The 183,729-nt window shown below is 64.7% G+C and carries 169 protein-coding genes and 1 pseudogene; 66 read left to right on the plus strand and 104 right to left on the minus strand.

The features are described 5' to 3' along the window. The first annotated feature begins 195 nt into the window (after positions 1 to 195). Positions 196 to 606 carry a universal stress protein gene (locus AC6I6S_RS19635; RefSeq protein ID WP_497952585.1) on the plus strand — a complete coding sequence of 137 codons (411 nt, stop codon included), beginning with the start codon at positions 196 to 198 and terminating at the stop codon, positions 604 to 606. On the opposite strand, the gene AC6I6S_RS19640 is transcribed toward AC6I6S_RS19635, so the two are convergent. Continuing rightward, positions 603 to 1,136: a hypothetical protein gene (locus AC6I6S_RS19640; protein WP_497952587.1), complete on the minus strand. Its 534-nt coding sequence runs from the start codon at positions 1,134 to 1,136 to the stop codon at positions 603 to 605. The two genes, AC6I6S_RS19635 and AC6I6S_RS19640, sit on opposite strands and share 4 nt — an antisense overlap. A 108-nt stretch (positions 1,137 to 1,244) precedes the next feature. On the opposite strand from AC6I6S_RS19640, the gene AC6I6S_RS19645 reads away from it, so the two are divergent. The 3 genes from AC6I6S_RS19645 (at position 1,245) to AC6I6S_RS19655 (ending at position 3,965) form a co-directional block, all read left to right on the plus strand. Further along, positions 1,245 to 1,550 carry a MazG nucleotide pyrophosphohydrolase domain-containing protein gene (locus AC6I6S_RS19645; protein WP_497952589.1) on the plus strand — a complete coding sequence of 102 codons (306 nt, stop codon included), beginning with the start codon at positions 1,245 to 1,247 and terminating at the stop codon, positions 1,548 to 1,550. An 83-nt stretch (positions 1,551 to 1,633) separates the two neighbouring features. Beyond that, on the plus strand, positions 1,634 to 2,278 hold the full coding sequence (locus AC6I6S_RS19650; RefSeq protein ID WP_497952591.1) for a DsbA family protein: 645 nt from the start codon (positions 1,634 to 1,636) through the stop codon (positions 2,276 to 2,278). Between the two features lie 178 nt (positions 2,279 to 2,456). Continuing rightward, the gene (locus AC6I6S_RS19655; protein WP_497952593.1) at positions 2,457 to 3,965 is read left to right on the plus strand and encodes an MATE family efflux transporter; all 1,509 of its coding nucleotides are present in this window, start codon (positions 2,457 to 2,459) and stop codon (positions 3,963 to 3,965) included. A 17-nt stretch (positions 3,966 to 3,982) separates the two neighbouring features. Here AC6I6S_RS19655 and AC6I6S_RS19660 read toward each other — a convergent pair whose 3' ends face one another. The 3 genes from AC6I6S_RS19660 to AC6I6S_RS19670 form a co-directional block, all read right to left on the minus strand. After that, complete coding sequence (locus tag AC6I6S_RS19660; RefSeq protein WP_497952595.1) at positions 3,983 to 5,029, minus strand: S1C family serine protease; 1,047 nt, start codon at positions 5,027 to 5,029, stop codon at positions 3,983 to 3,985. Positions 5,030 to 5,449: 420 nt separating this feature from the next. After that, positions 5,450 to 5,857, minus strand: coding sequence for a DUF4440 domain-containing protein (locus AC6I6S_RS19665; protein ID WP_497952597.1), 408 nt, complete (start codon positions 5,855 to 5,857; stop codon positions 5,450 to 5,452). Positions 5,858 to 6,646: 789 nt separating this feature from the next. Beyond that, the gene (locus AC6I6S_RS19670; RefSeq protein WP_497952598.1) at positions 6,647 to 7,873 is read right to left on the minus strand and encodes a tyrosine-type recombinase/integrase; all 1,227 of its coding nucleotides are present in this window, start codon (positions 7,871 to 7,873) and stop codon (positions 6,647 to 6,649) included. Positions 7,874 to 8,182: 309 nt separating this feature from the next. On the opposite strand from AC6I6S_RS19670, the gene AC6I6S_RS19675 reads away from it, so the two are divergent. After that, positions 8,183 to 9,700 (plus strand): hypothetical protein, encoded by a 1,518-nt coding sequence (locus AC6I6S_RS19675; protein ID WP_497952600.1) that lies wholly within the window; start codon positions 8,183 to 8,185, stop codon positions 9,698 to 9,700. A gap of 276 nt (positions 9,701 to 9,976) precedes the next feature. Then, a complete protein-coding gene (locus AC6I6S_RS19680) occupies positions 9,977 to 11,086 on the plus strand; it encodes a tyrosine-type recombinase/integrase (protein WP_497952602.1) in 1,110 nt (369 codons plus the stop codon). A 170-nt stretch (positions 11,087 to 11,256) separates the two neighbouring features. On the opposite strand, the gene AC6I6S_RS19685 is transcribed toward AC6I6S_RS19680, so the two are convergent. The 11 genes from AC6I6S_RS19685 to AC6I6S_RS19735 form a co-directional block, all read right to left on the minus strand. After that, entirely contained in the window at positions 11,257 to 12,336 is a 1,080-nt protein-coding gene (locus AC6I6S_RS19685; RefSeq protein ID WP_497952603.1) for a DUF354 domain-containing protein, read from the minus strand. Between the two features lie 2 nt (positions 12,337 to 12,338). Next, positions 12,339 to 13,433 carry a glycosyltransferase family 2 protein gene (locus AC6I6S_RS19690; protein ID WP_497952605.1) on the minus strand — a complete coding sequence of 365 codons (1,095 nt, stop codon included), beginning with the start codon at positions 13,431 to 13,433 and terminating at the stop codon, positions 12,339 to 12,341. A 303-nt stretch (positions 13,434 to 13,736) separates the two neighbouring features. Then, complete coding sequence (locus AC6I6S_RS19695) at positions 13,737 to 15,581, minus strand: Na(+)/H(+) antiporter subunit D (protein WP_497952606.1); 1,845 nt, start codon at positions 15,579 to 15,581, stop codon at positions 13,737 to 13,739. Next, complete coding sequence (locus AC6I6S_RS19700; RefSeq protein ID WP_497952608.1) at positions 15,571 to 17,406, minus strand: proton-conducting transporter transmembrane domain-containing protein; 1,836 nt, start codon at positions 17,404 to 17,406, stop codon at positions 15,571 to 15,573. Before AC6I6S_RS19700 ends, AC6I6S_RS19695 begins: the two co-directional genes overlap by 11 nt. Continuing rightward, positions 17,407 to 18,996 (minus strand): proton-conducting transporter transmembrane domain-containing protein, encoded by a 1,590-nt coding sequence (locus AC6I6S_RS19705; RefSeq protein WP_497952609.1) that lies wholly within the window; start codon positions 18,994 to 18,996, stop codon positions 17,407 to 17,409. Next, entirely contained in the window at positions 18,989 to 19,372 is a 384-nt protein-coding gene (locus AC6I6S_RS19710) for a cation:proton antiporter subunit C (RefSeq protein WP_497952611.1), read from the minus strand. The genes AC6I6S_RS19705 and AC6I6S_RS19710 overlap by 8 nt, the downstream gene beginning before the upstream one ends. Then, positions 19,365 to 19,895, minus strand: coding sequence for an MnhB domain-containing protein (locus AC6I6S_RS19715; RefSeq protein ID WP_497952613.1), 531 nt, complete (start codon positions 19,893 to 19,895; stop codon positions 19,365 to 19,367). Before AC6I6S_RS19715 ends, AC6I6S_RS19710 begins: the two co-directional genes overlap by 8 nt. Beyond that, positions 19,895 to 20,443, minus strand: coding sequence for a DUF4040 domain-containing protein (locus AC6I6S_RS19720; protein ID WP_497952615.1), 549 nt, complete (start codon positions 20,441 to 20,443; stop codon positions 19,895 to 19,897). Before AC6I6S_RS19720 ends, AC6I6S_RS19715 begins: the two co-directional genes overlap by 1 nt. Next, the gene (gene mnhG / locus AC6I6S_RS19725; protein ID WP_497952617.1) at positions 20,440 to 20,769 is read right to left on the minus strand and encodes a monovalent cation/H(+) antiporter subunit G; all 330 of its coding nucleotides are present in this window, start codon (positions 20,767 to 20,769) and stop codon (positions 20,440 to 20,442) included. Before mnhG ends, AC6I6S_RS19720 begins: the two co-directional genes overlap by 4 nt. Next, positions 20,766 to 20,981 carry a cation:proton antiporter gene (locus AC6I6S_RS19730; protein WP_497952814.1) on the minus strand — a complete coding sequence of 72 codons (216 nt, stop codon included), beginning with the start codon at positions 20,979 to 20,981 and terminating at the stop codon, positions 20,766 to 20,768. The genes mnhG and AC6I6S_RS19730 overlap by 4 nt, the downstream gene beginning before the upstream one ends. Before the next feature lie 62 nt (positions 20,982 to 21,043). Beyond that, the gene (locus AC6I6S_RS19735) at positions 21,044 to 22,078 is read right to left on the minus strand and encodes a monovalent cation/H+ antiporter subunit E (RefSeq protein WP_497952619.1); all 1,035 of its coding nucleotides are present in this window, start codon (positions 22,076 to 22,078) and stop codon (positions 21,044 to 21,046) included. Between the two features lie 248 nt (positions 22,079 to 22,326). Between AC6I6S_RS19735 and AC6I6S_RS19740 the strand changes: the two genes are divergently transcribed. Together AC6I6S_RS19740 and AC6I6S_RS19745 are read left to right on the plus strand one after the other, a co-directional pair. After that, positions 22,327 to 23,391, plus strand: a complete 1,065-nt coding sequence (locus AC6I6S_RS19740) for a quinone-dependent dihydroorotate dehydrogenase (RefSeq protein ID WP_497952620.1) — start codon at positions 22,327 to 22,329, stop codon at positions 23,389 to 23,391. A gap of 179 nt (positions 23,392 to 23,570) precedes the next feature. Further along, complete coding sequence (locus AC6I6S_RS19745; RefSeq protein WP_497952621.1) at positions 23,571 to 24,410, plus strand: hypothetical protein; 840 nt, start codon at positions 23,571 to 23,573, stop codon at positions 24,408 to 24,410. 15 nt (positions 24,411 to 24,425) lie between these two features. Here AC6I6S_RS19745 and AC6I6S_RS19750 read toward each other — a convergent pair whose 3' ends face one another. Beyond that, positions 24,426 to 24,827, minus strand: a complete 402-nt coding sequence (locus AC6I6S_RS19750) for a ribbon-helix-helix domain-containing protein (protein ID WP_497952622.1) — start codon at positions 24,825 to 24,827, stop codon at positions 24,426 to 24,428. 145 nt (positions 24,828 to 24,972) lie between these two features. Between AC6I6S_RS19750 and AC6I6S_RS19755 the strand changes: the two genes are divergently transcribed. Continuing rightward, positions 24,973 to 25,224 (plus strand): MTH865 family protein, encoded by a 252-nt coding sequence (locus AC6I6S_RS19755; RefSeq protein WP_497952624.1) that lies wholly within the window; start codon positions 24,973 to 24,975, stop codon positions 25,222 to 25,224. A gap of 141 nt (positions 25,225 to 25,365) precedes the next feature. Here the strand turns inward: AC6I6S_RS19755 and AC6I6S_RS19760 are convergent, their stop codons facing one another. After that, a complete protein-coding gene (locus AC6I6S_RS19760; protein WP_497952625.1) occupies positions 25,366 to 25,512 on the minus strand; it encodes a hypothetical protein in 147 nt (48 codons plus the stop codon). Positions 25,513 to 25,691: 179 nt separating this feature from the next. Between AC6I6S_RS19760 and AC6I6S_RS19765 the strand changes: the two genes are divergently transcribed. Then, positions 25,692 to 27,698 carry a bacterio-opsin activator domain-containing protein gene (locus AC6I6S_RS19765; RefSeq protein WP_497952626.1) on the plus strand — a complete coding sequence of 669 codons (2,007 nt, stop codon included), beginning with the start codon at positions 25,692 to 25,694 and terminating at the stop codon, positions 27,696 to 27,698. A gap of 45 nt (positions 27,699 to 27,743) precedes the next feature. On the opposite strand, the gene hutH is transcribed toward AC6I6S_RS19765, so the two are convergent. Next, positions 27,744 to 29,366 (minus strand): histidine ammonia-lyase, encoded by a 1,623-nt coding sequence (gene hutH, locus AC6I6S_RS19770; protein WP_497952628.1) that lies wholly within the window; start codon positions 29,364 to 29,366, stop codon positions 27,744 to 27,746. A gap of 146 nt (positions 29,367 to 29,512) precedes the next feature. Here hutH and AC6I6S_RS19775 point away from each other — a divergent pair, with 146 nt between their 5' ends. Next, positions 29,513 to 29,866: a DsrE family protein gene (locus AC6I6S_RS19775; RefSeq protein WP_497952630.1), complete on the plus strand. Its 354-nt coding sequence runs from the start codon at positions 29,513 to 29,515 to the stop codon at positions 29,864 to 29,866. A 79-nt stretch (positions 29,867 to 29,945) separates the two neighbouring features. On the opposite strand, the gene hutI is transcribed toward AC6I6S_RS19775, so the two are convergent. The 3 genes from hutI to hutU are packed head-to-tail and all read right to left on the minus strand — an operon-like array spanning position 29,946 to position 33,954. Continuing rightward, positions 29,946 to 31,211, minus strand: coding sequence for an imidazolonepropionase (gene hutI / locus AC6I6S_RS19780; protein ID WP_497952632.1), 1,266 nt, complete (start codon positions 31,209 to 31,211; stop codon positions 29,946 to 29,948). Further along, positions 31,208 to 32,209: a formimidoylglutamase gene (gene hutG / locus AC6I6S_RS19785; RefSeq protein WP_497952633.1), complete on the minus strand. Its 1,002-nt coding sequence runs from the start codon at positions 32,207 to 32,209 to the stop codon at positions 31,208 to 31,210. Before hutG ends, hutI begins: the two co-directional genes overlap by 4 nt. Then, positions 32,206 to 33,954: a urocanate hydratase gene (gene hutU, locus AC6I6S_RS19790; RefSeq protein WP_497952635.1), complete on the minus strand. Its 1,749-nt coding sequence runs from the start codon at positions 33,952 to 33,954 to the stop codon at positions 32,206 to 32,208. The genes hutG and hutU overlap by 4 nt, the downstream gene beginning before the upstream one ends. Before the next feature lie 85 nt (positions 33,955 to 34,039). Here hutU and AC6I6S_RS19795 point away from each other — a divergent pair, with 85 nt between their 5' ends. The 4 genes from AC6I6S_RS19795 to AC6I6S_RS19810 all read left to right on the plus strand — a co-directional run bounded on the left by AC6I6S_RS19795 (position 34,040) and on the right by AC6I6S_RS19810 (position 36,888). Next, complete coding sequence (locus AC6I6S_RS19795; protein WP_497952637.1) at positions 34,040 to 34,696, plus strand: helix-turn-helix domain-containing protein; 657 nt, start codon at positions 34,040 to 34,042, stop codon at positions 34,694 to 34,696. Positions 34,697 to 35,051: 355 nt separating this feature from the next. Beyond that, positions 35,052 to 35,318: a hypothetical protein gene (locus AC6I6S_RS19800; RefSeq protein WP_497952639.1), complete on the plus strand. Its 267-nt coding sequence runs from the start codon at positions 35,052 to 35,054 to the stop codon at positions 35,316 to 35,318. A 391-nt stretch (positions 35,319 to 35,709) separates the two neighbouring features. Next, a complete protein-coding gene (locus AC6I6S_RS19805) occupies positions 35,710 to 35,922 on the plus strand; it encodes a hypothetical protein (protein ID WP_497952641.1) in 213 nt (70 codons plus the stop codon). Between the two features lie 219 nt (positions 35,923 to 36,141). Beyond that, positions 36,142 to 36,888: a zinc metalloprotease gene (locus AC6I6S_RS19810; RefSeq protein ID WP_497952643.1), complete on the plus strand. Its 747-nt coding sequence runs from the start codon at positions 36,142 to 36,144 to the stop codon at positions 36,886 to 36,888. A 393-nt stretch (positions 36,889 to 37,281) separates the two neighbouring features. Here the strand turns inward: AC6I6S_RS19810 and AC6I6S_RS19815 are convergent, their stop codons facing one another. Both AC6I6S_RS19815 and AC6I6S_RS19820 read right to left on the minus strand, forming a co-directional pair. Then, the gene (locus tag AC6I6S_RS19815; protein WP_497952645.1) at positions 37,282 to 37,635 is read right to left on the minus strand and encodes a winged helix-turn-helix domain-containing protein; all 354 of its coding nucleotides are present in this window, start codon (positions 37,633 to 37,635) and stop codon (positions 37,282 to 37,284) included. A 391-nt stretch (positions 37,636 to 38,026) separates the two neighbouring features. Continuing rightward, entirely contained in the window at positions 38,027 to 39,757 is a 1,731-nt protein-coding gene (locus tag AC6I6S_RS19820) for an alpha,alpha-trehalose-phosphate synthase (UDP-forming) (protein ID WP_497952647.1), read from the minus strand. A 222-nt stretch (positions 39,758 to 39,979) separates the two neighbouring features. Here AC6I6S_RS19820 and AC6I6S_RS19825 point away from each other — a divergent pair, with 222 nt between their 5' ends. Together AC6I6S_RS19825 and AC6I6S_RS19830 are read left to right on the plus strand one after the other, a co-directional pair. Next, positions 39,980 to 41,146 carry a M24 family metallopeptidase gene (locus AC6I6S_RS19825; protein ID WP_497952648.1) on the plus strand — a complete coding sequence of 389 codons (1,167 nt, stop codon included), beginning with the start codon at positions 39,980 to 39,982 and terminating at the stop codon, positions 41,144 to 41,146. Between the two features lie 278 nt (positions 41,147 to 41,424). Beyond that, the gene (locus AC6I6S_RS19830; RefSeq protein ID WP_497952649.1) at positions 41,425 to 41,730 is read left to right on the plus strand and encodes an amphi-Trp domain-containing protein; all 306 of its coding nucleotides are present in this window, start codon (positions 41,425 to 41,427) and stop codon (positions 41,728 to 41,730) included. A gap of 43 nt (positions 41,731 to 41,773) precedes the next feature. Here AC6I6S_RS19830 and AC6I6S_RS19835 read toward each other — a convergent pair whose 3' ends face one another. Continuing rightward, positions 41,774 to 42,979, minus strand: coding sequence for a Cdc6/Cdc18 family protein (locus AC6I6S_RS19835; RefSeq protein WP_497952651.1), 1,206 nt, complete (start codon positions 42,977 to 42,979; stop codon positions 41,774 to 41,776). 2,149 nt (positions 42,980 to 45,128) lie between these two features. Between AC6I6S_RS19835 and AC6I6S_RS19840 the strand changes: the two genes are divergently transcribed. Beyond that, a complete protein-coding gene (locus AC6I6S_RS19840) occupies positions 45,129 to 45,707 on the plus strand; it encodes a DUF7344 domain-containing protein (protein WP_497952652.1) in 579 nt (192 codons plus the stop codon). Between the two features lie 157 nt (positions 45,708 to 45,864). Here the strand turns inward: AC6I6S_RS19840 and AC6I6S_RS19845 are convergent, their stop codons facing one another. Next, a complete protein-coding gene (locus AC6I6S_RS19845; RefSeq protein WP_497952653.1) occupies positions 45,865 to 47,085 on the minus strand; it encodes a DUF7350 domain-containing protein in 1,221 nt (406 codons plus the stop codon). A gap of 177 nt (positions 47,086 to 47,262) precedes the next feature. Next, positions 47,263 to 48,726, minus strand: a complete 1,464-nt coding sequence (locus tag AC6I6S_RS19850) for a hypothetical protein (RefSeq protein ID WP_497952655.1) — start codon at positions 48,724 to 48,726, stop codon at positions 47,263 to 47,265. A gap of 254 nt (positions 48,727 to 48,980) precedes the next feature. On the opposite strand from AC6I6S_RS19850, the gene AC6I6S_RS19855 reads away from it, so the two are divergent. From AC6I6S_RS19855 to AC6I6S_RS19865, 3 genes are read left to right on the plus strand one after another with little or no spacing between them, the layout of a single operon-like run. Next, a complete protein-coding gene (locus AC6I6S_RS19855; RefSeq protein WP_497952656.1) occupies positions 48,981 to 49,832 on the plus strand; it encodes an SCO family protein in 852 nt (283 codons plus the stop codon). Between the two features lies 1 nt (position 49,833). Further along, positions 49,834 to 50,373, plus strand: coding sequence for a TlpA family protein disulfide reductase (locus AC6I6S_RS19860; protein WP_497952657.1), 540 nt, complete (start codon positions 49,834 to 49,836; stop codon positions 50,371 to 50,373). Between the two features lie 3 nt (positions 50,374 to 50,376). Beyond that, entirely contained in the window at positions 50,377 to 51,051 is a 675-nt protein-coding gene (locus AC6I6S_RS19865) for a cytochrome C biogenesis protein (RefSeq protein WP_497952658.1), read from the plus strand. Between the two features lie 158 nt (positions 51,052 to 51,209). Here the strand turns inward: AC6I6S_RS19865 and AC6I6S_RS19870 are convergent, their stop codons facing one another. Genes AC6I6S_RS19870 through AC6I6S_RS19885 form a run of 4 tightly spaced genes read right to left on the minus strand, consistent with a single transcriptional unit; the run spans position 51,210 to position 54,712 of the window. Then, complete coding sequence (locus AC6I6S_RS19870; protein ID WP_497952659.1) at positions 51,210 to 51,899, minus strand: DUF7519 family protein; 690 nt, start codon at positions 51,897 to 51,899, stop codon at positions 51,210 to 51,212. Next, positions 51,896 to 53,341: a DUF58 domain-containing protein gene (locus AC6I6S_RS19875; protein WP_497952661.1), complete on the minus strand. Its 1,446-nt coding sequence runs from the start codon at positions 53,339 to 53,341 to the stop codon at positions 51,896 to 51,898. The genes AC6I6S_RS19870 and AC6I6S_RS19875 overlap by 4 nt, the downstream gene beginning before the upstream one ends. Then, positions 53,334 to 53,933 carry a DUF7269 family protein gene (locus AC6I6S_RS19880; RefSeq protein ID WP_497952662.1) on the minus strand — a complete coding sequence of 200 codons (600 nt, stop codon included), beginning with the start codon at positions 53,931 to 53,933 and terminating at the stop codon, positions 53,334 to 53,336. The genes AC6I6S_RS19875 and AC6I6S_RS19880 overlap by 8 nt, the downstream gene beginning before the upstream one ends. Further along, positions 53,930 to 54,712, minus strand: a complete 783-nt coding sequence (locus AC6I6S_RS19885) for a DUF4129 domain-containing protein (RefSeq protein ID WP_497952663.1) — start codon at positions 54,710 to 54,712, stop codon at positions 53,930 to 53,932. The genes AC6I6S_RS19880 and AC6I6S_RS19885 overlap by 4 nt, the downstream gene beginning before the upstream one ends. 277 nt (positions 54,713 to 54,989) lie before the next feature. Here AC6I6S_RS19885 and AC6I6S_RS19890 point away from each other — a divergent pair, with 277 nt between their 5' ends. The 5 genes from AC6I6S_RS19890 to AC6I6S_RS19910 all read left to right on the plus strand — a co-directional run bounded on the left by AC6I6S_RS19890 (position 54,990) and on the right by AC6I6S_RS19910 (position 63,565). Then, entirely contained in the window at positions 54,990 to 58,151 is a 3,162-nt protein-coding gene (locus AC6I6S_RS19890) for a bacterio-opsin activator domain-containing protein (RefSeq protein WP_497952664.1), read from the plus strand. A 233-nt stretch (positions 58,152 to 58,384) separates the two neighbouring features. Beyond that, on the plus strand, positions 58,385 to 59,089 hold the full coding sequence (locus tag AC6I6S_RS19895) for a helix-turn-helix domain-containing protein (RefSeq protein WP_497952815.1): 705 nt from the start codon (positions 58,385 to 58,387) through the stop codon (positions 59,087 to 59,089). A 220-nt stretch (positions 59,090 to 59,309) separates the two neighbouring features. Next, on the plus strand, positions 59,310 to 60,923 hold the full coding sequence (locus AC6I6S_RS19900; protein WP_497952666.1) for a right-handed parallel beta-helix repeat-containing protein: 1,614 nt from the start codon (positions 59,310 to 59,312) through the stop codon (positions 60,921 to 60,923). Positions 60,924 to 61,161: 238 nt separating this feature from the next. Then, positions 61,162 to 62,742 carry an oligosaccharide flippase family protein gene (locus AC6I6S_RS19905; protein ID WP_497952667.1) on the plus strand — a complete coding sequence of 527 codons (1,581 nt, stop codon included), beginning with the start codon at positions 61,162 to 61,164 and terminating at the stop codon, positions 62,740 to 62,742. Between the two features lie 163 nt (positions 62,743 to 62,905). Beyond that, on the plus strand, positions 62,906 to 63,565 hold the full coding sequence (locus AC6I6S_RS19910) for a DUF7504 family protein (protein WP_497952668.1): 660 nt from the start codon (positions 62,906 to 62,908) through the stop codon (positions 63,563 to 63,565). Positions 63,566 to 63,574: 9 nt separating this feature from the next. On the opposite strand, the gene AC6I6S_RS19915 is transcribed toward AC6I6S_RS19910, so the two are convergent. The 3 genes from AC6I6S_RS19915 to AC6I6S_RS19925 all read right to left on the minus strand — a co-directional run bounded on the left by AC6I6S_RS19915 (position 63,575) and on the right by AC6I6S_RS19925 (position 66,392). After that, positions 63,575 to 63,748, minus strand: coding sequence for a DUF5786 family protein (locus AC6I6S_RS19915; protein WP_497952669.1), 174 nt, complete (start codon positions 63,746 to 63,748; stop codon positions 63,575 to 63,577). Positions 63,749 to 63,825: 77 nt separating this feature from the next. Beyond that, the gene (locus AC6I6S_RS19920; protein WP_497952670.1) at positions 63,826 to 64,803 is read right to left on the minus strand and encodes a glycosyltransferase family 2 protein; all 978 of its coding nucleotides are present in this window, start codon (positions 64,801 to 64,803) and stop codon (positions 63,826 to 63,828) included. 251 nt (positions 64,804 to 65,054) lie between these two features. Beyond that, positions 65,055 to 66,392 carry a polysaccharide deacetylase family protein gene (locus tag AC6I6S_RS19925; protein WP_497952672.1) on the minus strand — a complete coding sequence of 446 codons (1,338 nt, stop codon included), beginning with the start codon at positions 66,390 to 66,392 and terminating at the stop codon, positions 65,055 to 65,057. A gap of 512 nt (positions 66,393 to 66,904) precedes the next feature. Between AC6I6S_RS19925 and AC6I6S_RS19930 the strand changes: the two genes are divergently transcribed. Continuing rightward, positions 66,905 to 68,602, plus strand: coding sequence for an asparagine synthase-related protein (locus AC6I6S_RS19930; RefSeq protein ID WP_497952673.1), 1,698 nt, complete (start codon positions 66,905 to 66,907; stop codon positions 68,600 to 68,602). Positions 68,603 to 68,626: 24 nt separating this feature from the next. Here the strand turns inward: AC6I6S_RS19930 and AC6I6S_RS19935 are convergent, their stop codons facing one another. Further along, positions 68,627 to 70,654, minus strand: coding sequence for a cation:proton antiporter domain-containing protein (locus tag AC6I6S_RS19935; protein WP_497952816.1), 2,028 nt, complete (start codon positions 70,652 to 70,654; stop codon positions 68,627 to 68,629). Positions 70,655 to 70,948: 294 nt separating this feature from the next. Here AC6I6S_RS19935 and AC6I6S_RS19940 point away from each other — a divergent pair, with 294 nt between their 5' ends. Continuing rightward, the gene (locus tag AC6I6S_RS19940) at positions 70,949 to 71,974 is read left to right on the plus strand and encodes a DUF1616 domain-containing protein (protein ID WP_497952674.1); all 1,026 of its coding nucleotides are present in this window, start codon (positions 70,949 to 70,951) and stop codon (positions 71,972 to 71,974) included. A gap of 136 nt (positions 71,975 to 72,110) precedes the next feature. Further along, the gene (locus tag AC6I6S_RS19945; RefSeq protein ID WP_497952675.1) at positions 72,111 to 72,332 is read left to right on the plus strand and encodes a hypothetical protein; all 222 of its coding nucleotides are present in this window, start codon (positions 72,111 to 72,113) and stop codon (positions 72,330 to 72,332) included. A gap of 117 nt (positions 72,333 to 72,449) precedes the next feature. Here the strand turns inward: AC6I6S_RS19945 and AC6I6S_RS19950 are convergent, their stop codons facing one another. The 9 genes from AC6I6S_RS19950 to AC6I6S_RS19990 form a co-directional block, all read right to left on the minus strand. Further along, positions 72,450 to 73,424, minus strand: coding sequence for a glycosyltransferase (locus tag AC6I6S_RS19950; RefSeq protein ID WP_497952676.1), 975 nt, complete (start codon positions 73,422 to 73,424; stop codon positions 72,450 to 72,452). Continuing rightward, complete coding sequence (locus AC6I6S_RS19955; protein ID WP_497952678.1) at positions 73,421 to 74,506, minus strand: DUF354 domain-containing protein; 1,086 nt, start codon at positions 74,504 to 74,506, stop codon at positions 73,421 to 73,423. Before AC6I6S_RS19955 ends, AC6I6S_RS19950 begins: the two co-directional genes overlap by 4 nt. Further along, entirely contained in the window at positions 74,503 to 75,591 is a 1,089-nt protein-coding gene (locus AC6I6S_RS19960) for a glycosyltransferase family 2 protein (RefSeq protein ID WP_497952679.1), read from the minus strand. The genes AC6I6S_RS19955 and AC6I6S_RS19960 overlap by 4 nt, the downstream gene beginning before the upstream one ends. 417 nt (positions 75,592 to 76,008) lie before the next feature. Then, positions 76,009 to 78,003: an ArnT family glycosyltransferase gene (locus tag AC6I6S_RS19965; RefSeq protein WP_497952680.1), complete on the minus strand. Its 1,995-nt coding sequence runs from the start codon at positions 78,001 to 78,003 to the stop codon at positions 76,009 to 76,011. Positions 78,004 to 78,074: 71 nt separating this feature from the next. Beyond that, complete coding sequence (locus tag AC6I6S_RS19970) at positions 78,075 to 79,157, minus strand: DUF354 domain-containing protein (RefSeq protein WP_497952682.1); 1,083 nt, start codon at positions 79,155 to 79,157, stop codon at positions 78,075 to 78,077. A 115-nt stretch (positions 79,158 to 79,272) separates the two neighbouring features. Beyond that, positions 79,273 to 79,851, minus strand: a complete 579-nt coding sequence (locus tag AC6I6S_RS19975; protein ID WP_497952683.1) for an acyltransferase — start codon at positions 79,849 to 79,851, stop codon at positions 79,273 to 79,275. 6 nt (positions 79,852 to 79,857) lie between these two features. Further along, positions 79,858 to 79,992 carry a hypothetical protein gene (locus AC6I6S_RS19980; protein WP_497952684.1) on the minus strand — a complete coding sequence of 45 codons (135 nt, stop codon included), beginning with the start codon at positions 79,990 to 79,992 and terminating at the stop codon, positions 79,858 to 79,860. 437 nt (positions 79,993 to 80,429) lie between these two features. Next, positions 80,430 to 81,458: a Gfo/Idh/MocA family protein gene (locus AC6I6S_RS19985; protein ID WP_497952685.1), complete on the minus strand. Its 1,029-nt coding sequence runs from the start codon at positions 81,456 to 81,458 to the stop codon at positions 80,430 to 80,432. After that, positions 81,455 to 82,564 (minus strand): DegT/DnrJ/EryC1/StrS family aminotransferase, encoded by a 1,110-nt coding sequence (locus AC6I6S_RS19990; protein ID WP_497952687.1) that lies wholly within the window; start codon positions 82,562 to 82,564, stop codon positions 81,455 to 81,457. Before AC6I6S_RS19990 ends, AC6I6S_RS19985 begins: the two co-directional genes overlap by 4 nt. Positions 82,565 to 82,974: 410 nt before the next feature. On the opposite strand from AC6I6S_RS19990, the gene AC6I6S_RS19995 reads away from it, so the two are divergent. Together AC6I6S_RS19995 and glmS are read left to right on the plus strand one after the other, a co-directional pair. Then, positions 82,975 to 84,309 (plus strand): nucleotide sugar dehydrogenase, encoded by a 1,335-nt coding sequence (locus tag AC6I6S_RS19995; RefSeq protein WP_497952688.1) that lies wholly within the window; start codon positions 82,975 to 82,977, stop codon positions 84,307 to 84,309. Positions 84,310 to 84,794: 485 nt separating this feature from the next. Then, positions 84,795 to 86,612: a glutamine--fructose-6-phosphate transaminase (isomerizing) gene (glmS, locus tag AC6I6S_RS20000; protein WP_497952689.1), complete on the plus strand. Its 1,818-nt coding sequence runs from the start codon at positions 84,795 to 84,797 to the stop codon at positions 86,610 to 86,612. Between the two features lie 67 nt (positions 86,613 to 86,679). On the opposite strand, the gene AC6I6S_RS20005 is transcribed toward glmS, so the two are convergent. From AC6I6S_RS20005 to glmU, 3 genes are all read right to left on the minus strand, one after another. Then, positions 86,680 to 87,081: a hypothetical protein gene (locus tag AC6I6S_RS20005; RefSeq protein WP_497952690.1), complete on the minus strand. Its 402-nt coding sequence runs from the start codon at positions 87,079 to 87,081 to the stop codon at positions 86,680 to 86,682. 473 nt (positions 87,082 to 87,554) lie between these two features. Further along, positions 87,555 to 88,292 carry a hypothetical protein gene (locus tag AC6I6S_RS20010; protein ID WP_497952691.1) on the minus strand — a complete coding sequence of 246 codons (738 nt, stop codon included), beginning with the start codon at positions 88,290 to 88,292 and terminating at the stop codon, positions 87,555 to 87,557. Positions 88,293 to 88,318: 26 nt separating this feature from the next. After that, on the minus strand, positions 88,319 to 89,500 hold the full coding sequence (gene glmU / locus AC6I6S_RS20015; RefSeq protein WP_497952693.1) for a bifunctional sugar-1-phosphate nucleotidylyltransferase/acetyltransferase: 1,182 nt from the start codon (positions 89,498 to 89,500) through the stop codon (positions 88,319 to 88,321). A 492-nt stretch (positions 89,501 to 89,992) separates the two neighbouring features. Between glmU and AC6I6S_RS20020 the strand changes: the two genes are divergently transcribed. Next, the gene (locus AC6I6S_RS20020) at positions 89,993 to 90,202 is read left to right on the plus strand and encodes a DUF7563 family protein (RefSeq protein ID WP_497952694.1); all 210 of its coding nucleotides are present in this window, start codon (positions 89,993 to 89,995) and stop codon (positions 90,200 to 90,202) included. A gap of 80 nt (positions 90,203 to 90,282) precedes the next feature. Here AC6I6S_RS20020 and glmM read toward each other — a convergent pair whose 3' ends face one another. Next, positions 90,283 to 91,599, minus strand: a complete 1,317-nt coding sequence (glmM, locus tag AC6I6S_RS20025) for a phosphoglucosamine mutase (protein ID WP_497952695.1) — start codon at positions 91,597 to 91,599, stop codon at positions 90,283 to 90,285. 299 nt (positions 91,600 to 91,898) lie between these two features. On the opposite strand from glmM, the gene AC6I6S_RS20030 reads away from it, so the two are divergent. Together AC6I6S_RS20030 and AC6I6S_RS20035 are read left to right on the plus strand one after the other, a co-directional pair. Then, positions 91,899 to 92,195, plus strand: a complete 297-nt coding sequence (locus AC6I6S_RS20030; RefSeq protein WP_497952696.1) for a PadR family transcriptional regulator — start codon at positions 91,899 to 91,901, stop codon at positions 92,193 to 92,195. 21 nt (positions 92,196 to 92,216) lie between these two features. Further along, the gene (locus AC6I6S_RS20035) at positions 92,217 to 92,486 is read left to right on the plus strand and encodes a MarR family transcriptional regulator (RefSeq protein WP_497952698.1); all 270 of its coding nucleotides are present in this window, start codon (positions 92,217 to 92,219) and stop codon (positions 92,484 to 92,486) included. 419 nt (positions 92,487 to 92,905) lie between these two features. On the opposite strand, the gene AC6I6S_RS20040 is transcribed toward AC6I6S_RS20035, so the two are convergent. Beyond that, positions 92,906 to 93,064: a DUF1328 family protein gene (locus AC6I6S_RS20040; protein WP_497952699.1), complete on the minus strand. Its 159-nt coding sequence runs from the start codon at positions 93,062 to 93,064 to the stop codon at positions 92,906 to 92,908. 320 nt (positions 93,065 to 93,384) lie between these two features. On the opposite strand from AC6I6S_RS20040, the gene AC6I6S_RS20045 reads away from it, so the two are divergent. Then, entirely contained in the window at positions 93,385 to 93,975 is a 591-nt protein-coding gene (locus AC6I6S_RS20045; RefSeq protein ID WP_497952700.1) for a hypothetical protein, read from the plus strand. A gap of 9 nt (positions 93,976 to 93,984) precedes the next feature. Here AC6I6S_RS20045 and AC6I6S_RS20050 read toward each other — a convergent pair whose 3' ends face one another. Together AC6I6S_RS20050 and AC6I6S_RS20055 are read right to left on the minus strand one after the other, a co-directional pair. Next, positions 93,985 to 94,995 (minus strand): lipid II:glycine glycyltransferase FemX, encoded by a 1,011-nt coding sequence (locus AC6I6S_RS20050; RefSeq protein WP_497952701.1) that lies wholly within the window; start codon positions 94,993 to 94,995, stop codon positions 93,985 to 93,987. A gap of 2 nt (positions 94,996 to 94,997) precedes the next feature. Continuing rightward, positions 94,998 to 96,617: an alkaline phosphatase family protein gene (locus tag AC6I6S_RS20055; protein WP_497952702.1), complete on the minus strand. Its 1,620-nt coding sequence runs from the start codon at positions 96,615 to 96,617 to the stop codon at positions 94,998 to 95,000. Positions 96,618 to 96,838: 221 nt separating this feature from the next. Here AC6I6S_RS20055 and AC6I6S_RS20060 point away from each other — a divergent pair, with 221 nt between their 5' ends. Next, a complete protein-coding gene (locus AC6I6S_RS20060; RefSeq protein ID WP_497952704.1) occupies positions 96,839 to 97,957 on the plus strand; it encodes a DegT/DnrJ/EryC1/StrS family aminotransferase in 1,119 nt (372 codons plus the stop codon). 78 nt (positions 97,958 to 98,035) lie between these two features. On the opposite strand, the gene AC6I6S_RS20065 is transcribed toward AC6I6S_RS20060, so the two are convergent. Then, positions 98,036 to 99,757: an ATP-binding protein gene (locus AC6I6S_RS20065; RefSeq protein ID WP_497952705.1), complete on the minus strand. Its 1,722-nt coding sequence runs from the start codon at positions 99,755 to 99,757 to the stop codon at positions 98,036 to 98,038. 798 nt (positions 99,758 to 100,555) lie between these two features. On the opposite strand from AC6I6S_RS20065, the gene AC6I6S_RS20070 reads away from it, so the two are divergent. From AC6I6S_RS20070 to AC6I6S_RS20080, 3 genes are all read left to right on the plus strand, one after another. Continuing rightward, on the plus strand, positions 100,556 to 101,383 hold the full coding sequence (locus AC6I6S_RS20070; protein WP_497952707.1) for a ParA family protein: 828 nt from the start codon (positions 100,556 to 100,558) through the stop codon (positions 101,381 to 101,383). Next, the gene (locus AC6I6S_RS20075; protein WP_497952708.1) at positions 101,376 to 101,735 is read left to right on the plus strand and encodes a DUF7970 domain-containing protein; all 360 of its coding nucleotides are present in this window, start codon (positions 101,376 to 101,378) and stop codon (positions 101,733 to 101,735) included. The genes AC6I6S_RS20070 and AC6I6S_RS20075 overlap by 8 nt, the downstream gene beginning before the upstream one ends. A 585-nt stretch (positions 101,736 to 102,320) precedes the next feature. Beyond that, complete coding sequence (locus AC6I6S_RS20080) at positions 102,321 to 102,650, plus strand: hypothetical protein (protein WP_497952709.1); 330 nt, start codon at positions 102,321 to 102,323, stop codon at positions 102,648 to 102,650. A gap of 20 nt (positions 102,651 to 102,670) precedes the next feature. On the opposite strand, the gene AC6I6S_RS20085 is transcribed toward AC6I6S_RS20080, so the two are convergent. Together AC6I6S_RS20085 and AC6I6S_RS20090 are read right to left on the minus strand one after the other, a co-directional pair. Further along, entirely contained in the window at positions 102,671 to 103,048 is a 378-nt protein-coding gene (locus AC6I6S_RS20085) for a hypothetical protein (protein ID WP_497952711.1), read from the minus strand. A gap of 70 nt (positions 103,049 to 103,118) precedes the next feature. Further along, positions 103,119 to 105,044: a DEAD/DEAH box helicase gene (locus tag AC6I6S_RS20090; protein WP_497952712.1), complete on the minus strand. Its 1,926-nt coding sequence runs from the start codon at positions 105,042 to 105,044 to the stop codon at positions 103,119 to 103,121. Positions 105,045 to 105,319: 275 nt separating this feature from the next. On the opposite strand from AC6I6S_RS20090, the gene AC6I6S_RS20095 reads away from it, so the two are divergent. Continuing rightward, on the plus strand, positions 105,320 to 105,496 hold the full coding sequence (locus AC6I6S_RS20095; protein WP_497952713.1) for a hypothetical protein: 177 nt from the start codon (positions 105,320 to 105,322) through the stop codon (positions 105,494 to 105,496). On the opposite strand, the gene AC6I6S_RS20100 is transcribed toward AC6I6S_RS20095, so the two are convergent. Next, positions 105,489 to 106,442 carry a transcription initiation factor IIB gene (locus AC6I6S_RS20100; protein ID WP_497952714.1) on the minus strand — a complete coding sequence of 318 codons (954 nt, stop codon included), beginning with the start codon at positions 106,440 to 106,442 and terminating at the stop codon, positions 105,489 to 105,491. The genes AC6I6S_RS20095 and AC6I6S_RS20100 overlap by 8 nt on opposite strands. Before the next feature lie 712 nt (positions 106,443 to 107,154). Between AC6I6S_RS20100 and AC6I6S_RS20105 the strand changes: the two genes are divergently transcribed. Then, the gene (locus AC6I6S_RS20105; protein ID WP_497952716.1) at positions 107,155 to 107,751 is read left to right on the plus strand and encodes a DUF7344 domain-containing protein; all 597 of its coding nucleotides are present in this window, start codon (positions 107,155 to 107,157) and stop codon (positions 107,749 to 107,751) included. Between the two features lie 214 nt (positions 107,752 to 107,965). Here AC6I6S_RS20105 and AC6I6S_RS20110 read toward each other — a convergent pair whose 3' ends face one another. From AC6I6S_RS20110 to AC6I6S_RS20130, 5 genes are all read right to left on the minus strand, one after another. Then, the gene (locus tag AC6I6S_RS20110) at positions 107,966 to 109,780 is read right to left on the minus strand and encodes a hypothetical protein (RefSeq protein WP_497952717.1); all 1,815 of its coding nucleotides are present in this window, start codon (positions 109,778 to 109,780) and stop codon (positions 107,966 to 107,968) included. 618 nt (positions 109,781 to 110,398) lie between these two features. Continuing rightward, positions 110,399 to 111,376 (minus strand): hypothetical protein, encoded by a 978-nt coding sequence (locus tag AC6I6S_RS20115; protein ID WP_497952719.1) that lies wholly within the window; start codon positions 111,374 to 111,376, stop codon positions 110,399 to 110,401. 264 nt (positions 111,377 to 111,640) lie between these two features. Further along, on the minus strand, positions 111,641 to 112,804 hold the full coding sequence (locus AC6I6S_RS20120; RefSeq protein ID WP_497952720.1) for a GNAT family N-acetyltransferase: 1,164 nt from the start codon (positions 112,802 to 112,804) through the stop codon (positions 111,641 to 111,643). Between the two features lies 1 nt (position 112,805). Next, a complete protein-coding gene (gene mct, locus AC6I6S_RS20125; RefSeq protein WP_497952721.1) occupies positions 112,806 to 114,035 on the minus strand; it encodes a succinyl-CoA:mesaconate CoA-transferase in 1,230 nt (409 codons plus the stop codon). 76 nt (positions 114,036 to 114,111) lie between these two features. Continuing rightward, positions 114,112 to 115,908 carry a hypothetical protein gene (locus AC6I6S_RS20130; RefSeq protein WP_497952723.1) on the minus strand — a complete coding sequence of 599 codons (1,797 nt, stop codon included), beginning with the start codon at positions 115,906 to 115,908 and terminating at the stop codon, positions 114,112 to 114,114. A 318-nt stretch (positions 115,909 to 116,226) separates the two neighbouring features. Here AC6I6S_RS20130 and AC6I6S_RS20135 point away from each other — a divergent pair, with 318 nt between their 5' ends. Continuing rightward, entirely contained in the window at positions 116,227 to 117,564 is a 1,338-nt protein-coding gene (locus AC6I6S_RS20135) for a hypothetical protein (protein ID WP_497952724.1), read from the plus strand. 21 nt (positions 117,565 to 117,585) lie between these two features. On the opposite strand, the gene AC6I6S_RS20140 is transcribed toward AC6I6S_RS20135, so the two are convergent. Further along, entirely contained in the window at positions 117,586 to 118,038 is a 453-nt protein-coding gene (locus AC6I6S_RS20140; protein ID WP_497952726.1) for a universal stress protein, read from the minus strand. Positions 118,039 to 118,130: 92 nt separating this feature from the next. Between AC6I6S_RS20140 and AC6I6S_RS20145 the strand changes: the two genes are divergently transcribed. Continuing rightward, positions 118,131 to 118,973 (plus strand): universal stress protein, encoded by an 843-nt coding sequence (locus AC6I6S_RS20145; protein WP_497952728.1) that lies wholly within the window; start codon positions 118,131 to 118,133, stop codon positions 118,971 to 118,973. A 61-nt stretch (positions 118,974 to 119,034) separates the two neighbouring features. Here the strand turns inward: AC6I6S_RS20145 and AC6I6S_RS20150 are convergent, their stop codons facing one another. Then, the gene (locus AC6I6S_RS20150; protein ID WP_497952730.1) at positions 119,035 to 120,621 is read right to left on the minus strand and encodes an alkaline phosphatase family protein; all 1,587 of its coding nucleotides are present in this window, start codon (positions 120,619 to 120,621) and stop codon (positions 119,035 to 119,037) included. 240 nt (positions 120,622 to 120,861) lie between these two features. On the opposite strand from AC6I6S_RS20150, the gene AC6I6S_RS20155 reads away from it, so the two are divergent. Then, positions 120,862 to 121,797 carry a polysaccharide deacetylase family protein gene (locus tag AC6I6S_RS20155; protein WP_497952731.1) on the plus strand — a complete coding sequence of 312 codons (936 nt, stop codon included), beginning with the start codon at positions 120,862 to 120,864 and terminating at the stop codon, positions 121,795 to 121,797. A 91-nt stretch (positions 121,798 to 121,888) separates the two neighbouring features. Here the strand turns inward: AC6I6S_RS20155 and AC6I6S_RS20160 are convergent, their stop codons facing one another. The 5 genes from AC6I6S_RS20160 to AC6I6S_RS20180 all read right to left on the minus strand — a co-directional run bounded on the left by AC6I6S_RS20160 (position 121,889) and on the right by AC6I6S_RS20180 (position 127,427). Continuing rightward, the gene (locus AC6I6S_RS20160; protein ID WP_497952733.1) at positions 121,889 to 122,857 is read right to left on the minus strand and encodes a glycosyltransferase; all 969 of its coding nucleotides are present in this window, start codon (positions 122,855 to 122,857) and stop codon (positions 121,889 to 121,891) included. Between the two features lie 448 nt (positions 122,858 to 123,305). Then, on the minus strand, positions 123,306 to 124,760 hold the full coding sequence (locus tag AC6I6S_RS20165; RefSeq protein WP_497952734.1) for a nucleotide sugar dehydrogenase: 1,455 nt from the start codon (positions 124,758 to 124,760) through the stop codon (positions 123,306 to 123,308). Continuing rightward, positions 124,757 to 125,752, minus strand: a complete 996-nt coding sequence (locus tag AC6I6S_RS20170; protein WP_497952736.1) for a Gfo/Idh/MocA family oxidoreductase — start codon at positions 125,750 to 125,752, stop codon at positions 124,757 to 124,759. Before AC6I6S_RS20170 ends, AC6I6S_RS20165 begins: the two co-directional genes overlap by 4 nt. Then, a complete protein-coding gene (locus AC6I6S_RS20175) occupies positions 125,749 to 126,852 on the minus strand; it encodes a DegT/DnrJ/EryC1/StrS family aminotransferase (RefSeq protein WP_497952737.1) in 1,104 nt (367 codons plus the stop codon). Before AC6I6S_RS20175 ends, AC6I6S_RS20170 begins: the two co-directional genes overlap by 4 nt. Next, complete coding sequence (locus AC6I6S_RS20180) at positions 126,849 to 127,427, minus strand: acyltransferase (protein ID WP_497952739.1); 579 nt, start codon at positions 127,425 to 127,427, stop codon at positions 126,849 to 126,851. Before AC6I6S_RS20180 ends, AC6I6S_RS20175 begins: the two co-directional genes overlap by 4 nt. Before the next feature lie 400 nt (positions 127,428 to 127,827). Here AC6I6S_RS20180 and AC6I6S_RS20185 point away from each other — a divergent pair, with 400 nt between their 5' ends. Further along, the gene (locus AC6I6S_RS20185; protein WP_497952740.1) at positions 127,828 to 128,364 is read left to right on the plus strand and encodes a DUF7344 domain-containing protein; all 537 of its coding nucleotides are present in this window, start codon (positions 127,828 to 127,830) and stop codon (positions 128,362 to 128,364) included. Positions 128,365 to 128,734: 370 nt separating this feature from the next. Here the strand turns inward: AC6I6S_RS20185 and AC6I6S_RS20190 are convergent, their stop codons facing one another. The 3 genes from AC6I6S_RS20190 to AC6I6S_RS20200 form a co-directional block, all read right to left on the minus strand. After that, on the minus strand, positions 128,735 to 130,012 hold the full coding sequence (locus AC6I6S_RS20190; protein WP_497952741.1) for a DUF1616 domain-containing protein: 1,278 nt from the start codon (positions 130,010 to 130,012) through the stop codon (positions 128,735 to 128,737). A 224-nt stretch (positions 130,013 to 130,236) separates the two neighbouring features. Beyond that, positions 130,237 to 130,512: a PadR family transcriptional regulator gene (locus AC6I6S_RS20195; protein WP_255171693.1), complete on the minus strand. Its 276-nt coding sequence runs from the start codon at positions 130,510 to 130,512 to the stop codon at positions 130,237 to 130,239. 237 nt (positions 130,513 to 130,749) lie between these two features. After that, positions 130,750 to 131,091, minus strand: a complete 342-nt coding sequence (locus AC6I6S_RS20200; RefSeq protein WP_497952743.1) for a helix-turn-helix domain-containing protein — start codon at positions 131,089 to 131,091, stop codon at positions 130,750 to 130,752. 467 nt (positions 131,092 to 131,558) lie between these two features. Between AC6I6S_RS20200 and AC6I6S_RS20205 the strand changes: the two genes are divergently transcribed. From AC6I6S_RS20205 to AC6I6S_RS20215, 3 genes and pseudogenes are all read left to right on the plus strand, one after another. After that, on the plus strand, positions 131,559 to 131,747 hold the full coding sequence (locus AC6I6S_RS20205; RefSeq protein WP_497952744.1) for a DUF7563 family protein: 189 nt from the start codon (positions 131,559 to 131,561) through the stop codon (positions 131,745 to 131,747). A gap of 208 nt (positions 131,748 to 131,955) precedes the next feature. Then, positions 131,956 to 132,459, plus strand: a complete 504-nt coding sequence (locus AC6I6S_RS20210; RefSeq protein ID WP_497952745.1) for a DUF7344 domain-containing protein — start codon at positions 131,956 to 131,958, stop codon at positions 132,457 to 132,459. Between the two features lie 129 nt (positions 132,460 to 132,588). Beyond that, positions 132,589 to 133,073 (plus strand): annotated as a pseudogene (locus AC6I6S_RS20215) (transposase family protein). 72 nt (positions 133,074 to 133,145) lie between these two features. Here AC6I6S_RS20215 and AC6I6S_RS20220 read toward each other — a convergent pair. The 4 genes from AC6I6S_RS20220 to AC6I6S_RS20235 all read right to left on the minus strand — a co-directional run bounded on the left by AC6I6S_RS20220 (position 133,146) and on the right by AC6I6S_RS20235 (position 136,602). Further along, a complete protein-coding gene (locus AC6I6S_RS20220) occupies positions 133,146 to 134,219 on the minus strand; it encodes a CARDB domain-containing protein (protein ID WP_497952747.1) in 1,074 nt (357 codons plus the stop codon). 140 nt (positions 134,220 to 134,359) lie between these two features. Further along, complete coding sequence (locus AC6I6S_RS20225) at positions 134,360 to 134,767, minus strand: helix-turn-helix transcriptional regulator (protein WP_497952748.1); 408 nt, start codon at positions 134,765 to 134,767, stop codon at positions 134,360 to 134,362. Positions 134,768 to 135,113: 346 nt separating this feature from the next. Continuing rightward, positions 135,114 to 135,473 carry a hypothetical protein gene (locus AC6I6S_RS20230; protein WP_497952749.1) on the minus strand — a complete coding sequence of 120 codons (360 nt, stop codon included), beginning with the start codon at positions 135,471 to 135,473 and terminating at the stop codon, positions 135,114 to 135,116. Between the two features lie 145 nt (positions 135,474 to 135,618). Continuing rightward, positions 135,619 to 136,602, minus strand: a complete 984-nt coding sequence (locus AC6I6S_RS20235; protein WP_497952751.1) for an NAD-dependent epimerase/dehydratase family protein — start codon at positions 136,600 to 136,602, stop codon at positions 135,619 to 135,621. A 163-nt stretch (positions 136,603 to 136,765) separates the two neighbouring features. On the opposite strand from AC6I6S_RS20235, the gene allB reads away from it, so the two are divergent. Next, positions 136,766 to 138,130 (plus strand): allantoinase AllB, encoded by a 1,365-nt coding sequence (gene allB / locus AC6I6S_RS20240; protein WP_497952752.1) that lies wholly within the window; start codon positions 136,766 to 136,768, stop codon positions 138,128 to 138,130. Between the two features lie 29 nt (positions 138,131 to 138,159). Here the strand turns inward: allB and AC6I6S_RS20245 are convergent, their stop codons facing one another. The 14 genes from AC6I6S_RS20245 to AC6I6S_RS20310 form a co-directional block, all read right to left on the minus strand. Then, positions 138,160 to 138,381 carry a hypothetical protein gene (locus AC6I6S_RS20245; RefSeq protein ID WP_497952754.1) on the minus strand — a complete coding sequence of 74 codons (222 nt, stop codon included), beginning with the start codon at positions 138,379 to 138,381 and terminating at the stop codon, positions 138,160 to 138,162. Between the two features lie 76 nt (positions 138,382 to 138,457). Beyond that, entirely contained in the window at positions 138,458 to 140,044 is a 1,587-nt protein-coding gene (locus AC6I6S_RS20250; protein WP_497952756.1) for a cobyric acid synthase, read from the minus strand. Positions 140,045 to 140,121: 77 nt separating this feature from the next. Beyond that, a complete protein-coding gene (locus AC6I6S_RS20255; protein ID WP_497952757.1) occupies positions 140,122 to 141,558 on the minus strand; it encodes a hypothetical protein in 1,437 nt (478 codons plus the stop codon). After that, on the minus strand, positions 141,555 to 142,295 hold the full coding sequence (locus tag AC6I6S_RS20260) for an ABC transporter ATP-binding protein (protein WP_497952758.1): 741 nt from the start codon (positions 142,293 to 142,295) through the stop codon (positions 141,555 to 141,557). Before AC6I6S_RS20260 ends, AC6I6S_RS20255 begins: the two co-directional genes overlap by 4 nt. Positions 142,296 to 142,781: 486 nt before the next feature. Next, the gene (locus AC6I6S_RS20265; RefSeq protein WP_497952760.1) at positions 142,782 to 144,140 is read right to left on the minus strand and encodes an MFS transporter; all 1,359 of its coding nucleotides are present in this window, start codon (positions 144,138 to 144,140) and stop codon (positions 142,782 to 142,784) included. A 318-nt stretch (positions 144,141 to 144,458) separates the two neighbouring features. Then, entirely contained in the window at positions 144,459 to 144,995 is a 537-nt protein-coding gene (msrA, locus tag AC6I6S_RS20270; RefSeq protein ID WP_497952761.1) for a peptide-methionine (S)-S-oxide reductase MsrA, read from the minus strand. Positions 144,996 to 145,038: 43 nt separating this feature from the next. After that, a complete protein-coding gene (locus AC6I6S_RS20275; protein WP_497952762.1) occupies positions 145,039 to 145,368 on the minus strand; it encodes a hypothetical protein in 330 nt (109 codons plus the stop codon). Between the two features lie 51 nt (positions 145,369 to 145,419). Then, a complete protein-coding gene (locus AC6I6S_RS20280; protein WP_497952763.1) occupies positions 145,420 to 146,079 on the minus strand; it encodes a cyclase family protein in 660 nt (219 codons plus the stop codon). A gap of 42 nt (positions 146,080 to 146,121) precedes the next feature. Then, entirely contained in the window at positions 146,122 to 146,436 is a 315-nt protein-coding gene (locus tag AC6I6S_RS20285; protein ID WP_497952765.1) for an AzlD family protein, read from the minus strand. Then, on the minus strand, positions 146,429 to 147,250 hold the full coding sequence (locus AC6I6S_RS20290) for an AzlC family ABC transporter permease (protein WP_497952766.1): 822 nt from the start codon (positions 147,248 to 147,250) through the stop codon (positions 146,429 to 146,431). Before AC6I6S_RS20290 ends, AC6I6S_RS20285 begins: the two co-directional genes overlap by 8 nt. Before the next feature lie 83 nt (positions 147,251 to 147,333). Continuing rightward, positions 147,334 to 148,131, minus strand: a complete 798-nt coding sequence (locus tag AC6I6S_RS20295) for a hypothetical protein (RefSeq protein WP_497952767.1) — start codon at positions 148,129 to 148,131, stop codon at positions 147,334 to 147,336. Between the two features lie 197 nt (positions 148,132 to 148,328). Continuing rightward, complete coding sequence (locus tag AC6I6S_RS20300; protein WP_497952769.1) at positions 148,329 to 150,278, minus strand: archaea-specific SMC-related protein; 1,950 nt, start codon at positions 150,276 to 150,278, stop codon at positions 148,329 to 148,331. 57 nt (positions 150,279 to 150,335) lie between these two features. Further along, positions 150,336 to 150,986: a rod-determining factor RdfA gene (gene rdfA / locus AC6I6S_RS20305; RefSeq protein ID WP_497952770.1), complete on the minus strand. Its 651-nt coding sequence runs from the start codon at positions 150,984 to 150,986 to the stop codon at positions 150,336 to 150,338. A 229-nt stretch (positions 150,987 to 151,215) separates the two neighbouring features. After that, complete coding sequence (locus tag AC6I6S_RS20310; RefSeq protein WP_497952771.1) at positions 151,216 to 151,842, minus strand: HD domain-containing protein; 627 nt, start codon at positions 151,840 to 151,842, stop codon at positions 151,216 to 151,218. 101 nt (positions 151,843 to 151,943) lie between these two features. Here AC6I6S_RS20310 and AC6I6S_RS20315 point away from each other — a divergent pair, with 101 nt between their 5' ends. Next, positions 151,944 to 152,825 carry a DNA polymerase beta superfamily protein gene (locus AC6I6S_RS20315; RefSeq protein WP_497952772.1) on the plus strand — a complete coding sequence of 294 codons (882 nt, stop codon included), beginning with the start codon at positions 151,944 to 151,946 and terminating at the stop codon, positions 152,823 to 152,825. On the opposite strand, the gene AC6I6S_RS20320 is transcribed toward AC6I6S_RS20315, so the two are convergent. The 3 genes from AC6I6S_RS20320 to AC6I6S_RS20330 all read right to left on the minus strand — a co-directional run bounded on the left by AC6I6S_RS20320 (position 152,819) and on the right by AC6I6S_RS20330 (position 155,198). Continuing rightward, positions 152,819 to 153,481 carry a 2,5-diamino-6-(ribosylamino)-4(3H)-pyrimidinone 5'-phosphate reductase gene (locus tag AC6I6S_RS20320; protein ID WP_497952773.1) on the minus strand — a complete coding sequence of 221 codons (663 nt, stop codon included), beginning with the start codon at positions 153,479 to 153,481 and terminating at the stop codon, positions 152,819 to 152,821. The genes AC6I6S_RS20315 and AC6I6S_RS20320 overlap by 7 nt on opposite strands. 105 nt (positions 153,482 to 153,586) lie before the next feature. Further along, a complete protein-coding gene (locus AC6I6S_RS20325; protein ID WP_497952775.1) occupies positions 153,587 to 154,909 on the minus strand; it encodes an MFS transporter in 1,323 nt (440 codons plus the stop codon). 79 nt (positions 154,910 to 154,988) lie between these two features. Continuing rightward, positions 154,989 to 155,198, minus strand: coding sequence for a hypothetical protein (locus tag AC6I6S_RS20330; protein WP_497952776.1), 210 nt, complete (start codon positions 155,196 to 155,198; stop codon positions 154,989 to 154,991). A 128-nt stretch (positions 155,199 to 155,326) separates the two neighbouring features. Between AC6I6S_RS20330 and AC6I6S_RS20335 the strand changes: the two genes are divergently transcribed. From AC6I6S_RS20335 to AC6I6S_RS20360, 6 genes are all read left to right on the plus strand, one after another. Beyond that, on the plus strand, positions 155,327 to 156,598 hold the full coding sequence (locus AC6I6S_RS20335) for a Single-stranded DNA binding protein (RefSeq protein WP_497952777.1): 1,272 nt from the start codon (positions 155,327 to 155,329) through the stop codon (positions 156,596 to 156,598). Next, positions 156,595 to 158,166 carry an RPA family protein gene (locus tag AC6I6S_RS20340; protein WP_497952778.1) on the plus strand — a complete coding sequence of 524 codons (1,572 nt, stop codon included), beginning with the start codon at positions 156,595 to 156,597 and terminating at the stop codon, positions 158,164 to 158,166. Before AC6I6S_RS20335 ends, AC6I6S_RS20340 begins: the two co-directional genes overlap by 4 nt. Before the next feature lie 16 nt (positions 158,167 to 158,182). Beyond that, on the plus strand, positions 158,183 to 158,971 hold the full coding sequence (locus tag AC6I6S_RS20345; RefSeq protein ID WP_497952780.1) for a metallophosphoesterase: 789 nt from the start codon (positions 158,183 to 158,185) through the stop codon (positions 158,969 to 158,971). A gap of 80 nt (positions 158,972 to 159,051) precedes the next feature. Continuing rightward, a complete protein-coding gene (locus tag AC6I6S_RS20350; RefSeq protein WP_497952781.1) occupies positions 159,052 to 159,351 on the plus strand; it encodes a hypothetical protein in 300 nt (99 codons plus the stop codon). 473 nt (positions 159,352 to 159,824) lie between these two features. After that, positions 159,825 to 160,505, plus strand: a complete 681-nt coding sequence (locus AC6I6S_RS20355; protein ID WP_497952782.1) for a hypothetical protein — start codon at positions 159,825 to 159,827, stop codon at positions 160,503 to 160,505. Between the two features lie 125 nt (positions 160,506 to 160,630). Further along, a complete protein-coding gene (locus AC6I6S_RS20360; RefSeq protein WP_497952783.1) occupies positions 160,631 to 163,462 on the plus strand; it encodes a DEAD/DEAH box helicase in 2,832 nt (943 codons plus the stop codon). Positions 163,463 to 163,480: 18 nt separating this feature from the next. On the opposite strand, the gene AC6I6S_RS20365 is transcribed toward AC6I6S_RS20360, so the two are convergent. Next, the gene (locus AC6I6S_RS20365; protein WP_497952785.1) at positions 163,481 to 163,981 is read right to left on the minus strand and encodes a methyltransferase family protein; all 501 of its coding nucleotides are present in this window, start codon (positions 163,979 to 163,981) and stop codon (positions 163,481 to 163,483) included. Between the two features lie 129 nt (positions 163,982 to 164,110). On the opposite strand from AC6I6S_RS20365, the gene AC6I6S_RS20370 reads away from it, so the two are divergent. Then, positions 164,111 to 164,365 carry a hypothetical protein gene (locus AC6I6S_RS20370; RefSeq protein ID WP_497952786.1) on the plus strand — a complete coding sequence of 85 codons (255 nt, stop codon included), beginning with the start codon at positions 164,111 to 164,113 and terminating at the stop codon, positions 164,363 to 164,365. Here AC6I6S_RS20370 and AC6I6S_RS20375 read toward each other — a convergent pair whose 3' ends face one another. From AC6I6S_RS20375 to AC6I6S_RS20395, 5 genes are all read right to left on the minus strand, one after another. Then, positions 164,366 to 165,583, minus strand: coding sequence for an ABC transporter permease (locus AC6I6S_RS20375; RefSeq protein WP_497952787.1), 1,218 nt, complete (start codon positions 165,581 to 165,583; stop codon positions 164,366 to 164,368). It lies immediately after the preceding gene. After that, positions 165,580 to 166,821, minus strand: a complete 1,242-nt coding sequence (locus AC6I6S_RS20380; RefSeq protein ID WP_497952788.1) for an ABC transporter permease — start codon at positions 166,819 to 166,821, stop codon at positions 165,580 to 165,582. The genes AC6I6S_RS20375 and AC6I6S_RS20380 overlap by 4 nt, the downstream gene beginning before the upstream one ends. Then, on the minus strand, positions 166,811 to 167,569 hold the full coding sequence (locus AC6I6S_RS20385; protein ID WP_497952818.1) for an ABC transporter ATP-binding protein: 759 nt from the start codon (positions 167,567 to 167,569) through the stop codon (positions 166,811 to 166,813). The genes AC6I6S_RS20380 and AC6I6S_RS20385 overlap by 11 nt, the downstream gene beginning before the upstream one ends. 169 nt (positions 167,570 to 167,738) lie before the next feature. Further along, the gene (locus AC6I6S_RS20390) at positions 167,739 to 168,074 is read right to left on the minus strand and encodes a hypothetical protein (protein WP_497952790.1); all 336 of its coding nucleotides are present in this window, start codon (positions 168,072 to 168,074) and stop codon (positions 167,739 to 167,741) included. Then, positions 168,071 to 168,880 carry a succinylglutamate desuccinylase/aspartoacylase family protein gene (locus tag AC6I6S_RS20395; protein WP_497952791.1) on the minus strand — a complete coding sequence of 270 codons (810 nt, stop codon included), beginning with the start codon at positions 168,878 to 168,880 and terminating at the stop codon, positions 168,071 to 168,073. The genes AC6I6S_RS20390 and AC6I6S_RS20395 overlap by 4 nt, the downstream gene beginning before the upstream one ends. A 208-nt stretch (positions 168,881 to 169,088) precedes the next feature. Here AC6I6S_RS20395 and AC6I6S_RS20400 point away from each other — a divergent pair, with 208 nt between their 5' ends. Next, the gene (locus tag AC6I6S_RS20400; protein WP_497952792.1) at positions 169,089 to 169,856 is read left to right on the plus strand and encodes a protein sorting system archaetidylserine decarboxylase; all 768 of its coding nucleotides are present in this window, start codon (positions 169,089 to 169,091) and stop codon (positions 169,854 to 169,856) included. Positions 169,857 to 169,863: 7 nt separating this feature from the next. On the opposite strand, the gene AC6I6S_RS20405 is transcribed toward AC6I6S_RS20400, so the two are convergent. Continuing rightward, entirely contained in the window at positions 169,864 to 170,478 is a 615-nt protein-coding gene (locus AC6I6S_RS20405; protein WP_497952793.1) for an SOUL family heme-binding protein, read from the minus strand. An 84-nt stretch (positions 170,479 to 170,562) separates the two neighbouring features. Continuing rightward, positions 170,563 to 172,743 (minus strand): CDC48 family AAA ATPase, encoded by a 2,181-nt coding sequence (locus AC6I6S_RS20410; protein WP_497952794.1) that lies wholly within the window; start codon positions 172,741 to 172,743, stop codon positions 170,563 to 170,565. Positions 172,744 to 172,893: 150 nt separating this feature from the next. On the opposite strand from AC6I6S_RS20410, the gene AC6I6S_RS20415 reads away from it, so the two are divergent. Then, a complete protein-coding gene (locus AC6I6S_RS20415) occupies positions 172,894 to 173,028 on the plus strand; it encodes a DUF7128 family protein (protein ID WP_497952796.1) in 135 nt (44 codons plus the stop codon). Positions 173,029 to 173,075: 47 nt separating this feature from the next. Here AC6I6S_RS20415 and AC6I6S_RS20420 read toward each other — a convergent pair whose 3' ends face one another. Both AC6I6S_RS20420 and AC6I6S_RS20425 read right to left on the minus strand, forming a co-directional pair. After that, the gene (locus tag AC6I6S_RS20420; RefSeq protein ID WP_497952797.1) at positions 173,076 to 173,324 is read right to left on the minus strand and encodes a DUF7508 domain-containing protein; all 249 of its coding nucleotides are present in this window, start codon (positions 173,322 to 173,324) and stop codon (positions 173,076 to 173,078) included. Next, positions 173,324 to 173,746: a DUF5796 family protein gene (locus tag AC6I6S_RS20425; protein WP_497952798.1), complete on the minus strand. Its 423-nt coding sequence runs from the start codon at positions 173,744 to 173,746 to the stop codon at positions 173,324 to 173,326. Before AC6I6S_RS20425 ends, AC6I6S_RS20420 begins: the two co-directional genes overlap by 1 nt. Before the next feature lie 138 nt (positions 173,747 to 173,884). On the opposite strand from AC6I6S_RS20425, the gene AC6I6S_RS20430 reads away from it, so the two are divergent. Together AC6I6S_RS20430 and AC6I6S_RS20435 are read left to right on the plus strand one after the other, a co-directional pair. Further along, the gene (locus AC6I6S_RS20430; protein ID WP_497952799.1) at positions 173,885 to 174,757 is read left to right on the plus strand and encodes a shikimate kinase; all 873 of its coding nucleotides are present in this window, start codon (positions 173,885 to 173,887) and stop codon (positions 174,755 to 174,757) included. Next, positions 174,754 to 175,077 carry a chorismate mutase gene (locus AC6I6S_RS20435; RefSeq protein WP_497952801.1) on the plus strand — a complete coding sequence of 108 codons (324 nt, stop codon included), beginning with the start codon at positions 174,754 to 174,756 and terminating at the stop codon, positions 175,075 to 175,077. The genes AC6I6S_RS20430 and AC6I6S_RS20435 overlap by 4 nt, the downstream gene beginning before the upstream one ends. Positions 175,078 to 175,153: 76 nt before the next feature. On the opposite strand, the gene AC6I6S_RS20440 is transcribed toward AC6I6S_RS20435, so the two are convergent. Then, entirely contained in the window at positions 175,154 to 175,861 is a 708-nt protein-coding gene (locus tag AC6I6S_RS20440; RefSeq protein ID WP_497952802.1) for a class I SAM-dependent methyltransferase, read from the minus strand. 135 nt (positions 175,862 to 175,996) lie between these two features. Here AC6I6S_RS20440 and AC6I6S_RS20445 point away from each other — a divergent pair, with 135 nt between their 5' ends. From AC6I6S_RS20445 to AC6I6S_RS20465, 5 genes are all read left to right on the plus strand, one after another. Beyond that, positions 175,997 to 176,887 carry a 3-hydroxyacyl-CoA dehydrogenase family protein gene (locus AC6I6S_RS20445; RefSeq protein WP_497952803.1) on the plus strand — a complete coding sequence of 297 codons (891 nt, stop codon included), beginning with the start codon at positions 175,997 to 175,999 and terminating at the stop codon, positions 176,885 to 176,887. Next, positions 176,880 to 177,701 (plus strand): enoyl-CoA hydratase/isomerase family protein, encoded by an 822-nt coding sequence (locus AC6I6S_RS20450; protein ID WP_497952805.1) that lies wholly within the window; start codon positions 176,880 to 176,882, stop codon positions 177,699 to 177,701. The genes AC6I6S_RS20445 and AC6I6S_RS20450 overlap by 8 nt, the downstream gene beginning before the upstream one ends. A gap of 122 nt (positions 177,702 to 177,823) precedes the next feature. Further along, positions 177,824 to 178,522, plus strand: coding sequence for a DUF4013 domain-containing protein (locus AC6I6S_RS20455; protein WP_497952806.1), 699 nt, complete (start codon positions 177,824 to 177,826; stop codon positions 178,520 to 178,522). A gap of 108 nt (positions 178,523 to 178,630) precedes the next feature. Then, complete coding sequence (gene udk / locus AC6I6S_RS20460) at positions 178,631 to 179,347, plus strand: uridine kinase (RefSeq protein ID WP_497952807.1); 717 nt, start codon at positions 178,631 to 178,633, stop codon at positions 179,345 to 179,347. A gap of 156 nt (positions 179,348 to 179,503) precedes the next feature. Next, positions 179,504 to 181,372 (plus strand): hypothetical protein, encoded by a 1,869-nt coding sequence (locus AC6I6S_RS20465; RefSeq protein ID WP_497952809.1) that lies wholly within the window; start codon positions 179,504 to 179,506, stop codon positions 181,370 to 181,372. A gap of 31 nt (positions 181,373 to 181,403) precedes the next feature. Here AC6I6S_RS20465 and AC6I6S_RS20470 read toward each other — a convergent pair whose 3' ends face one another. From AC6I6S_RS20470 to AC6I6S_RS20480, 3 genes are read right to left on the minus strand one after another with little or no spacing between them, the layout of a single operon-like run. Further along, positions 181,404 to 182,600 (minus strand): site-2 protease family protein, encoded by a 1,197-nt coding sequence (locus tag AC6I6S_RS20470; protein WP_497952810.1) that lies wholly within the window; start codon positions 182,598 to 182,600, stop codon positions 181,404 to 181,406. Positions 182,601 to 182,649: 49 nt separating this feature from the next. Continuing rightward, positions 182,650 to 183,051, minus strand: a complete 402-nt coding sequence (locus tag AC6I6S_RS20475; protein ID WP_497952811.1) for a universal stress protein — start codon at positions 183,049 to 183,051, stop codon at positions 182,650 to 182,652. Between the two features lie 36 nt (positions 183,052 to 183,087). After that, complete coding sequence (locus tag AC6I6S_RS20480; protein WP_497952812.1) at positions 183,088 to 183,516, minus strand: universal stress protein; 429 nt, start codon at positions 183,514 to 183,516, stop codon at positions 183,088 to 183,090. Positions 183,517 to 183,729: the final 213 nt, after the last annotated feature.

The following is a 183,729-nucleotide window of genomic DNA, read 5'->3' on the forward strand; positions in this document are numbered from 1 at the left end:
TCCAGCGCTGCACCCGCGAGCGACCAGCGGGAGCGAGCGGCCTTTTTAGCGTAGATTTTTGCAAGCGGTTCGAGCGACCGTAGGGAGCGAGGACCCGCAGTAAAAAGGTACGTTTGCAGCCAGACTTTGCATCGCCTGAGTGGACCTCACAACTCGAGTCAAACCCTTTCACCGTCGGCCACGAACCGACTGGCAATGTACGATGCGATCCTCGTCCCGACCGACGGCCGCGAGAACACCGAGCGGGCGATCGAGGAGGCGATCGAACTGGCCCACGTCCACGACGCGACGTTGCACGCGCTGTACGTCGTCAACTCCGCGGCGATCGCGCCGGGAATCGACTTCGACGACCTCGAGGAGATCGGCGCCGAGGCGGTCGAATACGTCGCCGGCCGGGCGGCCGAAGCGGGAGTGACAACCGTCGAAACCGCCGTTACTCACGGACTGCGCCACCAGGCGATTCTCGACTACGCCGCGGAGAACGACATCGAACTGATCGTGATGGGGCGTCAGCGATTGCTCGAGCGGCTGTTCCGCGGCGGCACCTCCGATCGCGTCTCCGAGAAGGCTCCGGTACCAGTGCTGGTCGTCGAAGGAACGCGTTAGTCTCGGTCCTCGAGCGGGTCGTCGATCCAGTTGTAACACCGGTAGCTCGCGGGGTCGGCGTCCTCGGTGAGCATCGAAAGTGGGATGAAACCGGTCCCGGTCCGTGCGCCCGCTGCGGGACCGTCGGGATCGCTCGCGTGGGTCATGAGCTTCGCAGGTAGCTCGAGGGTGACCGAGAGGGTGCCGACGTGGTCGCCCGCGGCCTCGGGATCGCGCTCGAACGACATCGAAACCCCCTCGCAGCCGACGCCGAAGATGGCGTAGCCGTCGGGTGCCCGAACCGCGACGTCGTGGCTCGCGAGTCCGCCCGCGAGGTCGGCGAGCCACTCGCGGGTCGTCTCGCGATCCAGGTCGGCCTCGAGGGCGAACGAGCCGTCGTCGGCCATCGAGCCCGTCTCGAAGGCGAACTCCGGATACGCGAGCTCCTCGTCGGCGAGGACGTGATCGTCGGTGTCGGGGTCGGGTGGCGCTTCGGGAACCGAAATCCCGGCCGGACCGTCGTCCGTCTCGTCTGGCTCCTCCGCTGGCATTGGCTGGCGACTCTCGAGTCGGGATCGGGATAATCCCATCGGCTTGCCACAGGCCCGCTGTCAGCGATCGAACCGCTTTTTTCGCCAGCACGGAAACTCGAGTCCGGTATGGACGAGCAAGACCGCGTCGCGGCGTTCATCGAGTCCCACGAGATCGATAGCGAGCCCGAGTACCGGCTGCTCGACCTTCTCTCGGAGGTCGGCGAGATCGGAAAGGAGGTAAACGAGTCGACGGGCTACGGGGCGTCACCCGGGAACCTCGAGATCGCCCGGGACGAACTCGGCGACGCGCTGTTCTCGCTGCTCGCGCTCTGTGAGTCCGTCGACGTCGACGCCTCGGCGGCTCTCGAGGAAGCGCTCTCGAAGTACGAGGGGCGGCTCGAGGAAACCGGCTCGCCGGCGTCGGGTGAGTGAGGGGCGCCGCTGACCGGCGTCTTACAACGCACTCGACAGCGGTTCGACACCGCTAACCGTCCCCGGTCCCGTATCTCTCGCGTATGAACCGACGCTCGTTTCTCCGCGTCGCGGCCGGCACCACCGCTGCGGCGACGCTCGCGGGCTGTACCGCGCTCTTTCCGGCCTCGCTCCCCGACGAACTCGAGGGAACCGACGCGGACGAAAACCAGCTGCCGACGCCGACGCTCGGCGACGGCGACGTCACGGTCGACGTCTACGAGGACCTGGGCTGCCCCAGCTGTCAGCAGTTTCAGCGGTCCGTGATGCCGGAACTCGAGGCGGAACTGCTCGAGACGGAGCGAGCGACCTACCGCCACTTCGACTTTCCACTACCCGCCGACGATCTGTCAGTCGCCGCGGCGAACGCCGCGCGAGCCGTCCAGGCGGAGACGCGGACCGACGACGACTCGACCGGCCAGTTCTTCGAGTACAAGCGCGAGGTGATGGCGACCGAGGACTGGAGCGAGGACGTGTTCGTCCACCTGGCCAACGGCCAGGACGTCGATCCGGTCGCCGTCGAGGACGCCCTCGAGGCCGGGACCTACTACCCGACGCTCACCGCGGACTGGAACCACGGCGACGACAGGGGCGTCGACAGGACCCCGACCGTGCTCGTCGACGGGGAGGAGGTCGACGACCCGGGAGTCGCCGAAGAGATCATCGCTGCCGTGGACGAAGCGGAGTAACGCTCCTGCCGATACAACGGGCACACCCCTCTGCTAGCGACGGTTCCGAGTGCGGTCGCCATGTCCGGACCGACCTCGAGAGACGGAGCCGTGTGACAGTGTATCCAACCGGAACCGGTCCGGACTGCCGCCTGAGCAAGGTCTTTTTGTAGCGATTGATAAGCTCCGCCAGATTCTCGTGGGCCGAATTCCCAACCCGTTCCGACTGGCGATCCTCTGGATCGGGCTCGGGCTCGCTCGACTCGGCCTCATCGGGGCCGAGCGGGCGCGCCGGACCGCAGACCTCGCTTGGCCGCGCATCGTCACCGGGATCGCGCGGATGTCGAAGAACGCCGTCGACGTCGCGATGGTCGGCATCGCCGTCGGCTCGGCGGCGATCGCCGGCGTCGGCTTCGCCTCCCCGTTCTGGGGGCTCGCCTTCTCCGTCGGGGGCGGGATCGCCGGCGGCACCATCGCGCTCGTCTCCCAGCGCTACGGTGCCGACGCCTACGGCCAGCTCGGCCAGGCGGTTCGCTCGAGCGCCGTCCTCGTGCTCGCAATTTCGATGCCGATAACGGCGTTCTTCTGGCTGTACGCGACCGATCTCATCTCGCTGATCAGCGACAGTCCCGAAGCCGTCGAACTGGGGGCGACGTACCTGCGGATCGTGAGCCTGGGCATCCCGTTAGCAGGGCTGAACCTCATCGGGAGCCGGGTCTTCGTCGGAATGGACGACGCCTGGACGCCGATGGTCATCCGCGCCGGCGGCGCGCTCGCGAACATCGGGCTCAACGCCGCCCTCATCTTCTGGCTCGATATGGGGGTCGCCGGCGCGGCGCTGGGAACCGTCCTCTCGAACCTGGCGGTCACCGCGACCTTCGCCCTCGGACTGGTGGCGGGACGGCTCCCCGGCATCGGAACGTTCGACGTCGCCATCGACCCGCTCGGAACGTACATCCACGGGGAAACGTTGCGGGATCTGATCACTATCGGGCTCCCGGTGATGGGGCGAAACCTCGTCTGGACGATCGCCGAGTTTCCCATGCTGGCCGTCGTCGACATCTTCGGGCAGGATACGGTCGCCGCCTACGTCATCGCCCGGCGTATCTGGGGCGTCATGAACACCCCCGGGTGGGGCTTCGGCCTGGCCGCCTCGAGTCTGGTCGGACAGGAACTCGGAACGGGAGACGAAGCCGCCGCAGAGCGGTACGGCCGGGAGATCGTCAGGTTTGCGGTCGCGGTGTACGTCGTCTCGGCGACGATCGTCTTCGTCTTCGCCGAACCGATCACGCTCGCGTTCACGAACGATCCCGCCGAACTGTCGATTTCGACCGCGGTGTCGCTCGTCTACGCGGCCTGTATCGCCGTCGTCCTGCAGGGGGTCGCCGGCGGCGCCTCGGGGGCGCTCGACGCCACCGGCGACACGCGCTGGCCGTTCTACAGTCAGGCGCTGGGGATGTTCGGCTTCGCGATTCCGATCGCCTACCTCGGCGCGGCAGGTCTGTCGATCCCCGGCTTTACGCTGCCGCTGGTCGGGACGGCGGTTCCGGGGCTAACCATTCCCGCACTCGGCGTCGGCGCACTCTACGTCTCGTTCGTCGCAGAAACCGCCGTCCCGGCCGTGATCAACTACTACCGGTTCCTGAGCGGGAAGTGGAAGCGGATCAGCCGGGAGTACCGGCCCGAGACGCCTGCCGCCGACGACTGACGACACGACGACCGGGGTTACTCGGGATCGGGTCTGGCCTCGAGCGTTAGCTCGACCGTCTCCGGCTCCCCGTCGCGGACGATTTCGAGTGTAATCATCTCTCCGGGACTGGTTTCGAGCGCGAGGTACGCCGACAGTCGGTCCTGATTCGAGATCTCTTCGCCGTCGATCGCGACGAGAACGTCGGCACCGACTGGAACCGGATCGCCGTCCACGACCGCCATCCCGTCGGCCGCCTCGAGAACGCCGTCGGCGGGCGAGTCGGGAACGACCTCGAGGATCACCACCCCACCGCTGCGGTCCGTCTCGTAGGCGTTCGCCAGCAGCGGCGTGAACGGGGTTGCAGCGATCCCCAGATAGGAGTGCTCGTACTCACCCTGGTCGATCAGCGCCGGGGCGACACGCCGGACGAGCGCCGAGGGAATCGCAAAGCCGATGTTCCGCCCGCCGCCCGCGAAGACGACGCCGGCGACCTCCCCCTCGAGCGTCGCGAGCGGGCCGCCGCTGTTACCGGGGTTGACCGGAGCGTCGGTCTGGATCGCCGCGGGTATCGCAAAGCCGGCGGGACTCGGAAGCGATCGGTCGACCCCGCTCACGATACCCTGCGAGATCGAGGCGTCGAGCCCCAGCGGGTTCCCGAGCGCGACGACCGTCTGCCCGACCTCCGGCGCCGACTCCATGAGCGAAAGCGCCGCGACGTCCTCGAGATCGTCGACTTCGATGACCGCGAGATCGCTGTACGGATCGGCGCCAACGACCGTTCCGGAGCGCCACCGCTCGTCGGGAAACTGCAGGTCAACCTCGTCCGCGTCGCCGACGACGTGGTCGTTGGTGAGGACGTGGTCGTCGTCGTAGACGAACCCGGACCCGGTCGCGCCGCCCGGGCCAGCCGCCTCGAGGACCTGTACCAGGACCACCGAGTCGATCAGCTCCCGGTAGAGATCCACGTATGGTTCGTCTTCAGCGGCTGCAACTCCGTGTGTGGCGCTCGAGACGCCGCCAACACTCGCCACGAGCGTGATACCTTGGAGAACCCGCCGCCGACTCACTCGGTCGGAACGCATACCGAACGCACTCCCTCGAGCGAGTTAAAACGATCAGGGGTCCCGGGTCGTGTACGCCCGAAGCCGGTCAGGACTCACCGTCTCGTCAGATGGAGTGGACGCGCCGCCGTTCGGACGGTTGCGACAGAGGGGCGGGGCTGGTACAGCGATAACGCATGCCACGCGCCCGACGTCCGAGTGTGGCCGGTGGGGCACGCGCGGCACTTCGGTGGTGGTGGTTTCTCGAACGATTGCGACAGCCCCGAGGTCGGTCTGGCAGCCCCATCCCATTTAAACTCGAGGAACGGACGCTGCTCACCTGGCTGCTGCCCGCCGATGCCGCCATGTCGCTCCTAAGCCTGGCGTATGTCAGCGGAACGGTCGATGTGGCAGAACCGGGCGGGTGGCGACAGCTATGGTTGATTGTGCAGACGGACCGTGTTACCGCTCGAGCCACGTCTCGTGGAGGTCGAGCCACCGGAGGCCACCGGGAGCGTCCGGCGCGTCGCGAAACACCACCGTACTGATCCGCCCGGTCGTCTCGGTCGCCGCGTACTGCCACTCCTCGTAGCGAACGACCGCGTACGGTCCCATCTCTTCGATCAGTTCGACGTTGCGAATCTCGATCTCGAACTCGTCCGGTTCGTCGCGGCCGTGGGAGTCGCGGACGCCCTCGAGAACGGCCGCCCGGTCGTGGCGAACGCCGTCGGGCGTCACCATCTCGAACCCCGGACCGAGAGCCAGTTCCAGTCGCTCGAACTCGTCTTCGTCCCTCTCGCCGGCGTACCACGCGACGAAGAACTCGTGGAGCGTCTCGATCTCCTCGCGGCAACTCGAGTACGTTGGCACACGGAGACTCTGCCCCTGGTGATCAAAAATCTATCTTCCGAGCCGGTTGTGCTGTTCAGATTAGAGGGCGGCGGATCGAGGCGGTGAAACTTATGGAGTCTATGCCAGATACACCAGTTTCAGCAGTTCTGGGACAGAGACTCGGTGGCTTTGCGGAGCAACAGGCTGCGCCGCGTGAGCCGACGTCTCATCTCCACCGGCATCTGCGAGAGATAGTATACCCACACACCGTCTATACAGCAGATATTTCGGAGTCACGCGGAGCCGATCCGTCGCGCATAACAGGTACAGAAGCAAGCAACCCTCCGATTTCGAGACGAGCGCCACGGAAATCGGAACGCCGTCGAACGTATCATTTGGCGCAGAGGATTGGGTCCCCCTCGTTCGACAACTGTTCGAAACGCCGATCCGCAAATCGACGAAGCTGGCCGCAAAGCGTCGCACACTGCCGGAACAACCTAGTAAGAACAGTGCGACAACTGTCCACGCAAAGGTATATAGCCGGGCTCTTGTTAGACGGCGTATGGTTCGCTATGCGGCCGAGCGATGTTCCGACTGCGGCGGCAGAAAGATCGTTCGCACCGGTGGTTCCGTCTGGTGCCCAAACTGCGCGCTGTTTCAGCCGTCCCGGTAAGGTCGGCTCCGGTCGAATCACGTTCGGAGCCGGCGCGCTCACCGTAACAGCCAGTTTTCGGTGCGGGGTCACCCCGTATCGGTAGCTGCAACCACTCCCTGAATATCGAAGAACGCTCACCAGCAGCCCCGGACGATTGGTTCGGCGAGAATCCGTCAGTCGCTCGCGTCGAAGACGTCCTCGAGTCGCTCTCGCATGAACTCGCGGCGATACCGACGGCGTTCCCCTTCCGACAGGTAGTTTCTGAGGACGACAGACGGGTCAGTGCTGCCCTGCTCGTCCGCGATCGCGTCCAGATTCTCGAGGAGATCCGTCTGGCTCTCGAGATACGTCGTATACCAGAACCGCCGTCCGAGTTTCGACGTCGGGAGTTCGCCGTGGACGGAGACGCCCGCCCGCTCGGCGAGACGTTGAAATCGGTTTTGAACCGTCTCGCCCGTGATATGGCCCGCTTCGGCGGCCCTCGACGGAAAGAGATAGCCGTTCCACCGCCGATCTCTCGAGGCGAGCATCTCGAGGCGTGCGGCAAGCGCGTCGATCCCATAGAGGAGCGCGACAGTCCCTGGACCGTTCTTTCGCTCCTCGCCGAAGGCGATGTGTGGGTCGTCGCCCGCAAGCGCGAGCTGAGAGCGGTGTAACGCGGCGACCTCGTTGCGTCGAAGCCCCCACGCACACAGCCCGAGGACGACCAGTTCCTCGGTCGGCGACTCGACGGCACCGCGGAGCCGTCGCACCTGGTCGCTCGAGAGTGGCCGATTGTCCGGCTGTTCGCGTTTCCACGGAAACTCCTCGGTCAGATCCTCGACGGGATTGAACGCCGCCTTCGCCCGCCGCTCGAGGTGACTGTAGAACTGGTTTACCTCGCCGTAGTATTTCAGCTTCGAGGCGTCGCTCTCGAGGTCGCGGTGAAACTCGTCGAAGACGGCAATGGCGCGTTCGATCTCCGCCTGGTGGTTCGACGGGTCCGCCGCTCGAGTGACGAAATCGGCCTCGCCGTAGCGGTTCGCGTACACGCGGGCGTACTGTGCGAGCCGAGAGCGCTTCGTGTTGATCGTATTCTCCGCGAGGTCGTGTCTCCGCGAGCGCGAGCGGATGAACGCCTCGAGTTCGTCGATGGTGATTTCGTCCGTGATACCCCAGGGGTAGCCCGCCGGGGATGGGGCGTCGTAGCCAACCGTCTCGAGGAACTCCGAGAGGGTCATGTCGTGGTGCTCGCGAAGTGCGTAGGCGATGCCGGAGTAGCCCGCCTCGGTGATCTCTTCGTAGGTCGGGCGCGATCCGAGGTCGTGGCCGCGCCGCCCGAGTTCGACCTCGATTTCGGTGTTCCAGGTGCGCTGGAGCTCCTCGAGGGACATTCGCGACCAGTTGATTTGCTCGCTCATCAGCCCGTCCCCCCGAAGAGGCCAAGCCCTCCGGGTGTTGGGCGTTCTAAGAGGGCCATTTCTACACGTTCCGCTATTGCTGACAGTCACATAATACTATCGCTAATTCGCGTGTCGGGTTCGAGACACGCGAAATAAGCAAATTAGCGGCCGGTAGCACCGTCGGAGCCATAAATCGTATTCTGCGATATAGATTTGTCGGTGCGATCTCGTCCGGAAGCGGGGCCTATCGGGGAACGGGTTATTACATGTTCGTGTCAAATGGGATCTGTGACATCGGTGCTTTCGGTCCTTCGGACCGCACTATCCATGCGGCGGCTCCTCGCGGTCGCAACGGTCGTCGTTCTGCTCGAGGGACTGCTCCGATTCGGTCTGGTGACACTCCTCGAGCCCCTGTTCGGCGATCTCTGGCTACTCCTCGCGGCCGTCCTCTGGCCGCCCGTCGTCGCCGCGTTCGGTGCTGCAACGGTCGTCTCGACGGCACGCGACGCCGTGTGGGATGGAAGCTGCGGCCGCGCGCGACGCGAGCGCAGGGAGTGGCTGACGAAACGGGGGCCGGCGCTCGTCGTCCTCGCAGTCGCCGGTCACGGGATCGCCGTCATCGGCGGAATCGTCCTCTTTCTCCTGGTCGACACGCCGGGTCGGTACCTCCTCTACTGGGCCGGGTACGGAGAGCTGTTTACGTTCTTCGTCGTTACGTACGGACCGTTCGTCGGCGTCGCGATCGGTGCACTCGTTGCGTGGGTGATCCCCGCGGTCGCGGTCATCCGGATTTCGAACGGTGCGACCGTCATCGACGCGCTTCGGAGTGCTATCGTGGCACCCGTTTCGACGCCCCGTCGGCTGGGGTTGATTGCCCTCGGGAACCTCCTGTTCTCCGGATTCGTCGTCAGCGTCGCCCTTGGCGTGATCCGCTCGTCGGCCTGGATCGGAGCGACAGGCCTCGAGGCCGGCCCAGTCGATGCCGCCGGCGTGCCGTTTCTCCTCGGCGGGTTGGTGCTCGGAATCGGCGCCGTCGTGTGGTTCGCGGGAACCAGTGCACTCGCGTTCGACCGGTTTACGGTGCCGATTGAACCGACGGAAGGCAACGATCGATCACGGCAGCCCCTCCCAGTTGCACGGCTCGTGATCGCCGTTCTGGTCGTAACGGCGCTCGTCACGGCCGCCGGTGCGGTCAGAATGCACGAAGTGCGACCGATGGATACGTCACCGGAACCGCTACCGGACGATCCGGACGACCTGTACGCGACCGCACTCGAGAACACGGACCGAACGAGCCACGAATACCGGTGGCTGAACGTCTCGGACGAGGGTGAGGAGGTGGTATACGAGCTCCGAATCGACAGGGAGCAGCGTCGGCTGGCGACGACGCTCGACGGCGTCGACTCGTACTCCACTCACGGAACGTTTCTGTACGGGTACCCCCTTCCCGGCTACGCGATGCTGACGGAAGATCGGCTGCCGAAGCTCGGCGAGCCCTCATCCGATGTCGACAACTGGACCGTCGCGGCGGCGGACGACGGCGAGATTACGCTCGAACTCACCGATCCCGACGACGTTCACCTCGCTCTCACCGGCACAGACCTCGAGGAGTTCGCCGCCGACCCCGAGGTCCACGAGTCCCACGCCAGAATGACGATCGACACCGAACGGAAGACGCTCTCTCACGGCGAGTTTCGGCTGAACGTCTCCGACGCGGCGGCGCCGGACGAGAAGTACGACACCCACGTCGCCGTCGAGTACGACGTCGGGATCGAGGTCGATCGTCCGGACGAACTCGGCCCACTGAGCGCGGGGGAGTTGCTCTGGCGGCTGTTTGCCTACTAAGCCCGAACCTACCACGAGGTGGGTGCCTCGACCGGCGGACGCCCGCGATCGGAGCCAGTAACCGCGACTCGAATTTCATCGGCCTCGAGATTCCGGGCGGCCCCCTACCGAAAGGCAGATGTGGCGGGCGAGAGCAGTAGTGGCCAACCAGATGACCGACGACGGCTGTCACCGTACCAGGACGCCGCGCGACAGTCCCGTCAAGCGAACGAGGATCGACCGGACGACCGTGTTCGGACCGGCCAGAAACCGTCGCGTCCGGGAGGTGGGGAACCGGTGAGCGAGGTCGCTGTCCGGGACGCCGTCGCCGCCTACCTCCAGCGCAAGGCCGTCGGCGACCCGGACGGCCCCGGGGCGGGAACGTACGCCTCGAACGCCGAGTCGATCCTTCGGCGGTGGGCCGGCTGGCTCGAGGAGGACCACGATGTCACCGTGCTCTCCGACCTCGAGGCCGAGCACTGCCGCTCGTACGCGGCGATCCTCGAGGACCGAACCCGTTGCGGGGAGTACACCGCATCGACGGCCCGGACCTACTTCGCGGTCGTCCGGGCGTTCCTGTCGTGGTGCGTTCACGGCGGCCTGCTCGAGTCGAATCCCGCGACTGCCGGAGAGGCGGAACGACAGCTTCCGACGGCGAACGAGCAACCGAGCGAGGAGTTCTGGACGCGCGACCAGCGTCGGGCACTCGAAACGTTCGTCCGTGAACGGGCACTCGACACCGAGGACGGGAGTCGACACGAACGGCTCGGACGACTGCGCGAGTACGCGATGGTGGCAGTGCTCGCACACTCGGGCGTTCGCGGCGCGGAGCTGTTTCGCGTCTCCGAGGACGAGCGCCGAACCGGCGCGACCTGGGGAGACATCGACTTCTATACGGGAACGATTCGCGTCCTCGGGACGTCCCAGCGACTCGAGGACGTTACCCTTCCCGCGGCGGCCCGAACGCCGTTGCGTCGGTACCGCGTGGTGCTCGAGCCTCCGTCGAACGAGTGGCCGCTGTTTCCGACGCGTCACGCCCCGTCGATCGCCAGCCACGTTCGCGCGGGGCTCGCCGACCGCGGGTACGACGAGGACGCGGTCGACGCGATGTTCGAGACGGCGACAGCGATCGAACTCGCCCGGGAGTACGCCATCGCCCCGCCGGCGATCACGACCGAGGGCGCCCGCTCTATCCTGAAACGGCTCTGTGAGCAGGCCGACGTCGATATCGATGGGGAGTACCTGAAGCCACGGGGCGCTCGGCGCGGCATCGACGATCGGCGGTACCGCCGTGACGCGACGTCCTCACGGACCGGGCTGCGAACCTCGGTTGGCGAACGGGCCATCACCGTCATCGAAGATCACGGCGGCGGACCCGGATCGAACGGGTCCGAAGAGGACCACTGAGTTCACTCGGCGCGAGAATATGGAACACCCAACCGCGTCTGCAACGGCTTAGGCGGCCGATAGTAATACGCCGGGACGCCGAGAATTAGATCGGTTCCGACGTGGAGCCAGGGCGGCACACACGCGCAATCGAGGTACCCACACCTTACCCGCCGCCCAAATCTCTCTCGTTACTGTAGCGCAGCCGTTCGCCGAAGTTCCCCGTGCGTCGAGAATCCAGCCTGCGCACGGAGTAGATCCACGACGAACGATGCGACGTCGATCTTCTCCGTGATCAACTGCTCCCGGCGGCGAGCCCACGCCTCGGGCGTCGACGGATCAGTCACCAGTTCTTCGACCGCGTCGATCGCTTCGTCCTCGTCGGGGGTCGAGCGAAGCAGATCGTACGTCTCCTGTAACTCGATGAAGTTACTCATATCCCGATCGCGTCCGGCGAACGACTGGACGCGGACCGCGGGCGTACCGAGCACGGCCGCCTCGGTCGCCATCGTCGCGGAATCGCCCGCGTAGCAGTCGGCGTAGTAGAGCAGGTCGTGGACGAGATGGGGTGGAACCGGCAATCGGTAGGGCTCGAGATCCGACGGCAGTTCGTCGGTGCTGGTGATGTACACCTCGCCGTGGTCGTCGAGCAGGGAGACGAGCCGTCGCTTCCCCTCGGGCGAGAGGCCGAGTTCACCGACGTCGTGAAGCGCGTCCCACTTGCGAAAGCGAAGCAGGAAGTACCGGTCGTCGGGGTCGACACCGTGAGCGCGGAGACGGTTCGGATCGGGATCGAACCGGTCGGGGTGGAGGTAGGCGAGTTCGTGATAGCCGTCGTACCGGACGTGTTTCTCCCCGTAGTCGTCCTCGAAGCGCTGGGGCGTACAGACCGCGTGGGCGAACGGCGTCGTGATACGGTGGGAGCTGACTCCCTCGTTGTCGATGAAGACGACGCTCTTCGCGCCGACCAGCGGGGCGACGTGGGAGACGGCAACGCCGCCGATCGCGGTCATCACGTCGGGATCGATCCGACGCGCCCGTCGGAGGAGTCGCGCCTCGTAAGTGAGCTGGATCCGTGCGAGCCCGGCGAGGGAGTCCTGGACGCCCGCGAGCACCTCGTGGGGAATCCCGTACTCCTCGAGCAGCGGCACCGCGACGTCGTTCTCGCGGGCGAAGACGAACACCTCGTGGCCCTCCGTTTCGAGGAGGTCGATCACGTTCCGGTAGAAGTGAACGTGTGCCGGATGCTGGATGGTGACGATAACGCGCATCGTTACCGGACCTCCACCACCGTCTCCGCGTTCTCCTCGCGGTCGAACGCCATCGCCAGCAGGACACTCAGCGCGGAGAGTACCAGCAGCACCAGCGAGGCCATCACTCGCTCGGTGCGGGAATCGGCGCCGGAGCGGGCGGCCGCTGCCGCGCCGACGCCGGCCAGAGCGACCCCGCTCGCGGCGACGCCAAGCGCGTACAGCAGCGCGAGCGGATGGAAGTTCCGTAACACGTACTTGCGCTCGAGCCGACGGACGAACCCGCACAGAAGCAGCCACGAGAGTCGCGGAACGAACGACCGGTAGCGGATGTGACTCTGCTCGTCACCGTAGACGGCCGGCATGGCGACGTCGGCGATCCGGACGTCCTGGGTGTTCAACGCGACCAGCAAGTCGTTCGCGAAGCCGTACCCGTCGTACAGCCGGTCGAGGTCGACGGCCTCGAGCGCCTCCCGCGAAATCACCGTGTAGCCGTTCTGCGGATCCATCATCCCCCAGTAGCCGCTGGCGATTTTCGTCAGCAGCGTCAGCGTGACGTTGCCGAACAGCCGAAATCGAGACATATCCCGCGCGTCACCGTCGGAGAGGCGGTTTCCCTTCGCGTACCCCGCCCGCCCGTCGACGACGGGCTCGAACAGCCGCTCGAGCTGATCCGGGTCCATCTGGCCGTCGCCGGCCATCACCGCCACGGCGTCCATCTCGTCGGCAAGCGCGTGCTCGTAGCCGGTCGTGATTGCCGCGCCGACGCCACGGTTGCGCTCGTGTCTGATCGGGACGACGACCGGTCCCTCGGTTGCCCCACCGTCCGCAACGGCGTCGTCACCGCTCGTCGTCCGGTGGCCGTTCGGCTCGCTCCGGGGAGAGTGAACGGGGTCGTTTGTCTCGTCTACCGAATCCGGACGGGTGTCGGCGGCCTCGGCTCCGACGCCGTTTCGCCGGGCGTGGTCGCGTATCTCCGCCCACGTGCCGTCGGTCGAGCGGTCGTCGACGGCGTAGACGCGGTCGACGAACGACGGAACAGTGTCGATAACGTCGCCGACGAACCCCGCCTCGTTGTACGCTGGGACGACGACGGCGACGGCGTGATCTTCGTACACGAACGTCACCCCGGGGTCGCGGTCGTGTCTCGGATCCTCTGTGCCAGGGCCGGCTGTGTGGATAGAGCGTTCGCCCTCATCTATGCCGCCAGACCCTCTCTCGTGTAATTGTTATTCGACGCGTGTCCGGCGGTAGTTTCGGGCTAGCCTCGTGGGGACGGTGACCCGACGGCGAGTGCGAGCGGACGAGAGAGTCGCCAGCGCTCGAGCTATGCTGCCACCGGCGGACGGGTTCCAGGCGGATGTCTTCGCGGAGTATCCCGGTCGTACTGAACGGTAACGGGAGCCAACAGCGGCCGAAAATCAGACGAGCAGCCAGAGAACGACCGTCAGAATGACGGTCAACAGGAGCACCGTCAGCCCGATGCTCGCTCGCAGGTGGATCGTCGACGGGCGGCCGCCGTCGGCCGGGCGGCGCTCGTCGACCTCGACGACCCAGTTCGGCAGTCGCCGGGCAGTGCTGTCGACGGCCAGGGCGGGGTTGTTGCCGGCCCAGTAACACCGGCGGACGAGGGAAACGGCGGCGGCGTCGACCGCGGCGTAGGTTTCCGTCACGGCGCGCATCGAGGCGCGTCCGAGGTAGAACGTCGCCGGGTTGACGACCAGCGCCGGATCCGCGTAGTCGAGTTTCGACAGCGGCTTGCGGATGAGCCTGAACCCAATCACGGAGACGACGATCAGGATCAGCGCATCCCGAAGGTGGCTGAAGCTGTAGGGGTCGAGGAACTGGTCCTCGCCGCCGGGGCCGAGGAACTGCGTCCCGTCGATCAGCGGCAACAGATCGGCGAACACCGGCCAGCCGAGCGCCGGCAGGCCGAGGAGCAGACACGCGCCGCCCACCGAGAGCATCGAGACGCTCTGGCCGGGCCTCGAGTCCGGTACAGAGCGGTCGGCAGGCCCGTGGAGGAAGACGTAGTAGCCGAGTTTGATGAACGAGAGGAACGTGCCGATAGCGCCGAGAAAGAGCAGCCAGTACAGTGCCTGGTACTCCGAACCGCCGTAGTAGTGCGGGTTCGCGGCGTCTAAGATCATCCCCTTGCTGATGAAGCCGCTGAAGCCGGGGACGGCGGTAATGGAGAGTGCGCCGATAGCGAACGCGACCGCCGTGATCGGCATCTCCTTCCAGAGCCCGCCGAGTTTGTAGAGATCGTTCTCGCCCGTGCGGTAGATGACGACGCCGACGGCCATGAACAGCAGGCTCTTGTAGAGGATATTGTTGAACAGGTGGCCCATCGCGCCGGCGACGCCGATTGCGGTGCCGATCCCGATGCCGGCGACCATGTACCCCAGCTGGGCCTGGATGTGATAGGAGAGTAGCGCGCGCATGTCGTGCTGGAGCAGCGCGAAGACGACGCCGTAGACGGCCATCAGCCCGCCCATGTAGGCGAGCCAGAGGTGGCCCTCGGGGAACGCCCGATACAGGATCAGCGCGCTCGTCTTCGTCGTAAACGCCGCGAGGAAAACCGAGGCGGCGAAGTGGGGTTGTGGGTAGGTGTCCGGCAGCCAGGTGTGGAAGCCGATGAAGGCGACGTTCACGCCGATCCCCAGCACGGCGAGGATCGCGGGGATCCCCGGCCCGATGCCGACGTCGCCGTCGACGCCCGCGCCGTAGAGGAACGAGCCCTCCTGAGCGTAGTGGGCGATCACCGCGAACAGCACCAGGCTCCCGCCGATCCCGTGGGCGATGGCGTATCGGTAGCCCGCCCGCACCGCGGTGCCGCCGTAGTGCCAGACGAGCAGCGTGCTCGTCACCGCCATGATCTCCCACATGAAGACGAGGGTGAGCCAGTCGCCCGCGAAGACGGCCCCGATGGCGCTCGAGACGTAGGCGAGTGCGAAGGCGGCCATCACGCTGGTGGCCTCACTCGAGTAGGCGTAGATCACGGCGAAGGTGCCGAGGAAGCCGAGCCCCAGCGCCACGAGCCGCGTGAAGCCCTCGTCGTCGATGTAGAACGGCTGGACCTCGAAGCCGAGGAAGGTGCCGCTCAGAAGCGCCCCCTCGGGCGCGAACAGTGCGATTGCGGCGACGCCGACGAGGCTGAGCGCCCCGAACGCGAAGCCGATCGCGCGCGGGAGGACGAGGATCAACAGTGCCGCGGCGAACACCAGCAGCGGCGGGTAGACCATCGATAGAGCCTCAGTTTCCATCGAGGATCACCTCCCCGGTCGCCTCCTCGACGATGTAGCCGACCAGCTCGAGGAAGACGGCGTAGTCGGGAACGAGTCCCAGGACGACCGCGCCCGTAATGATGACCGTAATCGGCATGAGCATGAGCCAGGTGCTCTCCGTGAACGGCGAGTGGCGAACCCAGCCGCCCTCCGGCGGCCCGCCGTGGTGGTGGTCGCCGTGGTCGTGGTGGTCGTCGGCGTGGCCCTCGTGACTCGTCTCATCCTCAGTGGTGTGGTCGCTCGGATACCTGTCGACAGCATACTCGTACTCCTCGTCGTCCGTGTCGTCCGCGGCGTTTCCACCGTCGGTCGCGAGCTGTCCCGCGGCGATGCCGTAGGATTCGATCCGACCGCCGAGCGGGAACTCGAGCAGCGGTTTGGCGTCGTGGCGGTCCTCGCTCTCGAAGAACGCGGTGTAGACGACCGGCCAGAGGTAGGCGATGTTGAGCACGCCCGAGACGATCAGGGCGGTCGCGAACCACCAGTAGGCGCCGCCGATGGAGCCGGCTCCGATCAGCAGGTAGAGCTTGCTGACGAAGCCGGCGAGCAGCGGGATGCCAGCCATGCTGGCCGACCCCAGCGCGAAGGCGGACATCGTCAGCGGCATCCGCTTGCCGATGCCGGCCATCTCGCTGACGTAGTCGGTGTGCGTCTCGACGTGGACCGCTCCCGCACAAAAGAACAGGGTGAGCTTCCCGAACGCGTGGGCGGGAATGTGCAACAGCGCCCCGAAGACCGCGAACGGGTTGAGCATCGAGAGCCCCAGCACGATATAGGAGAGCTGGGCCGTCGTCGAGTACGCCAACCGGCGTTTGAGGTGGTCCTTTCGGAGCGCGATGATGCTCGCCGCGGTGAGAGTGAAGGCAGCGAGAACGGCGATCGGGATGTTCAGCCCGACCTCACCGACGACGGGAACGGTCAGTGGAAGCTCGCGGATCGTGTCGACGCCGAATACCTCGAGGATCACCCGCGCGACCCCGAAGGCGCCGGACTTGACGACCGCCACCGCGTGGAGCAGCCCGGAAACGGGGGTGGGCGCCACCATCGCGTCGGCGAGCCACGAGTGAAGCGGCATCACGGCCGCCTTCACGCCGAAGCCGGCGATCAGGAGGTAGAAGGCCGCCTGGGCGATCGTCGGATCGGCCGCGGCCGCGTCCGCGAGGGCGCTCATCCCGCCGGCCTCGAAGGTGAGGGTCGCCCCCTCGGGTCCGTGCATCTCGGTGAGCCAGTAGACCAGCACGGTCCCGGCGAGCAGGAACACCCCGCCGCCGAAGAACGTGTAGGTAAGGTACTTCCGGCCCGCGATCCGGGCCTCGCTATCCTCGTTGTGAGCGACCAGCGGGTAGGTGACGAGGCTCAGCAGTTCGTAGAAGACGAAGATCGTGAGCAGGTTCGAGGCGAACGCGATCCCCACGGCCGTCGACAGGCTGGCCGCGAAGGAGGCGAAGAAACGCGTCTGGGCGTGTTCGTCGAGCCCGCGCATGTAGCCCGCCGCGTAGAACGAGGTGAAGATCCAGAGGAAACTCGCGAGCAACGCGAACAGCAGGCCGAGCGGGTCGGCGCGAAGCGCGAAGTCGATGCCGAAGACGAAGTCCCAGCCGGTACTCTCCGCGAGGCTCCACTCGTAGACGGTGCCGTCCATCACGCCGGGGATCATGCTCGCGACGATGCCGAACTTTGCGAGCGCGGCCAGCACGGACCAGCCTTCGCGGACGTTCGGATGACGGTGCGACGCGACGATGAGGACGACCGCGATCGCCGAGACGAGCACGGCGGCCAGCGGCAGGATAGATTCTTCAGTCATCTAGTTGAACACCTCCGAGGTGAACGGCTCGAGCAGGTCGAAGAACGCGTCACCCGCGAAGCCGAGGAGGACGGCCGTGATCGCCGCGAGGACGAGCAGCGCGAGCATCTCCGCGGTGACGGCCGAGGGTCTGCCCCTTCCCACGTCGTTGCGAACCGTCGGGGGCGTATTCTCACCGCTGTCGGGGCGGTCACCACCTTCGCCGCCGTCGGTCGCGATCCCCGGCGGGTGGGGGGATTCGACGGGCGTTGGTGGGGTGAAGTACATCTTCTCGAGCAGCCGTGCGGCGTACGCGAGCGTGAGCATCGTCGAAAGGAAGATGACGAGGGCGACCGACCAGGCCTGGGCCTCGATCGCGCCGACGGCGATGTACCACTTGCCGACGAAGCCGGCCGATGGCGGGATGCCGATCAGCGCGATCAGCAACACGGCCATCGAACCGGCGGCGACCGGCCGGCGGCCGGCGAGGCCCGCGTACTCGTCGACGGTACGCGCACCGTAGCTGAGCGCGATCACGGCCGCGGCGAGGAACAGCCCCGCTTTCAGCATGCCGTGACCGATCAGGTGGAAGACCGCACCGACGAACGCCGTCTGCGTGACCAGCCCGTAGGCGGCGACGATCAGCCCGAACTGGGCAACCGAGGAGTAGGCGAACATCCGCTTGACGTCCTGCTGGATCACCGCGAGGATGCTACCCGCGAGGACGCTCACCGAACCCACGACAACGACGATCTCGGTCGCGTACGGCGTCGCGAGGAGGAACTCGGGGCCGAAGACGTCGTACATGATCCGCCCGAGCGCGTAGGCGGAGACGGTCGAGACGAGCGCCGCGATCAGCGGCGTCACGCCGTCGGGCGCGTGCTGGTAGGCGTCGGGCTGCCAGGTGTGCAGCGGCCACTGTGCGACCTTGATCGCGAAGCCGATGAAGATGAACGCGAAGGCGGCGTGCAGCAGCGTCAGGTCGCCGCCGCCGGCCTCGGCAACCTGCGGAATCGCCCCCCCGAGCACCTCCATGTTCAGCGCGCCGGTCGCCATGAAGAGGAAGCCGACGCCGATCAGGTACAGCGATGCACCCAGCGTCCCAAGGATGAGGTATTTGAGTGCTGCAACGGCCGACTCGGGACCGTCACCGCTAGCGATCATGGCGTAGGTCGCCAGGCCGACGATCTCGAGGAAGACGAACATATTGAAGACGTCGCCGGTCAGCGAAAGTCCGAGCAACCCGCCGACGAGCAAGAGGTAGCCGGCGTAGAACGTGTTCCCCCGCGGACCTCCTGCACGCGTAAAGAGCAACACGGCAGCAGCGGTGGCGGTGACGATCAGGACCATCAGCACGGAGAACTCGTCGGCGACGAGTTCGATGCCGATCCCCTGGAGTTCGTCCCAGCCACCTAGCACGTGGACGACGCGACCGGTTTCGTAGACGACACCCGCTAGGTAGACCGCCGCGGCGAACAGCGTGGTGGTCGTCACCGCGGCGACCGACCAGCCGGTCCGGGCGTACCGCAGACCGAGCGCGACCGGCACGGCCGCCAGCAAGATCGGAACCGCGACCAGCAGCGCCGGCAACAGTTCGGCGAGTTCACTCATCGGCGCGCACCTCCCGGAGGGTGTCCTCTCGAAGCGTCCCGTACTCCGCGTAGATGCGGATGATGAGCGCGAGGCCGACTGCCGTCAGCGCGATGCCGACGACGATGGCGGTTAAGACGATCACGTGGGGAAGCGGGCTGGCCATCGCGAGTTCGCCGGGGTTCGGATCGGCCGGAACGACCGGCGCCTTCCCGCCCTCGACGTAGGCGACCGCGACGAAGAACAGGAAGATCGCGGTCTGGAAGAGGTTGACCCCGATCAGCTTCTTGACGAGGTTCTGGCTCGCGATCATCATGTACATCCCGATCCCCATCAGGACGAACATGAGCGCGTAAGCGTACCGCGTGGCGAGCACCTCGAGTGCGCCCTCAATCATCGTCTCTCACCTCCGATCCGCCGTCGGCGTCCGAGCGGCCGGAGCCCCCGTCGGTGCGGGTGCGCCGCTCGGGGGTAAAGCCGGCCGCCATCGCGAAGAACAGCGTGATGACGACGCCGGCGACGATCAGCGCGACGCCGCCGACTTCGATCGCCTCCATCCCCCAGTAGTGGGCGATGCCGAACGCCTCCTCGAACGCCCGGTACTCGAGGAAGTTGTAGCCGAGCGCCATCGTGGCGAAGCCGGTGGCGATGAAGATGGTGACGCCGCCGGTGACGAGGCCGACGACCAGCGAGTTCTGCAGCCACTGGCGGGTGGGTTCGATGCCGAAGGCGAAGGCGAGCATCAACACCGTGACGCCGATGATGGCGCCGCCCTGGAAGCTCCCGCCGGGGGTGTCGGCGCCGTGGAACGTCATGAACAGCCCGTAGGTGAGCGTGAACGGGGCGATGATCTTCACGGCGGTCAGGATGACCTGGCTCTCGGTGTACGTGTCGTCGTAGTTGTGACCGTCAGAACTCATCAGGTGAACACCTCCCGTTTCAGAACGAGAAGAACGGCGAGTCCCGCCGCAAAGACGACGACGGCCTCGCCGAAGGTGTCAAACCCACGATAGGATGCCAGCACCGCACTCACGGCGTTCTGGGCGCCTGTATCGGCGTAGGTGTTCTGGACGTAGTAGAGCGATGGGGTTTCGGAGAGCACGCCGCCACCCCAGATCGGGGCGTCCGAATCGCCGACCGCGTACATCTCCGGCAGTAACGTCAGGAGCACGAGGACGAACGCGCCGGCGGCGATCACGCCCGCCACGTTGATCGACTCGAACAGTTTGTCGGTCGAGGGGCGGGTCGTCCGCGCGATCGTCAGCAACAGCAGGATCGTCGTCACGCCGGCGCCGATGGCGGCTTCGGTCATCGCGACGTCGGGTGCGAGCAGATAGGTGTAGAGGATCGCCATCCCGAGGCTGTAGGCGCCGAAGACGACGATCGCCGAGAGCACGTCCCGGAACAGCGCCGTGGCGACCGCGGTCGCGAGGATGAACACAACGAGGGTGTAGGCGACGGCGCTCATCGGCTCTCACCCTCCTCGTCGTCGGCGGTCCAGGGCTCGATCCCGGTCTCCGCGGCCGAGCGGGCGATCGCGTGGGCTGCGGTCGGATTGGTGATGAACACGAAAAACAGCAGGAGGACGGTGTACACCGTCGCGTGCTGCCAGCCGAGCGCGATCGCGACCGCTGCGAGGGCGAGACCGGCCCCCAGGGTGTCAGTCTGGGACGCGGTGTGGGCGCGAGCGTAGACGTCCGGGAGGCGGATGACGCCGACCGCCGAGACGAACGTGAAGAACAGACCGAAGATGACCAGGACGAGGATCGCCCAGAGCCGGATCGTCTCGATCACAGCACACCACCCCGTTCGACGGTGAACTTCGAAATGGCGATCGACATCAGGAAGTTCAGCAGCGCGTAGATCAGCGCGATGTCGAGAAACCACGGCTCGTCGAGGCCGGCGGCGAGCAGCGCGAGGATGACAACGGTGTTCGTCCCGAGGACGTTCACCGCGAGCAGGCGGTCCTGCGTGGTCGGCCCCGCGACCGCCCGGTAGAACATCATGATCGCGAGCACGACGAACAGCGCCGCAGCCACCAGAAAGACGTCGTTGATGAGATCGGCAGTCACAGCTCGTCACCACCGATTATCTCCGTGTCGCCGCGCTCTCGAGGCGTCGCGACCGCCGCTGCCTCCCGGCCGTAGAAGACGAACCGGATCGCCCGCTCCAAGGCACCGTCGAAGAGATCCTCGCGGGCGTCGGCGATCAGGGTGTGGATGACCAGTCGCTGGTCGTTCGCCCGCACCGTGAGAGTCCCCGGCGTAAGCGTGATGCTATTGGCCAGTGCGAGCAGCGGCAGACCGCTTCGGACCTTCGCGTTGACCCGCGTGAGTTTTGGATCGATTGGCATCGACGGCCGCAGAATAACTATCGAGATCAACAGGTTCGCCTTGACGATCTCGAAGATGAGGTATGGAACATACAGCGCGAACCGGAGCGTCCGCATGGGGGACGTTCGAAGGGTCGGTGACGTCGCGAACGTTACGTTCGAAAGCGTGAGCGCGACGATCCCGGCGACCGCGACGCCGGTCACCCAGTCGAACCAGTAGAAGAGGTCGCCAAGGACGAGATAGAACCCGAGCGAGATCCCGAACAGTGCGAAGAGTTTACCGCGGCTCTCGGCGCCGACCAGCCGTTCGTGGCGGGCCGACCGCTCGACCGGCGCCTCCTCGTACCGGAGCCCGACGTCCGTGAGTTCGCGCTCGAGCGGCCTGAGTATCGGTGCCGTCGCGCCGGGGCTGTACTCCGGGTCGAGAATCACGCAATCGAGGTCGTTTTCCTCGGCGTACGCCGTGAGTGCCTTGGCGTAATCTCGCGGCCCGAACAGGTACTCATCGGTGCCGAGGACGGCCGTTTCGATCTCGACGGTCGCCTCGCCCGCGTCCTCGCGAACCCACCGCTCGGCCCGATCGAGAAGTTGTCGCGCATCGTCGATCGTTCGCTGCCCCTCGGGGATCTCCGCGTCGTACGGAACCGCGACGACGAGATGACAGACGAGGTCGTCTGTCGCGTCCTCGAGTCGTGACTGGACGGCGTGGGCCACCGTTTGCCGGACAGTAATCGACTCAGACAGGGGAACGAGTACGTGCTCAGCCGCCACGGACGACCCCTCCGACCGACCGGTGTATGATGCTCATGGCTCTCCGTTGATAGTCGATCCAAGCGGCACCCGCAGGAAAACTATTTCGTTATCCGCCGGCTTTCGGGCGATACAGGTCAATTCTGCCGGTCAGTTTCGCCCGATTTCGTGAGGAACCCTCACATAGTTCGACGAACGTGAACGTCTGACCGGGACCGATCGGTGTCGTCCCGAGGCACTTACGTACCGGAACGCGCCAACTAGAGCCGATGACGCTCTACTCGAGGGCTCGCTCTCTCGCGTTTCAACTCCCCCCGGAACTCGCACACACGCTCGGGAAACGGGCACTTCGGGCCGGACAGACGACTCGCCCGGGGCGACTCGCACTCGAACGCGCCTACCGCGTCGACCACCCGGCGCTCACTGTCGACCTGTTCGGGAACCGATTCCCGAACCCCGTCGGCGTCGCGGCCGGGTTCGACAAGAACGCGGAGGTGACCCATGCGCTCGCGGCGCTCGGATTCGGCTTCGTCGAAATCGGCACCGTCACCCCCTATCCCCAGCCCGGAAACCGAAAACCTCGGCTGTTTCGCCTTCTGGAGGACGAGGCGATGATCAACCGGATGGGGTTCAACGGTGACGGGATGGAGCGCGTCCGAGAACGGCTCGAGACCGACGGGAGGCCGGACGTGCCGCTGGGGATCAACATCGGGAAGATGAACACCTCCGACGAAACCGAGGCGCTCGAGGACTACCGGCGCGTCTTCGATCGGCTCTCAGGGTTCGCCGACTACGTCGTCGTCAACGTCTCCTGTCCGAACACCCCCGAGGAGTTCGACGAGGGGTCCCCGGAGCACCTCAGGGCGATCTTCGAAACCCTCGAGGCCGAAAACGACGCCGGGGTGCCGATGCTGGTCAAGATCGGGCCGGATTCGCCCGACGAGTCCGTGCTCGAACTGCTCGAGATCGTCGAGACGTTCGATCTGGACGGAATCGTCGCGACGAACACGACGACAGCGCGGGAGGGGCTCTCCGCCAGCGAGCGCGAGGAGTGGGGCGGGCTCAGCGGCAAACCGCTCGAGGACCGGTCGACGGGCGTCGTTCGCCTGCTCGCCGAGAACACCGAGTTACCGATCGTCGGCGTCGGCGGCGTCGACTCCGCCGAGAGCGCCTACGCGAAGATCAGAGCCGGGGCGTCGCTCGTCCAGCTCTACACCGGTTTCGTCTACAACGGCCCCGCGACCGCCCGCGAAATCAACCGGGGGCTGGTCGAGTTGCTCGAGCGCGACGGCTTCTCGTCGATCGAAGCGGCCGTCGGGGCGGACCTCGAGTGAACGAGCGCCCGGATCGCGACCAACCGTGAGTCGGCGGCGACGGAGCACACCGTTCAGAATGTGTACACAGTTTAGGAAGTGCAAGACGTGTGTCGCCGAGCGGAGTCGGAGACGGCGCTCGGGCACCGCGTCGAAAGACGCTTTCGAGCGGACGCCCTGACTATCGACCGTACCCGCCTATGAGCGCCCGAGAGAGTCGGATCCCCGGCGCCCGCGTCACCCCCTCGGACGTTCTCGTCCACGCTCTCGTCCCCGCGGTTCTGGTTCTCGCGTACGTCGCGCCGATCTCCTACGAAACGTTTCTCTACCAGCCGGGTAGCAGCGGCGTCGGTGACGCCTACTGGTCGACGCTCGGCCACGCGAACCTCGCCCATCTGCTCACCAACCTGTTCGGCTACGTCGTCCTCGTGGCGACCGCCTTCGCCCTGCTGGGGCGGACACAGCGGCGGCGCTACTACGTCCTGTTCGCCACGGTCTTGCTCGCCGCCCCGCCGCTGACCGCGGGGTTGCTCGAGCTATACGTTCGCTGGACGCCCGCCCCGCCCGGTGACTCGCCCGGCGGCGCCGGGTTCTCGATCGTCACGGCGGCGCTGCTCGCGCTGCTCGCCGTCTCGATCGCGCTCCACCAGCGGCGAGCGCTCGAGCGCTCGCTCCCACCCGCGTTCGTGGGGATCGGTCTGTTCTCGCTGGCCGCGGCCGTTCCCGCGGTCCGAGCGACCGGCTCGAGCGTCCTTTCGGCCGTCCTGGTCGGTATCGGCGGCGCGTACCTGCTGGCCGCCGCCTGGCTCCTCGCCGATCACGTCGAGCAGGGGACCTCGAACCTGGCGGTCGCACTCCAGTTCAGTGCGGTCGTGATCTTCCTCGGGTCGACGGTCGATCTGTTTCTCCTCGAGAACCGGGCCTGGGCCGGACACTTTCTCGGATTCCTCAGCGGAATCACCGTCCTCGTCCCTGTCGCCACCGGCCAGTGGCTTCACTCGGTGAGACGCAGTCGACGGAACCGAACCGGTCGCCAGTGAATCGAGGTTCTGGCATCAGGCCGACCGGCCGTCACCGCCGTTCCGGTAGGTCCCGAGGAGTTCCTCGAGAATCAGACACTCCTGATCGGTCGGATCGTAGTGCGTGTCGATAAAGCGCTCTGCAGCCTCGTAGTTCCCGCGGAGTCCGTACTTCCGGATCGTGATTACGGCGTCGAGAAAGAACGTGCCACCGTCGGTGCCGACCGTTCCCAGACGCGACTGCTCGTCGATGTCGAGTTCGGCCTTGATCTCGTCGAAGTTGAACGTCTCGACCTCGTGGTCGGGATTGACCAGCGTGAGGACGTACTCCGCAGAGAACCGGTAGAACTCGGATTTACTCTCGAACATGCCGTCGTCGACGAGGGCGTCGATCTCCTCGACGACGTCGTCCGGGTATCTGACGGTGTCCTTCGCCATACGTGCAAAACACGTTACCGAATCGTAATGACTGTTTCGGGCACACCATCCGATCCGGACAGGTCGTCGCAGCTTCGAACACGCGTCGTCGGCTATTGGTGCTCTCAACAGGTTTAATATTTATCCGCGTGAACGACCGGGTGCAATGGCAGACGAAGCAGAACTCCGCGAGCAGATGACCGAGGCATTCGAAGGCGCAGACTACCCCATCTCGAGTCCGATGGATCTCGTTCCGGCACTCCCGAACGGGCCGGGAACGAAGTTCGAGTCCGAGGACTTCTCGATGACGGCGATGGAGCTCAACACCAAACTCGACGGCGGCGACTTCCCCTACGAGAACGTCGACGCCTTCGTCGACGACGTCATCGAGCAGTTGAAAGAACAGGACCATCTCTGAGGGTTGAACGTCGGGCGTCGTCGCCCGTGTCGTCGATGCAGCCCCGGCTCTCGAAGCGTCCGGCTCCCGGTGTCCGCCCGTAGCGAACCGAGTCGGCCCGTTCACCTCGGACACGAGCCAGCCGATCGCGGCGGCGAACAGCTATCGCGTCTGAATCGTGGCGATATCTGCGGTATCACAGACCGGACACGGTGTTTCCTCGCTGTCGACCATTGTTCCACAGCGGCGACACTCGTAGACGACGGCGTCGTCCCCTCGAGCCACCACTTCCTTGATAAATTCGATCATCTTCCCCCGTCCCGTTTGCAGTTAGCACGGCACGCACATAACACCCGCGCACCGTTTTCACGCAGCGAGTTCCCCGGGGCACGAGCGGAGAGACGATAGCCAGGCTTTTGGTGATCGCAGCAGTTGCACCACCACAACGAACCGTTCAATTGTCCGCTTTGGACGACAGTTTCCAGCGTATGACGAACCAGCGTCGACACGGTACAGTCGTGGTCGTATCGGATTCCCCCGAGAGTGATCTCTGTGACCGGTTGCGCGAGGAGCTTGCTGCCGACGTCGTCCGAGTTACGCCATCGAATTCGGTCCAGTCCCGGCCCGAAGACGATCTCGTCGGCGTCGTCCTCGAGCTCGATGCCCCGGATCGAGTACGACGCGTCCTCGAGCACCTTCGAGTCGACGACCGCACCCCGCCGACGGTCGTTGCCCCCCCGACCGGGAGCGAGCGACTCGCCGCGGCGGCAGTTCGGCACGGGGTGACGGAGTACGTGCCGGCCGACACCGAGAACGGGCTCGAACGCGTGCGAGACGCCTTCGAAAGAGACGACGGTGGCGGTCGAGTGCGAACGACGCTCGGGGAAGCCGACGCCGGGACGATGTCAGAGCACCAGTTACACCAGCTGATCGGCACCACGCTTCCGGACGAGGCGTTCGTCATCGACGAAGACGGGATCTATCTCGAAGCGAACATCCGCTCCGCTTCCGCAGATCTGTACAGCGTTTCGCCCGAGCAACTGGTCGGAACCAGCCTCGAGGAGGCCTTTCCCGACGACGTGGCCGGTCGGCTCCAGGCGTGTATCGAGCGGACGCTGGAAACCGGTAGGGAACAGTCGATCGAATACGAAGCCGAAACCCACGACGGGCGCCGGTGGTTCGAGGCGAAAGTCATCCCGGTCGACGATCGAATCGACGGCAGTCGGGCGGTCGTCTGGCTCGCACGCGACATCACCGAGCGGGCAACGCGGGAACGAGAGCTCCGTCAGCACCGCGACCACCTCGAGACGCTCGATCGGATCAACGGCGTCGTCAGACGGGTGATCCAGACGCTGGTCGAAGCCCCCACTCGGTCGGCGATCGAGCGCGAGGTCTGTGAACAGCTCGTCGACTCGGAGCTCTACTGCGGCTCCTGGATCGGCGAGCTGACCGGCGAACACACCATCCACTACCGAACCGGCGCCGGAGAGGCCGAGACGTACATCGACTGCATCCGTGAGCTCTCGACCGACCACGAGCGTCCCGTGGTGACGGCGATGCGGACCGGCGAGGTCCAGATAGACAACGAGATGCTCGAAAAGCCGGAGATGCCCGCCGATCTCCAGGAAGCGGCCCGGCGTCACGACGTTCGGTCGGCGATCGCCGCGCCAATCAGCCACGACACCGCCGTCTACGGAGCGCTCGCGGTGCTCGCGAGCCGCGAAGACGCGTTCAGCGAGCGCGAAGAGGACGCGTTTCGACTGCTGGGTGAGACGATCGGCTTTGCGATCAACGCCGTGAAAAACCGACGGCTCCTCTTCTCCGATGCCGTCATCGAACTCGAGCTACGGATCTCCGGCGGCGACACGTTCTCGTTCGACCTCTCGGAGAAGTACGACTGTACGGCCTCTCTCGAGTGGACCGGTACCAACAGCAACGGTCGGATCTACCAGTACGTCACGCTCGAGGGGATCGACGGCGAGACCGTACTCGAGGAGGCGACGGCCCACAGTTCGATCGAAGAGTGTCGGCTGATCCACGACGGTGGGAACCAGTGTACGGTCGAAATCCGACTTCGGGAGTCGGGCGTTCGAGCGCTGGCAGATCACGGTGTGACGATCCGCGAAATCACCGTTAGCGACGGGAGCGGGACGGTCGTCGCCGAAGTCCCGCAGGGCACAGACGTTCGCGAGATCGTCGATGCGATCAGACGAGTGTACGAGGAGACGACGCTGGTCGCCAGGCGCGAGATCGATCAGCCGGTCCAGACGGCCGTCGAGCGCCGCGAGCGAATTCTCGACCGGCTGACCGACCGACAGCTGACGACGCTGCGGCTTGCGTACTACGGCGGCTACTTCGACTGGCCCCGCGGCAGCACCGGCGAGGAAATCGCCGAGTCGATGGACGTTACGCCGCCGACGATGCACCAACACCTCAGGCGAGGGCTGTACGAACTGCTCAGCGAGTTCTTCGAAGAGGGCGGCGGAACCGGGTGACCGATCGCGAAGGCGAATCGGCGGCCCGGACGAACCCGTCCCCGCTTACCGCTCCGACACTGCCGCCGAAACCGCGTCCGACAGCAGATCGTGCTCGATCAGTGCGACGACCTGGTCGACGTCCGTGTAGACCGGGCGGTCGTCCTCGAGCGGCGGAACGACCTCCCGAATCAGTTCGTAGGCAGCGTCGGTTCCGGCTCCGAGCTCGAGCGGGGCGTCAGGTTCGAACGCGTCGTCGACGAACTCCGCGGCCTGGGCCGCACAGACGAGTTCCGTCGCGACGACGCTGGTGGCGTTCTCGAGCGCCCGTCGAACGTTGGTCGCCGACTGCGCGCTCATACTGACGTGGTCTTCCTGCCCGCCGCTGACCGGCGTGTTGTCGGTCGAGGCCGGCCCGAGCGACCGGATCTCGTTTAGCAGCGCGGCGGCGGTGTACTGGGCGATCATGTACCCCGACTGCAGGCCGCTTTCGGCTGTGAGAAACGGCGGAAGGTGCGGCTCCTGGAGGTTGGGATTCAACAGCCGATCGATCCGGCGCTCCGAGATAGCCGCGAGATCGCAGAGTGCGAGCCTGACGTACTCGAGTCTGAGTCCGATCGGGATTCCGTGGAAGTTTCCGCCGGAGAGGACCGCCGCCCGGTCGGTTCCCGAAGCCCGGTCGTCGACCCGATCCGCGCCGAAGACGAGCGGGTTGTCCGTGGCGCTGTTGAGTTCGATCTCGACGCCCTCCCGAAGGTGGGCGACCGCGTCCCGAACGGCGCCGTGAACCTGCGGCAGACAGCGCAGCGAGTAGGCGTCCTGCACCCGGTCGCAGTTCCGATGGGCCTCGACGACCTCGCTGCCGGCCGTGAGTTCCCTGATCCGGGCGGCGCTCTCGAGCTGTCCCCCGTGGGGGCGGACCTCGTGGATCGCCGGGTCAGAACTCGCGGTCGTTCCCAGGGTAACCTCCGTGGTAAACGCACCCGCGACGTCGGCCGCCTCGAGCAGTCGCTCGGCGTCGACGACGACCAGCGCAGCCAGTCCAACGGTGAGCTGCGTACCGTTGATCAGCGCGAGCCCCTCCTTGGGCGCGAGTGAGAGCGGCTCGAGGCCCGCCGCCTTCAGGGCATCTCCACCGGAAACCCGGTGTGCGGTAGCCGGCTCGCCACCGGCTGGTTCGTCGACGATGGCTTCGCCCTCACCGAGCAACACGAGGGACATGTGCGCGAGTGGGGCGAGATCGCCGCTCGCGCCCAGGCTTCCGCGGGACCTGACGACCGGATGAACCCCTTCGTTACAGAGCGTGAGAAGATGGTCGACGACGACCTCGCGGATCCCCGAGTAGCCCTTGACGAGCGCGTTAATACGGGTCACCATCATCGCGCGGACCTCCTCGACCGTGAGTTCGCGACCCGCGCCTGCGGCGTGGCTCCGGACGAGGTTCGTCTGTAGCTGTTCGATCTTCTCGGACGGAATCCGCTGGCCGACCAGTTCGCCGAACCCGGTGTTGAGTCCGTACACCGGCTCGCCGCTCTCGACGACGTCCTCTACACGGCCGCGGGACTCACGTACCCGGTCGCGGGCCTCGGGAGTGATGGCGATCTCGGCGCCGTCTCGAGCGACAGCGGCGACCTCTTCGGGCGTCAGCGACTCGCCGTCGAGTTCGATCGTGGACGTGGAGGTCGTCACGCGTACGCACCCCCTCGAGGGTCGTCAGTCATGTTCTCATCCGTACGCCCTGCCGCGAGAAGTGTGTCACGATCGATCGGCGGAGATTCGTCGCCGGCACACGAGCGCACAACGGCTGAGTAGCAGAGTGCGATAGGACGGGACACATGCCAGACGCAGCTATCGTCGTACTCGCCGGAACCGAATCGCCGTCGGACCTCGGTCGCGTCGTCAACGCCCTCCAGACCGCCCGGGAGTTCGACCAGGCGGGTGACGACGTCGAAGTGATCTTCGACGGTGCCGGCACGCAGTGGATCGGGGAACTCGAGAACGAGGACCACGACTACCACAGTCTCTACGACGCGGTCGCAGAACACGTCCAGGCGTGTGACTACTGCGTCGACGCCTACGACGTCAACGACGAAGTCGACGACAGCGAGGCCGACCGACGAGCCGAGTTCGACGGGCACCCGAGCATCCGCTCGCTCGTCGACGAGGGATACGAGATCATCACCTACTGACGCCGATCGGTCGGCACGGATGCGTTTCGCGGAATCGCTCCTCAGGGTCGGCGATGCCGAGAGACGGGTGGCGGACACCTTAGACCACCGCCCCTCCTTTCAGCACTGTTTCCACGGCCGGCGTGTCAAACCGGTAGGCGAGGTGAGCGTACGACGGGGCCTCGAGCACCAGCGCGTCGGCCGGGGCGCCCTCGCGGAGCGTCCCGGTCCCGTCGTCGCGGTCGATCGCGAGCGCCGCGTTCTTCGTCGCGGCGACGAGCGCCTCCGCGGGCGTCATTCCCATCTCGACGCAAGACAGGGTCTGGACGAACTCCATCGATCGCGAGTGGCAGTTGGGGTTGAAGTCCGTCGCCACCGCGAGCGGCGCGCCCGCCTCGAGGAACGCCCGCGCGTCGGCGTAGTCGGCGCCGAGACCGAAGGCAGTCCCTGGAAGGAGGACCGGAACGGTTCCGGCCTCGACCAGCGCCGCGATGTCCGTCTCCGTCGAGTGGAGCAGGTGGTCCGCGCTCGCCGCCCCGACCTCGGCCGCGAGTTTCGTTCCGCCGAGGTGCGAGAGTTCCTCGGCGTGGACTTTCGGCGTCAGTCCGTACTCGAGGCCGGCCTCGAGCACCCGCCTGGACTGGGACACGTCGAAGACCCCTTCCTCGCAGAAGACGTCGCAGAACTCGGCGATTCCTTGCTCTGCGACCGCCGGAATCTGTTCGTTGACTACCTCCTCGACGTACTCGTCGGTGTCCGTCCCCTCGGGAACCGCGTGGGCACCCAGAAACGTCGGGACGAGATCGATCGGGTGGCGCTCGTCCGCCCGGGCGATGGCCTCGAGCGTGCGGAGTTCCGTCTCGGCGTCGAGGCCGTATCCCGACTTCACCTCGACCGTGGTCGATCCGCGCTCGAGCATGACGTCGAGATGCGTGAGGAGGTTCTCGACCAGGTCTTCCGTGGGCGTCTCCCGCGTCGCACGAACGGTTCGGAGGATGCCACCACCCTCGGCGAGGATCTCCTGGTACGTCTTCCCGCGGAGTTTTGCCTCGAACTCGTCGGAGCGGTCGCCCGCAAAGACGGCGTGGGTGTGCGGATCGACGAACCCCGGTACGACCGCCCTCCCGCTCGCATCGACAACGGTGTCGGCGTTCTCAAGCGGGTATTCGCGCGCGAGTTCGTCGGTCGGCCCGGTCGCGACGACCTCGCCGTCGACCGCGACGAGCGCGGCGTCTTCGATGACCTCGAGGGCCATCCCCGTCGCTGCGGCTCCGTCGGCGGGACCGACGACGAGTTCGGCCGCGTCGTGAACGATCGTCGTCCCGCTCTCGACGGAGCCGTCGGCGGGTGGTGTATCGGCGGTCATCGACGACCCACCCCGTAACCGGCGAGGAAGTGTGCGATCGCGCGGGCGGCCGCGTCGGCTGTCATCCCCTCTCGATCGAGCGGCGGCGCGCACTCGACGACCTCGAAGCCAGCGACGCGGTCGTCGCCCGCCAGCAGCCGCAGGAGTCGGAACAGTTCGCGCGTGGAGAGGCCGCCCGGCGTCGGGGCGCTCACGCCCGGTGCGGCGCTGGCGTCGAGGACGTCGCAGTCGACGCTCACGTAGAGGGTATCGACGGAGAGCGACTCGAGTGCGAGCGTCGCCGCGGCGACCGGATCGTCGCCGACCTCCTCGGCGGTGACGATCTCGCCGCCGCGCTCGCGGACGAACTCCCGGTAGGGGCCGCTGGTTTCGAAGTGGCGCGCGCCGAGACAGGCGTAGCCCTCGAGGCCCGCCTCGAACAGTTGTCGATACGGCGTGCCGCTCGTCGCCCTCCCCTGGAGTTCACGGACGTCCAGGTGGGCGTCGAGGTTGATGACGCCGACCGAGTCGTGGGACTCGAGCAGCGGCGCAACGTTCGCGTACGTCAGGGAGTTGTCGCCCCCGAGGAAGACGGGCAGGGTCTCGAGTTCGTGGATCGCCGCAGTTACCTCCTGAAGCCGGCGCTGGACGGACTCGACCGGTTCGTCCGCGGGCTCCGTGGCATCCGTGTCGGCATCGACGAGCGAGGCGACGTCGCCGAGATCGCCGATCCGGACGACGTCGCCGGCGTCGAAGTGGTGGGTCTTCGTTCGAGCGAGCGAGCGCCTGATCGCCGGCGGCCCGTCCGCCGCACCGGAGCGGCCGATCACCGCGCCGTCGAACGGCTCGCCGACGAGGACGGCGGTGGCGGTCCCGGCGTCGGCCGCCGAGACGTCCGCGACGGCGTGGCCGAACAGGTCGTCGTTCGGGTCGCCGGTTTTTGCGAGTTCGGTCCAGCCGCCTGCGGCCTCCCAGTCGGGATGTGTCACGAACTCGCCACCCTCGAGACCGTCAGTCATCGGTCCACCTCGCGCGCTAACGGAACGTGGACTCCCGACTCGCGCGCTTCCTCGAGCGCCTCCTCGTAGCCGGCGTCGGCGTGACGGATGACGCCCATTCCGGGATCGGTGGTGTACACCCGTCTGGCCTTCTCCGCGGCAAGATCGGAGCCGTCGAGGACCACGTGGTTGTTCGTGTGCAGCGAGTTGCCGATCCCGACGCCGCCGCCGTCGTGGACGCTGACGATGTCGGCACCTGCGGCGGTGTTCAGGAGAGCGTTGAGAATCGGCCAGTCGGCGACGGCGTCGGTGCCATCGCGCATGGCTTCTGTCTCGCGGTTCGGGCTCGCGACGGAACCGGCGTCGAGGTGATCGCGCGTGACGACGACGGGCGCCGAGATTTCGCCTTTGGCGACGAGTTCGTTGATCCGCAAGGCAAAGCGGGCGCGCTCGGTGAGGTCGTTGGGATCGTCGGCTGAGTGGTAGCCGAGCCAGCACACCCTCGAGGGCAGCCCCTGGAATTCGACCTGCTCCTGGGCGAGATCGATCCAACGGTGGAGGTGCTCTTTCTCCGGAAACAGTTCCTTGACGGCCTCGTCGGTGCGATGGATGTCAGCGGGATCACCGGAGAGGGCGGCCCAGCGGAACGGCCCCTTCCCGCGACAGAACAGCGGCCGGATGTAGGCGGGGACGAACCCGGGGAAGTCGAAGGCGGTCTCGTGATCCCGGTGCTCCTCGACCTGGCCGCGGATGTTGTTGCCGTACTCGAAGGCGATCGCGCCCGCCTCCTGCATGGCGAGGATACCGTCGACGTGCCGTTCCATCGTGTCGAGGCTCTCCTCGACGTACGTTTCGGGGTCGTCTTCGCGGAGTCGGTCGGCTTCCTCGACGGTGTACCCCGATGGGTAGTAACCCTCGAGTTCGTCGTGGGCGCTCGTCTGGTCGGTGATCACGTCGGGGACGAACCCCAGTTCCCGCATTTCTTCGAGCATGTCCGCGGCGTTCATGTGAACCCCGACGCTGTACGGCTCGCCCGCGGCCGCGGCCTCCTCGGCCGCCTCGATTGCCGCCTCGAGGTCGTCGGTCTTCTCCATACAGTAGCCGGTCTCGATCCGCCGGTCGATCCGGCTCTCGTCGACCTCCGCGGCGATACAGACGCCGTGGTTCATCGTGACCGCGAGCGGCTGTGCACCGCCCATGCCGCCGAGGCCGCCGGTGACGACCGTCTTTCCGCGGAGTCCCTCGTTATCGGGGTAGTGCTGTTCCGCGAGCTCCGCGAGCGTCTCGTAAGTCCCCTGGATGATCCCCTGCGTGCCGATGTACGCCCACGACCCCGCGGTCATCTGGCCGTACATGATCTTCCCCTCGGCCTCGAGTTCGTGAAAGTGCTCCCAGTTGTCCCACTTCCCCACGAGGTTCGAGTTCGCGATGAGGACGCGCGGAGCGCGCTCGTGAGTTTCGAATCGCCCGACCGGTTTACCGGACTGGACGAGCAGGGTCTCGTCGTCTTCGAGATCGCGGAGTTCGTCGCAGATCGCGTCGTAGGCGTCCCACGAGCGGGCCGCCCGGCCGGTCCCACCGTAAACGACCAGGTCCTCGGGTTTCTCCGCGACCTCCGGATCGAGGTTGTTGTTGAGCATGCGAAACGCCGCCTCCTGGCGCCAGCCACGGCACTCGCGGTCCGATCCCGTCGGTGCTCCCTGATACTCGAGCCACTGACTGCTCGGTTCGCCAACGCCACCGTCGGCTGCGTCTGGTGACTGCATATAGCCTATCGTTGAACGGGGCCTGTGAAGGGAACACAGTGAGCATATGCCGGGTGTTTTATATACAGGTCGCCTTCCAGACTGCATGCACGAGGCCACCTTCCGGCTCGCCGGGACGAGCGGGTACGCCACCCTCACCGCCGAGTTCGACGCCCGGATCTCGCTATGGTGTAACGACCACAGCGATCTCCTGCAGGTTAGCTGTCGAGCATCGGAAACCGACGAGATACTCGAGGAGATAGACGCGATCGCCGGCGTTGACGACGCGCTGGTCGAGGGAGCGACGGTCGTCGCCGTCACGGAGAGTTGCATCAAAGAGCACGATACCCCTACCGTTGACGTTCACCTCGACGAACACGGCTGCCTGCTCTTACCGCCCTTGCGGTACGAAAACGGCGCACGCCTCTGTCGTGTCCTCGCCCTCGACGGCGACCGGCTAACAGGGTGTTACCGATCTCTGCTTCAGGAGTTCGAGGTTTCCGTCGACGCGAAACGCGAACTCGAAACCGCCCCAGTCGAACACGCTGCGTTCGCACCCGGCGGTTCCCAACCCTCGCTGACCCGTCGACAGCGGGAGGTGTTCCTCCTCGCCTACGACCGTGGCTACTACGAACTCCCCCGAGAGACGACGATGACGGCGGTCGCCGACTCTCTCGGGATCGACCGTCGAACGGCCGAAGAACACCGCCGTCGAGTGGAGCGAAAGTTGCTCGGTTTCCTCGCAGAACAGCAGCTAACCTGATACGGGAGAGTCAGCAGCGAACCGGAGTTTAGTGACACCACAACCGGTTGGTAACTCGCTCCGCCAGACGGGCGTGACCGGGGTGGCTGGACGAACGGTCAGCCACATAGTTTACTCGAGAATAGAGTTTCCAGTCCGTATAGTACACAGATACAGGCATATTGAATCCGAGGAAAATCGGTATTAATAGTTCATGCTATCGTGAAATTCACGATAACGGGAGTTATAAAGTTACGTCATGTAAACCCTAATGAGGATACGGACGGGAAGGGGTTAGACAAGTGGGTACCAGAATGGTGGAAACACTCGATTGCGCGACGGTGGCCCCCACTCGAGCGCTGGAGGTGCAGGCATCGTGGTAAAAGAATTGAACGTCGGACCGCTCTATGAGGCCTCGAACGGCCGATACTACACCGACTGGGAGGTCGGAGAGAAGATGCGGTCGGGCAAATGGAAACCCTGCATGTGGGAAGAAGAGACGGGTCGACAACTCGTCGGGACCGACGACGGAGAGCTACTGCTGCTCGTTTCGACGGCGACGGAGGAACTACCCGACTGGGCGGAGATCAGATCCGACACAGCGGGCTCGCGTATCGTTGATACGCGCCGGGCACTGCCGTAAGGGGGAACCGAGTTCGGTTTTACGTAAACCAACGGTCACCACCCACGGGTAGCGTCGATTCTAGTACCGACTCGAGTCGCCGGTGACTGCCTACCGATGATTGTCGAACCACATCTGTGTTCCTTGCTGTCACGCCGGTCACCAATTCGGGTATCCCTCGCATCGGAAATTCCGTCTGGAACCAGTCTCCCACCCAGTTACAGTACTTTGAGACAGACTATGGAAATATAAATGCGTCAGATCGCGTCTCTATCGTAAATTCTGACTTTCAAGCACTGCTTAAACACAGTTTAACTCATCAAAAGTATCCTAAAGGTCGTCGGAACGGTCTGCAATGGCTCGGGAGAGAATTCGGATTATATCACCAGGGCGTTCCAGTATCCGGTAACACATGAGCCAGCCTTCCCACTATCACGACGCCAGCGCGACCATCGACCTCGAGCAGTTCCACGAGGACACGATGGAGATCGACGACTTCGAGACGGCGCTGGCAGAGCTCATCGAACTGGCGAACGAGCACGACGTCCACATCGGGCGCGCGTTCGACGTTCGTTCGGACGCAGACCAGCCCGACTGGATGATCGAGATCAGCCAGCTTGGGTAGCCGCCCTTCACGCACGCGAAACGTCACACACGAACAATACACACGAACAATAGCCGCGTAACGTCCCCATACGGTCCCACATTTTCGACCACACGAACGTGGTCGGTGCGACCGCTGCCGCGCTGTCTCCCCCGTTCTGGGCTGGCCACCAGCCCTCCACGATAAAGACTGTCGATGTGAACAGTGGTACTCTCACTCGTTCAGTCGTGAGTAGTCAGCGTGAAGCGACGGGCGTTACTCGGAACGGTCGGCTCACTGGCCTCGCTGGGCGTCATCGGCTACGCCTCTCGATCGCCGGTAGACACGCTCGAGGTCCGTTTCTGGTTATCAGAACAGGCCGCGACGTACTCGGACGTGGTCGACCGAGTTACTGAGTATCTCACGTTCGCCCTCGACGTCGATCACTGGTCGCTCGAACTCTCCTACGGCGGTGTCGTCTCCGTCGCAACCGAAGACGGAGCGGCGGTGACACGAGGCGGCGAGTGGCCCTCACGGGTTGCTGCGGGAATGGCCGGTTACGGCGATATCGCGCCCGTCGATGACGTCAACTTGCTCGTTACCGACGGACAGATGCAGACAGCCCCCACCGGGTTCGGAATGCCCCACGTCGCCTCCGTCGGCGGCGCACGGTATCTCAGCCGAATCGATCCCATCGAGACGGTGTCGGATCCCGGCGGGAAGGTGACGTATACGACACCGAACCGGGTCATGCAGGTCCTCATCCACGAGGCTGGGCACGCACTGGGGCTGGCCCACGACCACGGACTTACCCATCGACAGGAGGACATCGACGTTGCGACGCCGATGCTCAGCACCTATGCATGGGATCCAGACTACGACGACGATCAGTCTCGATGTGGCGCGGTTTACCCGTCGGACGAGCCTGTCGCCCGAAAGCTTAGCTTTTCGTTTAGCCAGTGTGCGATGCGCGAACTCGAAGGATACAGCGGCGGGTTCACCCCCTAAATCGATCTCGATCCTCGACGCATCATCGACAGTGAACGGACAGACGACTGTGAGTCCTACCCCCTTAAAAGGCGGATATGATGAAAGAAAATACTATAGATATATAGAACGTACGGAAGACCATGCAACCGAGCGCACTCTTTCGCTCACTGGGCGGTCCGGTAGACGATCAACTCGACGGACCCGTTCAGTGGCGGGTGATCGACCGATGACCGACGCGGAGCGGCCGCTTACTGACGAAGAGTTCTCCGAACGGCTCGGCGTACTGCTCGAGCGAGCCGATCGGGGTGGGGTCAGGTTCGATCGGTCCTGGACGGTCGACGCGAATACGGAGCTAAACCTGATGGTAGAAATTACGCGTGTGCGGTCGCAAAAACGCTAACCCAAGATGGGTTACTCGTCGTCGTCAGCTGACTCGTCCTCTCCGCGGACGAATCCGGCCTGTGGTTCGCCATCGTCGGCTGAAGCCGCGTTTGGTCCCTCGATCAGGGCGTCGAAGTCATCGACTTCGCCGTACTGATCCTGGTACACCAGCGCAGCCTTACCGAGCGAGGAAATCTCGTACAGTCCGGAGCGCTCTGCTGGCCCGATCTTGTTGACGAGGCCGTAGTCCTCGAGCACCGGCAGACGAGTGTTGATGTTCTTTCGGCTCTTGCCCGTGTGGCTGGCCAGATTCGTTGCGACGTTTCGTCCTTTGTCCTCGAGTGCCTCGAGGATCAGGAAATCTGTGGGTTGTCTGAGCTTCACTCTCGTTCACTCTCGTACTATAACTACATTTCCACTGGTAACTAATACTTTCGGCCCAAATGCGTCCGTAACTGATAGTAATTTTTATCGGTGATATTAAGTGGAAAGGGGGCGTTCGGAGTAGTAGGTGCTTCGAACGAGGCACCTGAGAGCACATTCCCAGGGCACTCCAGCGAATGTGAGCTGTTCCGGTCGAGCTCCCCCGAATGCGCTCACATCACTTGCGAACCGCGCGTGGAACTCCCCCAACACCCCCTTACCCGCTCCGGGACGCCAGAGTACCCCGGTTCTGTGCTCTCATTTGTGTTACCAAGAGTTGCTGCAGCGACAGGAGACGAAGCTGGATCTACTACAGTCACAGGAGGAAAGTCCGTGACCGTTCGTGCGACAGTCACAGCGGCCGAAAGCGTTCGTGTGGGCCGTTCGGCTGCCAGGCTCGTCCGCCTGTTCCATTCGATTTGTCCGCCGCGATACGGTTCAGTTGGTCGAACTGGAACCGCATCCAGGACTCGAGGTCGTTCTCGAACACCTGGTTGCGGAGCGCGCTCATACGGCGTTTGCGCTCCTGGCCGGACATCGAGAGCGCCGAAGCGAGACGGTCCGCGAACTCCTCGGTTCGGTGTGGGTCGATCGTCAACGCGAACTCACCCAGGCGTTCGTGGGCTCCGGCGCGCTCGCTCAACACGAGTGAACCGTTGGTGTCGACGTTAGAGGCGACGAACTCCTGGGCGACGAGATTCATTCCATCGAGCAACGGGCTGACGACCATCACGTCTGCGCGCCGGTACAGCGAACAGAGGTCTTCCCGCGGGAGGAACTCCTCGGTGTAAACGATCGGTTGCCACTCCGTCGTGGCAAACCGGTCGTTGATACGGTCGACTGCATCGCGAACGCGCTCGCCGAGCCGCGCGTATGCCGGGATATCAGTCCGACTGGGTGTTGCCTTCTGGACGAACGTAAACCGTTCTCGCCACTCTGGATACCGCTCGAACAGGTTCTCGATCGCCGTGAGCCGTTCGGGAATCCCCTTCGTGTAATCGAGGCGGTCGACACCGACGCCGATCGAACATCCCTCCGGAATGCCGTACTCCTCTCGCAAAGACCCCCACCGGGAGCGAGGAACCTCACGGGCGTTTCGATCGTGTTCGCGCGCGTCGACGCCCATCGGAGAAACGGCGATGCGGGTCGTGTGATCGTCGTACTCGACGATGCGCTCCTGACGGTCGACGTCGGCTTCCGGCAGGAACCGCTCGACGCAGTCGAGAAACGCCGTCGCATATCGGTCGACGTGAACGCCGAGAAGGTCGTTTCCGAGCAACCCACGGAGGAGTTCACGCTTGCCGGGACAGTGGTCGAACGCGTCCGGCGATGGCCACGGAACGTGCCAGAACTGTGCGATCGTCGTCGAATCCGGGACCGACTCCCGAATAAGCGCAGGTGCGTACCCGAGGTGATAATCCTGCAGCCAGATCACTGACTCGTCGGTCGCGTGTTCGGCGACGGCGGCCGCAAACCGGCGGTTGACCGTTCGATACCAGTCCCGGTCACCATCCCGGTGTTCGATCAGCGAGGTGAGTTCGTGACACAGCGGCCAGAGAACGCGATTGCTGAATCCGTAGTAGTACGCGTTGATGGCCTCCTCCGAGAGCCAGAGGCGCCGAAGGGTATAGGACTCCTGGTCGGGCGGGACGGCGACACAGTCGTTCTCGTTGGTGACCGCCCGATCCGCCTCGCCGTCACCCCAGGCGATCCAGGTACCGTTCGTCCGTTGCAGAACGGGGTCGAGCCCGGCCGTCAATCCTCCCGTCGGCTCGTCGACACTGATGGAACGCTCCGTCCTGACCGTGGCATCGAGCGCCGCTCCGGCCGACCCGGTATCGGCTCCCTTACCGCCGTGAGTGGCTTCGTTGTGCGACTCACCGGCTCCGTCGTTGGTCTCAGCGGTAGCAACCTTCCGCTCGTACTCGTGTCGATATGGTTGTCGGTTCGAAACCACGATCAGCGATCTGGGGACGTCCAGGCACCCCCCCTTCGAGGGAGAGTCCATCTGGTGGTCGTGACCGGAGTTTGGGTGGGTAGTCCCACCGTCGGCCGCCATTCGTCGCTCCTCGGGGAATCGCATTCGCCATGACCGACAGCGTCTCCACGGGTTTCTTCGTGGCCTGCACCCGCATGGCCCTCTAATGGGACCCGATACTGTTCACGAGAACCGAACGAAACAGCCCAGAGACACTCTCTCGTCGTGAAACCCGACACGCTGAGGAGTGAAAGGAGCACACAGTTCTGTCCGAGACGCCGCTGTTCGAGCACCAACGTTCATTTCGTCGCTCGCCGAAGGAGCGATATGAACGATCCCTCGACCAGCGTGGATAGGCCGTCGATCGACACGGACACCCCGTTCGAACGACGAACGAACGCCTGTCAAGAGCGTCTAAGAAAGTGTGGCGCAGACCTCGCAGTTCTCTTTCCGAGTCCGAACCTCACCTATCTGACTGGCTTTTCGGAATCACCCGCGGAGCGACACCTCCTGTTGTTCGTCCCCCGAGTCGGCGATCCTGCCGTCGTCGCCCCGACGATGTATGCAGATCAACTCGCAGAGACGCATATCGACGACGTTCGGCTGTGGGACGATGGCGACGACCCACTCGGTACGATCGAGAAGGTCATCGCCGAGTACGACCGCGAGATCGGCACGGTTCTCGTCGACGACCGGATGTGGGCCCTGTTTACCCAGGATCTCAGGCGTGCGATGCCTGCTGCCGAGTTCGAACTAGCGAGCACCGTCTTCGAACCGCTCCGCATCTGCAAAGACGAAACGGAACTCGAGACGCTTCGGCGAGCAGGCGCGCTCGCGGACCGGGTCGTACGCGAAATTCGTGAACGGGGAGCGGAGTTCGTCGGAGCCACGGAAACCGAACTCGCCGGTGAGATCGAACGGCTGCTTGAGGACGGCGGCGGCGTAAAACCGGCGTTCACGACGATCGTCGCCTCGGGGCCGAACGGCGCCCGACCACACCACCATAGCGGCGATCGGGTGATCGAACCGGGAGACCCGGTCGTTCTCGACTTCGGAGCGTACGTCGACGCCGACCTCCCATCAGGAACGGCACGCTACCCCGGGGATCAGACGCGAACGCTCGTTCTCGAGGGCTCACCACCGGACGGCTACGAACTGGTTCACGGCGTGGTCGAGCAGGCACAGGAGGCGGCCGTTGCCGCCGTTGAACCAGGTGTAACCGCCGCCTCGATCGACCGTATCGCACGAGATGTGATCGAAGACGCCGGCTACGGAGATGCGTTCGTCCATCGGACTGGCCACGGCGTCGGACTCGAGGTACACGAACCACCGTACATCGTCGCGGGGAACGATCGCGTCCTCGAGCCGGGAATGGTGTTCAGCGTCGAGCCGGGGATCTACCTCGAGGGCGAGTTCGGTGTTCGAATCGAGGACCTCGTTGTCGTGACGGACGAGGGCGCAGAGCGGTTGAACGAAACCCCACGACGCTGGTAGCAGGTTGTGCTACCGTAGCAATACGGAGCCGACACTCGAAGCGAGACGGGGAGAAAAGACCCGACGGCGGCGAAAAAGCAGGACCGGTAACAGCGAAAATCGGTAACCGGCAGCGCGGGGGGTCAGCACGGGGCAACAGCACGAAGTCGGAGTCGGAACTGGCGGCGCCTCGAAAGTACACGGTCGTGTAATCGACGGGGCATCGATACTCGGGAAGCGGGCGTACAACTGCTTAAGAACGTGATAACAACGAGGGTAGTCGAGAGACTACCGCCCGTATGGCAACCATCGATTCGGAACGGCAGCTTTCGCGAAACGATATCGCAGACTACCTCCGCGAGTTCGCCGACGAACTCGAGACGGAAACGATTCCGGCCTCCAGTGACGATCCGGTCGCCGGTCAGAAGATGACGCTGGTCTCTGGTAACCAGAGTGCAACGATCAACCCACCGACGGACCTCGGCTTCATCGTCCGCGTCGACGACGACAGCTCACTGATGGACGACGACACCAGGCGTGTGACCTTCGAACTCGAGTGGGATCACGCCGACGTTCCGGCCGACGACGAACTCGGTGTCGAATAACGCGATCTCTCGGCACAACCGAATGACTGGCTGGGTTCACCTCCTACCCCTCGACCGTCTCGACCAGCACCTTCCGGACGACGTCCGGGTCCTCGAGTAGCTGGTGTTCGGTGTAACTGCCCTCGGCGCTCCCGCCGCTGTGGCGTGATTGCTCGATGATGTCGAGGAAGGCGTGTTCTTTCAGCAGATCCCGGACCCGCCGCAACGAGAGGGTATCCGATCCCTCCTGACGACAGATCTCCTCGTAGACGTCGAAGATCTTCGTCGTCCGAAAGCCATCCTCGTCGGGGGTGTTGAGCGAGAGGACGGCGAGCGCCTGGAGAACGTAGCGCGAATGGGGTGTCGAACCGCGGATAAGTTCGCGAAACCGGTCCGTTTCCGCGCGCTCTCGAGCCTGGACGACGAACTCCTCGCGGACCGTTTCGCTGCCGTTGGACTGGGCGATTTCTCCTGCGTACCGGAGAATGTCGATCGCTTTCCGGGCATCCCCGTGTTCGCGAGCGGCGAGTGCTGCCGCCCGGGGGATCACCGACGGGTCGAGGACGCCGTCTTTGAACGCATCACTGCGGGCTTGCATGATGTCCCGAAGCTGGTTCGCATCGTAGGGAGGAAAGACGAACTCCCGCTCACAGAGACTCGACTTGACGCGTTCGTCCATCCGGTCTTTGTACTTGATCTTGTTACTGATACCGATAACCCCGATCTTGCAGTCGGTGAGTTTGCCCGCTTCGCCTGCGCGCGAGAGTTGCATAAGAATGTCGTCGTCGTCGAGTTTGTCGACTTCGTCGAGAATTATGAGAACGACGCCGTACTGCGTATCGAGAACGTTCCAGAGTCGTTTGTAGTAGGTCGACGTGCTCAGTCCCTTGTCGGGAATCTTGACACCCGTCGCCTCGGGAGAGTTCAGCGAATAGGCGATCGTCTGGACCGCCTGGGTTTCCGTGTTGTCCTGTGCACAGTCGACGTACGCGAACTCTGCGGTAACTCCTTCATCCTTGGCAACGCGAACAAGACGCTCTGAGATATGTTTCGCACAGAGAGATTTTCCGGTACCCGTCTTGCCGTAGATCAGGAGATTACTGGGACTCTGGCCAAATATTGCAGGGTTGACGGCGTTTGCGAGCTCGGAGATTTCGTCGTCTCGTCCGACGATTCTACCCTCTTCGGGGAGGTGATTGATCTCGAGAAGTTCTTTGTTCTCGAAGATCGGGTCTTCGCGGGTGAAAAGATCGTCGCCAGAGCTCGACATAGACACCACGTTTCCGGTGAATACTCTTTACTGTTTGGTTCGGTGAACGCTCGTCTTGTAGAGTATTGATAAATATCACCTTCGGTGATTTTTCGCGGAACGCCATCGTTCGGTGGTGTGAGCCGCTGAGAACATCTATCGACACAGGGATTAGAGTATCTACCAGCACGGAAAGAGGGACGAAAGAGCAGATGATGAAGCGGAAGACTCTAAACTGCCGCTCGAGAGGCAGTTACTCGAGAAAATCAGCGGCGGCGAACAGATCCGTGGATAAACCCTGCAATCGCTACGCTCGGTGCTAAACGTGCGTGGATTGGGTAGGAATTCGTGGGTTGGTTTTTAATGAGCGCGCGCACACCGGGTTTCCGGTGAAATGGGTGTGAGCGAGTAAGGGTGGGGGGGTGTTCACCGGAAGCCTGGTGTGTGACAGGGGCAACTAGACTGAGAAGCGACGACAGTGGATTTCTAAACACTCGATCAGTGCGGGTACTTGTCTGGAGACTCGACTGTAACGAGATCAGGAAAGATGCGGACGACGAATTTTCGGATTTCCGGTGAAAAGACGGCCGCCGAATACACTTCGGCTCCCGCTTCGAATGTATCAATGGGCTGTTCTCCCCTTCACTATTTATTACTTTCTATTATAGGTAAGACTTTAAGCAGTCATTGGTGATTTAACCGCTAAAAGTATGAAAAGTATGGATAAAACGGGTGTGGATACGACGGGGTATCCATCGAAAGACGACGTTTGGTGGCTCCGACCTCGATCGTTTACTACCCACCCACTCTCGACCCCTGTTTCACCGGAAACCCGGTGTGTGTCCGCGACAAAATCAATTTCCGTCCTCCGGTTCATAATAGGTCACTCTCTCCACGGGATTTCTTTGAGAAGACGCGCGAAGTCCTCTCGATTGAGACCCGAGAGGATCAACTCATCTCGACAGTACTCTCGAAACGTGATTCACCGGAAACCCAGTGTGTCATTCTCTCCCCACCGCCCAGTGTTATTTTCCCTACCGCCCAATGAGTGTCATTTTCCCCACCGAATGATGAACTCCAATAGCAGTTCAAGCCGTCAGCGAGTGTATACGGGCAGCGGTAACTTCAAAACGACATCGGTAAAGTGAAAGACTGTAACCGATGTACTTCGAACGTCCTCTCCTGGATTTCACCGGAAACCTGGTGTGTCACACGGTACACCACCGATGCTCTCGAGAGGCTCGACTCCGAATGGATTGATCGGTCCCCGGAATTGTTTCTCCAGTCCGGTTCAGTCGCCCATTTTCACCGGAAGCTCGGTGTACCGTGCCTGACAGCTCATACCGAATCACGCACCGCGAGAATCGTTGCGTCCTACGAACCGTCAGGTCGGTGTTCGGCCGGGCTGGGAGACGACGAGTTGTTCGGTCGGATCAAACGGTGAAAAGGCGGGAAATATTATGAGTCAGTAATAGTATAGTTCGAGTTCGTGCCCACAGTTACTACAGGAGGCTTCTGTCCCCTGCAACCGGCTCTCATCGCCGGACTCGAGGCTCTTGATCCCCGTTCCAGGTGGAATTGAGGTGGTTACCATAGCCTCACACTGGGGGCAACCGATACGCATATGGGGGTGGTCAGATTGCGACATAACTCTGTGGTAGTCTTCTGTCCACGTTAGTTATGACAAACGTAACGTCTGTAGAAAACTAACTATGTTGCATCCATATTACTCTGACATGAACAAAACACGATTCCGACGAATTCGTCCCTCGTAGCCGTCACTCGGCAGTGTTTTCGATGCTTCCTGTCGACCCCACTCGGTTGTAATCGACACAAACAGACGCATAAAAAATAGAGTATACGCATAAGATATGGAACGCTGTATATTCCATTCGTTGCAGTCGTTCTGGCGGTTTTCTCTTCACGGAGATGAAAACCGCATGACTGCGGCGCCTTAAACGGTGTGTAACTGTTGTTAAATAGTTGGGAACACAGTGTAACATGGTATATCTTCAGAATGCTACTTGTTAGAGATATATTACCGCCAAATGAACTCCCTTTCGCCTAACACCCGTTATTTCGCCTGGGAAACGATCTGGGACGATATCGCAACGGTTGGTATGGGTTTAATCCTTTATTACCTCCTGTCGAGATGGACTGACTGAGGACAATGAGCACAACCGAGACCACTTCCGGCGTTGCGACCCAGGAACTGTCGTTCGAGGAGGAGGAGGACGATGCGGAGCCTCACGCGCTAAATAAAGACGACATCTTCCACATCCTGCAGACGTGCCGGCGCCGTGATGCCCTGCGGTATCTCCAGGGAACTGATGAACCGGTTCGCATGCGCGATCTCGCAGAGCAGGTCGCGGCCTGGGAGAACGAGACGACGGTCGAACAGTTGAGTTCGGACGAGCGCCAGCGCGTGTACATCTCGCTGTACCAGTCGCACCTGCCGAAACTCGATGAGGAGGGGATTATCAACTACAACCAGAGCCGGGGGATCGTCGAGCGCACGTCCGCGGCCGACCAGTTCGACCCCTACCTCGAGCCAACTGACGATGAGTCGACGGAACGATCCGAGAATCCGATCGAGGCGGAGAGCTACTACGTCGGTGCCGCCTTCGTGAGTACGCTTCTCCTGCTCACGGCTGCGACCGGGTTGACGTCACTCTCCGGGGTTGCTCTTGGCGGGATCATCCTCGCACTGTTCGTCACCGTTACGGTCGCACAGCTGTCGTTCGCATAACTACCGGGTTCACAACCGACCCGAAACCAGTCGTCGGATTCGGCGGGATCCGGCGACCGCTACCTTTCTCGAATCTTTTCAACTAGGCCGTGAGAGCTGCTTCCGACTCCCTCTCTCCGTAGCAAGCGTCCGAAAAGCCAATCGTTTCTCTGGCTCGTCAGTAGCTGGTGGAAACGTCCTCGAATTCGAAAAAGGCGGTTTCATAGCCGTCGTGGCGGGATACCTGTGGAGGAGAATCGACGCTGATCGTTATCTCGTCGTCGGACTCGAGGGTGTTGACTGCGAGACCGTAGTGATGACCGAACTCGTCATCGAGTCGTTCCTCGAGTCGCTCGTCGACGACGGTAGACCCTTCTCGTTCGATCGTTACGGAGAGCGAGGTGAACGGAAGGACGACATTATTGTATGGGGTTCGGAGGCAGACCGCGAGATAGCTACCTTCTCTGTCGGTTCTGGCAGGACCGGCCGACCGTTCGATAACCGCGAGCATTGCATCACCGGTCTGTTCGGTGAGCAGGAGGTCTCCCGGTAGTTCCTCGAGTGGCCGTCCCTCGGACGTGGGTGGATGCAGGTCATGGCCGTCACTGTGTTCGTCGCCGCTGTGATCGTCGTCCGCGTGACCGTTACTGTGATCGTCGCCGTGACCGTCGTCCATATGGCTGTCGCTGTGGTCTGCATGACCGTCGCCGTGTTCTCCGTTGCTGTGGTCGTTGCTCTCGTGATCGCCGTGGTCCATCAGTGGGAGCGCCCCGCGCGTTCCGCGTCGGTCGTGATCGATCAGTTCGAACCCGAGGTCGTGGATGTCTGATCGGACGTACTCGAAATCGATCTCGAGCGTCGACGTCGACTCGAACCGGTCTTCGAACGCGCCGGTTCCGGCAACGTCGAGCGGACCGACGCGCACCCGGGCCGTATACTCTCCTTCGCCGGGGAGCGAAACGTTGTCTCCGTAGTGAAATCCCATCCGCTGGGAGATCATCGGCCACGGTGGTCGCTCGAGGACCGTTTCCCCGTCTTCGACGATCTCGAGGCCGATATTCACCGGAAGGACGGTGTCCGTCTTGCGGTCCCAGACGGTACACATCAGGTGTAACGAGTCGTCCGTGGTGACGTCGACCCGTTCGGTGTCGCCCGCGACGACCCAGAAGCGGTGGGGTATCGTGTAGGAGAGTTCGACGGCGTACTCGCCGTCGTCGGCCGTGCCGTACGTCCCCATCTCCTCCTGGGAGGCTGGCAGGTAGACCGCGTCGGGGCGATCCTCGACCAGAGGCTGGTCCTCCCAGGCAGATTGCTCTTCGAAGCCGAGGCGCTCGAGACAGCCTGCAAGTGCGAACCCGCCGGCGACGGCGCTGCTTCCGAGGAACCCGCGGCGATTCATCACGAGAACTTGGGGGGTGGACGAAAAATCCCTGTTGGTTCAGCGGCCGAAACCCGATCGGTAGCCGGACTGGGGTCGGTAGCCGGACTCTGGGTCGGTAGCCGGACTGGAGTCGGTAGCCGGACCCGGTTCGTTGGTGGGGCTGTCACCACACTCCCGATCAGGGCTCGCGTTCGTTCAGGCGTCGACGAACGGTGGCGGCGTCGTCGGCAGCGAGAGCAGCCAGAGGCTGAACGCGGTGTAGACGATCATGACGAGCACGAACGGAAACTGACTGCGGATCGCCTGAAGCCGTCCGGGGAAGAGATCGAACGCGGTCGCGTGTGCGACCCAGATCGCGAGCAGGTGGCCGACGAGAAGAAAACCGATCTCGAGACCGCCGACCCAGCCCGGGACCGCGAGCACCGTCGGCACGACCGGCGGCGAGAGCGGGTTCGTGACGGCGGCAACGGTGGCCGGCGAGAGCGAGACCACAAACGACACGTAGTGGGCGAGGTGGTATCCCGCAGCGATCGCGAGCAGCGGCGGTGCGAACCGGCGAGACAGGATCTCCGCGGTGAGATACGTCGGTGCAGTTCGTCTGGCGATCGCGGTTGCGAAACGGAACACTCCCCAGAACGCGCCGTAGCCGGTGACCAACACCAACAGGTATGCGGCGGCGGGTGAGAGCCCACCCGCAACGAGTGTGGACACCGCCGCCGCGCCGGGCGGGGTCACGACGAATCCGTTGAACGTTAGCTCCCAGACCAGAAGGATGACGACGGCGACCTCACTCGAGTCGACGAGTACGTCACCGTCTCGAAGCCGAGCACCGGGAAGTACCAGCCGTAGCGTGCACCTCTCCCCCGTATCCGTCCGCTGGATCGGTGCGACGGCTCCGTAGAGCCGGAACACGACGGTCAGTGGATCCGCGTGGCGAAACCAGACGGACGGGGAGAACACCAGCGCGCCACACACCGTATATCCGGTGTATCCGACCACCAGAAGCGCCAGCGTTCGCGGATCCGCCGTAACCGGTAGTACGATCTCGAGCCAGACGAGTGTCGCCAATCCGGCGACGGCAGGCCACGATCGCAGCCGGGTCGGATACGCGAGGAGCCCGCCGCTTCGAGGTCCTTCTCGGCCGGGAACGGCGCCCGAAAGCCGACCGACCCCCTCGAAGAACCGACCGATCCCCTCCGCGATCGTTCGAAACGGGTCGATCGTCGGCCACGGGTTCACCACCAGGAAGGCGATCATCGGCAGTATCGCACGGAGGCCGACGAACACCAGAATGACGGCGAGGTTCGCCGTCGGCGTTGCTGGCCCCTCGAGACCGACGACCACGACGCCGAGAAGTGCAACGACCCCGGCCGTCCCGCCACCTGCAGCGACCAGTGTGGGCGTTGGCCGGAGCGGCAACGACCACTCGTGAAGCGAGTCGACGAACGCCCGATCGGTGACGAGTGTCGCGAGCAGTCCCGACGCGCCGACGGCGACGCTGCCGGTGAGCAGGACGAGCCAGGTAGGGACGACGAGTTCCCGCTCCGAACCGAGTCCAGCGGCCACGTTCGAGGCCGAAACGGGCTCGAGGGCGATCACGAGGAACGCTCCGACGAGTCCGGCGACGACCAGCCCGACCCGCTGGGTGGCTGACACCATCGTGAGGACGAACCACCCGCGGTGGAATGTATCTATCCGGGTTTCAGGGGTCGGTACGCCGGGGTGTCGCTCGAGGGACACTCTCGAGACCGCTCAGAGGGCACCCTCGAGACCGTCCACGAGGTTGATCTGAGTTCCTCTCGAGGTTACTCTGAGTTCCCCTCGAGGTTGCGTTGTTCATGCGGTACGATGCGGATTCCCCGTCCCAGAAAAGAACCAACGAGCACTTTATCGCTCGTTCCTACGATTCACGTATGGACAGGCGTACGTATCTCGGCTCGCTTGGGGGTGCTGGAGTCGTCAGTCTTGCCGGCTGTCTCGACACCGGTTCCGTCTTCGGAGAGGACGGGGCTGCAGACGATGGAACTGGGGACACCGGCGAGAGGGCCGAGGGAGCCGTTCTCGATCCGCCGGAGCGATCGATGGCGGAGGCGTCACATCCCTCCTACGGGGACCAGATCCCGTCGTTTTCGCTGCCGGACCCGCTCGCGAACGAGGAAATCTCCGCTGATGCCCTCGAGGGCGAGCGGGCGTATCTCATGACGTTCTTTTTCACCTCCTGCCCCGACGGGGCGTGTCCGGCGCTGTTGTTGCGACTCAGGCGTGCCCACGAGGACTCACTCGAGCGGGGAACTGATGATGAGACGGCGTTCCTGGCGATGACGTTCGATCCGGAGCGGGACACCCCCGAGGAACTCGAGGCGTACGCCGACCAGCAGGGGGTAAACCTCGAGGCCGGTAACTTTCACTTCCTGCGTCCCGACTCCTACGAGGAGGGGATGGAGGTGATCAACGACGACTTCGGCATGCCGGTCGAGCGGATCGATTCGGACGAACACCCGGCCACGGCCGACGACGCCGACAACTCGAGCGACCACGCCGGCAACGAGACGGCGGACGATGATCACGGCCACGGACACGACGATTCCGAGGACGGCTCCGAAGGCAACCATTCGGACCACGACCACGGAGAGTACACCTTCACCCACTACAACCTGATCCTGCTCGTCAACGAACGAGGGATCGTCGAGCGGGCGTATCCGCAGGCGACGCAGATCGACATTGAACCGATCGTCGACGATTTCAGAGCGGTGGTGGAGGGCTGAGATGCGCCGACGCGACGTCCTCGCGGGGGTCGCAAGCGTCGGAGTTCTCGGCAGCGGCGGCTATCTCGCACTGCGCGGGCTGCCGGACGATCTACTCGTCGACGAGGCGTCCGAAGACGGCGAACCGGAGCGGATGACCGTCGAAACGGTCGAGGCGACCGGCAGCAAGGCCGGCGAACTCGAGATTCCGGTCCCCGACCGGGCAACGTTCATCGACTTCTTCGCGACGTGGTGCCAGCCGTGTATCAAACAGATGCCCGCGCTCGCGGCTGCCCACGAGCGCCTCGGCGACGACGTGCGGTTCCTCTCCGTGACCAACGAGTCGATCCCCGACGAGGATATCGCGGACTGGTGGGACGACCACGACGGAAACTGGACGATCGGCCTCGATCCGGCGCTCGAACTCGCCGAACGCTACAGTTTCTCGGGGTATCCGACGGCGGTCGCGATCGACGCTACCGGCGAGGTCCAGTGGTCCGACAGCGGCGTAAAGACCGAAGACGAACTCGTCGCCGGCATCGAGCAGGCGCTCGAGGCGTAGCCGATGGCCGACGTCTCGCTGACGCCGACGATCCTGTTCGCGCTGATGGCCGGCGTCGCGACGTTCTTCTCCCCGTGTGCGTACCCGTTGTTGCCAGGGTACGTCGGGTTCTACGTGAGCCAGACCGAAGCCGAGCGAGCGACGCTCGGCGGATCGATCAGCCGGGGGGTCGTCGCCGGCGTCGGTGTTCTCGGAACGTTCGCCGTCCTTCTCGGCGCAACGTTCTGGGTGGGCCACGCGACTCTCTCGAACGTGGTGTACTTCGAGCCGATCGTCGGCGCGATCCTCGTCGTCTTCGGGGTTCTCGTCGTTCTCGACCGGGCCCCCTCGTTGACGATCTCGCTGCCGAAGCGTCGCTCGAGCGTCGCCGGCTTCGGAATCTTCGGTGCCGGCTACGCCCTGGCGGCGGCGGGCTGTGTCGCCCCGCTGTTCATCGGCGTGGTCGGGCGTGCGCTCTCGCTCTCGCCGGCTGAGGGCGCGCTCGTGCTCGCGGCCTACGTCGGAAGCATCGCACTGTTGATGATTTCGTTGACGATCGCGACCGGAATCGGCGTTCTCGCAGGCGGGGGTCGACTCGCGGCTGCCGGACCGACGCTCGAGCGACTCGCCGGCGGCGTGATGATCCTCGCGGGACTCGGTCAACTGTACCTCGCGATCTTCGTCCTCGAGGTGTTCTAGGGGTCGGTTCGAGCGGACCGTCTAAATCACCGATCCGTTCGTCCCTGAACCTCCACTTTGCTCAATCTCCGGACACCGGGTTTCCGGTGAACTGTCTACCCCGGGACACACCACGTTTCCGCTGAATACCTCGCCGCTAGCCGGCGTTTTCAGACCGCTCAGTCGTGAACCGCCGCGAGGAGCACGACGACGCCGAGGAGCACGACGAGCAGCTGGGAAAACGACAGCGACTCACGCGAGACGTCGGTGACGAGGTGTGCGACACCAACGCCGGCGGCCGCGACGACGCCGACAGCCAGCGCGTGGGCGAGTTCGGCCTCGATGGTCCGGGCGCTCCGGCCGAGCTGTCGACCGAGGCTGATCGCGTTGTCCGCGAGATCCCAGGCGACGATCGTCCCGGCCCCGGCGAGAACGACCGGGGTCGTTCCGGCCTCCTGGAGTACGGCGGCGGTGATCGCGGCCAGCAGGAGGAGGCCGCAGCCGAGTTTGACCAGACCGGGCGAGCCGTCCCCGCGAAGCGGGATAACCGCAAGCGCGAGGACGGCGACGCCGATGAGCCCCGGAATCATCGCGATCGCGGCCGCGTTTCGTGGGAGACTCGCCGCGAGCGCAACGGCAGCGATAACGATGCCGCCGCCGATTGCCGCCACGGCGATACCGCTCACCAGATGGTCGCGTTTCGTTAGCAACAGCCCGACGGCGAGCACGAGGAGACCGGCGCCCTCGAGTACGACCGCCAGTCGCGCCGCCTCGAGATCGACGAGCAAGAAGAGTGCACCGAGAGCGACGCAGACGGCGAGTGCGGAACTCGCGGAGGCGGGTCGGTCGACTGCAGTAGCGATGCTCATCGGCGCGCCTCCTGTGCGTTCGCGATGGCGGTATCGAGGGGTGCCGGAGGTTCCCAGTCGACGACGGGGACCCCGGACTTTCGGAGCGTCGACGCCCGGTTTTCGCGCTCGATGCGGGCGAAACGGCTGCCGACCGAGTCGTCGCCGGTCACGTCGGGACTGATCACGCTCATCGGGTGTCCTCGAGCCTCGAGCGTGCGGGCTGCATCGACGACGGCGTCGTCACACAGCGGCGAGAGCAGGATGAGCTGGGCGTCCCGCGGCAGTCGCCGACGCAGCGTCTCGAGCTGTGCCTCGAGGTCGATCTCCTCGCGAGGTGGCGTCGACGACAGCGAGGGGTGCGTCCCGAGCGTCCGGCCGACGGCCGCCGCGTGATCGCTGCCGACGCCGGGGCGCAGCCAGCAGGGATCCTTGCCGACGGTCGCGAGCCCCACGCGGTTTCGGCCCTGCAGGAGCGACCTGACTAGCTGTCCGGCGGCGGAGACGCTGTAGGCGACCGCGTGCGGTTCGCCGTCCCGGCCCCGGTAGGCAATCTCCCTGGCGTCGATGAGTAACACGATGGTTGCGGCACGCTCCTGGCGGTACTCGACGGTTGTGAGTTCGTTCGTCCGCGCGAACCGGTTCCAGTCGATAAAACGCATCGAGTCGCCCCGGCGGTACTCCCGGGTGCGGTAGAACTCGGTTCCCTCGCCGCCGCTGGTAGCCGGGATGGTTCCGACAGAGGAGAGTCGCTCCGCCCGAACGGCGCCGTCGGCCGACCGTCCGGTGCAGTCGATCGAGGTGTCAGTCGCGACCGTCGTCTCGCGTTCGTTGGCACCGCTCAGGTCGCGGCTCACGACGGTTGCAGGCTCGAACGTGTGGGTTCCGCGCTGGCTCTCCAGGGAGTACTGGACGGTCGCGGATCGACCGGGCCAGAGGCTCACCCCGCGCCGTGGCGAGCCGTCGACGACGTTCAGCGTCGCCGGAACACCGTCGACGAGTCGCAGATCCGGGAGCCACGAGGAGCCCACGTTGGTCACCGTCACTTCGACCTCGATCTCGTCGCCGGGCGCGGGTGCGTCCGCGTGGATCGTTCGCTCGAGTTCGAGCTCCGGATCGGGTGCGCTCGTCACGTGCGGGTAGACGACGAACGTGACCGCAACGACGGCGACCAGTAACAGCGAACTCGTCGTGAGCCCAGTTCCGGCTGCCAGCGCGACGAGAGCGACCGCGCTGATCCCTCGCCAGCGGGTGGTCGGATACGGCTCGTTCGTCGATTCGGCGCGTGTCGTCCGGCGACCTGTTCCCTTGAGGGACGGGCGGTGGATTCCACCCGGGGTTTCGTTCCCTGCGGACCGACCGTTTTCGCTCGAGTCGTCTCCGCCTCGTTCGAGACGGCCCGAACTGTCGGCTCGCCCGGGTTGGCTCGAGCCGTCGGCCGTCGGCTGTCGTGCGTCACTCATTCGTCTCACCGGTGTACTGTCGCTCGTGCTGGGCGCTGAGTTCGTCGACGGTCAGGCGAACCGATCGACCGAACCAGGTGGTCCCGCCGCCCAGCGCACTGGCCCTGTCGGCGAGCGTCGGCCGCCGATTGTCGGCCAGAAACCGGCCGACACGGTCGTCGTCGGTCCACTCACCGGTTTCGACGAGTTCCTGCGCCCGCTCCTGGCTACAGGCGTGGGTCCGCTGGAGGGCCTGGACCGCACAGCGCTCGAGGCGGTCACGGATCGCCGCTCGTCGCGACCGGCCGACGACCGGCAGGTGTGTCCACCAGGCCTCGAGTTGCGTATCGATCATCGCGCCCGCGTGCGGGACCGTGACGGCGGCCTCCGGATCGGGCATTTCGGCCTCTTCGACGGTCGAACTGCGCCCCGAGACGACGATGGGGATGGCGATGAGCACGCTGATCAGGGCCACGAACCCGATGACGTAGAGGTCGTTTCCGAGCGCGCCCTCGAGCGTCTCGACGGGGACCGCCCCACTCATCGGGGTCAGAAGCGCGAGCACGACGAGGAGTGCGCCGACGGCACCCAGCCCCAGTCGCCGAACGTTCATCGCCGATCACCGCCGTCGCTTCGAACGGCGTGGTCGCCGGTTGACCGCGAGTCGGTATCCCGCCGGTTCGTCTCGTCGGCCCGTGAGTTCGTCTCGGTGGCTCCTGACTCCGTTGTGCGCGTCGATTCGCGTCCGAGCACCCGCTCGAGGGCGTTTCGAACGCGCCGCGTGCGGTCCTCGGTCGGCTCGTACTCGCCGTAGCGGACGTCCTCGAACGTCCGGGTGAGGTTGACGACGGCGTCGGGATCGGCGGCCCGGTCGACGGCTTCGGATTCGAACTCTCGCGGCGTCTTCTCGCGACGCTCTTCGAGGCCGAGTCGGCGGATCATCTCGTACCAGGCCCTGGAGACGTCGTCGGTCGGCTCGCCGTCGGCGAGCGTTTGCGAGCCTGTCGTTCGCGTCTCGTTACCGCTCCCGCGCACGCGATTAAGTATCGCGTGACGGCGTCGAACCGCGACGACGAGGGCCGTCAGTGCAACCAGCGCCGGAAGCGCCCGCGCGAGCAGTTCCAGCAGTGCCGCGAGCAATGCGAGGAGCCGATCGATCAGACTCTCGGCCGGACCGTCGTTCCCACCCGTGTCGCTGGCGTCGGGACCCTCCTCGTACTGCTCCCGGAGCTCTTCTGCCTCACCGGTGCTGATGGGCAGGCTCTCGTAGTCGAGGTCGATGAGTTCACCGGGCTCCGTCGAAACCGACGACTCGAGGGCTGTCGCCGCGGTCCCGAGTGCGAAGACACAGCACAGGGCAAGCGAGGCAGTCAGGAGTGTATCGCGATCCATATGGGGTCGTAGGCGGTAGTGACGGGCGGAATCGACGGACTGGTCGATCGTGTTCGTGTACACCTACGTCCCACGGGGGTGGTTATTATCGAGCTACTAATCGTCGGCACCGGCGGGATACGATACCGATAATTAACCGTGATCCATCGAAACTCAGGAATAACGTGGCCGATCCGACCGTCTCGGTACGGTGTCCGCGGAGCGACCGCCCGTCCGCTCGCGACCGACGGCGTTCGTTCCTCTTCGAGCAGTCGCACTCTCCCGAGGTGAGGCGCCGATGAATCCAGCGACGACACTCGCGAGCGGCGACGCGCCGCGGATTCTCGTCGTCGGCGATTCGACGCGGACTGCAGCTGCCTCGGCCGCCCTCGAAACGTCGTTTCCCGGCTCGTCGCTGGTCCGAACGGAGACCGCGAGCGAAGCGGTCAAACGGCTCGGGGAGGGAGACGTCCACTGCATCGTCTACGATCTCGAGTCGAACGGCCGGCGCACACTCGAGACGATCAGACGGTCCGATCCGGCCGTTCCCGTCCTCGCGCTTGCGTCCGAGCCGGCGACGGCCGAAGCGCTCGCAGCCGGTGCGACCGACGTCGTGGGGCCCGACGACCCCCACGAACTGATCGTCGGACGGGTACGAAACGCGGCCGAACGGTATTACCTCGAATCACAGTCGGACGGAGAGCGACACTACCGATCGGTGCTTGAGCACTCGAACGCGCTGGTGTTGGTTCTCGATGCGTCGGGTGAGATCGAGTACGCGAGTCCGGCGTTCGAGCGGGAGATGGGATACACGCCCGACGAACTCGAACGAACCCGTCTGGATCGACTCGTCCATCCCGACGACCGCGCCGCCGTCGAGGGGACGCTCGAAACCGTCGCCGGTGAAACGACCGGCGCAACCCGGACGGACGGGCTCCGGCTGGGACACGCCGACGGAACCTGGCACGTCGCCGAGGTGACGTACACGAACCGGCTGGCCGATCCGCATCTCGAGGGAGTCGTCCTCACCGTTACCGATGCGATCGGCCGCCCGGAGCCGACCGACCGACTCGCCGAAACCGCCGACGAGCTGGCCCATCCGTTCTTCACGCTCGGGGAGCGCTGGGAGCTCACGTACGCCAACGAGGCGGCGACGACGCTGTTCGATCGGCCGGCCGAGGAGCTCGAGGGAACCGTCGTCTGGGATCTTCTCCCGGGGTCAGTCACCGGCTCCTTTTATGAGCGACTGCTCGAGGCCCGAACGACCGGCACCCTCGTCGAGTTCGAGACGGCCTACGAGCCCCTCGAGGCGTGGTTCGAGGTGTACGTCCATCCCACCCACGCCGGTGTTTCGGTGTATGCACGCGACGTCACGATCCGAAAGACAGCCGCGGGCGATCGCCGCGATCGGGCCGACCGCCTCGAAGCCGTCCTCGACGCCCTCGAGTCGGGCGTGTTCGTCCTCGATCTGGAACAGGAGGAGCCGACGGTGACTCGGGCCAACGCCGCGATGTTCGATCTGCTCGACATCGACGCGCTCGTCGGCCAGGAGCTCGACTCGCTGTTTCCGGCGTCAGTCGTCGGCTCGATCCGCGAGCGGCTTCGGTCACCGGTCGTCAGGCGAATGGACCCGATCGAGGGAACCCTCGAGACGCCGACCGGTTCCCGCCCGGTTTCCGTTTCGGTAGTGTTGCTGCCGGACGACGACCGGGCGGTCTGTGTCGTCCGCGACGCCACCGACAGCCGGAGTTCGACGGAGACGGTTGCGGCGATTCACCGGACGACGCGCACGCTTCTCGACGCGGAAACCCGACCCGACGTCTGTCAGACCGTCGTCGACACTGCGGTCGATCTCGTCGAAGCGGATCTCGTCGGCTGTTATCTCGCCGTCGACGACACGCTCAGACCGGTCGCGTTCGCGACGAGGGACTCGACACCGCCGTTCGACCTGCCGACGCTCGCGCGCGAGGAGACGGTTCTCGGCCGCTGTCTCGAGGGAACGGAGGCGACCGTTTACGACCGGGAGACGGTCGAATCGTTCGTCTCTCGGCTCGGCGTCCGAGCGGACCGCGTGCTCGCGGTGCCGATCGACGGGATCGGTGTCCTGTTCGCGACGGCCTCCAGTCCCGATGCGTTCGCCCGTCACGAGCAGGACACCCTCGAGTCGCTGGCGGCGACCGCCGAGGTGACGCTCACCCGCCTCGAGCGCGAGTCGAACGTCAGAGACCGCGAACTCGAACTGTCGCGAACGCAGTCGCGTCTCGATCGACTCGAGGCGATCGACGAGCGTCGTCGCCAGATCAGCAAACTCCTGGTCGGTGCCGACAGCCGCGAGGAGATCGAACGCGGCACCTGCGAGGAACTCGCCGAACTCGAGTGGGTCGAACTCGCGACGATCGGGAAAGCGAGCGTCGCGATGGACGAGATCGCCCCGCGAGCGTGGGCGGGACACAACGACGGCTACCTGGACTCGGTGACGATGGCGATCGACGCCGATTCGGGCGATCCGTCGGGCCGAACCGCAACGACCCGCGAACCCACGGTCGTCGACAACGTCGTCCGCGAACCGCGCGGTCTCGAGTGGCGGCGGGCCGCCCTCGATCGGGGCTTTCAGTCAATACTGAGCGTCCCGCTCGTGTACAACCAGTACGTCTACGGCGTCCTTACGTTGTACGCCGGTCGACCGTCGGCGTTCGACGCTGATACACAGACGGTGTTCGAGGCGCTGGGCGAGACGATCGCGTACGCGATCAGTGCGCTCGAGGCCAAGAAGGCGTTGCTCACCGACAGCGTCATCGAACTCGAGTTGCTGATGCGTGAGGCCGACGAACTGCTCTCTGCGATCGCCACGCAGGCGTCGTGTCGGCTCGACCTCGAGACGGTCGTCCCACGTTCGGGCGAAGAGACGACCGTATTCGTCACTGCGACCGAAACCACTCCCGAGGCGCTCCGTGATGCGGCGGCGCAGTTGGATTCGGTCGGCTCCGTTCGACTGATCGCCGAGCGAGATGGTGGGTATCTGTTCGAACTCACCGTGTCGGGATCGACGATCGCGGTGACTCTCGCAGACCATGGGGGCGTCTTGCGGTCGATTTACGCCGACGGCGATCGAACGCGGCTGCTGGTCGAACTGCCCGGCGGTGCGGACGTCCGCTCGTTCGTTAGCATGCTCGAGCGAAAGCATCCGGGAACTGAACTCATCGCGCGTCGCGAACGCGAGCGATCGGTGCAGCCGCCACAGGCGTTCAGCGCCGAACTCTACGAGACGCTGACCGACCGCCAGCTCCGCTCGCTCGAGACGGCGTACTACAGCGGATTTTTCGAGTGGCCCCGCGAGAGCACCGGTGAAGAGGTCGCCCAGTCGCTCGGCGTTTCTCAGCCGACGTTCAACCGCCACTTCCGGGCGGCGGAGCGCAAACTGTTCACGCTCTTGTTCGACGAGCGAGAAACTACCGGGTGATCCGACCGACCCGTACCGATTACGAACCGCTTAATCGCAGGGGGGCGCGGGGTTTTTTCGGCCATCGCTCGGGTACAAATCGTTCTATAAACATCAACTATGAATATATATTGTGTCGCTTGCTGGTGACCGTTACACATATAGCGCCCACGGTCATGTGGTCGGGTGCGCATATGGAAATTCATGAGCGCGTGTGAGACAATAAGTAATTACCAGGGTTATCGTGTGGGAACCTGGGTGAAACCGTGAGCACCGGCACAGCCGGTTCCGAACGTGCGGGCTTGCGGTCGCAAGCCGAAGGCGGCATCATCGCCGAGGTCCGCCTGGATCATACCGACCTGTTCTTGCGACCGACGCTTCGACGGAGTCCCGAAATCACCGTCGAACCCGAGTACTGGACGACGCTGTCGGGCGACGAGAGGGTCCTGTTCATCACGGCCTACGGCCCGACGTTCGACGAGTTCGAGACCGCCCTCGAAACCGATCCGACAATCGACGATCCGGTGCTCGTCGACCGGTATCCCAGTCGACGAGTCTACCGCGTCCGGCTCACTGACTGCGCGATCACGTTCGACGCGAAGACGGCGGAGGTTGGCGGTCGTATCCTCGATACGTCCAGTTCGCGTGACGGCTGGATCGTCCAACTCCGGTTCCCGGGACGGGATGCACTCGTCTCGTTCAACGAACACTGTCGCGAACGAGATATCACCTTTCAGGTAAACCACCTCCGGATGTCGGACGACGGTGAAGACGGCGTCGTCGGCCTCACCCCGAAACAACAGGAATTACTCACTGTCGCCTACGAGGAGGGATATTTCAACGTTCCACGGGGCATCTCACAGAACGAGCTCGCTGACCGTCTGGACGTCTCGAAGTCCGCGATTTCACAGCGGCTTCGCCGGGCAATAGCCGAGCTCTGTGGCTCGTCGTTGACCTGATCGGCTCTCACCCGCTGATCCGTTTTTTGATCGATGCTGCCCGAGAGTCGGCTGTGTTCGCCGTCCCGACACACTGTCCTCTACTATTTGTCTATCTATACAATATCCCCAGAAATACTTTTTGAATGTATGATTATCTCGCGAAAGTCACGACATATATTATAAATGCTGTTGATATTAATGCGCAGATATTCACCGAAACTGTTCTATCTCTGTATCAATGCGAGACAGCAGAACGACCGCCGATCCGTCCACCAACACAGAAACCCGCTCCTCCTCTTCGGTTTCCCGCCGGTCAGTGCTCTCCGGCATCGCCAGTGCGACCGCTGCCGTTTCTATGATGGCCTCGAGCGCCTCTGCGAACGACGGTCGTCAGGAACTGTTCGATCAGTACCGAACCGTCATCAACGTCGTCGACGAGGGTGCCGATCCGACGGCCGCCGGCGCGCAGCACACCAGGCTGAACGAGTCGGTCAATCCGATCATCGACCAGTTCAAAACCGACGACACGCTCCTGTACTTCCCCGACGGCAGGTACTACTTCAACGAGGAGTTCCGGTTTACTAACTTCAGGAACTTCGGGATGTACGGTCCGGAGGCGGATCTGGTTCCCGCCGACTACCACAACTTCAACCGTCCGAGAAATCACCGACTGTTCAACCTCGGAACGCCGAACTCGCCAGGTACCGGACTGCACTTCGAGGGGTTCAACATCGACTGGCGGGCCGACGACACGGGACTGCGACTGATCGACGCCGACGTCACTGATGACCTTCTCGTTCGCGACATCGACTTCGTCGGCTATCACGACAGCGGGACGTGGGGTCCGGGCCGTTTTGCGATCGCGGATTCGGCAGGCACCGGCCTCATCGATGGATTCCGTGCCCGCCACGGCGGCGAGTACAACGAGAACACGGTACACGCCGGTAATCTCTGGGTCGGCCCGACCGGGATCATCTCCAACGCCTTCAACGCGGGAACGCTCGTCTACCGAGACTGCGAACTCGGTGGTTTCCCGGACAACGGACTCTACGCGAAGGGCGGGACGGGAAGCATCGAGGTTCGCGGCGGCCACTACAGGAACAGTAACGTCGCCCAGATCCGGATCGGTGGTCGCAACAGTTCGATCAAAGGCGCGCTCCTCGAGGTCGACCAGAACCGCCCGAACGACCAGCGACAGAACGCAGTTCGTATCGAAGAGGGCGGGCACGTCGAAGTCAGTGATACGACGATGAACCTCCACGCGGTGAACGGTGAAGCGATCCTCGTTCGACGGGGCGAATACACCGAATTCCGCGACTGTGACGTCTTCGTCGGCGGCGACACGGTCGGCGACGGCATCGTTACGCGCGGAAACACCGGAGAACTGGTGGTTTCGGACACAAATATCAGGATGGAGACGAACGGCGGCTTTGGCGTCTTTCTCAGGTCCAGTGACGTTGCTAATCCCGAACGGGCGGTTCTCTCCGGCGTATCCGTTCGAGGTAACGTCGGCGCGGAAAGTCACACGTCGGCATTCCGACTCAACCGTGATAGCTCCGAAGTTCGCGGCTGTAGCGTGGTGACCGACGGTTCGCCTGGGCGTCGGGGTGTCGAAATCGTCGCCGATGACACGCTCGTCTCCCGAAGCACGCTTATTACGCCGGATTATCCGGTGCTCGCCCACGGAAAGAACCCGCTGGTTACGGGGTCGTACCTCCGGTCTGATCGAGGCCAACACGGTATCCAGATCGACCCGGTCGCAGACGGCACCCGGGTGGTCAACAGTCGGATCTACAACGGGGTCAGAGACCGCAACGGTGGGACTTCTTTCGATCGCAACGCGTACGTATAACCTCCGGACGATTCGCCCCTCTTCTCACGGCCGTCGCTATCGGATCTCCGTCTCCTCGCCGGGAAACCGTCTAGGCACGTACTAAGCCCGCATTCCTAGTAGAGCCATAATAAACTACTCCGATAGCCAACTGCCAGTAACTCCCGCATATGTGTGTATCCGGTTCCCAGCACGTCCGCCGCCATCGCACTCACGACACGGTGGCGTGTAGTACACGTTCTCCTTCTGGGGTGATTCCGTGCAACGGAGTCTACTGAGCGGAATTCTCTCCGTCGCCATCGGGAAGTTCGTCTACATGTTTATCGGGATCATCTCGACGCCGATCCTCTACCGTTGGCTCGGCCCTGCCGATTTCGGCGCGTACGCGACGGTGATCTCTGCACACGCGATCATCATGATCTTCGTTAGCTCGGGCGTCGCAGACGGCGTTCGAAAGTACGTCGCCGAAGACCGGACGGATTCGAACTGGGAGGGGTACGTGATCGGCTTTTACTTTCGACTCGCCACCCTGCTCGCGGTCGTCGGCGTCGCGGTCGTCGGAGTTCTGACGTATCTCGGTTTCTTTGCGTTCGTCTGGAGTCAGGAGTTCACCCTTTACTTCTACGTTCTGATCGGGATGATCGTCACCTCACAGTACTGGACGTTCGCCCGGAAGTCACTGATGGGGTTCGGACTCGAGAAGTATTCGGAGCCGCTGAAGGTTCTGTACAACATTGCGTTCGTTCTCGTCGCGCTGCCGCTCGTCTACTTCGGCTACGGCGTCGTCGGCGCGTTGCTGGGGCAGATCGTCTCGACGGCGCTCGCGGCGACGCTCGGAATCATCGTTTTGAACTCCTATCAGTCCATGCGGAGCGTTCTCGAGTTCCCCGACGAATCGTTCCCAAAACGGGAGATGATGGCGTTCAACTCCCTCACAATCGTCCTCATCCTGATGCTCATGTCGTTGTATCACATCGACGTGATGATGCTGCAGGCGCTCGGAACGAGCGAGGAGGTCGGTCACTACAAGGCGGCGCTGGTGTTCGCCGAGTTCCTCTGGTTCGTTCCGATCGCCCTCCAGACGGTGTTCGTCCACTCGACGTCGGAACTCTGGTCACAGGGCAAGAACGAGGCGGTTTCCCGACTCTCGGCACGGACGACACGGTACACGTTCCTGCTGACGGCGGTCATGGCGCTCGGAATCGCCGCCCTCGCGCCTGACGTCGTCCCCATCTACTGGGGTGCGGGCTCCGAGCCCGTCGTCATGCCGCTGCTGTTGTTGCTTCCCGGCGCACTCGGCTTCGCGCTCGCCAGACCGATCCTCGCGGTGAGTCAGGGAAAAGGTGAGCTCGGCTATCCGATTATGGCGACCGGCTCTGCAGCGGTGATTAACGTCGTTCTCAACGTTCTTCTGATCCCGCGATACGGCATGCACGGCGCGGCCGTCGCGACCTCGGTCGGTTACGGCTCGATGGCGATCTTCCACGTCTGGAGCGCCTGGCAGGTCGGTTTCGACCCCGTCTCGGACTCCCGGTTCAGTCGGATCGTCGCAACGACCGCCGTCGCCGCCGTCCCCATCTTTGCTCTCGCGAACGCGCTCTCCGTTCCCATCTCGCTCCCGATCATCGGAATGGTTCCACTCTCGCTATTCGTCGTCCCGCCCGCCGGCCTGCTCGTCTTCCTCGCGTTCGCGATTTTCTTCCACGCCGTTAGCCTCTCGGAGATCCTCGAGATTCTCGTGGGCTTTCCCGATCCGATCGGCTCCCGTGCGGAGCCGCTCTGTCGATGGGTCCACCGGTTCAATGCTGAAAGCGACCTGATACAGTTTTTCCGCACCTGAACGCCCGGTTCACCGCCGCCTCGAGGAGCGAAACACACTTCACACTCGCCGACGAACGCTACGTTGACTTTCGGTTCCGACTCGTTTCCTTCCGTCGCGCTCGCGACGGCCGAACTCCGTCGAGCGACCGCCGAGGCCACGCAGACCGGGGCCGATCTCTCCCATGACTCCCGTTATACACCCACCGATCGACGTCGCCGGTATCGCGCTCGTGGAGCAGTCGGTGCCAGCCACCCTCGCACCGGGGACAACCCTGCTGGTCGCGTTTCCGGCCGACATCGATCGTCCGGACCTCCCGCTCGCCGTGCTCACACAGTACACCGAACCCGAAAGCCACGCGATCGCCGTCACGACCGGCACCGACGGCTCCGCGCGACTCGAGCACTGTCTCGAGGAGCTTTCCCGGGGCTGGTTCGACCGACTCGGCGTCATCGATACGACGGCCGGAGAGAGCCTGACCGCACTCTACCGGTCGGACCCCACGATCCACACGCCGGTGCCCGGGGATATCGAACGGACGGCCGTCGCCATCTCCGAGCTTCGGACCGCGCTCTCCGGCTCGATACCGGCCCCGGTCTCGCTCTCAATCTCGTCGGTGAGTCCGATTCTCGAGGAAACCGCGACTCCGCCTGCGACGGTGTTGTCGTCGTTTCTCAGTGCTGCCGACCCGGAGGACGGGGTCGTGACGGTCGGCGTCGAGTACACTCGCCACGACGAGCCGACGATGCAGTCGCTATCGGCGCTCGCGGACGGTGTCGTCTGGGTCGAACGAGGGGGAGATGGGGAGCTCTCTCTCGAGTACGAATCGACCAGAACGCGATAGGTACGACTGCTACTCGTCGTCTTTCATCTCCCCGAGCTGGGAGACGAGTTCGTTCGTCGAGAGCTCCGACTCGAACGTCATCTTCCCATCGTGGTCGTTCTCGTGGACGTTGACGGCGTCGACCTCCTCGTCGTCCTGCTGTTGGTGCTGTTGCTCGGACTCGTCGTAGCTACCAAAACCCATACGACAGGTAGGGGGAGCCGACTGAAAGGTGTGTTGATCCGTCGCCGATTCCGTCCACGACGACCGCGGCGATCCACTCAGCGACGGGTCCAGGCGATCGCTGCGACCGTCGCGACTCCGGCCACGCCAGCGACCGCTGCCGGCGTCGCTCGCCCGCGAACGCCCTGTGCGGCGGCCCAGGCGAGCCCCGGCCCGTGGCGGGCGTTCGCGTTCGAGCGTCGGAGGTAGCTCCCCCCCTTCAGGAGCGCTCCCTCCCGCAGGAACAGCTTCGCCAGTACGAGGTTGTGTGCGGCTCGGATCTCGTAGCCCTCGGCCTCGAGTTCCTCGACGGTGTCGGCGTAGGTTCCAAGATACTGCTCGTCGGCGCGTTCGATCGTTTCGGCGTCGGGCACCGGCGTCTCGAAGCGAGTGACCAGCGGTTCGTCGACGTAAGCGAGCTTCCCGACCTCGAGGATACGAAGCAGGAACTCGGGATCCTGGAACCGCTCGAGCTCCTCGTCGAAGCCGCCGATTTCGCGGGCGACGTCGGTTTCGACGACGAGCGTCGAGCCCGCTCCCGAGTGGATGTTGTCGGCGAGCACCTCGCCGATCAGTTCCTCGCCGCCCTCCATCGGTCGGTCCGCGTCGGCCATCGCGAGCACGGCGGCGACGCGCTCTTTGAGCCACCAGCTGCTGCCAGCGGCGTTGATCTCGAACCCGCAGTAGGCGGCGACCCAGTCCTCGTCGTCGGGTTTTGCCTCGAGGGCGGCGAGCTGTTTCTCGAGTTTCGTCTCGGCCCAGGCGTCGTCGGAGTCGAGGAAGGCGACGTACTCGCCCTCGACGTGGTCGATCCCCGTGTTCCGGGCGGCGTTTGCCCCCTGGTTGACCCCGTGTTCGAAACACCGGATGCGGTCGTCCTCGTAGCTTTCGACGACCGCGACGGTGTCGTCGCTCGAGCCGTCGTCGACGACGAGCAGTTCCCAGTCGTCGTACGTCTGGGCGAGGACGCTATCGATCGCCCGCGGGAGGATCTCCTCGCGGTTGTAGGTCGGAATAACAACGCTAACAGTCGGCATTACACGCAGGTAGACGGCTCAGCGGTATTATTATCTCCCACGTAAACGGTCGCTGGTAGCCACGGTCGCAGAGCACCCCGTGAGTGTCGGTGTCGCTACCGCTCGGTCCTGACACAGCGGTCTCCTGGTCCCGACAGCGCTCGAGTGACGCCTCCCTGGTTCGAGTAGGCTTCCGGTGACGCCGTAAGAAAACACCGTCCGTCGATTTCCACCGGAATCGTGGTGTGCGGCAGTTGGGCCGGCTCGGCGGGTTAGAAGTTTCCGCTGGCGATGTCGGACTGGGTAACGACCTCCACGTCGGCGTCGTCGATATGCTCGAGGACCTCCTCGAACTCGTCTTCGGTCACCTCGTGGTTGTCGTACTCCTCGCCGATGACGTGCCACATCGGGATGCACGCCTGTTTGTACTTCGCGGCGAGGTCGATGTAGTCTTTGACGAGATCGATATCGTGCCCGTCGATCCGCCCCATCGTGTGGGTATCGGTCATCGGGATGCCGACGTTGCCACCGCCGAAGCTGACCGAGGACTCGTGGAGTTCACGGAGTAACTCCACGTTGGTAGCGTCGCGGACGTTCCCGGGGGCGATGTAGTGTTCGGCACCCTCCTCGAAGCCGCGCTGCTGGAGCCAGCGCTTCGAGTCCTCGAGCATGGCGCGCTGCTGGCTCTCGTCGTAGTCCTCTACCGTGTACGGCGTGCTCCAGTCGCCCTGCGGGTGTGGGTGAGAGACGATGTCCCAGCCGGCGTCGCGCATCTCGCGAAGCTGACCGGTGCCGAGGCGGTCGCCGGCGCCGACGGCGTGGTGGATGACGCCCTCGGTGCCGGGGAAGCCGTACTCCTCCATCATCTCGAAGGCGCGGTACTGGCTCTCGTGGTTGTCGTCCCACGTCAGCATCACGACGCCGGTATCGGGAGCGTCGACCATACGGAGGTCGTCGACGATGAAGTCGAGCTCCGGATCGTCCTGGTTCCGGCGTCGTGCGATGATCTGAATGTCGTACACCTGGCTCAGGTCGGGGCTGCCGGTTTCGCCGGTCGCGCCGAGGTCGATCCGCATCCAGTGATCCGACGGACCCGTGTGAGTCCGGTTGAGGTGAACCATGTTCCCCGAACCGGGCGCGTGCAGGCGCACCTCGAGGCGGTAGAACTCAGGTTCGTTGACTTTCAGGCCGATAGAGAGGTTCTTGTCGCTCAGGTCGAGCGGGTCAGAGAAGGACCGCTGGACGCCCACGTACGCGTCGTCTTCGTCCGCGGTCAGCCGAAGCGACTGCTCGCCGGTGAGGACGTCCTCGGTTTCGGCCTCGAACTCGCCGTAGGAGTCGAGGTCGTACCAGCTATCGAAGTCGTCTTCGAAGTCGGAGATGACCTCGCCCATCTCGTCGTCGCTTTCGTTTCCGTTCTCGTCCCCATTCTCGTCGCCGTTGGGGTCGCTCCCGCCGTTGCCACCGTCAGGGTCGGTAGTGTTCTCGCTGTCGTTGTGATCGTCGTCGCCACCGCCTCCGCCCAGGCTATCTACACAGCCGGCCAGCCCGGTCGCAATTCCTGCCGCTCCGGCGCTTGCAATGAACCGCCGTCTGTTCTGTCGAGTCATCGGTATCTCCCCCGATGCAGAGCAGGGTTTTTCTTATCTGGTTCGTAAGCTCCTCTTACTTCCTAGATAATACATCTCAGAACACAGTGCAACAGTTTGTACTGTCTGCATCGGTTCGTTTCACGCCGATTCACCGCGGCATCTCTCCGCAGTTTCCGGGGTACTGGTGGGGATACCCGCTGTAAACTCCACCGAACTGTGTCTGAAATATCGATACGAGGGCTCTCGCCGCTGTTCTCACCACCGGCCGAGGGGACGATCTCTGCGACTGCCGACGTACTCGGGCCGCTCCCTCGCCTGTGACGGGACTCGCACCGCCCGAAAAACACGTAAAATCGCGGCCGAAGAGCGCTTATTTCGCCCATAGTTAATACCGCCACTGGTCATCTATCGTGTATGACTCCGACGGGTGTATCGGGTGCTGATGACGACGGTGGGTGCCGTCGTCGAGTCGCGGTCCCAACTGCGGCGTCGAGCACACGTCGGGCACGCGGTCTAACCGCTATCCAGCTATGAACAAAGAACTATTCGGCGTCTTCGGAGATCGGGAGGCCTTCTTCCGTCACCGATCACGACGTCAATTCGACGAAATTCTCGAGGGTCCGACACTGACGGTAGGAGTTCGAGATCCCGGTCTCGGCATCCCGAGCCGGAGCTCGGTCGCTGAAGACGATGACGGCTGCTGTGTCGTCTGGGGGGAGGCGTTCCCCCCGAACTCGGCCGGTGCCAACACCGCCAGCTGGCTGCTCGAGAGCTACCGGGAGTACGGAACCGATGCCCTCTCGGTACTCAACGGCTCTTACATCGCGGTGATCGACACCGCGGACGAGACGATCGTTGCAACGGACCCGATTCGATCGTGGGAATGTTTCTACACGGACGCGGCCGGCGCCCGCACGTTCGGAACCGACGCAGCCGCCGTCGCGCGAACGACGGATCGACATGAGGTGTGTCGGGACGCCCTTCGCGAGTTCATGCACATCGGGACGGTCTTCGGTGAGAAGACGCTGCTCGAACCCCTCAAACGGGTGCCGTTCGACGGCTACCTCACCGCCGACGCTGTCGATACGCTCGAGCGATTCGTCTACGATCCCCAGGAGTTCGACTACGTCGACGAGCTGGTTCGTCGGCTTCGACGCGCGATCGCCCGCCGATCGCGAAACCCCGGTCGTGAAGGGCTGCTTCTCTCTGCCGGCTACGACTCCCGGCTGCTCCTCTCGCAGGTGCCATCGATCGAACACTGCTTTACGATCGGCACCGCGGATAACCCGGAGACGGAGGGGGCACGGAAACTGGCAGCGCAGTACGGCACCGAGCACACGGTGTTCAAACCTGACGAGCGCTACCTGATGGCGGGGCCGGAGAAAACCAGGTACTCCCAGGGGATCAAGGAGTCCCTGCACATCCACCACGCGGGATACACGGACGGAATCGACGTGGACACGATGTATCACGGCCTGCTCTGTGATACGTTACTCTGCGGCCACTTCGTCGAGCGCAAAAACGTCGACCTCTTCGGAAAGCAGCTCCCGCTCTCCCAACTCGAGCCGGATCCCGACCCGGTCCAGGTGCTCACCGACCGCCTCGGCTACGTGCCCGAGCACAGCGAGACGGTCGCTCGCTGTACCAACATCGACGGCGACCCCCACTCGTTCGTCATCGACGCTCTCGGCTCGGAGCTGGTTACCTACTACGACCGTGCGGACAACGTCCACAACCGGCTGGACTGCTGTGGGATCGCCAATCAGCCGACGGTTCCGTTTCGGACCCACCTCGCCGACAACTACCTCGAGTCGATGCTCATCACCGACGTCGAACTGCTCGACTGGCATCTGACGACCCCGCCGGAACACCGGAACACGCGAACGTTCCTCGCGGCGATCGAACAACTCGATCCGGACATCCTCCGCCACGCACCGCCGGACCGCCCGCACAAATCACAACTCCTCAACGCAGTCCAGGGCTTCGTCCGCAAGAAGACGCCGTTCGTGCAGTCTCCACAGGGTGCCTGGCCCGACCGGATCGAAGTTTTCAACCAGTACAACCTGGACCAGCGCCTGTTCCCCGACCGGGCGTACCTCCACGAGCTACCACCCCGACACAAGCTCCGGGCGAACGACGCCCTCGGCTGGCTCGATCACTGCGTGTCGGCCGACCTCAGGACCGAGAAGTTGCTCGCCCCCAGCTACCCGTCGGCGGCGCTCGATTGAGAGCCCCCAGGACCGTACTATTGGTCAGTCGATACGGAGATACTGGCGGTCGTATTCCGGTTTCCCCTGTCTCGGATGAATCGTAATGAACGATGCTGGCGGAAGCTCCGCCAGTCGCTGCGGAAGGTCCGAGAGCTCGCCATGCCAGCCGACGTCTCCCTGACGGGGCGAAATCGTTACGATCAGATCGTCTTCTTCGGCCTGTGCCTCGAGTGTGGGCAGTAGCTGCCCCCAGTCGTCGACCCCCTCGAACGTGGCGGAGACCTCCTCTTCGACCAGCCCGAACAGCTGCTCGAACTGACGCGGGTTCCCCTCGACCACGAGAACCGTCATGGGGATTCCAAGGCTCGCGGCCAACCGCTTTGCGATGTGGACCGCCTCGTAGAACCCCTCGTGGTGGTCGGCACCGATCGGGACGACGACGAACAGCCGTTTCGTCGTGTTGATCGGGTGGCCCAGCCGCGAGATAAGTACTGGCAACGACGTTCGCTCTAACACCTGATCGATGATGCTCCCGAAGATGCGGTGACTGAACGACTGCGTGGCGTCCCACCCCATCAGGATCTGATTGGCCTCGACCTCGAGGGCGCCCTGGACGATTCCGCTCGCGACGTTGTGGTTGACGCGGGCTTCGGTGTGAACCGGCGTTTCGGCGGCGCCGCCGATCGCAGCGACCCCCTCGAGTTCCCCGCGGACCTCCGCGATCTGGCTTTCGGCGTCGCGGCTGCTGTCGGGCTGGACGACCGTGAGGACGTGTACGGGCTCGCTTCCCCGATCGCCTTTGAGGACGAACGAGAGCTCGAGTAGCCGCTCCTGGAGCTCTGCGTGGTGTGAGAGCGGGAGCAGGATGTTCGGATCGGTTACACTGTCTTCGCCGCCCTCGACCTCGCGCTCGAGTGCGAGTTTCGTCGCGGCTCGCTCGGTGAGCCACGGACTCAGAAGGGCGGTTACCAGCAACATTAAGACCACGGCGTTGAGCACCTCGGAGCCGAACAGCCCCGCCTCGAATCCGATAAGCGTGATCGCGAGCGCGGCGGCGGCTTGCCCGGTCGAGAGCCCGAAGATGACGTTTCGCTCGAGGTCCGTGTACCCCTGAACGGTGGCAACCAACTGGGCGGCGATGGCTTTCGAGCCGACCATGACGACGATGATCACGGCCGCGATCTGAAGCGTTCGCGGCCCGTCGAGGATCACGGATGGATCGACCAGCATCCCGACGTGGAGCAGGAAGAACGGGATAAAGAAGGCGTTCCCGACGAACTCGATGCGGTTGATCAGCGTTCCACCGGCCGGAATCAGCCGATTCAACGCGATCCCGGCGACGAACGCGCCAAGAATCGGCGAGAGCTCGAGCACCTCGGCGAGGCTGGCGGCGGCGAAGATCGCTACCATCACGAACAGGAACTCGAAGTAGCTCTCCTGGCTGAAGGTCTGGAAGAACCGCCTCGAGAGCGGCGGGATGACGAACCACGCGCCGCCGAAGAGGATCGCCAGCGAGAGGAGCACGCTGGCGAACAGCCAGACGGTGATCCCGTCGGCGACGGCGCCGGTGACGATCGCGAGCACGATCAGTGCGAGCGTATCCGTAAAGAGGATTCCGCCGAAGACGGCGGTAACGGCGCGGTTTTTCGTCACGCCGAGTCGGTTGACGATCGGGTACGCGAGGAGGGTGTGAGACGCGAACACCGCAGACAGCAGCAACGAGGCGTAAAAGCCGAGGCCGAGGATCGTGTAGCTCGCAACTGCTCCGATGGTGAACGGCAGGAAGAAACTCGCCAGCCCGAACAGCGCGGCGTTTTCGGGTGCGTCCTTGAACCCCTGGAGGTCGAGTTCGAGGCCGACGGTAAACAGCAGGTAGATCAGGCCGACCTCTCCGAGAAGGACGATCGCGTCGGTGTGATCGACGACGCCGAACGCGTTCGGTCCGATCGCCGCCCCGACGAGAACGATGCCGACGATCCCCGGTTGCCCGAGCCGCTTGACGACCAGCGGTCCGACGAGGAAGACGGCCATCGCGATCGTGAAGATGAGCACCGGCTCGTCGAGCGGCATCTCGAGTCCGGCGACCAGCGGATATGCATCTCCGATCACGTGTTCTCCTGCTCAGGGGGCTTCGTTCGCCCGGTGACTCGGCGATCGATTCAACCTGTCTCGACCGCTCCGCGACGCGACGACCGCTGGCGGCGTCCTGCGACTGCGTTCGTCTCGAAACGATGTCTAGTAGGGTAATAAGTCGTCGGTTTCGAAATATCGTGCGTGAATCGGATCCTCCCGGACAAACCGGCGAAACGGACGTTCGACTTATTCCGCACATAATAAACCGCCCCCGCTCGTTATCTACGTCCAATGAACGAGCCCGGTCGATTGTGGTTTGTGGATCTCCTGGTCGTCCTCGCGTACTCCGCGGGGGCAGGAGCCGTCATTTACACAGGTGTTGGCGGCGCGCTGCGAGCGATCGCAGCGTTGCCACTCATTCTGTTCGTTCCAGGCTACCTGCTCATGGCGATTCTCTATCCGTCGATGCACGATTACGATCCGAACGCCAGGGAGGACGCGACCGAACGGACGGGGAACTTACTCGAGCGACTCCCCTACGACTACATGCTCGAACCGGTCGAACGGGTCGGGCTCTCGGTGGTGTTCAGCCTCGCAATCTTTCCGACGATCGTGCTCGTCTCGCACTTCACGCCGTACGGTATCACGCTGTTTCCGATCCTCGTCGGACTCTGTGCGACGATCGGGCTTCTCACGCTGATCGCGTTCGTCGTCCGCTTTCGCGTGCCGGCGGAGCAGCGCTACGCGCCGTCGGTGCTGTTGTTCAGTGCCGTTCTGTTCACCCGGAACCAGGAGTCCCGATCGCGTCCCCGCCGACGGGACGACGCCTCCCTCGGCGTCTACAACGTCCTGTTCATCGTGAGCATCCTGATCGCTACCATCGGCTTTGGCTACATGATCGCGACGCCGGCTGACCACGACGAGGCCTACACCGAATTCCACGTCAACACGGGCGGGGTCGACGGCGATACACAGACGTGGTACCCCGCCACGTTTACCGCGGGCGAAACCGCAGAGTTCCCCGTCTCGATCGTGAACTCGGAGGGCCAGGACGTCGAGTACACGGCCGTCGTCCAGCTACAGCGCGTCGAGGAGGATCCCGAGTCCGTCGAGGTGCTCGAGGCCGACGAACTCGACCGCGAACAGATAGCCGTCTCTGACGGCGAACGCGCCAACCACACCCTGACGTTCGAGCCGACCATGGCCGGCGACGACCTCCGGCTCGTGGTGTTGCTCTACGACGGCGAAGTTCCCGACAGCCCGTCCGAAGAGAACGCCTACCGGGCGATCGACTTCCGCGTGGCAGTCGACGGCTAACCGAAACCGAGTCGCGCGACCGCTTCGTCCGTCTTTTGTTGTCTCGGTTCTGAACGTCGTCGACGGTCGGCCCTCGAGTGGCGCGGTCGGCGACCCTACCGGAAAGCACTTGATGACGCACCGACCCGTAGCCGGTATGATCGGTGCGGACCCGACCGGCGCGTTCAGCAGCGTCCAGGCGGTCGTCGTGGGAATCGTGTTGCTCGCGATCTTCGGAACCCTCGGGCTCTCCGTACTCGGCCTGCCGGTCGAACTGACCGGCGTCGTCTTCATCGTTCTCTTCGTCGTTCTGCTGGCGGCAGGCTGGTCGCGCATCGAGCGCGTCCATCCACGACACGGCCAGTCGGACCGCGAGTGAGAACCCGCGTCGCGTCGTACACGTACGACCGCGTCTACCGCCGTCGCTACCTCTCGTGCATCGGCCGGGAACACGCCGATTCGAGACGACTCCCGTCCGCAAAAGAGGAGTTCGGGGTTACCGGTCGTCGAGGACGCTCCGGTACACCGCCCGCACGCGCTCGCCCGAGGTCTGGAGGTCCAGTCCGTCGATCCGTTCGCGGCCGTCCGATCGGGGTCGATCGCGAGCGACCGCCTCGAGGCCGTCGACCAGTTCGTCGCTGGACGTACACACGTACGAGTGTGAGACGTCCTCGAGGGTTTCGCGGACGAAGCCGACGTCGGTCGAGACGACGGGGACGGTGCACGCGGCGGCCTCCTTGACGACCATCGGACCGCTCTCGCGCTTCGAGGTGACGAGGACGGCGTCCGCCGCGTTCATGTAGTACGGGACGTCCTCGTAGGGAACGTCGTTCAGCGTCCGCAGGTCGATTTCGGCGTCGGCGGCGCCGACGACGTGTTCGGCCAGCGGGTAGTTCTTGACCTCTCGACCCGCCTTGTAGGGAAACAGTGCGATCGGCTCGTCGGTTTCCCAGCCGACGTGTTCGCGCGCCCGCTCCCGGTCGATCGGTCGGAACATTTCGGTGTCGATCCCCCAGGGGATGAGATGTGCCGGCATCGACAGCGACTCGCCCATGACCCGGGAGGGAACGATGACGGCGTCGCTCAGCCGTGCCGAGAGCCGGCTGAGCCGGGGAACGAACGGGTGATCCATCATCAGATCGGAGCCCCACAGCGTTACCACGCTGGGAACCGAGGGCTGGGCGATCGCGAACGGCCCCATCAGCCCGTAGTGGGCGTGGACCAGGTCGTAGTCGCCCCGGAGGTGATCGAGCACCTGCGGATAGTACTTCGCGTAGTCGACGGCCGAGCGCGTCTCCTCGGTCGAGTGGATGCCCGGAACCGTCAGCGTGGTACACTCGACGTCGAGGTCTTCGAGCACGTCAACCTGCGTCTCGAAGAACGACCGCGGGGTGTTGACCAGCTGTAACACCTTCATCTCGGCGGCGCGAGCGGTCGTCGCCGTCGTCGCTTCTGGCGTACGAGCGGTCATAGCTGTGGTGTAGACGGCTGCCGGTCGCCGGTGACGACGGCGGGTGGCTGCCGCGAGTCGGCGACGTCCTCGAGCAGTTCGAGAACCACGTTCGTCGTGTCCACCTTATCGGCGAGCAGGCGCTCGTGACGAGCGGCCCAGGGGCCGCCACCAGGGGCGTCGAGGATCTCGACCGCCTGCTCGAGGGCGGCGGCCTGGCCACCCTCCTCGGGGAAGTTGTACAGCAGTCCGTACTCCTCCTCGAGTTCGTCCGTGTACCCCATCGTCAGACTGTTGACGTACACCGCGGGGGTGCCGAGGCTCGCACACTCCGAGGCCATCGTCGCTCCTTCGCCGAGGAACAGGTCGGCGTAGGCGAGCAGGTGGTGGATCTCGTGTGGTGGAACCGTCGCGCGGCAGCGCTCGAGCTCCCGAGGCAGGTCGATTTCGGAGGTGATGAGCACCTCCGCACCGGCGTCCTCGAGCCGGTGGACGACCTCGCTCACGTCGTCGAGGCCGGTCGCCCCGATGTCGTGTGAGGAGTCCCAGCCGTTGAGGCGAACGACGGCGATGGTGTCCTCGGGGTCGACGTCCATCGAGTCGAACACGCTCGGGTCGGGGGTGAACCGATCCGGATGAAGGTAGGCGAGTTCGTGATAGCTGGGGTAGGTCACCTGCTGATCGCCGATCCGTTCGGTGTAGCACGTCGGCGTACAGACGACGTCGGCGACCGGGTGGGTGATCGTGTTGATGAGCGTCGCGTGCTCCGTGTCGGTGAAGACGACGCTCTTCGCGTCCAGGAGCTTCGCGACGTGTGCGGCGGCGACACCGCCGATACCGGTGATCACGTCGGGATCGACGCGGCGGGCGTACTGGAGCAGCCGCCACTCGTAGGTCGCCTGGACGACCGCCAGCTCCGCGAGCGTGCCGCTCTCGCCGGCCAGTACGGTGTGGTCGATGTCGTACCGGTCGAGCAGGTCGACGGCGATTTCCTTGTCGCGGGCGACGACGTGGACCTCGTGACCTCGTTCCTCGAGTTCGCCGATCACGTGCTTGTAGAAGTGGACGTGCCCGGGATGCTGGATCGTAACGATGAACCTCACTGGACACGCACCTCGAGGGGCTCGCTCTCGCGCATGTCGTAGATCATCGCTTGAATCAGCGCGTACGTCCCGATCGCCAGGCCGAGCACCGACGAAACCGCCAGGGTCGTCGAGGCACCTCCGAGAAGGGCGGTGACGAGCGTCGCGCCGGCCAACAGCGCGCCGACGCCGGCAAAGGCCGCGCCGTGGAAATACAGCAGCGCCAGCGGGTGGAAGTTCATCAGGAGGTACTTCTGCCGGAGCCGCCAGAGGAAACTCGAGAGCAGCAGCTTCGACAGCGTCGGGACGAACGAGCGGTACTTGATGTGGCTCGTCTCGTCGCCGTAAACCGCCGGAATCGCGACGTCGGCGACCCGCAGATCGTGGACGTTCAGGTGAACGAGCAACTCGTTCGCGAAGCCGTAATCCTCGTACAGCGAATCGATGTCGACCGTCTCGAGCGCCCGGTGTGAGATCGCCGTATACCCGTTCTGGGGGTCCATCGTCTTCCAGTAGCCGCTGGCGATCTTCGTCAGGAACGACAGCAGGGAGTTGCCGAACAGCCGCCAGGAGGACATCGACTCGCGATGGTCGGGGTACAGGAGCCGGTTCCCCTTCGAGTAGTCCGCGTTACCCGAGGTGATCGGGTCGAGGAGGTCCGGCAGGTAGCTCGCGTCCATCTGGTCGTCGCCGGCCATCACCGTGGTTATGTCGACGCCGTCGGCGAGGGCTCGCTTGTAGCCGGTCTTGATCGCGCCGCCGACGCCGCGATTTTGCCCGTGCTGAATCGGGACGACGCGATCTCCGTCGCTTCCCGTCTCCGATGGAAGGGTGTGGTCGGCGTCGCGGTCCGAAACCGACGCCGTCGCTCCCTCGCTCGAGGCGGCCCCTGCACCGTCGGTGTACAGCGAGCCGTCGTCGGACCGGTACTGTTCGTTGACCTGTCGGGCTGCGGTCTTGATCTCCTCCCAGGTGTCGTCGGTCGAGGCGTCGTCGATGACGTAGAGCCGGTCTATGTAGTCGGGGACCGACGCTATCACGTCGCCGACGAACCCCTCCTCGTTGTACGCCGGGACGACGACGGCGACGCTGTGTCCCTCGTACATTATCGGTCCTCCGGACGGGACGTGTCGTCCGCCGTTCGTGTCGTCTCCATCGTGGGTCGAGTACGACGATCCCACAGTGGCTCGTTCGCTGACGATACGCACTCGTTCATTGTCGGTCGAACAGGGGACCTCCGCGCACCTTATTATAGACCGCACAAGGGTCGGCCTTACGAAGCAGATAACGTGAGTTGCAGCGACCTGATTCGGATCTTCGATCCTACTAAACAGTTCAGCGCCCACAGCTTCGGAATCCGCTCGGTTTTCTCGGGTACGTTCAACGACACCTCCCGGTAGTTTCCCGTCTCGACGGCGAACTCCTGGCCCGATCACGGATTCTCGACACTGTTTCGTTCGCGACAGCGGTCGGCTGCCGGCGCCGAGGGCCGACCGATTGTTAGCAGACTCGAGCCGACGCGATCAGGAACCGCTGGGCCCCATCGCCTGGCAGAGCCGCACCTCCCCGTTGTCGTACAGCGTGCTCTGGTCGGCACGACAGAGTCGTTCCTCCGGGATGTCCATGTTCACCGGGTGATTCCGATCCTGGAACCACGTTGCCCCGTCGGAGTGGAGGGTACGATAGAGCGTGAGATCGTGTGTTACCGGCTCACTCTCGTTGATGTGGGCATAGTTGGTTTGATAGTTGTTGGTTCGATGGATCATCGTCAGGTAGGGCTGATCGGTGTGAATCAGCTGATCCTCCCGGATCTCGCTCCCGTTGGGCGATCCAGTCATCACTCCGATGCTTTCGGCGGCGTCGAGTTCCTGTTCGGTGTAGCCGAGTCGTTCCTGCTCACCGGGGAACGTGGGGTTGTCTATCGCTGCATTTCCGGACAACAACATCATCGAGGGAAACACGAGCACGAAGACGACGAGTACGGCGACGAATACGGTCGGATTCACCTGTCGGGCGAGGAATCGAACACCGATCGCGCCCGTGATCGCAAGCAGCGCGTAGAGGAACGCGAACCATCGGCTGGGGATGAAGTTCACGATCCCGAACAGCGGCAACACGAGGACGAACACGAGCATCACCGAAATCGCTGACAGTAGCGTAAACGCGGAGTGACTGGCCCGCTGGCGCTGCAGGAGGTACAGACAGCCGATGGTCGCCAACAGCAACAGCAACAGGAAGCCGAGTTCGTCGATGTAGGTCGCGACCTCTCCAGCGATCGTCGAGGTTTGTGCGACGGCTTCTACCTCCCCGTCCTCGGTTTGCCGGGTGCTCTGGAGGTTGAGCAGACCCGAGTTCGCGATCGAGTCGGCAAAGAAGTCGAGGATCGTGGTGAGGAAGTTCGAATCTTGGCCCTGGTACGGGGTTAGCGACCACATGAAGGTAATGAACCCGAGATTGAACACCAGCAGCCCGGAGAGGTTGACGGTGTCGGGGATGTTCGAAGTTTTCGACGATCGGGTCGACGGGAGGTCGAACAGTCCCGTCGAGAGCAGGAGTTTGCCGACCAGCCCCGCTCCGAGCAGGACGAGCATGATGAACGACGACACCTGGTGGGTGAGGATGATCGCCACCGACAGCAGGATGAGCAGGAAGAAGTCCCGCGTCTTGTAGTCGGAGTGGAGAACGCGAACGAGCACGTAGAGGAACGCGAGGAAGAAGACGAGGCCGAGACTGGTTGGGATGACGTGAATTCCCCAGTGGATAGCGTAGTCGGAGACGGCGTAGAGGCCGGCGGCGAACAGTGCCCACCGGGTGGGAACGAGCAGCCTGGCTGCCATGTAGACCAGTATCGCCGAGATCGGCATCGCCAGCCCGACGGTCAGAAAGAGCGCCATCCGCGGCGGAAAGTCGAGTAGCTGTGCGGCACCGACGACGAGCAGGTGGAAAAACGGCGCTGCGAAGTGCTTGTCGTGACTGATCGCCGCAAGCGACTCCTCGGCGTGAATATCGCCGACGAAGTGGACCATGTGCGTCCAGACGTCGACGCCGAAGTATGTCGTCGTCGTGAACACTGCTGCAAGTCTGACGACGGCGGCGAGCGCGACGATCTGAGTCAACACGATCCCGGGAACGAGGTCTTCGTTGTGTGCGAACAGTATCTGCACCAGGATCAGCGACGTCAGAATCGCAGCGATGTCAAAAAACAGTATGTTCCTGCCACCCATCAGCGTCGCCATTACGGCGAGGACGCCGACCCCGAGCATCACGATGCTTGGGGCGACTCGAACGACCGTCGAGGGGAGGACGGGAAGCGCGTTCGACGCCTGGTGTTCGCCTCGAGCCGCGAGCAGGTACAGCAGACAGGCCAGTCCGAGGATTATCGGGATCAGTTCGATGAGGATCTGGCTCACGAAAAACCGTAGCGGAAACAACAGCAATGCGACGAGCAGCCCGATGGCTGCGACGTCGATGTCGTACCGCCGGTTTCGTAGCTGATGGCTCATCCAGCTACCGACCATCGGCCACACCTCCGACCGCGTGAACCTGGTCGTACATCGAGTCAGTCGACGGCTGGGCGTTGTTCATCGCGTTACCTCGAGTGGGTTGCATCTGGGATCGATTCGGAATCTGTCCGCGCTGGCTGGTTCGTCTCGAGCAACGCGGTAACAATGATGGTCGTCATATCAAACGTTTCGGAAAGGAGTCGCTCTCGCCGCCGTTGCCACGTCGATGGCGCCTCCTCGAGTACGGTGACGGCGGTCGCGAACGCCTCTGCACGTGCGTTACGGCCGTCGACGGTGAAGACGAGGCCGTATTCGTCCTCGAGTTCGTCGGTATCGCGCCGGCCGTCGTCGCCGACGGCGATCGCCGGCGTTCCGAGCACGGCGCTTTCGACCGCGGTCGTCGTGGTGTCGTCGATGACGAGATCGACGGCGGCGAGCGCGTCGTATCGCCGGTGTGGCTCGATCGTAATCCGCCGCTGTTCGAGGCTGTCCGGAAGTGGGGTCGCTGCGTCGATCAACACCGTTGCCCCCTCCCGTTCGAGGCGGTCGACGAACTCGACGGTCCGTGACGTCTGCTCCTGGTCAGTGCTCACCTCACCCGTCGCCGTCCAGGAGAGGGGTGAGAGAAGGACGAGCTGATCGCCGTGGTCGACTGATTGGCCGAGCTCCTGACGGATACGTCGATCCGGAGTGAACGTGTTCGGATGGAGGTAGGCGAGCTCCCGGTAGCTGGAATACTCCGTCACGTCGTTCATTCCGGCTTCGCTCCGTTCGGGAGCGTAGATCGCGTCGACGAACGGCAGTGCGAGCCGTTCGATGAACCCCGTTCGTTCGGTGTCGGTGAAGACGACGCTTCGCGCTCCCACGAGCCTCGCGACGTGACCGACGGCGACCGCGTTCACCGCCGTCATCACGTCCGGCTGCACTCTGCGGGCGTGTTTCAGGAGCCCCGCTTCGTATTCGACCTCCGTGCGCGCCAGTTCGCCGAACCCGTCGCCAGCGCTCGCCAACCCGACGTACGGTATCTCGAATCGCTCGAGTAACTCGAGCACCGCCCGGTCCCGTCGCGCGAAGACGTGAACGTCGTGGCCGTGCTGTTCGAGTTTTCGGATCGCGTCTCTGAAAAAGTGTACGTGATCGGCACACCGAACGGTGACGACGACTTTCACGCGACCGTCACCTCCAGGCATCGATAGCCGAGTGGGGTCGTGGACGCGGCGAGCGCCTCGGGCGACGGAGCCGGTGCTAAATGGGCTCTTACAGCCGTCTCACCGCGTTCGTCTCTCATATGTCGTTCGTCGCCTGAAGATCAGCGGGCAGTGATAGGTGTTCGGCCGGTGCACCGACGGCCAGCGTCTCCGCCGGGACGTCTTCGGTGACGACCGCCCCGGCCGCGACGAACGCGTTCGCGCCGACCGTCCGCCCCGGCAGAATCGTCGCGTTCGCACCGATGGAGGCGCCGTCCTCGATCGTCGGTCCCTCGAGATCGACGTCCTTCCGGACGGGGTAGGGATCGTTCGTCAATACGGCGTGTGGACCGAGGAAGACGTTCGAGCCGATCGTCGTGTCCGTCGGGACGTAGACGCCGGACTGGATCGAGACGTTCGAGCCGACAGCCGTGGTGCCGTCGATCACGCTCCCGGTTCCGACGAGCACGTCATCGCCCAGCCGAGTTCGTTCGCGAACGAGGGCGTTGTGCCCCGTCGTGAACCCGTCGCCGATACTCACGTCGGCGTAGACGATCGTTCCCGAGCGGATCGTCGCATCGTCGCCGATTCGGGCCGGCTCTCCGAAGTGATCGTAGCCGTAGCCGACGGTGGCACCCTCGTCGATCGCCGGATTGTCACCGGTGGTGTAGGACATAGTAGATTACGCGCACTCGGTGTCGGCGTCGTCGGTGTCCTCGTCTGCGAGCGGATCGTCGACGGTCGACGACGAGAGCTTCCTGAGGATCGCTTCGTTTTTCGCCTGGCCCCATCTGGGGAGTCGTTCTCTGGTGGACATGAGTTGATCTCTCACACGTGGGTGTGAGCGTTATCCAGTAGGTTCCCCGGAACGGGCTTTATTATCGAGCTGGTAAGTCGAGATACCCCGCTCACTTAGTCACTGAATACGAATAGAACATCGACCTGATCTATTGAATCGGTGCCGGGACGGCGATACCGGCACCGATTTCCAGTTCGTTCCATCGATTAAGGGCCGCACAAGCCGCTGTTCGAGACGGCCGTCTCGGATCGATCGTGTCGAACCCGCTATCCGACTCGGTGTTTCGTGGGATATCGGCGACTCCGGGTGATCGGCGATATCCACGGCCGCTGGCGACACTGTCTGCGCGAAAACGAAGATGAGTTCGTGGGTTCATACGGACCACTGTAATCGGCCCCGGCGCAACCGCAGGGCGGTTCGCGGCTGCGCCGGAGAACTCGGTACAACAGACCGTATCAGTGGTCGAGGCTACTGACGACGTCGGCCTCGAGGGTGTCGGTGGCGATCGTTTCGTCGTACCGGGACGGGCTGTCGTCGGTCATCGTCACCTCGATCGCCTGAGCGAGCCGCAGGGCACGCAGCCCGTCTTCCCCGCTTACCCGCGGCTTTCGGTCCTCGGTGACGGCGGTCACGAAGTCCGTAAGCTCCTCTCTGAGCGGCTCGCTCGTCTGGACGGTGAGTCGCTCGACGAGGTTCTCGTGGCGGTATCTGACGTTTCCGTTCTCCTCGATGAACTCCGGCATCGAGTGGCGGTGGACCTCAACCGACTGGTCGATGTAGTCGATCTCGACGCGACACTCGCGGGCGTTGATCGAGAGCGTTCGGACCTTTCGCTGGGTTATCCGGCTGGCGGTGAGTCGTCCAACGGTGCCGTCGTCGAACCGGAGCGTCGCGTTGGCGTAACAGCCGTCGTCGGTCGCCGTTCCCTGGAGGTCAGTGACGTGGCTGTCGATGAGCCCGGAGACGACGTCCAGGTCGTGGATCATCAGATCCATCACCGCCGAGTCGTCGATCTCGCGCCCCGGTGGTGGGCCGAGCCGTTCCGCTTCGATCGCGATCACGTCCAGGTCGTCGACGAATTCCGCGACCGTCGACACCGCCGGATTGTAGCGCTCGACGTGACCGACCTGTATCTGGACGTCCTTGAGCCGGGCGAGATCGATCAGCTTCTGTCCCTGCTCGGGATCGTCGACGAACGGTTTCTCGACGAGGACGTGGACGCCCGCCTCGATACACTTGCGGGCGATGTCGTAGTGGAACTGCGTCGGAACGGCGATCGACACCACGTCGACGGCCTCGAGCAGTTCGTCCATCGACAGCGCCCGTGTTTCGCGTTCGGCGGCGACCTCTCGCGCGCGCACCTCGTCGACGTCGTGGATGCCGACGAGTTCGACGTCCGAGAGCTCTCGGTAGACCCGCACGTGGTTCTGGCCCATCGACCCGGTGCCGATGACGCCGGCCTTGACGGGGAGGTCGACGCTCATCGGATACGCACCTCCGTAAACGCCGCGACCGCGTCCGCGATCCGCTCGACGTCGTCCTCGTTGACGCCCGGGTGAACCGGGAGCGAAACCGCTCGCTCGGACAGCTCACGGGACACCGGGATCTCGGGATCGAACCCCTCGTAGGCCGGCTGATCCGGAATCGGCGTCGGGTAGTAGATCCCGGTGCCGATTCCTCGTTCCTCGAGGTGGGAAACGAGCCCGTCACGGTCGTCCGTTTTGATCGTGTACTGGTGGTAGACGTGGCGGTACCCCTCGGGAACCGTCGGCGTTTCCACCGGCACGTCCGCGAGCGCCGCGTCCAGGGCGGCGGCGTTCTCGCGGCGCGCCTCGTTGAACGCCGGCAGGTGCTCGAGCTGTGCTCGTCCGATCGCGGCGGCGATATCCGTCATTCGGAAGTTGTGGCCGACGTCGGCGTGTTCGTAGCCGTAGGCCTCGCCCTCGACGCGCCGCCCGTGGTTGGTGTATCGTCGGGCCCGGCGCATCACGTCTTCGCGGTCGGTGGTGATCATGCCGCCTTCGCCGGTGGTCATGTTTTTGGTGGGGTAAAACGAGAAGCAGGCGGCGTCGCCGAAGCTGCCTACCCGCTGGCCGTCGATCGCGGCTCCGTGGGCCTGGCAGGCGTCCTCGAGCACCGCCAGGTCGTGTTCGTCGGCGATTTCTGTCAGGGCGGGCATGTCGGCGGCCAGCCCGTAGAGGTGGACCGGCATGATCGCCGCCACGTCCTCGCGTTCCCGGACGACCTCGCGGACCTGTGCGGGATCGAGCGCGAACGTCTCGGGGTCGACGTCGGCGAAGACGGGGGTCGCACCGGCCAGGCGGATCGCGTTGGCGCTGGCGACGAACGAGAACGGCGAGGTGACGACCGCGTCGCCCTCGCCGACGCCCAGCGCCTCCAGGGCCGCGTGCAGCGCGGTCGTCCCGTTCGAGGTCGCGACGCCGTAGGCGGTCTCACAGTAACCGGCGAACTCGCGCTCGAAGGTGTCGACCTCCTCACCGGCAGCCAGTGCGCCGGCGTCGATGAGTTCGTCGACGCGTTCGCGGGCTCGCTCGCTCACGGTCGGGTCCGCGATCGGAATCGAGCTCATCGAATCACCCGGTGCGCCCGTCTCGCTTTCGTCTGTCCCCCATCGCTTGCGGCCTCGTCGGGGTTCACCACTGGCGTTGCACTCATCTCTTGGCTCTTCCTCGGTCCACGGGACGCATTATTATCGCCCAGATAAGGAGACACTCTGTCGCGACTAAGCGCCCCCAAAACGTCGAATTCGACTGAACTGGTCGGCGGACACTGCCGTGCGAGACCGTTTACGGGGGTGTTGCGGCAATGTCTGACTCTTCACCGTTCTCGACCCCTTATCTCGTCGATAATGAAGGGTCCTCCGGGGTACACTTCTGTCAGAAGCCGACCGATCGGCTCGAGAGACACCATGAAAGGAGATCATCTGTTATCACCCGTGGCCCTCGATGCGTCGAGCGAAACGGAGGTACTGTCATAACCATGTCCGATACGATGCGAGATGCCGCCTCAAAGACGAAACGCGAGGACGGGAGCACGGATACGATCTGCGTCGTCGGGATGGGATACGTCGGGCTGCCGCTCGCGGTCGGATTCGATCGCCGCGGCGCGGACGTGATCGGCCTCGACGTCGACGAGGCGAAGATCGACGCGCTCGCTGACGGTACCGACGCGACGGGCGAAATCGGCGACGAGATCATCGAAAACGGCGAGATCGAGTACACGACCGACGCCGCAGCCGTCGCCGACGCCGAGTACGCTATCGTCACCGTCCCGACCCCGGTCGACGACCAGCACAACCCCAACATGGACTACGTCGAGGCTGCCGGCCGATCGCTCGGCGCCCACGTAACGCCCGGGACGACGGTCGTCCTCGAGTCGACCGTCTATCCGGGTGCGACCCGGGGGATCCTGGAGCCGGCCCTCGAGGAGGAGTCCGGCCTTACGGTCGGTGAGGAGCTCCACGTCGGCTACTCGCCCGAGCGACTCGCACCCGGCACCGATCACGGGCTCGGCGAGGTCGTCAAGATCGTTTCCGGGGAGTCGCCCGACGTTCGCGACGACCTCGTTCGTCTCTACGAGCAGGTCGTCGACGCCGGCGTCTACCCGGCCCCCTCCATCGAGGTTGCAGAGGCCGCGAAAGTGTTCGAAAACGTACAACGCGACATCAACATCGCGCTCGTCAACGAGCTTTCGATCACCTGCGACCACCTCGACCTCGATACCGAGGAGGTTCTCGAGGCCGCCGAAACCAAGTGGAATTTCCACGACGGCTACCGGCCGGGACTGGTCGGCGGCCACTGCATCCCCGTCGACCCGCACCTGCTCGCCCACCGCTCGGAGAGCGAGGGCTACTCGCCGAAGCTGATCCTTCAGGCGCGCGAGATCAACGAGTACATGCCCAAACACGCCGCCGAGCTCACGATCAAGGGGCTCAACCGGTGTGGGAACGTGATCCAGGACTCTCGCGTGCTCGTGCTCGGGCTCGCGTACAAGCCGAACGTCGGGGACATCCGCACGTCGGAGGTCAGCGGCGTCATCTCCGAACTCAAAGAGTACGGCGCGGAGGTCGTCGGCTACGACCCCCACGCCGACCCTCACGCGACGACCGACGCCTTCGACATCCCGATCGCCGACCACCTTTCCTTCGACGGGTTCGACGCGATCGTCCTCGCGACGGGCCACGACGAGTTCGCCGCGTTCGATCTCGAGGCTGTTGCGGGCGACCTCAACGACGATCCGTTCATCATGGATATCGCCGGTCTGTACGATCGCGACGCCGCGGTCGCGAACGGGTTCGAGTACGATCGACTGTAGGCCCGCCCAAACCGGTTCGTTTTATCTCGTTTCTAACCGTTCAGCGAAGCATACAGCCAGTTCGAACGAACGTACCGGTCCTGTTTGGTTTACATACTCATCTCTCGGTTCCGAGAGGAACGTGATCGGGAGAAATATCCGCGACTCGGTGGATGAATGTGTTCGGATGTCCGGTTCCAGTCGCCGTCTTGCCTGCGTCAGACATCACGCCGGAATCGACTGCAATGAACGGAACGAATTCGTTACTCCACAGCTAACACTGCCGTTAGTCTATCTATAGTAATGGGTCGTGGGCGTCTGTGTTGCTATCATGTCCGTGCACCGTTCGCCGTCTCGAACTGTCGTCACGGACGACCGACTATGACACGATGCACGACCACCGACGATGGCGCTGGATCGACCGCGAAGACGTGCGTACGGTTCCAACGTCGCCCGGTGCTCGAGACGGCACCTGCGGAAGCGGTGCGAACTGAGGTGACTACCTAATGTGTGGAATTATCGGCCGCGTAGGGAACGGGGATGCTATCGACACGCTCCTCACTGGACTCGAGAACCTAGAATACCGCGGCTACGACTCGGCCGGCGTCGCCGTCCAGAACGGCGCCGGTATCAAGGTGCAGAAACGCTCCGGGAAGGTACAGGAGCTGAAAAACTCGATCGACGGGCGGCCGCTGGAGGGCCGAGTGGGTATCGGCCACACGCGATGGAGTACACACGGGCCACCGACCGACGAGAACGCCCATCCCCACACGGATTCGACCGCCGACGTCGCGGTCGTCCACAACGGAATTATCGAGAACTACGTGACGCTGAAGGCCCGCCTGGGTGAGCAGGGCCACGAGTTTACGAGCGATACCGATACCGAAGTCATCCCGCACCTCATTCAGCAGTATCTGGACGAGGGAATGGCGAACGAAGCCGCGTTCCGCCGCGCAATCGACGAACTCGAGGGAAGCTACGCCGTCGCCGTCATGTTCTCCGGCGAACACACCATCTACGCGGCGCGCCAGGGCTCGCCGCTGGTCGTCGGCATCGAAGACGACGAGTTCTTCCTGGCGAGCGACGTCCCCGCGTTTCTCGAGTACACCGACAGCGTCGTCTACCTCGAGGACGGCGACGTCGCCATCGTCGACCCCGACGGCGTCGAGTTCACGGATCTCGACGGTAACGCGATTGTTCGCGAACCGGAAACGGTCGACTGGGACCCCGAACAGGCCGGAAAGGGCGAGTACGATCACTTCATGCTCAAGGAGATTTACGAGCAGCCCACCTCGCTCTCCCAGGCGATCGAGGGCCGTCTCGATCCCGAGACGGGCTCGATCGACCTCGACGGCTTCTCCGCTGGAACGTTCGAGGACATCGAAAGCGTCCAGTTCGTCGCATGCGGCACGTCTTATCACGCAGCGCTGTACGGCTCGCTGACGCTGAACAAGGCCGGCGTCCAGTCGACCGCGCTGCTGGCCAACGAGTACAGCGTCTCCGCCCCGCCGGTCGATGAGAACACGCTCGTCATCGCCGTCACGCAGAGCGGTGAAACCGCTGACACGCTCAGTGCGCTCCGGAAAGCGACCGAAAACGGCGCGCAGACCGTCACCGTCACCAACGTCGTCGGTTCGACGGCCTCCCGCGAGGCGGACGACACGTTGTTGATCCGCGCGGGTCCCGAAATCGGCGTCGCGGCGACCAAGACGTTCTCCTCGCAGGCGGTCATGCTCAGCCTGCTGGGACAGCGAATCACCGCCGATATCCGCGGTGAGGGCGCCACCGGCGACCTCTCCCCGATGCTTTCGGATCTCACGAAGATGCCCGACCAGATCGAGTCGCTGCTCGAGGAGTCGGTCGCCCTGGAGATCGCCGACGAGTACGACGGCAGCCAGTCGTACTTCTTCATCGGTCGCGGCCTCGGCTTCCCCGTCGCCCTCGAGGGCGCGCTGAAGTTCAAGGAGATCACCTACGAGCACGCCGAAGGGTTCGCCTCCGGCGAGCTCAAACACGGTCCGCTCGCGCTCGTCACCCCCGACACGCCCGTGTTCGCGGTATTTACCGGCGAGGAGGACGAGAAAACGCTGAAGAACGCCGAGGAGGCCCAGACCCGCGGTGCACCCGTGGTCGCGGTCTGTCCAGACGGCCATCCGGCGACCGACATCGCGGACGCCCACCTCGAGATTCCCGAGACGGACTCCGACCTCGCGGGGCTGCTCGCGAACGTCCAGCTCCAGCTCGTCTCCTACTACGCGGCCGACCTGCTCGACCGTCCGATCGACAAGCCGCGGAACCTCGCGAAGAGCGTTACCGTCGAGTAACCGGCTCGCGCGACCGACCCGTTCCGTTTTTTACGCCGTCTCTCGCGTCGCCTCGAGAGTCTCGACCCTACGAGTCGAACGCCCAGTCGGCGGCGGCGCCCTCACCGTACTCGAGTCGGAGCCTCGAGCCGGTTTCGTGCTCGGACCCGAAGGGGCTGTCTTCCACGTACTCGGCGGTAAACGAAATCTCCGCGACGCGGTCTCCCGGTTTCGGACTCATCGCGTCGACGCTACTGGCGAATTCGTAGGTCTTCGGCCACCGCTCGGATTCGACGAACGAGAGCGTCCAGCCGACGGTTCCGCGCTCCCGTCCCAACTCGAGGGTGAACCGCGGCTCGTCGTCCGTTGGCTGGGTGTTCGAGTCGAACGCCGCAACGTCACGGCGCTCCGGTATCGGTCGCCACTCGTGGGTCGTTCGGAAGGCGCTGTGGTGCCAGTCGTCGCCCGACTCGACGCGATACCGCGCCACGAGAACGAACCCTGGGTCGTCGTCGCGTTCGAAGAGCAGTCCCGTCGCCTCGATATACGAGCCATCCGGCTGCCACTCCGTACTGTCACTCGCGGCGACCGTCGCGTTTCCATCGGGTCGAACGGCACCACCGTCCGCGAACTCGTGGGTGCCATCGGTACCTCCGAACGCGGTGGTTCAGCCAGCGAACGCGGGCATCGTCGTCGCGACGCAGAGAAACGTGCGCCTGGAGGGCATACAGGCATTTCGGAACTCTATCATGTGGTCCTTCTCTTTCGAAAACAGCATCTATCTGCGCCAGGTTTTTGGGCGACTCCGCTCGCTCGATTCTCGCCTGCGGTTAGGTGTGACCACCTCGAGAATTTTCGGCGACGCTTTCTGCGGCGGCCGCTATGTAACTCCCGCAAGCGACCCAGTACATCCGTGATAAGACCATCGCTGTCCGAACCGAAACACGACGGTGCGCGCCGCGATCAGAACCCGTCGTCGGAGTCGCTATCGCTCGAGTCGTTGTCCGGATCGTCGTCTGCCGAGTCGTTGTCCGGGTCGCCGTTGTCCGCGTCGTCGACCTCGCTCGAGTGGACGAGTTCGCCCTCGAGGTAGACGTTCGCCTCGCCGTCGAGTCGCTGGAACTCGACGTCGCCGTCGACCGCGTAGGTGTGGCTGCCCGACTCGAGTTCACCGGAGGCAGCCGACTCGTCGACGGTCGACTCGGACTCGGTCTGTTCGTCTGCGGGCTCGACCGCGCCGCCGACGGTTAGCTCGTAGACGACGGTATCGGTGCCGATCGCCTCGATCTCGAGGGTGTAGCTCGGCTCGTCCTCGTCGCCGTCGGCCCCGTTACCGTTTTCGTCCTCGTTACCGTTTTCGTCCCCGTTACCGCCTTCGCCGTCCGCATCGCCGTTTTGCCCGTTCGAGTCACCGTTTTCGCCGCCGTCATCGCCCGCGTCGCCGTCTTCTCCGTCCGCTGACTCGTCATCGCTCGCGTCCCGGCTCTCGTCGTCCGACGGGCCGTCCCCGTTTTCGGGGACCGAGTCGTCATCGTCGCCGACGGACGGGAGACTCGAGTCGGCGATACCGCCGGCTCCCAGCGAGAGAACGACCCCGACGCCGAACAGCAGCAGTCCGAACAGAACCAGTCCGGCGTGGACGCCGTTGATCGACCCCCGTTGTCCGGTTCGTGTCTCGTCGAGGCCGTCTCGTGAGTGCATGGGTTCCGTTGGGTTTGGAGGCGTGGTTACCGGTCTCGGTCGACGGTTTCGCCGGGCGTGGTGGTGGCACCGGTGTCGAGTTTCAGCCCGGGGGTAAGGCTGGTGTTGATCGCGGTTTTGACCTCGTCGCCGGCGACGACGCCGAACTTTCTGCGGCCGGTCGGGGTCCGCTCCCCCTTGACGGTGAACTCGATGTCCTCGCCGTCGTGGCGCAGATTCGCGACGGTCGTTCCGGCGCCGAAGTTGACGTTACGGCCGAGGACGCTGTCGCCGACGTACGAGAGGTGGCCGACCGTCGCGCCGGCTGAGAGCACGCTGTTTTTCACCTCCACGGCGTGGCCCACTTTCGCGCCCTCTCCCACGAGGGTCGCCCCTCGAACGTACGCGTTCGGTCCCACTGTCGCATCCTTGCGGATCAGCGCTGGCCCCTCGATCACGACGCCCGACCTGATCTCGGCGCCCTCCTCGACCACGACGGGTCCCTCGAGGTGGGCGTCCTCGCTTACCTCGCCGTCGATCCGCCCCTCGAGTTCGCCGAGTTTCCACTCGTTCGCCTCGAGCAGTTCCCAGGGCCGACCGACGTCCATCCACCGCTCGAGGGTGACCGGCGTCACGGTGTACTGGTCGATCACTTTTGCGAGGACGTCCGTGATCTCGTGTTCGCCCCGGTCGCTTTCGGGTACCTCGAGCCAGTCTTTGGCCTCGGCCGGGAAGGCGTACGCCCCGGCGTTCGCGAGGTTCGTGGGCGGGTCGGCCGGCTTCTCGACGATCCCGGTAATACTGTCGTCGACGGTGCTCAACACTCCGTAGTTCCGGGGATCGTCGACCTCGAAGGCACAGACGGCCGGACACTCGGCGAACAGTCGATCGACCGTCGCCTGGTCGTAGAGGTTGTCACCGTTGAGAACCGCAAACGGGCCGTCGATGTGTTCGCGCGCCGTGTTCACGGCGTGGGCGGTGCCGGCCTGTTCTTCCTGGATGGCGTACTGTACGGGAACGCCACGGTAGCGCTCGCCGAAGTGGTCACGAACCGTGGCCGCCTCGTAGCCGATCACGAGTACGACCTCCGACGCGCCGGCGTCGATCGCGGCATCGACCGTATGGGCCACGAGCGGTCGGTCTGCGACCGGAAGCATCGGCTTCGGGAGTGACGCAGAGAGCGGTCGAATGCGCGTGCCTTCGCCCGCTGCGAGAACAATCGCTTTCATCGATGGCCGATAGTTCCCGCACAGGACGCATAATTATACGGGATATAAGCGCGTGCCGCTCGGCGACAGCCGTTTTGGAACGCCAGTCGTTCGACAGGCCGCGGTGTATGGAGAACGTACTCGATCGAAGACCTGTTCAGCCGGTTTGTACGGTCAGGTGCTGATCCTCTGTCCGGCTTTGGTTTGATTCATCCGGATCGGTATACCACTGATCACGTCCGGACGAGACTCGTTTGAGGGGTACTCTCGGTAACGGTATGCGTTAACTCTTTTGGCCATTACCGCTGCCCCCCTCAAATCGGGACGTTTTGTCCCGCTATATCCTCTCCAAAAACTCAAGTAATAATGAATTTCTGGCAGACGCGGCCATGATGTTCTATTTCTCCGTACATTCTCTCCCGGACCATTCCGACTGTTGTCCCAATTTCATCACTCTCCCGTCCGGCGTTATGTTGTTTATAGTAAATAGTCTACTGTCGCTATGCAGTGATGATGTCGACGGAACCATCCGACACGAAGTGGACGCCGATGGCTGCCACTCAGCAGACGACCGCACCTCGCTGTATCAACTGCGACAACCAGGTCACTCGTCAGTTCGCACGCGTGTTCGGTGATAACCGGGACGTCGTTCACGCGTGCCCCGAGTGTTCGACCTACCGGGAGATGAAAACCGCCGACTACATTCCGAAAGAAGTCCGATAGCCGTCCGTCGCCTCTGACATGGTCTTCTACCGCTCGTTACCCTCGAGCGACTAGTTCGGTAATCGTCGACGCGAGCGCGACTACTCCATCGCGTCCGCCACGATCGCTGTTGCGTCATCGTACAGCGTTTCGGCCGTGGCCTCGTCGCGAGCCTCCGCAGTCACCCGAACGAGCGGTTCGGTCCCACTCGCCCGGAGCAAGAACCAGCCCCCGTCCGTGCCGACGCGAACACCGTCGAGCGTGTCGACGTCGTCGTACCGTTTCTCGACGTACTCCTCGATACGGCTCATAACGGCGGTTTTGTCCGCAACCTCGATCGAGGAGCGGCGGATCGGATACGTGTCGATAGACGCGGCGAGCTCCGAAAGCGGCCCGCGGTCGGCGACCAGTTCGACGAGCTTACACGCGGCGAGTGGCCCATCCGGACACAGCGTTTCGGTCGGCCAGATCCACGCTCCGCTCGGCTCGCCACCGAAGCTGACGTCCGGTTCGGTCGCTCGCTCGGCCACGTAGACGTCGCCGACCTGGGTTCTGGTCAGCGAGGCACCGACGGCTGCGAGCGCGTCGTCCACTGCGAGACTCGTGTCGACCGGAGCGGCCACCCGCTCGCCGTCGCTCGCGGCGTTCCGAGCGAACAGCGCCAACAGCGAGTCCTTGGGAACGAACGTCCCGGTTTCGTCGACGGCCATCATCCGGTCGGCGTCGCCGTCGTGGGCGATGCCGAGATTGGCGTCGGTTTCGGCGACGACGGTCATGAGGGTTCCGAGCGTTTCACGGTTCGGTTCGCTCGGTCGCCCGGGAAAGCCACCGTCCTGTTGTCCGTTCAGCGTCTGAACGTCACAGCCGAGTTCGTGTAGCACCGATGCCGTGACGCCGCCGGTGCCGTTGCCGACGTCGACGACGACATGGGGTGGGCTCTCGATCGATACCGACTCGTGTAGCTGTTCGGCGTGATACTCGAGTGCCCCGTCGCGTTCTTCGTAGGAGCCGAGTTCGTCCCAGGATCCGAGTTCGTAGCTCCCCTCGTTGACCCGTCGTTCGATCGCTTCTCGCTGATCGGGTCCGAACGCTTTCCCAGACGGCGTCCAGAGCTTGATTCCGTTGTCCGGTGCCGGATTGTGTGAGGCGGTGATAACGATACCGGCATCCGCATTCAGCCACTCGATCGCACGTGCAATCGTCGGCGTCGGCGCGATGCCGACGTCGATCACGTCTGTGCCACATTCGCGTACGCCAGCGGTAAGCGAGTCGGTCAGTAGTTCGCCGCTCTCCCGCGCGTCGCGGCCGACGACAACCCGGTCGTACCCGTCGGATGCGACCGCCCGTCCGACCGAGAGCGCGAGTTCGGCGGTCACATCCGTTCCGACGACGCCACGTATTCCACTCGTCCCGAACATGCTCGAGACTCACGCTGGTGACGGGTTAATATGTATGGACTAAGGACTTCCTTGTCAAATGAATTCGGCTCCTACCGCTGTTTTCGGCCACTATTCGTTATCGAGTGCTACTATACATATTCATTCACCGCAGTCGCCCGACCATAGTTGAACGTCCCGTGTGTGTTCGCTGAAACGATGAATGAGTGCATAAGGACGGATGATTGCACGGGATTAGCCGTTTAGCGGCATCCTATATTTCTAAACGGTAATCGGTGTACTTATATCACACTCTACTACCCCTGAGTGAGGAGATTCCAGTGCACGATTTGACCGGTTTCCAGCGCGATCTGATGTTCGTCATCGCAGGAATGGAGTCGCCGAACGGCCAAGAGATCAAAAAAGAACTCGAGGTGTCCCAGGGTCGTGAGATCCTTCACGGACGCCTGTACGCAAACCTTGACACGCTCGTCGAGGACAGCTACGTCGAAAAAGGCGAACTCGATGGACGGACGAACCGCTATACGATCACCGACAAGGGCAAGGAGGCTATCGCTGCCAGATACGAATGGCAGACCGAGTACGTCTCCCCGGATGCAAAGCCCGCCAAACTGTAACGCGCAACTGCTTTCCAATCAATGAGTGCGACAAACCAAGACACCGACGTCAGTACTGAAGCGGATACGGACACTAAATCGGCCGTTTCGGAGCTTCCACCCAGTGCGAAGCTCGTCTTCAAGGTTCTCGAGTATGAGGGGTCGATGACCCAGGACCGTATCGCGACGGAATCGCGGCTCTGTCCTCGGACCGTCCGCTACGCGCTCGGTAAACTCGAGAACCAGGGAATGGTGACCAGCCGCGTCAATCTCAAGGACGCGCGCCAGTCGGTCTACCAGCTCGCAGAGTAACGTTGCAGTTCGTTCTTCACGATCTCCCGAGAGACCGCAGCGGCGGGTACGATCCGATTCCGACGGCCGACAGCAGCGGTGGCGTCCGTTTTCCGACCACGACGGCGGCCGGTTGACGCTGCTGTCGTCTCCGGAATCGCGGCTGGCGCTTCCGATCCACGTACCGCCTCTACGGTTCGCGCACTGTTGTTGCGATCCGGTACCTGGCGCCCGTTCGTCGAACAGGTCGCCGTAGCGGTCGCCCTCGAAAGGAAGAAGACTGAAAGTCACTACACACTTGGCGACGCCCATCGGCGGCGACCCTCGGCCTCAGCGACGGTGCTGGCCGCTCAGCGGTGACTGGCTGTGACCCGCTTCAACGACTACTATCGGCGCGCGCTGGTACCCTCGAGTCGACGAAAAAAGCTGGTGTGATGAGGCTATAACAGCAGCGCGACGATCGCTAGTACGATAAAGATCAGCACGAAGATCCGTGCGATCCCCATCGTTACGCCTGCAACGCCTCGAGCACCGACACCGCCAGCGAGGATCGCCAATACGAAGAAGACGATCGCCAGCCAGAGGAACTCACCCGGCATGGTCCCACCTCTTCGTGGTCGGCTGTGGTGTCGGGTCGATACGACCGCTGGATCGCTGGCAGTTTGGTGCCATACGACCAACCTGACATTGACCTCCCCCTTCGTTATCAACGTGATAGTTTCGAAAAACCGGTTTCTATGAGTGTCATAACGTACTGATTCTCTCGAATGTTGGAGAGAGGCGGTTCGATACGCCGAACGATGATGCGGCCGTCTTCCCTCTTTATCCCGTCTCAAACTCCGCTCGGCGTCTCGAATCGACGGTACCGAACGCGATTATCGGCGTGATAATAAGGATCACTGATCGTGACTGTTCACATATGTCTACCCGAACGCTCCTCCCGTCGTCGAGGACCGACGGCCGGCGCACTGTGGGCACGGTCCGTTCGGTGCTCTCGAGTCCGTCGTACGCGCTGGTGGCCCTGCTCGGCAGTGTCGTCGGCCTCACGCTGTTCGTCGCCTCGCTCAACATTGACCTGTTCCGCTTTGCCCTCCTCGAGGCAGACCACATGAGCACTGGCGACCGGTTTGCGATCCTCTTCGAGCAGTATCCGTTCCTCGGACCGATGTTCGAACCGACGACGGGGGGATTGCTGGTCGTTTCGGGGGTCCTGTTCGGTATCAACCTCTCGCTGCTCGTCTATCACTTCCGTCAGGACCGCGTCACGCTCGGCCAGGGTTCGGGAAGCCTCCTCGGGGTTCTCTTCGGCACGCTCGGCGCGGGCTGTGCCGCCTGTGGGACCGTCGTTCTCGCGGCGATCCTGTCGCTGTTCGGGCTCGGCGGTGCTGCCGCACTGCTCCCGTTCGACGGCCTGGAGTTCGCGGCGCTCGCGCTGGTGACGCTCTCGCTGTCGATCTACTGGCTCGCAGACGGGATCCGGAGCGGTGCCGTCGAGGGCTGTCCGCTGTAGCCCTCGCCGTTACCGCAGTTTCTGGTAGCGGTCGATTAGCAGGTCCAGACCGAACGCCCCGGCGGTGATCGTGTAGTGGGCTTCGAGACGGGGGTTGAACTTCGCCTTGTACCGGTTGATGCTCGGGACGCCAGCCCCGACGAGATCGTAGCGCTCGAGACCGGCCTCGAGTCCGTCCCGCATGACGTGCCAGTCCAGCAGGTCGTTGATCGAGAGGTCGACGTCGGCGTCGGGTTTCACCCCACCCTGCCACCGATAGCGGGTCGTTTCGGACTCGATAACGAGAATGCCACCGAGGAACTCGCCCGCGGACCGACAGGTGTACGGCCGGAGCGCGCCCTCGGGTAGCTCCTCGTACAGCGAACGAGCAAACTCGGCGGAGAGCTGAAACGGTCGGTCCTGACTCTCATACCGCGCGCGAACCTGATCGACGATCCGCTCGACGTCGTCACCGGTCCCCTCTTCGACGACGTACGCGCCCTCGTCCGCGTTACGGACGTTGCTTCGCGCGTCGCTGCTGAAGCGACCGAGTAGCTCGTCTTCGGTTCCCTCGAGGTCGACGACGTAGGTGTAGCCCGGGCGAACCTCGTACTCGTTCCAGGTAAACGGGCGGAGGTCGTCGAACTCGGCGGCGACGAACTTACAGTACCACGGTGAGAGTTCGGTATCGATCCACTCGAGACAGCCCTCGACGAACCGCTGGGTTCGGCGGTCGGCCTTGCGCTGTTTGAGTTTGTCGACGTTCAGTAGCGACGGGCCGAGATAGCACGACCACGAGTACGGCGCGGGTGAGAACGCCCCCGTAAGCGGCCCCTTCGTGTACGCGAAGACGGGAAAGAGGCCGACAGCTTCCTGTCCCTTGAACCCGGCGAGCAGGTGGACTGTCGTCCCCGTGTCCTCTGCCTGTAGCGCCAGCGCTTCGGCTCGGTAGAACGGGTTCGTTCCGTCCGCTCGTTCGACGTATCGATTCCACTCGTCGGCGTCGGTCTGGGGGTCGAGTTCCCTGATTTCGACGCTCATCGTCAGAGATACCCCAGGTCCGAGAGACGGTCTTCGACGGTTGCATCGTCGGTTGCCGTGATCGGTTCGGGATCGTAGGCGGGATACTCCGTCCGCTCACCCGGGCCGACCGCCGGCAAGACCCGCCCGTCCATCTCGGCGTCGACCGGGACGTCGAACAGCGCGCAAATCGTGGGCGCGATATCGAAGATGGTCGGTGAGCCGAGCGAGGCCGTCTCGTCGAACGCGGGACCGGTTGCGGCGACGATTCCCGTTCGCTTGTGGTTCCAGGATTCGACCGGCTCGGCGAACTGTTCGCCCTCAAGACCGCCGACGATGGCGTTGTCGAAGCTCGTGGGCACCGTCAGAATATCGGGGCCGCGATCGAGTTCCGGCCCGTCGAAGTACGTCTCTCTTGGTTCGACCGCTTCGAACATCGGTTCGCCGGCGGGCGTCTCCACTGCCGCGAGTTCGTCGATCAACGCCGCCCGAACCGCCTCGTACTCCGAGGCGGGCACCTGGCCGTTCGGCTCGCGGCCTTCGAGGTTGAGCCGTATCCCGAGTTCGCTCTTCGAGCGGACGTACGCCCGCGAATTCGGGAAGTCGACCTGCTCGCTGCCCGCTCGGATCATGTCGTTTGGCACCCGCCGGCCGATCGGTTCCTTGAGGCCGACGAGGTCCAGCGTGTTTGCGACCCGCTGTGTCGTGACTCCGAACCGCGCGGCGACGTTCATCGTTCGCTCGAGGGCGCTCGGTTCGTGCTCGCCGGCGTCCTCACCCTCGAGCAGGTCGTTCTCCCAGGCCCGTGACCACGTGGGCATTCCCTCGCCGCCGCTCTGTGCTTCGACGTCTCCCCGCTCGCGGAGGAATTCGTTGACGCGGAACTCCTGGCCCTCGACCGGCCCGATCCCGTGGTCGCTCACGACGAGGACGTTTTCGGGCTCGAACGCCTCGAGGGTGTCTCGTAGTTCGCGGTCGACGGCCCGGTACACCGCCTCGATGGCCGCTTTGTCTCCGGGACGTTCGTGAAACACCGAATCCGTCTGCTGGAACTGGACGAATCCGAAGTCGGGGGCGAACCGCTCGAGCAGGTAGCGAAACGCCGATCCCCTGCGCTTGATGGTTCGCTCGTAGCTCTCGACTGAGGTGTCCGGCTCGGGACCGCTCTGGGGGTAGACGCGGTAGCCGCCGCAGGCGTCTTTGACGTCCTCGAGAATCCCCTCGGGGTGGCAGTCGGGGTCCTCCGGCGCGGTCATTCCCGGGATCAAGGCTCCGTCGAACGGTCGCGCGGGATGGGTCACGGGAACGTTGACGACGACACTCGAGAGCCCGTGATCGCTCAGTAGTTCCCAGACGGCCCGTTCCCGAACGTGAGTTGCGTTGACGACGTCCCAGTCGTAGCCGTCGAAGGCGAGGAAGTCGAAGACGCCGTGTTTGCCTGGATTTTTCCCGGTGTACATCGAGGGCCACGCGCTCGCCGTCCACGGGGGGATCTGCGATTCGAGGGGCGCGCTCGTCCCGTCGTCGAACAGCCGCTCGAGGGTCGGCAGTTCGTCAGCCTCGAACAACGGCGTGAGAACCGGAAGACAGGCCGCATCGAGCCCAACGACGAGGAGACGTACGTCGTCATCCGTGTTGTCCATAGACGGCTGATGCGCTCTGTCGGGCTTTGTTATGCGACGACTGGACGCAGGTAGGCAGTGGTTTCACCGACGAGGGCTACCGGTGCTGCCATCGATTCCACCGGGAGTAAGCACCGTCTGTCCTTCGCTCGACAGAAGTACCCTGTCTATCACTAAGGTATCGTCGTTCCAACCAAGCATCATATGACTACACTGTTCACACGCATGGACTCTCATCACACATGATCAGTGAGACGCCGTCGCTGTTCGTCTGGTCACTGTCGGAGCCGCGACCGCGGGGCCTCGAGTCGTTCCTCGCGCGCTACACGGACGCCTACGCGTTCTACGGCTCCGGAAAGGCGGCCCTGTTCGACGGTATGCGAACGCTTGATGACGCCGGCGACAGCGTTCTCGTTCCGTCGTATCTCCCCGATGCCGTCGTCGAACCGTTTCGCGACCTCGGCCTCGAGCCGCGGTACTACGCAGTCACCGACGAACTCGCACCCGACGTCGATCAGCTCCAGTCGCGTTTCGACGACGAGACGGCCGCGGTCATGTCGGTCAACTACTTCGGCTTTCCACAGCCCGGCCTCGAGGCCATCAGTGATCTCGCCGCCGATCACGGCTGCTATCACATCGACGACAACGCCCACTCGGCGCTCAGCGTCGACGGTGGTACGTTGCTCGGCACTCGAGGCGATATCGGAATTACGAGTCTCTGGAAGATCCTTCCGGTTCCAAACGGTGCGCTCCTCTATTTCAACGACGAGTCGATCGACCGCCGCTTCGAGCCGTCTCCGCTCACCGGAACGAACGAGCGGCTCAAGCGCGATGACTGGCGGTTCGTGCTCAAATCGCTCGCCACGGACGTGCTCAGTACGAACGCGGCGCTCAAGCAGTCGGTCGACGCCTTCGTTTCGGGTTCGGGGTCGACGACGAGCACTGCCGCCCCGGTCGACCGCTACGAGGAGACGAAGACGTCGATGTCAAAGCTCACCGCGCGCGTCGTCGACGACGCTGACCCCGACGCGATCCGTGCGGCCCGTCGGCGACACTACCGGTGCTGGCAGCAGCTGTTCGAGTCGCGATCCGACGCTACGGTCTTCTACCCGGAGCTTCCGCCGGGTATCTGTCCACAGGTGTTTCCGGTTCGGGCGGACGACCCGGATGGTCTGCTCGCGGAACTCACACGCAGTGGCGTCGCCGGTGCACACCGCTGGCCTCGACTCCCGAAGGTAGTCCGCGAAGACCCCGAACTCGAGACGGCCGTCGATCTTTCGACCGAGGTCATCGCGATACCGGTTCACCAACAGCTCGAAACCGCGGCTATCGAGGCCGTCGGTCGCCGACTCGGTCGGTGACCGTCGACTTATAGTAACAACTGAAACGGTTTACACACTGATCGCACAGCCGTCGTGCGATCAGGTGTGCATTGACTTTCAGTGGCTACTATATTCGGGGTCCGCGTGTTCGGTGGCCGCGAGCATCCCGAGAACATCGTCGTCGATCCGGTAGGTGTGGTCGTCGGTTCGGTCGAGGATGCCGGCGGTTCGAAGCTCCGAGAGGAGACTCTGAACGGCCACGGCCGAGCGGTCGACGTGTGTCGCGACGCCCGCAGTGTCGAGCGGACCGGACCTGGAGAGGACGCCGACGGCTCTCCGGGCCGTTCGTTCGTCACAGCGTGAATTTTCACACGCACGCGCGAGGCGCCGAGCCACTGCCGGGCGACCCAGGAGCTGTTCGATGTCGTCGGTGGTGACGTCTTCGCCGTCGAGGTCCGCCGGGTTTCGATCGGCCGTCGCCGTTTCGTCGTCGGTTTCTACCACCGGGCCGTCCTCGATGCTCGTGTAGCCGAACTCCACGGGATCCCCGTCGGCCTGGAGTATCTCGTCGGTCGCCGCGGCGTCTGTTCTCGCCTCCAGCAGCCGTTCGAGCCGGTGTTCGAGCTCCCGAATCCGCCCGCGAAGCCGATCGTTCTCCCCTTCCAGGCTCTCGACTCGCTCCTCGCTCGCTTCGAGGTCGTCCGCCAGCCGTCGGCGCTCGTCGGTGAGTTCGTCCCGTCGTTCCTCGAGTTCGAGCAGTTCGTCGTGGAGCCGACGAACCTCCTCACCCGTCTCCGGGAGTTGGGTCTGGATCGACTCGGGGTTGCTGAGGGCATCCGCGAGCTGGGTCGCCGCGTTCGAGATGTCCCGCGCCGAGGAGAGTTCGTCCTCGAGCGTCTCGATTCGCTTCTCCCGTTTCTCGAGTTTCCGCTCGAGTTCTTCGACGCGACTCTCCTCCTGTTGTGTCCGCTCGCTGATCTTCTCCAGGTCGCCGACCAGGGCGTCCGATACCGATTTGAGGTCCGGTCGCTCGAAGTCGTCGAGTCCCGGCGTCGCGCCGGCGTCGAACGTTCGCTTGCGACGGAACTGCACCTTTCGGACGTCGACGTCGGTCCAGTCGGTCTGGACGTACGCCTGACCGTCGTCGAGGTCGGAGACGAGTTCGGCGTACTCGGTGTCGATGATCCGGCCGACGACGTTGGTATCGTTCTCCCAAGTGAGCCGGTGCCAGACGAGCCAGTTCGCCTGCGTGATGAAATCCTTCTTGACGTCAGCCGGCCGCTGACTGATTCCCAGGATGCCGAGGCCGTGTTTGCGCCCGCGCTTGCCGATCTTGATCAGTAGCTTCCCGGTTTCGCCGAGACCGCCGCCCTCCGGGATGTACTCGTGGACCTCCTCGACCACGAGCAGGAAGGGCTTCTTGAGCTTCTTCTCCTTGACGAACAGCTGTCGAGCCGTCTCCCGGAGCAACTCGTCTGCGACCTCCTCGTCGAGGTAGCCCGAGACGTCGAGGATGACGGGGACGTTCTCCTCGAGTGCGAGCGAGGCCATCTGTTCGGCGTGTTCGGGGCCGATCTGAATGTCACACTCCTCGTCGGCACCCGCGTGGAGCATCTCGTACTCCTCTTTCAGTCCGTAGTACTCTCCGTCGGTGTCGACGACCAGCAACGGGTAGCCCGACTCGAGTAACTCCTCGGCGATCACCGACGCCGTGTTCGACTTCCCCGATCCCGATTTGCCGGTGACGAACCCTCGCCCGGTCAGCAGTTCGACGACGGGCAACTGCACTTCGTCGCCGTCGTTCGCCTCACCGACGGTTATCTCCCGTCGCTCGCTCATCGGCCCACCCCGATCACGCACACGTTCATTCTATCAATACACTTCCCATACTGTACCTTGAATATTGGCCTCGATAGACGCGTTCCTGCGCTCGAATCGCTCCGCTCAGTTCGCACGTGAGCATCTATCAGCCTCAACTGTCCGGACCTTTCGAGCATCCCACACTGTGTACAATGTCCAAACGGTTTGGACCGCTCGGGATGCTCACATTCCCGACTCACCCCGCTCGCTAATTCCCTCGCTCTGCGCGTTCTCCTCACCATCGCTGCGGACGTGCACACCTTCTGCACAGTTCGCTGCTAGTAGTCTCTTCGAGTCATTTACCGCTCTATTCTGTTTCCTCGAGAGGGTCGGACCTTCTACACTTCCTAAACAGCGTGTAATGTTTACACATTGTGAACGGTACGAACCTCTCGGACGGTGAACACCGTTTCCGCTAAGGTTAAGGGTTTTCGACTGGTCGGTTCGCGTGGTATTCGCCGGCCGGAGAATTCGAAGAATGTCTACACGGTTCCCAATGTGTCAACTGTGCGAACGGTTCACGACGCCCGAGCGTCGCAGGCTGTCCGAACTGCGCGGTCTTCGCGGACCGTTCATACGGTCTGAACTGTGTAAACAGTTCAAACGCTTCCCGAGGCCTCGTGCAGGAGAACGGCGACTCGAGAACCGTCCAGTCCGACAGTTCTCGCCGTCCCGACCGTTTACACAGCCTACACTGTGTACACATTGTAGACTTCCCGGACCGTCGAAACGGGTCGGACCGTGTTCGCGGTGCCGGCGTCCGAGGTGTCCCAACGAATGACTTCACCACGCGCCGTGAGCGTCGCCCTCCAGAAGGGCGGCGTCGGCAAGACGACGATCGCAATCAACCTGGCAGAACGGCTCGCTAACCGCTCGAACGACGTGTTGCTCGTCGACCTGGATCAGCAGGGGAACGCGACCGAGGGTGTCGGCCTCGCCGAGGCGTACTCCAGCGACGTCCACCTGGGGGACGTCCTCGACGACGGTTCCGACACCACACCCCACGACGTGATCCGCACTGCCGGCTCGTTCGACGTACTGCCGGCCAACGAGGACTTAGATAGCGTCGAGAACAGCATCCGGAGCGCTACCTTTGGAGAGCTCTGGATCCGAAACGAGATCGTCGACCCGATGCTCGAGGACGGCTACGACTACGTTGTCGTCGACTCGCCGCCGAACCTCGGCCCGCTCGCCGACGCCTCGCTCATCTCGACCCAGCATGTCATCGTTCCGCTGCGGATGAGCGAACCCAGCGTCAGCGGCTTCGAACGAATGTACACCCAGCAGATCCAGCCGATCCGCTCGGAGATCGACCTCGATATCCTGGCGATCGTCCCCAACTCGCTCGCGGGTGACAACGAGGAGAAACGGATCATCGGTGACCTCGAGGGGTCGGAGTTCGGCCGGTTCCTCCCCGAATTCGCGCGGTCGGCGCACTTCGACGATCCGGACTCCCCGGGGCCGGGACTGCGAGAACGGATCGCGTTCCGTCGCGCCTGGCGCGAGGGCGTCCCGCTCGCCGAACACGATCCGGAGAGCGACATGCTCGAGCGACTGGACGAACTCGCGGCGATCGTCGAGCGCGGAGGTGTCGCCGATGCCTGAGGACAACCGATTTGCGGGGCTGGGAGAGGCGGTCGACGAGGACGACGAGTCCGAGTCGGCATCTCCCGGCGAGGAGACGGTTTCCTACGAGGACGAAACCGACGCCGCGGAGTCCGCCGACGAGGAACCAGCGGCGTTCCCGTTCGATGCGACGACGAAGAAGACGGTGTACGTTCGACCGGAGTCCGTCGATGAACTCGAGGACGCGCGAGCGCTCGTCGACGCGAAACTGCGGACGGAACACGACGTTCGCGATCTCACCGGCCGGGAGTTCTACGACGCGGTATTCCGCCTTGCTGCGGCCGATACGAACGGGGTGATCGAGGCGCTGCTCGCGGAGCGCGACAGGTAATGGCGAATATATGAAGCCAAAATATTATTGTATGCTGGACGTTCATGGGAAACTGCCTGTATTACCAGGCCGGACCGCTCTGCGTTGGTCGCGTCGAGTGGTCTCTGTGCTCATTGGGGACGCGAACCGCTCGCGTCCTTTTCTGAAGGGTGTGTGACGAAGAGACACACCGGGGGAACGATTATGTACTGTCGTTCGAATGTACAGTGTATACGATCGCACACTCGCGATCACGACCGACCCATGACCTCGTTCACAGCTCCGACGACCGCACATCCGGCCCCTAATGGGACCGGAAAGCGGTCGCCGACCTCCGGCGCCTATGGCTCCGGAGTCCTCGGCTGTGGACGGCTCGCCGGTCGGTTTCCGACCCCGGTTTCCGGGATCGGCTCCGACTCCGTCCGCGCCGCGTAGGCCCCTTCTGGCCGGACGGGTGTCTTCTCCTTTCGATTCGCTTTCGTCCCGAGTGAGTCGACGACGGTGACACGGTTCGGTCAGTTGTTGCCTCGTGGCGCACCCCCGTGTGACAGGCACACGCGTGGGCTCGCGCCCGCCCGCTCGAGTTCGACTCTCGACGGGGGAGTTATGGCACGTCCAGCAACCACCGTGGTAACGACACTCACTGTCCGCGTTCCGATCAACGCCGACGGCACCCTCGTCGACGGCGCCGTCCGCACCGTCGAGCGCGTCGCTGCCGTCGAACGCGTCGCAGAACCCGAAGTTCGCGGCCTCGAGCCGTCGCTGAACGAGACGACCGTCGACCTCCACGCGCGCGTCACCGTCGCAGTCGGCGAACGCGGTGAAGACGTCGCGCTCGCGAGACGCGAACTCGAGGCCGGCGTCGGTATCAGAGCAATTGAGACGCTCGAGGCCGCCGACCGCGACGGCCCCCTCTTGCGACCTCGAGCCGAGTAACCTCGGTTCGCGAGCCGCTACTATCGCCCTTCGAGCAACGCCACCGCGACGCCGCCGAGCAGGATCAGACAGAGGACGATCATTCCGCCCTGTGCGACCACGGCGGCGGTGCTGTCGATGCGCTCGCCAGAGACGAGCGCGACGATGTCGCCAACCGCGCGGGCGCTGCCGGCGATCCCGAGCACCGCGAGCGCGCCGAGTCCGTACGCCGCGAGCCGGTCGCGGTCCGTGTTGAGCCCGAGCTGTCCCAGCCCGACGAAGACGATCCCGAAGAAGGCGGGGATCAACGCGGTAATGCTGGCGAAGTCGGTCATCACGTAGGCTGCGACGCCCAGGATAACCAGCGCGAATCCGACGGCGACACCGAGTTTCAACGGTCGGTCATCGACAGTTGTCATACTTCGATAGTTGACAGTGGGGCAGAGTATAGTTTTCCCTCTCGACCGAGGGTCGACGGAACGGCTTCGATCAGTCGTCCTCGTCGACGGTCCGCTCGCGAACCGTTATTCCCTTGCGACCGAGATGCTGGAGCTGTCTGCGGGCAAACTCCTCCTCTCGAGAGCCGCGGGTCGCGAGCACGTAGACGAGCGCGCCGCCGACGGGGCGCATCGTCCGGCCGGCCCGCTGGGTCCCCTGCCGTCGCGAACCGCCGAGTCCGGAGGCGACGATCGCGAGGTCGACCGCCGGCAGGTCGATCCCCTCGTCGCCGACCCGCGAGACGACCAGTAGGTCGCGCTCGCCGTTGCGGAGTTCGGAGAGCAGCCGTCGGCGCTCGTGATGGGGGGTCTCGCCGCTGAGGAAGGGCACGTCGAGCGCTGCGGCCAACTCTTTCCCCTGCTCCAGATAATCGACGAAGACGAGCGCCGTGGCGTCGGGGTGGGACGACAGCAGGTATCGTACCTCCTCGATCTTGCCGGGGTTCCGGGCGGCGATCCGGTACTTCTCGTGACCCTCGGCGGAGCCGTAGGCGTTCTGACTCTCCGCGTCGCCCCACGGCACGTACCGAATCTCGAGTTCGGGTTCGGTGACGAACCCCGCCTCGAACAGTGCCTCCCAGTCGGTGCCGATCGGCGGGCCGACGAGGGTAAAGATCTCCGCCTGGCGGTCGTCCTCGCGGATCGGGCTGGCCGAGAGGCCGAGACGGTGACGGGACTGGAGGTGGGTGCTCCGGCGATAGATGTCGCTGGGGATGTGCTGGCACTCGTCGAAGATCACGAGCCCCCACTCGCGGTCGTCGAACAGCGAGCGGTGGCGATCCATGCCGGCGATCTGGTAGGTGGCGATCGTTACCGGCCGGATCTCCTTGCGGCCGCCGTGATACTGGCCGATCTCCTCGGGCGTGAGTGTCGTGTGCTCGGAGAGCGCCTCCGCCCACTGCCGGGCGAGGTCGCGGCTGGGAACCAGAATCAGTGTCTCGCCTTCGACGTGAGCCATCGCCCCCATCGCAGCGATGGTCTTTCCGCTACCGGGCGGGCCGACGAACACGCCCTCGCCCGCCTCGGCGAAGTGATCCACCCACGCCCGCTGATACTCGCGCAGGCGGACGCGTAACTCGAGGGATAACTCCTCGCCGCGATCCAGGTCGCGGTCGTCCTGGACCGGATACCCCGCCTCGTACAGAATCCGCTTGATCGCGGCCTCGCTCCCCTCCCGGACCCAGTCTTCGGTCTCGGAGATGGGGGCGTGGACGTGCTCCTCGTCGAGTTTCTGGCGGGCGACGTTCCCCATCACCTCCGGACTCCGCGCCTCGAGAACGGTGTACCCCTCCGGATGTGTCGTGAGCCGGAACTGGCGGGCGCGATCCCACTGGCTCTCGACCCACTCCTCGAGCGCCGCCGATCGCTGGCCGAGCGCCTGGCGCATCGTGCGCGCGAGCGCGTCGAAGGAGTCGTGGGGCGCCTGCCAGACGTCCTCCGGGCGGACGACGTAGCGGTATCCTTCCTCGCCGTTCGTATCCGCGAGATGGGCGAACTGGGAGAGCTGTGCCCGGGTGAACTGCTCCGGAGAGCTGACGACGATCTCGCGGCGCTTCGGGAAGACGACGACCCGTTCGCGGTCGGTGAGATCCTCGAGTTCGCTCGGATACCAGACGACCGGATCGGTCGACACCGACAGCCGCTCGAGGTCGCCGGCGTCGGCGAGGGATTCGAGGCCGTCGCTGGCGTCGTCCTGTGACTGCTCGAGGGCGCGGGCGACGGTGGCGGCGGTGAGGATCGGTCGGCCCTCGCGCTGACAGACGTCGTGAAACGCCGCCAGCGTCAGCGGGGGGTCGTCGTCGGTCGGCGTGCCAGTGGTCGACTCGGAACCGTCGCCGACCCGTTCGGGTTCGGTATCCGAACTCGCCGGCGGCTCCTGTCGTTCGTCTTCGTCCGATTCGACGGGGTCGTCGGTCACTGGTCGTCGTACCGTCGGTGGACGTAAACTGATTTCGCTCCCGTGCGACGACGGTCGCTGCCGTCGCTCGCGGGGAAAACGGTGGTAACGGCCGCATAAACGCGGCCGGCGCATTCGGTAGGTGGTGGTGATGCGCAGTTGCGTCTTGGTCATCGGTCTGTATAATTATTGTGCTACCGAGCCACTCTCTATTACCACGCGGTAATCTCCCGCACTCGGCCGCCTTCCTCGGATCGTCCCACCAATATATGCGCCTGGCTCCCGTCTGTCTCAGTATGTTCCGTGCAATCTTGCCGGAAGGACAGATCGTCTGCGATCGGTACGAACACGAAGACGAGGGCCTCGAGCTGTACAACGAGAGCGATCAGTTCATCGCGTTCGTCCCCTACAGCAACCTCCACGCGCTGCTCAACGAGGACGTCTACGAGTCGAACGAGCGTTCGATTATGTAGCCGGTACCTGATCGATCGCTTCTAGCTGTTCCCGATACCGGTTTCGCACCGTCACGACGGTCGTCTGTGCGGTGTCGGCGACGGCGCGCTGGGGGATCGTTTCGTCACAGAGGAGGCCGGCAGCGTAGATGGCCGCCGCCGCGTAGCCGGTCGGTGACTTGCCGGAATGCAGCCCCTGTTCGGTCGTCTGATCGATGATCTCGATCGCCTTCGACTCGACGTCCTTGCCGACATCGAGTTCCGAACAGAAGCGAGGGACGAACTGGCGCGGGTTCGTCGGCTCTAAGTTGATATCGAGTTCGTCGGCGATGTAGCGGTACGTTCGTCCGATCTCCCGCTGATCGACCCGGGAGACGGCGGTTACTTCCTCGAGACTTCGGGGGATCCCCTCCTCCCTGCAGGCGGTGTACAACGAACTCGTCGCGACGCCTTCGATCGAGCGCCCGCGGATGAGATCGCGCTCGAGCGCCTGGCGGTAAATAACGCTTGCCGTCTCCTTGACCGGCGTTGGAACACCGAGGGCGCTCACCATGCGGTCGATCTCGGAGAGGGCGTACTTGAGGTTTCGTTCGCCCGCGTTCTTCGTTCGGATGCGTTCCTGCCAGACGCGCAGTCGGTGGAGCTGTCCGTGTTTGTCGGCGGACATCGAGTGACCGTTCGCGTCACGGTTTCGCCAGTCGATCGTCGTGGTCAGCCCGCGGTCGTGCATCGACTGTGTCAGCGGTGCGCCGACGCGCGAGAGCTGGTCGTGCTCCTCCGCGTTGAACGCCCGCCACTCGGGTCCGTAGTCGATCGGATCCTCGGTCAGGACGAGACCACACTCCCGACAGACCCGCTCGCCGCGGTCCGGATCCTGGACGATCGTGTCGGTCTCACAGTCGGGACACCGACCGCTCTCTGTCACCTCCTGTTCACGTCTGGCCTGCTCAGTGATAGACCGCGTCATCGGTGTTTTTGTGGGTGCCTGTCCGACCCTGTAAGGTGGTCACATGGTTTCAGCGGAAATCCCCTCTTTCTCCATGGCCGTCAGACGACGGACGGCGTCCGATCTCACCGGGAGGAGATGTTACGTTCCTCCGATCCACGGGGCCGTCGTTTTCCGCGACGCCGGTGGAGTCTCGTTTCGGCCTCCGCGGTACTCGAGAGTCGTCGCTGTAACGTCGCCCGACGGGTGGGGCACAACCCTGCGAGGAAATCATCCCTTCACGGTGTAAAGCGACCGTTCGACCGGGAGAACCGTCGCCTGGCTTTACCCTCTCAGTCACGAATCACTCGCCACTTTCCGTGTCCCGACACTCCGTGGTCCCGCCGTCTCACGCCGTCCGTTCGACTCTCGTACGGATACCGTACGTCGTTGAAACCGATCGATACTGGAGTGTGAACCTCCGGCTCCACGGGGTTCGCCGGGGCGCTGGATTCGGCCCGTGGACGGCTTCGCGACGTTCCGGGGGAAGTGAGCCCGTACGGTCTTCGCAGCGGGTGCGAAACGTAGCCGTGTTTAAGACACTCACCGTTGCCGTACAAGTTGGTGTGTCAATCGTGATTTCGACCTGCGGTTCATCCGTACAGCGACTGCCGTCGACGGCCATCCTTGGGGGTGGCGTCGACCGAATTCTTCGCCTAGACTCGTCCAGCGTCAAGCTAACGGAGGGGAGCTAATGTCCTCGATCGATACCTCACTGCCCGAGGAGATTACGTCCGTCACCGAGGCGACGGATACGGAGCGCCTCTCGAAGGACGTCATCTTCGAACTCCTGAAAAACCGCCGCCGGCGCGAGGTTCTTCAGTACCTCCTCGAGGCCGAGGAAACCGTCACGCTGGGCGAACTCGCCGAACAGATCGCCGCCTGGGAGAACGACACCGACGTCAACGCCCTGAACTCCGATCAGCGAAAGCGCGTCTACGTCGCGCTCTACCAGACCCATCTCCCGAAGATGGACGACGCCGGAATTATCGAGTACGACCAGGACCGCGGACTGATTACCCTCGCTGACAACGCGGACCTCCTGATGATGTATCTCGACACGGACACGCACAGACAGGACCGCTGGGACCGCTGGTACGCGGTAACGAGCGTTCTCGGCGCGCTCGTCGTCGGTGCCGCTCTCGTCGGCGTGCCGCCGCTCTCGTCGGTTTCGGCGGCAGTCGTTTCGGCGGCAGTCGTCGCCGCGTTCCTCGTCCTGTCGGCCGTCCACGTCGTCATCAACCACCGGCTGCAGCAGGTCGTCGACGGCAAACTGTCGAGAATCGAGTAGCCGAGAAGGACTTTTGCCGATCGGCCCCGTACGTTCGATCGGCTCCCAGCGATCATCGATCCAGTACCGGAACAGTTCGCGTGCCAGCAATCTGTTCCCATCGCGGGAGCCAGCCGTTCTCGAGCGTACGTTCGTCAGTTACAACTCTCTCGTGTCAGATGCGGGGCCGCGGGCTCCAGTCCCCGAGGGATGTCGCCTCGCGACACCGACCGCGTTACTGCGAACGGACGTTGTACTCGACGTCGATCTCGGCGTCCCCGACCAGCGTAGCGTCCTCGAGTTCGCCCGAGAACCAGTAGGCGTCCCGCCAGTTGGCGACGGCGCCGCGGACGTACCGTCCGGTCACGACGTCCTCGTCGTCGATGCTCGCGTCCCGGTAGGAGGACTTGACGACGTCACCGGTGACGCAGAACGAGTAGGTGCTGGGGCCGTCCGCGTCGGTGCCGTCGACGACGAGCGCGTGGGGCAGCAGCTCCTGGTCGCCGTACTCGCCGGGGTCGATCTCTTCGTCGTTGAGCGACACCGTCGCCTCGCCGTCGGTGAAGGTTACGTCGGTCAGCGAACCGGAGAACAGGAACCGCTGGCTCCCGTCGGTGACGGCGCTCTCGACGGTACTGCCGGAGACGACCGTCGGTTCGCCCTCATCGTCGTCGTCGCTGTCCACCGCGATCGTCCCGTCGACGGTGATCTCGAAGCTCGCGGGCGTGCCGTCGCCCTCGACCTCGAGCACGTTCGGCAGCGCCGCGCCGTACTCGTCGGGGTCGATCTCCTCGCCGTCGAGCAGCACCGTCGCCGGTCCGTCGGCGGTGAGCTCCTCGAGGTCGCCGGAGAACCGGAACGCGTCCCGCCAGTTGGCGACGACGCCGTGGGCGTCACCGCCCTCGATCACCGTTTCGTCGTCGATCGTCGCGCCGTCGGCGGTCGACGCCTCGACCTCGCCGTCGACGCTGAACTCGTAGCGGGTGACACCGTCCTCGCTGCCCTCGAACAGCAGGAGGTGCTCAAGTTCATTTCCCGCGTCGTCCTCCTCGTCTTCGTCCGCTTCGACGGTCACTGAGGGGGTCTGGCCGCTTGATCCCTCCCCGGAGGCGGCCGCCTCAGGAGTCGTCGGACAGCCCTCGGGCACGACGTCCTCGGGGTTCGTTCCGTTGCCCCCGCCGAGGTTGATGTCGCTGCCGTCGGTGGCCCGTGTGCCGCTGTTGAACGCGGTATCGTACTCGGTATCGGTGACGTTGACGGTCGTTCCGCGGTTGTTTGCGCCCGCGACGATCGAGTAGTGACGGCCGTTCATGTCGAGGTTGCAGTTGCGCACCTCGATCGGACCGGGGCCCCAGGCCCAGATCCCGCGGCCGTCGTCGCGTCGCTCGTCGTTGACGGCGGTGGAGTTCGTGACCGCTCCCTCGGCCAGTCGGAAGTGCGCGACCCAGGAGTTCGCCGAGTAACAGTGGTCGATGTGGACCGTGCCGCCGCCACCGGTTCCGGGCGCGGAGCAGTAGAAGGAGTTGTCGCCCATCTCCTGGATGTTCACGCGCGAGATGTCGATGTGGCCGGTGTGCTCGGGGGAGACCCAGATACCGAGCCCCATCCGGTGACCGTTCTCGGCGCCATCGCCGATGTAGACGTTATCGATGGTGGAACTGTTACCGGCCTGGTCGGAGACGCCGAACACCGCCTCGTCGCCGGGGACCTTGCCCCGGATACCGACGTTGCGGACCGTCCAGTTCGTTGCGTGGGCGGCGATCGTGACGTCGGCGCCGGGCGCGGTCACGTCGATCAGCGCGTTCTCGAAGGTCTCGCCGTCGCCGACGTGGATGACGCGTCGTTCGCCGGGGTCGACCTCGATGACCTCGTACTCCTGTGCTGCTGCCGTTCCAGCGGCTGCCGTCGCAACGGCTCCCACTGTCGCCACGCCGGCCATCTTCAGATAGGCTCGGCGGTGGAGTAATCCATTATTACTGTCGAAATCAGCCGATATCTCGTCGCTGCGTGCAACGTCCTCATCGTCCAGTACCGAAGGTTCGCGTGCCATGCATCCTGAGTAAGCAGACGATACCGCCATAAACCTTTCTTCCTGACTATGGATTAAATTTACGCACTTTCATATGTATCTTCCAATCCATTCACGCAATCATAACTGAACGTCCACGAATTTTTATACGGTTTCTCGCCCGGTTTCACCCTCGTAATCACGTATTACTCTCTCGAACGCCCGTATCTCGCCGACTGCGTCGATCATCTCCCTGTCCTGACTGTTCTCATTCCCGGACTATTGCAGAACGTTTCACGGTGACAGTACGGATCGCTGAATAGAACGGAGGGGGCGGTAGGGCTGTGTGAACTCCCTGGACCGCGCCGTCGCTGTCGATTCTGTGATTCGGGCTAGCACCCGTTCGAGATGGCCGATTTCGGCTGATTGACCCATCGAGGAAAGTATCGAAAGACGGTCTATCGAAGCCAAACGTCGCCGATCAGCGACTCGCACGCGCTCCTATCAGCGTCGACGAAATTCCGTCGTTCGTCACGGTCGTCTGAAACCGTATCAGTCGCGATGCGAGCGAAGGAAAAGGAGTGTCGATCCCGCATCCGCTGGTACCACAGCACCCGTGGGACCAGTGTCGTCAGCGGGGTAGTGAGGGCGCGATCGGAGTCAGTTGCTCGAGCCCGAGGCTGCGTCTTCGGGCGTCGTCGGCACCCCACTGGGGACGAACGCCTCGGGGTCGGTTCCGACGTCGTCGGCGAGAGAGACGCTCGAGCCGTCGCGCTCTGCGATTCCGCCGTGGAACCCCGTTCCGTAATCGGTTTCCGTAATCTCGGCGGTCGTTCCGTTGCCGTTTGCACCCGCCACCACCGCGTAGTGGTGACCGTTCGTCTCGAGCTGACAGCCCTCGATCTCACACGTGCCGGGCGCCCACACCCAGATCCCGCGCCCGTCGTAGCCGTCGTCATCGAGGAGGACGCTCGAGTTCGTCACCTTGCTGCCGGCGGAGCCGATGCGGTAGTGAGAGACGTGACAGTTCGCGGCGAAGCAGCTGTCGATGTGGATCGTACCGCCGCCGGCACCGCCGGGGGCGGAGGCGTAGATGCCGTTGTCCGGGAAGCTCTGGACGTTGACCCGACTGAAGTCGATGTGGCCGGTGTGTTCCGGAGACACCCAGATGCCGGTTTCGGCCGTCGACTGGCCGCCGTCGACGCTGCCGTCGGCGAGGTAGACGTTCTCGAACGTGCTCGAACCGCCGCCGGTGTCGGAGACGCCGAAGGCGGCGCCCGGTGCGCCGACGTCGAACTGTCCCTCGATGGCGACGTTACGGATCGTCCAGTCGGTGCCGTGGGCGGCGACCGTGGCGCGGGCACCGTCTGCCGTGCAGTCGATCAACACGTTTTCGAACGTTTCGCCGCTTTCGACGTCGATCGTACGGTCTTCACCGGACGAGATCTCGATGGTTTCGTACTCTCCGGACGAACCGCCACCGCCGTCGGCCGCGACCGCGGTCGTCCCTGCGCTGGCGACCGTGGTCGCCGTCGCGACCGCAGCCAGCGAACGCACGTACGAACGTCGGGTTAACGACTTGTTACGGTCGGTGGTCGGGGAGGACTCGATCTCGTTAGTACGGGAATTCTGCGCCATGCATTCGGGTAACCCGGTGTTGACCACATAAACTTTTCCTTATCTCACGGTGTTAAATTTACAGATTATACTATGATTAGTACAAAACTCATCGCGAACTATGACGATTTCCCCCCGAAGAGAATACACTCCGACGCGCCGGAGTGTCATCGTGTCCTGTTCGAAAAGCAGGACTTATCGACGACGGCATCGAGGTGGATTCCGGCGGGACGGTCCAAAACGGTTGGAAGTCGAACGCGTTTACAACTTCTTACGGGAACGGTTTTACCGGGTATCCTGCTCGGCGAACGTGACCGTCCAGTTCGCGGGATCAGCTATCGCTCGCCCACCGACCGTCCAGTCGTGGCCGTCCTCGTCTGCGATCGGGTAGGTCACCTGCGTCGTCGGTTTCGTCAGCGCCGAGAGCGGCAACGACTCGTCGGAGTGAAAACCGAAGCGACCGAGCAGCGCGGGCGGCACCGCCCGCCCGCTCGCAGCCAGCACGTCCGCGTCACGGTTATTCTCGAGCACCCGTCGAAGGATCGCCCGCAGCCCGGCGTCCCTATCCGGCGTCGCCTCGAGCGGAACGACGTCGGTGAGCGAGGTGGTGACGGAGCCGGTTCGTCCGCTGGTTCCGGTGATGACGGCTGCGATCGGCTCACCGCGTCGAGTCGCGACGTACGTGCGATAGGTCCAGCGCGGGTTTTCGAACCGCCAGTCGTAGAACGTCCGGTTGCGGTTCGCGTGAAGCGTTGCCGGCACCGCCTGCCTGTAGAGGTCGACGAGCACCGCGGTGGGAACCCCTTCGAAGCGCTCGACGGAGACTCCCGGTGGCGCGGACACCGTCGTTTCGCGCGCGCGAAGATAGCCCCCGAGGAGCGGGCGGGCGGCGGTCGAGAGCGCCGCTAGCCGGCGATCATCCGTGTCGACCACTCCGTCCGGATTCTGGATGCGATAGTACGTGGGGACCTCTTCGACGATCTGCCAGCCGTGTTTCAGACTGCCCGACAGCGTCGCCCGGTTCGGGAAGTTGAAGAACAGCGACGGATCGCGCTCCCGATAGTGTGCCTTCATGTGCTCGGTCGTCCGCGAGTAGAGGCCGCGCCGGCGGTGATCCGGGTGGACCATCACGTCGGCGGGCTGGAAGCCGCGCAGGGTCCGCTCGCCGGCGCGCAACTCGAGGGCGAAACAGGGTTTCGTGCCGACGACCTCGCCGTCGTGAGTCGCGAGGACGATCGGCACGTGATCGACGTAAGGGTTCTCCTCGTACTTCCAGCGGAACCACTCCCCGTTTCTGTCTCCGAGGACGAGATCGTAGAGCTCGAGGAATCCCTCCCTGTCGTCGGGCTCGTACAGTCGAACCTCGTAGGGATCGTCGTCGTCTCCCGTCTCCGGGGCGGTGCTCGGTCGGTCGGTCGAGGACGGTGTCTGTGAGTGGTCGGTGGCCATATCAGTCGTCGTGGCTGCCGCCGTCGGAGACGCCGACGGGGCTCGAGTCCGGTTCGGGGTCGTTCGCCCGCTCGAAATCGTTGGCGCGGTCGCGCTCGAGTAACTCCGCCCGATGTTCGTCGAGCAGCGGTGCGCGCTCGCCGGGCTCCGGGGGCGTCTTCGCCATCTTGATCGGCGTTCCGGCGATCGTGACGGTGTCGTCGGCGTTCGGGAGCGTCGCCTCGATCAGCATCTCCCGGCTCTTCGCGTGGTCGCAGTCGTAGACGTCCGCGACGTCCTGGACCGGCCCGCAGGGAACGTCCGTCTCGAGGGCCGCGAGGAGTTCGTCGACGGTCTGTGTGCTCACCCAGTCCGCGATCCCCTCCCGGAGCGTCTCGCGGTGTTCGAGTCGGTCGGCGGCCTCGGGGTAGTCGACGATCCAGTCGGGGCGGTTCATCGCCGCACAGAGCGCCCGCCAGTGGTTGTCGCCGAGGGCGGCGATGACGACGTAGCCGTCTTCGGCCTCGAAGGCGTTGTACGGAAACAGCGTCGGGTGGGAGTTCCCCTGGCGGGCGGGAACCTCGCCCGTGTAGGAGTACTGGTAGACGGCGCGCTCGGCGAGGCTGATCATCGCGTCGTACATCGCCGTGTCGACGAACTGCCCGACGCCGGTCCGTTCGCGGTAGTGCAGCGCGGCGAGGATGTTGACCGTGTGAAGCACACCGGTGAAGATGTCGCCGATACCGAATCCGACCTTCGTCGGCGGTCCGTCCTCCTGTCCCGTGAGGTGCATGACGCCGCCGAGGGCCTGCGCGACGAGGTCGAAGGCGGGCTCGTCCTGTTTCGGACTCGCGCCCGTTCGCGGATCGCCGAACCCTCGCATCGAGGCGTAGACGAGCTGGGGGTTGATTCGTGCGAGCCGTTCGTACTCGAGGCCGAACTTCTCCATCGTTCCGACGCGGAAGTTCTCGACGAGGACGTCCGCCTCCGCGACGAGCGTGAGAAACTGCTCGCGGTCGGCTTCGTCGTTGAAGTCGAGTTCGAGGCTGCGTTTGCCGCGATTGATGCTCTGGAAGTAGCCGCCGAAGCTGTCGTCTCCGTCGTGAAACGGCGGCGTCTCTCGGACGAAGTCCCCGCCCGGCGGCTCGATCTTTACCACATCGGCACCCAGATCTGCGAGTAACATCGTACAGTACGGTCCGCCGAGGACCCTCGTCAGATCCAGCACACGTACGTCGTCGAGGGCAGGCATGTGTCGTATCAGGTTTGGAGGGAGTTGTCAGGCTTTGTTATGCGTGGATTTCGGGCTGTAGGCTCTCCAAACTCCGTTACTCCTCGCCGGTAACGGTGTACATCCGGAACTCCTCGTTGGAGACGACCTTGTTTGCGCTCGGATCCGCCTCGAGGCCCGCGAGGGCGTCCTCGGAGTGGTGGAGTTCTTTGTAGAGTTCGAACTCTCGAGTGGTGTCGAACGAGGAGTAGACGAAGTGGTAGTCCATCCCGTGGTAGGCGCTGCTGTAATTGCCCGCTTCGAACTCCGAGACGTTCACCGATCCGCCGGCGCCACCCCCGTAGTGGATGCCCGCCCGTTCGCTCCCTTCGACGCCGTTGATCGCGTGACCGAAGCGGTCCGGACCGTAGCCGAGGCCGGCCATCAGTAGATCGTCGTTTCGGTGTTCGACCGCCGCCCCGTAGCCGGTCATCTGCTGGTCGGTGACGTGCTGGGTCGGACTGTAGATGATCGGCGAGGCGAACACCGTTGCGAGCGAGAGCACGAGACAGGCAGCGAGAAACGTCACGGCCAGTGCGCTCGCGCCGGGTGTCGTCAGTGGTCCCGTGAGCCAGCCGAAGCCGTGTGCGAGTGCGACCCCGCCGAGGATCGTCAGCACGACGTAGATGAACCCCACCTGCCGAAACGCCATCGTCGGCGTTCCGACGAAGTAGACGAGGAACATCCCCCCGAGCGGAACCAGTGCGAGCGCGAAGTAGGTCGCGAAGATCCGGCCCTCGGGATCGAGGCTCGTCCGACCGAGCCAGACGAGCAGGACGAACAGCGCGGCGATCAGCCCGATCACGGCGGCGACGAGAAACATCTTGGCGAACAGCTCGCCGAGGCTGCCGCCGATCTCCGTGAGCGACGCCCCGCGCTGGTCTACCTCCGCCCCGCCGCCGATATCCTGCGCGAGCAGCCCGTAGAGGAGGCCGCCGACTGCCCGCCTGAACCGCTCGTTCGCGAACGCCCAGACGAGGAACAGGCCCCCGAGGATCGCCGTGTGTGCGTACGCGGTCGGGTGCTGACTCACCCGGTGATCGGCGTACCGACGTCGGGCGAGGAACTGCACCCCGCCGATCGCCGCGAGCAACACCACGACGTTCACCATCTGCTGAGGGTGGACCAGCAGCAGTCCGATCCCCAGCACGACGAGCAGGGCGCTGAACGGCGAGAGGCCGCCCGGGAGACGCTCGAGCGTCGCCCGCCGTCGCGTGTAGGCGACGAACGCGAAGAGCACGACGGGAACGAGAAACAGCGCGTTCGAGTTCGTGTGTGGACCCATGTGGGTCGCGATGTTGTTGATCGGCAGGATGAACCAGGAGGCGATAGCCGCCGTCCCGACGGCCATCGCGTTCCCGGTGAGATCCCGGACGACCAGTGGAACGAACACCACGAACGAGACGAACAGGAAGACGACGGTGATCAACATCGCTCGCTCGAGGGGGACGCCGCCGAGGAGGTGAAGGGCCGACGTTACGGCATGGAGGCCGGGGTAGAACAGCTGGTGGGGCAGTAGGTCGCCGGCGACGAAATCCCGTGCCCAGCCCAGATGCGTGAGCCCGTCACCCAGTCCCAGAAAGCGGTAATTCCTGATCACGGGGAGGCTCACGATCGCGGTCACTGACAGCGCGCCGAGGCCGATCCCGACCTGCTGGCCGCCGCCGCGAGCGGTCACCGTCGTGTAGACCGCGATCGCGAGAGCGACGGCGAACCCGGCCCACGTCGCCGTCGGCGTCGCGGCGTAGATCGACGGCTCGTAGCCGCTCGCGGGCGTCGCTCGAGCGAGCAGTATCGCAGCGGCGACGGCGAAAAAGCCGACGGCGAGGATGCCGTTCTGGACGGACTCTCTCATCGTCTCACTCCGCTCTGCCGGTCGTCGACTGGGGCGGACTGACGGCTCATAGACTGCCGGAAGGGTTGCCAACGACGGGGTTTGTTATACGGCTCCTACCCGTTCGGTTCGCAAGTCGAGCGATTCCGACGCTGGCCTGGTCGACCGCGTATCGCTCCTGCGTGCGGTCGTCGTCCGCACCACTCGCTCGAGGCTGCAGTCCCGGTCCCTGTCGACACCCGCGGAGCCTGCGGTAGGCGGTGCCAGCCGATCGTTCTCCGACTGATACGGTCCGCATAGTGAACTGCGTTCGTGGACTCTTGCGTCGTAACTCACGTCATGTCCTCGATACTCATCGATCCCCCGACCGCGGCCGGGCGTTCGCTCCGGTGTACCGTCCGAACGACGCCCGATCTCGAGCGCTTCTTCGGCAGCGACTCGTTTCACGTCGAGTACGACGTTCCCATCGACGACGTTCCCGAGAGTGTGCTCACGATTCCCGTTCTCGCGCAGGTCTGTCCGGTTGCCTGGGCCAACGGCGCGGACGTCTACGTCAATCGCGTCGACGCCCGGTTCGCCCGCGCCCTCGAGGACGTCAAGGCGTCGCTGCTCTCGATGTACGACTTCCTCGAGGGCGGGACGCTGTACAGCCGTCACACCGTCGACGCCGCGGCCGACCTCGGACGCGGAGACGGCGCCCGTGACGACGAGCGAGCGAGCGACACCGACAGCGCCCTGCTGTTCACCGGCGGCGTCGACTCGATGTGTTCGTACGTCGCCCACCGCGAGGCGTCGCCGCTGCTGGTGAGCATCCGCGGCTGGACCATCACACCCGCGGCTCACGACGACGGGAAGTGGGAGGACGTCCGATCCAACGTGTCGGCGTTCGCCGAGGAGCGTGGCCTCGAGACGGCGTTTCTCGAGTCGAACATGCTCTCGTTTCTGGATCACATGATGTTGCTCGCTCACTACAGCCGCTACGTCGACGGCGGCTGGTACAGCTCCGTCGGTCACGGCCTCGGACTGCTCGGGCTCTGTGCACCGATGACCTACGCGCGCGGGATCGACGACCTCTACGTCGCCGCGACCCACTGGGAGGGGATCGACCTCGAGTGGGGCTCGCGGCCGGATATCGACGACTACGTCCGCTGGTCGGGCACCGATTGCCACCACGACGCCTACGAACTGACCCGCCAGGAGCGCATCGACCTGATCGCCGACTACGTTCGCGAGGAGGCCCCCGACCTCCAGTTGCAGACGTGCAACGTCCGGATGGACGGCAACTGTGGCGTCTGCGAGAAGTGTTACCGGACCGCCGTCGGGTTGCGGTTGGCCGGCCTCGAGCCCGCGGATCACGGCTACCCGTTCACCGACGAGGAGTATCACGATCTCCGGCAGTCGTTCGAGCGCGGCCGGTGGGTGCTCGGCGACGACGAACGCTACATGTGGGCGGACATCCGCGACCGCGTCGTCGAGACAGATCCGCGATCGCCGGCCGAGCGGACGTTCTTCGCGTGGCTCGAGGGGGCGGACCTCGGGGCGCTCGTCGACGGCTCGGGGCCGCCGCTGTCACACCGGGCGCTTCGGACGGGCGCACGACATACGCCCAACGGGGTGTACAACACGCTGTATCCCGCACTTGCGCGTGCGAAATCGGGACTCGGACGCGTTCGCTGAGTCGGGGTGTTGGCTTCGCGGCTACTCCATCGTGACGACGACGCGGCCGTCGAAGTTGAGAAGCACCGACTGAGCGGTGTCGCCGAACAGCGCCTTTCCGGTTGGACTCCGACGCTTGCCGACCAGGAACACGTAATCACAGCCCGTCGACTCGGCCGTGTCGATGATCGCGTCGGCCTGGTCGCCCGCGTCGTCGACGAGCAGCCCGCGGGTTTCGTACTCGACGTCTGGGAGGTGCTGGGTCGCCGCCCGTTCGGCGGCAGCCTCGGTGAGGTGCTCGGGTTCTTTGTTGTAGGTGGTTCGCTCGATGTTCTCGATCTCCGAGAGCGCCGCGATCTCCTCGTCGTACCCATCCTGGGTCATCACCGAGAGAACGACGACCGACGCGCCGACTCCCGCTGCGAGTTCGCCCGCCTCGCGAAGCAGGTCTCCGTTCGACTCCGTTCCATCGACGACTGCGAGTGCACGATCCATACCAGTTCTGCTCAATAATTGGTTATAAAATCATCGACGAACGTTCGCCGGCCTGTGTCACCTACTTGGTTCTCGAGGCCGTAGATCACTCGATGTTTCCGAACATCCTCCTGGCAACCGACGGGAGCGAACAGGCGACGGTTGCGTGTCGGCAGGGGCTCTCGCTGGCCGAGGCACTCGGGTCGGACGTCCACGTTCTCTACGCGGCCGACGTTCCATCCGACGTCTCCTGGCAGCTCGTCGACGAGGACTGGCGGGCGACTGGCCAGGGGATCGTCGCCCAGATCGCAGACGAGGCGGCCGACCGCGACCTCGCGGTCGAGGCGAGCGTCCGCGGGGGTGCGCCCAGACGCGAGATACTCGACTACGCCGAGGAGAACGAGATCGATCTCATCGTCTGTGGGACCCACGGACGAACCGGACTCGGCCGACTGATTGCGGGCAGCGTCGCCAGTGGCGTGGTCCGCGACGCACCGGTGCCGGTGCTGACCGTCAGCGCAACCGTTGGTGGCGTCGTCGAGCCGATCGAGACGATCCTCGTCGCGACCGACGGTCGTCCCGGCGTCGAGGCCGCGGTCGACCACGGGATTTCGCTGGCCGAGGCGCTCGAGGCCCGCGTGCACGTCCTTTCCGTCGTCGATGACACCCACTCGCACCTGTCGGTCGTCCTCGAGGCGTTCGAAGAACAGGCACGGGAAGCCGCGAGCGCCGTCGAGCGCCGGGCGGCCGACCGCGGCGTCGCGACGACGCGGTCGATCGAACACGGCGTTCCGCACGAGGTGATCGCGAGCTACGCCGACGGCCACGACGTCGATCTCCTCGCGATGGGAACCGAGAGTCGGGCCGGTATCGATCGGTTCGTTTTCGGAAGCTGTTCACAGCGGGTCGTCGGCCGCTCTTCTGTCCCGGTGTTGACGGCTCGCGCGCTCGAGTAATATGGCTCCCTGTCGAGCACTGGGTGTGGGTTCCGACTTCTGAGGTGGTCTGAAATCCGGGTTACTCCATGTAGCCGAGTCCCTTCAGGCGGTCTTCGACCGCCGTGAAGTCGTCGTCGACGGCCGCTTCCTCGCGATCTCGAGAGATATCAGTCCGTTCGACTCTGGTTCTCGAGGCGGGTGCGTCGTCCCGGAACGCGTCGAACAGCACCCGGCCGTCGACGTTTGAGGGGACGGGTTCGCCGATTCCGTGGAGCAGGGTCGGGGCGATGTCGACGACTCGCGCCCCGCGCAGAGTCGCCCCGGGGTCGATCGAGGGGCCGCGACAGAGGACGATCCCCTCGGGACGGTGGCTCGCGGCGTAGCAACCGGTGTCCCCGAAGGGTTCGTCGGTGATCGCGTTCCGGGACTCGTAGATCCCGCGGCCGTTGACGACGAGATCGGGCGACTCGTCGTCGGTCGGGAAGAGGTCGTCGCCGTCGTAGACGTCGAGGATTCGCTCGCCGGCGTCGTCGGTGACCGACTCGAACAGGTCGGCGATCTCGGCTTTGACGTCCGCCACCTGATTCGGCGGAACGATCCCCTTCTCGAAGCGCTCGGTGTCGTTGATGTAGCAGTTGCCGGCGTCGTGAACGAAGGCGACGGTTCGCTCGTAGTCGACGTCGTAGAGGGCGTGCTGGCCGGGAATCTGGGAGGCGACGGAGTCGAGCAGCGGCCGCGGGAGCGCGGAAACCAGAAGCTCCTCGGTGATGCCGACCCGGCTGAGCGCGCTCGTGACCCGGTCTCGGGAGATGCCCAGACTCGCGAGCGCCCCGCGGGTCCCCTCGTCCTCCCGCTCGACCAGGTACCCCTCGCGCTCGAGGAAGTGATTGACGTAGACGAGTTTCTCGATCGGGCCGAATCCGTGGTCGGAGACGACGTAGAGGTCGGCGTCGCGTTCGTCGGTGTAGGCCATCACTTCGCCGAGGATCTCGTCGAGCAGTTTGTAGTGCTCGAGCAGGAGGTCCATCTCCCAGACCAGGTGCTGGAAGCGGTCGGGTGCGGTGAAGACGAAGAAAAAGAGTTGCCAGTCCTCTCGCTCCATCAGCAGTCGCATCAGTTCTCGACGCTTCGCGAGCATCTCTTCGACGGCAACGCGGAACTCGTCGAGACGGTCGGCGTACTCCGGGTAGTTGAGACTGATCTGGTAGTCCGGAATCCGGTCTGCGATCTCGTCGGCGAACTCGGGGGGATGGGTGAACTCCTGTTCGGTCGAGGGGGTCATCATCCCGGTGACGAGCGTGCCGTCGATCTCCGCGGCCGGGTAGGTCATGGGAACGTTGCCGACCTGCGCCGGGGAGAGCTGTTCCCACAGCGTCGGCTGTTTGAGATCCCGGCTCGTGTACATCTGGTGGCTGTACTCCGAGGAGAGGTTCTGAAAGCCGTAGATGCCGTGTTTGTCGGGCCAGACGCCGGTCGCGATGGAGGGCCACGCGAGCGGCGTCGTCGGCGACCGCGTGCTCTCGAGCGTTCCCGACGCTCCCTCCTCGCGCATCGCGGCGAAGTTGGGCAGTTCGCCTTCCTCGGTCCATCGCTCGATAAGACACCACGGCACGCCGTCGAGTCCGAGTACGAACGCTCGTTCGGACGTAGGGGTAGATCCGCTCATGATTACTAATCGAGGCGCGTACACGCCCGTTGTCGGTGAGGTGGCGAGACGTGGGCTTTGTTATACGGAGGTTGCACGTCGACAACGGTCCGAAACCGGAGACAATCGGCCGTTCGTGGACGACTGCTCGAGACATGGTCGTCGTCGCTATGTGGGCGATGAACACGGTCAGGGAATCCATAACAAAACCCGTTCCCGAGTACGATACCGCTATGGTACACGTGTCGTATGGTGGGTGCGATGGGTAGCGTCGTGATTTCTCTCGACGCTGAACTCGGCTGGGGGTTTCACGACCTCGAGCCGCTGCCGGTCGGCCGCGTCGAGAGCGGCCGGCGCGGCTGGGAAGTGTTACTCGAGTGTTTCGAGGAGTTCGACGTTCCGGCCACCTGGGCCGTCGTCGGCCACCTCATGCTCGAGGGGTGCGACGGCGAACACGCCGACCATCCCGCGCCAGAGGGCTGGTTCGACCGCGAACGGACGACGTGGGCCGACCGCCCGGAGCTCCGCTTTGGCTCCGATCTGGTCGAGCGAATCCTCGAGTCCGACGTGGCACACGAACTCGCCAGTCACTCGTTTTCCCACGTTCTCTTCGGTCGGCCCGACACCTCGCGCGAACTCGCGATCGCTGAGCTGCGGCGCTGCGACGAGATCGCCGCCGACTGGGGCGTCCCGCTCGAGTCGTTCGTCTTCCCGCGAAACGACGTCGGCCATCTGGACGTACTCGCAGAACTCGGATTCAGGGCCTACCGCGGCCGATCTCCGACGCCGGACGGGGTTCGCGGGGTCTTCGAGTCGACCTTCCGGAGCCGCTCGCTGCTGGTCGAGCCCGCAGTCGACGAACACGGCCTGGTGAACGTGCCCGCCTCGTTGTTCCTGTTCGGATTCGAGGGACCTCTTCGGTCGGTTGCGGAGTCGGTGTGGGACGATCCGATGGTCACGCTGGCCCGTCGTGGTATCGATCAGGCCGCGCGGTCGGACGGCGTCTTTCACATGTGGCTTCATCCGAACAACCTCCAGACCCAGCGCGACGACGCCCGACTGCGGGCGATTCTCGAGTACGTCGACACGAAACGGGCCGAGACGGAGCTCAGGGTCGAGACGATCGCCGACGTCACCGCGAGAGTGACCGGAACTCCGGCCGCGGTCGACGAAAGCCCCCTCGTCAGTCACCGCTGACGCGAGACAGCCCCTCCCTACTGGTTCCGATCACCGAGTAGACGGCCCCTACCGAACCTTGTTTTCGGGCGGTGCGACAGCGCCGGTGTGTTTACGCCTTCTCTCGACCGAGTTGCTTGCGCTCGACGGGCTTGCGCTCGATCGAGACGGCTCGCCGATAGACTGCGAGCATCGCGTCGGCCGTTGCATCGAGGCTGACCTCGCGGGCGGCCTCGCGGCCGTTCGAGGGCACCCCGGCCTCGAGAGCGTCGACGAGGCCGTCGACCAGTTTCTCGTCCGTGTCGGCGACCGTCGACGGATCGACGCCCGCGAGTCGCTCGCGTACGTCGCCCACGTCGGTCGCGACGACCGGGCGGTTACAGGCGAGTGCCTCCTTCACCGAGTTCGGGGACCCCTCGGTGCGAGAGGTGAGTAACAGCGCGTCGGCGGCGTTCATGTAGTCGGAGACGGCGTCGTGATCGACGCCGGAGATCGTCTGGAGGGTCACCGGCTTCTCGAGGAGTCCGTCGGCGACGTCAACGATCCGCCGGGCTCTGGGAAAGTTTTTCACCGGTCGCTCGGGCGAGTACGGGAAGAGCACGTGGTACTCGTCGTCGGGCCAGCCGACCGCCTCGCGGGCGACCGACTGGGGCTTCGGGGAAAACCGCTCGAGATCGACGCCGTCGGGGATCACGGCACACTCGTGGCCGAGCAAGTCGCGCATCTCCTCGGACATGACGACGACCTCGTCGCACAGCGGCGCACAGACGCGGCTGACGCGTTCGACCGGCCCGTGGACGTCCGAACCCCACAGCGAGAGCACGACCGGTGTTCGTATCTGGGCGAGCGCCATCGGCGCCGTGAGCCCGTAGTGGGCGTGGATCAGGTCGTAGCCGTTGCGCGCCTCCCGGAGAACGTCCGGGAAGAACCGGAGGTAGTCACCCGCCGTTCGCGAGCTGTCGGCGCCGACCTCGCCCGCGACCGACAGCGTCGAGAACGTGACGCCGCGGCGCTCTAAGGCGGCCATCTGCTGTGTCATAAACGGGGCGTCGGCGTTCGTCGTGAGGGTGAGCACGTGCATCGCGGGGGTCGTCTTCAGTCGCGACCGCCCACCGCTTTGTTAACCGTCCCGTTCCCCTCGCTCGACCGATTCCTCCCGTCCGCTGACTCTCCTCCGGCTAATTTCCGGTCCCCAAACAGCAGGATTGTATGAAATAATGGTATATTTATACCTTAAAAATACTTATCAACCACCCGCAGCTACAGAAAATCGTTCGAATGTATGAGCATCTCGAATTTCCTCTCTGGGCTCCTCTCGGACAAGCGCTCGGCTGCCGCCCCAGCCACGTCGACGGCAGCCGAGCGTGAGTCACAGTCTCCCGAAACAGTCGTCTGCGAGTGTCGACACTGCGGAACGACGGTTTCGACCGGGACGACGCACTGCCCGGCGTGTGATTCCGACGAGATCGCCGTTTATCAGATCGAGTGACCGGCCTGCCGGGTCCCCAGTGCGACCGTCGACACTGTCGTTACTCGCGAGTCACGTCGCCGCCGTCCGCTCGACTGCGCTGGGATCGCCCGCCAGTCTCGACGCTCGCGGTCGCTCGCTCGAGGGCCGCCGGCTGATCGGTTCTCGACCCGCCGAGGGTGTACGTTCGGTGGTGGCTGTCAGCGAGATCGAGCGCGTCCCTGCCGTCGACGACGACCAGCTGCTCGAGCGTGCCCCAGTCGATCCGGTCGAACTCCTCGTGGGGTGTGACGAGCACGGCGGCATCGAGTGACTGGTCCGGAATATCGCCGATTTCGAGGGTGTGAGCACCGTACGCTGCCGGGTCGACGAGCGGGTCGACGCCGTACACGGTCGCGCCGAGATCGCGAAGCCGAGAGACGATCTCGATCGCGGGCGAGGAGCGCATCTCGGCGACGCCCGGCCGGTAGGTGAGGCCACAGACGAGCACGGTGGCGTCCTCGACGTCGACCCCACCCGTCGCGAGTTCACGGACGAGCCTCGAGACGGTGAATCCGGGCATTCCCTCGTTGATCGTCCGCGCGGTCCGCGTGAGACACATCGGATCGGCGGTCTGGGCCAGCAGGAAGTGGGGGTAGTTCGGAATGCAGTGGCCGCCGACGCCCGGCCCCGGCTCGTGGAGATCGCACATCGGCAGCTCGTTAGCGGTGTCGATCGCCTCCCGAACCGAGATCCCGAGTTCATCGGTGATCCGCGCGAGTTCGTTCGCCAGGGCGATGTTGACGTCCCGGTAGACGCCCTCGAACACCTTCACCGCCTCGGCGGTGGTCGCGTCCGAGACGGCGTGGACGTCGTTGTTCGAGAGTTCGTCGTAGACGAGCGCCGCCGCGCGCGTGCTCTCATCGTCGACGCCGCCGACGACCTTGGGATACTCGCCGCGGATGTCCCGCAGGGCGGTTCCCGAGGAGGTGCGTTCGGGACAGAAGGCGACGCCGAAGGACCCGCGCTCGAGGCCGCTTTTGGCCTCGAGATGCGGACGGATCACGTCCCGACAGGTGGCCGGCGGCAGCGTCGACTCGGCGATCACCAGGTCGCCAGGAGCGAGGCCGGCGGCGATGTCGTTGACGACCGCTTCGATCGTCGAGAGATCCGGCTCGCGGTCGTCGTCGAGCAGCGTCGGCACGATGATCACGTGGATACGGGCATCGGTCGCGGCGGCGGGACCGTCCGTGGTCGCCCGTAGCCGGTCGCGGCCGACCTGTTCCCGGACCAGTTCCTCGAGTCCGGGTTCGCCACTGATGTGGCTCTCGCCAGCAGCAACGGCGTCGACGACCGCGGGATCGATGTCGACGCCGGTGACGTCGCCGGTCACCTCGGCGTAGACGGCCGCGAGGGGAAGCCCCATCTTGCCGAGTCCGTAGACGGCGACCGGGACCGACCCCCCGGTAAACGCCGCTCGCTGCCGTGCGGCCGGCGCGTCGGAGCCGTACAGCCGATCGACGCGACCCCGACTCACCGGGCGTGCACCTCCGTTTCCTCGCCGTTGACGAGTCGATTGATCCGCTGGATCGTCTCGAGCGCGTCGAGTCCGTCGTCGGCGGTTACCTCCGGCGACCCCCCCGTACTGGCCGCGTGGACGAACGACTCGAGTTCGCGTCGAAGTGGTTCGCCGTTCTCGACCCGCGGGCGCTCGATGACGCTCTCGTGGCGGTAGCGCTTGCGGCCGTTGTCGGTCACGTACTCGGGGTAGGAGTCGCGGTGGATCTGGACCGACTGCTCGAGGTAGTCGACCTCGAGCAGACACTCCTCGGCCGTGACGGTAAAGCGCCGAATCTTCTTCTGGGTGAGCCGACTCGCCGTCAGCGAGACGATCACGTCGTCGTAGCGCATCTTTGCCGTCGCGTACTGGCCGTTGTCGGTACCCGCGGCGGCGATCGACGTGGGCTGGGAGTCGAGCAGCGCCGAAACGACGTCGACGTCGTGGATCATCAGGTCGTCGGTAACGCCGTCGATCGCGGTCCGATCGACCGGCGGTCCGAGCCGCTCGGCGTCGATGGCGATCACGTCCAGATCACTGATGAGCTCCGCAACCGTCTGGACGGCCGGATTGAACCGTTCGATGTGGCCGACCTGCAGGACGAGTCCCGCGTCGGCCGCCTGCCGCGCGAGGGCTCGGCCGCGCTCGATCGAGTCGGCGATCGGTTTCTCGACGAGGACGTGGACGCCGGCCTCGAGACAGGCCGATACCGTCTCGTAGTGGGCGTGGGTCGGTACCGCGACGGTGACGACGTCGACGGTATCGAGCAACTCCTCGAGCGGAACCGCGGTCGTGCCGTAGGCGTAGGCGACGCGCTCCGCGAGCTCCGTATCCAGGTCGCTTACGCCGACGAGGTCGACGTTTCGGAGTTCGCTGTAGACGCGCGCGTGGTTCTCGCCCATCGCGCCGACGCCGACGACGCCGGCGCGAACGGTCGGTGATTCGATCGAGGTTGATATATCGACGGTCATGCGTGTTCGAAGTGGTCCGTGATCGCCGCGACCACCGTCCGTCGGTCGTCGGCGGAGAGGTTCGGATGGATGGGAAGCGAGAGGACGGTTTCGGCCGCCCGCTCAGCCCGCGGAAACGTCGCAGCGGCCGCGCTCACGGTTTCGTACGCGGGCTGGCGGTGGATCGGCGTGGGGTAGTAGACCCCCGTGCCGACTCCCCGGTTCTCGAGCGATTCGGCGAGCGCATCGCGGTCGGCGGTTCTGATCGTGTACTGGTGGTAGACGTGGCGGTAGCCGTCGGGCACCGTCGGCGTCTCCACCGGAAGGGCTGTGAGGTTCTCGTCGTAGAAAGCCGCGTTCTCGCGGCGGGCCTCGTTGAACTCGGGGAGGCGCTCGAGTTGAGTGCGCCCGAGTGCGCCCCCAACGCTCGTCATCCGGTGGTTGTGGCCGATCTCGAGGTGTTCGTAGCCGCCGTCGGCGCCCCGGCCGTGGTTGATGTAGCTGGCGGCGCGCTCGGCGACGTCTTCGCGGTCGGTGGTGATCATGCCGCCTTCGCCGGTGGTCATGTTTTTGGTGGGGTAAAACGAGAAGCAGGCGGCATCGCCGAAGCTGCCTACCCGCTGGCCGTCGATCGCGGCTCCGTGGGCCTGGCAGGCGTCCTCGAGCACCGCCAGGTCGTGTTCGTCGGCGATTTCTGTCAGGGCGGGCATGTCGGCGGCCAGCCCGTAGAGGTGGACCGGCATGATCGCCGCCACGTCCTCGCGCTCCCGGACGACCTCGCGGACCTGTGCGGGATCGAGCGCGAACGTCTCGGGGTCGACGTCGGCGAAGACGGGGGTCGCACCGGCCAGGCGGATCGCGTTGGCGCTGGCGACGAACGAGAACGGCGAGGTGACGACCGCGTCGCCCTCGCCGACGCCCAGCGCCTCCAGGGCCGCGTGGAGCGCGGTCGTCCCGTTCGAGGTCGCAACCGCGTGCTCCGTACGACAGTAGCGGGCGAACTCGCGCTCGAAGGCCCTGACTTCGGGACCGTCGGCGAGCTGTCCGCTCTCGAGGACCGAGTACACCCGGTCGACGGCTTCGGTACCGATCTCCGGATCGGCGATGGGTATCTCCGTCATACGAGCTGGTTCGGTCCTTTGAGGGGGTCGGGAAGCGTTCGCGGCTGGGCGGGCGCGCCGACGGCGAGCGTCTTCGGAGGGACATCTTCGGTGACGACCGCACCGGCTGCGACGAACGCGTTCTCGCCGACGGTGACGCCGGGAAGCAGGGTCGCGTTCGCGCCGATCGAGGCGCCGTCCTCGATGGTGGGGCCCTCGAGACCGTCGTCGGTTCGGATCGGGTACTCGTCGTTCGTCAGAACGGCACCCGGGCCGACGAAAACGTTCGAGCCGATCGTCGTCGCCGTCGGGACGTAGACTCCCGTCTGGAGACTAACGTGCGAGTCGATCGTCGTCTGCCCGTCGATTACGGTCTTCGTGCCGACCAGAACGTTGTTCCCGATCGTCGTTTCCTCGCGAACGAGGGCGTCGTGACCCGTCGTGAACTCGTCGCCGATAGTGACGCCGGCGTAGATGGTCGATCCCGAACGGATCGTCGCATCGTCGCCGATCCGCGTCGGCTCGTCGAACTCGCCGGTACCGACGCGGGCGTCGTCGGCGATCGAACAGCGGTTGCCACAGATAACGTCACCCACGAACGATCACCTCGTCGGGCGGGCAGCCGGTCTGCGAACGTGTGTGTAGTACAGTCATGGTAGTCGATACCCGGTGAGGGCACTCACTCCGATACAACCGGTAACGACGCTTTGTTATCCCCGGCCTGACGGTCCAGTAGCTCCGAACTACACCGCCGAAGAGACGTCCGCGGCGGGTCTGGTTCGTTCACCGATCCCCGCTCCTGTCGGCTCCGACGCGGCATCGGCGCGGAACTGTTCGGCTGTCGAGTCACTCACGAGTCATGACGGGTACCACGCGCTTTCTTCAGGGTAGCCGTGAGATAGTAAAGTGTCACAGAGTCGCAGTACGCTGGTGTGAGGTATCCGAAACCACCCGTCACACCGGGAACGGGAACACCCCGGGATATCGAGAGCCCCTATGACCGACACTGATCTCTCACAGGCTGAACTCTTCGACGTGTTCAGCAACGCTCGCAGACGGTATACCGTCCAGTATCTGAAACGCCAACACGGGTCCTGTGATCTCGCACCGTTGGTCGAACAGGTCGCAGCCTGGGAGAACGACACCGCCCCCGACGAGGTGACCCGGGCACAGCGACGGCGCGTGTACATCTCACTGTACCAGACGCATCTCCCGATGCTCGAGGAGCACGAGATCGTCGAGTGGGACGCCGACGGCCACGCGATCCAACTGTTACCCAGCGAAGAGACGTTCGATCCGTACCTCGACCGTCGGTTCGAGAGCTACCGGGCCTGGCACTATCTGTACGCGAGCCTGGCGCTGTTCGGCGCGCTGGCGCTTGCGGTCTCTTGGCTCGCTGTTTCCCCACTGGGTCCCGAAGCGGCGCCGCTGGTTGCGCTTGCGCTGTGTGGGGCCTCGTTCGTCGTGGCTCTCGCTCAGTACGTATCGCGGCGTCTCACGATCCGTGCACCGGTTACGCTGACCAGACGCTAACACCCAGTTCGACCCTACCCGTTCACAGTGTGTTTCTCAGCCTCCGGCGTGATCGTCGCGCTTCGGAGGCGACTGCACACGGCCAGTCCGTCGAGTCGCGACGCGCGTGACCGTCTGGGTTCGACCTCGGATCGTCTCACGAGAATCTGGTCGCCCGGTATTCCGCTCCGCTCGGGCAGCGGCCGGTCCGGAATCCGGCGTCGTCACCGCTCGTTGCGTCACGGTGTTGCCACGGCGGCAGCCTGTCCATCCGAGACGGAACCCATTGCCGGTCCCTCCGGTAAGCCAGTAAGCGGAAAGGAACAGCGCCGCACGCACCACGCGCCGACCGATAACCGTGCCGGCTAGCCGATCACGGAGAGGCGATTGCTTACTCCGCGGAGTCGTTGTCGGCGTCGTCGTCGCTGCCGAAAATATCCTCGAGGCTAAACGAATCATCGTCGTCGTCGTCCGCCGTCCCTTCGTCGGTGTCGTTGCCGGGAGGAGCGGCGGTGTCGTTGTCCGGTGGAGCGCCGTCACTGTCGTTGTCGGAGAGATCACCGTCACTGTCGTTGTCTGGGAGAGCACCGTCGCTATCGTTATCTGGGACGTCCTCGCCGTCGTCGGCGTTGCCGTCGTTATCAGCGGTTTCCTCGTCGCTCGAGTCGCCGTCTTCGATCGGGTTCTCGGTCGGGGTAACCCAGAAGTAGACGTCTTCGGCGGCGTTCTCGTTGGTCGGATCCGCCGGCGGGTCGTCGTAGAACAGGAGGAAGCTGATCCGGACGGTTTCGTCCGGATCGGCGGTCGGAGTGACGCTTCGTTCTGCCGTTACCGGTCCGGTGCCGTTGATCCGGGCGTCGATCTCCCGCAGTTCGGTCCGTTCGACCACCTCGCCGTCGTCGATCACCTGTTCCTGGACGACGATCGTATAGTTCGTCGCCTGCCCTTCGTGGTTCTCGAGGCTGATCGTCACCGGGACCGATTCGCCCGGTTCGATTTCGCTTGGAAAGCCGTCGGCGACGAGCTCGCCGTTTTCGTCCTCGGTGTAGATCGCAAACTGCGTGAACCCGCCAGCAGAGAGTGGGGCGAGAAAGCCGACCAGCAGCGCGCCAACCGCAACGGCGACGGCGATCGTCAGAACGATCGCAGAGACGTTTATCGTCGCCTCGGGAGTTCGGTACACCCGACCGATCGCGGCACCTGGCGAGACGGTGTACCGGTCCGGCGCCGGAACACGAAGCCGCCGTATCGCTCCGATCTGGGCCAGTAGTACGGCGGTTCCGGCGAGCGTGGCCGCGACGGGTTCCGCTGCCAGTCCCCAGTCGGTCACTGCCAACCCGATCGTCGCCAGCACGGCAATCGCAATCGAGAGTGGCAACGCCAGACCGACTCGCTCGACGGTGTCGATTCCGCCTGGTCGGCGTTCCATCATCGTTCTCGCGTTCGTCCGGGCGTCGCGTGCTCGGGCGGGAAACAAGACGGAAACCAGCGCGTAGCCGGGCAGAAAGAGGACGAGCGCGATCGCCCCGAGCAACCTGAGCGTACTTCCTACCGCCAGACTCGTCACCATAACGTACGTCACCACCGCGAGTAGCGAGACAGTGGCCAGATCGGTCGGATATCGTAGTAGCTCTCCGAACCGGGTCTGCGTCCGCGTTCGAAGACTCATAGGACACTCGCTGTGTTTCGCCACTTTCGGCGCCGGTGCGATTCGATCGGATACTCTGGGGCGGACATGCTCGAATCGTTGACGTAGTTTCCGCTATGCAATTTTGTTATGCCAGGATTACCCGCCATCCGACGGAGCACTCCTGGAGAGCTACCGCTCCTCGAGCGGCCGACACTCACGAAGGTGTGCTCTTTCAGCAGGGCCGAGTCGGCACACCGGTGGCGTCAGAAGTCGACGTACTGTTCTTCCCACTCGCGCCGATCACTGATCCGTCGTTGCCCGTCGTCCGTGATCGCGTAGTAGTTCGTTCGTCTGTCGAGTTGACCCTTCTCGACTAACTCCTTGTTCACGAGCGTGTCGAGGTTCGGATACAGCCGACCGTGGTTGATCTCCGAACTGTAGTACTGTTCGACCTCTTCTTTGACAGTCTGGCCCGAGGGACGGTCTGCGCCTGCGATGACGTACAGGAGGTCTCGCTGGAAGCCGGTCAGATCGTGCATTGCTCAATCACATGGACCGTTCCGCTGACTGGATATTTGTTATCCGCATCATACAGGTGTTTCATGGCTTCTTTCTCTCCGATGGACGCGAATGAAACAATCGGGCTGCGTGAGTGTCTCGAATCGAAAACGTTCACCGCCACGGCACACAGTCGACAGGAGGAAGTGGCCGGAGAATCCTGGCTGCCCACGACCGATACAACGCGAAAAGACAACTCCGTGTCGGTGACCGGGTGCTCACTCGGCGCGTTCGTCGCGGCTGATTCTCGAGACGTCGATGCCATCGGTGTCGATTCGTACGTCGAGCCGACCGACGGTGGCCTCGTAGGCGGTCGTATGCGTTCCGTCGGGTTCAAATCGAATGCATTCGGCCAAAAGCTCACTCTCGAGCAGGCTATTGATCCGCCGGTACACCGTCGCCGAGGAGCTCTCGGTCCGCGCGGTGAGCTCCTTTGCCGTTCGGGGTCCATCGCTCGTTGCGATGAGGATCGTCCGTGCACACTCGTCGCCGAGGACGTCGAGTGCCGCGATCGTCGTTACGTTCGAGTCGGCCTGGGTGTTGGTTGCCTGGGTTGACATTGTCGTATGTTCCGTCGATCTAACCGGTAAGCGAGTGTGGTATTTTATAACGATCCACCTTATGTGAGGAAGTGAAACCATTCTCAACAGAAATTTCAAATTTCTAGCTGGAAATACTTGATTTCGTCGAGTCGAATCCGTGGATAGAGAGTGGAGATAATCAAATACCGGACAATACATCTGAACTCACGTTGACAGCCGTCGATCGTATACAACTCGAAAACGCCGCCCAGAGCGCCTATAGTGGCGGAAAACGCCCAGAAACACTCAATTTACCAGGTAGTCGAACCGACCTGTTGGGTGAACAGTCAACGTCCTTTATCCACATCTGACGACGCGGATACAACGACGTCTGGAGGCGCTGTCCGGTTCGAGTCGGCCATCGCGGGCAGCGTTAGCCGGATGTGGCTGATCGAACCAGTCGGATGGACTCGAGTCGACGAGTTATCCACTACTCACCGATACCCATGAAATCCACACGAGTCAACTGGAACCCAACGGAATCGTCGTCAGCGGGCGCTCGCTGTCGCAACTGCGGAACGCACGTCACCCAGCAGTTCGCCCGTGTGTTCGGAGACAACGGTGACGTTGTCCACGGCTGCCCGGCGTGTACCACGTATCGCGAGATGCAGTCCGGCGGCCACCTTCCTCGATAACCGACCCGGTTCACGAACTGGTGTCGATTGTGTCCCGAATGGGAACGGTTCTACCCGGGCGGAGTACCAAAATTCGTGGAACATGATATACTAATCCCGGATATCCCAAGCAGTACGTTGAAGAGTGAGGTTGTCGAACATCAACCCAGTTATGAGGGTAGGTGGTGGCCGGCGTTTCACTGAGAACGCTCTGTTACGACTGTAATCAATGTCTGTCCAAACACGCCGATCAGGGCCGCTCGAGGAAAGTGAAATCTTCCACATACTCGGCAACGATAGACGACGAGCGATCGTACAGATTCTGTCGGTGCACCACGAACGTATCGACGTCTCGGATGTCGCCTCGGAGATCGCAGCCACCGAGTCGGAGACGTCGTCGGTCCCGAATAACCTGTACAAGAGCGTCTACGTCTCGCTGCAGCAGACCCATCTGCCACAGCTCGAAGAGGACGCAGTGATCGAATACGATTCCGACGCCAAGACGATTGAGCCCGGTCCCCACTTCGACCGCGTCGTCGGGTACATCGACGGCAATTCCGACGGCTATTCGACCGTCCTCGTCGGCCACGTCGTCCTTAGCGTCCTCGGTCTCGTTCTGATCGCCCTCGCCGGGCTCGAAGCTCCCGTGTTCTCGAGCGTCGATCCCGTGCTTGCGAGCGTGTTCGTCTTGCTGGCCGTCGCCGCTAGCGGGCTCTACACGCTGTTGAGCTGAGGTCCGTTCCGCTTCGAGGGCCGCTCGAGGCCCGGACTTGCGTCCGCGGCTTGCGGCGGTATTCAGAGTAGAGATCGAGTGAACGAGGCGGTGGATCTATGATCTCTATGCCGGAATCCATCAGCCTCTGTGGGCTGTGGGTCTAGTACGGAGATTCAGTTGGGTTCTGTGGAGCGGAAAGCGGCGCCGCGCGAACTGATGCGCCTCACTCCACACCGTCTGTACAATCATTTTCAGAGACTGTTGCCGTGCTCGAGAGATTCGGTGTCGGACGGGCCCGATTCCCCGTTCACAACCGGGCACAGAAGGCAAATCGACTGCCTACCAGCGGCAAATCACCGGATCAGGTGCCCGAGACGGTGATCCATCTCACACACGACGTCAATGACGCCGTGTCTCTCGTCGATTCCACATCGTGGTTACGGGCTGCACTCCATCGACACCGACTCCGATTTCGATACCAACACCACGGAAATCGGAACGCCGTGGAACGTATAGTACAACAAGTAAAACGACGAACCTCTTCGTTCGGGGATTGTTTCAGAAACGCCGATCCAAATACCGCCGAACCCTGGCTGCAAAGCTTCGCACACTGCTGGAACCAGCTTATCTGAACAGTGCCCGGTTTGCTACCGAAAAAAGCGACTGCGGCGTCTCATCCGATCCGGATGAGATGGCTGTCGTGATTAGGTCGTGACGGCGAGCAACACGTCTTCATCGTCGTCGTCGTCGAACTCGTCGTCGTCGGTGTCATTGTCATCGAGGTCGTCGTCGAGGTCGTCATCGTCGTCGTCAACTGGTTCATCGTCCACGGGTTCTTCGTCGTCTACGGGTTCGTCATCGACCGGTTCGTCGTCGATCTCGTCCTCCTCAGTTAGCTCGATGAAGGCGACCTGACCGAACTCGTCGGTGAGGACCATGTGAACGAACTCGCCGGGTGCGAGTCCGGTGGTGTCGATGTCGAATACGACATCGTCGGTTTCACCCGCCTCGAGCGTTACTTCCTGAGACTCGATGAGGTCACCCTCGAGTCGGAACTGGACGTCCTGGGTCGATTGCTCGTCAGCCGGGTTGGTGACGGTCGCCGTGACCGTGATCATCTCACCAACTGCAGCGGTTTCAGGTGCATCGAGGTTATCGACGGTGAACGACTCCGTAGGCTCGTCATCGACGGGTTCGTCGTTAGCCGGCTCGTCGTTAACCGGTTCATCGTCTACCGGTTCGTCATCAACGGGTTCGTCGTTAACCGGATCGTCGTCGACGGGTTCATCGTCTACCGGTTCGTCATCAACGGGTTCGTCGTTAACCGGATCGTCGTCGACAGGTTCGTCGTCGACGGGTTCATCGTCGACGGGTTCGTCGTCAACCGGTTCTTCCTCGACTGGGACCTCTTCGGTCGGGTCCTCCTCGACCTGCTCGAGCATCTCTTCGAGCGCCGCCACGTCGACGTCCTCGTCGATCACGAGCACGTAGACGTTTTCGACGTTGAGCTGCTCGATGGTCAGCTCGTCAACGATGATGAAGATCGGTTGATCGTCATGTTCGTCGAGATCTATCGGTTCCTCATCGTCAACAGGATCGTCGGTCGGTACATCGTCTTCGTCGTCTACCTCCGTGTCGTCGTAGTCGTTCTCATCGTAGTCGTCCGCATCGTCTTCGTGTTCGTCGGCGGCCAGGGTTCCCGCTGCCCCGATCGCCATCGCCGAACACACAAGCATCAACGCAGTGACCACGACGAGTACTTGGTTGCGTGTCTTCATGTTTCGCCCTGACGGCGTCTCTGAATCGTAGTTTCGACGCATAAACCGACGCAACCTTTCCAGCGAGAAATCGGATAATGCCTGTTCGGAAACCGGTTACCGCCGCTTCGTTCACGGCTGGAAAACAACGGTTGTGTGACTCACTCCCGCTCGGGCGAACGCGAGGCAGCGGGTTCGTATCCACGCAGACAGACGAGGTTCTCACGCCCGAGACGGAGCTTCGTGATCTCGTCGTCCTCCTCGAGGTCGGCGAGCAGTCGACTAACTTTGGCTTTCGACCAGTCGACGGAGTCGACGATCGCCGACTGTTTCATTCGCCCTCCGTTGTCCATGACGAGATTCCGAACCCTCTCTTGGTCGGTCATAACGTCCTCCTGAGGCGGTCTCGGCTCAGTGTCAGTCCCCGCCGTCGCCTCAAGTCGATTGCGGGCGATCAGAACGGCACCGAGAACCACGAGCGCGAGGATACCGAGAAGGGCGGCGAAATGCGGGCCCGCCTCGAGCTGCAACACTGGGACTGATTCCGGGAGGTCGATGATCAAAATCATACAAATTCTGGTATGTGTGGACCGGTGAGACTCCGGCCGCGAGTGTGTGCGCTCATGTCCTTTCGATGGATCTGTCAGTTTTGTTCCGGCTGTTCACGGGTGTCACGTACCGACGACATCCCACCACAAAGTATTTTTTATAAGTCAATTATTGTTATTAGTATTTCTGTATGTCCTTTGAAACTGTACCTCACGACCGAATCGACGTCCGCCGAGTTCGATCCGGGGGCAGAGACGATTGACCGGTGCCGTCAGGATCAGTGTCGACTCTCCGCGTCCGTGGCTGTCCAACAGAAGCTATCTCGGTCGTCGCAAGTCCGGTCCGCGAATCACCGTCGAGTGACGGCTACGTCCCCGGAACGCCAACCGCGTCGAACGCAGTTACACCCAGCACTGCGAGCACGTACAGGACGATGAGTACCGACAACCACGCGATGATCGTAATCGCCACGGCCTGGGTCCAGCCGCCGGGGTATCGCGCGTTGACGATCGCGAGGTAGGCGAGGAATACGAGCAGCGGTCCGAGTAACGGAATCCAGCCGAAGAAGAAACCGACGACGCCCCAGACGATCGCGCCCAGCAGGGCGGTGATGATCGCATACGTGTAGTCTTCCGTGTCGACGACTACCCGCGCGCCGATGTAAATCCCGAGCGCACCGATGAGCAGGCTCACGACGAACACGACGATGGTATCGATGAGTGCCATGGAGTCGTTTCTCACAACAGACGACTCGTTAGTTATCGCGGACCTACACGGCTAGAAACCCGACACTCCCTCCGGGCGACCACTCTCAATGTGACAGTATCGATTAGGATCGGCGATGGCTGCTCGCCATTCCGTTCCAGGTGACTCAACCGTAAGTCGGTCGCGTCTCGTCGCTCGAGTCCGCCGTCCCGCGGGCGTCCTCCGCGGTCGCCACTCGATCAACGAGATCCTGGATCCCTGTCTCGAGACCGATCTGCGCGCTGACGCCGAGTTTCTCTTTCGCTTTCGAGACGTCCGCAGTGCTGTGGCGAACGTCGCCCGGCCGCTGGGATCGGTGGACGATCGGCGAATCCGCGTCGACTGCTCGTCGAACCGTCTCCGCTAGCTCGAGGATGCTCGTTCGTTCGCCGGTACCGACGTTGTACGCTTCGCCGACGTGGTCGGTGGTCGCCGCAGCAACGTTCGCCCGAACGACGTCGTCGACGTGGACGAAATCGCGAGTCTGCTCACCGTCACCCTCGACCGTGATCGGTTCGTCGGCGCGGGCCTGCTCGAGGAACGTCGAGATCACACCGCTGTAGGGGCCCTGCTGGCGCGGACCGTAGACGTTGAAGTACCGCAACGCGACGGTTCCGAGGTCGTACAGGTCGGCGTAGACGCGCGCGTAGTGATCGAGTGCGAGTTTCTGGACCCCGTAGGGAGAGGTGGGATCGGTCGGGGCCGTCTCGGTCACTGGTAACTCCTCGGGATGGCCGTAGATCGCGGCGCTCGAGGCGAGCACTACCCGGGCATCCTCCCGGCGGGCCTGTTCGAGCAACAGGAGACTGGCCTCGAGGTTCGTTCGGTTCGTCTCCCGCGGTGCGTCGACGCTTCGGGTTACGCTGACGACTGCGGCCTGGTGAAAGACGACGTCGACACCATCGCAGGCGCGCTGGAGTGCGATCGGATCGCGGACGTTCCCTTCGATAAGCTGAGCGTCGTCGTGGACGTGCGTCCGCGTCCCGTTCGTGAGATTGTCGAGTACGCGAACCTCGTTGTGCGGCGCGAGCGCATCGACGAGGTGGCTCCCGACGAAGCCCGCACCGCCGGTCACAAGGACTGTTCGGTCGACGAGCGGTAGCGAATCCATCGCCTACTGGCACCACACCGGCCTCGTTTAGTATACGACGCATACTGACGCGTATTCGATTGTTACCGACCTCACCGAACGTTCCTCGGCGACGTTCGCGGACGATCCCGTTGCCGGCCCGCCAACACAAGCTATATCCGCGCCTGTTCGGTACGTCTCCCCAATGGCTGTCGACCTCGTCGTGAAGAACTGCACCGTCGTGACGACCGAGGGTCGGACGACCGATTCGGGCGTCGCCGTCGAGGACGGCTCGATCGTCGCCGTCGGCCGAAGCGACCGGCTTCCCGACGCGGCTCGCACCCTCGACGGCGGCGGTAACGTCCTGGTTCCCGGAATCGTCGACGCCCACATTCACAATCGCGAACCCGGCCTCGAGTACAAGGAAGACTGGGAGACCGCGACGCGGGCCGCCGCTGCCGGTGGCGTGACGACCGTCGTCGGGATGCCCAACACGGAGCCGGTCATCGACCGACCCGAACACCTCGAGACGAAGTTCGAACGCGGCGAGGCGTCGGCGCACGTCGACTTCCAGAGCTTCGTCGTCGTTACCTCCGGAAACATCGATCGAATCCCCGCGCTCGACGACGCCGGCGCGCTCGGCTACAAGATCTTCCTCGGCTCCACGGTCGGCGACGTTCCGCCGCCGACCGACGGCGAGATCCTCGAGGCGATGCGGGCGATCCGAGAGACCGGGAAACGGCTGGGCTTCCACGAGGAGAACGGCGAGATCATCGACTACTACGAACGGCAGTTCCGCGAAGCCGGGCGGAACGAGCCCATCGATCACGCCCACTCCCGGCCGGTCATCGCCGAACGAGAGGCGATCGAGCGGATGATCACGTTCGCCGAAGAGACCGGCACGAAGATCCACATGTACCACGTCTCTTCGGGATCGGGCGCGGAGGCTGTCGGCCGCGGGAAAGAACGCGGCGTCGACGTTACCGCCGAGACGACCCCGCACTACCTCTGGTTCACCGAGGACGTGCTGCGGGAGAAGGGGAACGTGGCCCGCATCCAGCCGCCGATCCGCGACGAACGCGAGCAGGCGCGACTGTGGAACGCCCTCGAGGACGGGGCGATCGACTCTATCGCAACGGACCATGCCCCGCACACCGACGAGGAAAAGAAAGTCGCCGATCCGTTCGGCAACACCTGGGAGGCCGTCTCCGGGTTCGTCGGCCTCGAGACCGAGGTCCCCGCCATGCTCACCTTCGTCGACCAGGGGAAGTTCTCGCTCGAGGAGTGGGTGTACCACCACGCCACCCGACCGGCCCAGATCTGGGGGATGTACCCGCAGAAGGGCTCGCTCCAGATCGGCACCGACGCCGACTTCACGATCGTCGATCCCGGCCTCGAGTGGACGCTCGAGGACCGTAGCGCCCTCCACTCGAAAACGCGGGTGACGCCGTTTGAGGGAGAGGAGTTCACCGGAAAGGCGGTGACTACCGTCGTGCGCGGCGAGGTGGTGTACGCCGACGGCGAGGTCGTCGGCCAGCCCGGCTACGGCAGCGTCGTTACCGTCGACTAACACCAGTCGGCCGGTTTATCGGAGGACAGCTATCGCTCTTCTCCCTCGAGAACGGCCCACTCGAGGACGGACTGGACCGCCCACACGGTCCAGCAAACGAACGCACCGAGAACGACGGCGATCTCGTACCCCAGGAGGCCGCTCCGGACTGCCATCAACCCCGTGAGAACCCCCACAGTGATGACCGCGACGCCGAAGATATCGTAGAACGTCCGCGGCGAACGCACGCTGGGTGGACGGGCCGTGCTCATACCCGGACCGTACGCGCCCCACCGGCATAACTGTGCCATTGGGTGTCACACCCTCGCTCCGTGGACGACCGAGTGTTCAGTTACCACCGAACGGCCGACCGAGCACCGCGAGGTCGACGTGGTCGCGGAGGAGGGTGGCGGCCCGGTCGTACGGCGATTCCGCGAGAGAGTCGGATTCGGCTTTCGGTCGACGCCGATCGGCGTGACCGTACACCGCCTCGAGAAACGGCTCTCGGACGTTTCGGTTATCGAAGACTCCGTGGAGGTACGTTCCGAGGACGCGGTCCCGCGCCGCACTGTTCGGGCCGAGCGGCTGGCCGACCGACTCGAGTGCCCGGGTTCGCCCGGCGTGGATCTCGTAGCCGCTCGCCGTTCCGGTCGCACCCGCCAGCACCGACGATCCGGTGCCGTCGACGGAAACGGTGGTCTGCTCGAGGTGTTTCTCACGTGCGAACGCTGTTGCGACCGGAAGCAGGCCGAGTCCGTCGACGACGGTCGTCTCGCCGGTTCCCTCGCGGTCGGCTTCCTCGAGGCGCTCGCCGAGGAGTTGGTAGCCGCCACAGAGGCCGACGATCGGGCCGGAAAAACGCTCGAGGAGGTTCTCGAACCCCGCCTCGCGGAGCGCGAGCAGGTCGTCGACGGTGTTTTTGGTGCCAGGGATGATGACGGCGTCCGCCCTGGAGAGATGGGTTTCCGACTCGCCTCCCTCGAGCGGGACGTACGCTACCCGGACGCCGGGGACGGCGGCGAGCGCCTCGAGATCGGTCGCGTTCGAGATTCGGGGAAGGCGAGGGACGACGATCGTGACGGTTCGCTCCTCGGAGATACCGTCCCCGTCGCCTCGGACGTCGTACTCGTCGGTTGCCGGGAGACCGACACTGTCCTCTGCGGGCAGGCCGGGGTCGTCGTAGGGGACAACGCCGAGTACCGGGACGCCGGTCCGTGATTCGATCTCCCCGATGCCGGGCTCGAGCAGGCTCGGATCGCCCCGGAACTTGGTGATGATGGCGCCGACGACGTGTTCGCGGAGGTCGGGGGGGAGCAACTCGAGGGTTCCGTAGAGGCTGGCGAACGCCCCGCCCCGCTCGATGTCGACGACGAGCAGGATGTCGACGGGGTTCCACTCGCGGTCGGCACTGCGTTCCGCCGCTGCGACGGTCGCTGCGATCCGCGGCGTTTCGACGTTCGCCAGGTCCCGCTCGTGGAGGTTGATTTCGGCGATGCTACCGGCCCCTTCGGCAACGATCACGTCGTGGGTGTCGGCCAGCCGCCGGAACGACGCCTCGGCCGCGTCTCGAGCCGATTGCCAGTGCTCTCTGTAGTACTCGCTGGCCGCGAAGTGGTCGACGGCTCGGCCCTGGATCACGAGCTGGCTCTCCCCGCTTCCGCGCGGCTTCAGGAGAACGGGGTTGCTGTCGGTCGTCGGCGCGACCCGGGCCGCTCGGCTCTGGACGAACTGGGAGACGCCGATTTCACCCCAGGGTTCGGTTTCGGTATCATCGACGTCCGGTCGGACAACTACGCGGGCGTTGTTACTCATGTTCTGGGCCTTGAACGGCGCGACGGCGACGCCGCGATCCGCGAGGTAGCGACAGAGTCCGGCCGCTATCATGGACTTGCCGACGTGGCTCGCGGTGCCGGCGACGAGAACGGTTTTGGTCATTCAGATTGGCGTGCTCTCATCTGCGACGGCCTTCGGCCTGTCGGTTCGTGTTGCTTCGACGGTCTCGGTCCCAGGCGCTACTGCGCCGTTCCCTCCCGGTACCGGCTGGTCCATCTGTGACCGGCGCGACTCGAGAGACCGAGTCCGATCAGGCCGAAGGCCATCGCGGAGAGCGCCAGGGTGAGGCCGACGGGAACGGTGAGCGGAACCACGACGAACCCGAGGACGAGCGCGGGGACGAGGGCGACCGCGACGCCGAGGGTAAACGCCGAGAACCGAACGGCGTCGAACAGAAACTCGTTCGGATCGAAGCCGGCGATGTAGACCGTCAGCCCGTAGTAGTACAGCCCGTAGCCGCCCAGCAACAGCGCCCCGACGCCGGCATCGAGAACGGTCGCTCCGTACCACCACATCGCACCGAGGTACGGAAGGGCGACGCTCGGGACTCCGACGAGAACGAACGCGATCCGTTTCGCCCGGAAGACGGCGTCGACCGAAACCGGGTACGCGAGGTACTCCTCGACGGTATCGAACTGGGTGAGCCAGTTGTAGGTCGTAAAGGCGCTCAACCCGAGCACGCCGCCGAAGAAGACTCCCGGTGCGGGCTCGAGGCCGGTGATTGCGGCGACGACGCGGACCAGAAACGCCACGAGCGCGAGGAGGATACCGACCGAGACGAGGGGCTTCCAGACGCCGCCGGACGAGCGACCGAGATCGAGAAGCGTCTTCGCCACGAGGCCGCTGTCGGCGCTGGGTAGTCGTCCCTCGAGTCGGACGAACCGATCGCCCGCCGTCCGCGTCGGCCGACCGTAGCTCGGATCGTAGACGGCCAGTGCGGCCACGCCAACCGCGAGTGTGACGCCCGCGAGTACGCCGGTCGCAGCCAGCGGGCCGGTGTACGGAAGGGCGGCGAACCACTGGCTCGACTCCGTCGATCGCCACGCCCCGACGGCGGTCGCGCCCGCCGCCCCGACGAGCAGCCAGCCGGGGACGCCGCGAGTTCGACAGGCGATCAGGCCGACCGTGACCGCCATTCCAGACGCGAACACGAGCGACAGCGACAGCCACAGGAGGGCGACGGCCTGCGGCGTGCCCGCTGTCAGTCCCTCGAGTGCAACGACCGACAGCGCCATCGGCAGGACGAAGACGAGGGCGTAGAACAGCCCGTCTTTTAGCAGGAAGATACCGAGGAGCCGCCGCCGGGAGAGCGGCAGCGTCGTCGAACTCGAGAGAACGAGCGTCAACCGGCCGAACACGTTCTCGAGCATGTCCGAGCCCGCAAAGCCCGCGGTGCCGCTGTAGAGACCGAACCCGAGTGCGAAGAGGTGGAGGCCGGCGACGACGCCCGCACTCGAGGTGCCCGTCCACGTCAGCGCGAACGCGCCGGCGACCGACAGACCGGCGACGAGAAGCGGAAAGAGGGCGAACCGCCAGCCGCCGAACAGCCGGACGTGCAGCCGCCACTCCTCGCGGAAGAGGAGTGCGAACGTCGACCAGTGGTGTCGCGCGTTCATGCCGACATCGACGGCGTGTCCCGCGATTCCTTCTTACCGACGTGCTCGAGAAACAACTCGAGCAGCGGTTCGTCGTCGGCCGACGTCTCCCGCTCGGCGACGAGCCGCCCCTCCGAAACGATGCCGACGCGCGTACATATCTCCGCGGCGACGTCGATGTTGTGCGTCGAGACGAAGATGGCGTTGCCGGCGTCGGCGTACTCGAGGAGGAAGCGTTTGACCCCCTCCTGGACGAGCGGGTCGAGGTTCGCGAGCGGTTCGTCGATGAACACGACGTCCGGTTCGTGGAAGAACGCCTGGGCGATCATCACCTTCTGTTGCTGACCCCGGGAGAGGTCGGTGTGAAGCGTGTCGAGTTTCGCCCGGAACTCGAGTCGATCCGCCCAGCCGTCGGTTCGGTCGGCGACGACGTCCGCTGAAAGTTCGCGAATCTCACCGACGAACGCGAAGTACTCCCGCGGCGTGAGAAAACTCGGCGGCGACTGCTGTTCCGGCAGAATGCCCACGCGCCGGCGCGTCTCGACGGGGTCGGCGGCCGGGTCGACGTCGAGAACGCGTGCGGTCCCGCCGTCGGGCTCGAGTTGGCCGGTTAGCGTGCGAATCGTCGTCGTCTTTCCGGCGCCGTTCGGGCCGAGAAACCCGAACAGGTCGCCGCGCGAAACCGAGAGACTCATTCCGGAGAGCGCGTCGACGGAGCCGTAGGACTTCTCGAGTTCGGTCGCCTCGATGACTGCCATTCGTCGCCACGTTCTCAATAACCGATGATAACTGTGACGGCCCGTGCGGGAGCGTTTCTCGTGACGGAGAACGAACGACGAAAGTCGCGGGTCGATGGAAGACGCGTGTTCGCTTGCATGAACGGCCGTCGCACGTGGTGGGCCGGGTCGACTGTGTCCTCCGGCCCGGTCGGGGTGTCGAAGCGGTGCCCACAGCACACAAACGCTTTTCACCCCGGTTGTGGTCGGCCTAGCTAGCCTCGGGGTCTCTCCCGATGAGTGGTTCCGTCGATTGGTTCCGAGGCTAGGGGCTTGTTACGCGTTCTCCCCGCGACGAACTGTCGCACCGGAACGCTCCTCCCGGCGGCCTCTTTAGCCGATTCCGCGTACTGTTCCCGTTCGCTCGAGGCCCGCCTGTGCCTCGGCTATGCGATCGTCTCCGTGCTGCCGTCGCCCACCCTGTTCAACCGTGGTGGCTCAGAGTCTCGTAGCTAAAACTCTCGGCGGCTACCACTCCGTGAGCGCGGTCGCCCCGTGGAAATAGACGAGAATCGCGAGGAACGTGAACGCCCCCGTGAGTGCGAACGCCCCGCCGACGTAGAACACCGAACCCATGCTCACCTCGTACATGAGCCACCCGCCGAGCAACGGTGCGATCACGCTGCCCGGCCGCCAGACCAGTTCGCGGATGCCGAAACTCGAGGCGACGCCGCCCTCGCTTGTCCCCTCGTCGGCGAACAGCGCCATGCTCGCCGGCTCGCGAAAGCTGTCGGCGACGCCGAGCAGTCCCGAGAGAACGACCAGCGGGAGGAACGCGGACGTGATCTGGTCGACGACCGTTACCTGCATCGGAACCGACTCGAGGGGCGTCCACGCGGGGAGCGTCGCGCCGGCAGCGACCGCCGGCACCGGGAATGTGAGGTCGGCGGGTGCGTTGAGTGCCGTTCCGATAGCCGGCGCGAACGGCACCGCGAGGGCGATCAGTCCGTAGGCGGTGCCGCCGGAAAACACGAACAGGGCGCGGCCGTAGGCGTCCGAGAGCCGTCCCGTGTAGGGCTGACAGCACATGTTCGTGAACTTCTCGGCGGCGAGCGTGACGGCGACGGCGAACCCGCCGAAGGCGAGGCCGCCGTTGGCCGTCTCGAGGCCGGCGAAGATAGACACCCAGGTCCGAACCAGCGTCACGGAGAAGGCGTACTGGAAGCGAAAGCTCGAGAGCGTGAGGATGCGGCGATTGAGCGCGAGCCCGGTGAACGGAAAGCCCTCGATCCGAGTCTCGTCGGGCTCGAGAAATCCGTAGGTGCCGACCCAGGCGATCGCCATGATGGCGGCGATGATCGCGAAGATCGGACCGAAGCCGAACGCGTCGTATAGCGCTCCCGCGCTCAAACTGCCGAGGATCGACGCCGCGAAGCTCGCGGCGTTGGCCTTCCCGATGTGGTTCGCGCGCGTGCCGGCGTTCGCGATCTGGCCGACCAGCGAGAGCGTCATCAGCCCCGCGCCCGTGACGGCGATCCCCTGGAGGGCGCGGATGGCGATGAAGGAGGCGCTCGAGTCGACGACCGGAAACAGCGCGTAGACGGCGGTGCCGAGCCCGAGGACGACCAGCAGGACGAGACGCTTGTCGAAGCGGTCGCCGCCCCACGCCAGCGGCACGATCGCGGCAGTCTGGGCCAGCGTAAATCCGGTGATGTACATCCCGGTGATGAAGCCCGCGCTGATCGTGAGCCCGAGGATCGTGGTTCCGGTCGGCTCGAGGGTCTCGATGTAAAAGGGCAAAAGCGTGATGAGCGTGATGAACCCGAACCCCTCAGCGAAACGGGTGAGATAGAGCGTCCAGAACTGCAACCGGTCGTCGGTGTTCACGCGCGGAACTGTCGGGGCCGGCTGAAAGACTCTTTCGAATCGAAACTCCACCCGTGCGCCGCTTCTCAGGGGCGAAATCGGTTGGTCCGAGAGCCACCTCCGAAATCGTTCGTATCGTCTCGAGCGGTACCGTCATCCGGCACAACACCGTCCCCATCGTCGTAGATGGCGAGGTGGTGGATCGCACTCGGCGGCAGGGTTCCCCGCGGGCTCGAGCACAGCCGTGCGCGCACGCTGGAGGAACGACGGTGGAAACATATCGGTTGGGACGTCTCTGCAGCCACAAAAAAGGCTGTTCTCTGGTAGTTCTGCGGCCGGTCAGTCCCCGCTCGCCACCTTCTCGGCGAAGCGTTCGCGGACCTTGTCGATCTTCGGCGCCGCGTGCATCGAACAGTAGGCGTCAGTGGGATTTTTCTCGAAGTAGTTCTGGTGATACTCCTCGGCCTCGTAGAACGTCTCGAGGGGGTCGACCTCGGTAACGATTTCGTCGTCGTAGACGGTCTCGGCCTCGAGTTCCTCGATGAAGGCCGTCACCAGTTCGAGCTGGCGGTCGTCGTGGGCGTAGATCGCCGATCGGTACTGGCTACCGACGTCCGGACCCTGGCGGTTGAGCTGGGTCGGGTCGTGAATCGTAAAGAAGACCTCGAGTAGCTCGTCGTAGCCGACCGTTTCGGGGTCGTACTCGAGCTGGACGACCTCCGCGTGACCCGTTTCGCCCCGGCAGACGGCCTCGTACGTGGGGTTTTCCGTGTGGCCGCCGGCGTAACCCGAGGTGACGCTCTCGACGCCATCGAGTTGCTCGAACGCCGCCTCGATACACCAGAAACAGCCGCCGCCGAACGTTGCGCGTTCCATACGGTCGCGTTGGGCGCGCGCGGCCAAAGACCTGACGGGCCGGTCAGCGGTCGTCGCGCTCACTTTCGTTTCGGGAGTCACCTGCGCCCGGAAGCGTGTGTGGGTCGGCCGGCTCGTCCCCGTGGACGGCGTCCTCCCGCTCGAACAGGTAAAAGACGCCGCCGGCGAGGGCGACCACGAGCGCACCCGCGGCCGGCGCGCCGATGATCGTGTAGAGAACGACGCCCGCACCCGCGGTCACGAAGACGACAGCGGCCCACAGCAGCGGTCGACCGAGGCCAACCCGCTGGCTATCCCGATAGACGGCCGCCGCGAGGCCGAGCGTGACGCCGATAAACACGAGCGCCTGCAGAGATCCGCCGACAGTCGACATACTAGCTCGGTGGCGCTACGGGCAAAAAATCCCGTCGACTGCGGCCGGCGTCTAGATGACCGCAACCGCGCGTACCGGCGAGGCGTCCGCGCCGACGATCGAGAGCGGGTACGCATGAACGTCGACGAGTTCGTCGGTCGGCAGGCGCTCGAGTCCCCGGAGGTTCTCGAGGATCAAACCGTCGTCGGCGAACAGGGTCTGGTGGACGGGATAGCCGTCGGGTTCATCGGACCCCGCGTTCGTCGTCGGCGTCGGGTCGACGTTGAGCAGGTCGACTCCGAGGTGGAGGCTCCGGTCGACGAGGAACTCGGCCGCGGCGGCGGTCAGGTACGGATGATCGAAGTAGCGGTCGGTTCCCCAGTGGGCGTCCCAGCCGGTTCGCACTACCAGCAGGTCGGCCTTCCGGTCGAGGTTCCCGTCGGCCTGGAGCGCGTCGCCGTCGATCGGCTCCCGTTCGCCGAGCGGTCGGGCGTCGACGACTCGAGCCGTAAATCGAAACGTCTCCGGTGGGTAGCCGTCGAGCGTGCGCCCGCCGTCGACCATGTGCGCCGGCGCGTCGACGTGGGTTCCGCTGTGCGAGTCGATCGACAGTCGCGTCGTCCGGTAGCCGTCCGCGGCGACCGTCGCCGTCGACTCGAGCGTTACGGGGTCAGTTCCGGGATAGCCGGGCATCCCAGTCTCGACGGGCTGTGAGAGGTCGTAGGTGGGCACTGCCAGTGCTGTCGGCAGGAAACGCGAAGTGCCTTGTGCTCCTCAGAGCAGCGCCCGAAACGCGACGACCGCGACGACGCCCGCACAGAGGGCGAGCAGAATGTTCTCGGTTCGCCAGGCGACCAGCAGGACGACGCCCCCGGCGGCCCACTCGGCGGGACCGCCCCCGGCGAGTTCCGGCCCCAGAATCGCGATCACGATCGCGCCGGGAAGCACGGAGAGGCCGGCTCTGACGCGCTCGCTCACCGGAACTCGACTGAGGAGCCACAGCCCGCCGACCTTCGTGGCCACCGTCGCGAGCGCCATTGCGAGGACGACGGCAACCACGAGCGGGTCGAGCGCGAGCGGATCAGCCATCGTAACGGATCACCTCGAGGAGCGCGGCGGCGATTCCGCCGAGCAGAATGTACCACTGACCGGGGAGAAATCGGGCAGTGACGAGCGCGACTCCCAGAGCGACGAGCCAGGGGAGAAGACTCGAACGCCCCTCCCAGAGGTCAACGGCGAGGGCGATGAAGACCGCGGCGAGGATGAAGTCGAGCCCGTAACGGGCCGGGTCAGCGAGCAGGCCGCCGGCCGCCGCCCCGAGTATCGTCGAGACGACCCAGAACGACCAGACGGCGAGGCCGGTCCCGAGCAGGAACGCGCCGCGGCCGCTGCCGGTCTTGAGTTCGCGCATCGTCAGCGCCCAGTTCTCGTCGGCCATCAGGAACAGGCTTCCGTAGGCCTGTTTCGCCGAAAGGTGGCGAAACCAGGGCTCGAGGGCCGCGCCCATCAGCGAGTACCGGAGGTTGACCGCGACGGTCGCGAGCAGAATCGTCGCGATCGGGATCGGATCGGCCCACAGTTCGACGGCGATGATCTGGGAGGCGCCGGCGACGACTGTCGCGCTCATCAGTGCGGCTTCGGCGACGCTGAGGCCGGACTGGCGGGCGAGGACGCCGAAGGCGATACCGTAGCCGGCGACGCCGAGGGCGACCGGAAGGCAGGTGAGAAAGCCGATCCGGACGCCCTCGAGTTCGAACGCGACCGGCTCAGCGCCCCGCGTTTCTCGCGTCCCGCTCGCCGGTGTCGACGGGGCGTTCGCGCCGGCGGGAACCCGAGAGTCCGAGTGCGCCCGCTCTACTGGTGGGTCGCACTCCTCGTCGGGGGAATCGGGGTCGGAACTCACGGCTTGCCTCGGTGCTCGAGTCGGTCGCGTTCGACGGCTAAATGGCTCTCGATAACCGAACGCGGGCGTGGATACCGGTGCGATCACCACCACGGGCTGTCACGGCCGCTCGAAAGCCGGGGACGGACCCCCCACAGTGCCGAAGAATGAATCTCGACGGGACTGAACGGCTCGAAATCGCCCTGGCCGGCCATATTCCACCACCGCTGCTCCCACCGGTTCCAGTAGATACCGTTGAAATTCAACTCGAGACAGAACCACCGACCGGTCGTCGCCGCGACGAAGTCGACGGCCCACGTCTCCGAGAACGCCCGTGCGACGCGCTCGGCGTACCGCCGTGGCGTCTCGTACTCGAGCGTCGCCCGTCGCTCCTCCAGGTAGTCGTAGGCGCCGTTGCAGGGCTCGAGCTCCTCGCTTCCAGGGCGTGGCGTCTGCCCGATAACGGTGCCGTCGTCGATGAAGTACCGGACCGACGGATGACAGCCGTGGGTCGGGTACCGACACCAGTCGAGGTCGAGCCACTCTCGGACGACCAAGCCACCGCCGTGGGGCCAGCCCTGCTGGTCGTTCTGGTCGAGCAGCGACCGGATCGTCCGGTCGACTACCTCGGGGTCGCGCCGGTGGATGAACGAGCCCTCCTGAAGCCGAACGGTCGCGGCCTTTCGCTGGGTGCGGACGAACGCGCGCTGGAAATCGTTCGCTTCCATGAACGAAAGCACCCGGTCGGTGTCCCACCGGTAGTCGTCGTTCGTCTCCTCGAGGGTGACGAACGCCGTTTTCGGGACCGGCACCTCGAGCGACCGCAGTCGCTCCCAGTAGTGCTCGAACCGCCCCCGGTCGTCGGAGACGCGAATCGGGTGGAGCGAAACTGGTCGCGTCATCACCGTCCGTTCGCGGGAAACACATAAGAACGGGAGGGTGGTATGTGCTGTAGTCCCACGCAGGTTCTCCGGGCCGTTCGGAGTACGGTGACGCCAGTCGATATTTCGATAGTGTGGCAATACTATCGGCCATAGAATTCTTATATGACTTTCAGCGGACAGTTCCTGCTGCGGGGGTACGATCCGGAGCTGAGCGGTCAGATCTGCTGAATCCGCTCGTAGTCGTCGTCAAGCGCGGCGGCGTCCTCGGGAAGCAAGGCAACGACGAGGGCATCCGCGTACCCGGAGACGTAGTCGACGAGCCGTGCGATCCGATCTGAGTCGATCGCCTCGAGCGAGTCCAGGAGCATGAACGGAACGACGTCGTAGACGTCGTGGACCAGGTAACCCGCGAGGGCGAACACGAGCCCCGTGACCTCCCGTTCGCTTTCGCTCAGGTGGTCGATCCTGTCCTCGTACGCCGTATCGGAGTCGGTGCTTCGGATGACGTGCAGGTCGAACGACGCGCGCTCGACTTTCCGTCGACCCTCCCGCACGGAGTTGGTCGTCCGCTCGATCCAGATCCGTTCTAAGTTCGAGTAGTCGAGGATATCGAGGACGGATTCCATGTGCTCGTTGAAGTGCTCGACGGCCTCGGTCTCGATCCGGTCGATCTCGGTTCGTCGCTCCTCGAGATCCGCTTTGACCTCCTCGAGACGCTCCTCGAGGTGGTCGCGCTCGTCGAGTCGGCTGTCGATCTCGTCGATCTCCGCGTCCGTCGAGGCGAGGTCGTCCTCGAGCCGGTCGAGTTTGAACTCGAGTTCGTTGACCTCGCGGTGGTGAGCGAGCATCTCCTCGTACTCGTCGCTGACGTCGAGCGATTCGACCTCGTCTTCCAGCTCCTCGACTCGCTCCGTGAGCTCCTCGCGCTGCTCGAGGAGTTCCTCGAGGGTCGTCTCGCGGTCGTCGATTTCGCGTTCGGTCCGGTCGAGCCGGGTTCGGAGCTGCTCGTGGTTTCGACGCTGGTCCTGGAGGTCGCTCCGCGTGCGCTTTAGCTCCGAGATGTCCGATTCGATCTCCCGCCGCTTGTCGGACTTCTCGACCCGGAGCTCCCGGAGCCGGTCGATCGTCTCCTCGATTCGTTCCGTCTGAACCTCGCTCCCGCAGGTCCAGCAGACGACGGCGTCGTCGGGCAGGAGCTGATCGGTGAGCGCACCGTCGTCGGACTCCTCGCGAAGGGCGTCTGCGATCTCGCTGTCGGTCCCTTCGAGCATTCCCTCGTTGAACCGAACGATCCGCTGAAGGTCATTGACCAGCGTCTCGACCTCCTGTTTCTCGTCACGAAGCGTCGCCAGCTCGGCTTCGATCTCGTCGATCCTGTCGCCCGGCGTCGTCGAGAGCGAGCCGAGTTCGTCGTCGACGGTTTCGCGCTCCTCGCGGAGGCTTTCGAGGCTCTCTCGCTGCGTTTCGACGTTGAACCGGACGGACTCGAGTTCGGACCTGACGTCGTTGAGCTCCTCCAGGGCCTCCTCGAGGTCGGCCTGCTCCGAGCGAGTTTCCTCTAGATCCTGGTCGAACGACTCGAGCTCCTCGACTTTCGCCTCGTGCTCGCTTCGAGCGTCTTCGAGCGACGATTCGAGGCGCGCGCGCTCGCTCTCGAGGTCTGTTCGTGTGCGTTCGAGCTCCTCGAGTTCGTCGAGTTCGTCGGTGATCGACTGTTTTTCCGTGACGAGATGATCGATGTCGGCCTGAATCGCGTCCGTATCGACCGGCCGCATGATGAGTTCGCGGAGGTCCTCCTGACGCGCGACGGCCTGGCGGGCGTCGTTCGTCTCGAGCAAGAACGCGAAGAGGTCCGCCAGCGTCGCGTCCCCGAGATACGGATCCCCATCGGTCACGACGGTGCCGTTCTGGCGTTTCAGGGTTCGAGTGTAGGTCTCGTCGCCGACCGTGAGTTCGACGTGACCCTCCTGAGCGTCGCCTTTCAGTGAGACGTCGTCGCTCCCGAGTGCAGCCATAATCGAGCGAAGGAAGGATGTTCGGTTGGTTGCGTTTCGCCCAGCGAGGACCGTGACGCCGGGTGTGAACTCCACCTCGGTGTCGTCGATCCCGCCGACGTTCTCGACGCTGACCCGCACCGATTCCTTCGAGAGAGACTCTTGTACCATCAGTGATCGCCCTTGTTCGGGGAAACGTGTATAATTTATGGTACTCGAACTGGAGAGTTACTCTTCGTCGGGGGTGGACGAACACTCACAGTGACCCCGGCGCAGCAGGTCGTCGATCGAGTAGTCGGTGCCACACTCCCGGCAGAACACGCGGATGTCGACGAAGACGTCCGCCTCGCCGACGGCGAGTTGGTCCGCACCCTCGAGCCGTTCGATCGAGTTTCCGGTCACGGCCTCGGCTCGACTCTGGAGCCGGCGGATCGTTTCGAGTTCCTTCTCGCGGCGTTCGTCGGGCGAGAGGTGGGTCGGTTCGTGCGTGACCTCCTGAAACTTCGTCAGGTAGGTGTGAACCGCCTGATGGGAAACGAACTCCCGCTCGAGCAGATCGACGTCGACCCCCTCCCGTTCGAGGCGGTTTCGTACCTCTGTCCGAACACCGGTCGTCACGTCGTCGTCGGTAAGTAACCGATACGTGTTCTCGGCTTCCCCCTCGAGCGTCTCGACGTCGGCGTCCTCGAGAACGGCGACCAGCAGCCGGCGGTTGAACACGTCCGCGAGGTCACGAAGGCTCGAGCGCTCCTCGCCGGGAGCGGTCCACTGGTCGATCAATTCCTGGCCGAGCCCGTTCAGGTCGTATTCGTGGATGAGACGACCGACTTTACTGTTCGTGAGCTCCGCCGACTGCTCTCGCTTCGGCTCGTCACTCATAGCAGACAGTTAGCTCTGGACCGTAAAAACCGTCCGGTTGTCCGCGATTTCCGCGCCGAGCCACAGTGTCGTCCGTGCTCGGTGAGGAATATTACGGAGATAGTCCTGTAATCCCGTATTCAGTGAACGGTACCGCCAGCGTCCGTATATGTTCGAATCCTTATCTCTGTTAGTTCATGCAGTATTGTGTCCCTAGAACAATGTACCGGCGCCGGACGGGAAACCGGGATCATGCACGTCCGTCGATCTCCCGCTCGAGTCGCGCCAGGTAGGTTTCGACGAACGCGTGTCGGTCCGCTGCGATGGCGCGACCCTCCTCGGTGTACATCCGCTCTCGCAGCGAGAGGAGTTTTCCCTCGATGTGGGCGACCGTCGTCCGCTCGGTTTCGGTCTCGTCCGTCCCCGGATCGGCGTCGTGAATCGGTAGTCCGTACCCCCCGCCGTAGGAGAAGGTCCTGGCGAGTCCGATCGCGCCGATGGCGTCGAGGTTGTCCGCATCACACAGGACCTGAGCGGCGGGCGTTCGAGGCTCGACGTCGTTCGAATACCGGTGGGAACGGATACAGTGACAGACCGCATCGATCGTCTGGGGATCGATCCCCCGATCCGATAGCAGTTCTCGAGCCTCGCGGGCGCCCCACTCGGCGTGGTCGTCGACCGTTCCCGCATCCTCGCCGGGCCGCCCGATGTCGTGCAACAACACGGCGAGTTCGAGCACCTGCCGGTCGACGTCGTCTCTGTCCACAACCAACCGGTCGGCAAGCGACTCGACGCGTTCGACGTGGTGCCAGTCGTGGGCTGGCTGGGCGCAGTCGTCAAAGTACGAACGGGCGACGGCTCTGACCTCCTCGAGCATCGACTCGCAGGTCGAACCCCGGCCCCAAAGCAGTTACTCGATGCCCTCGAGAGCCGACGCAAATCGACAGATCGTTGGGTTTCCGCCTCGAAGCGAAGGCGATGGAGTCGGTTCAGCGAACGCTTGCGAGTTTCGAGTCTCGCCACGACGTATCCGTCGTCGCCGCCCGGGACATCGGGAGCCGCGCCTGGAACCTCGACGACGACGGCAGCGACCGGGACGTGGCCGCCCTCTTCGTCCAGAAGCCACTCGAGTACGCCATCCTCGACGGCTACCTCGCCTCGGCTCGGCTGAAGACCGATTGCCTGGACTGCCAGGGCTGGAACGTCCGCCGGTTCGCAGAACTGCTCGCCGAATCGAACCCGACGGCGTTCGAGTTCCTGTACAGTCCGCTCCGGTATCGGGAGTGCGGGGCCCTCGAGCGCCTCGAGGCCGACGTGGGCGACTCGTTCGTTCCGATCGCGCTCTACCACCACTACCGGTCGCTGGCGGAACGTCAGTACCGCAAATACCTGCAGGGACGGCTGCTCGAGGACGGCGAACTCGCCTATCTCGTGCTCGAGGAGCGAGGGGAGACCTGTCTCGTCGTGCCCGCAGAGGGCGAGCGCGGGGAGCCGCGGACGGTCGTCAGCGACGCCTACGAGCGCGGAGAGACCGACCGCACCGTCAAACGGCACCTCTACGTCGCCCGCGGGGTGTTGTACGCCCAGTACGTCCGCGAGACGCACCGCTTTCCGCCGCTCGACTTTCCCGCGTTCCTCGAGTCGATTGCGGGCGAGAGGTGGGTCGATCCCGGGTTTCTGGAACGAACGAGGCGACTGGTCGAACGAAAGCGGGCCGGTGAAGGGGACCGGGAGACCGGTCGACTGTTTGCGCCCGACGAGATCCGACTGCCGGAGATCGATCCCGAAACCCACGGCAGCGGCGGTGTCGACCGGAGCAGGCTGAACGAGTTTATCCGCGAAAGCCTCGAGCGTCAGTAATCGACGACCCACCGCAGCAGAATGCCCTCATCGAGACGGGTCGCCGACTCGAGGGAGAGCCACGGGAAATCGGCGACGAAGCCGTCGCCGTCCGCCAGTGTGGGGGCATCTCGGCCGCCGATCACTTGGGGGCCGACGAAGACGGTGAGTTCGTCGACCAGCCCGACGTCGAATAGCGAGAAGATGAGTTCGCCGCCGCCCTCGACCATGACCCGCTCGAGGCCCGCCTCCTGGAGGGCGGCGAACGCTCGCAAGAGGTCGACCCGGTCGTCGCCCGCCGTCACGAGCTGGGCGTGGTTGGAGAGGTCCATCCGGCTGTCGATCGACGCCGTCTCGCCCACGCAGACGTAGGTTTCGGCCGCATCGTCGAGCACGCGGGCGTCGACGGGGGTGCGCCCCTGCGAGTCGACGACGACGCGGGCCGGCTGCTCCGATCGGTCCGCACCGAGGCGCTCCTCGACCAGCGCGTCGTCCTTGACGGTGAGGTGGGGGTCGTCCGCGAGGACGGTGCCGACGCCGACGACGACGGCGTCGCTCTCCGCGCGGCAGCGGTCGACGCGCGCGAAGTCCTCCTCGCCGCTGATTCGGAGCTGCTCGCGCCGTCTCGAGGAGAGTTTTCCGTCGGCGCTCATCGCCGCATTGACGAGGACGTGCATACCGGAGGTGCGTCGGCGAGTGTAAAATAGTCTGCGTGTGGCGTGACGATTGCCGTCTTCCGGCCCGGGTGGGTTCGGGTGCGGCGAAACGCGGGGACGAAGCCGCTACCCTCGCTGGTAGGCCTCAAACTCCTGTCCGAAGAGCGCGAAGTAGCCGACACCGATCAGTCCGATGATCGATGCGATGGTGAAAGAGAGCTCGGGTGTCGCGTACTGCCAGAGAACGCCGCCGAGCGCACCGCTCGGGATCACGATCGCGCCGCGGACGAAGTAGTACGAGCCGGTCACCCGGCCGCCCGCACCCCGTTCTGCCGGCCCGACGATCAGCGCCTTGTGCGCCGGCAGCCCGGCGAATCGCAGCCCCGAGAACGCAAACAGGGCAATGAGAATCCAGACGTTCTCCGGGGCGAAGATCAGCATGACCGGGAAGATCGCGTACACCAGAAAGCCGAAGCCGACGACGGGCTTGAGGCCGGTGTACTCGGCGAGTTTGGCGACGGGTGCCATCGTGAGCAGCGCGACGAACATCTCGACGCCGAGCAACACGCCGAAGAACGCAGCCGGCGAGAGATCGATCGTACCGAAGACGGGAAGCGTCGCGGTGAGCCCGATGTCCATGAGCTGGGTGATCACGAGCACGAAAAACACGTACACCATCCCGTTGGCGAACCGAACGAACGTGTCGGCGACCAGCAGCGGGCGCAGCGCGTCGGGCAGCGCCTGCAGGTCGTCGACGATCTGACCGAACCCCTGAAACTCCTTGCCAACGGAGTCGGCGTCGGCCTCGTACAGGAGGTGCTGGGCGAGCGTCCCGGCCAGCGCGAAGACGATGGCGATCACGAGCACCCACAGGAAGCCCGGCATGAGCTGGTCGGCGACGAGGACGGCAACGATTAGCGGGGCGATCAGGAACGCCGTCCGCCGGAACGTCTCCGTGCTGGCGAAGCCCCGGGCGAGGTGACCGGGATCGGTCGCCTGCTTGACGATGGCGTAGTGGCCCCCGATGCCGAACGACTTCCAGCACTGGGCCAGCAGGAGCCCGACGAACACCCAGACCCACGGCTCGAGGACGACCGCGCCGAGGTCGGTCGACGGCACGTAGGCCGAACCCAGCCAGATGACGAAGCCGAACGTCGAGAGAAAGCCGAAGACGGTCAGCGCGTATCTCGAACCGACGCGGTCGGAGACGACGCCGCCGTAGTAGGGGTAGACGGCTCCGATCACGTTCCCCAGCGTGGCGAACAGCCCGACGACGAGGCCGGTCGCGCCGAGAAAAAAGAGGTACTCCGGCAGGAACCGGTTCGTCATCTGGAAGCCGAGGCTGAACGCGAACATCGCCAGCGAGAGCACCAGCACGTCCCGCTGGAGCGAGAAGAACTGCCGGAAGGCGTCGAGGGGGCCGGCGACCTCGACCCGTTGCTGTGTCATGGGTTCACGCTCTCAATCACGGGTAAAAGATCCCGCGGAACCGGCGAGGCGATCCGAAGTGATCGAACTCGCTGCCCGCTCACACGCCCCGGCGCGGATCGTCGCTCGAGCCGAGCAGAATCCGATACACGACGTAGCCGATCAACAGCGCGAACGCGAACGTCGCGACGGTTTCGGCGAACCAGATCGCCGCGTACAGCGCCCGCGTGAGCACCCTGATGACGACGATCCCGCCGAAGACCGCGACGACGAACGCGAGGCCGCCGAGGGCGGCGCCGACTCGTTCCATACCACCGGAGTACCGACGGGACCGCTATGAACCTGGCGCTCGCGGGGACCTCGTACGGCTCCGACTCGCGCGTTCACTTCCACCCCGCTGCGGGAACGCTTTTAAGGTGGCCGCTCGAACTGCCAGTGATGGATCTCGAAGCACATGCCGAGGATCTCGCCTCCGATCTCGGCGTTGACACCCAGGAGGTCAAATCCGACCTGCAGAACTTGGTCGAGTACAGCGTGCCGATCAACGAAGCCAAACAGAGCCTTCGCCGAAAGTACGGCGACGGCTCGAGCGGCGGCGGAGCGCCCTCCGCCAAAGAGATCGGCGAGATCACGACCGACGATAGCAGCGTCACGGTGACGGGCGTCGTGCTCACAGCCGGCGAGCGCTCGATCCGCTACCAGGGCAGCGATCACGTCATCGTCGAGGGGCGCCTCGCCGACGAGAGCGGCGTCATCGACTACACCGCCTGGGAGGACTTCGGCCTCTCGCCGGGCGACGCGATCACCGCGGGCAACGCCGGCGTCCGCGAGTGGGACGGCGAACCCGAACTCAACCTCGGCGAGAGTACGTCGGTGTCGTTCCTCGAGGACGGCCCGGACGTTCCCTACGAGATCGGCGGCGACGCCACGCTTGCCGAACTCCGAACCGGCGACCGCGCGGCCACCATCGAAGTCTCCGTCGTCGAGTGCGAAGAGCGAACGATCGACGGCCGTGACGGCGAAACGCAGATTCTGAGTGGCGTCTTCGGCGACGAATCGGGCCGACTGCCGTTCACCAACTGGGACCCCGCCCCGGAGATCGAAGAGGGCGCCTCCGTTCGCATCGAGAACGCCTACGTCCGCGAGTTCCGCGGCGTTCCCGAGGTCAACGTCTCAGCGTACTCCCGGGTGAGCGCGCTCGAGGAGTCCGTCGACGTCGGCGACGACGCCCCCGAGATGGGGATCGGCGAGGCCGTATCCACGGGCGGTGTCTACGACGTCTGTCTCGTCGGCAACCTCATCGCGGTGCGAGACGGCTCCGGGCTCATCCAGCGCTGTCCCGAGTGCAGCCGCGTCGTCCAGAAGGGGCAGTGTCGCACCCACGGCAACGTCGACGGCGAGGACGACCTGCGCGTGAAGGCGATCTTGGACGACGGCACCGGCACCGTCACCGCGATTCTGGACGACGACTTGACCGAACAGGTGTACGGCGGTGACCTCGAGGACGCCCGCGAGGAGGCTCGCGAGGCGATGGACCAGGAGGCCGTCGCGGACACCATCCGCGAGCGAATCGTCGGCCGCGAGTACCGGGTTCGGGGCCACCTCTCGGTCGACGAGTACGGCGCGAATCTCAACGCGACCACCTTCGAGGAGAGCGACGACGATCCGGCCGCGCGTGCGACGGCCTTCCTGAAGGAGGTGGGCGCATGAGCGCCGAGGGCGGCGGCCGCGAGGTCGCCTACCGGCTGTTCGCCGCGGAGTACGACGACGCCTCGCTGTCGCACGCAGAAAGCGACGAGGAGCGCGCCCCGAACTACGTGATCACGCCGACCGGAGCGCGAGTCAACCGCCTGTTCGTCGTCGGCACCCTTACCGAGGTGAGCCAGGTCAACGACGAGATGCTACGCGCCCGCGTCGTCGACCCGACGGGCGCGTTCGTCGTCTACGCCGGCCAGTACCAGCCCGACGAACTCGCCGCCCTAGAACGGCTCGAGCCCCCCGCGTTCGTCGCGGTGACGGGGAAAGCGAGGACGTTCCAGCCCGACGATTCGGATCAGGTGTACACATCGATTCGCCCCGAGAGCATCGCGACCGTCGACGCCGACACCCGCGATCGCTGGGTCGTCTCGGCCGCAGCGCAGACCCGCGAGCGGATCGGCACTTACGCCGCAGCGGCCGAACTCGACGCAGCCGGCGAGGAGCTCACGGCAGCGCTGCTCGAGTCCGGCGTCGACGAAGGGGTCGCAAAGGGGATTCCGCTCGCCCAGAACCACTACGGAACGACGCCGGCCTACCTCGAGGCCCTCGAGTCGCTGTCGGTCGACGCCGCCCGCGTCGTCTCGGGCGACCTGGATCAGGTCGAGGGGCTGGGACTCGAGCCCGACGCCAGCGGCGGGACGACCGCGGGGTTCGGCGCCCTCGCGAGGGTCGAACTCGAGTCCTCGACCCCGACAGCGGCCGACGAGCCGACCGACGACGACGAGGCCGAACCCGTCAGCGCGACGGCGACTGCGGTCGACGAGGCGGACGACAGCGAACCCGAAGCTGCCGACGAGACCCGGACAACAACGGAGGCAGCCGGGGCTGACGATGCGGTCGAAACTGACGACGAGCCGACGGGCGCGGAGCCAGCGTCGGAGCCGACCGCCGCTGGCGACGACTCGACGGCTGGGTCGGAAGCCAGCGAGGAAACGGCCACGTTCGACGAGAGCGAGGTGGCCGATAGCGAGCCGGAGACGACCACCGACGAGGACGACCTCGGCGACTTCGAGGCGGCCGCCGAACTCGGCGGGGAGATGTACGAGATGGACGACGAGGAACGGGAGGAACTCGAGGCGGAGTTCGGCTCGGAGTTCACCACCGGTGCGGAGGTTGAGGAGCCGGGGAGCGCCGACATCGACGTCCCCGAACCCGACGAGGCGTCCGACGACGACGAGCAGCCAGCGGCCGACGACGAGGCGACGGCCGAAGAAGCCGACGACCTCGAGCCCCCGGCTGACGATACCGAACCGGCGGACGCCGACGAGCCGACAGAAGCCGCCGCGACGACCGCCGACGAGGAGTCGGAGCCGGCTGCCGATGACGTCGACCTCCAGTCGCGAGCGGTCGAAACCATGAGCGAACTCGACGACGGTGACGGTGCGGATCGCGAAACCGTCGTCGAACGGGTGGTTGCGGACACCGGCGCCACCGAAGCGGACGTCGAGGACGCCATCGAGGAAGCGCTGATGGGCGGCCAGTGCTACGAACCGACCGACGGCAACCTCAAGGCGATCTGATCGCCCCCGCGACGCCGTGCCTACCGACCCCCTGAAACCGCTAATCGAACCCGTTCCCGACGCACCAGCAGCGACCGCGACCCTCGAGGACGAGCGCGCGCTGCTGATCGCGGACTACCACGCCGGCTACGAGGCCGGCCTCCGGATCGAACGCGGCGTCGACGTGCCGAGCAAGGCACCCGAGCGCCGCGAGCGACTGCTCTCGTTGCTCGAGCGGACCGGCGCCGACCGTCTGATCGTCTGCGGCGACCTGATGCACTCGATCGGCGACCCCGGCGGCGCAGAACGGGGCGAACTCGAGGTGCTGTTCGAGTCGTTCCCCCCCTGGCTGGCGGTGACGCTGGTCAAAGGCAACCACGACGGGGCGATCGGAACCTGGCTCGAGGGGTGCGAGATCGTTCCCGGTTCCGGAACTCGTCTGGGCGATCTCGGCGTCTGTCACGGCCACACCTGGCCTGCACCTGAAGTTCTCGAGAGCCGGGTCGTCTGCCTGGGCCACGAACACCCCTGCGTTCGCCTCGAGGACGAAGTCGGGGGCAGTCGCGTCGAACGGGCGTGGCTCCGGGGTCGCCTGGCTCCGGCGACGTTCCGGGAGCGAGACGAGTACGCGGACCTCGAGTGGCTCGATGAGAAGGGAACCCCACCCGAAGTTGTCGTGCTGCCGGCGTTCAACGAACTGGTCGGCGGAACGTGGATGAACGTCCCGAACCAGTCGTTTCTCGCGCCGTTTCTCCCCGACGGACTCGAGGGCGGCGAGGCGTACCTGCTCGACGGGACGCGACTGGGTCCCTACCGGTCGGTCTGACCAGGGTGACGGAACCGCGGGACGGCAGCGTGGCAACTGCAAGCGGGAGTTCCTTTGGTTGGCGCATGATTCGGTCGCGTATGACGATGGAAACCTACACGCTCGAGTTACAGGAGACGGCCGACGGCATCGACGCCGATCTCACGAACGAGGAGGGACTGGTCGAGACCTCGACGCGGATCGCCTACGAGGCCCACGACCTCGAGCCGGCCGACGGCCGCGAGGAGCCGTCGCCGGTCGAACGGGAGCTCACCGCCGACGTGACGACACTCGATCTCCAGTACGAGCGCGACGGCGAGGGATTCACCGTCCGCGTGCTCGGCGACCGCGAGGAGCTGGTTACCGAACGAATCGAGGACGAGGAGTGGGGTCTCGAGTAGGACCGGTCGACAGCGACCGTCCCAACGCAGTCCCTTACGCGGGACCTCGTGACGGTCGCAGCCAGTAGCGGCGAAGCAGATACCGAGCGTCTCAGAAGTAAGCAGATAGATGATATTCGAGCACACAGTCTATGAACGACGATGATCGAGGCGCTCGTACTGGTTTTGGTAGTGATAGCGGCGTTGTCTGTCTTTTTCATTCCTGTCTGGGGAATACGTCAGTGGGAGTCGAAGAAACGAGGCGACGGTAGCTCGGGTGATCGCGAGAAAGACCGGGTCGTTCCATCCACAGGCACACCTAGCAGGTTCTGCGTTTGTTCCACTACCAGCGTATCTGAACGTCGCGGTCAAGACAGGTGAGATCGGTACCGAACGGCGATAACTCAAATCGCTCCTCGAAGTTAGAGTAGATATATATGTAGTGATTTTGTCCTAACAGATGATACAGAATGAATCGACGGAAGCTGCTCGCTGTGAGTACTGCAAGTACTCTCTTCGGGACGGGTGGCTGCATCGATGATCTCGAGACACGGAACGAGAATAACACCGGTACGACAGTCGAGGATAACGACGGCCCAAGCTGTACGTGGAAGGAGGACTGGACGACCGACAGCACTACCGAGCCGACGGATCCAGATCCGGACTCGATCGCCGACCGCCGCGACTGTGCGAACGCGGATCGCCCTGAGCCAACCGGAAACGTCTGTGAGACGTTCGAGATAACGAGCGAAGACGGTGACACGACCGAGGTCCACAGTGCCGGCGTCGAACCGTACCCCGATCCGCCGCCCGACTTCGGCGAGGAAGCCCTCCAGTCGTTCGTGTCCGCGTACGAACGGGCCTACACGCAAAACTGGGCGGTATCGGAGCGGGGAGAAGAAAATGTCGTGGCGTTTTCGTTCACTACCCACGACACCGAGATCATCGACAACACCACAGTCTATATTTCGTTCGGATTCGCCTTCAGGCAAGAGCGTGAGTCTGGTACTGGTAGCTATTACGATGCCTTCGGCGAAGGTGCAATCTATGGGATCGATGAAACCGGAGTTGTGCGCGCAGATGCAGACTACTATCACGATATCGACGACCTCCCTGACGACGCGGCGGATCTCCCCGATCCGGTCGATGGCGGTGACCTCCTCGAATGTTTTTGATCAATTCACAGGTGGGCTTACTGGACCAGTAAGTTCTGAGACGCCTTCTTCTGGGCCGAAAAATCGCGCTTCCAGCGATCAGTAAAGCAACGATCTTATCGGGTTCACGACCCTACCACGGATAGATGACGCAGGGGGATCTCGCGGCCTTCACGCACCTCGGGCCAGCGGTGCGGGAGGCGCTCTCCGAGCGCGGGTTCTCACAGCCCACGGCGCCACAGCAACTCGCCATCCCGCCGCTCGCCGCCGGCGAGGACACGCTCGTGATCGCTCCCACCGGGAGTGGAAAGACCGAGACGGCGATGCTCCCCGTCTTTGACCACCTCGTCGCCGACCCACCGGAGGGGTTCGGCGCGCTGTACGTCACGCCCCTTCGAGCACTGAACCGCGACATGCGCGAGCGCCTCGAGTGGTGGGGCGAGTACCTCGATCTCGAGGTGGACGTCCGCCACGGCGACACGACCCAGTACCAGCGGGGCAAGCAGGCCGAGAGCCCGCCTGACGTGCTGGTGACGACCCCCGAGACGCTGCAGGCGATGCTGACCGGTGAGCGATTGCGGGAGGCCCTCGAGGACGTCTCCCACGTCGTGATCGACGAGGTTCACGAGCTCGCCGCCTCGAAGCGGGGAGCGCAGTTGGCGGTTGGGCTCGAGCGCCTGCGAGAACTCTCCGGGCGGTTCCAGCGGATCGGCCTCTCGGCCACCGTCGGCGATCCCGCGGAGGTCGGGCGCTTCCTAACCGGCGGGCGCGACCCCGAAATCCGCGAGATCGACGTCGGGAGCAACGTCGACGTGACGGTTCGCGAGCCCGAAATCACGGCGGAGGACGAGCGGCTGTCGGGAAAATTGATGACGGAAGCGGACACCGCGAGTCACGTCCGGCTGATCCGCGATCTCGTCGCGGAGAACGAGTCCACCCTCATCTTCGTCAACACCCGCCAGACGGCGGAGGCGCTCGGCTCGCGGTTCAAGGAGCTCGAGCTGCCGATCGGCGTCCACCACGGCTCGCTCTCGAAGGATGCCCGGATCGACGTCGAGGATCGGTTCAAAGCGGGCGGGCTCGAGGCGCTGCTCTGTACCTCCTCGATGGAACTGGGGATCGACGTGGGCCGGATCGACCACGTGATCCAGTACCAGAGCCCCCGGCAGGTGTCCCGGCTGCTCCAGCGGATCGGGCGAGCGGGTCACCGCCAGGACGAGGTGTCCCGAGGGACGATCGTCACGACCCGCCCGGACGATACGTTCGAGGCGCTCGCGATCGCCAGACGCGCCCGCGACGGCGAGGTCGAGCCGGCGGCAATCCACGAGGGCAGCCTCGACGTCGTTGCCAACCAGATCCCGGGGCTAGTTCACAGTAGCGGGGCGCTGTTCGTCGACGAGGCCTACGAGATCCTCACGCGGGCGTACCCGTTCCGCGATCTCTCGGAGGAGGAGTTCCGAACCGTCCTCTCGGAGCTCCATCGCAACCGCATCGTCTGGCACGACGAGGGCGACGACCGGATCGAGACCTCCGGCGGGACCTGGCAGTACGTCTACGCCAACCTCTCGATGATCCCAGACGAGGAAACCTACGAGGTCCACGATATCGCCTCCGGGAGCCAGATCGGGACCCTGGACGAGCGGTTCGTCGTCAACTTCGCGATGCCGGGAGAGGTGTTCATCCAGCGCGGGGAGATGTGGCGGATCGCCGAGATCGACGACGAGGAGAGCCGGGTGAAGGTGAGCCCGATCGAGGATCCCGCCGGCGAGGTCCCCTCCTGGATCGGCCAGGAGATTCCCGTGCCGTCGGCCGTTGCAGGGGAAGTCGGTGAGCTTCGCGGGGTTGCCGAACCCCAGGTTGCAGCCGGGGCGGACGCCGCCGCCGTCGGCCGCGACCTCGCCGGCCGGTATCCCGCCGACGAGTACACCCTCGAGTCGGCCTGCCAGCAACTCGCGGACCACGCCGAGAGCGGGGCGCCGATGCCGACTCGCGATCGGCTGGTGCTCGAGCGCCAGGGCCGAACCGTCGTGCTCAACGCCGCCTTCGGCCACAAGACGAACGAGACGCTGGGACGGGTGCTCTCGGCCCTGCTGGGCCAGCAGACCGGCTCCTCCGTGGGTCTCGAGGTCGACCCCTATCGGATCGAACTCGAGGTGCCGAGCGACGTCGCCACGAGCGACATCCTGGCGGTGCTCACCGACACCGATCCCGCCCACGTCGAGACGATCGTCGAACTCGGGCTGAAGCGCTCGGACGCGCTGGCGTTCCGGCTCTCGCAGGTCTCGGCGAAGTTCGGCGCCCTCAAGCGCTGGCAGGGCCAGGGCTCGGGCCGGTTCTCGAGCGAGCGACTGCTGGCGGCGCTCGAGGACACGCCGATGTACGCCGAGGCGGTGCGGGAGGTGTTTCACGAGGACCTCGATACCGAGGGCACGAGCGCGGTACTCGAGGGCATCCAGTCGGGTGAACTGGCCCTCGAGACGGTGCGAGGGCGTACCGCGGTCGGCCTCGGCGGCCGCTCGTCGGGCAAGGAGCTGCTCGCGCCCGAGAACGCCGACGCGAGCGTTATCAAGACCGTTCGCGAGCGCATCCAGGACGATCGCGTGATCCTCTGCTGTATGCACTGTCGGGAGTGGACGAGTCGGACGAAAGTCAGGCGCGTGCGCGACCAGCCGCGGTGCCCCGAGTGCGAGTCGACCAGAATCGCGGCGCTGAACCCGTGGGCCGACGAGGTAGTCCAGGCGGTCCAGGCCGACGAGAAAGACGACGAGCAGCGGGAGATGACCGAGCGCGCCTACCGGGCGGCGAGCATGGTTCAGAGCCACGGCAAGCGAGCCGTGATCGCGCTGGCGGCCCGCGGGGTCGGGCCGCACAACGCGGCCCAGATCATCAACAACCATCGCGAGAGCGAGGCGGAGTTCTACCGGGACATCCTTACGAAGGAGCGCCAGTACGCCCGAACGCAGGCATTCTGGGACTGATACGGGTTGGGCCTCGAGCTACCGATCGGCAGAGCTGACGCGGGGCACCCACCGCGGAACCGCCTCGCAGTACGCCTCGTAGGCCGCCCCGTGTTTTGCCCGCAGGTGGGGCTCCTCGTCGTCGACCACCCGGCGGTGAAAGCCGAGCCAACAGCCGACGGCCCACCAGAGCGCGAGCGGCGACCGCCGCAACAGCCCGTGACCGACGATACAGAGGAGGACCGCGACGTACATCGGATTTCGGACGTGAGCGTAGATCCCGCCGCGAACGAGTTCCTCGGGTTCGTCGATCGGTGCGGGCGTCCCGTCGCCCTCGTCGGCGAACCGCCAGGCGGTGTGGGCGTACAGCGCGAGTCCCGAGAGGAACGAGGCGAGGCCGGCGACTCGAGCCGTTCGCGTCTCGATCGGCAGCGCGCCCCGGTCGCGCCGGGCGAGCAGGGACGGAACGAGTCCGGCGACAGTTCCCGGCACGACGGCCGAGAAGAGGGCCGTTTTACAGAGGGTGAACGGCGAAGCCATAATCGACGAACGTTCCGGGACGAAAAGTACGTACCGAATACTCGTCTCGTCCGGGCGCCACAACCTCGATACCGACCCCCTGCACCGAAACATACATCGGGATAGAAGTAGAATATTTGAAATGATTGCATGATTAACAGCACTCGTACAACGGCGGCGTTCGCGGTCGCAGCACTGCTCGTCACCGCCGCGACGGTTGTACTCGTCGCCGTCGGCGGTCGGTCGTACAGTGTTATCGCTCTCGGTTTCTTCGTCGTCTCGCTCGGGGGGTTGTGGTGGCTCAAAGACGAACTCGAGGGCCGGGAGAGTCCGTCGATGGACGAAATTCGGGACGACTCCGTCGACAGCGCAGAGCGCGAGCACGACGACGTCTACCAGTTCTGATCAGCCCTCGAGGCGCTCGAGCCGGAGCTGCCGACCGGCCTGCCAGCCGGTGACGAGTGCGACGAGCGTGCCGACGACGACGGCGACGGCGAAGCCGAGCGCGTACACCTCCGGGATCGGTCGGACGATCCGTTCGAACCCGACGGTTATCGTCGAGACGTAGTTGAGCCCGATCGAGAGCGGAAGCGTCGCGAGCACGCCGATCGTCCCTCCAACGAGACCGATAACGAACCCCTGGACGGCGATCGTGCCGGCGAGGACGCCTCGAGAGAGACCGATCGCCCGCAGCGCGGCGAGTTCCTCCCGTTGCTGGTAGGCGACCAGCACGAACAGGTTCGTCGTCAGGGTGATGCCGCCGCAGACGGCGAGGCCGACGAGCGCCATCGCGCTCGCGACGATGAGCAGCCGATCCGCGACCATCGCGCTCAGTTGCTCGTCGTTGGTCCGGATGTCGTAGGTCGGGTACTCCGCCGCGAGGTCGTCTCGGACTGCCTCGCGGTCGGCGTCGCTGTCGACGTTAACGGTGACGAACGCGGCCCTGTCGCCGGCCGTACTTCCTGCGACGCCCTGGAGTTCGGTAAGCGGAACCGTCACCGTCTCGGTCCCGAGAAACTGCGAGTAGTACGAGCCGACGCCGACGACAGTGAACTCCCGCCCGGCACCCTCCTCGCTCGCGGCGACGGAGACGGTGTCGCCGACCTCGAGGTCGTGTCGGTCCGCGACCGCCGGATCGACGACGATCCCCTCGCCATTGAGCCGTTCTTGCTCGTCTGCCGCGTCCTCGCCGAAGCCACCGCCGTCCTCGAACTCGAAGTGGCGATGGGTTCCCTGGACTCCGACGGCGGTGAGCCGCTCGCGGTCGTCGGACCCGGTTCCGATGTAGACGTCGTGGAGCCCGATTGCCCGCGCTTCGGAGACGTCCTCCCGGGCTTCGATCTCCGCCGTCACCCGGTGGGCGTCGACGACCGAATTTTCTCCGCCCTCGGCGGCCTGGGCAGTCGGACCACCCGTTACCCAGATATCGCGGCCGGACTGGTCGAATCCTTCCTGACCCGTCTCGATGACGCCCACGCCGAGACTCGCCAGGAGCGTCACCGAAAGCACCGCCAGCGCAACCCCGAACACGGCCAGCAGGGTTCGACCGGGGGAGCGCCGAAGCTGTGCGATCGCGAGGCCGACGACGGCCCACGCGCGCGAGACCGGCCGGCGCGGGTTCACCGCTCGACCTCCGCGAGAACGTTCGTTCTGGCGGCGATCGCGAGCGGGTACGGCAGCGCGATCAGCACCGAGACGAGCGCAACGCCGATCGCGTACGGTACCAGTACGGGGTCGGAGACGGCGACCGCGTCGGGTGCAAACGTCGCCGTCGCGACGGCGTTAACGGCGACGATGCCGACGAGCCCCAGAGCGATCCCGACCAGCGCACCGAGGAGCGCCGTCGTCACCGTTGCGACCGCGACGATCACCAGTCGGCTTCGGTTCGAGAAGCCGACCGCGGCGAGTACGGCGAGCGCGCGTCTGTCGCTGTCGACGCTGAGGCCGACCGTCGTGGCGACGAACAGCGAACAGAGCGCGACGCCGGTGAGCAAGGCGAGGGCACTCGTCACGAGCGCGAGATCGTCGGCGAACAGCGAGTCGATCCCCCCGCCCGCATCGACCGTCCCCGCCGGGTACGCCTCATCGGTGGCGGCCTGCACGGCGTCCTCGTCTCCCCAGACGAGAATCGCATCGGCGAGGTCGTCCTCGTCCGCGCCGGTGAACGACTGTAATTCGCTCAGATGAACCAGGGCGACCGCGGCGTCCTCGTCCTCGGCGGGTTCGATTCGCCGGACAGTGTGTGACTGCGTCGATTCGTCTCCGGCAGCGCTCTCGAGCGCGACCTCGTCGCCGGACTCGACACCGAGGCGCTCCGCGGCGGCCGCTGAGAGCACTATTTCACCGGCCCGCGGCCCGTCGTTGGAACCGTTCGCGTGCTGGGGATCACCGGGCTCGAGGCCGTCAGTCGACAACCCCGCCACCGTCGACGGCTTCGAGCCGGGAACGACGCCGACGACCGTGACGTACTCGGCTCGCTCGCCGCCCGCAGCGGAGACCCGAACCGGCTCGGACAGCACCGGCGTCGCGTGTCTCACCCCGTTTCGGTCTGCGATCGCCGCCGCTCGATCGTGGGACGCGCCGAGTCGGACGCCTTCGGCGCCCGCGACGGACGACTGGGGCTCCCCGCCGCCCGGAACGATTCTGACGTCGGCGTCGTCCGTCGATTGGGAGTGATCAGCGAGCGCGAGTGCGACCCCGGTGACGAGCACCAGGTTCGAGATCGTCAGCGCGACGACGATCACCGTCGGCACCGTCAGCCCCGGCGTGTATCGCGAGGCCTGGGTTCGCACCCTGGCGATCGAGAGCCGAACGAGCCCGATCCAGCGGGTTCGGCGGTTCCCACGCCAGTCACCGTCCATCGTCGACCACCGTCCCGTCCCGGAGTTCGATCACGCGGTCCGTCACGTCGAGCGTGGCGGTGTCGTGAGAGGCGACCAGGACGGCACGGTCGGTCGCGACGTCGGTCAGGACCTCGAGGACGGTTTCGCCGGTCGCGGTGTCGAGTTCGCCGGTGGGTTCGTCGGCGACGATCACCGCCGGCTCCGTCGAGAGCGCTCTGGCGATCGCGACCCGCTGTTGTTCGCCGCCGCTCAGTTCGCCCGGCAGATGCGTAACCCGGTCGCCGAGTCCGACCTGCTCGAGCAGGTCGCTCGCGCGCTTTCGTCGCTTTCGCCGGGGGACGCCGACCTGGACGAGCGGCAGGGCGACGTTCGCGCGGGCCGACAGCGACGGCAGGAGATGAAAGCGCTGGAAGATGATCCCGACGTGGTCCCGTCTCGAGCGGGTGCGGGCGCCACCCGACAGCGTCGTGAGGTCGGTGCCGAGGAGTTCGACGCAACCGGATGTCGGCACCAGCAGACCCGCGACGGCGTGGAGGATCGTCGACTTGCCGCTCCCGCTCGGTCCGGAGATGCCCACGATCTCGCCCGTTTCGACCGTAAACGAGACGTCACGCAGCGCCGTGACCGACTGGCTCTCGTTCGAGCGCCCGCCGCGCCCGCTCGAGGCGTACTCGTGTCCGACATCCACGAGACGAACGGGGGCCGGCGGCTGGACCTCGGTCTCACTCGCGCTCGCGTCCGCGGCCGGTGGGGAACGTGAAAAGATGCTCACGGGTGCAGTCTTGACTCATCGGAGCCCGTCTCGTGGCATTGTTCCTATCTCCCTACCCTCGTTTGGCCGAACATACGCCCGGATACGCCCGGCTGTATCGGCTGACTACGGAGGGATAGGCGGCCGTTCCGAACCCTCGAGAAACGATTCGGAGTTCGGGGGGCTACTGGCGACTCTCCGGGACGGAATCGACCCGCTCGTCAACCGACTCCGATTCGGTCACCGCCTCGGTGGACCGCCACCACTCGTAGCCGTAGCCGACGACCAGCGAGATACCGTAACAGCCGACGAGAAACGGCACCCAGTACACCCAGAGCGCGAACCGGGGTGCGATCGCGTTGCCGATCGCCGTCCCGATCACGAAGATCAGGTAGCCTGGCAGCGCCAGCGGGGTCATCAGGGCCGTCTTGACCGCCCCGAGAGCGAACGGGACGACCAGCAGCGCGTAGGTGACGAGCGTCGCCGGCCCCACCAGCACGCGCCGAATCGAGATGCTCATCGACCGTCCTCCGACTCGAGTATGTCGTGGTACTCGAGCACCTTTGCAGTCGCGAGGCGGGTCTGCTCATTTTTCGTCTCCTGGTCGAGCAGGAAGTCGGTCGTTTCGAACAGGTAGGCGGTCGTCTCCAGATCCCGGTAGGCCTTGTGAAAGAGCAGCGGACCGCCCATTCCGCTGACGGCCGCGGTGAACTCGTGAAGCGGCATATACCACGGAACGGCCGCGTCGTTGAGGTAGCTGGCGAGATCCTCCCCATAGGCGTCCGGCGAGTGAAAGATCGCCTGACCGACGAACCGGTCGTGGACGCCGTAGATGCCGAGCGAGCGGTGGAGGTCGAGGAGGACGTCCGGTTCGTGACGTTCGACGGCCTCCCAGATGCCGCGGGCGAGTTCGCTCTCCGGCTCGCGGTCTGCGGGGAAGTGTCGGTTCAGATCGCCGTCGATCCCCTCCCGCTCGTCGTTCTCGACCGCGACGACGTCCGCTTCCGGGATCACCACGAGGGTGCCGGCGTCGGGGTGCCAGTCGGTCACCTCGTGGGCGACCGTGTAGCCGTTGTGTTCGTCGCCGTGGACGCCGCCGACGACCATGACCGTCGGCCCGTCTGCGGGTGCCTCGATCTCGTGAAGTACCGTCTCGTGGACGGTCCCCGGAAGGATCGTCTCTTCGTCTCTGGTGAGATCGTCGGCCCCCGTGGACTCGCCGACGGCGCCAACGGTTCCCCCGTCGCCGGACCCTCGGGTCCAGGTGCCGGAGACGGCAGTCCCAGCGAGCATTCCACCGATGGCGAGAACGCGACGTCGCCTCATCGTCCCACCAAAGTATCTCCTCGTTAATGCGCCTTGCCCTCCCGGTAACGATCGGACCACCGTCGGGGAGTCGGGTGAAGTCGCCGCCTACTCCCGGAGGATGTGGCCGGTATGGCACAGGAGACGGTTCGGAGACTGGTACTCGACCGACGACGACGCCCCTCGGGTCTCCGTAACGGCCAAACATCTCCGCCACGTCAGGGCGGACATGAACTTCGCGCCGGGGGCCTGGCGATACGCCATCGTTCCGCTGCTCGTCGCACCGTTCGCGCTGGTGTTCAGCGTTGCCGCTGGCGTCCTGGCGCTCGCGATCGGCGTCGGAGCGCTCGCGTTCTTTCGCGACCCGGATCGAACGCCGCCGCCGACCGGCGTCGTCGCCCCGTGTGACGGAAAGGTATCGGTCATCAGACCGGAGGGCGACAGGCTGCGCCTCGGGATCTTCATGAACGTCCACAACGTCCACGTCGTCCGCTCCCCGTTCGACGCGACCGTCGCCGCCGTCGATCACGAACCCGGCGCGTACAAACCGGCGTTCTCGAAGGACTCGGACCGCAACGAGAAAGTCCACGTTCGGCTCACCGACGTCGAGGGCCTGGACGCGACCGACGGACCGTCCGAAGCGACGGCCGAAGCCGACGACGAGGGGGCGGGGGCCGACGACGAAGCCGACGTCACGTTCATCGCCGGCGCGTTCGCCCGTCGGATTCACCCGTACGTCGAGGCCGGTGACGGCCTCGAGCGCGGCCAGCGCATCGGACACATCGCGTTCGGGAGCCGCATCGACGTCCTGTTTCCGCCGGGAGTCACGCAGGAGGATCTCGCCGTCAGACGGGGTGAAACCGTCACCGCAGGCGAGACGGTGCTGCTCGAGACCGCCGCGGAGGATCTGTTCGAGGACATCGAGTTCGGGATCGACACCGACGACGAGCGGTCCCCCGACTCCGACGACGGCGGTTCATCGAACGGGGCCCAGTAACGCCGGACTACGCGAGTTCGACGGCGACCTCGTTGCGCCTGAGAAACGGCGGCGTGAGCGGGTCGGCGTACCGCAGGACGAACGGCTCGCCGGTCGTCTCGAGCCCGTGCGCTTCGAGCGCCTCGAGCAGTTCGCCGGTGTACCGTTCGAGGCGTTCCGGCGTCGCGTACCACGAGAACGAGCGGACCGCGATCGTTCGCGGCTCCTCGACCGTGAGCGTCACGGTATCCTCGAGCGGTCGCGGGCTCGCCCCCGCGTCGTACTCCTGTGGGAGGAAAAAGCCCATCGTCACGTCGCGGTTCGCGCCCGGCCAGCCGGGGGAGCCCGCGGGCCGAGATTCCGCGTGTGTCCGAACCGGGGCCGTCATCGGCAGTTCCTCGTGAGTCTCGTTCGCACCGGTGAGATACCGGTAGAGGCGACCGAAGGCCGTCCGGCCGCTGTCTGCGGTCGTCTCGACGAGAACCAGCCGTGGGTAGCGACGCACCTCGACGCTATCGACCGTTCTAACGAGCGCGTAGTCGACTCGTTTCGTCGTCGCCAGCACGTACAGCCCCCACCCGGTCCAGGCCGCGAGGAGGCCGATCGCGACCGCGGGCCAGCGCGGGTACCGTTCTCGAGTCATACGGGCCGTTCCTCGGCGGGCGACAAATACCGTGTTGCCGGCAGCGGTGACGGTCAGCGATCGAGACAGGTCACTGCCGGCCCCTCAGGCGGTCGTCTCGCGCTCGAGGCTCTCGTGCGCTCGCTCGAAGTGGCGGCGCTCGATCACCACCTCGTCGGCCCGCTCGTTCGCCGCCTCGGGGCCGTGTTCGGTCGCGACCTCACGGATCGCCTTCATCGAGGCGTCCCGGACGAGCGCCTCGAGGTCCGCACCGGTATACCCCTCGAGGTCGTCGGCCAGTTCCGCGACGTCGACGTCGTCGGCGATCGGCTTCCCGCGCGTGTGGACCTCGAGGATCTTCCGGCGCGCCTCGTGGTCGGGTTCGGGGACGAGGACGTGGGTGTCGAGACGGCCCGGCCGGAGCAGCGCCGGGTCGAGGAAGTCCTTGCGGTTGGTCGCCGCGAGCACCACGAGATTGGGGTTCTCGCGCATCCCGTCGAGTTCGGTCAGGAGCTGTGAGACGACCCGCTCGGTCACCTCGTGGCTCTCTCCGCGGGTGCCCGCGATGGCGTCGATCTCGTCGAAGAAAACGATCGACGGCGCGGCCTGGCGGGCGCGCTCGAACACTTTCCGGATCGCCTTCTCCGATTCCCCGACGTAGCGATCGACGATCTCGGGGCCGTCGACGCGGACGAAGTTGACGTCCGTCTCGCCCGCAAGCGCCCGCGCGAGAAGGGTCTTTCCGGTGCCCGGCGGCCCGTAGAGCAACACCCCGGAGGGGGGGTGGGTGTTCGTCGCCTCGAACAGCCGGTCGTAGGTCAGCGGCCACTCGACCGATTCGCGGAGCGTCTGTTTGGCGTCCTCGAGCCCGCCGACGTTCGAGAAGTCCGTGTTCGGGGATTCGGCGACGTACTCCCGCATCGCGGAGGGTTCGACCGACGCCAGCGCGGCGTCGAAGTCTGCCTTCGTTACCTCCGGGTCGCGGTTCCACTCGGCGCGCGCCTCGGCGTCCGTCGGCCGCCGTCGAATCGCCGCCATGGCGGCCTCGCTCGCAACTGCGTCGAGATCGGCCCCGACGAAGCCGTGGGTTCGTGAGGCGATCTTCTCGACGCCCACGTCGTCGGCCAGGGGCATCCCGCGGGTGTGGACCTCGAGGATCTCCTTTCGACCGGTCGCGTCGGGGACGCCGATCTGGATCTCGCGGTCGAAACGCCCGCCCCGGCGCAGGGCGGGATCGATCGAATCGACCCGGTTGGTCGCCCCGATGACGATGACCTCGCCGCGGCCGTCGAGGCCGTCCATCAGCGTCAAAAGCTGGCCGACGATCCGGTTCTCAGCGTCGCCGTCGTCATCTCGCGTCCCGGCGATGGAGTCGATCTCGTCGAAGAAGATGATCGTCGGCGCGTTGGCGCGGGCCTCCTCGAACGTCTCGCGCAGTTGCTCTTCGCTCTCGCCTTTGTACTTCGACATGATCTCCGGGCCGGAGATGGTGAGGAAGTTCGCCTCGACTTCGTTGGCCACCGCGCGGGCGATCAGCGTCTTTCCGGTGCCCGGCGGGCCGTACAGTAACACTCCGGAGGGCGGTTCGACGCCCAGTCGCTGGAACAGTTCGGGCTCCGAGAGGGGGAGTTCGATCATCTCGCGGACGAGCTCGAGCTCCTCGTCGAGTCCACCGATATCCTCGTAGGTGACGCCCGATGGGGGCTCCGGAGCCGGGTCGTCGTCGGTGGCGTCAGCGTCAACGGAAGCCGACGTATCGTTCTCGCCACCACCGTCGTCGAAGACGAGAATCGTCGTCGATCCCGTGATACGGACGTCGCCGCCGGGATCGGTTTCGACGACCCTGAACGGCTCGGCGGCGACGCCCTCGATCCTGATCTGTTCGCCGCTGCGGATCGGACGGTTTCGCAGCTTCTGGTTCGCCACCCGTTCGGCCAGCCGCGATTCGGCATCCGAAAGCGAGGCTGGTGGCGACAGCGTCACCGTGTTCGCCTCCCGGATCGTCGATTTTTCCTTCGCCGTGACGACGACCGTGTCCCCAACGTGAACGCCGGCGTTCGCTCGCGTGTCGCCGTCGATCTGGACGACCGTCTCCGGAATCGCCGGATCGGCCGGCCACATCTTCGCGACCGTTCGCTCCTCGCCCTCGATGACGACGGTGTCGCCGCTGAGAACGCCGAGTGTCCGTCGCGCCATCTCGGGAATCCGCGCCACGCCGCGGCCGGCGTCGCGCTTTTCCGCCGCTCGCACGGAGAGCGTCACGCCGTCGGGATCCGAATCGCTCATACCTCTCGTTTCGCCGCGGGCGTCTTGAGAATTACCCTGCTGATCGCGGATTTACACCGGCTTCGATCGGAGTCCGAAGTCGGGCAGATCCAGTCGACGCACTTGTGTGCCGGAGAAACGCATTTAGGTGCTGCCGTTGCAGACGATGCCATGGTGGTCCAGACCCAGCGCGACGACGCCACCTGGTACGAATGCGAGGCCTGTGGCCTCCTGTTCGACGATCAGTCGGACGCAAAACAACACGAGAATCGCTGCGACGCAGAGGAGCCGTCGTACATTCAGTAAGCGCCGGCCGCACCGTTGACGCCGATTTTCCGCCGCCCTCGAGCCTGCTACGTTTCGAGGCGCTCTCTATGCTCGGCCGCGAGTGCTGCCGCCCGTTCCCGGGTATGGGCCTCCTCCCAGCGCACCCGCTCGCCGTCGCCGTAGGCGAGTGCCGTTTTGAGTTCGTCCTGTAACACGCCCGAGTCCACCGCGAGCACCGTCCCGTCCGCCGCGCCGAGTTCGTAGACGCCGGGTCGTGCGGGGGCTCGAGCCACCGTTTCTCGATCCAGATCGCGCCAGGGTTTACGCAGCGGCATCAGTCGACCAGTTCGTAAGCGTGCTCGCTCATCTCGTCTTCCGCGAAGACGAAGACGCGGCCGTCGACGACCTCGAGGTCCGCCTCGACGCGGATCGAGTAGGCCTCCGTTTCGACCGTGACCCCCGGAAACAGCTCCTCGCGTTCGTCGGGAGCGAGCATGAGTCGGCCGACGCCGGTCGTCTCGAGGATGTCGTCGTGCGTGTTGCGGTCGTTGATGTACGTCATCACGCCCTCGACGCCGTCGGCGTCGGTGACGAGGACGTGAACCTCCTTACCAGGCGGCGTTGTGACCCCATCCTCGACCGGTTCCGGAACGCCGTTGTAGAACGTCTCTCGTCCGTCGAGATACTGGACGACGACGCCGCCGTCGACGAGATCGACCGGCAGCGTGCTCGGGGCGATGGTGCTGCGAGTGCTCATACACTCGAGTTCGGCCGCCCGCGGGAAAAACCGTGCGTTCGGTCGGCGCCGGCGGGACAGTTCCGCTCCGGAACCGCCAATGTCGGCCAGAACCGCACGGACCGCCAGCCGTAAGTACTCGCTGTGAGTGATCCCTGTATGGACGGCCAGGCCGCCGCCCCCGCCGCCGGAACCGTGCTCAACGCGCTCGCGACCGGACGGGGGTCGGCGTTCGCGATCGACCTCGAAACGACGGCGGCCGTCGAACTCGTCGACGACGCCGGGATCGAGGCCGAGGTCAGCGGCCAGCCCGACGCCGACACCGAACTGATCGAACGCTGCGTCGAGTTAGCTCTCGAGCGCTACGCCGATGACGCCGGCCTCACCGAGTCCGCCGTCGGCGCTCGCGTTCGTACTGAGAGCGACGTGCCGATGGCCGCCGGGTTGAAGAGTTCGAGCGCCGCCGCCAACGCGACCGTGCTGGCGACGCTCGACGCCCTCGCGCTCGCCGACGCCGTCGAGCCGATCGACGCCTGCCGGCTGGGCGTACAGGCGGCCCGCGACGCCGGCGTCACCGTCACCGGCGCGTTCGACGACGCCAGCGCCAGCATGCTCGGCGGCGTCACCGTCACCGACAACACCGCCGACGAACTACTCTCCCGCGAACGCGTCGACTGGGAGGCCCTGGTGTACACCCCGCCAGAACGGGCGTTCAGCGCCGACGCCGACGCGAGCGCCTGCGAGCGTATCGCACCGATGGCCCGCCTGATCGAGGAACTCGCACTCGAGGGCCGCTACGGCGAGGCGATGACCGTCAACGGCTTCGCCTTCTGTAGCGCCCTCGAGTTCCCGACCGCACCGCTGCTCGAGGCCCTTCCCGACGCCGCCGGGGTCTCGCTCTCGGGCACCGGTCCGAGTTACGTTGCGATCGGTGACCGAGAGCGCCTCGAGGGGGTTCGAGAGCGCTGGAAGAAACGGGCGGGAACGACGCGACTGGTCGAGACGCGAACCGACGGAGCACGCATACTATGACAGGAAACGCACCCGATTCGGAACAGGAGATGGGGGCTCGAGCACCCGACGAGATGGAACTAGACGAACTCCGCGAGGAGATCCAGGAGATCGACAGTGACCTCGTCGAACTGATCGCGCGGCGGACGTACGTCGCCGACACGATCGCGCAAGTAAAGGAGGCAGAAGGGCTGCCGACGACGGACGAACAGCAAGAAGAGCGCGTGATGGAACGCGCAGGAGCGAACGCCGACCGGTTCGACGTCGACGCGAACCTCGTCAAGGCGATCTTTCGGTTGTTGATCGAGTTGAACAAGGTGCACCAGCGCGAGAATCGGTAGCAGCCAGTACGATGTTCGACCGTTTCACTCGACAGGTGGAACGTATCGAAGGCTGTCGCGAAGAGAGCGAGCACTCTCAGATTTTTACGGCTCGCAAGCACAGGAACACTGGTCGCATCATTTCGTTTTCGTACCGTTCCGGACGTATTTCTCTGAACGCTTCCGTGGGCTGTGGTTCAGCTATCGCATCTATCTGAAAATTTGCTTCGAGTATCGGGCTGAGTATCTCGGAGAACGGTCGGCGATAGTACGGGACTTCGACCGACCACTCTTTCGTCCGTGGTTCGACATCGAAGTAGTTCTCGTCCGCCTCGAGCGGGTACTCGTCGAGTGGGTGCTTCACGGAGACGACGACGAACCCACCGGACTCGAGCAGACGGGCGAATTCGGCGAACGTTCGGTGCCAGTCCCGAACGTAGTCGAGTGTGAGGGCACTGACGACCCCGTCGAACTCGTTCTCTGTGGCAAAATCGAGCGGGCGCTCGAGACTCGCCTGGTGGAACGTCGCCCGATCGCCGACCCGTTCGGCCGCGTACTCGAGCATCGCGTCGCTCACGTCGACGCCGACGACCTCGCTCGCGCCCTGCTCGAGTAACCAGTCCGTGTACCGGCCGGCCCCACAGCCTGCATCGAGGATTTGTTTTCCGGAAACGTCCGGAACGAGCGCCGATGTTGCAGGGAACTCCAGTTCCTCGTTGTACGCGTTCGCTTCCACGTCCGCCGTATACGTAGCCGCCAGTTCGTCGTAAGCACGCTGTGGTGTGGGTGACTCTTCGGAGGTCACGACTCTCAATCGATAGCCACACGACATAGTCGCTCCGACCGGGCTCGAACGGAATCGCAACGCTCTCGCAGCCCGACGCTCCTGAGTCTCTGCCGAAGGAAAACGCTTTTCAGCGCACTCAGAGACCGTGTCCGTATGAAAATCGCAGTCCTCGGCGCGGGAAGTATGGGCCACGGAATCGCACAGGTTTCGGCGATGGCGGGCCACACCGTCTCCCTCCGGGATATCGACGAGGAACTCGTCGAAAGCGGCCTCGAGGGCGTTCGGGAAAACCTCCAGGGCGGCGTCGACCGGAACAAGGTCACCGAGGAAGAGCGAGACGAGGCCCTCGAGCGCCTCGAGGGAACGACCGACCTCGAGGCGGCGGTCGCCGACGCCGACCTCGTCATCGAGGCGGTGCCCGAGGACATGGACCTGAAGAAAGAGGTGTTCTCGGCGGTCGAGGCGGCCGCGCCCGACTCCGCGGTCGTCGCCTCGAACACCTCCTCGCTGTCGGTCAGCGAGATGGCGAGCGCGCTCGAGAAGCCCGAACGGGTCGTCGGCCTCCACTTCTTCAACCCGCCGCATCTGATGGATCTCGTGGAGATCGTCGTCGCCGAGCAGACCGACGAGGCGACGGAGGCGTTCGCCCTCGAGTACGTCGAGGGGATCGAGAAGGAGCCCGTCGTGGTGCGCGACAGCGCCGGTTTCGCGAGTTCGCGGCTGGGGCTTGCGCTGGGGCTCGAGGCGATCCGGATGGTCGAGTCGGGCGTTGCCAGCCCCGAGGCGATCGATACGGCGATGAAGCAGGGGTACGGCCACCCGATGGGACCGATCGAGCTGGGCGACCACGTCGGCCTCGACGTCCGGTTACACATCGCCGAACACCTCCGCGAGGAGCTGGGCGAGCGGTTCAAGCCGCCCCAGTCGCTGCGCCGGAAGGTCCGAGCGGGGAAACTCGGCAAGAAATCGGGCGAGGGGTTCTACGTCTGGGAGGGTGGTGACCCCGTTGCCATGAGCGGCGCGTGGGGTGAAGACGATGAGTGAGAGCCGTCTCGCGGAGCGTGCGGACGAGTACGGGGTGCTGTCGGTGTCCGTCGGCGAGCACGCAGACCGGGTCGCGACGGTCGCGATCGACCGCCCGGATGCCCGCAACGCGATGAACGGCCAGGTTCGGACTGAGTTAAAAGACGCCATCGCGACGGCGGAGGAGGACGACGACGTGCGCGTGCTCGTCCTCACTGGCGGCGACGGCACCGGGGCGTTCATCGCCGGCGCGGACGTAACCGACTTCCGCGAGCGCGGACCGGTTGAGCAGCGCGAGGCCAGCCGGCGGCCGCGGATCTACGAAACCATCGACGATGCGACGCTGCCAGTGATCGCGCGGATCAACGGCCACGCCCTCGGTGGCGGCTGCGAGGTCGCCCAGGCCTGCGACGTCCGGATCGCCCAGCGCGGCGTCAAGATCGGCCAGCCCGAGATCAACCTCGGGATCATGCCCGGCGGCGGCGGCACCCAGCGCCTCGCCCGCCTCGTCGGCGAGGGGCAGGCGATGCGGCTGATCCTCTCCGGAGAGCTCATCGACACCGAGGAAGCCCGCGAGATCGGTCTCGTCGACGTGCTCTGTGAGGAGGACGATCTCGACGACGAGGTCTACGGGCTCGCACGGTCGATGGCCGAGAAAAGTCCCGTGGCCCTCGAGTACGCCAAGGACGCCATCAAAGCGAGTTCGCGGATGGGTCTAGAGCAGGGGATCGACTACGAGGCCGAACTGTTCGTCCAGCTGTTCGCGACCGACGACAAGAACGAGGGGATCGACGCCTTCCTCGAGGGCCGAGAGCCGGAGTTCACGGGGTCCTGACAGCCCCCGCTGCAACGCCGTGAAGAGAGACAGTCCGTGTCAGTCGCTAGTTTATGCTCTTGTCGTCCCTATATAGGTGTAGATCGCGCCGAGTCTCTCGGCAGCCGGTCGGTGAACAGATCATGTTAGCAGAAGCAATCGGATACCTGAAAGCGAGCGACGACGTCTGGAAGACGAGTGTAATCGGCGGGCTGCTGTTGGCCTTCGGTTTCCTGCTGATTCCGCTCTTTCTCGTCTGGGGCTACGTCGTCCGGGTCGTCGACCGGACCGCCCACGGTGACGAGGAGGCGCCGGTGTTCGACGACTGGGGACAGATGACCATCGAGGGGGCGAAGGCGTTCGCCATCCTCCTCGTCTACGCGCTCGTCCCGCTCGTCGTCGGCTCGGTGATCATCGGCGGCGTCTGGGCCGCAACCGGCGGCGCACCCGGCGCACTCGGTGGTGCCCTCATCGCTCTCGGCGGACTGCTCACCGTCGCCCTGCTCATCGCGGCGGCCTACGTTGGCCCGGCGGCCATCGCTCACTTCGCCGAAGAACGGCGTCTCAGTGACGGCTTCGATTTCGAGACGCTGCGACCGGTGCTCTCGAGTGGCACCTACGCGACCCGATGGCTGCTCTCGTTCGCCGTCATCATCGTCGCCGCGGCGGTCTCGGGTGCGCTCAACGCGATTCCGATCGTCGGAATCTTCCTGGGCGCGGTCGTGACGTTCTACGCGCTCGTGACGGCCTACTACATCATCGGCCACGCGTGGGCCGACGCACGGCCGGTCACCCTCGAGGAGGGTGGCGATGACGTCCCGCGCGAAAAGCCCGCGATCTGATCGGGACGACCGAAGCGACACGGCGATTTTTCCGAAAGACTGTCGACTCGGGACCACGATCCGTCGGAGATCACGAGCTTCTTAACCGTCGGTTTCGAGGTTCCACCGATGAGTATCCCCTCGTTCGTCATTGGCATCGCAGGGGGAACCGGTGCCGGCAAGACGACGGTCGCACGCGAGGTCGCGGACACCGTCGGCGAGGCCGTCACCCGGATTCCGCTGGACAACTACTACAAAGACCTCTCGCACCTCGAGTACGAGGAGCGAACCGAGGTCAACTACGATCACCCCTCGGCGTTCGAATGGGAACTGCTGTCCGAACACCTCGACTCATTGCTGATGGGCCGGCCCGTCGAGATGCCCCAGTACGACTTCGAGATTCACAACCGGAAAGCAGAGACGATCCGTGTCGAACCGACGGACGTGATCGTCCTCGAGGGGATTCTCGCGCTGTACGACGAGACTATCACCGATATGCTCGACCTGCGGGTGTACGTCATGACCGACGCCGACGTCCGTATCCTCCGTCGAATTCAGCGCGACGTGATCGACCGCGACCGGGATCTCGAGGGCGTCATGGATCAGTACCTGAATACGGTGAAACCGATGCACGAGCAGTTCGTCGCGCCGACAAAGACTCACGCCGACATCATCATTCCGGAGGGTGCAAACCGGATGGCGATCGATCTGCTGACCGAGAAAGTCGAGGCCGAACTCGTCGGCGACTCCGTCGACGTGCTCGAGGAACTGGCGAGTGACTCCCTCGAGAGTTCCGAGGAGGGGGAGTCTCCGGTCGGTTCGGACGAGACCCCCGATAGCTGGTAACAGTCGGGATCTCGAGAGCAGACGAGCGATCGGATGGCAGAATTTCGAGGGGGACAGACGTCTGACACGGTAGTCACGGGCTAGCCGTATCGCAGCCGATGAGTGTCCGCGTGGGACGAAAAATGATTGATGCGTCGGGTCGCGCAACGCGGTGCCATGACAGCGTTCGACCGACGCCGGTTCCTTCGGGCGGCGACTGCGGCAGCGATAGTGGGTGTAACCGCTACGACCGGCGGCGCGAGGCCGGCGGCCCGTGCGGGCTGGCAGTACCGATCCACCGGCGAGCGGGGCAGTTCGTTCGCCAACGTCCGTCGGACTGACGACGGCTACCTCGTCGTCGGCGGCGCCCGCGACGAACCGTACACGACCGAAGGGGGCGCGACCGCGCTCGACGCCGACGGCGGAGTGGTCTGGAGCGACCGGTATCTCTCCGCACAGCAGCGAGACGCACGGGAACGGGAGGTTGCCACCGGACCGATCCCGGAGGACTGGCTCTCGTTCTCGCTCGAGACCGCCGACGGCGCCCTGCTCGTCGGATGGACCTACTACGATAACACGGCGGTAGACGTCGCCCGTATCTACCGCGTCGGCCCTGGCGGCGGCGTCCGTGCGGTCCACGATCTCGGCGATCTAGAGATCGCCTCCGCCTACAGTCACCTCGCGGACGGGATCGAGACGGACGACGGCTACCTCTGCTGTGGCATCGAATCGCCGGGAATCAGCCTCGGCGGCGCGGGCTGGCTGGTCTGGCTCGCCGACGACGGCTCCGTGGCTCGCCACGATCGGTATCCGGCCACCGACAGGGATCTCGAGCAGACGACGCGACGCGACGTCTTCAACGCCATCGTGGAAACCGACGGAGGATACGTCGTCGCCGGGGCGTGCGAACCCGAGCGTGACGAACCGGCCCACGGGTGGGTCGTCGGCCTCGACGAGGCGGGCGGCGTCCGGTGGGACGACCGGTTCACGCTCCCGGGCGACGAACCGACCGTCGTCTACGACGTCCGCACGAGCGAGAGCGACGCCTACGACCTTCTGGTCGTCGGCGCGACCGGAACGCCGCTGCAACGGGCCAGCGCGACCGGCATCGACGCGCCGCCCGGCGAGGGCACCCGAATCGAGGGCGACGGCTTCGTCGCGGCGTACACCGACGACGGCGAGCGGCGCTGGCTCGAGTCGCTTTCGGACACGCCGCTGTTCTGTGCGGAAACGACCGAACGGAGCGTCGTCGCGGGCGGCGCTCGAGACGGCCGCGCCTGGGTCGGGACCGTCTCCCGGACCGACTTTCACGCCGAGCGCGAGAGCGTCGTCGCCTCGCTCTGTCCGTCACACGGGGACGGGCTGATCGCCGCCGGGAGAACCACCGACGGCGACCGAGTCGAGGGATGGGTGCGCGTGCTCGAAGGGGGCGGCGGCGACGAATCGACGGGAGAGAAAGACGATGACGAGACGGACGAGGACGGAAAAGACGGCGAAGAGACGGCTGACGACGAGACGGACGACGGCAGGGAACACGGTGACGAGAAAGAGAGCGAGGAGCGGTCAGAAGCGGGCGACGAGCCAGAAGCGGGTGATGAGCCGGAAACCGACGAGGAGAGGGACGAACGCGGCAGGAAGGAAGACCCCGTCGAGTACCTCGACTGTCGCCGAGTGCGGGTCGTCGGCGACTTCGACGACGTCATTCTCGGACTCCTCTTTGAGGCCGAGGACGGACTGACTGGGACGATCACCGAACCGGTCGGCGGCGTCGAGGGAGAGCGCGTGATCGACGGCGCCGAGGAGTTCGGACTCCCGCCCGAGGCGACGGTGCTCACCTCGGTCGAACTGTTCGAGGACGAGGGCGTCGCCACGCCGGGACTGGGCGATCTCCGGGTCGAGAACCCCGATATCGAGCGGTGCCGAAGCGAGCGGCTCGGTGAGATCCTCGACGAGGAGTCCCCGCAGGCGGACACCGAGACGGGAGCCACGAACGACACCGCGGAGACGAACGACGAGCCAGAACCAGAAGCTGAGGGAGACGAGTAAGGAGAAGGGGGAGGCGAGTTGAACGCGGCGGCTACCAGCGATGAGTGCGCTCGGGCAGCGACTCCGCCTCGAGCGGCGGCGGGGTCTCGAGGTCGTCCGCTCGTCCGCGGACCATCCCGACGCTGAGCGCCCGCGCGAGGTCGGAGCGGGTTATCAGACCCACGACGCCGCGGTCGTCGGTGACGAGGAGCCGTCCGTGTCCGCCGCGCTGAAGGGACAACAGCGCGCCGATAACGTCCTCGTCCGCGGAAATCGTCTCCGGGGACGTCCGCATCACGTCCCGGATCAGACGGGCGTCGCGTTCGACTCGCGGCACGGATCGAACGTCCTCGAGCGTAACGAACCCGACGACGCCGGTCGAATCGGTCACCGGAAACCCGGTGTGTCGGTGGGCGAACATCCGCTCCAGGAGCTCGCGAACCGTCGCGTCGGGGTCGACCGTGACGAGTTGCGCTCGCGGCGTCATCACGTCGCTCACGCGGAGGTCCCCGAGCGCCGCCTCGAGGGCGGTCTGGCGGGCCTCGCCGGCGGCGGCGATGTAGACGAACAGGGCGATCGCGATCATGAAGAAGTTGATCGTGAACAGCCCGAACAGGCCGAGGCCGAGCGCGAACAGTTGGCCGACGCGGGCGGCCTGGGCCGTCGCCACCTCATAAGGGCGGTTGCGGGCGAGGAGCGCCCGGAGAACGCGCCCGCCGTCGAGCGGAAAACCCGGCAGCATGTTGAACGCCGCGAGCACGACGTTCATCAGCGCGAGGTAGGCGAGCACGAATCGCAGCGGCTCGAGCGCAGGGGGCGTCGCGAGCAACAGCCCGTAGGAGCCGAGACCGACGGCCACACTGACGATCGGGCCGGCGACGGCGATCGCGAGCTCCTGGTACCACTTCTCGGGCATGTCGGTCAGCTGGGCGACGCCGCCGAGCAGCCAGAGCGTGATCGACTCGATCGCCACGCCGTACCGGATGGCGACCACGGAGTGGCCGAGTTCGTGCAACAGCACGCTCGCGAACAGCCCGATCGCGGCGAGCGAGCCGAGAACCCAGATCCAGGACGTCCCCTCGAGCGGCTCGACGTCGATTCCGGCCCCGAGAACCGCGTTGAGCACGACCGTCAGCTCGACGACCTGCCCGGCGATCAGCCACGCGAAAATGGGGAGGACGAGCAGGAACGTGATGTCGAGTTTGATCGGGATGCCGACGATCGATCCGATCCGGTAGCTCCGAAACATAGGAGAGCTACGGCGGCCAGAACGATAGCACCTTTCCAGGGAGACCGGCCTACTTGACGACCGTCACCGGGATCGGTGCCCGGCGAACGACCAGCTCCGCCACGCTGCCGAGCAGCATTCGAGCCGCGCCGTCGCGGCCGTGGCTTCCCATGACGACGTGATCGACGTCGTGTTCCTCGGCGTACGCGACGATCTCTCGCCACGGGGAGCCGGTTTCGATCGCCGTCTCGAGTCGCCGCCCATCGGCGTCTACCTGCGCAGTCGCGCTATCGAAGTACCGGGCTGCGATTCGCTCGCTCGTTTCGTGTACGTCGTCCTCGTCCTCGAGGTCGGCGGGGTCGGCGACGTAGAGCAACGTGATCTGCGCGTCGGAAAACAGCTCGAGTGCCGTCGAAAGCGCCGACGACGACTGCGTCGAGCCGTCGACCGGGACGAGGACGTGGGGCGTCATACCCACTCGTTTGGGACTCCGGAAAATAACACTTTGTCACCTGACGACCGTTACCGGCACCGAGGCTCGCCGGACGACGACCTCGGCGGCGCTGCCGAGCTGGAGCTTCATCGCCCCGCCGCGGCCGTAGCTCCCCACGACGATCCCGTCGATCTCGTTCTCGTCTGCGTAGGCGACGAGCGTTTCGGCGGGCGAGCCGACGCTGGTCGCCCGAACGACGTCCGGGTCGGTGTCGAGCCCCTCGAGCGCCCGGTCGAACAGCTCGTCGGCCCGCTCGCGTTCGGCCTCGAGCCAGGCGCTCGAGAGCGGGGCCGGGGCTTCGTCGTCGCCCTCGGGGTCCCGGTCGAACGGATCGATCGCGTGAAAGCAGACGAGCGTTGCGCCGGGAAACGTCTCGGCGGCGTATCGGAGCGCCGCCTCGGACCGATCGGAGCCGTCGAGGCCGACGAGAATGCGTGGAGACATAGCGGGCCGTACGACGAGCGACGATAAAAGGATTCACCGGGTTCTGGCACGCGGTTATCTTTCGTGTCGAGTCGCCGTGAGTGGTCACGGTCAGTACAGGCGGTGCAGGTAACGCTGCGGAAGAGCATCCAGCGCTGCACCCGCGAGCGACCAGCGGGAGCGAGCGGCCTTTTTAGCGTAGATTTTTGCAAGCGGTTCGAGCGACCGTAGGGA

Source organism: Natrononativus sp. DTA114, from assembly GCF_059736515.1.

Excerpts from the sequence above, each read along its gene's own strand:
- hutU (WP_497952635.1), bottom strand. The coding sequence starts at position 33,954 with ATGCAGTCACCAGACGCAGCCGACGGTGGCGTTGGCGAACCGAGCAGT.
- AC6I6S_RS20370 (WP_497952786.1), top strand. The coding sequence starts at position 164,111 with ATGATTAACAGCACTCGTACAACGGCGGCGTTCGCGGTCGCAGCACTG.
- AC6I6S_RS20320 (WP_497952773.1), bottom strand. The coding sequence starts at position 153,481 with ATGCACGTCCTCGTCAATGCGGCGATGAGCGCCGACGGAAAACTCTCC.
- AC6I6S_RS19940 (WP_497952674.1), top strand. The coding sequence starts at position 70,949 with ATGAACGAGCCCGGTCGATTGTGGTTTGTGGATCTCCTGGTCGTCCTC.
- AC6I6S_RS20160 (WP_497952733.1), bottom strand. The coding sequence starts at position 122,857 with ATGCACGTGCTCACCCTCACGACGAACGCCGACGCCCCGTTTATGACA.
- AC6I6S_RS20315 (WP_497952772.1), top strand. The coding sequence starts at position 151,944 with ATGGAGTCGGTTCAGCGAACGCTTGCGAGTTTCGAGTCTCGCCACGAC.
- AC6I6S_RS20300 (WP_497952769.1), bottom strand. The coding sequence starts at position 150,278 with ATGGTACAAGAGTCTCTCTCGAAGGAATCGGTGCGGGTCAGCGTCGAG.
- AC6I6S_RS20475 (WP_497952811.1), bottom strand. The coding sequence starts at position 183,051 with ATGACGCCCCACGTCCTCGTCCCGGTCGACGGCTCGACGCAGTCGTCG.
- AC6I6S_RS19890 (WP_497952664.1), top strand. The coding sequence starts at position 54,990 with ATGAATCCAGCGACGACACTCGCGAGCGGCGACGCGCCGCGGATTCTC.
- hutG (WP_497952633.1), bottom strand. The coding sequence starts at position 32,209 with ATGACTGACGGTCTCGAGGGTGGCGAGTTCGTGACACATCCCGACTGG.
- AC6I6S_RS20435 (WP_497952801.1), top strand. The coding sequence starts at position 174,754 with ATGACAGGAAACGCACCCGATTCGGAACAGGAGATGGGGGCTCGAGCA.
- AC6I6S_RS19995 (WP_497952688.1), top strand. The coding sequence starts at position 82,975 with ATGTCCGATACGATGCGAGATGCCGCCTCAAAGACGAAACGCGAGGAC.
- AC6I6S_RS19660 (WP_497952595.1), bottom strand. The coding sequence starts at position 5,029 with ATGCGTTCCGACCGAGTGAGTCGGCGGCGGGTTCTCCAAGGTATCACG.
- AC6I6S_RS19980 (WP_497952684.1), bottom strand. The coding sequence starts at position 79,992 with ATGTCCACCAGAGAACGACTCCCCAGATGGGGCCAGGCGAAAAACGAA.
- AC6I6S_RS20095 (WP_497952713.1), top strand. The coding sequence starts at position 105,320 with ATGTTCCGTGCAATCTTGCCGGAAGGACAGATCGTCTGCGATCGGTAC.
- AC6I6S_RS19910 (WP_497952668.1), top strand. The coding sequence starts at position 62,906 with ATGACTCCCGTTATACACCCACCGATCGACGTCGCCGGTATCGCGCTC.
- AC6I6S_RS20455 (WP_497952806.1), top strand. The coding sequence starts at position 177,824 with ATGTTAGCAGAAGCAATCGGATACCTGAAAGCGAGCGACGACGTCTGG.
- AC6I6S_RS19840 (WP_497952652.1), top strand. The coding sequence starts at position 45,129 with ATGAGCACAACCGAGACCACTTCCGGCGTTGCGACCCAGGAACTGTCG.
- AC6I6S_RS19710 (WP_497952611.1), bottom strand. The coding sequence starts at position 19,372 with ATGATTGAGGGCGCACTCGAGGTGCTCGCCACGCGGTACGCTTACGCG.
- AC6I6S_RS20405 (WP_497952793.1), bottom strand. The coding sequence starts at position 170,478 with ATGACTCGAGAACGGTACCCGCGCTGGCCCGCGGTCGCGATCGGCCTC.
- AC6I6S_RS20070 (WP_497952707.1), top strand. The coding sequence starts at position 100,556 with ATGACTTCACCACGCGCCGTGAGCGTCGCCCTCCAGAAGGGCGGCGTC.
- AC6I6S_RS19635 (WP_497952585.1), top strand. The coding sequence starts at position 196 with ATGTACGATGCGATCCTCGTCCCGACCGACGGCCGCGAGAACACCGAG.
- AC6I6S_RS20205 (WP_497952744.1), top strand. The coding sequence starts at position 131,559 with ATGAAATCCACACGAGTCAACTGGAACCCAACGGAATCGTCGTCAGCG.
- AC6I6S_RS19885 (WP_497952663.1), bottom strand. The coding sequence starts at position 54,712 with ATGGATCGCGATACACTCCTGACTGCCTCGCTTGCCCTGTGCTGTGTC.
- AC6I6S_RS20185 (WP_497952740.1), top strand. The coding sequence starts at position 127,828 with ATGACCGACACTGATCTCTCACAGGCTGAACTCTTCGACGTGTTCAGC.
- AC6I6S_RS19860 (WP_497952657.1), top strand. The coding sequence starts at position 49,834 with ATGCGCCGACGCGACGTCCTCGCGGGGGTCGCAAGCGTCGGAGTTCTC.
- AC6I6S_RS19930 (WP_497952673.1), top strand. The coding sequence starts at position 66,905 with ATGAACAAAGAACTATTCGGCGTCTTCGGAGATCGGGAGGCCTTCTTC.
- AC6I6S_RS20035 (WP_497952698.1), top strand. The coding sequence starts at position 92,217 with ATGAGTGCGACAAACCAAGACACCGACGTCAGTACTGAAGCGGATACG.
- AC6I6S_RS20040 (WP_497952699.1), bottom strand. The coding sequence starts at position 93,064 with ATGCCGGGTGAGTTCCTCTGGCTGGCGATCGTCTTCTTCGTATTGGCG.
- AC6I6S_RS20190 (WP_497952741.1), bottom strand. The coding sequence starts at position 130,012 with ATGAGTCTTCGAACGCGGACGCAGACCCGGTTCGGAGAGCTACTACGA.
- AC6I6S_RS19695 (WP_497952606.1), bottom strand. The coding sequence starts at position 15,581 with ATGGAAACTGAGGCTCTATCGATGGTCTACCCGCCGCTGCTGGTGTTC.
- AC6I6S_RS20140 (WP_497952726.1), bottom strand. The coding sequence starts at position 118,038 with ATGGATCGTGCACTCGCAGTCGTCGATGGAACGGAGTCGAACGGAGAC.
- AC6I6S_RS20390 (WP_497952790.1), bottom strand. The coding sequence starts at position 168,074 with ATGAGCATCTCGATTCGGCGCGTGCTGGTGGGGCCGGCGACGCTCGTC.
- glmS (WP_497952689.1), top strand. The coding sequence starts at position 84,795 with ATGTGTGGAATTATCGGCCGCGTAGGGAACGGGGATGCTATCGACACG.
- AC6I6S_RS20135 (WP_497952724.1), top strand. The coding sequence starts at position 116,227 with ATGTCCTCGATACTCATCGATCCCCCGACCGCGGCCGGGCGTTCGCTC.
- AC6I6S_RS20420 (WP_497952797.1), bottom strand. The coding sequence starts at position 173,324 with ATGCCGCTGCGTAAACCCTGGCGCGATCTGGATCGAGAAACGGTGGCT.
- AC6I6S_RS19750 (WP_497952622.1), bottom strand. The coding sequence starts at position 24,827 with ATGGCGAAGGACACCGTCAGATACCCGGACGACGTCGTCGAGGAGATC.
- AC6I6S_RS19645 (WP_497952589.1), top strand. The coding sequence starts at position 1,245 with ATGGACGAGCAAGACCGCGTCGCGGCGTTCATCGAGTCCCACGAGATC.
- AC6I6S_RS20225 (WP_497952748.1), bottom strand. The coding sequence starts at position 134,767 with ATGATTTTGATCATCGACCTCCCGGAATCAGTCCCAGTGTTGCAGCTC.
- AC6I6S_RS20380 (WP_497952788.1), bottom strand. The coding sequence starts at position 166,821 with ATGGACGGTGACTGGCGTGGGAACCGCCGAACCCGCTGGATCGGGCTC.
- AC6I6S_RS19850 (WP_497952655.1), bottom strand. The coding sequence starts at position 48,726 with ATGGTGTCAGCCACCCAGCGGGTCGGGCTGGTCGTCGCCGGACTCGTC.
- mct (WP_497952721.1), bottom strand. The coding sequence starts at position 114,035 with ATGCCTGCCCTCGACGACGTACGTGTGCTGGATCTGACGAGGGTCCTC.
- AC6I6S_RS20410 (WP_497952794.1), bottom strand. The coding sequence starts at position 172,743 with ATGAGCGATTCGGATCCCGACGGCGTGACGCTCTCCGTGCGAGCGGCG.
- AC6I6S_RS20050 (WP_497952701.1), bottom strand. The coding sequence starts at position 94,995 with ATGAGCGTCGAAATCAGGGAACTCGACCCCCAGACCGACGCCGACGAG.
- AC6I6S_RS20425 (WP_497952798.1), bottom strand. The coding sequence starts at position 173,746 with ATGAGCACTCGCAGCACCATCGCCCCGAGCACGCTGCCGGTCGATCTC.
- AC6I6S_RS19720 (WP_497952615.1), bottom strand. The coding sequence starts at position 20,443 with ATGAGCGCCGTCGCCTACACCCTCGTTGTGTTCATCCTCGCGACCGCG.
- AC6I6S_RS19935 (WP_497952816.1), bottom strand. The coding sequence starts at position 70,654 with ATGCCGCTCGACGAGCCGGTGCTCATCTTCACGATCGCGATGGCCGTC.
- AC6I6S_RS19745 (WP_497952621.1), top strand. The coding sequence starts at position 23,571 with ATGAGCGCCCGAGAGAGTCGGATCCCCGGCGCCCGCGTCACCCCCTCG.
- AC6I6S_RS20250 (WP_497952756.1), bottom strand. The coding sequence starts at position 140,044 with ATGACCAAAACCGTTCTCGTCGCCGGCACCGCGAGCCACGTCGGCAAG.
- AC6I6S_RS20335 (WP_497952777.1), top strand. The coding sequence starts at position 155,327 with ATGGATCTCGAAGCACATGCCGAGGATCTCGCCTCCGATCTCGGCGTT.
- AC6I6S_RS20100 (WP_497952714.1), bottom strand. The coding sequence starts at position 106,442 with ATGACGCGGTCTATCACTGAGCAGGCCAGACGTGAACAGGAGGTGACA.
- AC6I6S_RS19855 (WP_497952656.1), top strand. The coding sequence starts at position 48,981 with ATGGACAGGCGTACGTATCTCGGCTCGCTTGGGGGTGCTGGAGTCGTC.
- AC6I6S_RS20020 (WP_497952694.1), top strand. The coding sequence starts at position 89,993 with ATGTCGACGGAACCATCCGACACGAAGTGGACGCCGATGGCTGCCACT.
- AC6I6S_RS19845 (WP_497952653.1), bottom strand. The coding sequence starts at position 47,085 with ATGAATCGCCGCGGGTTCCTCGGAAGCAGCGCCGTCGCCGGCGGGTTC.
- AC6I6S_RS19865 (WP_497952658.1), top strand. The coding sequence starts at position 50,377 with ATGGCCGACGTCTCGCTGACGCCGACGATCCTGTTCGCGCTGATGGCC.
- AC6I6S_RS19920 (WP_497952670.1), bottom strand. The coding sequence starts at position 64,803 with ATGCCGACTGTTAGCGTTGTTATTCCGACCTACAACCGCGAGGAGATC.
- AC6I6S_RS20130 (WP_497952723.1), bottom strand. The coding sequence starts at position 115,908 with ATGAGAGAGTCCGTCCAGAACGGCATCCTCGCCGTCGGCTTTTTCGCC.
- AC6I6S_RS20365 (WP_497952785.1), bottom strand. The coding sequence starts at position 163,981 with ATGGCTTCGCCGTTCACCCTCTGTAAAACGGCCCTCTTCTCGGCCGTC.
- AC6I6S_RS20395 (WP_497952791.1), bottom strand. The coding sequence starts at position 168,880 with ATGAGGCGACGTCGCGTTCTCGCCATCGGTGGAATGCTCGCTGGGACT.
- AC6I6S_RS20430 (WP_497952799.1), top strand. The coding sequence starts at position 173,885 with ATGGACGGCCAGGCCGCCGCCCCCGCCGCCGGAACCGTGCTCAACGCG.
- AC6I6S_RS20220 (WP_497952747.1), bottom strand. The coding sequence starts at position 134,219 with ATGAAGACACGCAACCAAGTACTCGTCGTGGTCACTGCGTTGATGCTT.
- rdfA (WP_497952770.1), bottom strand. The coding sequence starts at position 150,986 with ATGAGTGACGAGCCGAAGCGAGAGCAGTCGGCGGAGCTCACGAACAGT.
- AC6I6S_RS19950 (WP_497952676.1), bottom strand. The coding sequence starts at position 73,424 with ATGACCGCTCGTACGCCAGAAGCGACGACGGCGACGACCGCTCGCGCC.
- AC6I6S_RS20470 (WP_497952810.1), bottom strand. The coding sequence starts at position 182,600 with ATGTTTCGGAGCTACCGGATCGGATCGATCGTCGGCATCCCGATCAAA.
- AC6I6S_RS19670 (WP_497952598.1), bottom strand. The coding sequence starts at position 7,873 with ATGAGCGAGCAAATCAACTGGTCGCGAATGTCCCTCGAGGAGCTCCAG.
- AC6I6S_RS20310 (WP_497952771.1), bottom strand. The coding sequence starts at position 151,842 with ATGCTCGAGGAGGTCAGAGCCGTCGCCCGTTCGTACTTTGACGACTGC.
- AC6I6S_RS20060 (WP_497952704.1), top strand. The coding sequence starts at position 96,839 with ATGATCAGTGAGACGCCGTCGCTGTTCGTCTGGTCACTGTCGGAGCCG.
- AC6I6S_RS20325 (WP_497952775.1), bottom strand. The coding sequence starts at position 154,909 with ATGACACAGCAACGGGTCGAGGTCGCCGGCCCCCTCGACGCCTTCCGG.
- AC6I6S_RS20260 (WP_497952758.1), bottom strand. The coding sequence starts at position 142,295 with ATGGCAGTCATCGAGGCGACCGAACTCGAGAAGTCCTACGGCTCCGTC.
- AC6I6S_RS19915 (WP_497952669.1), bottom strand. The coding sequence starts at position 63,748 with ATGGGTTTTGGTAGCTACGACGAGTCCGAGCAACAGCACCAACAGCAG.
- AC6I6S_RS19830 (WP_497952649.1), top strand. The coding sequence starts at position 41,425 with ATGGCAACCATCGATTCGGAACGGCAGCTTTCGCGAAACGATATCGCA.
- AC6I6S_RS20170 (WP_497952736.1), bottom strand. The coding sequence starts at position 125,752 with ATGACCGTCGATATATCAACCTCGATCGAATCACCGACCGTTCGCGCC.
- AC6I6S_RS19765 (WP_497952626.1), top strand. The coding sequence starts at position 25,692 with ATGACGAACCAGCGTCGACACGGTACAGTCGTGGTCGTATCGGATTCC.
- AC6I6S_RS19960 (WP_497952679.1), bottom strand. The coding sequence starts at position 75,591 with ATGTACGAGGGACACAGCGTCGCCGTCGTCGTCCCGGCGTACAACGAG.
- AC6I6S_RS20465 (WP_497952809.1), top strand. The coding sequence starts at position 179,504 with ATGACAGCGTTCGACCGACGCCGGTTCCTTCGGGCGGCGACTGCGGCA.
- AC6I6S_RS20480 (WP_497952812.1), bottom strand. The coding sequence starts at position 183,516 with ATGTCTCCACGCATTCTCGTCGGCCTCGACGGCTCCGATCGGTCCGAG.
- allB (WP_497952752.1), top strand. The coding sequence starts at position 136,766 with ATGGCTGTCGACCTCGTCGTGAAGAACTGCACCGTCGTGACGACCGAG.
- AC6I6S_RS20275 (WP_497952762.1), bottom strand. The coding sequence starts at position 145,368 with ATGTCGACTGTCGGCGGATCTCTGCAGGCGCTCGTGTTTATCGGCGTC.
- AC6I6S_RS20110 (WP_497952717.1), bottom strand. The coding sequence starts at position 109,780 with ATGGCACGCGAACCTTCGGTACTGGACGATGAGGACGTTGCACGCAGC.
- AC6I6S_RS19825 (WP_497952648.1), top strand. The coding sequence starts at position 39,980 with ATGAACGATCCCTCGACCAGCGTGGATAGGCCGTCGATCGACACGGAC.
- AC6I6S_RS19870 (WP_497952659.1), bottom strand. The coding sequence starts at position 51,899 with ATGAGCATCGCTACTGCAGTCGACCGACCCGCCTCCGCGAGTTCCGCA.
- AC6I6S_RS20350 (WP_497952781.1), top strand. The coding sequence starts at position 159,052 with ATGACGATGGAAACCTACACGCTCGAGTTACAGGAGACGGCCGACGGC.
- AC6I6S_RS19965 (WP_497952680.1), bottom strand. The coding sequence starts at position 78,003 with ATGGTCGGTAGCTGGATGAGCCATCAGCTACGAAACCGGCGGTACGAC.
- AC6I6S_RS19945 (WP_497952675.1), top strand. The coding sequence starts at position 72,111 with ATGATCGGTGCGGACCCGACCGGCGCGTTCAGCAGCGTCCAGGCGGTC.
- AC6I6S_RS19715 (WP_497952613.1), bottom strand. The coding sequence starts at position 19,895 with ATGAGTTCTGACGGTCACAACTACGACGACACGTACACCGAGAGCCAG.
- AC6I6S_RS20285 (WP_497952765.1), bottom strand. The coding sequence starts at position 146,436 with ATGGCTGATCCGCTCGCGCTCGACCCGCTCGTGGTTGCCGTCGTCCTC.
- AC6I6S_RS20415 (WP_497952796.1), top strand. The coding sequence starts at position 172,894 with ATGGTGGTCCAGACCCAGCGCGACGACGCCACCTGGTACGAATGCGAG.
- AC6I6S_RS19835 (WP_497952651.1), bottom strand. The coding sequence starts at position 42,979 with ATGTCGAGCTCTGGCGACGATCTTTTCACCCGCGAAGACCCGATCTTC.
- AC6I6S_RS19740 (WP_497952620.1), top strand. The coding sequence starts at position 22,327 with ATGACGCTCTACTCGAGGGCTCGCTCTCTCGCGTTTCAACTCCCCCCG.
- AC6I6S_RS19975 (WP_497952683.1), bottom strand. The coding sequence starts at position 79,851 with ATGTCCTACACCACCGGTGACAATCCGGCGATCGACGAGGGTGCCACC.
- AC6I6S_RS20210 (WP_497952745.1), top strand. The coding sequence starts at position 131,956 with ATGTCTGTCCAAACACGCCGATCAGGGCCGCTCGAGGAAAGTGAAATC.
- glmU (WP_497952693.1), bottom strand. The coding sequence starts at position 89,500 with ATGAAAGCGATTGTTCTCGCAGCGGGCGAAGGCACGCGCATTCGACCG.
- AC6I6S_RS19775 (WP_497952630.1), top strand. The coding sequence starts at position 29,513 with ATGCCAGACGCAGCTATCGTCGTACTCGCCGGAACCGAATCGCCGTCG.
- AC6I6S_RS19675 (WP_497952600.1), top strand. The coding sequence starts at position 8,183 with ATGCGGCGGCTCCTCGCGGTCGCAACGGTCGTCGTTCTGCTCGAGGGA.
- AC6I6S_RS19880 (WP_497952662.1), bottom strand. The coding sequence starts at position 53,933 with ATGAACGTTCGGCGACTGGGGCTGGGTGCCGTCGGCGCACTCCTCGTC.
- msrA (WP_497952761.1), bottom strand. The coding sequence starts at position 144,995 with ATGGAACGCGCAACGTTCGGCGGCGGCTGTTTCTGGTGTATCGAGGCG.
- AC6I6S_RS19700 (WP_497952608.1), bottom strand. The coding sequence starts at position 17,406 with ATGACTGAAGAATCTATCCTGCCGCTGGCCGCCGTGCTCGTCTCGGCG.
- AC6I6S_RS20080 (WP_497952709.1), top strand. The coding sequence starts at position 102,321 with ATGGCACGTCCAGCAACCACCGTGGTAACGACACTCACTGTCCGCGTT.
- AC6I6S_RS19925 (WP_497952672.1), bottom strand. The coding sequence starts at position 66,392 with ATGACTCGACAGAACAGACGGCGGTTCATTGCAAGCGCCGGAGCGGCA.
- AC6I6S_RS20145 (WP_497952728.1), top strand. The coding sequence starts at position 118,131 with ATGTTTCCGAACATCCTCCTGGCAACCGACGGGAGCGAACAGGCGACG.
- AC6I6S_RS20055 (WP_497952702.1), bottom strand. The coding sequence starts at position 96,617 with ATGGACAACACGGATGACGACGTACGTCTCCTCGTCGTTGGGCTCGAT.
- AC6I6S_RS20155 (WP_497952731.1), top strand. The coding sequence starts at position 120,862 with ATGGGTAGCGTCGTGATTTCTCTCGACGCTGAACTCGGCTGGGGGTTT.
- glmM (WP_497952695.1), bottom strand. The coding sequence starts at position 91,599 with ATGTTCGGGACGAGTGGAATACGTGGCGTCGTCGGAACGGATGTGACC.
- AC6I6S_RS20065 (WP_497952705.1), bottom strand. The coding sequence starts at position 99,757 with ATGAGCGAGCGACGGGAGATAACCGTCGGTGAGGCGAACGACGGCGAC.
- hutI (WP_497952632.1), bottom strand. The coding sequence starts at position 31,211 with ATGACCGCCGATACACCACCCGCCGACGGCTCCGTCGAGAGCGGGACG.
- AC6I6S_RS20075 (WP_497952708.1), top strand. The coding sequence starts at position 101,376 with ATGCCTGAGGACAACCGATTTGCGGGGCTGGGAGAGGCGGTCGACGAG.
- AC6I6S_RS20255 (WP_497952757.1), bottom strand. The coding sequence starts at position 141,558 with ATGAACGCGCGACACCACTGGTCGACGTTCGCACTCCTCTTCCGCGAG.
- AC6I6S_RS20120 (WP_497952720.1), bottom strand. The coding sequence starts at position 112,804 with ATGGCCACCGACCACTCACAGACACCGTCCTCGACCGACCGACCGAGC.
- AC6I6S_RS20360 (WP_497952783.1), top strand. The coding sequence starts at position 160,631 with ATGACGCAGGGGGATCTCGCGGCCTTCACGCACCTCGGGCCAGCGGTG.
- AC6I6S_RS19755 (WP_497952624.1), top strand. The coding sequence starts at position 24,973 with ATGGCAGACGAAGCAGAACTCCGCGAGCAGATGACCGAGGCATTCGAA.
- AC6I6S_RS20010 (WP_497952691.1), bottom strand. The coding sequence starts at position 88,292 with ATGCACTCACGAGACGGCCTCGACGAGACACGAACCGGACAACGGGGG.
- AC6I6S_RS19650 (WP_497952591.1), top strand. The coding sequence starts at position 1,634 with ATGAACCGACGCTCGTTTCTCCGCGTCGCGGCCGGCACCACCGCTGCG.
- AC6I6S_RS19685 (WP_497952603.1), bottom strand. The coding sequence starts at position 12,336 with ATGCGCGTTATCGTCACCATCCAGCATCCGGCACACGTTCACTTCTAC.
- AC6I6S_RS20340 (WP_497952778.1), top strand. The coding sequence starts at position 156,595 with ATGAGCGCCGAGGGCGGCGGCCGCGAGGTCGCCTACCGGCTGTTCGCC.
- AC6I6S_RS19900 (WP_497952666.1), top strand. The coding sequence starts at position 59,310 with ATGCGAGACAGCAGAACGACCGCCGATCCGTCCACCAACACAGAAACC.
- AC6I6S_RS20295 (WP_497952767.1), bottom strand. The coding sequence starts at position 148,131 with ATGACGCGACCAGTTTCGCTCCACCCGATTCGCGTCTCCGACGACCGG.
- AC6I6S_RS19820 (WP_497952647.1), bottom strand. The coding sequence starts at position 39,757 with ATGCGATTCCCCGAGGAGCGACGAATGGCGGCCGACGGTGGGACTACC.
- AC6I6S_RS20175 (WP_497952737.1), bottom strand. The coding sequence starts at position 126,852 with ATGACGGAGATACCCATCGCCGATCCGGAGATCGGTACCGAAGCCGTC.
- AC6I6S_RS19805 (WP_497952641.1), top strand. The coding sequence starts at position 35,710 with ATGAGCCAGCCTTCCCACTATCACGACGCCAGCGCGACCATCGACCTC.
- AC6I6S_RS20450 (WP_497952805.1), top strand. The coding sequence starts at position 176,880 with ATGAGTGAGAGCCGTCTCGCGGAGCGTGCGGACGAGTACGGGGTGCTG.
- AC6I6S_RS20330 (WP_497952776.1), bottom strand. The coding sequence starts at position 155,198 with ATGGAACGAGTCGGCGCCGCCCTCGGCGGCCTCGCGTTCGTCGTCGCG.
- AC6I6S_RS19640 (WP_497952587.1), bottom strand. The coding sequence starts at position 1,136 with ATGCCAGCGGAGGAGCCAGACGAGACGGACGACGGTCCGGCCGGGATT.
- AC6I6S_RS20230 (WP_497952749.1), bottom strand. The coding sequence starts at position 135,473 with ATGGCACTCATCGATACCATCGTCGTGTTCGTCGTGAGCCTGCTCATC.
- AC6I6S_RS20400 (WP_497952792.1), top strand. The coding sequence starts at position 169,089 with ATGAACTTCGCGCCGGGGGCCTGGCGATACGCCATCGTTCCGCTGCTC.
- AC6I6S_RS19990 (WP_497952687.1), bottom strand. The coding sequence starts at position 82,564 with ATGAGCTCGATTCCGATCGCGGACCCGACCGTGAGCGAGCGAGCCCGC.
- AC6I6S_RS19985 (WP_497952685.1), bottom strand. The coding sequence starts at position 81,458 with ATGAGCGTCGACCTCCCCGTCAAGGCCGGCGTCATCGGCACCGGGTCG.
- udk (WP_497952807.1), top strand. The coding sequence starts at position 178,631 with ATGAGTATCCCCTCGTTCGTCATTGGCATCGCAGGGGGAACCGGTGCC.
- AC6I6S_RS20105 (WP_497952716.1), top strand. The coding sequence starts at position 107,155 with ATGTCCTCGATCGATACCTCACTGCCCGAGGAGATTACGTCCGTCACC.
- AC6I6S_RS20235 (WP_497952751.1), bottom strand. The coding sequence starts at position 136,602 with ATGGATTCGCTACCGCTCGTCGACCGAACAGTCCTTGTGACCGGCGGT.
- AC6I6S_RS20445 (WP_497952803.1), top strand. The coding sequence starts at position 175,997 with ATGAAAATCGCAGTCCTCGGCGCGGGAAGTATGGGCCACGGAATCGCA.
- AC6I6S_RS19705 (WP_497952609.1), bottom strand. The coding sequence starts at position 18,996 with ATGAGTGAACTCGCCGAACTGTTGCCGGCGCTGCTGGTCGCGGTTCCG.
- AC6I6S_RS19730 (WP_497952814.1), bottom strand. The coding sequence starts at position 20,981 with ATGATGTTCTACCGGGCGGTCGCGGGGCCGACCACGCAGGACCGCCTG.
- AC6I6S_RS20195 (WP_255171693.1), bottom strand. The coding sequence starts at position 130,512 with ATGCACGATCTGACCGGCTTCCAGCGAGACCTCCTGTACGTCATCGCA.
- AC6I6S_RS20045 (WP_497952700.1), top strand. The coding sequence starts at position 93,385 with ATGTCTACCCGAACGCTCCTCCCGTCGTCGAGGACCGACGGCCGGCGC.
- AC6I6S_RS20200 (WP_497952743.1), bottom strand. The coding sequence starts at position 131,091 with ATGTCAACCCAGGCAACCAACACCCAGGCCGACTCGAACGTAACGACG.
- AC6I6S_RS20245 (WP_497952754.1), bottom strand. The coding sequence starts at position 138,381 with ATGAGCACGGCCCGTCCACCCAGCGTGCGTTCGCCGCGGACGTTCTAC.
- AC6I6S_RS19875 (WP_497952661.1), bottom strand. The coding sequence starts at position 53,341 with ATGAGTGACGCACGACAGCCGACGGCCGACGGCTCGAGCCAACCCGGG.
- AC6I6S_RS19795 (WP_497952637.1), top strand. The coding sequence starts at position 34,040 with ATGCACGAGGCCACCTTCCGGCTCGCCGGGACGAGCGGGTACGCCACC.
- AC6I6S_RS20085 (WP_497952711.1), bottom strand. The coding sequence starts at position 103,048 with ATGACAACTGTCGATGACCGACCGTTGAAACTCGGTGTCGCCGTCGGA.
- AC6I6S_RS20115 (WP_497952719.1), bottom strand. The coding sequence starts at position 111,376 with ATGGCGCAGAATTCCCGTACTAACGAGATCGAGTCCTCCCCGACCACC.
- AC6I6S_RS19760 (WP_497952625.1), bottom strand. The coding sequence starts at position 25,512 with ATGATCGAATTTATCAAGGAAGTGGTGGCTCGAGGGGACGACGCCGTC.
- AC6I6S_RS20150 (WP_497952730.1), bottom strand. The coding sequence starts at position 120,621 with ATGAGCGGATCTACCCCTACGTCCGAACGAGCGTTCGTACTCGGACTC.